This is a genomic window from uncultured Brevundimonas sp. (genome assembly GCF_963977465.1).
In the GTDB taxonomy this organism is placed as follows: Bacteria; Pseudomonadota; Alphaproteobacteria; order Caulobacterales; family Caulobacteraceae; genus Brevundimonas.
Genome location: NZ_CAXBOQ010000001.1, coordinates 1 through 223,362 on the forward strand (window position 1 = coordinate 1; position 223,362 = coordinate 223,362).

Genomic DNA, 223,362 nt, shown 5'->3' on the forward strand with positions numbered 1-223,362 from the left:
CCCGCCCCTCCGTCACGGCGCGAAGCCGCGCCGCGCCACCTCCCCATTCGCGTCGCGAACAGGGAGGAGACGTCAGGTTCCGATCAGGGCCAGCCACTCGTCCTCGGTCAGGACCGTCACGCCGTGCTTCACGGCGTCGGCCATCTTTGACCCTGCGCCCGGACCGGCGACCAGATAGTCGGTCTTCTTCGACACCGAGCCCGAGACCTTGGCACCGAGGGATTCGGCGCAGTCTTTCGCTTCCGTTCGGGTGAACTGCTCAAGCTGGCCCGTGAAGACGATATTCTTCCCGGTGAGGGAGCAGCTACGGAACGGCGTCGCGATGGGTCTAGCGACGGCTCCCGATTGAGGACGCGTCATCTTCCTACGATAAGGGGCGGCACTCGAGCACGGACTGTAATCTCCATGCCGCAGTTGTCCCATTGAAATGCCGGTCGCGGCCGCCATGCTTGGAAAACAGGTGGCATTGACGATCTGAGCTGCGGAAATCGCGACGGATGCGCAGGCGCGCGCATCTTCGGCGGCATCATGGTGGCGGAACTCGATACCAAGGTGGTGACAAACGTCGTTGAGCTTGGCGGTAGGAAGATCCGGCCATACGGCACGAGCAACATTCACGGTGCAGAGATAATCGAACGCCGGATACGAGAGACCATAGTGGTCGCAGGTGTTGCGAACGACGCTCACGTCGAACGATGCGTTGTGAGCAAGCACCACTCGCCCTGCTAGTCGAGGTGCTAGCAGGGCCAGAACGTCGGGGAACTCGTCAGCGTTTCGCACTTGATCCGGCCCAATGCCGTGAAAGGCTACGTTGAAGCTGGAGAACCTCATACCAGGTGGCCGAATATAGTGGTGCTCGACCGCCTCGATGATCCCGTTGTTGATCCAAGCGAGGCCGATCGAACAGGGGCTGGCTCGCTTTTCGTTCGCCGTTTCGAAGTCGATCGCCACCGCCTGCATCGCTTAACTCTCTATGGCTGCGCTATCAGGATTAACCACTCGTCTTCCGTCAAGACTTCAACGCCATTCTTGTGCGCGTCCGCGAGCTTCGACCCCGCTCCGGGACCTGCGACGAGATAATCCGTCTTTTTGGACACGGACCCAGACACCTTTGCTCCCAAACTTTCTGCGCGAGCCTTGGCCTCGTCGCGGGTAAATCGTTCAAGGGAGCCCGTAAAGACGACGGTCTTTCCCGCGACCGCAGTGTCGGTTGGTGGACGTTCGACTTCGAGTATCTTTAGTTCGGAGGCTAGATCCTTCACGGTCGCGCGATTTTGGGGCTCGTGGAAGAAGTGCGCCAAGGCTTCGGCCGCGACTTCGCCCACACCAGTGATCGCTGCGAGTTCCAAGAATTTCTCGCTCGGGGCGCTACTAGCTGCTTCCTTGGCCGTCCCTACGAAAGCCTGCCAAGAGCCGTAGTGGTCGGAAAGAGCCGTCCTCACCTTGTTCGGAAGCTTGGGGATTGCATGTCCAATTTTCTCTGAGAGCCGAGCCTCGAGCCAAGGGTCTTTTTGTTGGTCGAGTCCACCAAACTCTACGATTAGGGACTGATTGACCGGTCCAACGCCGTCCAACTTCGCCAATGCGCTCCAACTTGATCCTGGCAGTCCTTTGGCTGCTGCGTCGACGGCCGCTTCCAAGGCGGGCCATGATCTATAGGCGCGCGTGAGAGCGATAGACGTCTGCTCGCCGATGTCGCGGATACCCAAACCAAACAAGAACCGATCAAGCGCGATTTCGCGCCGAGCCTCTATGCTCTCGAGGAGGCCATCGACCTCCTTGAATGTGCGCTTGTCGTCAGCAATCGACTTCAAGACCTTCTTGCCGGTCTGAATTTCTCGCTGTCGTGCCAGTTCCTTCCGCTGTTCCAGGAAGACCTCGCGCAGTCTTTGGTCATGATCACGCAAGCGGAAGATGTCGCCCGGTCGGACCACCAACCCACTGTCGATCAACATTTCGAGCAGGCGCTCCCCCAATCCTTCGATATCAAACGCGCGACGGGATACGAAATGTTTGAGCCGTTCGAGTCGCTGTGCCCCGCAGATTAGGCCGCCGGTGCAGCGGCGACGTACCTCATCGCCCTCGCGTACAGCTTCGGATCCACAGACGGGGCAATGAGTGGGAAAGACGTAAGGGGCTGCGTCCGCCGGGCGCTCCTCGGTAACCACGCCGACGATCTGGGGGATCACATCCCCGGCACGCTGAACGATCACGGTGTCGCCGATGCGCACGTCCTTTCGGGCGATCTCATCCTCGTTATGCAGGGTGGCGTTGCGCACCACTACGCCGCCGACGGTGACCCGATGTAATCGCGCGACCGGTGTCAGCGAGCCGGTGCGGCCGACCTGGATGTCGATGTCTTCCAGCACGGTGTTCGCCTGTTCGGCCGGAAACTTGTGGGCGATGGCCCAGCGCGGGCTGCGGGCGACGAAGCCGAGGCGATCTTGCCAGTCCAGCCGGTCGACCTTGTAGACGACGCCGTCGATATCATAGCCCAGCGCGGCGCGGTCGGTCTGAAGGGCGTCATAGAGGGTGATCAGGCCCTCGGCCTCCTCGACCCGTCGGGAGCGGTCGTTGACCCGGAAACCCCAGCCTTCCAGTGCCTTCAGCGCCTCGGCCTGGGTTTCGGCGAACGGGGCGGAGACCTCACCCCAGGCGTAGGCGAAAAACTGCAGCGGACGCCGCGCCGTGACCGTCGGGTCCTTCTGGCGCAGCGAGCCGGCGGAGAAATTGCGCGGATTGGCATAGGTGCGCCGACCCTCGGCCTCGGCGGCGGCGTTGAAGGCGTCGAAGGCGGCATTGGGGGCATAGACTTCGCCCCGCACCTCGATGACGTCGGGCCAGCCGGAGCCGGACAGGCGTTCGGGGATGTCGGCGAGTGTGCGCAGGTTGGCGGTGACGTCCTCGCCGGTACGGCCGTCGCCGCGGGTCGCGCCGCGGATCAGAACGCCCTTTTCATAGCGCAGGCTGGCGGACAGGCCGTCGATCTTGGGCTCGGCCACGAAGGCGACGGGCTCTTCGGCCGGCAGTTTCAGGAAGCGCCGGACCCGGGCCACGAAGTCGGCGACCTCGCCTGCGTCGAAGGCATTGTCCAGCGAAAGCATGGGCACGCCATGGCGCACCTCGGCGAACTGGGTCGAAACCGGGGCTCCGACGGTCTGTGACGGCGTGTCGGCACCACTCAGGCCCGGGAACCGGGTCTCGATTGCCAGAGCCCGGCGCTTCAGCGCGTCATAGTCGGCGTCGCTGATTTGCGGCGCATCCTCGGTGAAATACAGAGCGTTGTGGCCGGCGATTTCGCTCGCCAGCCGATTCAGCTCGGTGCGGGCCTGGTCTTCGCTCAACTGGTCGACGGTGGGCAGGGCCATGGGAATCGCGCAGGGTCCGGAAGGGTGTTCTTTCTAGCACCCTGAGGCTGTGGTGCGAGGCCGCGGATAGCGTATTGGCGGCGATTGTCGTCATGACAGGAAGTTAATCTGACGCGGAGCCCCGGGCTCGCTAGCGTGCCGGCCGATCTTCAGGAGCCATCATGCGTCTGTCCCGTCTTTCCCGCCCCCTGCTGCCGCTCGCTGCGGCTCTGATGCTGTCGGGCTGTTCGTTGTTGGGCGGGACCGGGGAAGTGGCGGGGCCCCCGGCTGCCGCACCGGAGGTTACCAATGCGCAGTTGCTGGCAGATGTCCGGATTCTTTCAGCCGATGACATGGAGGGACGCGACACCGGCGCACCGGGCGGCGAACGGGCCCGCAGCTATATCGTCGCCCGTCTTGAAGCCCTGGGCGTGGCCGCGCCGGGCATGGGGCGGCTGCAGACGTTCGAGGCCCGCGGCCGCACCCGCGAGGGGGTCAAGACCTTCAACGGCACCAATATCATCGGCGTGATCCCCGGTACGCGGGTCGGCGGCCGCTATATCGTGGTCACCGCCCACTACGACCACGTCGGGGTCAATGACGGTCAGGTCTTCAACGGGGCCGACGACAATGCCTCGGGCGTCGCCACCATGCTGGCCCTGGCGGCCGAGTTGAAGCGCACCCCCCCGGAGCACAGCGTTCTGTTCGTGGCCCTCGACGGCGAGGAACGCGGCCTGCTGGGGGCGACCCATTTCGTTGAGGCCCCACCGGTGCCGCTGGAGTCGATCAGTCTGAACCTGAATTTCGACATGACCGCTCGCGCCGAGACCGACGGCAAGCTGTGGGTTACCGGCACCTGGCAGAACCCGAACCTGCGACCGATACTGGAGCCCATACCGGCCGACGGCGCTGTGGCCCTAGCCTTCGGCAAGGACACGCCGCAGGACACCGGCGAGGACAACTGGGTCGAGGCCTCGGACCATGCGGCATTTTACCGCGCCGGGGTCCCGTTCCTGTATCTGGGGGTCAACTATCACGCCGACTATCACCGCCCCAGCGACGACTTTGAGCGCATCACACCCTCGGTCTTCATCAGTGCGACAGCCGTGTCGATCGCCGCCTTCCACGCCCTGGACCGCGCCCTGGATCGGTAACTGGCTGGTTGCGCCCGCGGCTGTTCCGGTTCATCCCGGGAACTGTGTTGCGGGGTGATTTGACGATGGCGACGAAGAGTCTGGACCTGCGCAAGGTCCAGTTGATCCGCAAGGCCGTACTTCTGGTCGGAATTATTGGCCTGCTGGCCCTGGCGGCCGTGACCGGCACAATCGGCGGGGAAACCCTGCTGCATGAGTGGCTGGAGTCCTTCGGCCTGCTGCTGATCGCCATCTGCATCGTCGGCCGGGCCTGGTGCTCTCTCTATATCGGCGGGCGCAAGAAGGCCGAGATCGTCGACCGTGGTCCCTATTCGATCAGCCGCAATCCCCTCTATGTGTTCAGCTTCATGGGAGCCTTCGGCATGGGGGCCCAGTCCGGCAGCGTCACCATCGCCATGCTGTTCCTGCTGGTCACCGTCGGGGTCTTCTATCTGACGGTGAAGCGGGAAGAGACCTGGCTGGCGGGCGAATTTGGTGAGGTTTACGAGGCCTACAGGCAGCGGACCCCACGCTTTTGGCCTAATTTCTCGCGCTGGAAGGACCAGGACACGCTGGAGGTTCGACCGACCTTTTTCCTGACCACCCTGCGCGACGGCATGGTCATGCTGCTGGCCGTGCCGCTGTTTGAATGGATCGAGACCAGTCAGCACGCCGGCTGGCTGGCGACCCTGATCCACCTACCCTGAGGACCGATATGCGTCTGGTCCGGTCCTTCACAGTCGTCGGGGTTCTGCTGCTGATGACCGTGGCCGGTTGCGATCAACCGGTCGAGCGGTCAGGCGAGCCGGCGGCCCGCTCTGCCTTCACCCACGACATCAGCGCTGACCAATCGGGCTACTACCGGCCCCTGACGCCGGTCCGCAGCGGCGACTGGACCCTGAGCCATCTGTTCATCGGACAGGCGGCCGAGTTCTCGGCGTGGGAGGCGGGTGAACGGATCGCGGGCCTGGCACCGGCCATGCTGGAATTCGAGGATGCGGCCAGAGTTCGGACCCGGGTTGTCCCGTCGCGCTATACGGTCACCGACACCACGATCCGCTTCACGGGCCGGTCGGCGGATCTGGGCGAGGTCACGTTCGACGGACGGCTTGACCCCGATGCCCTGGCCACGGCCCGGCGCAATCTGGGCGATGAGGGGGCGGTCGTGACCGGCACCCTGAAGGTCGGTGGCCGGACGATCAGCGGGGTTCAGCTCCGCTGGTGGGCGGGGGACTGAGCCCCCGCCGTCTTCAGATCAGCTGACCGTCGCCTTGACGATCTTGCCCGGCGCGCGGGGCGGCTCGCCCTTGGGCAGGGCATCGACGTGATCCATGCCTTCGGTGACTTCACCCCAGACGGTGTACTGACCGTCGAGGAAGGAAGCGTCGTCCAGGCAGATGAAGAACTGGCTGTTGGCGCTGTTGGGATCCGAGGTCCGGGCCATCGAACAGACGCCGCGGGCATGCTTCTCTTTCGAGAACTCGGCCTTCAGGTTCGGCTTGGTCGAACCCGAGGTCCCCGTGCCGGTCGGATCGCCGCCCTGCGCCATGAAGCCGGGGATCACGCGGTGAAAGACGACGCCGTCGTAAAAGCCGTCCGAGGCCAGCTCGGAAATGCGCGCGACATGGCCCGGGGCCAGGTCAGGGCGCAGCTTGATGACCACGTCGCCGGTGTCGAGAGTTAAGGTCAGGGTTTGATCGGCCATCGGCACGCTCCATTTGATTATGCGCGGGACATAGCCCGCAAAGGTCGTGGGGGCTATGTGGGAACGATGAGTGAAGACGAAAAGCCCGCTGACAAGCCGCCCGAACGCCGCCGTATGGTGAAATTGCCCACGGGCGGGACCGCTGCCGGTCGCAGCATGGGCGCAAAAATGAAGACGGCCGACGACAAATCGATGTCGAGCCAGCAATGGATCAAGCGTCAGCTGTCGGACAAATGGTCGGTTCGGGCCCGGGCTGAGGGCTATCGCAGTCGAGCGGCCTTCAAGCTGATCGGGATCGACGATCGCTTCCGCCTGATCCGCAAGGGCAGCCGGGTCATCGACCTGGGCGCGGCCCCCGGCGGCTGGGTCCAGGTGGCCCTTGCGCGCGGCGCGGCCAGTGTGGTCGGCGTCGACCTGCTGATGATCGAGCCGATCGCCGGTGCGATCCTGCTACAGGCCGATTTTACCCATCCGGGCGTCGATGAGGAGATGCTGGAGCTGCTGGGCGGGGCACCGGACCTGGTGTTGTCCGACATGGCCCACAACACCGTCGGCCACCGCCAGACCGATCACCTGAAGATCATCGCCCTGATCGAAATCGCCGCCGATTTCGCCATCCGCACCCTGAAGCCCGGCGGTCATTTCGTGACCAAGAATTTCCAGGGCGGCGACGGCGGCGGGGTTCTGGCCCGGCTGCGCGAGGAGTTCGAGACGGTCAAGTACGTCAAGCCCGAAGCCAGCCGCAAGGACAGCGCCGAGGTCTTCCTGGTGGCGATGAACAAACGCTAGGGTCCGTCCCGGCACCGTGCCGATTGCGCGACGGACCGTCTCGGGTAATGTCCGTTCGCCTCAGGATAAGGACCGTTCCCCAATGCGCCTTCGTTCCATCTCGCTCGCCGCCCTTCTGGCCGCGATCGCTCCCGCCGCGCCCGCACTGGCGCAGACCGCCGCCTCGCCCGGGGCCGCGACGTCGGCCCAGGCCCCTGAACTGCAAGCCGCGCCGGTCGCCGAGCTGGTGTCGGAAGTCGACATTCCCTGGAAGCGGTTCACGCTGGACAACGGCCTGACGGTGATCGTGCACGAAGACCGCAAGGCCCCGGTGGTGGCGGTTTCGGTCTGGTACAACGTCGGCTCCAAGGACGAGCCGGCCGGGTCGACCGGCTTCGCCCACCTCTTCGAGCACCTGATGTTCGGCGGATCCGAGAACGCAACGGGCAGCTATCTGGGCCGGATGCGGAATCTGGGGCCGAGCAACCTGAACGGTACGACCTGGTTCGACCGCACCAACTATTTCGAGACCGTCCCGACGCCGGCGCTGGAGCAGGCGTTGTTCCTGGAAAGCGATCGGATGGGCTATCTGCTCGGCGAGGTTGGTCAGGACGTGCTCGATCTGCAGCGCGGCGTGGTCCAGAACGAGAAGCGCCAGGGCGACAACCAGCCGTACGGTCTGTTCGAATACGCCCAGCTGGAAGCCCTGTTTCCTGAAGGTCATCCCTATCGCCACTCGACCATCGGCTCGATGGCCGATCTGGATGCCGCCAGTCTGGAGACGGTGCGCAACTGGTTCCGCGACAACTATGGCCCGAACAACGCCATCGTCGTGCTCTCGGGCGACATCGACGAGGCCACCGCCCGTCCGCTGATGGAGCGCTATTTCGGGGCCATCGCGCGTGGGCCGGTCAACACCCCCGCCGAGGCCGATGTCCCGACCCTGGCCGCGCCGGTCGTTGAGGTCATGCACGACCGTGTCGCCACCACCCGCCTGACCCGCAGCTGGGCCGTGCCCGGCCTTTTGAGCGACGACGCCGTGCCGCTGTCGGTCGCTGCCTCCGTGCTGGGCGGTCTTGCCTCGTCACGCCTCGACAACCAGCTGGTGCGCGGTGAACAGACGGCCGTTCAGGTGTCGTCGTACGTGTCGGACTTCCATCGCGTCGGCATCTTCGACATCTCGGTCAATGTGAAGCCCGGCCAGGATGCCGCCGAGGTGGGCGCTCGTCTGGACGCCATCGTCGCCGACTTCATCGCCCAAGGGCCGACCGAGGAAGAGGTCGCCCGCGTCGCCACCCAGTATGTTTCGCGCCGCATTCAGAGCCTGGAACAGGTCAACGGCAAGGCCAATGTCCTGGCCGAAGGCCAGCTGTATGCCGGCGATCCGGACCACTACAAGACGGAGCTGGCTCAATACGCTTCGGTCACCCCGGCCCAGGTCACCGCGGCCATGCAGCGCTGGCTTACCCGTCCGGTGTTCAACCTGACCATCGCCCCCGGCGACCGGGAAGCCTACGAAGAGGCCGCCCCTTCGGGTGCCGAGCCGGTGCCGGCCGCGGAAATCCAGCGTGTCGCCCGTGATCCCATGCCGCCGATCGGCGATGTTCAGGATTTGCAGTTCCCCGCCGTCGAACGCGCGAGCCTGTCGAACGGCATGCAGATCGTCTACGCCCATGTCGACACTGTGCCGGTGACCCGCGTGGCGGTTGAGTTCAACGCCGGCTATGCGGCCGACCGGGTTGACCGCATTGGCGCGCACAGCCTGATGCTGGATCTGCTGGACGAGGGGACCACTACCCGCGATGCCAACCAGCTGGCTGAGGAGCAGGAACGCCTCGGTGCCTCGCTCAACGTCGGGGCCTCGATGGACCGGAGCGCGGCCAATCTGTCGGTCGTGACCGCCAACCTGGCCCCGTCTCTGACCTTGATGGCGGACGTGCTGCGTCACCCGGCCTTCGCGCCGTCGGAGGTCGAGCGTCTGCGGGCCCAGCGGCTGGCCGCCCTGGCCAGCGAAGCGACCCAGCCGGGGGCCATGGCTGCCCGCGCCTTGCCGCCGCTTCTGTACGGTGCCGACAGCCCCTATGGCCGGTCCTTCACGGGTACGGGCGACGCGGCCACGGTCAACGCCCTGACCCGGGCTGATCTGGTTCAGGAGCATGACACCTGGGTGCGTCCGGACAATGCGACGATCTTCGTCGTGTCCAACCTGCCCCTGTCACAGGTTAAGGCTGAGCTGGAGGCCGCCTTCGGTGACTGGCGCACGCCCGCCGCGCCGAAGGGGACAAAAGCGTTCAGCGACGCCGTGCCGGCGCCCGCGAACCGGATCGTCCTGATCGATCGTCCGCAGTCACCGCAATCGCTGATCTATGGCGGGGCGGTGCTGCCGGTGTCGGGCACCGACGACCTGCTGACCCTGAACTCGGCCAATTCGATCCTCGGCTCGGACTTCCTGTCGCGAATCAACGCCGATCTTCGCGAAACCAAGGGCTGGTCCTACGGCGTGCGGGGCAATGTCACCGCGCTGGAGCACCGCGTCCCCTATATCGTCAACGCCCCGGTGCAGGCCGATCGTACGGGCGAATCGGTGGCGGCCCTGATCGCCCAGTACGACCGGTTCCTCGACGTCGACGGCGTCACGCCGCAGGAGCTGGAGCGGACCATCAACGGCAACACCCGCCAGCTGGCCGGTGGTTATGAAACCTCGGCGCAGATCCTGGGGGCGCTGCGGTCCAACGCCCTTTACGGTCGTCCGGACGACTATCAGACGACCATCGCAAGCCGCACCCGCGCACTGACGGCGGCCCAGATGGACGAAGCGGCCCGACAGGTCATCCATCCGGACCAGTTCGTCTGGATCGTGGTCGGCGATGCCGCGGTCGTTCGGCCGCAGCTGGAGGCCCTGGGTCTGCCGCTGGAGGTGCGTCCGGCGCAGTAGCGGGCGATCGGTGAAGGGGGGTCTGTTCAGCCCCCGCCATGGCCGGCCGGGGCGGAGGCCGGCGTGGTGTCCCCCTGCCAGGCCTTCCTCGCCTCGATCCGCGACCAGATCCGGTCGTGGGCGGTGAAGAACACCGTCTGCACCAGCGGCTCGATCGTGCCGATGGCCAGGGCAATGCGCCAGTCGCGGGTCAGGGCGAAGGCCACGCTGACGGCGACGACGAAATGCATCAGGCCGTAGGTGACGGACTTGACCGCGATCTGCCGGAACGAGCGGGGCAGGGTGTGGCTGTGGCCGCACTGGCCGTGCGATCGGCTCTGTTCCCCGGGGGCCATGATCTGCAGCCGGGCAGTGAAGGCCTCGGATGCCTCTTCCAGTCGTGACAGCATCCGACGCCGCTCGATCCGGTGCCAGATCCGGTCGTGGATCGAATAGGCGAGGGTCTGGAAGACCGGCTCGACCACCCCGACCGCCAGCGCCAGTCGCCAGTCGCGGGTGATGGCCAGGGACACCAGCACGGCGACCACCAGGTGCATCAGGCCATAGCTCGCGATCTTGAGCGCGAGGCGACGGGCCGTGGTGATAATTATGCGAACCATTCTTAACTGGATGTGGGGTCGCGGCCGCACAGCGCAAGCCTTTTGACCCTATCGTAAGGATAGATCGCGTGAGCCCTTGCGGTTCCGGGGGCATGACCGCTATACGCGGCCCGCAAAACGGAGACTCCTCATGGAGATACGCGAAGGGCTTACCTTCGACGATGTTTTGCTTGAACCCGGCCCGTCGGAGGTCATGCCTGCAGAGGCAGATGTCTCCACCCGCCTGACTCGCAACATCAGTCTGAACATCCCGCTGACCTCGTCGGCGATGGATACGGTGACCGAGAGCCGGCTGGCCATTGCCATGGCCCAGGCCGGAGGTCTGGGCGTGCTGCACCGGAACATGACGGTCGACGAACAGGCCGAGCAGGTTCGCGTGGTCAAACGCTACGAAAGCGGCATGGTCATCAACCCGGTGACCATCACGCCGCAGACGACGTTGGGCGAGGTCCGCGAGATCGTGGCCCGCAAAAAAATCTCGGGTTTCCCGGTGGTCGACCCCAAGACGGGCCGGCTGGTCGGCATCCTGACCAATCGCGACACGCGCTTCGACACCGATCCGAACCGCAAGGCCATCGAGATGATGACCACCGGCGATTTGATCACCGTGCGTGAAGGCGCAGGCCGTGAAGAGGCCCTGGCCCTGCTGCGCGATCGCAAGATCGAGCGGGTCATCGTCGTCGACGAGGACTATCGCGCCACCGGCCTGATCACGATGAAGGATATCGAGAAGTCGCAGGCCTTCCCCCACGCGGCCAAGGACGATCAGGGGCGGCTGCTGGTCGGGGCCGCCTCGACCGTCGGTGACGCCGGTTACGAGCGGGCCATGGCCCTGGCCGAGGCCGGGGTCGACGTGGTCGTCATCGATACCGCCCACGGCCATTCGATCCAGGTCTCGCGCGTGGTCGAGCGTATCAAGCGCGAATCCAACCGCATCCAGATCATCGCCGGCAATGTCGCCACCTATGACGCCGCCCGCGCCCTGATCGACGCCGGGGCCGACGCGGTGAAGGTCGGCATCGGTCCGGGCAGTATCTGCACCACCCGCATCGTCGCCGGTGTCGGCGTGCCGCAGCTGACCGCGATCATGGAGGCGGCCCGCGCGGCCCGGGACTCGGGCGCGCCGGTCATTGCCGATGGTGGCATCAAATATTCCGGCGACCTGGCCAAGGCCATCGCGGCGGGGGCCTCGTGCGCCATGATGGGTTCGATGTTCGCGGGCACGGACGAGAGCCCGGGCGAGACCTTCCTGTACCAGGGCCGGTCGTACAAATCGTACCGCGGCATGGGCTCGGTCGGGGCCATGGGCGCGGGTTCGGCGGACCGCTATTTCCAGAAGGAAGTCGAGGACAGCCAGAAGCTGGTGCCCGAGGGCATCGAGGGCCAGACCCCCTACAAGGGGCCGATCGGTCCGGTGCTGCACCAGATGGTCGGGGGGCTGCGTGCCGCCATGGGCTATGTCGGGGCGGCCACCATCGCCGACTTCCAGGCGCGGGCGAAATTCATCCGCATCACCGGAGCCGGCCTGCGCGAGAGCCATGTCCACGACGTGATGATCACCCGCGAAGCGCCGAACTACCGGCAGGGCTAGGAGCACGACCATGCAGCTGACGCCCGAATTCATGACCCTGGCCGGGGTGTTGATCCTGACGCTGGTGCAGATTCTGCTAGCCGCCACGGCCCGCACGGCCGAGCTGGGGCTGAAATGGAACGCCGGAGCCCGCGACGGCGATTGCGCCCCTCCCGGCAAGCTGGCCGGGCGCCTGCTGCGGGCCCAGGCCAATCTGTTCGAAACCCTGCCGATCTTCATCGCCGCCATCCTTATGGCGCAGATGACGGCCAGGGATGGAACCAGCCTGACCCTGATCGGCAGCCTCCTCTATCTGTTCGGCCGTCTGCTCTATCTGCCGCTCTATGCCTTCGGCGTCGCCTACATCCGCAGCCTGGCCTGGTTCGTTTCCCTGGTCGGTCTGGTGATGCTCATCGCCGCCCTTTTTGTTTGAAAGCCTGATTTGACCCCCGCCGCACGCCTCACCGCCGCCGCCTCCGTTCTCGACAGCATCGCCCAGGGCCGGTCTCCGGCCGAGGTCGTGCTCAAGGCCTGGGGACAGGCTAATCGCTATGCCGGGTCGGGTGACCGCCGGGCCGTGGCCGAGCGGGTCTATGACGTGCTGCGCAGCCGCGCGCGGATGGTCTGGACCATGGGTGGGCGCGAGGACGGGCGGGCGCTGGTGATCGGCTCCCTGTCGGTGCTGGACGGCCTGACGCTCGAGGAGATCGAGGCCCTGCACAGCGGCGACGGCTACGGCCCGCGTCCGCTGTCGAAACAGGAACGTGCCCGTCTGGCGGCCGTGCCCGGCGACATGCCTGAGGGCGTCGCCGCCGGTGTGCCGGAGTTCGTGGTCGAGGATTTCAAGACCACTTATGGCGACCGCTGGTTCGAGGAGGCCCACGCCCTGATGGACCGGGCCCCCGTCGATCTGCGGGTCAACGGGACCAGGACCACGGTCGAGGCGGTGATGACCGAGTTGCGCGAAGCCGGTCTGCAGCCGACCCGCACGCCGTGGTCGACCTGGGGCCTGCGTCTGTCGTCGGACCCGGCTCCCAATGTTCTGGCGCTGGATGCCTTTCAGTCGGGGCGGGTCGAGATTCAGGATGAGGGCAGCCAGCTGGTCTGCTGGCTGGCCGGGGCCGCGCCGGGCCTGACGGTGGTCGACTATTGCGCCGGTGGTGGTGGCAAGACCGTGGGTCTGGCCCAGACCATGGGCGGGCAGGGCAATCTGATCGGCTGTGACGTGGTGCAGAAGCGGCTGGACAATATCCGCCCGCGTCTGGCCCGCGCCGGGGTCGAGGCTGACCTGCGCCTGCTGGGCCAGAACGGCGGCGGGGTCGAGGACCTGAACGGCAAGGCCAATCTGGTCTTCGTCGACGCGCCCTGCAGCGGGACCGGGACCTGGCGTCGCCGCCCCGAGGACGCCTGGCGGATGAAGGTCGAGGAGGTCGAGCGCATGAATGCCCTGCAGACCCGTATCCTGGCCCAGGCCGTGCGGCTGGTGCGGCCCGGCGGTCGTCTGGCCTATGTCACCTGTTCGATGCTGCGTGGCGAGAACGAAGCCACAATGGACGGCTTCGAGGAGGACCACCCCGGATTCCGTCCGGTGCCGATCGCCCGTCTGCTGGATGGCCCGGGCCTGACCCCGGCGGCCCGCACCCGTCTGGCCGAGCTGGCCGACGGCGGCAACCGCCTGCGCATGTCGCCGGCCTCGACCGGGACCGACGGCTTCTTCTTCGCCCTGTTCGAGCGGCAGCGGTGAGCCGATCGATCCAGACCCACGCGCCTTTCCGGACGGAGCCCGCATGACCCCGCAAAACCACCAGAAGGTCCTGATCGTCGACTTCGGCAGCCAGGTGACCCAGCTGATCGCCCGCCGTCTGCGCGAGGCCAACGTCTATTGCGAGATCCATCCCTACGCCAAGGCGGAAGCGGCGCTGGCGGCCATGAATCCGGCGGCGATCATCCTGTCCGGCGGTCCCGAGAGCGTGCACGAGGCGGGCAGCCCGCGCGCGCCACAGGGGGTGTTTGAGGCCGGGGTCCCGGTGCTGGGCATCTGCTACGGCGAGATGACGATGTGCGAGCAGCTGGGTGGCAAGGTCGAGGGCGGCCATCATCGTGAATTCGGTCGGGCCGAGATCACGGTGCAGACCGAATCCCCTCTGCTGGCCGGCCTCGCCGCCGTCGGCGAGGATGAGACCGTCTGGATGAGCCACGGCGACAAGATCGTCGCCATCCCCGAGGGCTTCCATGCCGTCGCCACCTCGGCCGGCTCGCCCTATGCGGTGATCGCCGACGAGGCCCGCCGCTTCTACGGCGTTCAGTTCCACCCCGAGGTGATGCACACCCCGCGCGGCGCGACGATGCTGAAGAATTTCACCCATGGCATCGCCGGCCTGACCGGCGACTGGACCATGGCCGCCTATCGCGACGAGAAGATCGCCCAGATCCGCGAACAGGTCGGATCGGCCAGGGTCGTCTGCGGCCTGTCGGGCGGCGTCGACTCCTCCGTGGCCGCGGTGCTGATCCATGAGGCCATCGGCGATCAGCTGACCTGCGTCTTCGTCGACACCGGGCTCCTGCGGAAGGACGAGGCGACCCAGGTCACCACCCTGTTCCGCGAACACTACAACATCCCGCTGGTCCACGTTGATGCGTCGAAGGAATTCCTCGGCGAACTGGCCGGGGTTTCGGATCCCGAGACCAAGCGCAAGATCATCGGTCGGGTCTTCATCGAGATTTTTGACCGCGAGGCGGGCAAGATCGATGGAGCCGAATTCCTCGCCCAGGGCACCCTGTATCCGGATGTGATCGAGAGCGTGTCGTCGTCCAGCGGTAAGGCCCATGTCATCAAGAGCCACCACAATGTCGGCGGCCTGCCGGACTTCATGAAGCTGAAGCTGGTCGAGCCGCTGCGCGAACTGTTCAAGGACGAGGTCCGGGCCCTGGGCCGCGAACTGGGCCTGACGGATGCGTTCGTGGGCCGCCACCCCTTCCCGGGACCGGGTCTGGCCATCCGCATCCCCGGCGAGATCACGCCCGAGGCCGTGGCCACCCTGCAGCAGGCCGACGCCATCTATCTGGACGAAATCCGCAAGGCCGGCCTGTACGACAGCATCTGGCAGGCCTTCGCCGTGCTGCTGCCGGTCAAGACCGTCGGGGTGATGGGCGACGCCCGCACCTATGAAAAGGTGCTGGCCCTGCGCGCCGTCAGTTCGACCGACGGCATGACCGCCGACTTTTACGAATTTCCCTGGGCTGTGCTGGGCAAATGCGCGACGCGGATCGTCAATGAGGTGAGGGGCGTCAACCGCGTCGTCTATGACGTGACCAGCAAGCCGCCCGGCACCATCGAGTGGGAATAGTCCCGACCCTTCGGTAGCATTCGGTATCGCTTCCGAAGCCGCCTCTAAAGGGCTGACAACATTGTGAATTCTGTCGAGACCCTTCGGAGCCATTCGGAGGGTCTTTTTTCGTTTTGTCGGACTGCCCGACGGTACGCCGCTGCATTGATCTGGCGGACTCGGGCTCATACCGTCCTGACATCGGGCCAAGCCCTGACGGTATTCATTTCCAGCAAGTCTCTGAAATGGATGAGAAAAAGCTGTCTTGGCGCGCCCGAATTCGAGGACCGACAGCCAGAGGCGATTATACCGTGCTAACCGACACCGCACTGAAGAATTTGCGTCCGAAAGCAAGGGCTTACAAGAGTACCGACAGGGACGGTATGTACGTCTATGTCTCGACGGGCGGCGCGATCTCATTCCGCTACGACTATCGGTTCAACGGCCGTCGAGAGACCATGACGCTCGGGCGTTACGGTCGGGCCGGGCTGACGCTGGCCCAAGCCCGCGAGCGGCTGATCGAGGTGAAGAAGGCGATCGCAGACGGGGTATCGCCCGCCGTTGAAAAGCAGCGCGCCAAACGTCGCTTGAAGGAAGCTCACGATTTCGCACAGGTCGCCCAGGGCTGGATGGACCGCGCGCCGATGGCGGACAGCACCCGCGACATGCGCCGGGCGATCTTCAATCGGGACATCCTGCCGAAGTGGAAGAACCGTCTGCTAAGCGAGATTACACCTGACGACCTGCGGGCCCACTGCAAGGCGATTGTAGATCGCGGCGCGCCCGCCACGGCGATCCATGTCCGGGATATCGTCAAACAGATCTACGGCTGGGCCATCCTCCACGGCGAGAAGATCGACAACCCTGCGGATGACGTGGGTCCGGCTTCGATCGCCACGTTCCGACCGCGCGATCGGTCACTCACCCCAGCCGAAATCCGCATCATGCTGATGCTCCTCGGCGAGGTGGCGACTCTGCCGACTATCAGGCTCGGCCTGAAGTTCATCCTGCTCAGCATGGTTCGGAAGAGCGAACTTCAGGACGGGGTATGGACCGAGGTGGATTTCGACAATGCGGTCTGGTCGATCCCGGCGGCGCGCATGAAGCGCTCACGCCCTCACAACGTCTACCTCTCCACCCAGATGCTCGACATTCTAGTCGCCCTGAAGACCTGCGCCGGCAACTCGAAATATATCCTGCCGTCGCGCTACGACGCCGATGCGCCGATGTCGCGGGCGACCTTCAATCGCGTCACCAGTGCGATCGCTGAAAGGGCCGGAAAGGGTGACCTTCCGCTCGAGCCCTTCACCGTCCACGACTTGCGCCGGACGGCCTCGACCCTGCTACACGAGATGGGCTTCAACTCGGACTGGATCGAGAAAGGACTGGCTCACGAAGAACGATCTTCGCGAGGCGTCTACAACAAGGCGGAGTTCGAGGCCCAGCGCCGCCACATGGCGCAGGAATGGTCGAACGCCGTGGACGCCTGGGAAGCGGGCCGCGCCTACACGCCGGTTCTGGCCGTGTCAGAGGTCAGCGCACCGCGTTTCGATCCGAAGTTCTGAACGGCCACCTCACAGACCCGCACACAAAATCTGACCCCCGTGGACAAAGAAGACCAGGGGGTGGTTGTACTCCAATAGCGTCATGCGACACGGCGTCCTGAAACGCGCGGCGTGCTTATTCGGGGGACAGTGGCGACCGGGGCGGAGGGACGATGGCGTCCGGGGGTATGGGCGCCTATGTCCAGGGGAGAGGCGGGCCCAAACCATTCCGTTCAACGGTTTGAAGGTCCATTGTATCGGCTCAATCGATGAGATCAACCATGAGCGAAACCACCAACAAGGTCGTCCCCCTCCGTCCCCCCGCCACGCCTGAGACCTCGCGCAAGGTTCTGGAGAAGCGGTGGACCAAGGGCGTAATCGACCCAGGCTTCACCTTCGTCCCTTCGGTCCTGCTCCGAGCCCAGGCTCGCCTGCACATCAACGCCACCGAACTCGCGGTGCTGATGCACCTGATCGACCACTGGTGGGAGGACGAGGAGATGCCGTTCCCCTCGAAGCGCAGGCTGGCTGAACGCCTCAGCGTGTCGGACAAGACCGTCCAGCGCGCCATCAAACGCCTCGAAGACGAAGGTCTTGTCCGTCGGATCGTGCGTCGCCATTCCAGCGGAGGGCAGGCCAGCAACATCTATGACCTCAAGCCCCTGGTCGAGAAGCTTAAGCCGATCGCCAAGGACATGATCGACGCGCGCGACAAGGCCGCGGCCACCAAGCGCGCGGCCGTTCGGCCGGGACTGCGCAAGCGGTCGCCGGACCTGTCCGGACTATAGATCATGGCCGGGCCGTACTTTCCGCCGCTGGAGGTCGCGGGGCAGACGCTCGCGTTCGATCATCTCGAGCCCTTCGTGCTCGAGATGGCGACCCAGTCGCGTCCGAACGGCGTAAAGATCGATGTCCGGTTCAGCAACCACTGCTTCAGCGAAACCTTCGACGCCGCCCGGCACGACGACAACGCGGTGGCGGTCTGGGACGGCCCGAGGCGGCGCGTCTTCTGTCCGATCCGCTATGGGCTGTCGCAAGCGCTGCCGCATATCCTGAAAGGTCTGCCGACCGCGCATGTCTATCAGACCCCGGAGGCGAACTTCCTGCGGATCGGTGTGCGCAACGACGGCGGAGCAGGGGACTACAGGGTCTTCTTCAGGGTCAAGCGGGGCACCGGCGCCGGCGTCGATCTCAAGCTCTTCGTGGAAAGCGCCTACAGCCCTGAACCGGCGCAGGCGCTCGCCATCGCCCACATGAGCAAGGTTCGCTTCGCCGTGCTGATCGACAAGACGCTGAAGGGCGAGAAGCTGAAGTTTCACCGGAAAAGATAAGGGCGCCCGGAGGCGCCCTTATCAGAAGTCACTCGGTAGCCGCTTCCGGGACCGAAATCCCTATCTCGCTCACGCGTGGACCTCCGAAGAGGCGGGTGAGGCTGTTTCAACCGATCTGGCCTCGGGAGGACATATAAGTCCTGGGGGTGAAGAAATCAATCATCGCCCCTGGACGCCCCTGTCCCGGTCTCCGGGTCACTGCCGTCCCCTGATGAAGCATTCTATGACCAGCTCGCTGATTTCTGAAGCTGGAAGCGCTCAGAGGTGCGGCCGGCAGGCGCCCGGCGCGTCGTGGACGGGGCGTGATCGGCGTAGGCGCACATCCGGGGCCTTGGCTGGCGTTACGGGCGTGCGGCGACGTTTATCCAGCCAGGCCTGCACCTCCGACAGATCCCAGACCACGCATCGCGGAGTCAGTCGGAAGCGTTTGGGAAATTCCCCGCGCTGCTCCATCTCCCAGATCGTGCTGTCTGCGAGCGGCACCATCTGGCGCAGTTCCGGCTTCTTGATCGTTCGCGGCAGGGGCGAATGGGTCTGTCCCATGGAGGATCTCCTTGTTCCGGTCGATTCGAACCGAAAGATGCTGGAGGGTGAACACGCAGGCCTGCGGTGGCAGGCTTACGTGTCCTCAGCGCCGGTTTCGCAGACGTTGCCCGACGGAGCTCGCTCGCTTGAAGGCCTGGACGTAGACCTTGGCCATGCCCTTGAGAGGGTCGGCTCCCAGCGCCGCGCGGCCCGCGAGGTGACGCAGGACGAACATATTGGCTTGCTTCTCGACCGCGGTCATCTGCGAGTCCCCCGCGGTCTCCGGCAGGATGTGATCCTCATGCAGATGACGGTCCAGGTCGGCTTTGAGAGGCTGAAGTTCGGCAGGCGGGTTGCGGCCATAGAGCTGCGCGGCGAGGCCGGCGATCAGGTCGGCGATTTGAAGCGTCGGATTGTCATCCGACTGGCCGAACCGGATCGGCCCCGCGAGATTTAGCCTGGCGCTGACCACGCGGTTGCCGCCATGCAGAGGGAATTCCTCATCGCGACCGATGAAGCCGTCGAAGGTCGAGGCGATGCCCTGCAGCGGCTTGGAGTCGTCGCAAAGCACCTCGAGCTGCTGATGCTTGGGGCCGAAACCGTTGACAAGGAGCGACATCAGCGCGGTCGAAGTCAGGTCCAGCACCCATTTGGCGTACTCGGCGTCGTCCTTCAGGTGCTCGGTCCGCGCCTTGATCCGCTCGGAATAGCCCCGGGCGAACCGCAACACCTCGCCCAGGACCCGCGCATCCGCCGGCGCCTCTCCGGTCGCGGCAAAGACCACGGGGGCGTCTGCGGGATCGAAACTCCGCATGAACGTCTCGAGCTGCAGGGCGAGGTCCTCGGCCGGTCCACCGGCGGTCGCGATGCTTCGATAGACGGCTCCCGCGACCAGCCGATGAAGCCCGTGACGGTAAAAGAGGAGGCTGTTGTCCTCGAGCACAGGCTCCATGAGGTACTCGAAGACCTTGCCCGCGAACGCCAGCCGCTTGTCCGCGACGAGAAAGCTGTAACGGCCCTCCATCCGGGAAAGCACAAGGCCCGCGATCTCGGGCCAGTCCCCCCGCTTCTTGAGTCCGGACGCCTTCAGTTCGGCCGCCTGGATGACCGGCTTGCGACCGCCGCGGATCTCCGCGATCAGCTGATTGGCGTCCTCGATGGACAGTTCGACCGCCGCATAGGCGAAGACCGGCTGGTCGTCCCGGAGCAGATTGGGGCCGGTGAAGCCGGACTCATCGAAGGATATCAGGGTGGGGGATGACAGGGTGTGGTCCTCGAAGTTCGCGCCGCCGCTTTCCGCCCTCGGGCGGAGGCGAGAGCCTCAATATCGGAGTGAAGCTCTGCTTTGGTCGGAAGTCGAGAGCGTGTCATGCCTTCGGAGCCATCGGGCCGTCGATGGCGAGAGGACGAGACATGACGATCACCTTCGACGCCGATGATGTCGCCTATTTCGATGAGGTCCACGGGCGCCGCTCCGAAGCGCTTTGCCCGAAACCACTTCAGGTCGTGTTTCGCGATGATGATGCGGCGCGCCCCAACGACTGTCATGCCAACGCTGTGCGCTGGGCGGCGCAGACGCCGGACGCGATCCCGGTCCACGGCTGGTTGATCGAGGCGCAGGATGCGTTCCAGCTCCACATCGTCGCCCATTCCGTCGTTGCAGACGAGCATGGACGACTGATCGACGTGACGCCGATGCCGATCGCTTCGCCGCGGTTCATTCCTCACCGCGGGACAGGTGACGCCTTCTTCAGGCTCCTTCCTCGCTGCAACAGGGTGTCGTGGCCAGTGATCGACACGCTCACGTTCATGACGATCGACCTTGACGACGGAACGCACGGTCCCGCGGGCGTCCAGAGCTAAGGGCTCCGCCCTCGCGCGGGCCAGGGTGAAGCGGCTCCGCCGCCGGACCGCCCGGTCTCCCCCACCTTCCGCGCCGGCGACAGGCGGCATGATGATCATCAGGGTCAGGCTTGTGCAGGTCGGGCGATCCCCCTCCGGCCGGTCCGCCCTGGCCCTTGCTACCCCGGTCTCGCCGACGGGCAGGGTTTCAGGCGCGCAGTTCGCGTGCCTGCAACCCATGCCCAAAGGAGGCAGACATGACTGCTCAATCCATCGAAACCGTCGCGACCGAGGCGACCACCCCCGCGCATGGCGCGGAGATCACCGTGCCGCTGAACCGGCTCAGGGCCTCGCCGAAGAACGCGAGGAAGACGCCGCACAGTCCAGCGACCATCGAGGCCTTCGCGGCCTCCATCAAGGTCAAGGGGGTGTTGCAGCCGCCTGTGGTCGAGGTCGAGCGGGACGGAGAGGGCGTTCCGACTGGGAACTACCTTGTCACCATCGGCGAGGGGCGCCGTCAGGGGCTTCGGCTGCTGGCCAAGCGCAAGGCGATCGAACGCACCCATCCGGTGCGCGTCATCGTGGACGCCGAGAACGACGCCCACGAGATCAGCCTCGACGAGAACATGACGCGCGAGGCCATGCACCCCGCCGACCAGTTCGAGGCCTTCCAGCGGCTGACCGTCGAGAAGGGCTACGGCCCCGAAGAGATCGGCGCCCGGTTTGGGGTGTCGGCCCATGTCGTGCGTCAGCGCCTTCGGCTTGGGTCAGCGGCCCCGGAGTTGATGGCGGCCTATCGGGCCGGGACGCTGGCTCTGGATCAGCTGACCGCCTTCTGCGTCAGTGACGATCAGGACCGGCAGCGGCAGGTGCTGGAGCAGGTCGGTCCCCATACCCCGGCCTACGCCATCCGGCGCGCCATGGCCGAGGCCGAGGTGAGCGTCGGCGACCGGCGCGTCCGCTTCGTCGGCGTCGAGGCCTATGAGGCCGAAGGTGGCGGAATCCTCCGGGATTTGTTCACCGAGGACGGCGGCGGCTGGCTGGAGGACGTGGTCCTGCTGGATCGGCTGGTCGGTGAAAAGCTGGCCGGGCTGGCCGACGAGGCGCGCGAGCGGGAGGGCTGGAAGTGGGCTGAGTCGGCCCTGGACTATCCGGACGTCTCGGTCTTCGGACGGGTCTATCCGGTGGCCGTCGAACGGTCGGAGGCGGACGCCGCCGAGATCACGGCCCTGTCGGAAGAATATGACCGGATCGTCTCCGAGGCGGGCGGGGAGGGGCTGTCGCCCGAAGCGGATGCACGGCTGGAGGAGATCGACAAGGCCTTGCAGGCCTTCGGCCCTGACTTCGACTATACCGCCGACACCAAGGCGCGGGCTGGCGTCATGGTGATGCTCGGCCATGACGGACTGGCGCGTTTCGAGCGCGGACTGGTCCGCGCCGAGGACGCCGTGGCGCCGCCGCCGGAGGAGAAGACCGAAGACGACGGTGGCGACGTAGACGCCGGGAGAGGCGGGGGCGCGCCGGAGCCGGAAGAAGTCGGGAGCGCCCTGTCGGACCGGCTGGTCATCGACCTGACGGCCCACAAGACCATGGGTCTGCGCGACGCCGTGCAGGCCGATGTGGGCGCGGCGCTGGCGACGGTGGTTCACGCCTTGGCGCTGCAGGTCTTCTACCCGGGCTATGGCCTCTGGACGCCTCTGCAGCTTCGCCTGACGGCGACCGGGCTGGAGCGGCTGGCGCCCGGCGTGGAGGACGGGCCTGCCGGTCGCCGGGTTCGGGACCGATGCGAGGCTTGGGGCGCGCGACTGCCCGAGCGCGCCGAGGACCTGTGGGGCGTGGTGTTCGGGTTGGCTCCATCGGACCAGTTGGACCTGATGGCCTGCTGCGCCGGGGTCGGCCTCTACGCCGTACGTGACCCGCACGACCGGCGACCCGGCGCCTTGGCGCAGGCCGAGACGCTGGTGACGACGGTCGGCCTCGACATGACCGCGACGTGGTCGGCGACGGCGGCCAGCTACTTCATGCGGGTGCCGAAGACGCGCGTGCTGGAGGCGGTGACGGAGGCCGTCAACGCGGAGGAGGCGGGCCGGATCGCCGGGTTCAAGAAAAGCGACATGGCCGAGGCGGCGGAGCGGCTGGTGGAGGGCAAGGGGTGGCTGCCCCCGGTCCTTCGGACGGTATCCGATGCGGCGGAGCCGGAGCGGCAGGACGCAGGCGAACCGCGCGATGACGACGCCTATTCGTTTGCGGCGGAATAATCGTCCCTGAGACAAGGAAAACTCGCCGCGCGCCCTCTGGGGGCGCGCGGCTTTTCTATGGGCGTCGCCGTGCGGCGGCGAAGACCATCGTACGCATTGGAGGAAGCTCGCTCGACGAGGTCGACGGTGGAAGGAGGCGTATTCAGCCTTGCCGTGTGCAGCCGTATCGCGGAGACTCTAGCCATGAAGAAAAGCCTCGATCATCTGCCGCTGCGCAAACAGGCCGAACTCCGTCAGGTGGTCGAGACCGTGCGCGCGGCGTTCGAGGAGGCGATCTCGACCCGCCGCGCCGCGCGGTTGAAGGACGGCAAGATTCTCAAGGTCATCCTCTACGGAAGCTATGCGCGCGGCGACTGGGTGCATGACCCCGTCGGGCGCTATTTCTCGGATTTCGACCTGCTGATCGTGGTCGATCATGAAGACCTGACCGACGGCGAGTTCTGGCACGAGGCTGAAAACCGCACCATGCCGATCGGGCCCGATATCCGCACCCCCGTTAGCCTCATCGTCCATTCGCTCGACGACGTGAACGAGCAACTGGATCGCGGGCGCTACTTCTTCGCCGACATCGTGCGCGAGGGCGTGCTGCTCCATGACACGCCGGGCGCCAAGCTGCACAAGCCGGCGGACCTCAAGGCGCGCGTGGCGCTGGAGGAGGCCGAGCGGCACTATGCGAAGTGGATGGCGACGGCGGTCGGGGCGCAGTCGGGGGCTAAATTTTACATCGAAGCCGGCAACCAAAACTGGGCCGCGTTTCTACTGCATCAAGGTGCAGAGCACCTGTACCACTGCATCTTGCTGGTCATGACGCTCTACAGCGGCAAGGCCCACAACCTCGCATTCCTGCGCAAGAAGGCCGAAGCCATCGATCCGCGACTTGCCGAGGCCTGGCCTCGCGAGACCAAGTTCGAACGCCGCTGTTTCGAACTGCTGCGCGAGGCCTATGTGAAGGCGCGATATTCCGAGCATTACAAGATCAGCGGCGAGGAACTGGCTTGGCTGACCGAACGGGTTGAGGTGCTGCGCGGTCTGACTGTAACTGTCTGTCAGGAACGCCTTGCCCAGCTGCGCGACGAGACTGACGGCGCCGATTGATCGGCAGCAAGAAAGGCGTTTGCTGTCCCGCGAACGGCTTTCCAGGTGGCGGGTATGATCAAGGATGTCGCCTGGGCCATTCTGACCACGGAGCAGGGTATCGCCTCCTGCCCCGACCACCCGATCTTTGCCTTTGCGGCCCGAGGAGGGTGCAGCCTGACTCGATCTTCAGCGCCCCGAGTCCGATGCAGGGCCAGCTCTGCTCAGGGGCGCCTCAACGTCGAGACGGTCTTCCCGATCACGGCCTGAGCCTGAACGACCGAGGGGGGGGCTGAGCGACCGGTCGCGTGTCGCCAGCGGTGTCGGAGGTAAGGCGGCGGCCATCGTCTCGCATCCTTTTCGCGCCAGCCGGCGCGGCCTCTCGATGAGGCGGATCTGACCGAAGCCCGGTCGGCTGGCGCAACCGCTTTCGCGACTTTCGTCCCCGGCCTTACGGCCTTCCTCGCGAACAAGAAAGTCTCTCATCGCGGTCCTCCGCTTCGCTGCGGGGGCTCGCTTCGCTCTCCCTGCGCGCCGCCCGAACTTCGGTCTGCCGATCGCCATCGAGGCCGCGGCAGGCGTGGCCCGAAGCAAAGGAGAGACTGACATGGCCACCATCGGCACCTTCACCGCTCAAGGCGACGGCTACACCGGTTCGATCAAGACCCTCACCCTCAACGTCAAGGCGGCGGTTCTTCGGCCCAACGAGAAGAGCGACGACAAGGCCCCCGACTTCCGGATCTTCGCGGGCCAGACCGAGTTCGGCGCCGCTTGGAAGAAGACGAGCCAGCAGAACCGCGACTACCTCTCGGTCAAGCTCGACGATCCCAGCTTCCCGGCGCCGATCTACGCCTCCCTGGTGGAGGTTGAGGGCGGACACAGCCTGATCTGGTCCCGCTGACCCAAGAGCCGCGGCGGCGCGGAGATCGCGCCGCCGCTCCTTCTTCCCACAATCCATTTCAAGGAGGCGGCCATGACGCGCCCCGCCGACCCCGCACGCCCGGACATCCACACCCGTATCACCCAACAGATCGTCAGTCAGCTTGAAGCCGGGGTTCGGCCCTGGACCCAACCCTGGAACCATTCAGCCTCCGTCAGCCGCCCGCTGCGCCATGACGGCACGCCCTACAATGGCATCAATGTCGTCCTGCTCTGGGGCGAGGCCGCCGACCGCGGATACACACGGTCCACCTGGATGACCTTCCGCCAGGCGTTGGCCCTCGGCGCCCACGTCCGCAAGGGTGAGCGCGGGGCAACGGTCGTCTACGCCAATCAGATCGTCCGCGACGATACCGACGACACTGGCGCGGATGTCCAGCAGCGCATCCCCTTCCTGAAGGCCTATACGGTCTTCAACGTCGACCAGATCGAAGGCCTGCCCGATCACTACGACGCGCCCGAGACGGTCGAGATCAATCCGGATGAGCGTATCGCCCGCATCGACGCCTTCTTCGAGCACTGCGGCGCCGAGGTTCGCCACGGCGGAGGCAGCGCCTACTACGCGCCGGGTGCGGACCATGTGCAGATGCCGCCGTTCGAATGCTTCGAGACGGCGGACGCCTACTACAGCACCCTCGGTCACGAGATGACCCACTGGACGCGGCATCCCACCCGTCTCGACCGGGACTTCGGCCGCCAACGCTTCGGTGACGCTGGCTATGCGCGCGAGGAACTCGTCGCCGAACTGGGCGCGGCCTTCCTTTGCGCGGATCTCGGCTTGGCGCTCGAACCTCGCGAGGACCACGCCGCCTATATCGCCAGTTGGCTGCAGGTGTTGAAGGACGACGTGCGGTTCGTGGTCTCGGCCGCCTCGCATGCGCAGAAGGCAGTCGATCACCTCAAGGCGCTGCAGCCCTCGCCCTGAACTCGGCCGCTAAGCATTCGCCGGTCGCGCGGCATCCCCGGCGACCGGCCCAACGCCCACGATGCGTCGGATGAGGGCGCGCATCAGATCGGCGAGCGCGATGAGGGTCTCATCATCTTCCTGGCTCGAATACGGAGACACGAGGTTTCCGTGCATGACCGCATGGCGGACTTTCTGCCAAGCCTTGACCTGATCTCGTGTGATCGCGGCGTCGGCGACGAGTGCGCGCATGGCGACGGCCGTCGTGATCTCGGCCGTTCTCTGCACGGCGCGGATGGCCGCCTCCTTCTTGGCGTGGTCGCCGGACCAGGCGCGGATGTGGCAAATCAGATCGGTGTTGGCCTCAAGATCGGCGTCCTCCCGCCGGGTTCCGCGGGGATACAGCATCAAGACCAGGCCCTCGATGCTGCTGGCTAGGGTCATCGCCCAGACCCAGCGTGATCCGCGTGTCGCCTGGATCACCTCCTCATGGAAGCGGGTGACCGGGTTTGCCTCGAAATTTGGTCCATGCTCCGTCCGCGCCGTGGCGATGTGCGTAAGAAGCGCGGCGTAAAGGGTCCAGAACCCGGCCTTGTCCCAGCCCGCGTTCTCGTCGACCCACAGGGCCGTCCAGTCGGAGTCCCGTGTCCAGGGAGGGGAGGGCCTTGCAGCGAGCATCGCGTGGCCGTCCGATTGAACGCGGGCGACCATGCGTGGAAACACCAACTGGCCGAACAGGATACGCAGAGGTTCGCCCAGCCAGTTCTCCGTGTAGGTCAGCGGGAGCGACTCCGAGGCTGGCGTTGAAATCGTCAGCATGGACATGGCGCGATCAAACCTGAAGGTGAGGGTCTGGCCCAACGCCTTGAGGTCGAATCTCGGTTCTGGCGGCATGCGGTCGCGAGCGGTCGTGACGAAGTGCGCCAGCAGCTGCGCGGCGTGATGCCTTGTCGGGATGAGGAAGCGAACTTCTGTCGATCCTGTCGGCGTCGGTTCAGAGCGACCGCCCCCCATGAAGGACTCGGTTTCACCCTCGAAGGTCCAGGCGCCGTCGCCGGTGCGGATACTTGGGACGGTCCATCCGCCCGCGTACTCGGTTCCATCGTCGTCCTCGAGCACCAATCGGAACCGCGATAGGCCGTCATAGCGGTCAGCCTTCTGTCGCCGCATCTGTTCAAACACATAGGCGGGGTTCCCGGGCTCGCCGATCAGGGCGAACTCGAAGAGGTTGGTGGAGACGACCCGAAGCTCGCCCGAACCGGCGACCAGATCCGGCTCATGGTCCCGCGCCATCAACCGCATCTTCGGAAAGACGTGGGCGCTTGAGATCGCGGAAAACCGGGAGAAGTCGTCGAGAAGCGACACGGGTGCGGTGATCCTGAGACAGGTTCGAGGGAGTGATGGAGGTGGCGGTGGAATGCGCGGTTGTCCAGCACCCGCCCGGCTGGGGCGCCCCTCAGGGCGGCGGGCGAGCGGCCGGCTCCGGACGCCGAGGGGAGGGCGGACAGCACCGGAGGCCTACGGGGCGAGGATGGTGACGGTCTAGGGCAGGATAGGCTTTGCGCCGGCATTGTCAGACACATCACCTCGCCCATGGACCGCCTCACCGTACGCCTACCAACTGATCTGATCCGACGGTTCGACGCCGCGGCGGCCGGGCGGGGCGGTCGGTCGCGTCTCCTGCGCCGTCTCATCGAGGCCGCTGCACAGGCCGCCCTTCCAGAGCTCGCCGCACCGTCCGTGGGTCGGCTCGACACCAAACTGTCTCTCCGTCTGACCTCTGACGACATGGCGCTGCTGGAGCTCGAGGCGGCTCGCACGGGCCTGTCCCGCACCCAATGGACGGTCGCCTTAATCAGGCGGCGCCTCCATGAGCGGCCTCAGCTTTCGCGGTCCGAAGCCATCGCCTTCATAGGTATCCAGCGGGAGCTGCGGCGCATCGGCGTCAACGTGAACCAGATCGCCAGGGCGATGAACACCGCCGTCCTCGAGGGCAAGGTGCTCGATCTGGAGGTCGCTCAACTCGCCGATTTCGCCGTCGAGATCCGCGCTCATCTCGGCGGGGTCCACGACGCCTTCAAGGGCAACCTCCACTATTGGTCGGACCGCTGATGGCGGACTTCGTCCAGGTTCGTGGGTTCGAGGAAACGGTGCGCCCACCGGTCCGGCAAAAGCGCGCGCGCCTGACCGATCCGACAGGGCAGATCGCACGATCCCGCCCCGACATGACCCCCCGCGTGCGGCTCGATCGGATCGCCCGACGCGTGCCGGAGGTGATGGTCAAGATCACGGGGCGGACCCGCGACGGCGGTCACCTACAAAACCATCTCGCCTACATCGGGCGGAACGGAAAACTTCCGCTTGAGGGGCCGGACGGCGAGCGGCTCCAGTCCCGGGCCGAGGTCGGGAGGCTCGTCGGAGATTGGATGGCGGAAGTCGAGGCGGATCCACGTCGTCGCAAGGACAGCGCGGTCAGCCTTTCCATTGTGCTCAGCATGCCGCCCGGCACGGACCCGTTCCGCATGCACGATGCGTCGCGGGCCTTCGCCGGCCAGATGTTCGGCGACAGCCATCCCTATGTCTTCGCCTTCCACACCGATGAGCGGCATCCCCATGTCCATCTGACGGTTCGGACCCTTGGCCACGACGGACGCAAGCTCAACCCGCGCAAGGCGGATCTCGAGCAGTGGCGGCAGGCCTTTGCGGCCGCTCTGCGGGATCGCGGGGTTGAGGCTGAGGCGACCCCGAGGCGCACGCGAGGCGTCGTGCGCAAGGCGGAGCAGGGGGTTCTCCGAAGAATTCGTTCTCGCTTCAGCCAGGGCCAGTGCAAACCACCCAATATCGACGTGGCGGCCGTGCGGGAGGCGCTCGACAAAACGAGAAAGACGCCGTGGGTCGAGGCGGGTCGCGCGCGACAGGCGGACGTCCGCCGCTATTTTACGGCCCAAGCTCTTGCGTTGTCTCGTTCAGATCGGGAGGAGGATCGTGAATTGGGCGCGGCGCTCGCGGCGTTCGTGAAAGACATGCCGTCGGTTCGGACTCGCGGTGAGGAGCTTTCGGCGAGGATCGACCGTAGTCGGTGGCTTGGGGAGGACGGCAAGCGGCTCGGTGAACGATCGAGGCAGCGCTGAAGTACGGTCCCCGGCGTTTCGGGCCATCAACACAACACGGATCTCGGCGGCATCTCGTCTCAACGAAGGAGCATCCACATCGCTTGATACCTCCTGCGGCTCAAGACGAGCGTCTGCCCGTTCCGGAACCTGCTATCGTCATTGTCAGAGCGATCGAAGTGAATTGAATTTCTCGGCTGAGGCTCGAACGAGGCGTCTAGACGCAACCCTCTCGGTTGCGTGCCTGGACCCTAGAGCGAATTGACTGTAGTCGCGCTGGCTTACTAAGCTCCACCGCAAGCTGTGTTGGCGCGAGGCGCAAACGCGACGATTTACATGCGCTGATCGGAGAGAGCCTTGTCGTTAGACCCGGGGGATACCCTCGACACAAAGGATCCCGGTGACGACACTCAGCGTCGCTTCCGGTATCAGCACGCATACGCGGCCATCCAATGCGCCAAACTGCTGCATCCTGACTGCAAGCACGACACCGTCTATTGCGAGAACTTTGAGGATATCCTTCTGAGGAAGAAGACGGGCGCCTTCGAAGGCGTTCAGGTCAAGACGCGCCAGTTCAAGGGCGAGCCGTTCAAATCAAGTGACGCCGCACTCAAAAAATCCATCGCGCGGTTTGCCGAGTTGGAGAAGAAGTTTCCGGGCAAGTTCGAGGCGTATCATTTCGTCACCAACCACGGATTCTGGGACGAGAAACAGGACAAGAACTGCATCGCATTCTTGATCACCTCGATCAAAAATCGAGGTGGCGTCAAAGGGCTGCCGGCGAAACATGACCTGCGCGCCTACATCGCCACCATCTGCAAGGATTACGATTGTGCAGAAGGCGATGTCGCTTCGGCCATGCTAAAGATGGCGATCGTGGGCTATGAGAGCGATCTGGAAAAATCGCCCAATGATCTTCGCGAAGTTGTTGCGGGATTGACAGACGTTGAGGGCTGCAGCGCCCTTGTCGCTCGCCGGGTGGCGGACAACCTGATGTACCTCACCTATTCCGCCTCTTCGATGACACTCGGCGGCGGTGTCACCTCTCTGTATGAACTTGTCTCCGATTTCGCTGCCCATCGCGACGCTTTGATCCTGCTCGGCAAGACGATCTGCGTCGATAAGGTGACGGAAGTTGTCACGAGTTCCGTCGCAAGCGATGCCGACAACCTTTTGGTGTCCGCCCACCTCGTTGAGGCCGATGGCGTGCCCCCAGGCATGGACGTTCTCACCGAGAAACTGGAGTGGGGTGGGCTTCAAGCCGAGCGCATTCACAAGGTTAAGGATTTCAAGGCCTCGATGGAGAAGCTCTATCTCGGGGTGGCGCTACAAACAGGACGTCGCGACCGCCAACGCGCGGCTGAACCACCTGAAGTCGCTCGTTGAGGACGACTGCATCGAGGCCAAGATCGAAGCGTCAGAGGTGACGCCCGCTGAGTATGCTCCAGCAATGTACAAGGGGTTGCGCGAACGACTTTCTGAACGGGTCACGTCGCAATCTCAGCCTCTATTCGGCGCGACCGAAGAGCATCTGGTTGGCGCCGCCGGAATTCTCACTGAGGAATGCTCCGTGTGGTGGAGCAACAAGTTCGAGCTCAAGTCGAGAACCAAGACGTGAGTTCTCTGGCAGACATCGTCACTAGTCTGGACCAGGACGAGCAGATCCATCTCGGCCGGCTGATCCTGCTGCTCGCCGCGTTCGACCGGGGCGATGAAGAACGTCCCGCAATCGAAGGCATCACCAAGCTCGCAAAGCTCGATTTCCTTTTACGCTATCCAACGTATTTCGAAAAAGCGATGCGGGCTCGGAAGGTCAGCGAAAAGAAGATTTCAATCGAACCTTACGAACGTAAGACTGTGGAAGCGGAGATGGTCCGCTACCGCTACGGCCCTTGGGATCACCGGTACCGCCGCTTTCTGAACTTACTGGCCGCTAAGGGGCTTGTGTCGATCCAGACGACTGGTCGAACAATCAATCTGGCCTTGACCGACCGTGGCCGCCAGCAGGCTGCGCGTATCGTTGGTAACGAGGCGTTCGCCCCGCTCGCACAGCGAGCGAAAGTATTGCGGGAAAGCATAGACATCGGCGCAACCGACATCATGAAGTTTATCTATCACACGTTCCCGGAGATCGGTACGCTGTCATTCGATCAGGCGATAGTTCCATGAAGATGAAGCTCCAATTTCTCAAGCTCATCAACCGCCAGAGCGTCGAAGAAGTTCTCCTTGCCGAACGGGTGTCGTTTTTCCACGGTGAAATGGGCGCTGGGAAATCGTCCATCCCCGCGTTGATCGACTACTGCCTTGGCGGCGGGCTGACCCGCACGCCCGCGTTACGATCAGAGCTGGTCTCGGTCCAACTTAGCCTGACCTTGGGCGTCAACGAGGTCCTGATCGAACGCACTCCTTCCGACAAAAGCTACGCCTCCGTGTCTTGGGAAACCCCGGACGGCGAACGTTTCCAGTGCGCAACGCCCATGACGGCGCAGGAGTCCCCGGTCTTGGGCGATTCCATCTACAACTTCAGCGATCTGATGCTGCACCTCCTCGGTATCGGCGTCATCAAAGTCAGGAAAAGATCGTTCGACCCGGAGTCGAGCATGATTAGATTGAGTTTCCGCGACATACTGAAGTTCGTATATCTCGATCAGGATCACCTAGATTCCGACTTCTTCCTGCTTGACGTGCCTATCCGGAAAGAAAAAAGCCAAGACGCAATACGTTATTTCGTCGGCTACATGAGCGAGAGGCTCAGCGAACTCGAGAACCAGCTGCAGGAGCTACGCCAAGAACAACGCGGAAAGCGCGAGGCCGTGGCGCAGATCCAGCAGTTCTTGCAGCGCTTCGAGTTCGGCTCGGAAGACAAGATCACGCACGAACTGACGAGCCTTAACGACGAAGCGCTCGTCATAACAGCAGAGCTGGCGCGGCTCGAGCAGGGCTTCCGCCCAGAGACATTCATCGCAGATGAAGACAGGGCGCGCCTAGAGAGACTGACTCGGACGATCGGAGAAACCAAGGAGGCGCTCGACGACCTTGGCTTCCGGATTCGTGAACAGGAGGGGCTCGAATCCGAGCTCATCTCACTGAAGTTCAGAGCGGCGCGCACGTCCGTGGCTCATGCGGTATTGGATGATGTATCGTTCGACGCCTGTCCGGCATGCGGCACTGACGTCAAAACTACGTCGAAGCTCGCGGTCGGCTGCTGTTATCTATGCAAGACGCCCGATGCCCTCCAGCGGTCGGTGGAAGCGACAAGCGTCGATGTGATCCGCCAAGACCTCGACGCGAGGATTGCGGACCTCAAGCAGTCGACCACGCGGCACCGTCGCGCCGTAAAGCCGCTCGTCGGGAAGCTTGAAGTTCAGGTCGCAGAACGACGCGATCTAGACGAGCGTCTGAGTAGCGAAGCCCGTCGGTTCGAGTCGGAATATCTGGCCCGGACGCGGCAGCATGAGAAGCGTTTGGCCGCCATTCAAGAACGTTCCGTGCTGCTGGAGAAAATCCGGAAGATGCCGGCGGAGGTCGATCGGGTTCATGCAGCCGCGGATGCGCTCGCTACCCCGATGGAGGTGCTGCGCCGACAGATTTTGGAAGAACAGGCGACCCTCCTCACGGCGGAGGAGAATTACAAAGCGATCGAGAGAAACTACAAGGAAGTCCTGCTGGCGATCCACTTCCCAGCCTTCACTGCAAAGGAAGAGGTGGTCATCAATCGCCGCACGCTTATTCCGGAAGTCCTTCAAGGCAATGACCCTGGGCGAAGCTGGACGTTCTTCGATGCCGGCAGCGGAGGCAAAAAGACGCTTCTGAAGATCTGTTATGCTCTGGCCTTGCACAAGACTGCCGCAGAGAACGGCCTGCCCCTGCCGCACCTGCTGATCATTGACTCGCCGATGAAGAACATCACGCCGGATGTGAACAGAGAGGTTTTCGAGAATTTCTACGACGAGCTCTACCATCTGCTAGGCGAGGCGCTGCGGGATTGGCAGCTCATTATAGTCGATCAAACCTACTACCCGCCGCCAGCCAACGTAGGACCGTCGGAGCAGCGCCTCATGCTCCGTGACAGTGTCGAGAACCCGCCGTTGATCAGCTACTACCGCGACGCTTAGCCAGCACTAGAGGAGCTAATGGCCAACGATCACCGGATGCATCTGTATGTCAGGGTCGAGGGGAAAGAGGATTTTTAACGCGATCTGCTCGGCTCTCAGGGGGCTGTTTCATGGGAACGGGCAGAGCAATGGCCAAGCCGTGAAGAACCCCAAGTTCCTGACCGGGGTAGTCATCGAATTCGGCGGCGCTCCATCGCTCGAAACGTTCCTAGATAGCGTCAAGAAAGTTCTGCGTCGCAGGGTGCGGGACCGCATCTACTTCGAGCGTCGCTAGACTCGGATCACGCAACCTCAAGGCGGCGCTTCATTAGCGATCGGCCTACCCTCCAAATAGCTGCCGCTATCGGCTTCGCAGACTTGACCTGATCGACGCCAAACCTCTTCGTCGTACTGCGGCTGAGCCGGCGGCTCCGCGCCCGCGCATAACCTCCCGTTCGTGAGCGCCGCAAATCGATGAACGCTAATCCGTAGGTCGATCAGAAATCGGGATAGTGGGCTGGCACTCGCCCCAGGAGGGGAAACGTCGTAGCGTGGCGAGTAGGGGAGCTAACGATATGTCTGACGTAATCCTGCCGCTGCCCGAGCTTCGTCACAGCTTCACGGGCCGGGTCAGAAATTTCAATCTCCCCCCGACCGCGTCGAACTGCATGATGCCGGTCTATGAGGCCGTGACCAACGCCCTTTACGCAATTCAGGAACGATTTCCAGAGACCTGGGCCGACGACGGCAAGATCACCATCGAAGTTCTCCGTGCAGAATCCTCGGCCATTGGAGCGCATGCTTCGGTGACCGGGTTCGTCGTCACCGACAATGGAATCGGCCTTGGTGACGCGCTGTTCGGGCATTTTCGCGAGTTGGACACCGAATACCGCGCCGACAAGAAGGGCCGCGGGATCGGGCGCCTCTCTTGGATCAAGGTGTTCAACACAGCCGAAATCTCATCGGTGTTTGACCGAGACGGCGAGAAGGTCGCTCGCTCATTCACCTTCCGGCTCTCCAACGACCGGCCGTTCGACTCGTATCTTGAGAATGGCCGCGAGGCCGCTGCAGCCACTGGCACCCAGGTCAAACTGGACAGCTTCCGAGAGACCTACAGTGCCAAGGCTTATGTTGATCCGGCAGATATCCGAAATAGTCTGCTGGCTCATTTCATTGCGCTGTTCGCCCAGCCAAAACGCCTAAAAATCGACCTGTTCGATGAGGGACGGTCGACCAACCTCTCCAACCTTTTCTTCGACTCCATCGTTGGTTCAAAGGAGCCGGTGGAGGTCGTGATCGACGAGCAGCACGCAGCCTCGATGCTGCACGTGCTTCTCCCAAAGAAGCTGGCGCCGATCGGCAATTCCTTGATCTATTGTGCAGCGGATCGTTCGGTCATCACGAAACCTATTTCGGAGATGATCGGGCTCAAGGCGCTGCCGAACGACACGCTTGGTCCGCTCATCTACATCGGCCTCGTGTCAGGGCCGTTGTTCGACGACGCGTTGAACCACGAGCGTACCGGCTTTGACTTCGGAGACATCGACTTCGAGGTAGTCAACAAGGTCTTAGTCGACACCGCTAAGAGCTTCCTCGACCCTTACTTAGCCGAGCCGCGCCGCCGAAATCGGGAGATGCTCGACAAGCTATTGGAGACCAATCCGCTCTATGCGTCAGCAATCGACGACATCGAAAGCTACGCTGCCGGCATGCCGCTCAATTGGGATGAGACGCGCCTAGTTCAGGACGTGGCTCTGAAGCGACACCGATCGACCAAGGCGCTCTTCAAGCAGATCGAGAAGCTGGAAGCTAACACCGCCAGCATGTCCGACGAGACCTTCGCGGCACACGTATCCAAGCTCACGGCGCAGCTGGGCGATGCTGAGAAAAGCGCCTTGGCGCAATATGTCGTCGAGCGCCGATGGGTGATTGAGCTTCTCAAGGAACGTCGGAAGATTGATCTATCGACCTCTCGGCACGAGCCGGAGAATATCGTTCACGAGGTCTTCTGCCCCCTAGGCGTCACCAGCGACACTATGGACTATGACGACCACAATCTGTGGCTCATCGACGATCGCTTGGCCTACTACAGCTACATCACGTCCGATCGCCCAATTAGGTCGTTCGCCGCCGACACAACGATGCCGGAATCGGAAACAGTCGAGCGTCGGTCTGACCTGACAGCGATCGGGGCATTCGGCGAAGCTGGCGAACCCGATTTGGCGATCTTCAAGCGGCCGATGCTATTCCGTCGCGCCAACACCATGGACCCCGCGGTCATCGTCGAATTCAAGGCCCCCAGCAAGACGGCCTATTCGGGCGCGCCGGGCGATAATCCAATCATCCAAATCCGAAAGTACATCGAATCACTGCTTGAGAAGACCTGTTACTCCTACGATGGTGAACGCATCACCGACATCAACAGCGGCACGCCGTTCCTGTGCTTCTTAATCGCCGAACCTTCGCAGCAGCTATATGAGTTGCTGCGTCAGCATCAGATCCATAAGCCGACACCAGATGGAGACGGACGTTTCGCTTACCTTGAGGATTTGAACGCATATTTTGAGTTCATTCCTTATGACCAGGTTCTGAAGAATGCGGCGCTGCGCAATGAGGCCTTCTTCCGAAAGTTGAAGATAGAGCGCCTGCCAGCCACGGCGCCCATAGAGGTGCCAGCAACGTAGCGCTGCCAAAAGTCGGCGAGATCCCTATCCGCCGTAGACGCTCTAGGTTCCCATGGACTCACTCCTCTCCAACGCCATTCAGTCCATCGAGATCGGCGTCGAGGATTTCCGATCGACTGATCAGCGGAGGCTCGTCTCCGCCGTTAGGAACGTGCACGCCGGCATGCTCCTTATGTGCAAAGAGAAGCTGCGCCTTCTATCGCCTCCAGGGACCGACGAGGTCCTGATCAAAACGCGGATCGCGCCAGGCTTGGATCCGGCGGGGCAGCTTGTATTCAGAGGACAAGGCGAAAAGACCGTCGACGAACAACAGATCGTCGAGCGCTTCGGTCAGCTCGGGATTCATCTCGACTGGTCGCCACTACGCAAGCTTACCAGTCATCGGAACGTGCTCGAGCACTACCGATACTTGGGAGGCCGCGGGGAGCTCCGTGAGGTGGTGGCGCAATCGGCCACCATGATCCGCAGACTGTTCGATGTCTTGGGCTTAGACCCCGTTGACGCGCTTGAGGCCGACTGCTGGGAATTCCTACTCGAGAACGAAGCGGTCTTTCAGGCTGAGCTTGCGCGCAGCCGTGCGTCAATCCAAACGATGCGCTGGCGGTCTCCCACGATGGCGCGCGCCGCGAGGGCAAATCTGTCGTGCATCAATTGCCGCTCGGGGTTGCTCGAGCTCGTAAATCCCTACGACGTCGACCAGGAGACGGCTAAGCTCAAGTGCCGGGCCTGTGGGTCGAACTTCCCCGCAAAAGATCGCGTCTGGCCAACTCTGGTCCAGTATTTCGGCCAGGATTTATATGAGGCCGCCACCCAAGGAGGCCTGCCGCCGGTTTTTAGATGCGAGGGCTGCGGTGAAGTTGCAGTGGTGACTGACGAGGGCGACTGCGCCTGTTGCGGGAAAGGCGGGTACGACCTCCGATGCGAGGTCTGCAATGAAATCCTGGCCGACGAGGACCGGGAGCAAGGAGATGCCAGATGCCTTCAGCACCTCGATTCTGAGTACGCGTTTTTCTCAAACGACCGCAGTTCCGTGCCAGACTAGCGGCCGATTTCCGGCACGGGAGTGCTCAGTTCCGTCGCGTTTGAGACTGCTACGCGCTCCCCCCTCTGGCATTTCCGAGCGGCTTCCGCCCACCGTACCGAGCATCAATTAGGGCGCGGAAGCCCACAAGCGCCCGCGAGCGAACGTCCGGTTCCTGGCACCAAACCAAGTTCCGGTTATAGCGGATTTGAGACTGCGGTGGGCTGCACACCGCGACGAAATGGACGTGAGGCGATCTGAGCGGGGCGTCTTCAGGTACGTCGGTCGCGTGAGCCATCGCGATCTCGCATGCGCGCGGGGTCATGCTGGTTGTGCAGACGCTGGACAGCGCGCTCAATCAGCCGCGTCCGGGCCGCCGGATCCTCGATCAGCCGTTTGACTACGACCGAGGCGGCGCGAAGTCGGTCCTCCACGGCTCGCTCGTCGAGGTACCGGCTTGACGGAGATTGGGCGGGGGACGGCTCGCCGGCCGCCTGACGATCCCGATCGCGCGGCCGGTAACCCTTGACTTCAACCCCAAGAGACCGCGCCTGGATCCAGGCCTCGCGACGAAACCCTTCGTCGCCGGACACCCGCACTTCGGTCCAGCCCCGGTGCTGCGCGATCTTCAGCATGTCGGCGACGGCGTCAGGATAGGACTGCGTCGTCGTCAGTTTTCGGCCCTCGTCCCGAAACATCGGTTCCGCGGCGCGGTGATCCCGGTAGAAGCGCGCCGGGCGACCCTGTCGGTCGCGTTCGATCAGATAGCGATCCAGGATGGCCTGAGGTGCGTCGCCTCGGGTACGTGATTGGGAGCCGCTCCCCTTGGCGGGTGTCGGCGCCACCATGTTATCGGCCGACTGTTCTGGCGCTTTGGCAGGGCGTGCGCTCATCGGTCGTCGTCCCGATCAGGGGCGGGCACGATGGTGTCGATGATCTGGTCCAGCCAGTCGGCGACTTCGGTCTCGGTCGCGCCGATCTCGGGCGGCGGGCAGCCTTGCTCGGTGAAGGCCTGAACCACGGACTCGTAGCTCATATCAGTATCCTCTAGCGCAGGGGGCGGTGGGACGGGGGTGGCGGAGGCGAGCTCGGCCGCCACGGGCCGCCTCGGCGGGATCGGCGCCAGCCGTTGCCGGCGAGTGAAGACCTGCTCGCGGAAGAACCGGATCTTCTCCCCGCGCGCCGGCGGCATCCCGGCCTTGAGCACGATCAGGCTTCGATCAGGGAGTTGCATCAGCTCCTGTGGCATCATCAGCGCCCGGCGTTGATCGGATGTCGTCGTGCTGCGCCGGCCGGACCCGAGGCCCATGGGACGGCTGCGACTGCGGGCCTGATAGGTGTAGTAGCCGAGCCGTTCGCTCAGCTCCTGGGCCACCTTCAGCTCCTTCGGCGCGAAGACGACCTCGATCCCGCAGTTGGTCAGGATGTCCTCGGTCACATCGGGTCCGTACAGGGCCCGGAGCTGCGACGGGCTCTGGATCACCGGCAGCAGACGAAAGCCGTAGCCGGCGAGGTAGGAGAAGGCGGCGGCGAGAACTGGCGCGCGGCCGAGCCGGGCGAACTCGTCCAGCAGGACCAGCACGGGGCGATCGTTAGGGCCAGGCAGCCGGCGGCTGTTCAGATCGACCAGTTGCTGGAACAGCAGGCTGTAGAGCGGCGCAACGCGCAGCATGTTGTCGGGAGAGGCGCCGAGATAGAGTGACAGGCCGCCCTGTCGCAAGTCGCGCAGGTCAAAGTCGCTCCCGGCCGTTGCGGCATCGACGGCGGGGTTGAGCCACAAGCCCATTCGACTGGTGATCGTCTGGCGAATGGACGCGAAGGTGTTCTCGCTGGAACTGCAGAAGTCCGACAGGGCCGAGGCGCATCCGGTGGACAGCGGCGCTCCTGCCAGCGCCCGCGCCTTGATCAGGCCGGGGAACCGTTCCCTCGCATCGCCCTGGGTGAGTTGCCGGAAGATCTCGCCGAGTGAGAACGGGAGATCAGGCGTTTCCGCAACATAGGCCCCGACCCCGATAAAGCCAGTCCGGGCGGCTTCCGACCAAAAGGGGTCGGTATGATCGTGGCCAGGGAAGAGCATGACCGCCATGCGCTGGAGCTCGTCCAGGACGGCGGAGGCCGACGATCGCGTGATGTGAGCCAGCGGGTTGAAGCGCGCGGTTCGGTCGTCCGGGGCGAGGGGATCGAACAGCAGCACCGTCTGCCCGGCGGCGGCTCGAAAACCCGCCGTCGCTTCGTAGTTCTCGCGCTTGATGTCGAGGACCACGACAGAGCCGGGCCAGGTCAGGAGGTTGGGTATGACGATCCCGACGCCCTTGCCGGTGCGTGTCGGGGCGTAGAGCATCACATGCTCCGAGCCGCCGGCGATCAGCCATGAGCGACCGCGCCGACCGAGCAGGATGCCTTCGCGCGCCGCCAACCCGGCCGCCTTGAGATCGCGCGTAGCGGCCCAGTGCGCCGCGCCATGAAGCGGACGGCGAATGCCCAGCGCAACCGCCGCGACGATGACGACGGCGAGGAGAATGTTGATCAGACCGCCGATCCGAAGCCAGCGCTGAAGGTCGGGGTCGGCGCGGTAATGCCATAGCCAGGCTGGGACCCGGGCGGGATCGATGTCCGGCGACAGGCGCCCGACGCCGGCCAGGGCGATCATCGCGGTCGAGGTTCCGGCCAGAACCAGCAGGACCAGGAGACCGACAACGACAAGTGTCGCACTAGCGGCCGGGTTGGCGTTTTCGAAGCGGGTCATGCCAGACCTCCGTCACCCGGAACCGGCCATCGGTCTTGCGCATCTGGACCACGATATCGACGAGCAGGTGCAGCAGGGCCCGAATGTCTTCCCGCGGCAGATCGCGCCCCCCGTCGGACTCGCGGACCAGCAGCGTCAGTTGCTCGAAGGCCAGAGAGGCGCTGTCGGCGTGGACAGTGGTGATGGAGCCCGGATGGCCGGAGTTGACGTTGCGAAGATAGAAGAAGGCCGTGCCGTCGCGCAGTTCCTGCAGCAGGATCCGGTCGGGCCGCATCCTGAGGGCGCTTTCGAGCAGGGATTTGGCGGTGACCTGCGCGAGGCCCTGGCCTTCCTTGGAATAGGTCAGGTGGACGACGTTGCGGTGAGGCACGACGAGTTCGCGCGTGTCTTCGATCGTCAGCAGGCGCTCATGGTCGGGGATAGCCTCCACCAGACCCTTGGCGAAGGTGGTCTTGCCCGAGCCGGTGGCGCCGGAGACGAGGATGTTGCGCCGTGAGACCACGGCCAGTTTGAAGAAGGCCGGCCAGTCTCCCGATCTTTTCAGGGCGAGGAGTTCGGCGTCGACCGGATCGGCGGACGCGTCATCCGCCGCGACGACCGCATCGAACAATCCCCCGGTCGCAAAGGCGTCGAGGCCGAACTGCCGGCGCGAGGGCTTGCGGATCGTGAGGGACACCGTGCCGGCCGGGGCCGCAGGCGGAAGAACGATCTGGCATCGTTCGTCGCCGGGCAGGGTCGTCGAGCAGATCGGCCGGGCGTCACTGACATCCTGTTTGGTGAAGGCGGCGGCGGCGACGGCAAGCGTCCTGAGCCAGGTCTCGGTGAGCAGCGGCTCTTCATGCCAGCACCAGCCGCCGCCCTGTTCGATCCCGACCTCGCCGGGGCGATTGATCACCAGTTCGGTCACGTCGTCTGGCGCGAGCAGGGGTCGCAGCGGCGCGAGGTAGTGTTCCAGGACGGCGGTGTCGTCCATCATCTTGCGCTCAGCCGATAGACGCCGGCGAAATTCATGTCCTGGGCGACGAAAATGGAGACCTCGGCGCCCTGGGGTTTGCGCAGGGTCGCGGGGATGTCGACCGAGTTCTGCAACGCGACGCCGGCCGCGTCCGAAGGCACCCGCGCGGTCTGGCGCACCGCGTCGTCACGTCCGACGGCGGCGTAGAGACCGTCGTCCACCAGCGACAGCAGGAGGGCGCCGCCGAACCGGTCCCAGAAATGGGTGTCCACGCGGCCGTCGAAGCCTGCGCGCCCGAGGGCGTCGGCGGCCGGAGACGCCAGGCCCACAGTGACGCCCGCAGGCGTGACGGCGCGGGTCCACAGGACGAAGAGCCGGTTGCGGCCCTGCTGCAGACCGCCCTGGTATTCGCCGAGCACCCGGGTGCCGCGCTCCATCAGCACCACGGTTCCGCTCTCCGAGTAGACGTGTCGCGGGAGGATGCAGCTGACGAATCCCGGGGTCGCGCTGTCCATCGCCGTCTGGAGGATGCAGGGGATGGAGGCTCCCGCCGTCAGCAAGAGGTTGCGATCCCCCAGCTGGCCGGCGCGCGCCTCACTGATCGGCGAGGTCTGGCGCAAGCCGTCGAGCGGCGTGACGCGGGCCTGGATCGGCGCAGGGGGCTCGGGCGCGAGGGCCACAGCGGTCAGGCTGCCGGTCGGAGCGCCGCCGGAGCCTTGGCGGCTGTAGGCGAGGACCGGGGACCGCCTCGCCTCGTCGATCAGGGTCTGGCGCCGTTCGGCTGCCGAGGGGCGGTTCGATGAAGGGGAGGGCGATGTCTCGAGCGCCGGCACCTGTTCGCTCGACGACGTTAGGACCGGCGCCTCGGGATCGAGAGACTGATCCGTCAGCAGGGGCGGCTCGGCGTCACGGCGTGCCGGTTCAAACGGAACGACCTGCCGGGCCGGTTCGTCCGCCGCCGCCTTCTGGTCATCTCCCTCGCCACGATCCCATGTGGCGAAGAGGAAGACCGCGCAGCCGAGGCCCAGGGCGGCCAAGGTGACCACCTTGGACCCGCGGCCGCCGAAACGGCCCCCGATGGGCGATATGCCCCTGTCGGTCGTCGGCGGCAGACCCTGTCCTTCAAAACGGGTTTCCGCCGCGGCGTCGTCTGTCGGTTCGGGCGAGGCGGTCATGGTCGGGCTCCTTGCGTCACGCTCCGATCCACGATCGGCGAGGCCGTGCCGGTCCCGGTGGCGACACCGCGCGGGTCGTAGGCTTCGTTGAAGATGCACAGCACCGAAGCGCCGCGGCGCAGCCGCAGGCCCGGGACGACCGCGTGGATGACCACGAACTCGCCGCGCACATCGAAGGGGACCAGGCTTTCCTCGCCGTCGGCGGAGACCGCGAAGATCGAGGGGATGAACTGGTTCGCCGGGAACCGCAGCACGGTGAAGCGGCGGTTGTCAGTGACCTCGCTGGGCTGCAAGTCCGACGCGCCCTGGACGCTGTAGGCGAGGTTGCGGGGGCCGGACAGGGCCGCCTGGTCGAGCGTCAGATCGATCACGCGCTCTTCGATCGCCTCGGCGGCGGCGTCGAGGGACGCGACGGTCGCGGCCTGGAGGTCGGCCGGGTAGCGGAACCGGATCTGGTAGGCGATGGAGGATCGATCGCGGGCGTCTCGCGCCGCCAGTTCGAACGCATAGTGGCGCGTCGCGCCTCCACGTTCGGTAACGACAAGCAGATTGGTCGCCTGCAGGCGTTCGCGGGGTTTGAGGAAGAGGACGGAACCCTCGGCCGCGACCTCCCAGCTGACGCTGTCGCCGATCGCGACATGGCGGATGGCTTCGTCCGGACCAAATACGATCTGGGTGGCGGTACGGAAGGCCCCGGCGATGCGGTAGACGGCGCCTGGCGCGTAGTCGACCTCGACCATCCGGGCGTCTCGGTCTTCGGCCCAGGCCGGCCCCGACGTCATCAGCGCAAGGCCGGCGGCCAAGGCGATCAACAGGGTTCTCATCGGACCACCTCCGGATCGGCGCGGTACGAGGTCACCTGAAATCCGAGCGGATTGCGCAGGCGATCCGGCTCCGACATCGGCGCGCGCGTATAGGTGAAGGCGATGGTGGCGATCCAATCGCTCTCCACGATCTGCTGGGCCTGACGCACCGTGCGGTGGAAGCGCACATTGGCGACGCCTTCATTGATGAAGCCAATGGCGCGGATGGCGATCACGGCCTCGGCCTCAGGTCCGTAGAGATTCTGCGGACTGGCGGGGTTGGAGCCGCGATAGAGGTCGGCCCAGCGACGTTGCTCCGTTGCGCCCGACAGAATCGAGACCAGGGCGAAGCTTTCCTCGGCGGCGGGGTCGAGATAGCCCTCCCGGGCGCGGACGTACTGGCCGAGGAAATATTTGCTGACGGCCTCGTCATAGGTGGCCGGGCCTTCGGCCGAGGACAGACCCCGCACGACATCGACCGCTCCGGTGGTCTGGTCGACCCGCACGACGAAGGGTTCGGTGGTCTTGAGCGGGGTCAGCACCGCCACCGCCGCGACGGCGACGACGGTCAGGCCGGCGGCCACGGCCGCCACGGTCCAGGCCAGCCGGCGCGATCGTATGGCGGCGCTGAGCCGGTCCTGATCCCATCGCCGCGCTTCGGCGAAATAGGCTTTCAGATCGGGGGAGGGGACGCCGGTCATGTGCAGCCTCCCGCGCCAGGATCGATGGACGAAGCCGCGTCGGCTGCGGGCGCGGGCGTGTGCGGCGCCGCCGGCGAGAGGATCGAACCGTAGGGATTGGCGGGTCGACGATGGCGGCCGTCGCAGACCGGCGGATCGGCGGTCCGGAAGGTGGCGCAGGCGGACACGGCCTGGACCGCCAGGGTGATCGATACGACGCGGGACAATGTTCGAAGAAAGGGCATCAGCGGGCTCCTGTGGGACGGATGGATCCGCCGCCGCGCGGCGGTTGACGGCTGGCCTCGAGAGGGCCCCGCGCGACGGCGCTGGGGCTGGATCCCAGGGAGGCGGCGTTGGCGAAGTCGGCGAGCCCGGCGCTGGCGCCGCCGGCGATGCCGGCCGCGATCGCGGGTGTCTGCAGGAAGAAGATCGCGCCGAGCAGGCAGAGGGCGATGAAGATCAGGCCGCCGACCATCGGGTCGCCGCCCTCGATCGCGCCCCACTGATCCCGGACCAGCGACAGGACGAGCTGGAAGATGGTGATGATCAGGGCGAACAGGACCAGGTAGTTCACTGCCTGGGACAGCCAGCCGAAGAAGAAGCGCCGCGTCGCGTCGAACAGGGCGCAGGCGATGAATATGGGGCCCAGCGTGACCAGAAGGGCCAGCGCCAGTTTGGCGACAAGAACAACGCCGAAACCGAGCGCGCAGGCCAGGGCGCCGACGATGAAGACGACCGCGGCGACGATCCAGGGCGACGGGTCGAAGGCCGATCCTTCGCTGCCGATCTTCTCTCCGAGATAGCCGGCGTAGGCGAGGAACTGGTCGAAGGCCGCGCCGACGTTCGGCGTCTCCGCACCGCTGATGGCCCGCGTCAGAAGGTTCGGCAGGTCGCGGAACAGCGGCTCGGTGACGAAGTCCGAATAGGCCGGGGTGGTGGCCAGCACATAGATGAACAGCAGTTTGATCGCGCGGATCGCGAAATCCATGACCGGTTCGCTGATGGCGCCCCGGAAGATCGCGAAGCCATAGAGGACGATGTAGAGGACCAGGGCGATGCGCAGCGGGCCTTCGACCTCGGCGATCACCGCGCCCAGCCGGTCCCCGAGGAAGGCGCTCAGACGTTCGTCGAGGAAGACATAGGCCGACTCGAAGACCCGAAACGACATGGCGACCTCCTAGAAACCCTGCCGGTAGGCGGCCATGCGGTCGGCACGCCGGACCTCGGCGAGACGCGCCTGGGCGGCGTCACAGCCGTGCCGGCGGGCGCCGCGTTCGCAGTCCACGACGGCCGCCTCGAGCGCGGCGCGATCCAGGCGCGGCTCACCCCTGGGCGCTTCCGGCTCGCCGCAACCCGCCAGCAGGCCGAGCAAGACCAGGGCGGCTTTCACTGAAAAGCCTGACGGTAGGCGTCCATGCGGGCCGACCGGTCCGCGGCTATCCGCTCCCGCGCCCGCTGGTCTTCGAGGCGGGCTTCGGCGGCCTGGGTCAGGGCCAGGCCCTGCAGCCGGACCTGTTCGTTCTGGATCAGGGCCTGTTCCGCCGCGAGCCGGGCGTTCAGGTCCATCACGGCCCGCGCGTTCGGCGCGGTGTCGAGGGCGCGACGCAGCGTCTCCAGGCCTTCGAGACGATCGGTCGCCGACCGGTCGACGGCCTCGCCGATCGCCAGATCACGGGCGGTCCGCGCGCCTGACCGCTCCAGGGCGTCGGCGGCGGCGGACGGCGCAGCCGGCGTATAGACGCGGGTCTCGCGGCGGATCGTGTCGGCCCGCTCGGCCAGTTCGCCGAGCGCAGACAGGTCCCCGTCGGCGGCCGACCGCAGGGTAGCCATGTCGGGCAGGGGATTGCGGATCTCGGGGAGGCCCAGCCGTTCAGCGATCGCATTGACGTTGGACAGGTCGTTGAGGCTGGCGAACAACTCCTGGCCCTGCTGGACCTGGGCTTTCAGGCTGTCGAGCTGTTCGATGGCAGTGCGCGCATCCTTGACCATCTGGGCGAAGGACGTCGGGTCGTAAACAACCTGCTGGGCGCGGGCCGGAACGGCCGTCATCGCGGCCAGGGCGACGGCGATCGAAAGAATGGAGCGTCTCATGTTAGTCTCCTCTGGGAATGGAAGGGGCCCCGCCAGTCGGCGTAGTCGTCCCCGGTCTCGGCTCTCAGCCGGTCGAGAAGGGCGACGGTTTCCGATCGTCCGGACAGGACGGCCAGCGCGTCATCCAGCCCCTCGAGGTCAAGCTCCACGACCACGCTGTCGTGACCCTGTTTGACCAGGAAGCGATGAGACTCCGGCGTCAGCTCGTCCCGGATCAGTCGGAACTCCTCCTCGCTCAGGCCGAAGCCTTCGACATAGTCGCGGGCCTGGCCGTGGGCGTTCGGCAGGAAGATCTTGGTCGCGCACTGTTCGAGGATGGTGTGGGCGATCGGTGAGCGCAGCGCGTCGGCCGGGGACTGGGTGCCGAACACCATCAGGGCGTTCTGCTTGCGCCAGGTCTTCAGGCCGTCCTGGGCCAGGTCGGTGAAGGCGGCGTCGCCCAAGACCTTCCAGAACTCGTCGATGTCGAGGACGAGCCGGCGCCCATCCACCCGCTGGGCGATCCGGTGAAAGAGGTAGAGCATCATCGGCGTGCGGACCTCGGGGTGGTCCAGCACATCGGTCATGTCGAAACCCGCGAAGCGGGCGTCGAGCGACAGGGCGTCGTCGTCGCCGTCCAGAGCCCAGCCGAGCGGCCCGCCCCGGACCCAGCGTTCCAGCCGCGCCCCCACGCCGCCCACGTCCGATTGACCGAGCAGGCTGCGCAGGGCCGAAAGCGAGCGTCGCTCGCGCGGGAGGGCCTCAAGCGCAGCGACGGCTTCGTCGATGACGCGTGCTTCCGGTACCGACAGGGTCTCGTTCGGTCGGGCGACCAGGGTCCGCACCAGTCGGCTGAGGAAGGCGCGATTGGCGGGTGACGGCTCCAATGCCTTGAAGGGCGCGAACCCCGTGGGCACGCCGTTGCGCAGGGCCAGATAGGTCCCGCCGCAGGCCCGAACGAAGATCTCGGCGCCCCGGTCCTTGTCGATGAACAGCTGCTGGGCGTCGAACCGCTCCAGCTGCGCCAGCATGAAGTTCTGGACGACCGTCTTGCCCGACCCGGAGGGGCCGCAGATGAAGGTGTGGCCGAGATCGCCGACGTGGAAGTTGAAGTAGAAAGGGGATCCGGCTGTGGTGCGCAGCGTCGCCACAGCCGGTCCCCAGTGATTGCCGTGGGGCTTTCCGACGGGATAGGCGTGGAAAGGCGCGAGGGCGGCGAAGTTGCGTGAAGTGATCGCGGCCGGACGCGTGCGCCGCGCGAAGCCGCCGGGGAACTGGGACCAGAAGGCGGCCTCGAGGCCGAGGTCCTCGCGGGCGACGACCAGGCCGGAGTCGGCCAGATGCGCCCGCGCCTTCGAAAGGTGGTCGGCCAGGGCGGCGGGCGTGTCGCCGTAGACCAGGACGGACGCCTGGTGTTCGCCGAGCACGAACCGGTTGCTGACCAGATCGTCCAGCGCGTCCGAAAGGCCGTCGATCTGCGAAGCGGCGCGGTCACGCGCGGAGACCATCTGGTTCTGCTTGCGCTCCATCACCGATCGCCCGGCCGCCTTGGACAGGAAGGCGAAGGACTGGGTCATGACGAACCCGAAAGGCGCGCTCAGCAGCGCGTTCCACAGTCCGGGCCGGGTCGAGGCCGGATATTCCTTGATGGCGAGGACGCCCGCGTAACGGCCTGCGTCGACGTCCCGAAGCTCCAGGCTTTCGCGTCCGAAGATGACCCGCACCGTATGAACCGCGGATCCGAGATGGCCGTAGACGATGGGGACGCGTCCCGGCCGGCCGGTGAGGACGAGCCGAACCAGCTCCATCGGTTCGGAGCACCAGATGTCTCCGTGTTGGTACAGGCCAAGGCGGCGCGGCGCATAGCGGCCGAGATACTGCTCAAGATCGCGCGCGGCGTCCTCGAGCCGCTTGATCTGTTCCGGGGCGACCTCCGTGTCCTGACGGCGGGCTGTCTGCAGGCGACGCATGAGCGCCGCCGCGCGATCACCGGGATCACGGCCGGGATGGAGCACCAGGGTGACAAAGAGTTCGTTGACGAACAGCCGCCGGCCTCCGAGCCGCGCCTCGTAGGCTTGGCTCAGATCGCGTGCGAAGTCGGAGCGGAACCCGCCCATGACCTCGGGCAGGACCTCGCGTCGGACGATGTGGTGCCAGATCGCCAACCGGTCGTCGGCCAGGTTGCGCCAGGTCTGGTTGAGCTTGACGTGCCAGTCGTTCAGATCGCGCGGGTCGGCGGTCTCGAACGCCGCGCCCTGCAGCTGGAAGGCGATCATCAGCGCCCCGCTATCGAGCGTGACGATGTGGTCCGAGGCGTGGCGCGCATAGGGCAGGCCGGCCAGGGCGTCGCCCTCCCTGCGCAGGCGCGACGGCGAGAGACGGAGCTCACCCACGGACCAACTCCCTTGCGCTGTAGCGCCGGACAAGGGGGAGGGGTGTCGCCGAGCTGCCGCCCCACAGGGCGCCGTTGCGGGACCGGCCCTTGGTGTCGACGAAGACCAGCAGAAGCCGGAAGGCGTTGTGGTCCACCTTGCAGATCGCGCGAAAGACCAGATGCAGGGCCGGCGCGATCAGCAGATAGAGCAGGCTGCCGCCGACGAGAAAGGCCAGGCCGGAGATCATGACGTTGACGCCCATGGCCTCCATGGGCACGCCCAGGATTATCGCCGGCCGGGTGCAGGCCAGGAAGAGGGGCTCTTCGATCAGTCGTTCCTCAGCCATGGTCCGCCCCGCTCAGGACCAGGGCGGCTTTCGCCACGGCGAGACCGACCAGACCGCCGCCCAGAGCCTGGGCGAAGCGTGCCGGCGAGATCAGCCGGACCCCGAGCATCAGCGTCAGCGCCAGCCCGCCGGCGATCCCCGCGACGATCAGACAGGCGTCGGCCCGGGCCATCAGGCGCCGCCCGTGATCAGGCCGACGATCTCGGCGGCGCCGAAGACCACGACGATGCCGAGAATGACGATGGCGGCGCGCCGCAGATCGAACAGACCGAACATCCACAGGATGCCGACGATGACGACCGCCAGGATGGCCAACAGCCTGGCGGTGTTGCCGGTCAGCATGTCGACGACATTCTGCAGCAGGCCCTCGACATTGGCCGAGGCGAAGGCGGGCTGCACCGACATCAGGGTTGTCGCCAGGGCGATCGCTCCGACCGCGCATTGGCGGCGTCGAATGGGGGACAGGGTCACGGGTTGACGCTCCAGGTTTGGGTCTGTGAGGCGGGGGCGAAGAGGACGATCGCGCTGGCGGTGGCGCGCGCGAACACGTCCCAGGCGGCGGGTGGCGCGACGGGGTCTGGCGCCACCTGATCGGGCAGTGACCCTGATGCGGCTTCGGATAGCGGCGGCGCGGAGACGGCCAGGCCCAGGCGCGCCGCGGACGCTTCCACGCGCGCGACATAGCCGTTGCGAAAGCCGCGATCGGGATGGCCGGTGTTGTATCGGGACAGGGCCACGCGCAGGGCCTGTTGGCGGTCAAAGGCCGTCGATGCGGGATCGAAGCCGGCGCGCAGCACGGTCCCTGCCGCGGTCAGGTTGCGGCAGGGGTCGAAGGCGTCCTCTACCGTCAGACGCAGCCATCCGAGATTGCTCGAGTTGATTTGCGCGAGACCGAGATCGATGTTGGCGCCCGAGACGATCAGGCGGCGCGCGACCCGTGCCGCTTCCTCGCGAGTCCTGGGCTGACGCACGGCGACGCCGCGATTGACGCCGATCGCCAGGGGATTGAAGCGGCTCTCCGTATGGGCGATCGCGGCCAGGGTCTGCGGCGAGACGCCGGGCGCGCACTGGGCGGAAAGGGCGAGGACGAGTGCGAGATCGAGCAAGGCAGGGCTCCATTACGAGCCGTCAGCAGACCCCATCGGCAGCGCCCAATCGATCCGTCAGGGCGCCACCGCAGACCTACGGGGCGAAGGTGCGCGGCTCGCTTTCGCGGCGGTCGTCCCCGACAAGCCGGGCTACGGCCTGGACGCGGGTTCTGACACCCAGCGTCCTGCAGGCGAGCAGGATATGATCGTCGACCGTGCGGGAGGAGAGGCTGAGGCGACGTCCGATCTCGCGGGACGGTAGGCCTTGGGCGGCGAGGCGCAGGCAGTCCGACTGCCGTTCAGACAGGCGGGCTGCGAGCGCGAGACGACCTCCACCGGACGATCTGGAAAGCGACTGGGTCATGGGACTCAAGCCAGACCCGGTTTCGAACTTGCGGCAATACCGCAAGGTTCACGCAGCGAACTTACGGTGTGAGACGAACCCCGGTCACTCGTCCTCTTCCTTCGAGGGCGTGACCAGCCGTCCGATCCGATCATCGAGCCAGGCCTTGGCCGCGTCATCACGTCTCACGGCCTGCATTCCAAGGTCCTTCAGGGTGCGCGTGAAGGCGTTGATGATGGAGCGCGTGTCGAGTTCCATGATCGCATCGCCCACGTCCTCGTCGAACTCCTGGGTGACGACCCGCAGCGCGAGCATCGCCTTGTTGTCCGCGCAGCGAACGGCGAACTCGGGGGAGCCGAGCGCCATACAGTCGATAATGGCGTAGGGATCACTGTCCGTGGCCTCGGCGAACCGGTGGATCCGCTCGAGATTGATCTTTCCCTTCCCGGCCTCGAAGTGTTCGTACGACCGCTTGGCCATGCCCATGGCGTCGGCCACTTCGGCGGGCTTCATCCGTCGATGCAGACGGATCAACCGCAGGGCCGCAGCCAGGATTTCGTTCTGAGAGCGGGGACGATCGCTTTCCATCAGCTCGGCTGCCTCGGGTTGTGGAGGGCAACGCGATTCTCGACGCCGTACTCCCGGTGGTTGAAAAATGCGTCAGTTGAGCATCAAATGGAAGACGGGAAGCTCACGGTGTCCCGAGTCTTGCGGAAAGTGCGCAAAGAACATGCAGTTCTCGAATGGAAACTAAAAAACGCATTGCCGCTACTGGTCAGTTCGCGGCTTTCCGCGCTTCGTACGGTCGCTCCGGAAGCGCGGCTTCGCGCGGGGCGCCGGGAACCGTATCCTGATGCGCGAACGCGATCAGTTCGCGGTCGCCCACAGCGCCCTTGCTGGTTATGCCGCAGCGGGTCGGTTCGGTTGGGGGCGTCCTCTGGTCGCAACCAGTCTTGCGAACGAACTCGGTCTCAGTCCAACGCCTGTACGCGAGGCGCTGGCCCACCTCGCTGGCGAGGGCATTATCGAGCATCGGCCAGGACGAGGCTACTTCGCCCCGAGCCTCACCGCCTCTGATATCATTGGCCTTTACGATCTTCATCACCAGTTCCTGCGGTGGGGCTCCGAAGAGGGCTTTGCGCCCCAAGCGCCGACGGCGGACCCGCCGACGGATCCGGTCCTGCGGGTCGAGCTCGTGTTCGATCAACTCGCGCAGCATGGGGGGAACAGCGCCGTCTTCGAAGCCTATCGGCGGGTCTCTGCGCAGCTCAGACCGATCCGCAGGGTTGAAGCGGTCCTGCACAATACTGGATTGGACATTGCGCTCGAAATTGAACGCCTCCGGTCAGAGGGCGGGAGCGGGGAGTTGGCGGCTGCGCTCTACGAGTATCATGCGGGTCGATTCGCCCTTTCTTCGGCCTTGGAGAAGGTGATGCGTCAGTCTGTGTGAAGTATATTCCAAATATAGTTTGAAAATACGACAGCGTACGCGCCTCCTGACGGCGTCGGGCAATCCCGCCCGGCATAGGAGGCAATCACCATGCTGAAGAACCTGACGCGTCTGATCTCCCTGGGGTCGGCCGCCCATCACACCCGCGCCGAAGTCGGCGTCGAGAAGCCCGAACTGAATCCGATCCAGTATTACGACGAGGCCGGATCGGGCCTGCTCCGGCTCGGCTCCGCCGCGGACCAGACTCGGGCGGACTCGCCGGACGGCGAGTTCGAGCTGATCCCGGTCCAGCGTTGGACCATGACCGGCGTGCGTTTCCACTGAACGAAGGGACGTCGGCCCGTCAGGGGCCGGCGTCCTCATCAGGGCGATCTCTCATGATGTTTCTGAAGACCGGCGTGCATGCGGCCGTGATCGACACGGCGCTCGTGATCCTGGATCTCGAGGCCGACAACTATTTCTGTCTGCCAAGCGGCGGCGAGACCGTCGTGCGCCGATCTGACGGCGGAGCTGAAGTCCTGGGCGGTTCGACGCGAGACACCCTCCAGGAGGCGGGACTGCTTCAAGCCCAAGCGCCACCGTTGGTGCGAGCGCTGCCGGCGAAACCCGCGCGGACCGTTATCCACGACCCCGCCGCCGTATCATGGCGCGATATCTACGCGGGTCTCGCCGCCGCGCTCGCGGTGCGGAAGATCCCGGCCGGGTCCGGGATCACCGCCTATTTCTCTGAACCCCCGCTACGACCTGCGGCCGAGCCGGAGGTGCAGCGCGCTGCGACGGCTTTCTGGCGACTGCAGCCCTGGCTCCCGATCGAGGGTGAATGCCTCGTTCGGTCGGCTTTGCTCGTTCATGCCCTGCATCGGCAGGGTCTCCGGGCCGACTGGGTGTTCGGGGTGAGGCTCTTTCCATTCATGGCGCATTGTTGGGTTCAGGTGGGTGACACCTGCCTGAATGATGATGTCGAACGCCTGTCTGCCTACCAGCCCCTGCTGTGCCGATGACGCCCGCTGTCGATGCGCGGGCTTACCTTCTGATCGACAGCAGCCACGCGACGCCAGCCGATCGGGATCGCCTCGATCAAGTCCGCCGGGACCTTCTGGCAGCGGGTTGGCGATCGGCTCTTGTTGTTGACCACATCGAAGTCTTCCTGGGACCCAACGCGATCGTGGCCGTGCGGCAGGTCCATCGCCGCCACATCCAGATCGGAACGTGGCGACCGAGCGACCGATCCTTGTCCTCGATTATTGGCACGAGCCGAACAGCAGGGAGCCTGGGATCGGAGGTCGTTCGATCCGGTTGGGGACGCTATATTCTGGCTTGGCGCGACGACGAAAGCCGTCTCGTTCTTATTCGAGACCCAAGCGGCGCCATCGATTGCGTGTGGTGGCGCAGCGGGGGGCTGAAACTGGCGTCGGATCAGCCTCCAGAGGTTGCGGATGCTCTCCTGCCACCGGAGATCGCGATCGATTGGGAGGTATTGGCGACGCTGTCGAACGATCCCGGACTGCTCAGCGACCGACCTCCGCTCCGAGGCCTGAACGTCGTCACGCCCGGAGATATGGTTCTTCTCGGCGACACCATGGAGCGCCATGCCCTCTGGCGTCCGTCTCGCTTTGTCGGGACCGCGTTTGACGACAGCCCTGACGCACTTCGCACCCTCGTGGATCAGGCGGTGGCCGTCTCTCTCGCACCCCATGAGCGCATCCAGGGAGAGATTTCCGGCGGGCTCGATTCCGCCATCGTTTCGGGAAGCGTCGCGGCCGCGGGGCTGGGCGCGCGCGCGCGCTTCGTCAACTATTTCGCTGATTGGAACGAGGGTGATGAACGAGCTTACGCACTGGCGGCGGCCGAGAAATCAGGACTGCGCCTCGAGGCGGCCAGAAAGCCCGTTGCAGCCATCACCGAAGCGCTTCTGCGCCCGCTGGGTGAAGGCATTCGCCCCGCACTGCATGGCGTCGACGTGGCCTATGATCGCGACGTCGCCCGACGCCTCCGCAAGGGGCGCGCCACCGCCCTCGTGACGGGGCAGGGCGGGGACGCAGTCTTCTATCAGGCGCCAGAGCCCCGCATCGTGGTGGACCGCCGGCGCCGCGAAGGGCTGGCCGGGTTCCGCCCGCGCTACTGGGGCGATATGGCCAGGTGGACCCGCCATTCCGCCTGGACGCTTGCGCGTCTGGCCCTTTGGCCTCCGCCCCGAAAGCCTTCGGCCGCGCCGCTCCATCCCTGGCTGGGAGATGCCGCAGATCTTCCGCCGGGGAAGTATGGACAGGTGCACCGTCTCGCCAACTGCCAGCTTTTCTGGAGCGATTGTTTGCGCGCGAGAGCCGCCGACCTGATCCATCCCCTGCTCAGTCAGCCCGTGATGGAGCATTGCCTCGCGATCCCCGCCGATCGCCTGACGTTGGGTCCGAGAGACCGCGGCCTTGCGCGCAAAGCCTTCGCGGGCCGTTTACCGCCGTCCATCGCCCAGCGTCGTGACAAGGGTGATCTGGGCCGGTTCTACGGACACGTCGTCCAGCGCAGCCTTCCGGACCTGCGTCCCCTCCTGATGGACGGGCTTATGGTCGAGCATCGGTTGTTCGATCGGGTGGAGCTCGGTCGGGATCTGGAGCCGGAACGTCTCTTATGGAGTCCCGGCGCCAACCGGCCCTTGCTGCTCGGGGTGCTCGAGGTCTGGGCGCGGCGCTGGACGCAGCGGCTCGAGGCGCGCTGGCGGACCGAGATATCGAGCCAGCCAATCCAGGATGCGCGCGTGTAGGTCCCTGACATTGCCGGGGCTCTCATAGACATGACCCTCGCCATAGTAGGTCACCAAGGCCGCTTCGCGGTTCAGTCGATAGAGTGCGCTGAACAGCGCGCCCATGCGGGCGTTCTCCTGATCGCCCTCAGCGAGAAGCGTGGGGCTTCTCAGACGTTCGACGCTGAAGAGAGGGCTCTGGGCGACGTAGTTCTCCGGGGAGGTCGAGAAGGCGCCGAACCGCCCTTGGCCCGTCTCGCCCCATCCGGCCATCTGTCCGACCGGAACGCCCTCGTCCGGGGACACGCGGAAGAAGGGCGGCAGTTCCATCGAGCGCGTCAGCTCCGGATAGCCGCTGGTGGCGATCACTGCCTTGAAGCGGTCCGACTGAGTCGCAGCGCGCAGGCTCGAATAGGCGCCGTAACTGTGGCCTGTCACGGCGACCCGGTCCGGATCGATCAGTCCCCGACGGCCGGCCTCGTCAACGATGGCGAAGATGCGGTCAGCGAGATCGTCCATTCGAGGTCCGGACGCTGGGTGGGGCAGATTGGCGATGAGAACGGCATAGCCTGCCCCGGCGATCACCGATGGATTGTTTTGCGGATTCCTGGACCCGGGCAGGATCGTCGCCGGCGGCGCCGACAGAGCTCTGCCGGGATAGATCTGGACCACGACAGGCGGGCGCTCGCCAACCGGCATGTTTGGAGGAAGCAGGAGCCAGCTCGTCAGGGCCTGACCCTCCGGTCCCAAGTGAGCGACGGGCTCGACGCGACCCCAGTCGATGTCACGCCACGCGGCGTTGACGGTCGTCAGCGTCTGGACCTCACCCAACGTATGAAGGCGTACGGTGGTGACGCCGCGTTCGTCCAGGCCGGTCGTCACGATCCCGGCCGGGAGCACCGCCAGAGGACGCTCACCCTCTGGAATGGGAGAAACACAGACCGGAGGCGACGGCGCCGCGGTGTGGATACAGGCCCCGTCAATAACCTTTCCCTGCCCAAGAAGAACGGGATCGGGGTTCCATTGCGCGGGATTGGCGCCGTCGGACATCTGCCCCAGGTCCACCAGCCGGCCCGAAACAGCCTTGGCCCCGTTGAGGGCGTAGAGCCCGTCGCGGCGCTGAATTACGGTCTGGCCCTCGAAGCGAGCGATCCGTTCACCGGACTCCTTGACCGGGAAGCGGGCCCCGTCATCCCGTCGCCAATGGCGGTTCTGATCGGTTTCGCCGACCTGCATCAGGGGCCGCGCACCGTCCCAGCTTCCCAGAGGGATGGCGACGCCGTCCCAGGTCCTCTGCAGCCAAGGACGGTCCGTGCCCGTGTCGAGCCTTGTGGCCCGTCCGTCGCGACCGATGAGCCAGTAGCGACCGCCCTCATCAAAGTCCGCCGATGCGGATGGGCGGCCGTAGGCGAGCAGGCGCGAGGAATCCGGGGCCCAGGACATCAGATACATGGCGAGGTCCTCGTCCGGCAGCGGATCGGCCACAGCGCCGCTGTCGAGATCAATCACCGCGAGACGCCGACGACGAATGGGATCCCCGACCAAGAGGGGTCGATCCGGGGTGGGCTGGATGTCCTCGGCGTTGCGAAGGGCGGCGAGACGGCGTCCATCCGGCGACAGCGCCAGATCGAACCATTCGCCCTGCGCCAGAACGCGCTGGCTGCCGGTCTGGGCGTTGACGAGGATAAGGCTGGAGGGCAGGGCTTGAGCGCGAGCATCGCGCGTCGCGCCACTGGGGATGTAAACGCCGCTCGAGGCATGACCGGAGGCCGCGTTCCGCCAAAGGCTTTCAATCCTGTCCTGGGTCTGGAACCCGACCCGCATCTGGATCGGGAAATCGTCAAGCGGCCGAGCAATGACGGCGACTTCGGTCTCTGATCTCCAGGCGATGGAGCGCCCGAACTGGCTCTGTTCCGGCGTGATCGAGAGCCACTGAACGGCGCCGCTCGCCAAGGTGAGGATACCCAGTCGGTAGGTGGCCTCGGTGACCTTGACCACCACCATCCGCGCGCCGCTCGGCGAGAAGGGGCCCGCGAGATAACCGACGTCGTGACCCGCCGCTGCAAACCGCCGCGGCGGCGACGTTCTGTCCGCCGCGTGGATCTCCAGTTCGGTCAACAGCGCGTAGGTCATGGTCTGGAAGCGATAGGTCGCAGCCTGGTCGTGGGCGGCCTGTCGCTCCACGACCACCCAGCGGCCATCGGGGCTGGCCCGGACCTGACCGACACCCTCCCGTTTAATCAGATCCTCCACTCCGAACCGATGGGTCTGAGCGGACGCCGGACAGACTCCGGCCAGGCTCGCCGCGAGGGCAAGCATCAACGGAAGCTGTCGCATCACCAGGCCTTGGTCAGCTGCAGCGAGATGAACCGGCCGAGCACGTTCGCGTTGGCCGCGTCGTAGGCGATCCCCTCCGGGGCGTCGTAGAACGGCGGATCGCGGTCAAAGAGATTCTGGACGGTCAGCGACACGGCGGTTCCGTCGAGCAAACCCCCGGCCGGTGCGAAGCGCACCAACACGTCGCCTGTGGACCAGGAGCCGATACGGCGACCGGTGAGGTCCGCATAATCCCCCACGTGGTTGAGCGAGGGCGACACCGTCCAGGGGCCGCGGGACCAGCTCGCTGACGCTCGTCCCCGCAGGCCGACCGGGAAGTTGGGGCGATCAAGCTGGGACACCGTCGGTGAGGTTGGTGTTGGCTGGGCGTCGAAACGCTCCAGCCAGGTCAGGTTAACGTCGAGATCGAAGGCGTTGTCCGCGAGATTGAAGCCGTAGCCGGCTGAGAGATCGAGGCCCTCCACCTGAACTTTGGCGGTGTTCACATAGCGGGCGTCCACGATCGCCCCATAGGAGGTCGCGGGGAACAGGTCGCGCAGGTTTGTGGTCGGCAGATCGAGAATGGCTTGGACGGCTGCGCGATCGGCGGCGTTGTTCACCGGATCAAGGGTGCGAACAAACGGGGCCAGCGAAGGATCTGAAAGGGCGGTGAGAATACTTTCGAGCGCGGGCTGACCGATGCGGTTGTCAAAGTCGGTCCGGAAGACGTTTGCGCCCAGTCTCAAACCAGGCAACCCAGTGGGCTTGATCTCAAAGCCCGCGGTCCATGTGTCCGCTTCCTCGGGCTCGAGGTTGGGATTGCCGCCGTAGAGGATCATCGACAGAATCTGCAGCGATCCACGCGGTAGAATGGATGGACTGGCGCTCGCCGCGTCGTTCAGTTCGCGCAGGGCAGGGGCCCGGAAGGAGCGACCGTAGTTTGCCCGGAGAAGGAGGCCTTCGGTCGGCTCCCACAGGACGCCGGCTTTCGGGCTCGTCGTCTGACCGATGTCACCATAATCTTCGAAGCGCGCTGCCAACGACAGATCCAGCCGGTGAAGGCCGGGAAGGGCGTTGGTCTCGCCGAACAAGGGGACACGCAACTCCGCAAAGGCAGCGCTGACATCGCGTTCGGTTTTCGTGCGAGCCCCGACGGTCGGAGCGGCGCCCGAGGAAAAGTTGGTGACCTGACGTTCGAAGGTTTCTCTTCGGAAGTTCAGCCCGGCTGCGAGCCGAAGCGGCCCTCCGGGCAGCGTCATGACTGTGCCGCCGATCTGCAGATTGGCAGAGAGATTTCCGGTCTGGCTTTGGTTTCGGGTGTAGCCGGCGCTGATGAAGTCCAGGATGGTCGCGCTGTTGGACGCGCCGCTTCCGAAGGGGTTGAAAAAGCCGTCGCGCGCCGTGCTGAAGGAGGTGGCGGGGCTGTCCGCAACCGCGCCGAGGGCTTCACGCAGATTGGTCGACTGCAAGGCGCCGTCGGAACCGGTATGGGCCTCTTCGCTGCTGTACGAGACGTAGGACTCCAGCCGCCAGTCGCCAAAAAGGTCAGCCGTCCCGCCCAGACTCGCGCCAAGGGATTCGACTTCGCCGAAGACTTTGGGAGGCGCGATCTCGCCCTGGAAGGAATAGGCGATCGTGTGCGAGCTGGCTCCGGTCGGTGACGCAAAATACGGGTTGGCTCGGGTGACTGTCAGCAGGGTGCTGATCGCCGTCGAGACCGTTTCATACTCGCGCATACCCCACCGAGCATCGCCACTGATCTCGAAGCGATCGCCGAAAGACTGGCGGGCGGCGGCATAGGCGCTTTGGCGGGTCTGGCGGGGCAGGATGTTGCTCGTCGCCCTGAAGTTCTCGAGATTGGTCTGCCCGACGCGGAAGTCGGCCGGGAGCAGGCCCACCCCATTCTGGCCATCGGGGATGCTGTACCGGGGAATGTAGCTGCCGGTCGCGGGGTCAAGAACGACGATGTTGCCGGGATTGCTGTAGAAGGAGCGTCGGTCGCTTCCGCCGAGCCAGCGGTGGTCCGCATCGCCGGCTCGCCGACGCTCGGATCCGGCCAGGGCCTCACGGTCATAGTATTCGTAGGTCAGCATCGCCGAGCCGCTCGACCATTGCCGTCCCAGAACCTGAGCGACCTGATATTCGCCGCTCGCGCCGTCGGAGGTGTTTCCGACCCTCACCCGGGTCTCGGCGCCATCATAGTCGTCTCTGAGGATGATATTCACGACGCCGCCGACAGCGTCGGCGCCGTAAAGGGCGGAGGCTCCGTCCAACAGGATATCGACGCGCTCGACTGCGGCGGTGGGGATTGTCGAGACATCGACGAAGTCGCCTTTGGCCCCCGTACCCGCGAGCCTGCGTCCATTGATGAGGACGAGCGTGGCGTCACTGCCCAGACCGCGTAGATTCACGCCATTGGCGTATGTCGAGTTCGTGCCGGAGCGATCGCCGCCGTTTCCCAGTGCGCCTTCGTTCGCCGTGCCGCCGAAATTCTGCGGCAAGCTCGCGAGCAGTTGGGCCACGGTTGCGCGGCCATTCCGATCCATCTCGTCCCGGGTCACCGTAACGACTGGCGAGGGGCCGTCGGCGACCCCCCGGATGAGGCTTCCCGTAACGACTACGTCCTCAATCTCGACAGCGTCGTCTGTCGCGTCCGCCCTTGCGTCCGGATCGTAGACAACCAGGGTATTGGGGCTCGTGCGCCGCGCGCGCAGGCCCGTGCCCTGCAGTAGCGCGGTCAGCGCCTGATCGGTCCGCAGAGCACCGCTGACGCCCGGAGACTGACGGCCGGCTACGAGGTCTGTGGAATAGAGGATTTGCTCGCCGCTCTGCGTGGCGAACAGCGGAAGAGCGGTTTGTAACGGGCCTGCCGGGACCCGGAACTGGACGGCAGGGGATTGCGCTTGGGCGACGACAGGCATTGCCGCCGCGACAGCGAGTGCTCCGAATGCAGACGAACAAAGACCGATACGCATAATAATCCCCCGAAATGGATATCCGCACAGACGCGGTTCGGGGAAGAGACGAAGGGGCGTGGCAAAACCCCTCAGCGCGCGCCCGCATTTTTTGCGGGGGCGTCACGAATGACGATCTGACCGGAAGCCGTGCGGTCGGCGACGACCGGATAGAGCTCGGTCAGCGCGGACACGAAGCCCTCCACATCGCCTGTGTTGAAGGCGCCGCTGACAGCGATATCGGCGATGGCGGGCGCATCCAGGACGACCTTGGACGCGGTGTACCGATTGACCTCGGCCACAGCGGCTTCGACGGTGTCGCCGGCGAAGATGAGGCGGCCGGATGTCCAGCTGGTCTCCGACGCCGCATCCACCGACCGGACGGCTGGACGCGGCGAAGCGGTGACAATCTGCTGGCCCGGGGCCAGGGACCACCGCGGCGTGGCTTGCCCCCGGTCTACGACATCGACCTTGCCTTCGACGAGCGTCACCTGCGCGCCGCCGCCCGCGCGGCGGACGTCAAACCGGGTTCCCACGGCGGTGACGTCGGTCGCGCCGGCGCGAACAACGAAGGGGCGGGCAGGATCGCCCTCCACATCGAAGAAGGCCTGGCCGCTCGCCAGCTCTACAGCACGGCGACGGCCGGTGAGCCTGACGGTGATGCGAGACTCGGTGTCCAGGGTAACCTTTGACCCATCGGCCAGGACGACGATCCGCCGTTCGCCCAGCCCGGTTTCATAGGACAGAGGACGGGCAGACCACATTGTCACGCCGACAACCACGGCGGCGACGGCCGCCACGGCGCCGATCGGTAAAAGGCCTTTGGCGAGGCGGCCCTGCAGTTTGCGCGAGGCGTCGGCGCGTGCGCGGGCCCCTGCAGTCAAGGCGGCGATATCGGCGTCGCCCTTGAGGCTCCCGGCCGCCTCCCACATCGTTTCTATCCGGGCATAGGCTTCAGCGTTCGCAGGAGTGCGGCGCCATTGACTGAAAGCAGTGATGTCCGAAGCCGCCACCCGCTTCTGGTTGAGGGTGGCGAACCACGACGCGGCCTCGCGTCGTCTTACGTCCAGGTCATTATCGGCAGTCATCGTTCGTGCCTTAGACGTCCAGTTGGGCCATGCAGTGCTCAACAGCCTTGGCCATCCGCCGTTCAACCGTAGCCAGGCTGATCCCGTGGGCCAGAGCAATCTCCGGATATGTCATACCGTCAAACCGGCTCAAGACGAAGACGTCCCGATACAGCGGCGGCATGGTCAGGAGAACCTGCTTGAGGTGAAGCCGGTCGACAGGCGCGTCGGCCGCTGTGACCCACATAGGAATCGCCCCCTGCATCGCCCGGTCCCGCAGCGCCATCCGGCGTCGCTCGTCGCGAACCAGGTTTAGCGCGACGCGAAGAAGCAGAGCCTTGGGGTGGCGGATATCTTCGAGGAGATAGGGAGCCAGGCGAAGATAGGTTTCCTGCACCACATCGGCGGCTTCATCGGCGCCCACACGTCCGCGCAGCCGTCTTCCCAACCACCCCGAATAGCGTCGGTAGAGCCCATTCAGGCTCGCCGCAGCGCCCGGATCCATCTCCTTCACATCGCTCAAGGCGACCTCCCGCCGGTTTTCAGGAGGCAGGAATCCGAGAGCGCGCCCGCCTCGACCGGGCGCACACAGGGGTGCGCCGCGGTCACCAGCGGACGGACGCCGCGCGTCGAGGCGCGGTCGTAAAGATTGAGCTTCGCACAGGGGATTCCCGGCCCCTGTCGACGCAAGCGCCGACGGCCGACAATGAATCAAAGCGAGTCCCGGTGCAAGGCGGAGGGGTCGGGCGAGGAATCCTCTGCGAAGAGGCCCGCTACTTCAGGGTGAAACGCCGCCTCCGCCGCTGACGGACCCCGGCTCAAGTTGCGCCCGTATCTGACGGCGCCCGACGCCGGACTGTGTAAGCGGTCGCCAAAGCAGGGGCAATCAGTCTCTGGCGCTGGCTTCGATCCTGAGGGGCGGCGGGTCCGACGTCGATTCTCCGCAACTTTCTTGCGGAGAATGCGCAACTCCCCTGTGTTGCTCGTGGCCGCTGGTCCGTTCAGCCTTCACCGGTCAATCGCGAGTGAAATCATGGCTCCGAACCTCCAACCGAATGTCGGCTCTCGAGTATTCGCCTTGAGCCCGCGAGAGCTGGAGTGCCTGTTGTGGGTCAGTCGCGGCAAGAGTTCGGGAGATATCGGCGCCATACTCGGATTGTCGCCGCGCACGGTCGACAGCTACCTTGAGAAGGTGTGCTCGAAGCTGCGCGTGCGCACCCGGATAGAGGCCGTCGCGGTCGGGGTGGGGGCTGGGGTTATCGAACCGGAGTGACATCGTTGGTCACACGCGATACGCGAGTTTTCCGATGAGAATCGGAGCATGATTGCGCGCCTGAACGGTGATCAGGTCGCTTATGCCCGGAGACGTCGTCCAAGCTTTCGCCGGGGAGATCGCATCACGCGATGTGCGTCGCCTCGAATCCTATCTGTCGGAGCAGGTCGCGGCCCAGTTCGACATCGCGGGCGAACTCGTCGGACGTACAGCGCTTCTCGGCTTCTGGCGTCGGCTTTTCCAAAGCTATTCTCTGTTCGAACTTCACATCCTCAAGTCCGTCACCCAGGGCGAGTTGGTCATCGCCGAAAGCCTCTATCTGCTGGCCGCGAACCGTGGCCTCGTCATGAACGTCCGCGTCATCAACGTTTTCGAGGTTGAGAAGGGCGTGATCACTCGGTGGCGCGATCACGCCGATCTGGCCGAGGTGCCTCTGGCGGAGAAGGATCGTTGGCGTCGCCTCAGCGCCGCCCGTTGGTGAGGAGGGGAGGGGGCGGGCCGGGAACTTCTGTGTGAAGCTCGACGTCTTCACCCGTGATCGCCGCCGACGCAGAACGTCCCCTGGCTCAAGATCAAAGGCTATCCGGTCGAGGCCCGCCGGGGACCATCTTAGCCGGAGTAGGAACCAAGCCAAACCCTTGAGTGCGGTGCGCGCGCCAGAGCTTGCGGGCGTGCGCCGACGCCGCTCGAACGCCGCCAGTGATCGGTCCACCCTCTGACCCGCGGAACGCAGGACGAGGCTTGACAGGCCGGGGCGTTCGCGCCCGTTAGGGGGGGGGGCAGTGCGAAGTCAGGATCCGGGATGAACACGTCTGAACTTCGCGACGGCCTCGAAGCCCGACAGGTCTGGATCTATTTCGCCGCCGTGATCGTCGCGACGGCCATTGGGTTCGTGATCCCGGGCACGGCGGTGCTGGAATCGGCGATCAATCCGGCGCTGGCCCTGATGCTGTTCGTCACCTTCCTGCAGGTGCCCGTCGCCGCCCTCGGCCGGGCGCTTCAGGAATTGCGGTTCATGGGCGCCTTGCTGGCCGTGAACTTCATCGCCGTGCCTCTGCTTGTCCTGGGCCTGGTGCAGTTCCTGCCGGCCGATCCCCTGATCCGTCTCGGCGTGCTGATGGTGCTGCTCTGTCCCTGCATCGACTATGTCGTGACCTTCGCTCATCTGGGTCGAGCGGATGCCCGGTTGCTCCTGGCCTCGACACCGGTGCTGCTGATTGCCCAGATGGCGCTCTTGCCCATCTATCTGCGTCTGTTCCTCGGCGCCGAGGCGGCGGCCTATGTGCAGCCAGGTCCGTTCATCCACGCCTTCGTCTGGCTGATCGCCATCCCGTTCGTTCTGGCGGCGCTGGTCCAGACCTGGGCGGCCCGCAGCAAAACGGGCGAGCGAGTCTCGTCTGGTCTCGGCCTGGCGCCGGTGCCGGCCACGGCCTTGGTGCTCTTCATCGTCGTCGCCGCGGTCATGCCGCAACTCGGACAGACCCTCGACCGGACCCTGAGTGTCGTGCCGGTCTATGTCGCCTTCTCCGTGCTGGCGCCGCTCATCGGATGGGCCGTCTCGCGGCTCGCAGGGCTGACGCCGGAAGCCGGCCGCGCCGTCGCCTTCAGCGCCGGGACCCGCAACTCGCTCGTGGTCCTGCCGCTGGCCCTGGTCGTGCCCGGCGCCATCCCCCTGGTCCCGGCCATCATCGTCACCCAGACTCTGATCGAGCTCCTGGCGGAGTTGGTCTACATCCGCGGCATCCCCGGGCTGGGACGTCGGTCAGCCTGATCAGGGGAACGCTAAAGCTTGATTGTTTCCATAGTTCGACTAATTCAGAACTATGGAAACGGAAGCCTCGATTCTCGCTCTCGCCGCCTTGGCGCAGTCCACGCGGCTGGAGGCGTTTCGTCTCCTCGTGCGCCACGAACCCGGCGGTTTGCCGGCCGGTGAGATCTCGAACCATCTGGCCATCCCGGCCAATACACTGTCGTCCCATCTCGGCGTTCTGACCCGCGCGGGGCTGATCAGGTCGGAGCGGCGCAGCCGCTCGATCATTTACCGGGCCGACCTGGACCGGTTCCGCGAGCTGGTCCTGTTCCTGCTTAAGGACTGCTGCGAGGGGAGGGCGGACCTGTGTCAGCCCTTGCTGGCCGAATTCGCACCCTGCCGCCCCTGAGGATCCCATGGACGTCGTCATCTATCACAACCCCGCCTGCGGGACGTCGCGCAACGCGCTTGAGCTGATCTGCCATGTCGGCATGGAGCCGCACGTCGTCGAGTATCTGAAGACCCCGCCGTCGCGGGCCATGATCGCCTGGCTGGCCGAACGCACCAGCGCGCCGCTGCGCGACCTGTTACGCGAAAAGGGCACGCCCTTCGCCGAACTGGGCCTCGGTGATCCAGGCCTCAGGGACGATCAACTGCTCGACGCGATCGAGGCCCATCCGATACTTCTCAACCGCCCGATCGTCGTCAGTCCCCTGGGCGTTCGACTCTGCCGGCCATCGGAGGCCGTGCTCGATCTTTTGCCCGACGACGATCTCAAACCCTTTACCAAGGAGGACGGCGAGGTCGTCATCGACGCCGCCGGCCAGCGGGTGAAGCGATGATCGACACCCCCGTGACGACTACGTCGCCGCGTCGCCTGTCCTTCCTCGACCGCTGGCTGACGCTGTGGATCTTCGTGGCCATGGGTCTCGGCGTGGCTCTGGGGACGCTGGCGCCGGGTCTGCCCGCCTGGATCAATAGCCTCTCGATCGGCACGACCAACATCCCAATCGCCGTCGGTCTCATCCTGATGATGTACCCGCCGCTGGCCAGGGTCCGGTACGAGGCGCTGCCGCGTGTCTTCGCCGACAAGCGGGTGCTGGCCCTGTCGCTGTTCCAGAATTGGGTGCTGGGCCCGGTGCTGATGTTCGCGCTGGCGGTGATCTTTCTGCGCGATCAGCCGGAATACATGACCGGCGTCATCCTGATCGGACTGGCGCGCTGCATCGCCATGGTGCTGGTGTGGAACCAGCTGGCGCGGGGCGATAACCAGTATGACGCCGGTCTCGTCGCCTTCAACTCGATCTTCCAGATCCTGTTCTTCAGCCTCTACGCCTGGATCTTCCTCACCGTCCTGCCGCCCCTGTTCGGCCTGCAGGGCAGTGTGGTGGACGTCAGCGTCTGGACCATCGCCGGGGCGGTCCTGGTCTACCTCGGTCTTCCCTTCCTGGCCGGCTTCCTGACCCGTCGCAGCCTGATCGCCCGCCGGGGCGCCGATTGGTACGAGCGGCGCTTTCTGCCGCGCATCGGACCGATCACCCTGATCGCCCTGCTGTTCACCATCGTGGTCATGTTCAGCCTCAAGGGCGGGGAGGTGGTGGCCCTGCCGCTGGACGCCCTGCGCATCGCCATTCCGCTGACGATCTACTTCCTTGTGATGTTCGTGGTCAGCTTCCTCATGGGCAAGCTGATCGAGACCGACTATCCGCGCACCACCGCCCTGGCCTTCACCGCGGCCTCGAACAATTTCGAACTGGCCATTGCCGTCGCCATCGCGGCCTTCGGCCTGACCTCGCCGGTCGCCTTTGCGGCCGTCATCGGTCCCTTGGTCGAGGTGCCGGTGCTGATCCTGCTGGTGTCGGTCGCGCTGTGGATGGGACGCCGCTGGTTCCCGGATACGGCTCCGCCGGCGGACGCGGCCTGATGGTCGTCCTGCATCTCCTGGACGCGGATGACGTCGGCCTGATCGCGGCCCTGCGCGGCGCGGGTCTGCCCGAGCCTGGCGCTGGTCGATACTTCGCCGCCCACGAACACGGCGGCATCGCCGGCTATGTCGGCCTGGAAGGGGAGGGGCAGGATCTCCTGCTGCGCTCCCTGGTCGTGCTCGCCGACCTGAAGGCCCAAGGGATCGGGAGCCGCATACTGACCGCCGTCGAGGCCATGGCGAGCGATCTGGGTAGCGAACGGCTTCACCTGCTCACCACGACGGCCGAGCTATTCTTCGCCCGGCGTGCTTTCGTCTCCGCCGAACGGGCGTCCGCGCCCCTTGCGATCCGGCAAACCCGCGAGTTCGCGGACGTCTGCCCGGCGTCAGCGGCCTATCTCATCAAGGACCTCTGATGACTTTCGCCCGCCTGCGGCCGCTGCCGGATCCGGATCACCTGCCGGCTCTGGATGCAGCCTATCTGTCCGCCGACCCCGCCCGGGGGCTAGGTCCGACCGATCCCGCGCCGCGGATCCTTCTCTTGTATGGATCGCTGCGCGAGCGGTCGTATTCGCGGCTCTGTGTCGAGGAGGCGGCCCGTCTGCTGCAGCGAATGGGATGCGAGACCCGCATCTTCGACCCCTCCGACCTGCCCCTGCCGGGCGCGCCCGGCGACGACGACCACCCGGCGGTGCGCGAGCTGCGCGAGCACGCTTTCTGGTCGGAGGGCATGGTCTGGTGCAGTCCGGAACGGCATGGCCAGGTCTCCGGCCTGATGAAGCTGCAGATCGACCATCTGCCGCTCAGCCTGGGCGGCCTGCGCCCGACCCAGGGCCGCACCCTGGCGGTGATGCAGGTGTCGGGCGGGTCGCAGAGCTTCAACGCCGTCAACACCCTGCGCCTGCTGGGCCGCTGGATGCGGATGATCACCATCCCCAACCAGTCCAGCGTGGCCAAGGCCTTCCAGGAGTTCGACGAGGCCGGCCGGATGAAGCCCTCGGCCTACTATGAGCGGATCGTCGATGTGATGGAGGAATTGGTGCGCTTCACCATCCTCACCCGGCCGCACGCGGCCCAGCTGGTGGACCGCTATTCCGAGCGCAAGGCGGCCGGGATTCCCCTCGACGCCGCCTCCGATCTGTCGGGGATCGTCATCGCGCGCCAGGCGTGACCTCCCCTCGACCACGCGAACACGCCTCGCATTCCTCCCGCCTTAATACGGACCTTGACGCCATGGCCGCGGCGGCCGCCGAGCATCGCGATGGCCGTAACTCGCCAGAAGTGGCGAAAGGCTATTCTCCGGGTGACGTTCTCATCCTGACGAACCTCCAGGCCCTTGCCGCGCTTAGCAAGGGGGACCAGGCGCGGGCCGTCCGGCCGAGAACAGTAATGCCCGAAGCGGAATAGGAGCAGGACGTGCCTCGCAACGCAGCCGATTTCCTGTCGATTTACCAGCAAGGCTTCGTGAGGGTCGCTGCGTGCCGTCCCGTTTGCAGGATCGCGGATCCGGCGTTCAATCTGGAGCAGACCCTGAGGCTCGCCCGTGAGGGGAACGAGGCCGGGACCGCGTTGATGGTTTTCCCGGAGCTCGGCCTGTCGGGCTATTCCATCGACGACCTGTTTCTGCAGCGGGCGTTGCTGGACGAGGTCGAGCGGCAACTCGTGAACCTCGTGGCCGAAAGCCGCGATCTCCACCCGGTCATACTGGTCGGCGCGCCCCTCCGTCGTGAGGGACGGCTGTACAATTGTGCGGTGGCTATCCACCGGGGGCGGATCCTTGGCGTGGTGCCAAAGGGCCATCTGCCCAACTACCGCGAGTTCTATGAAAAGCGATGGTTCGCCTCCGGGCGGGATGTGGAAGGCGAGATTACGATCGGGGGCGAGACCGTTCCATTCGGAATGGATCTGCTGTTCCAGGCCGACGACGTCGATGGCCTGATCTTTCATGTCGAAATTTGCGAGGATGTGTGGGCGCCCGCGCCGCCCAGCGACTTCGCCGCGCTCGCCGGCGCGCTGATTCTGACGAACCTGTCCGCAAGCAACATCGTGGTGGGAAAGGCGGACACGCGGCGAAGACTTTGCGAGCTGCAGTCCGGCCGCTGTTGGGCGGCCTACATCTACTCCGCGGCCGGGTATGGAGAATCGACGACCGACCTGGCCTGGGACGGACAGGCCTGTATCTACGAGCTGGGGGCGCAGCTCGCGGAGACCGAGCGCTTCAGCCTGGGGTCCCAGATGGCCGTCGCGGACATAGACGTGGAACGGCTGCAGCTGGAACGTATGCGTACCGGCACCTTTAACGAGGCCGCGATCGCCAACGGGATGCCCGACCGGCGCTTTCGCCGGGTGACCTTCCATCTTGATCCGCCAGTTCACAACCTCGGCCTGCGACGACGCATCGACCGTTTTCCCTTTGTGCCCAACGATCCCTCCCGCCTCGACCAGGACTGCTACGAGGCGTTCAACATACAGTTGAGCGGGCTGGCCAAGAGGCTTGAGGCGACCGGAACAGCCAAGATCTGCATCGGCGTGTCCGGAGGGCTGGATTCCGCGCACGCCTTGATCGTCGCGGCCAAGGTCTTCGATCTGCTTGGACGTCCGCGCACGGACATTCTCGGGATCACAATGCCCGGCTTCGGCACGAGCGCGAGGACCAAGTCTAACGCCTACGCCTTGATGAACGGGCTCGGCGTGACCGTCGAGGAAATCGACATCAAGCCGCTCGCCCAGCAGATGCTGCAGGACCTGCGCCATCCGTTCGCGAGGGGCGAACCTGTGTACGACACGACGTTCGAGAATGTGCAGGCCGGGCTCCGGACAGATCTCCTGTTCAGGGCCGCCAATCAGCGAAACGGCATGGTGCTCGGCACCGGCAACATGTCCGAGCTTGCGCTTGGCTGGTGCACATACGGCGTTGGCGACCAGATGAGCCACTACAACGTCAACGGCTCGCTCCCGAAAACCCTCATTCAACACCTCGTCCGTTGGACAGCGGCGAACCGCCTGTTCGACCCCGCGGTGTCCGACGTCCTGCTCGACATCCTGGCGACAACGATTTCACCGGAGCTCATCCCGCAGACGGCCGAGGGCGAGTCGCAGAGCACCGAAGGCAAGATCGGCCCCTACGAGCTCCACGACTTCTGGATCTACTATCTCACCCGGTTCGGGCTGCGGCCCTCCAAGATCGCCTTCCTGGCCTTGCACGCCTGGCAGGACGCCGCCGCCGGGAATTGGCCGCCGGGCTTTCCGGACGAGCAAAAGCGGGCCTACCCCATCGGGTCTATTCGCAGCTGGCTGGAGGTGTTCCTGCAGCGCTTTTTCGCCAATCAGTTCAAGCGCTCGGCCCTGCCGAACGGACCCAAGGTCACGACAGGCGGTTCTCTGTCGCCGCGGGGCGACTGGCGCATGCCCTCGGACGCTCATGGCCAGGTCTGGATCGACGAGCTGCATCGCAACGTGCCGGAGGTTCTTGATCCCGCAAGCGACGACATTCCAACGAAAGAGCCCGATGTGCTGCCCGCCGGAGGCAAACCCATCGTCCGATAAGGCCGTCGCCCGGCTGCGAACTCCGGGGTCGGAGGGGCGGTTCAGGAACCGGAAGCCGGCGCCTGCCCATCCGGCGCCCGGCGGGGCGGAAGATTAGGTGAAGGGCTGGCGACCCTAGCCGATGTCCGCCGGCCGCGCGCCCTTCGGCGCCGCATGCCGGGAGAAGCCGACCACGAGGATGGCGATCGTCAGCAGCTGAACGGCGACGCCTTCGACCGTCGGGTAGAGGCCGAGGATTTCGATCCGGGGGATCCAGGCCAGCGGGTGGACATCGAGCCAGCCTGCCTCCTGCAACGCCGCCACCCCCTTCCCGACGAGGACGACCGACAGGATGGCCATGAGGATCGAGCTCAGGGAGAAGAACCGGCCGATCGGCAGGCGCTTGCTGTAGGCCAGCAGGGCCCAGGCCACTATGGCCAGGATGACCACCGCCGTCAGGGCGCCGGCCAGCATGCCGAGGTGGCCGCCTTGGCTCCAGATCGCCGCATAGAAGAGGATGGTCTCGAACACCTCCCGGTAGACCACGACGAAAGACAGCAGGAACAGGAACCAGGCCGACCGTTTCGACAGCGCGTGGGAGAGCTTGTCGCGGATATAGGTCTGCCAGGCGTCGGCGTGCGACTTGCCGTGCATCCAGATGCCCACCGAGACGAGCACGACGGCGGCCAGAAGCGAACCGAACCCTTCGGTCAGTTCCCGGCTGGCACCGCTGATGGAGATGAAGAAGGTCGCGGCCGCCCAGGTGGCCCCGCCGGCGACCAGCGCGGCGACCCAGCCGCCGTGGACGTAGCGCAGCACCTCGGGCCGTTCGGCCTTCCTGAGGAAGGCGATCATCGCCACCACGATGAGAAGGGCCTCTAGGCCTTCGCGCAGGAGGATGGTGAAGGCGCCGAGGAAGCTGGCGACATTGTCCGCCTCCTGGGGCGCGAGGGCCCGCTCGGCCGTGTCCAGCAGGGCGTTCGCACGCGCGACCCGACCGGCGACCTCCTCGGCGGGCGCACCCCGGCTGATCGAGACGCGCAGCTCGGTCATGGCGGTCTCGACCCGGCGCAGCAGGGCGCCGTCCCGGGCGCCGAGGGCCGGCTCGATCGGCTCGACGCCGTCGAGGTAGGCGGACAGCGCCGCGTCGGTGGCGGCCTTGCGATCGCCCCGTCGATAGGCGGCCTCGCTCTCCGCCAGGCGCGTCCGCGCCAGGGTCAGCGTCGATCCGGCCGGGCGCGCCGCCGCCTCGGGATGACGTCGCAGATAGGCGGTCAGGGCTCGCGCCCGGGGTTCGCCGAGGCGGGTGGCCAGCTCGGCCGGCGTGGTCTGGGTGAGGGCGGCCAGGTCGGGGAAGGCCGCGCGGACCGCCGGATCGCCGTCCCACAGGCGCTTGCCCTCGGCGGCTTCGGCGTCGGTGAAGGCGAAGCGGCCGACATAGAAGGCCAGCGCCCAGCGGTCCTCGGCCGGCAGGTGCGAGAAGCTGGCCATCGCCGTGCCCTCCAGCCCCTGGTCGATCACCTGGTAGAGCCCGAAGACGCTGCGCTGGCGCGCGCGCTCCACGTCGGCGAAGGCGATCGCCGGCGGATCGAGCCCTTCGGCGCCGGGGCCGTCGGCGCGCCCGGTCACGCCGTGGCAGACCGCGCACTGCTCGGCGTAGAGGGCGGCGCCGCGGGCCAGGTCGGGCGGGAACGAAGGCGCAAGCGGGCTCGGATAGGCCGCCAGCACCGCGCCGGCCAGGGCCTTGGCCCGGGCGCCGACGACGGCCGGATCCGCCTTGTCCCGGATGGCCGCCTGCAGGCCCTCGGCGTCGCGCATCAGGGCGGCCTTGGCCGGGTTGGCCGGCAGGGCGTCCAGACGCGTCCGGATCTGGGTGCTGAACTCGATCATCTCGCCGTATTCGGCCGGGTTGACGACCTCGCCGTCGGCCACTGCGCCGGCGTAGTCGACCGCCACATAATCCAGCAGCCGCCAGGCGACCTGGGCCTCCGAGGCGGACGGCGCCTGGGCGAGGGCCGGGGCGGCCAGCCCTAGGGCGAACAGCAGGGTGAGCAGACGGAGCAGAGGACGCATGGGAGACCTAGTTGTGAGCGGCTCGCAATAGCATTCAAGCGACGCCGCTGTCGCGTCTAAACCGCGGACGCGCCCGGGCCCGCAGAGGCGGCCGCGATCGCGGCTTCCGGCGGGTCAGACCTCGTAACGCGCGGCCGTCAGAGGTGGATCGTGCGCTCGGCTACCGCCAGGCAGGCTTCGCGCAGGGCTTCCGGCAGGGTCGGATGGGCGTGGCTTGTCCGCGCCAGATCCTCGGCTGCCGCGCCGAACTGCATGGCGGCGACCGCTTCATGGATCAACCCGCCGGCTTCGGGGCCCAGGATGTGCACGCCGAGGATCTTGTCCGTCGCGGCGTCGGCCAGAACCTTGACCAGACCGTTCTTCTCCAGACGCGCCTTGGCCATGGCGTTGGCGGAGAAGGGGAAGCGCCCCACACGGTAGGCCACGCCGGCCGCCTTGAGGTCGTCCTCCGTGCGGCCGACCGAAGCCAGTTCCGGCCAGGTATAGACGACCGCCGGAATCGTTCCGTAGTCCACATGGCCCGCGCCCCCCGCCAGGCGTTCGGCCAGGGCGATCCCTTCCTCCTCCGCCTTGTGGGCCAGCATGGCGCCGCCGATGACGTCGCCGATGGCGTAGACCCCGTCGGCGCTGGTCCGGAACCCTTCGTCCACCGGAATAAAGCCCCTGCGGTCGGGCGCAATGCCGACCGTTTCCAGATCGAGCCCGGCGGTGGCGGGCCGTCGGCCGATGGAGACCAGCACGACATCGGCCTTGATGGTTCCTCGCGCGCCATCGCCCATGGGCTCGACGTCGAGGACGACGTCGTCGCCCTCCATCCGCGATCCGACCACCTTGTGCCCAAGGCAGAACTGGAAGCCCTGGGCCTCGAGCACCTTGTGCAGCGTCGCCGACATCTCCGAGTCGACGCCGGAGGCGATCCGGTCGAGCACTTCGATGACCGTGACCTCGCTGCCGAGCCGACGCCAGACCGACCCCAGCTCCAGTCCGACGTAGCCGCCGCCGATCACCGCTAGATGGCGCGGCGCCGCCGTCAGGCTCAGGGCGCCGGCGGAGGTGACGATCCGCCGCTCGTCGATGGGCAGGTCGGGCAAGGTCGCCGCTTCCGATCCGCTGGCGATGACCACCGCCTTGCGGGCCTGCACCTCGAAAGCGCCGTCCGCGGCGCGCACCTCCACCCGGTCGCGCGCCAGCAGCCGGCCGCGGCCCTGGAAGCGGGCGACCTTGTGCTTGCGCAGGAGGTAGGCGACCCCTTCGCCAAGCTCGGTCACCACCTTGCCCTTGTGCCGCATGACACCGTCAAGATCGGCCCGCACATTGTCGACCATGACGCCGAACGCTTCGAGATTGCGCGCCATCTCCAGCCGCTCGGTGGCCTGGAGCAGCGCCTTGGACGGAATGCAGCCGATGTTCAGGCAGGTCCCCCCGAGCAGTTCGCGGTCGTCGATGACCGCCACCGACAGGCCGAGTTGGCTCGCCCGGATAGCACACGGGTATCCGCCCGGCCCGCCGCCGATGATCACCAGGTCGTAGGAGGTCGTCGAACGGCTCATGGCGTCAGCCTTTGCTGCGAGTGGATGGGAGAGAAGGGCCCCGGCCAGCCCGAGGAACCGGCATCAGGCGCCCCCCTCATTGAGGGCCGCGTCGCGCGTCTCCATTCGGAACCCGCTTCCGGGGAGGGCCGGCAGGCGGCGGAAGTCGATCTCCAGATCCTGATCCGGCAGCCGGTAGTTCAGGTCGGCGAGCAGGCCGACGGCGCGCTCCATCAGCTCCAGGACGATCCCTTCGCCAGGGCAACGGTGACCGGTCGCCGCATCCCCACCGCCCTGGGGGATGAGACCGAACGGATCTCCGGAGCCGTCGCTGAACCGCTCCGGCCGGAACGCCTCGGGATCAGTCCAGTGTGCGGGATCGTGATTGGAGCCATAGAGGTCGAGGACCACCTGACGGCCCTCCGGGAAGACCAGGTCGCGCCAGCGAAACGGCGCGCGCACACGCCCGATCACTGCCGGGAAGAACGGATAGAAGCGTCGGACTTCCTGGACGAAGGCGCGGCGACGTCCGGGGTCGGCGACGGCCAGACGGGCCGCATCCGGGTGAGCCTGCATCGCGTGCGCCACAAACACGATGTAGACCGAGGTCGCGACAGTCGGCCGCAATACATTGGCCAGTTCGACCGCCGCCGTGTGGATCGGCAACGGTTCGCCGTCCTCGGCGCGGGTCCAGGCCCAGGCGTGGGCGGCCGTGTCCGGATCCGGCGACAGACGGCCGGCGCGAATGTCTTCAATGATCGAGCCCAGCCAGGCGTCGACGCGGCGACGCGCGTGCCTCGACCACAGATGCCGGGGGCCCCGCGATCCCGCCGCGTCGAACAGCGCCCTCAGGTGACGGACCCGCTTCGCTTCGTCGTGCGGCTCAAGCGGCACGCCGGCCCAGCCGCAGACGGCCCGCGTCAGCACCGGCTGCAGGGCGTCATAGAGCACGATGTCCTCCTCGCCGGCCCATTCGACGGTCGCGCGCCGCCATTCCGCTTCGAACAGTTCGCCCAGCCGCGCGACACGGGCTGGCGACATCAGGGACATGAACACGCCCTTGCGAGCGCGGTGGGCCTCGCCGTCCAGCCCCTGGACGCCGCCCTCGCCGAGCAGCGTGCGGCGGACCGGCGCCGGCATGGCGCCCGCCCGCACGATGCGGGTCTCGTCATAGAAGATCCGCGCCGCCTCGCGGCCTCTCAGACAGGTCGTCTCCTTCAGCGCCAGGCGGGTCTCGACGACGTCGGCGCCGGCCTGCTCGAACAGGTGGGAAAGGCGCCGATAAGGGTCTGTCAGCAGGGCCAGGGTCTGGTCGCCGTGTCGCGAGGTCGGCCGATGCGTCATCGAAATCCTCCACAAGGACGGGCGGTCCGCGACGGGAGCCGCCAATCGCCTCCAAACGTCGCGGTGGGCTAATGGCTCCGGGGTCTTTGCGCCTTCCGGATCTTCCACAGGGTCAAAGTGGCGCGGATGGATCGTGCAACGCCTCGATCACCTTGCAGGCGGAGACCCGGCCCCCGGCGCATTCCGTCGTCATCCGCGACAGTTCGCGCTGGAGGGCGCGGAGCCGGGCGATCTTCTGTTTCACATCGGCGAGATGACGTTCGGCCAGGGTGCTGGCCTCGGCGCAGGGCCGATCGGGGTGATCCGACAGATCAAGCAAGGAGCGGATCGAATCCAGATCGAAGCCCAGCTGGCGGGCATGCCGGATGAATGACAGGCGGCGCTCAGCCGCGTCGTCATACATGCGCCGGTCGCTGGCGGTGCGCGGCGGCGGCGGAAGCAAGCCGATTTCTTCATAGAAGCGGATGGTCGGAACCTTGACGCCCGTGGCGGCGGCCAGTTTGCCGATGGGGCGCAACCCGGACGAGGCGGGAGAGGGGAGGGGCATCGCGTCAGCTCGTAACGGCGGGTGAAAGGCATCTGGGGCGGGGAGGGATCATCGGCCCAGCCCCATCAGGACGACGGCGATGCCGAAGGCGGCGATCGTGGAGGCGCCGGTGAGCGCCATGCCGAAGGCCGGGACCGCCGCGCCCTGCGCGTAACCCAGGGCGAAGAAACCCCGACCGACCAGATAAGGAGGGACCAACACCGGCAGCAGGATCATCTCCTCGCCGCGCAGCACGGTGGCGAGCACCAGGTGGGCGCTCACCGCCAGAACGGTCTGTTCAAGCGAGTTCTGTAGCACGGCGGCGGGTACGGCGAGCCTGGCGCCGGGCGCCGCATCGGCGGACCCGGCCGGTCGGCGTCGGACCGGAAACGGATGCTGGCCACCACCCTCAAACACCCCGCGAGCCACAGGAAGACCGGGAGATTCGCCTGCAGGGCATAGGCCAGCCTATCGGCCGTCGCCATGTCGCGCGCCGCGCCGAGAAGGGGCGGGGAAAGCCGCAGCCAGGCGGAGGCCGCCGCTGAGGCGGTGATGAGAATCGCCGGCGCCGAGCGGACGGCGATCGCCCTCTGTTCGGCGGGAAGCCTCATCGCGCCGCCCGTCCCAGGGTCGAGGACGCCGCGCGGCTGTCCGAGCCCCGGACGGTGAGGAGGAGCAGCGCGACGCCGCAGACAATGGCCGCATCGGCGAGGTTGAAGGTCGGCCAGTGCGCCGCCCCCCAATGAAGATCGATAAAATCGGTGACCGCGCCAAAGCGTAGCCGGTCGACGAGGTTCCCGATCGCTCCACCGGCGATGAGGCCTGCGGCGGCCGCCGTCACGGCGCTGCGCGTGCGCCAGATCCACGCCAGCAGGGCGCCGATGATCAGGAAGGCCACGGCGCTCAGCGCCCAGCGGCCGACGGCGCCTGAGCCGGCGAACAGGCCGAAGGTGACGCCGGGGTTGAACCCGAGACGCAGCGAGAGAAACGGCGTGAGGTCGATCGGAGCGTCCAGCTGAGCGCGCGCCGCGGCCTTGGCGGCCTGATCCACGACGGCGATCAGCGCCGCGAGCGTGAAGGCGATCGTCTGCAGGCGGCCGGGAACGCGTCGCGTCGGGTGCATGGTGATCATGAAGCCTCCAATGGATTTCAACTGATTTTGGGCCCTCTAGTTACTAGAGGATCAAGCGGGTTTTATCTGACGGGCGTTTCTTTCATGGAAGCCATGCATTCTCGGCATGATCGTCTAGCCAATGGGAGATGCATGCTTCTCGCGAAAGGGTAATCCGATGACTGAACCCCCTCTCGTCCTGTGCACTTCCTCGCCCGGCTGCAGTTGCGGCGTGGCCTCCAGGTTCGACGGCGCCACCCCGCCTACCGGCGCATCCTGATGGCGGTGATCGCCGTCAACGGCGCCGCCTTTATGGCCATAGCCAGCGGCGCCTCCCTGCAAGGCTCGGCGCCCCCTGGGCGCCAATGTGCTCGACTTCCTGGCCGACGCGCCACCTACGGCATCAGCCTGGCCGTGATCGGACGTTCGGTCGCCGTGCAGTCCGGGGCGGCCAATGGCCAAGGCGCCAGCCTCGTTGCGTTGGTGCTGTTATTCCTCAGCTACGCGATCTCGCGAGCCACCTCCGGGGCGCCGTCCTGTGGCATCACGGGACTGGGCGCTCTGGGCTTCTTCGCCAACGCCCTGGCCGGCTTACTGCTGGTCCGCCACTGCGCAGGCGACTCCAACGTCCGCTCGCTCTGGCTATGCGCGCGCAACGACTTTATCCAGAGCCTGGCGTCGCGGCGACCGGCGGAGCGGTCTGGCTGACCGGTTCACGATGGCCCGACCTGATAGCGGCAGCGCTACTCAGGTGAAGATTGCGCATTCTGCAATCTCGATCCACCTGCAGACGCAGCGAAAGAATCGGACGCGATCAGCGTGCGCTCGCTTAAAGATCGCTCGACGTTGCTGAATAGGTCGAGATGGCCGACGATGCGCCACTCTCGGCCTTGCATGTCGACTTTCCCTCTCCCTCACCGCGGATTGGTGGTCACTCGAAACAGTCGCAGCCCCCGAACACTGTAACAGATTGCTTGATCGCCCGAATGAAAGTATCCACCACGCGATGGCGTGGCCAATTGCGACATGGGCAAGACTGATACTGGCGGTGACCCTGGTCTCCGCCGTGTTTTTCGTCGCCCCGATCGCTGACGCCGCGACCTGCGTCCCGGAGACGGCATCGGCTCACGCCATGGTCGTTGAAGATGCGGGCGATGGCGACCAGGTCGACCTTGGCGCTGGGCACGGAGTCTGCACCCACGGCCACTGCCACCACAACGGAACTGCCCGTGCGGATGTCGCCGACCACATCGCGATGCAGATCCACGCGCGGCCTGTTCACGCCTTCCCCTCGAGTGATTTTCCGTCGTCGATCTCTCCCGACGGCCTGAAGCGCCCTCCCAGAGTCTGACCGGACGTCTGCGCCGCCGTGCGCGCGAACTCGTGTCAAATTTCTGGAAGATGAATCATGCCTCCCTCATATCGCAGGCCGCCGCGTTTCGCGGTCGGCTGCGCGTTGGCCGCATTCGCGGCCGTGCTGGCCAGTCCCGCTTGGGCTGACCCCGCGCCGTCCTTCGCCGAGCTGCTCGCCCAGCTGGGTCAAACCCCGGCCACCCTTGAAGCCGGCGCCCTGTCGGACGCCGCCGAAGCACGTGTCCGCCAGGCCCGTGCGAGGCCTAATCCGACGATCGCTCTCGACGCCGAGAACGCTTTCGGCACGGGGCCCTTCTCGGGCTACGCCAATGCCGAAACCACCTTGTCGATCAGCCAGGACCTCGAGCTCTGGGGACGCCGGACCGCTCGGGTCAATGTCGCCCGCGCGGAGGCTGGGACAGCGGCTCTGCAGCGCGATCTCGCCGTCATCGACGCTGCTGGAAGACTCGCGCAGGTCTATGCCGATGCGGAAGCCGCCCAAAGGCGGGCCGTCCTCGCTGAAGAAAGCCTGACCCTGACCATCGCCGATGCAAGGGCCGCCCTTGTTCTCGTCGAGGAAGGGCGCGAGCCCCTGCTACGCGGCATTCAGGGTGAAAGCGAAGCAGCTGCAGCGCGCGCCACGCGGGATGAGGCCATCGCCGAACGCGACGCGGCGTTCGCCAGGCTGACCGCTGTCGCCATGCTGGCGGCGCCAGTAACAACGATCGACACCAGCCTGCTCGACCTGCCGCCTGCCCCCGCCTTTGTGGCGCCAGCGGATGCACCGACCGTTCGTGTCGCGGAAGCGCAACGGGCCGCCGCCGAACGCCGGATCGACGTCGAGCGGATACGCTCTCGTCCGGACATCAACGCCAGCGTCGGTGTCCGTCGCTACGAGATGGAAGACGCAACGGCTCTGACGTTCGGCGTCAGCATGCCGCTGCCATTGTTCGACCGGAACCGCGGAAACATCGCTGCGGCGCAGGCGGACTTCCGTGCCGCGGATGCGCGGCTCCTTGGCGCCCGTCAGGAAGCCCAGGCCGATCGCGCCGCGGCGCGGGCGCGGCTCGCCGCATCCGTCAGCCGGGTTTCCGCCGCCGATGCGGGAGTGGCGTCTGCGGAGGAAGCCTATCGCCTGTCGCGAATCGGAACCGAAGCGGGGCGCATTTCCCAGCTTGAACTGCGGGTCACCCGCACAGCCCTGATTTCTGCCCGGACGTCTGCCGTCGATGCGCGCCTCGCGCGCGTCCAGGCCGAGATCGAACTTGCGCGCCAGGACGGCCGCGCCCCCTTCCAAGGAGCCCAGTGATGCGCAAGCGCACATCCAACAAGACGTTGCTCATCGGCGGAGCCGCCGCCATCGTCCTTCTCGGTGGAGGCGGGCTCTTCCTGCTCACACGCGGACCGGATGCCGCTCCAGCGGCCGCACCGGCCGCTGCCGAAGGTGAGGCGGGTCACGCGGAGGAAGGCGCCCATGCCGAAGGCGAGGCCGAAGCGCCAGAAGGCTTCGTCGCACTGAGCGCGGCCCAGGCCCAGGCCGCGAGCCTGATTGTGGTCGGCGTCGGTCGGGGAGGGGGGGCGGAAACCCGTCTCTCCGGGCGGGTCGAGCCAATGATCGACGCGCGCGCCGCTGTCGCGGCGTCCGTCGGCGGGCGCGTTGAGCGGGTTCTCGTGGCGCCGGGTCAGACGGTCCGGATCGGCCAGCCTCTGGCGAGCGTCGTGAGCGGCGAAGCCGCAACCTTCCGGGCGGATGCGGACGCTGCGGCCGCTGAGACCGAGGCGGCGCGCCAGGCCTATCAACGCAACCGCAATTTGGCGGATCAGGGCGTCGTCGCCCGACAGGAAGTCGAGGCGTCCCGCGCGCAACTGCTCAGCGCCGAAGCCGGCGCACGGGCGGCTCGCGCGCGGTCCAGCGCGGCGGGCTCGCCCAACGCGTCGGGCCGCCTCAGCGTCACCAGCCCCATCGCCGGGGTCGTGACCAGCGTTCAGGTCGGGCCGGGCGGTTTCGTCGCCCAGGGTGGCGTTGTCGCCGAAGTCACGAACCCGGCCAGGGTTGAGCTCGTCTTCAACGCGCCGCCTGCGTTGGCCGCCAATGTACGAGCCGGGGCTCCTCTGCGGGTCAGCAGCCCGAGCGGCGATTTTGACGCCGTCGTCACCGGCGTCGCCGCGGGCGCGGGCGGCGAGAGCGGCGCCACGGTCATCCGGGCCCGACCGACGGGCTCCGTCCTCCCACCGGCCGGCTCCGCCGTTACCGGTGCGATCGTGACGGGCGAAACCACGGGCGGTCTCACCGTTCCGACCGAGTCCGTCCAGACCGTCGACGGGAACACCGTCGTCTTCGTTCAAGTCCCGAACGGCTTCCAGGCCCGTCCGGTGCTCGCCGGTCGTCAGGCCGGGGGGCGGACTGAAATCCTGCGCGGCCTCACCGGGGCTGAACGGGTCGCTGGCACAAACGCCTTCCTCCTCAAAGCCGAGCTCGCCAAGGGCGAGGCCGAGCACGGTCACTAGGGGCGCACCGCATGTTCAAATTCATCATCGAACTCTCGGTTAAATTCCGATGGTTCGTGGTCCTCGCCACGGCGCTTGTCGCGGCCTACGGACTGCTCGAACTGACACGGCTTCCCATCGACGCCGTGCCGGACATCACCAATCGCCAGGTCCAGGTGACCACGGTCGCTCCGGCGCTTGCGCCCGAACAGATCGAACGGCAGGTCACCTATCCCATTGAAACCGCCATGGCCGGCATTCCCGGCCTGACGACGACCCGATCCCTGAGCCGAAACGGCTTCAGCCAGGTCACCGTTATCTTCACTGACCAGACGGACATCTACTTTGCCCGTCAGCAGGTCGCTGAACGCCTTGCCGGCGCGCGGGAGGCCATGCCCGAAGGGGTAGAGCCGACCATGGCCCCGATCACGACGGGCCTCGGTGAAGTGCTGATGTGGACGATCGACTACAAGCCGTTCAGCAGTCAGAACCTCGCCAAGCCTGGTGAGACGGGCTGGCAGGCGGGCGGAGCCTATCTGACGCCCGAAGGCGATCTGCTTTCGACCCCGCAGCAGCGCGCCACCTATCTTCGCACCGTGCAGGACTGGATCGTCGCGCCGCAAATGCGGACCGCCCCCGGTCTCGCCGGCGTCGACACCGTCGGCGGCTATGTGAAGGAGTACGCGGTCCGTCCCGACGTCGCGCGTCTCTCCGCCTACGGCCTGGGAATGGGTGACCTGATCCAGGCTCTCGACCGCGCCAACACCCAGGCTGGCGCGGGCTACATCCAGCGCGCCGGCGAAGCTTTGACGGTTCGCACAGACGCCCTGGCCTCCACCGTGGAGGACTTGGCTCAGGCGCCGGTCGTCAACCGGAATGGCCTGATCGTGCGGGTCGCCGATGTCGCCACTGTCGAGATCGGCCAGGCTCCGCGCCTGGGCGGCGCCAGCCGTGACGGCCACGAGGCCGTGCTCGGAACGGCGCTGATGATCGCTGGCGGCAACAGCCGCACGGTGGCCCAGGCGGCCGGGGAGCGCCTTGAGGAAGTTCGCAAGACCCTGCCCGCAGGCATCGAGGCGGTGACTGTTCTGGACCGTAGCGCCCTGGTCAACTCGACCATCTCGACCGTGGCGCGTAACCTCACCGAGGGTGCCCTGCTAGTCATCGTCGTGCTGTTCCTGCTGCTCGGCAACATTCGTGCGGCCAGCATCACAGCGCTGATGATCCCCATCAGCTTCCTCTTCGCCGTCATTGGCATGAACCGGTTCGGCATCAGTGGAAACCTGATGAGCCTGGGCGCTCTGGACTTCGGCCTTCTGGTCGACGGGGCCGTCATCGTTGTTGAAAGCACCTTGTTGATGCTGTCGCAGCGGCGGATCGATCTGGGACGGGCTCTGACCCGTCGGGAACGCCTTGATGTCGCGGTTGCCGCAGCCCGCAAGATGGTCAAACCGGCCGCCTTCGGTCAGCTGATTATCCTCCTCGTCTTCACCCCCTTGCTGATGCTCGAGGGCGTCGAGGGCAAGACGTTCGTCCCCATGGGCGCGACGGTCATGTTGGCGCTCGTCGGCGCCTTCATTTTCTCCTTCACCTTCGTTCCGGCCATGACGGCCCTGCTGGTGCGGGAACCCAAGAAGGTCGAGACCGACGAACACGGCCACGCCCACGAACATGAGACCTTCCTGCTCCGCCACGCGCGGCGTTGGATCCAGCCGGCCATCCGCGCCGCCGTCGATCGTCCTAAGATCGTCCTGATCTCGGCGCTCGGCGCGGTCGTTGTCGGTGGTCTGGCCTTCTCGTCCCTGGGACGGGAGTTCATCCCCACTCTGGACGAGGGCGACATCGCCATGCAGGCGTTGCGTGTTCCCTCGGCGTCGCTGGAACAGTCCCTCGCCATGCAGATGGCGTTGGAACGGGTCATCACCGCCCAGCCGGAAGTCGAGACCATGTTCTCCAGGACCGGCACCGCCGAGGCGGCCGTCGATCCGATGCCGCCCAACATTTCGGACAGCGTCATCGTTCTGAAAGACCGTAAGGACTGGCCTGATTCCGGTCTCAAGAAGGAAGCCCTGCTCGAGCGGTTCGAAGAGCTTGCCAATCAGCAGATCGGCAATAATTTCGAGTTCAGCCAGCCCATCGAACTCCGCTTCAACGAGCTCATCTCCGGGGTTCGGACCGACCTCGCGGTGATGGTCTACGGCGATGATTTCGACACCATGCAGCGGGTCGCCGATGAGGTGGCCGGCGCGCTGCGGCAAACCACTGGCTCCGCTGACGTGCGCGTCGAACAGGCGTCGGGCCTGCCGACTCTGACGGTCAGCGTCGATCGGTTCGCGGCGGCCAGCTACGGCCTGTCGGCAGCCGACGTCTCCGAAGCGGTCTCGGCCGCAATCGGTGGCGCGGAGGCAGGCCGGATTTTCGAGGGCGATCGCCGCTTCGACGTGGTTGTTCGTCTTCCGGACGGTGCACGGAACGATCCGGCGGCGCTCGCGGCCCTGCCCATCGTCTCCTCGACGGGCGTGACCGTGCCTCTGTCCTCTGTGGCGCGCATCCAGAGCGCCGAGGGGCCGAACCAGATCAGCCGCAACGACGGTAGTCGCAGGATGGTGGTTCAGGCCAATGTCCGCGGCCGTGATCTGGGCGGCTTCGTCACTGACGCTCAAGCGAAGGTCGACCAGATCCAGCTCCCGCCGGGCGTCCGCCTGACCTGGGGCGGTCAGTTCGAGAACCTCAAGCGGGCCGAACAGCGGCTGGGCCTCGTCATTCCGATCGTCTTCGTCCTGATCGGGGTGTTGCTGTTCATGGCCCTGGGGTCGTTTGCGGAGGCCGGACTTGTCTTCGCCTGCGTACCCCTTGCCCTAATCGGCGGCGCCCTGGCGCTGCTCTTGCGGGGGATGCCGTTCTCGGTGTCTGCGGCCGTCGGGTTCATTGCCGTCTCGGGCGTGGCGACCCTGAACGGGCTTGTCCTGATGCAGGCCATACGCGAGCGGTTGCAGGCTGGTCTCGCGCCTCGGGATGCGGCGATCGAAGGCGCATCCAGCCGGCTGCGGGCGGTGTTGACGACGGCCTTCGTCGCCATCGTCGGCTTCATCCCGATGGCGATCGCCCATGGGGCGGGAGCCGAGGTTCAAAAGCCTCTGGCGACCGTCGTCATCGGCGGCCTTCTTACTGCGACTGCCTTGACCCTGCTGGTTCTGCCGACCTTCGCGGCCAAGGCGGTGCGTCACCGCAAGGACGAGGGGGTCGAGGATTGATTGCTCGCAATCAGGACGACCGTCAGCAGGGGCGCACCCTGCTGACGGTTCTCGCGCTCAACGCGGGCCTGGCGGTCGCGCTCGGAGTCGGCGGATGGTCTGCCGACTCCAGCGCCCTGCTGGCCAACGCCGTCGACAACGCCTCGGACGCCGCCGTCTATCTGATCAGCTTCCTCGCGATTGGCCGGGCCGGCTCGTGGAAGCGGGGCGCAGCGCGCTTCTCGGGCGTCATGCTCCTCATCTTCGGCGCCGGCGTCCTTCTGGACGCCGGCCGCCGATTCCTCGTCGGAACAGAACCGATCGGGCCGACCATGATGGGGCTCGCGATCGTCGCGGCGATCATCAACCTCATCTGCCTGCAGTTGATCCGCCGCCAGCATAGCGGCGACGTCAACATGAAGGCCGCCGAGACTTTCAGCTTCAACGATTTCGCCTCCAACGGGGGCATCCTTATCGCAGGAGGACTGGTGCTTTGGCTCGGCCAGGCGTGGCCGGATCTCGTAGTCGGGGTGCTCGTAGCCGCTATCGCACTCAAGGGTGGCATCGACATTCTGCGCGACGCGGCGCGTGATGGTCCGGGTGAGGAGAAGGCGCAATGATGCGGCGTCGTTCCTCCGATGATCTCTCCGGCGTCTCGAAAGCCGTCAACACCGATCAGTCCGGCCCGCCGTCCCTTGAAGCCACCGGCGGATCATCGATCGACATTCAATCCGTCCAACGGTGGCGCAAGGCGGGCATTGTCGTCGGCGGGCTGGTTCTCGTTGTCTGCGCGGCGCTCTTCACATCCTGGCCCGTGCTCGAGCATCCGGTCGAGCATCTGGGTCTGATCGCCATCATGGTCTGCATCATCGGCCGGGCTTGGTGTTCCCTCTACATAGGCGGTCGGAAGAAGCAGGAAATCGTCTCCGCAGGACCATATTCAGTCAGCCGCAATCCGCTCTACGTTTTCAGCTTCATCGGCGCGTTTGGCATCGGCGCCCAATCCGGCAGCCTCAGCGTCGGCCTGATTTTCGCTCTTGCCTGTTGGGCGGTGTTCCGGATCGTGGTCGGTCGCGAGGAACGCTACCTCTCCGACACGTTCGGAAACGACTACCAAGCTTACCGCGAGCGCACCCCCCGGTTCCTGCCCAAGCCCTCCCTCTGGCGGGACGAGGCGGAAGTCCTGATCCGGCCTGTCTTCTTCGTCCGTACGGTGCGCGACGGCTTCGTCTTCCTCCTCGCGCTTCCGCTTTTCGAGGCGCTCGAACAACTTCAGCGGCTCAGCGGCTTCAACGCCGTCTTGCCCCTGCCTTGAGGTTGGGAGGAGCGGGATGACGACCTGCAAGCGGACGACGCCAGAGCCAAGCAGCAGTATGCGCCGCCGCCACCCAGGTCGTGATCCCGCCCTCTCGATCGCGTCGGTCGCCGAGAGCGGCCGCCATAGCCGACCCGCAAGGGCCGCCCCCCAGCCGGAACTATGTTCATGACCACCAGCACAACACGACCGGACCATGCCGAAAGCGAGTCCGACGACCACCGTCACGGCGGCCTTCTCGGTTCCAATACCGAGCTGATTTTCGCCCTCGCCAGCGGCCTCGCCCTGGGCTTTGGATTCGCCCTGGAAAAGCTTGCGACAGGCCTTCCGGGCTGGATCCCCATCGCCCTCTTCGTCGTCGCCTACATCTTCGGGGGCTTCTTCACGGTGCGAGAAGCGTTCGAGAACCTCCGCCAGAAGCGCTTCGAGATCGACACCCTGATGCTCGTTGCTGCCGCAGGCGCGGCGGCGCTCGGGGCCTGGGCCGAAGGCGCCCTCCTGCTGTTCCTGTTCAGCATTGGCCATGCGCTCGAACATTACGCCATGGGCCGCGCCAAGCGCGCGATCGAGGCCCTCGCCGAGTTGGCTCCCCGGACCGCCCATGTGCGACGCGACGGACAGGTGGTCGAACTGCCTGTCGAAGATCTGGTCGTCGGCGATACCGTAGTGGTGCGTCCAAACGAACGACTGCCCGCTGATGGCTTTGTCGTGGTCGGGGCCACAAGTATCAACCAGGCCCCCGTCACTGGCGAAAGCATGCCGGTCGACAAGCAGCCGGTCCCGGACGCCGCCGCGGCGCGCGAGCGGCCGGCCCAGGTCGGATCGGCGTCCCTCGTCTTCGCGGGCACGATCAATGGCTCAGGCGCCATCGAGATTGAGACGACCCGCACATCGAGCGACACCACCCTGGCCAAGGTGGTTCGGATGGTGAGTGAGGCCGAGACGCAGAAGTCGCCGACCCAGCGCTTCACGGACAGGTTCGAGCGCATCTTCGTGCCCGCTGTTCTGGCGCTGGCCTTCGTCCTGCTGTTCGCCTGGGTCGTCGTCGAGGAACCCTTCCGCGACAGTTTCTACCGGGCGATGGCGGTTCTCGTCGCCGCCAGCCCTTGCGCGCTCGCGATCGCCACGCCGAGCGCTGTCCTGTCCGGGGTCGCTCGAGCAGCGCGTGCAGGCGTCCTGATCAAGGGGGGCGCACCCCTTGAAAACCTCGGCTCGCTCAACGCCATCGCCTTCGACAAGACCGGCACCCTGACCGAGGGACGGCCGCGGATCACCGACGTCATGACGGTGCGCGGGACGAAGGAGGGCGATCTTCTGGCGGTCGCTGTGGCGGTCGAACGGCTCAGCGACCACCCGTTGGCGGAGGCCATCGCGCGCGACGGTGGCGCACGCTTGCGCGATACGATCATCCCGGCCGCGATCGACCTCAAGAGCCTGACGGGCAAGGGCGTGACCGCCCAGCTGCACGGCGAGACGATCTGGATAGGGAAGCCGGAGATGTTCGGCGTCGACGGCGTAGCGCCGCTCGGCGACGAAACAACCTCTGTCGTCGCTCAGTTGCGACTGCAGGGGCGAACCCTGATGGTGGTGCGACGCGGCACGCGCGATCTCGGTGTCATTGGGCTTCTTGATACGCCTCGCCCAGCAGCGCGGCCGACGCTGACCGCTCTTCGCGCCCTCGGCATCGGGCGAATGATCATGATCTCGGGCGATCACCAGAAGGCCGCACAGGCGATCGCCGGACAGGTCGGCCTGACAGAGGCTTGGGGCGACCTCATGCCCGAGGACAAGGTCGACGCCATCAAACGCCTTCGCGCTGACGGCAAGATTGCCATGGTCGGCGACGGGGTGAACGACGCCCCGGCCATGGCCACGGCGACCGTCGGTATCGCGATGGGCGCGGCTGGCTCCGATGTTGCGCTTGAGACCGCCGACGTCGCCTTGATGTCCGACGACCTGTCGCAGCTGCCCTTCACCGTCGGTCTCAGCCGACAGACGCGGCGCATCATTCTCCAGAATCTCTACGTCAGTCTCGGAATCGTCGCCTTCCTTGTGCCGGCGACGATCCTCGGCCTTGGCATCGGCCCTGCCGTGGCGCTCCACGAGGGGTCGACCCTGCTGGTGGTGTTCAACGCTCTGCGCCTGCTCGGCTACCGCGACCGAACGGCGCCCATCCTTCCCAGTGCAATCCCGGCCGCCCCCGTGGCCCCGCCGGCTCTCTCGAGGACATCGTCATGAAGCGTTTCGGATGGATTTCCGTCATCGCCGTCTTTCTCGCCCTGTCGGCCTTCGCCTTCGGGATGATCTCGCGGCAAACCCGCGAGGTCCCTGCGGCGCCGTCGGCGGCTGACTCTCGCCCGAGCGACACCGAGGCAAGCCACGCTGGCGAGACCACGGACAGCCCATCGACTCGCGCCTATCGCGAGGCCAGCGCGAAGATGCACCAGGCCATGAGCATCAACTACACGGGCGACGCCGACATCGACTTCCTGCGCGGAATGATCGCCCACCACGAGGGTGCGCTCGCAATGGCCAAGGTCGCCGTCGAGCATGGCGAAGCCCGCGACGTGCGTAATCTGGCCGATGAGATCATTGCGGCCCAGGAATCCGAAATTGTCCGGATGAGAATCCTTCTTGCGCGCCATGAGGACACGCCCGCGCCCAACGCAAGGCCCTGACGCATGGCCGGCAAACGCTTCACCGTGCGCGGCCGGAGCATTCGTTGGCGGGAAGGCCGCTATCGCCAACGAGGTAGGCGGCGGCTCCAGGCGCGCCCGCTGAAGCCACGGCCCGTGCTCGATACGCTCGTCGCCATCGGGGTCAGCCTGTTCGCAGGAGGCCTGGTCTTCTGCATGGCCCTTCTGCTGCTGGGCGCACACAAGGTGCCGCTGCATTTTGGTTACGGGGCCATTCTGGGCGGCGTGATCGGCTGCTCGTTTGTGTTTGGACCCCGCGATAGGCCCGGACTGATGGTCGTCGGAGGCTTGGTCGTCGTTTGGGTTTTGGGAACGGCCGTCCTCTACGCTTCGCGAGACCAGATCGTCCTGCGTCCACATGAGCACCGCAGCGCCGCCGCCAAGTCTGCGCCACGGAAGGCTGACTGAATGCCCGAAGCCGCGCTGACCGAGCCATCGCCTCGCCCCGTCCGGATCGCGCGCGGCGGCTGGCTGGACGCGCTGCGTTTTATCGTAGGGGCGCTGATCATCCTCTACCATTTCCGCGAGGCCGCGCCTGTGCCTCTCGGACAACTGCATCCAGTCTTCGAGCGCGGCTATCTGCTCACCGACTTCTTCATCATCGACTCCGGCTATATCCTGGCCCGCATCTACGGTGATCGCCTCGCGTCCGGACAGGCCTCGCTGCGCGCCTATGCGCGCCAGCGCCTGCTGCGGGTCATTCCGGCCCACCTGGCGGTCAGCCTCGTCCTGGTGCTGCTCGTCGGCGGCGCCGCCCTGGCCGGGATCGCGCCCAGCAATCCGCGCTGGTTCGACTGGTCGCAACTGCCCGCGCAGGTGCTACTGGTCCAGGCCTATGGCGTGCCGGGCGGGCAGGGGTGGAACGCCCCGACCTGGACCCTCTCGGCCCTGATCGGCTGCTATCTCCTGCTGCCCTGGATCTGCCGCGCCCTGTGGCGCTGGCCGCCGGTCGCACCTCGTGGGCGACGCAGTGGTGATCGGCGCGACGCTCCTCGTCGTCGCCGCCGATATCGCCGCCTCGCTGTGGCTCGGCGATCCGATCTACCGCCTGCCGATGCGCTACGGCATCCTGCGCGCCCTGCCGCTCTTCCTGCTCGGAGTCGCGGCGGCCTTCTACGGTTCGCGGGTCTGTGTCGCGCCGCACCGGGCCAGGGCGATCGGCCTCGCCGCCGCCTTCGCGCTCGTGGGGCTGCAGGCCTTCGGCGCCTTCAGCCTGGTGTCGCTCGGCCTGATGACCGTGATCATCTGGGCCGCCGGCGCCGTGCCGGTGCGCAGTCCTTCACGGCTGATCGAGCATCTGGCCCTAATGTCGTTCTCGATGTTCCTCACGAATGAGGTGAGCCGCATCGTCTGGTTCGGCCTGCTCGACGCCCTTGGACAGGAGGCGTGGTCGTCCGGCGTTCGCTGGGTCCTGTGGGCGATCGGCTTGGTCGGGGCGTTCGTGGCCGCCGCCGTGTTTCGCTACGGCTTCGACCGACCGGTCCAGACCTGGCTTAGTCCGTCCCGACGGGGGGGGCGACCCGAATGTCGGCCGCCGCCACCAAACAGGCCATGGAATGGGCCGCGGGCCCCGGCGTCGCCGCGGCCGGGCGCCCGGGCCAGGCCGCCATCGACCCGCCCCGGGCTTGATCAGGGGCGCGGCTCAGTGCTGTGGGCCCGGACCCCCGCGGCCGCCCCCGGCTCTGTCTGGGGGGCCGGATCCCGGGCCGCGCCGGGGCGCTGCGGGCGGCAGGCCGGACACAGACCCTGGCCTTCGAGCGTGATCCGTTCGATCTCGTAGCCCGCCGCTGTCGCGGCCGCGCCCAGCGACGCCATGCCGGACGAAGGAATCTGGCGACAGAAGCCGCAACAGTCGCACAGAAGAAAAACCGCAGGCGAACCGAGGCGTTCGGGATCGCAGGCCACATAGGCCTTAAGGCTGGAAAGACGATGAACCAGACCGCGGGTCTCGAGGAACTGCAGCGCCCGATAGACGGTCGCCGGCGTCGCGACGCGGGCCTCCCGGTGATACGTCGCCACGAGATCATAGGCCTTGGCCGGAGCGCCCGCGACGAGCAGGAGCTCCAGCACCCTGCGCCGGGGGCGCGTCAGCTTGTCCCCGGCGGCGGCGACGCTGGCGGCGGCTGCGTCCAGGGCGCGTTCCACCTGTGCGGCCGTCGGCGGCGCGGTCTCCCGGTCATGCGGACAAGGCGAGGTCATCAAGGGGCTGGGCTCGCCTCCGGGGTTCGTCGGACGGCGCCCTCCACTCCAACCGAACGGCGCGCTCATTTTTTAGCTTCCATCTACAGTCGCTGGAGGAGGTAGCCTTGCCCTATAGAGATCACAAGGAACAGACATGACGGCGCAAACTCTCGAAAGCCGATACCGGGTCACCGGGATGGATTGCGCCAGCTGCGGCCGCAAGATCGACACGGCGATCCGCAGGCTGCCGGGCGTCGAGGACGTCTCGGTGGCGGTGCAGACCGGCGTGCTCAAGATCCGGCATGGCGGAGACCTCGCCGACGAGGCGGTCCTGCAGCAACTGCGCAACCTCGGCTACAGCGGAGAAGCGGCCGCGCCGACGTCCGGAGCCGTCGCTGCGGCGGCGGGCCCACCTCCGGCGGCCGCCCGGGCCGGGGGCGCCCCGTGGTGGTGGACCGGCAAGGCCCGCCTCACCGCGCTCTGCGGCCTGGCGCTGTTGTCCGCCTATGGACTGGGCACGCTGTTCCCCTCCCTGGAACGATACGCCTTCCTCGCCGCCCTGGCCGTGGGGCTCATTCCGATCGCGTCGCGCGCTTTTTCGGCGGCGCGCCACGGCACGCCCTTCTCCATCGAAATGCTGATGACCATCGCCGCCGTCGGCGCCGTCTTCATCGGGGCCGCGGAAGAGGCCGCCGCCGTCGTTTTGCTGTTCCTCGTCGGCGAGATGCTCGAAGGGGTGGCGGCTGGTCGCGCGCGCAAGAGCATCCAGGGGCTCGCCGCCCTCGTGCCCAAGACCGCCTTCGTCGAGGTGGACGGCGTGACCACGGAGGTCGCCGCCGAGACCGTGGCGGTGGGCGCGATCATCCTCGTCCGGCCCGGAGACCGCGTTCCGGCGGACGGCGAGATCATCGAGGGCGCGGGAGACCTCGACGAGGCCCCGGTGACGGGCGAGAGCGTGCCCAAGCGCAAGGTCGAGGGCGATCCTGTGTTCGCCGGCACGATCAACGGCGGCAGCGTCCTGCGAGTGCGCGTGACGGCCTCAGCCTCGGACAACACCATCGCCCGGGTGGTGCGTCTCGTCGAGGAGGCGCAGGAATCGAAATCGCCGACCGAACGGTTCATCGACCGCTTCTCGAAAATCTACACGCCGGGCGTGCTCGTGTTCGCCGCCCTCGTCGCGGTCACGCCGCCGCTGCTGTTCGGCGGGACGTGGAGCGAATGGGTCTACAAGGGCCTCGCCGTGCTGCTGATCGGCTGCCCCTGCGCCCTCGTCATCTCCACGCCGGCCGCCATCGCCGCCGGCCTGTCGGCGGGGGCCCGGCGCGGCCTGCTCATGAAGGGCGGGGCCGTGCTGGAGACGCTGGGCAAGATCACGGCGATCGCCTTCGACAAGACGGGGACCCTGACCGCCGGCAAGCCCGTCGTCACCGACGTCGTCGCCGGAACGCGGGATGCCTCCGCCCTGCTGACCCTAGCGGCCGCGCTGGAAACGGGATCGAGCCATCCGCTCGCCCTCGCCATCCTCGCCCGAGCTGAGGCGGACAAGATCACGGCGCCGCCGGCCTCGGCCACCCAGGCCATTCCGGGGGAGGGCGTGGAAGGCGAGGTCGGCGGCGAACGCATATTCCTCGGCTCGCCGCAGGCCGCGGCCCGACGCGCCCCGATCACGCCGGCCCAGGACGCGGCCATCGCCGCCCTGAACGCCGAGGGTAAGACGGTTTCCGTCCTTGTCGTCGGGGATGGCGTCGCCGGGTTCCTCGCCATGCGCGACGAGGCGCGGCCCGACGCAGTCCAGGGTCTGGCCGACCTGAAGGCGCGGGGCATCCGGACCATCATGCTGACGGGCGACAACCGCCGCACGGCGGAGGCGGTCGCCGCCGGCCTGGGCATCGAGCCCCGGGCCGAACTGCTGCCGCAGGACAAGCTAGTCATCGTCAAGGCGCTGCAGGCCGAGGGGCTGGTGGTCGCCAAGGTCGGGGACGGCATCAACGACGCCCCGGCCCTGGCCCAGGCGGATGTCGGCATCGCCATGGGCGGCGGCACCGACGTGGCCCTGGAGACGGCGGACGCCGCCGTCCTGCACGGCCGGGTCAGGGACATTCCCGACATGATCGCCTTGTCCCGCGGAGTGATGGGCAATATCGGGGAAAACATCACCATCGCCTTGGGCTTGAAGGCGGTGTTCCTGGTCACCACCGTGATCGGGGTGACGGGCCTGTGGCCCGCCATCCTCGCTGACACCGGAGCCACGGTCCTGGTCACCGCCAATGCCATGCGCCTGCTGCGCTGGACGCCGCGTCGTCAACCGTCGTGACTGCCGGCGGTGCGCCTTCTCAGGCCCCGTTGTGGCGACCGAACACGCGGGTCGAACCGTCGTTGAGGATCAGGACGGTCGCATAGGGTTCGCGCCCGGCGGCCTCCATGCCCGGCGAGCCCGCCGGCATGCCGGGCGCGCTTAGTGCGCGGGCGGCGGGGCGTTCGCCGAGCAGCCGCTCGACATCGCTCGACGGAACATGGCCCTCGATGGCGTAGGCGCCGACCACCGCTGTGTGGCACGAGGCGAGGCGGTCCGGAATGCCATGCCGGGCCCGGATCGGGGCGAGATCCTCGCGCTCGACGACCTCGACGATCCAGCCCGCCTGGCGCATGTGGGCGATCCAGCCGCCGCAGCAGCCGCACCATGGCGTCTTGTAGGCGATCATCCGTTTCGGGGGCGCGGCGAGGGCCGGGCCGGGCACGGCGACCAGGGGCAGGCCGAACACGAGGGTCCGGCGGGACAAGCGCGGGCGAGTTTGAACCAAAGTGAGCGCTCCTTGGGAGTCCAAATCCCACCATGGCGGGCGCGGGCCGGTTTGGCGACGGGCGTAGTTGTCGCGCCCTGACCTGACGTCGCCCAGGCGTGGAGCGCCGGCTAAGCCCGCCCATATCGCAGCGGAACCTCTGGTAGAAGGCCCGCACCCGCCCGGGCAGGACACAGCCCCCTGCTCGGCCGGCGCGGCCAAGCGAATCCGTTCGCCTGAGGCGCCCGGGGTCTCGCAACCATGCCTTCGCTGACGTATCGCGACCGTACGAGGCCGGTCACGCAAGCGCTGATCCCCGCGGAATGGTCATGGGCGACGGGATTGAGGAGCCGGCGGAAGCCGGAGGCGAAGCGTCCGCTGCGGCTAACGTGGCGTCGAGAGCTAGCCCGCAGACGCTTGCGGGGCCCCGAAGGCGCCAAAAACTGCATGTGAGCGGCAACGGCCTCCGCCCGGCCGTATAAGGCGCAACACGGCGCGCGCGACCAACAGGCTGACTTTTCGCGCGGGCCCGCTCGCGAAGACGAGCCTTCGGCCCTCGAGGGCAGCGAGGACGAGGCCGGCCCGGCGCGCCCGGGCCGACGCATTACGTCCCTGGCTCAAGACCAGCGCCTCTCTGTTCCGGAGCCCGCCGACCCCACAATCTCGGTTGCGCCGCCGATTGTAGATGAACTCTCGCGGGCAAGTGCGGAGATCCAAATCGCAAGCGGTTCAGTGATCCGTGGTCGAATGCATGTGAGCTTGAGGTCGCCGGCCGGCCCCTGATGTCTGGTCCACCGCATTTCCACATGATCTCGGCTCGGCGAAGTACGGGTTTGACGAGGTCGGGAGGCGTCGCCGTTCGGAACATCTTCCCGGCGCCGGGGTTGGATCCAGATCACCCGAGGGAGCCTCCGATGCAAATCCAACCAATGATCAGCACCCACCCCGACGTACGCGGCAGCGTGAACGACAGCCTCATTCGCGCGATCGAAGCGGGCTACGGCTGCGCCGCCGTATGCCGCATCTGCGCTGACGCCTGCCTGGCCGAGGAGATGGTCAGGGACCTGACCCAGTGCATCCGGCTCGATCTCGACTGCGCCGATGTCTGTCTGGCTACGGCCGGGCTCGCCGTGCGGCGCGCCGGCAGCAACGAGGCCTTGATAAAGCGCATGCTCGAGACCTGCGCCGAGGCTTGCGCCGACTGCGCCATCGAGTGCGAGAAGCACGCCGAGATGCACGAGCATTGCCGTATCTGCGCCGAAGAATGCCGGCGTTGCGAAGATGCTTGCCGCGAGGCGGCCGCGTCGATCAGGCCTTCACGGCACTGAGGCTGACCGCTGTCATCGGCACAGGGTCGTAGCTTCGACGCTAGCTCGAGCCCAGCTCATCAATCACCGGGCACCTAACCCGCCCGCCTTCACTGCAGTCGGCCACAGCCTGCCTCAGCACTTTCCGTAGCCTCTGCAGATCCTCGATCTTGGCGTCCACGCTGGCGATGTGGTCTTGGGCCATGTCGCGGACTTCGCAGCACGCCTGAACGCCCGGCTCGCTCAGCGCGATCAGGCGCCGAATGGCGTCGATGCCGAAGCCCAGTTCGCGCGACCGGCGGATGAAGCGCAGGCGCTGGGCGTGTTCCGGCTCGTAGCTGCGGTGGCCGCCCTCGGTCCGGGCCGGCGCGGGCATCAACCCGATACGTTCGTAGTAGCGCACCGTTTCCAGGTTCACCCCGGCGCTGTCAGCGAGGCGCCCGATCGTCAAACTTCGTGCGGACATGGCTCTTGATCCTGTAGCGGCTACGGGTTGTAGCCTGTAGCAGAAATCGAACGGGAGGTCCCATGGCCATCGATTACGACCGGCCCCGCATGCCCGAGGTCGCCGTCAGCGCCTCGGCCGCCCTCGGCGGTGTCGCCTCGGTGTTCGCCTGGGCCGCGTGCTGTGTGTTGCCTCTGGCTCTGTCCGTGGCGGGCGTATCCTTCGCCGGCGCCGCGGTCATCGCGGGTGCGCGGAACTGGCTGACGCTTCTGGCCGCCGTCATCCTGGCCGCGGGCTGGCTGCTGCATTGGCGTCGCCTGCGGATGTGTCGGAAAGACGGGGCCTGCCGCCACCCTTCGCGGCTCGCCTTCTGGCTGCTGGTGATCGCCAGTCTGCTGATCGTCCTTTCCATGGCCTGGCAGCCGTACATCGAGCCGTGGGTCATGCCGCGACTGGCGGCCATGCGATGACCCCGGCCATCGTTCTGGATTCGACGCTGACCTGCCCGGATTGCGGTCATGTTGCGACGGAGACCATGCCCACCGACGCCTGCATCTGGTTTTACGATTGTCTCGGCTGCGGCATGAAGCTGAAGCCCCTACCCGGCGACTGCTGCGTGTTCTGCTCCTATGCCGACGTGCCGTGTCCGCCGATCCAGGTAGATGGCAAGGGGTGTTGCGGCTAGGCTACGGCGGCATTGCTGCATTCCCGGAGTTCGCCGTGACCGACCACGCCACGCCCAACCTACCGTCGCGGGATTTCGAAGTTACGTCCCAGTTCTACACTCGACTGGGCTTCGACCAGGACTGGCGCGACAAAGGCTGGATGATCCTGAAAAGAGGCGGTTTGACGCTGGAGTTCTTCCCGCATCCGGACGTGGATCCGCTGACCAGCAACTTCGGCTGCTGCCTGCGGCTGGACGACCTGGACGGGTTTTACGCAGGGTGCGTCGTTTCAGGATTGCCGGAAACCTGCTGGGGCCACCCCCGCCTGCACGCGCCGAAGCTTGAGGAGTCGGGACTGCGGATCGGCGCGCTCATCGACCCGGACGGAAACTTGATCCGCCTGATTCAGAACTGAGGCGTCCGGCGGCTCCCCCACGGGAAACCGCCGGAAACCATCGATGCGACGATCAGTTGTGGTCGGCGTGGCCCTGAGGCGCGGGCGCATCCGACGGCACCGGGGCGGGCGGCGCCGGTTCGGCCGGGGCGGGCTCGGTCTTCATCTCGTCGCAGCACGTCATCGCGGCGTCCGCGGCCATGTCCTTGCAGCACTCGCAGCCCTCGGCGGCGAGGGCCGCGCCGGCGCTCAGGGTCACGATCGCGCCGGCGGCGGCCAGCAGGGTGGAAACCTTCATCGTCGTTCTCCTAGTGAATCATGAAGCTGACGGAGCCGGACATCTTGTGGCCGTCCGGGCCCTCGGCGGTCCAGGCGGCAGTGTAGGTTCCCGGAGCGAGGCGCGGAAGAGCAACCCCGACGGTCGCGGCGGCGGGCGCGGCGGGAACGGACACCTCGACCGGGGCCTGGCCTTCGGCGGTGAGCGTGACCGTCTTGAGGATCATCGCATTCGGAAAGGTGACGCTGAAGCGCTCGGGCGAGCCCTGGGTCATCGCGCCATTCGCGGGAACCGTCGTGATGCCCGACTGGGGCGCGGCGGCCTGCGCAGGCATGGTGTGGCCGGCGTGCGGATCCTGAGCGGAGGCGGCGCCGGCGAAAGCCAGGGCCGCCGTGAGGGTGAGAATGCGGATCATGGGGTGGTCTCCTTCGGTTAGAACCAGGCCTTGAGGCCGACGATGAACCGGGTGTCCTCGGCCTCGCCGCCGCGGGCCTCGATGTAGTCGGCGGTGTCTCCAAGCGCGCGTCTCGACTCGACGCCGACGTAGGGAGCGAACTCCTTGCGGAATTCGTAGCGCAGTCGCAAGCCGGCCTCGACCGAGGACAGGCCCGAGCTGATCTCCAGTTTTGGAATGTCGCTGGCCGAAGCGTCGATTTCGAGGCGCGGCTGGAGGATCAGGCGCTGGGTGATGCGCTGGTCGTATTCGGCCTCGACGCGGGCGGTCAGGTCGCCCTCGGTCGACAGGAAGGCGGCGGCGTCGATCTCCCACCAGTAGGGCGCCAGTCCCTGCAGGCCGAGAACCAGATAGGTCGTGTCCTCGCCCTCAGGACGGAAGTCCTGCCGCACGCCAGCCTGCACGTCCCAGAACGGGGAGACGGCGCGGCTGTAGAGGGCCTGAACCTCGGCTTCCTCCAGGTTGCCGCCGAAATCGCCTTCGCCCTCAGACTTCCACCAGAACCGGTAGATGTCGCCCCCGCTCCAGCCCTGGACGTCCCAGAGCCAGGACTCCTCATCATCGCCAAGGCCAACCTCGAGACGGTCGATGATGACCGCCGTGGTGCGAACGTCGCCGTTCTCGCGGACCAGGGTCTGGCGCGCGGCGGCCATCGCGTCGGCGCCAAAGACGAGATCGGCGGCGTGGGACGGAGCGCCCAGGGCGGCGGCCGGCAGCGGGTCTTCCGGAGGACGGCCGGGATTGTCTGCGCTGGTCGGCGTATCGGGCGGTCTTATGCTCATCGTCGACATGTCATGTGCGGCGTGGGCATCGGCCGGGGCAGAGGGCATGGCGGACAAGTCATGGCCCGCATGCGGATCGGGCTGGGCGGGCGCCGGGGCCGTCATATCGTGGCCCGTATGGGGATCGGGGGCGGCGGGCGGAGCCGGCATCTGGTGGCCCGCGTGGGGATCGGCCGCGGGCGCCGTCTGCGCTGGCGGCATGACGTGACCGGCGTGCGGATCCTGCTCGGCGGGCCGTGCGGGCGTCTGAGGCGCGGCTGCTGGAGCCGGGGCGGGGCGCGACGGCGCCGGGGGCGCCGGCATCGTATGGCCCGCGTGGGGATCCTGGGCCTGGGCGCTGAGCGCGCCGGCGGCGAGGATCAGGGGCGCGAGGGCGATGGCGAGGCGGTTCATCGGGCGGCTCCGTCCATGGGCCGCACCGTCACAACGTTGAACATCCCCGCGTGCATATGCATCAGCAGATGGCAATGGAAGGCCCAGTCCCCGGGCGCGTCTGCGGTCAGGTCGAAGGTCACCTTGCCGCCCGGCGCGACGTTGACCGTGTGCTTCAGCGGCTGATGCCCGGCGGGGCCGCCGGTCACCAGTTCGAAGAAATGGCCGTGCAGGTGGATGGGGTGCGCCATCATGGTGTCGTTGACCAGGGTCACGCGCACCCGCTCGTTACGCTCGAACCGGATCGGCTCGACCAACTCCGAGAACTTGCGCCCGTCGAAGCCCCACATGAACCGCTCCATATTGCCGGTCAGGTGGATTTCCATCGTTCGCGACGGCGGGCGTTGGTCCTTGTTGGGGGCCAGCGACACCAGGTCGGTGTAGACGAGGACGCGGTGGTCGACGTTTGTGAGCCCGATCGGACGCTCGCCGAGCCGGTTGGCGGGGTCCATGGCGATCGCGTCTACGCCCACGCCGACCGCCATGTCCGGCGGAGCGTTCTCAGGATCGCGCATGTTCATGCCGGCCATGGGCATGCCGGCCAGGTCGTCGGCCGGAGCCGCGGCCTGGGCGGACGCTCCGTGGTCCATCCCGGCCATGGCGCCGTGATCCATGCCGTCCATGCCCATGTCGCGCATGGTGAGGTTCGGAACCTCGCGCAGCGGCGGAACCTCCGCCGTCATCCCGAGACGCGGGGCCAAGGTCGCCCGCCCCATGCCCGAGCGGTCGATCGCCTCCGACACGATAGTGTAGGCGCGGTCCTCGGTCGGCGTGACGATCACGTCATAGGTCTCGGCGACCGAGATCTGGAACTCATCGGTCTCGACCGGGCGCACGTTCTCGCCGTCGGCCTGGACCACCGTCATGGGCAGGCCGGGGATGCGGATGTTGAAGATCGACATGGCGGAGGCGTTGATGATCCGAAGGCGCACCCGCTCGCCGGGCCGGAACAGGCCGGTCCAGTTCTCCTGCGGTCCGTGGCCATTGATCAGATAGGTGTAGGTCGAACCGTTGACGTCGAGGATGTCGCGCGGGTCCATCCGCATCTGGCCCCACATGCGCCGCTCCTCCAGGCTCATGCGGTCGCTGCCGTCCATGAGGCCCGCGAGGGTGGTGCGTTGCTGGTTGAAGTAGCCGGGGCTCTTCTTCAGCTTGGCCAGAATTTCGTGCGGATGCATGAAGCTCCAGTCCGAAAGGACCAGCACATGCTCGCGGTCGTAGGCGACCGGATCGGCGCCCGCGGGATCGATGACAATCGGGCCGTAGTGCCCCATCGCCTCCTGCAGGTTGGAGTGGCTGTGATACCAGAAGGTGCCCGACTGCCTGATCGGGAACTCATAGACGAAGGTCTCGCGCGCCTTGATGCCGGGGAAGCTGATGCCCGGCACGCCATCCATCTGGAACGGGACCAGCAGGCCATGCCAGTGGATCGAGGTGTCCTCGTCCAGAGTATTGGCGACCGAAAGTCGGACGTTCTGGCCTTCGCGCAGGCGCAGCAACGGCGCTGGCAGAACGCCGTTGATCGTCACGGCGTGGCCCGTGCGCCCCCCGACCGTGAAGGGCGAGTGACCCACCGTCAGATCGATATTCGGGCCCGTTAGCGTCGGCAGGTCGGCCCGCAGACCCTGCGACCCCGTCTGCGCCCAGGCGGGGAGCAGGCCTTGCAGCCCCAGCAAGCCGCCGCCGACGGCGCCGCCACGGAGAAGCGTTCGGCGATCGAGGCGGGGCGTGGACATCAGCGAGAAGTTCCCTGGCGGGTATTGAGCCGCTATTCAGATACGCACTCCCGACAGTGCCCCGTTGCTTCAGGGCGCCGCTCGGTCGGGATCGCGGCCTTCTGCGCCTTCCCATCATGGAAAGGTCAAGAGCCAATCGTCCGCTTTGAGGGAGACCCCTACATGAACATCGGCAAAGCATCACGGGCGACCGGAGTCTCGACCAAGATGATCCGCTATTACGAGTCCGTCGGCCTGATCCGGCCGGCGGACCAGACGGACAGCAACTATCGCGACTTCAGCGACCGCGACATCAACGAGCTGCGGTTCATTCGCCGGGCCCGCGATCTGGGGTTCTCCGTCGGCGAGATCGGTCAGTTGCTTGCGCTTTGGAGAGACCGTGGACGGCCAAGCCGGGAGGTGAAGGCAGTGGCCGAAAAGCACATTGCGGATCTCGACGCCAAGATCGCGGCGATGAAGTCAATGGCCAACACGCTTCGTGATCTCGCCCACTGTTGCGCCGGGGACGAGCGACCCGGCTGTCCGATCCTCTCGGACCTTTCGGGCGCGGGGATCTCGGGCCGCGATGGCGAAGACATGAAAACTCGTCCAAAAACACCTGCCGCAACTAACCGGTGAGGTGTTGCCGAAGCGGCCGTGCTCCGACCGCCGTCAAAACATGCGTGGACAGCCGATGTCGGAGAGTAGGGCGTGAGGTCAATGGCGTATGCCTATGGTACCGGATACGCCGGAGTTAGATGCTTTCACGAAAAGACGTTAAAAACGCAAGTGAGTCAAAGTTTCTCACGGGCGCATCGATTATCAATATCAGGTGTCTAAATAGGTAGAAAAAGATACCGACATCACGGAAAATTTATACTGTCAAAAAATTGTTTGTTTTCAAGACGCTTAGTTTTTTGAGGTTTTTTGGTCGGCATTGGTGTAGTCTTTGCGATGAAAAGCTTAAATGCATCAGATGGTTACGAAACAACAAGATAATCGAGTGGGAGTGAGGGGCAGTCATAAGGCGGCCCCTGACGAGATGATTGCGGAGTAGTGAGCGGAGCATAGCTGCTTGGTTCACATGCTGCGCCCCGTAACCTCACGGTAGTGACGAAGCTACGGGATAGGGAGGCGTCTGTGGGCCGGGCGAAAGGGGATCACGACGTCATCCGCCGGCCCAGCCAGCGGCGCACCCGGCCGACGTACACGGACCACGCCGCGCCGAAGAGGGCCTCCAGGTGTCGTTCCTCGCGCCGGATGGCGAGACGGTCGGTGGCGAAGGCGGCGACGGGGGCGGCCACGAAGAACCAGGCGTTGTCGAACAGGCCCCCGAGGCCGAGCAGAAGCAGCCCGTTAGCGAGATAGATCGGGTTGCGGCTCCAGGCGAACGGACCGGTCGTGACCAGAGCGGTCGCCGCCCGGTGCGGCAGGATGTTGGCGCGCCGCCGCCGCATCTCCACCATGGCCCACAGGTCCAGACCAAGGGCGAGCCCGACCAAGAGGCCGCCGGCGGCGAAGGCGCCGGGGAAGAGGGCGGGCGGGCCCCATAGACGCGCCATGAGGAGCGCGACAAGGACAGCGCCGCCCGTGATGAGCGGCGGCCAGGGCCAGCGGTTCGGTGCCTGCGGCCTCACCCGCCGGCCAGCTTGAGAACGCCGCGCAGCAGATAGGCGACGACGCCCAGGACGCCCACGCCCAGCACCCAGAGGGCGACGAACCAAAGGCCCTGCCGGAGTCCGTTTGTGGAGCTGCGACGCATCAGTGGTAACCGTCGTCGCCGACCTTGCCGCGGAACACCCAGTAGGCATAGGCGGTGTAGGCCAGGATGATCGGGATCAGGATCAGGGCGCCCACCAGCATGAACAGCTGGCTGGAGGCCGGCGCGGCGGCCTGCCAAAGGGTGATCTCGTCGGGCACGGCGTAGGGGAAGACGCTGACGCCCAGCCCCGCGAAGGTGACGGCGAACAGGCCCAGCGACAGCAGGAAGGGCCAGACCTCGCGCTTGCGGCGCATGGTCCAGAAGAAGGCGGCCGCGACGATCAGAACGAGCAACGGCACCTGCGCCGTCAGAAGCACGCCGGGCCAGTCGAACCAGCGCCGGGCGTATTCGCCGTCGAGGAAGGGCGTGGCCAGGCTGACGGCGCCGATCATCAGCAGGGTCGCCGGACCGAGTTTCCAGGCCTGGGCGCGGGCGTGGTCCTGGAGCGCGCCCTCCGTTTTCATGTTCAGCCAGGTGGCCCCCAGAAGGGCGTAGCCGACGACGACGGCGGCGCCGGTTAGCAGGCTGAAGGGGCTGAGCCAGTCCCACCAGCCGCCGCCATAGGCGCGGCCCGACACCTCGACCCCCTGCAGGATGGCCCCCAGGGTCACGCCCTGGGAAAAGGCGGCCAGCAGCGAGCCGCCGAAGAAGGCGACGTCCCAGACGGGCTTGGCCCGCACCGTTCGCCAGCGATATTCGAAGGCGACGCCGCGGAAGACCAGGCCCAGCAGCATGGCGATGATCGGCGTATAGACCGCCGGCATCAACACGGCGTAGGCGAGGGGAAAGGCGGCGAACAGGCCGCCGCCGCCCAGGATCAGCCAGGTCTCGTTGCCGTCCCACACCGGGGCGATCGAGTTCATCGCCTTGTCGCGCTGATCGCCGGCCTTCAGCGTCGGGAACAGGATGCCGACGCCCAGGTCGAACCCGTCCATGACGATATAGGCGAAGACGGCGAAGGCCAGCAGCCCGGCCCAGACCAGGGTCAGATCAATGTTCATCATCGGTCTCCTCGCCGGTCGGGATGGGGCGGTCGGGGTCGATGGCGGGGGCGGGGGTGATGCCCGCCGTGCGGATCGGGGTTTCCGCCACGCCCGGCTCGTCGCGGTGGGGCGCATGGCTCATCAGACGCAGGATGTAGAAGACCCCGGCGCCGAAGACGGTGAAATAGACCACAGCGAAGGCGGCCAAGGAGGTTGCGACGGCAGGCGCGGCCAAGGGCGCGGCGCTGTCGGCGGTGCGCAACAGGCCGTAGACGGTCCAGGGCTGACGGCCGACCTCGGTGGTGATCCAGCCGGCCAGCACGGCGACGAAGCCCATCGGCCCCATGACCAGGGCGAAGCGGTGCAGCCAGGGCGCATCGTAGAGGCGTTTGCGCAGGCGAGCATATAGCCCCCAGAGCCCCAGAAGCAGCATGGCCATGCCCAGCCCGACCATGACGCGGAAGGACCAGAAGACGATCTCCACCGGCGGCCAGTCGGCGCGGGCGATGGTGTCGAGACCGGCCAGGGGCGCGTTCGGATCGTGCTTCAGGATCAGCGACGACAGCTTGGGGATCTCGACCGCACCGTGGACGGTGGCGGCCTCGCGGTCGGGCAGGCCGAACAGGATCAGCGGCGCGCCGTCCGGGTGGCTTTCGAAATGGCCTTCCATCGCCATGACCTTGGCGGGCTGATGCTCCAGGGTGTTCAGCCCGTGCATGTCGCCGATGAAAATCTGGACCGGGGCGGCGACCAGGATCATGCCCATGGCCATGGCGAACATCTTGCGCGCGCCCTTGTTGGTCCGCTCCTTCATCAGGTGCCAGGCCCCGACTGCGCCGACCACGAGGCCGGTGGTCAGATAGGCCGCCAGCAGCATGTGGGCGAGGCGATAGGGGAAGGAGGGATTGAAGACGATCTTGAACCAGTCGGCCGGTACGAACTGGCCGACCTCGTTGATGGCGTAGCCTTGCGGCGTCTGCATCCAGCTGTTCACCGACAGGATCCAGAAGGCCGAGGCGAAGGTGCCGATCGCGACCATCAGGGTGGCCACGAAGTGCAGCTTCTTGCCGACGCGGTTCAGGCCGAACAGCATGACGCCCAGGAAACCCGCCTCCAGGAAGAAGGCGCTGAGCACCTCATAGGCCATCAAGGGGCCGATGACCGGTCCGGCCTTGTCGGAGAAGACCGACCAGTTGGTGCCGAACTGGTAGGACATGACCAGACCTGAGACGACGCCCATGCCGAAGGCCACGGCGAAGATCTTCAGCCAGTATTTGAACAGGTTCAGATAGAGGTCTCGCCCCGTCTTCAGCCACATGGCCTCCAGCACGGCCAGATAGCTAGCCAGGCCGATGGAGAAGGCCGGAAAGACGATGTGGAAGGCGACGGTGAAGGCGAACTGCATCCGCGCCAGGATCAGGGCGTCAAGTTCCATGGTGTGGTCTCACCCGATCAGGCCGAGCGCGCCGGCGCTGCGATAAAGCATATAGAAGGCGACGACGAAGATCAGCCCGGCGAACACTGTGTTCAATAGGCCTTTTTGTCCCGACAGGGCTTTCGCGAGCCGTGCGCCGACCAGACCGCCCAACACCCCGCCGCCGATGAAGACGGCCGCCAGGGGCCAGTCAACCCAGCCGTCCAGGGCGTAGTTGAACGCGGTGGTGAGGCCGAAGGCGGTGACGCCGACCAACGACGAGCCGACCGCATAGTAGATGGGCATGCGGGTCGAGACCATCAGGCCAGGGACGATCAGGAAGCCGCCGCCGATGCCGAAGAAGCCGGACATGATCCCTGTCAGGGCGCCGGCTCCGACGAGCTTGGGTGCATTGCGGCGATCAAGCTGGACGTTCGGGTCGCCGCCGGCGGAACGGCCCCGCAACATCAGTACGCCCACGATCAGCATCAGGACGGCGAACAGGGCCAGCAGCTTCTGACCGTCCACGGCCTTGCCCAGGCTCGAACCCAGAAAGGCTCCGAGCACCCCGGCGACCGCGAACAGACTGGCGATTTTCCATTTCACCGTGCCGTGGCGGGCATGATTGATCACATTGGCGAAGGCGTTGGCGGCCACGGCGAAGGCGCTGGTGCCGATCGCCAGATGCGGCTCCTTGACCCCGACCAGATAGACGATCAGCGGCACGGCCAGGATGGACCCGCCGCCGCCGACCAGGCCCAGGGTGAAGCCGACGAGCGAGCCGGCGCCGGCGCCGAGGCCGTACTGCAGCGGAGACAGGTCCATGATCAGGCTCAGGCGACAGCAGGGCGAAGCTGGGGGGCGGGTTCGATGTGGTGGGGGCCGGCCAGCCATTCGCGACCGCGCAACATCCCAAGCCAGTAGATTTCGGGCAGGGCCTGGGCCTTCAGATGCCAGGCCAGACGGGTCGGCTTCGTCCCGTCGAGCATCCATTTCGGGAAGCTGGGCAGGAGCTTGCCGCCATAGCCGAACTCGGCCAGCACGATCTTGCCGCGCTCGACCGTGAGCGGACATGAGCCATAGCCGTCATAGATCGCCCGAATCGGCTGGCCGTCCAGCAGCGACAGGATGTTCTCGGCCACCACGGGCGCCTGTTTGCGGGCGGCCGCAGCGGTCTTGGCGTTGGGCGCCGAGCAGGCGTCGCCCAGACCGAAGACGTTTTCGAACCGCTTGTGACGCAAGGTGGCGTCATCCACCTCGATCCAGCCGCTTTCGGCGGCCAGCGGACTTTCGCGAATGAAGTCCGGCGCGGTCTGCGGCGGGCAGACGTGCAGGAAGTCGAACTCGCGTCGAACCTGACTGACCTCGCCGTCCGCGTTCGTCACGGCGAAGGTCGCCGTCCTGGCAGGACCATCTACCGCGACCAGTTTCGATCCGAAGTTCAGGTCGATGCGGTATTTGCGGACATATTCCATCAGGGCCGGGACGTAGTCCTTGACCCCGAAGAGCACGGGCCCGGCGTTGTGGAATTCGATCTCGATGTCGTTTCGGCCGTGGTCGCGCCAGTGATCGGCCGACAGATACATGGCCTTCTGCGGGGCGCCGGCGCATTTGATCGGCATGGGCGGCTGGGTGAAGATCGCCCGGCCGCTCTGCATCGCCTGCACCAGCTTCCAGGTGTAGGGCGCGGTCTCATAGCCGTAGTTGGAGGTGACGTTGTTGCGCCCGAGCGTTTCCGCCAGGCCCGGAATGGCGCCCCAGTCCAGCTTCAGTCCCGGCGCCGCGACCAGCATGCGATAGCCGATCCAGCGGCCGTCGGTCAGTTCGACGCGATCGTGGATGGGGTCGAAAGCCGCGACCGAACCCCGCACCCACTGGGCGCCTTGGGGGATCAGATCCTCGGTGCGGCGCCGGGTCCGCTCGGGCGTGAAGACGCCGGCGCCCACCATGGTCCAGCCGGGCTGATAATAGTGATGTTCGGACGGCTCGATGATGCGGACGTCGAGGCCCGTGCGGCGGCGCAGGAGGCTGGCGGCCGTGGCGATGCCGGCGGATCCGCCGCCGACGATCAGGACATCGCAGGACTCCAGGGGCGCGTATTGGGCGCTCATGACGCGGCTCCTTCAAGACGGGGACGCAGGGCGCCGAGGTCGTAGCCTGCGGTCTTGGCGCGGGCGATCAGATGATCTGGGCTCTCCGAGGCGGCGTTCGTGAGCGCCCACAGGATGGTCGTGCGCGTGCCGGTGCGGCAGAAACCGAACACGGGCTGGGGCAGGTCAGCCAGAGCCTCGCGGAAATCCGCCACGTCCTGGTCGGAGATGGCGCCGCCGACCACGGGAACGTGGGCGAAGGCGAGGCCGGCGGCCTCGGCGGCCTGGCGCAGAGCCTCGGCGGTGGGCTGGCCGGGCTCCTCGCCGTCGGGTCGGTTGGAGATCACCGACCGGAAACCCTGGGCCGCGATGGCGGGCAGGTCTTCCGGGGCGATCTGGGGCGAGGCGGATAGGGCCTCGTCCAGGGGGCGGATATCCATGGCATTGTCTCCCTAGGGTCTTTTCTGGTTCAGGCGTTTCGGTCGAGCGTCAGGCGGAACAGCGCCATGCCGGCCACGAGGGCGCCGACGAAGACGAAGGCCTGCCAGGCGCCGGTCGTCAGGGCCGCCAGCGCCGGGCCGGGGCACAGGCCGACCAGCCCCCAGCCCAGGCCGAACAGGACGGCCCCGCCGACCAGGGGGGTGTCGATGGTCCGGCTCTCGGGGACGTGAAAGGTCTCGGCCGCGACCGGAGCATCCATGCGCCGGCGGATCAGATAGGCGATGGCGGAGGGGATCAGCGCTCCGCCCATGACGAAGGCCAGCGAGGGGTCCCAGGCGCCCGTTACATCCAGGAAGGCCAGGACGCGGGCCGGGTTGATCATGTCGGACACCACCATGCCGGCGCCGAACAGCAGGCCGCACAGGACGGCGACGATCAGCCGGTTCATGCCAGGCCTCCCAACAGGTGGCGGGTGACGAAGACGGTCAGGGCCGCAACCGCCATGAAGACGCCGGTGGCGACGATGGAGCGGGGCGACAGGCGGGCCAGGCCGCAGACGCCGTGGCCGCTGGTGCAGCCCGAGCCCCAGCGGGTGCCGAAGCCGACGATCAGGCCGCCGAGCACCAGCAGCCAGATGTCCGAGGTGATCTGCACCTCGGGCCTGCGGATCAGCGCCGAGGCCAAGGCCGCGCCGCCCAGCAGGCCGGCGATGAAAAGCAGGGCCAGGGTACGCGGCGCGCCTTTCGACAGGCCGGTCGCCGCAGCGGTCAGGCCGGAGATTCCGGCCACGCGCCCGTTCAGCAACAGGTAGAGACCGGCGGACAGGCCGACCAGCAGGCCGCCGGCCAGGGGCCAGACGAAGGGGAGGGGCTCAAGCATTAGGGTCTCGCCTCACAGCGCGTTCAGCGGGACCTTGAGGTAGCGCACCCCGTTGTCCTCGGGCTCGGGCGGGCGGCCGCCGTTCATGTTCACCTGGACCGACGGCAGGATCAGCTTGGGCATCGGCAGGGTCGCGTCGCGCTGGGTGCGCATGGCGACGAACTCGTCCTCGCTGACGCCGTCGCGAATATGGATGTTGCCAGTGCGCTGGGCGCCGATGGTGGTCTCCCAGGCGAACTCGGTCCGGCCCGGCGGCGCCTTGTAGTCGTGGCACAGGAAGACCCGCGCCTCGTCCGGCAGGGAGGTCAGGCGATGGATCGAGCGGTACAGGGTCCCGGCGTCGCCGCCGGGGAAGTCGCAGCGCGCCGTGCCGTAGTCGGGCATGAACATGGTGTCGCCGGGAAAGACAGCGTCGCCGATGACATAGGCCAGACAGGCAGGGGTATGGCCGGGCACATGCAGCACCGTGGCCTTCAGCCCGCCGATCTCGAACCCGTCGCCGTCGTTGAACAGATGGTCGAACTGGCTGCCGTCGCGGCGGAAGTCGGTCCCTTCGTTGAAGATCTTGCCGAACACCGCCTGGACGGTGAGGATCTCATGGCCGATGGCTAGCTGCCCTCCGAGCTTTTCCTGGAGATAGGGGGCCGCCGACAGGTGATCGGCGTGGGCGTGGGTCTCCAACAGCCACTGGACCGTGAGACCTTCGGATTTCACGTAATCAATGAGGGCGTCGGCCGAGTCGTGCGCGGTGCGGCCGGACGCTGGATCGTAGTCCAGCACACTGTCGATGATGGCGCAGACGTCGGAGCCGGGATCGCGCACGACATGGCTGACGGTGAAGGTGGCCTCGTCGAAGAATGACCTGACGACAGGGCGTTGGCGAGGATTGCCCAGCGCGGCGCGCACGATGTCGGCGGCGTGGTCGCGGGCGGGATCGGGGATGGGCGAGGACATGGCGTGTCTCCGTTTCGGTGACTCAACACATATACCCATTCATGGTTCGTGCAAGTATGTATTTTAATGTAGCGGAAACGGTGGGAAGCGCTTAGCTTGCGGCTATGGAAACGATCGACACCGGGCCAGCCGCCTATCCCCCCGCAATGCGCGCCCTGCGCATCAACGACACGGCGCCGGACTTCAGCGCGCGCACGACGCAGGGCGAAAAGCGCCTGAGCGACTATCGCGGCCGCTGGCTGGTGCTGTTCTCGCATCCGGCGGACTTCACGCCGGTCTGCACCAGCGAGTTCGTGGCCCTGGCCCGGCAGTCGGACGCCTTCGCGGCGATCGATTGCGATTTGATGGCCCTGTCGGTCGACAGTCTGTATTCGCACCTGGCCTGGCTGAAGGACATTTATCGCCGCTTCGGCGTGAAGGTGCCGTTCCCGATCATCGAGGATCCCTCCATGGCCATCGGCCACGCCTTCGGCATGGTGGACGCCGGCTCGAGCGACAGCGCGACGGTGCGCGCCACCTTCGTGATCGATCCCGAAGGCGTGGTGCGCGCCATCAGCTGGTACCCGATGAACATCGGCCGCTCGGTTGATGAACTGCTACGTCTCGTCACCGCCCTGCAGACCTCGGACCGCGAGGCGGCCTCCACGCCGGCGGGCTGGATGCCCGGCGACGCTCTGCTGGAGCCGGCCGCCACCACCCTGGACGCCGCCATCGCCGACGGTGAAGGCGATGCGCCCTGGTACTATCGCGAGCGCCGCGCATGACCGACGATCAAGCGGCCGCCATGGAGCGGTTGAAGGAAAAGGCGCCGGAGGCCGCAGAGCTGTTGCGCCAGCTGGCCAACGCCAACCGGCTGCTGATCCTGTGCCATATCGCCGAGGAGGAACGTTCGGTGGGGCAGCTCGAGGCGGACCTGGGCATCAAACAGCCGGCTCTGTCCCAGCAGCTGGCTGAGCTGCGCCAGTACGGTCTGGTCAAGACGCGTCGTCAGTCGCGCTCGATCTTCTATTCGATCGCCGACGAGCGGGCCCAGGCGGTGATGGGCATGCTGTACGAAATCTTCTGCGGCGATGCGAAGGCGGTCGGCGCCCGCGTCGCCGCCCCGGCGCCCCGCCCATCGACGCCGGCGCGCGGCGACACGGCTCAGTTCGCGCGCATCACCGCCGTCGCACGTCGCTGACGGCCAACCCGCACAGGAGACTCTCGTGAAGGGCTTCATCGACAATATCGAACGTCTGACGGAAGAGAACACAGACTTTCGCCGTGTTCTCTACACCGGCCACAATCTGCAGCTCGTCCTCATGGCCATTCCGGCCGGTCAGGAGATCGGCGAAGAGGTCCACGACGACCGCGACCAGTTCTTCCGCATCGAGGCGGGCGAGGGCGAAATCTGGATCGATGGCGTTCGTCACGCCGTGAAGGCGGACGACGGGGTCATCGTCCCTCAGGGCGCCCGGCACAATGTGGTCAGCACGGGGTCCGAGCCGCTTCGGCTCTACACCCTCTATGGCCCGCCGGAGCATCTCGACGGGACGGTTCACGCGACGGTGGAAGAGGCCTCCGCCGACCACGAGCACTTCGACGGCCGCACGACCGAATAGCCGTCAGGGGCCGACGTCGTCCGCATCGGCGCGCCGGTCGTCGGGCCGCGGCAGGTGCAGGGCGATGCCCAACGCCTCCGCCAGACGGGTGTCGCGACGATAGATGTCATCGCGAAAGGCGACGCGGCCCTGGCCGTCCAGGAACGCGGTCCAGTACAGTAGGCGCACGTCGATCGGCCGACCGGTCGCCACACGGACGGTCTGGCCGCTGTCCAGCGCGGCGTCGAAGCGGGCGAGCCTCTCGGGGTCGGGCGCCAGGAGAAGGCGGGCGAAGCCGACGGCGTCCTGCACCCGCACGCAGCCGTGACTGAGATGGCGGAAGCTCTGGTCGAACGCGCCCCGAGACGGGGTGTCGTGCAGGAAGATGGCGTAGCTGTCCTGAAGCTCGAACTTGACCTGGCCCAGGGCGGCATTCGGACCCGCGCGCTGAACCACCATGCCGTTCTGGATCGTCATGTTGTTCGCCCGCATATAGCCGGCGCCACGCGGCAGGATCTCGCGCTGGGCGATGGAGGTCGGCACCGTCCAGGGCGGATTAGCGACGACCGAGGCGAAGGGCCGTTCGAGGCTGGGCGTCGCATTGTCGGCGTCACCCGTCACGACCCGCATCGAATGCACGGGCCGACCGTCCTTCCAGTAGACCATGATGGAGGCGGCGGTGTTCACCTCGATCCGTTCCGGGGCCACGTCCCGCTTCAGCCAACGGCGGCGTTCCAGATTGAGCGCGATCTGGCGGGCACGGGCCTCGGCCGAAATCGACAGCGCCCGCTGGGTCGCCGGGCCGATGCGGGCGTCTGCCTCCAGACCGTGGCGCACCTGAAACGCCCGAACGGCTTCTTGCAGCACCGACCCGTAGTCACCGCCAGACGGGCCGATCATCGCGGCGGCGGCGTCGCTCAGATCGCCTTCCACCCGAAGGCGCGGCAGGAGGGCGGGAAGACGGGGGTCGGACGCAAACGGTTCGATCGTCGCGCCCAGGGCGAAGGGCGGCCAGCCGCCGCGGTCGGCGATGGCGCGATAGCGGAGGAAGCCGTCGCACAAGCCCTGATAGCCGCGGTCCTGGGGCGCGAGGCCCGCCATCGTCTCGGCCAACGTTCCGTCGTCGACCGCCGTCGCCAGCAGCGGCGGCGTATCGACCTGGTTGCGACCCATCTCCCAAAGCGTCTCCACCGATGCCGGGTCGACCCGGCCATGGGCGAGCGCCTCGGCCAGGGTCAGGACGGCCTGGGTCAGTTCGGCTTCACTTAGGGCCAGACCGTCGGGCGCGGATAGACCGTGGCGGTCCGCCAGGGCCAAGGCGTCCATGGCTTGCCGGCGCGCTGGCCCCGCCCAGGCAGGGCGTCCGCCGCGGGCGGCGTAGAAGGCTGCGGTCAGGGCGGTGATGTTCAACGCGGCGGGCGCCGATACGGCTCGCGCGGTCGTCGAGAGCCAGAGCGGCGCTGCGGCCGCCGCGAGCAGGTGTCGGCGGTTCAAGGTAAAGGAGCGACGGTTGGCCATGCCGCCGACACCGCGGGGTTCACCTTAAGGCAGGCTTAAGGTTGGCCGGTCCGCCAGCCCCAACGCGCGAAGATGGCGGCCCCCTCGTCGGACTTCAAAAATTCGAGGAACGGCTGGGCGTCGGCGTCCTGGCGGCCGGTCTCGGTCACAACGGCGCCGGCGTCGCGGTAGATGCGATAGGGCTCTTCGACCTCGACCACATCAGCGAGGTCCGGATTGGCGACCTGCCAGATGCCCCAGATGATCCAGGCGTCCAGCGTCGGGTCGTCGATCCAGGCTTGTCGGGCCTCGGCGCTGTTGCGGGCGTAGACGACGATGTTGCGACGCAGCGCGCGCACCTTGGCGATGTCGCCGGTGCGACCGGCCATGTCCTCCCACAGGCCGTTCTGGCCCGCGCCGTTGACGACCAGGACTCGGCGACCCGGCTGGAAGAGATCTTCCAGGCCGCCGACGCCGTTCGGATTTCCCGGGCGAACGAGAATGGAGGCGGTGCGCAGATAGAGCGGCTCGACCGCCTCGGCGCGGATGCGGCCCTCCAGAGCGCTGACGAAGTCGGTCATCATCGTCTCGGAGCCGGAGAAGATCAGGTCGCCGTCCGCCTTGGCCTGGTCCAGCCATTGGGGCGTGGGTCCGGCGACCACGGCCACGGCGCGACCGGTGCGCGCCTCATAGGCCTTCGCCGCTTCGCGCATGGCGGGGGCGGGGCCGCCCGGGCCGTAGACATGAAGAGGATCGGCGGGCGTCTGGGCGTGGGCGGCCAGGGCCGTTGCGCTCAATAGGGCGGCCAACGCCAGTGTGGACAGACGCATCAAGAGTTCTCCTGGGGCGGGGCGAAGTGATTGGCGGGGATCTTGAAATAGATGCGGCCGTCCTCGGCGGGTGGCGGCAGCACTCCGCCGCGGATGTTCACCTGAAGCGCGTAGAGCATCAGGTTCGGCAGGGGAAGGGTGGCATCCCGGCCGTCGCGAAGCCGCACGAAATCCGCCTCTCCGCGTCCGCCGCCGACATGGATGTTGTCCGCCTTCTGCTCTCTCACGGTGCTGAAGCAGGCGGGCTCGCGGCCATCGGGACCGTAGTCGTGGCCGACGAAGACGCCGGTCTCCTCGGGCAGGGCCAGGATGTCCTGGATGCTTCGGTAGAGGGCCTTGGAGTCGCCGCCCGGAAAGTCGGCGCGCGAGGTGCCGGCATAGGGCATCATCAGGGTGTCGTGGACGAAGGCGTTGCCGCCGATCACATAGGTAATGGACGCCAGGGTGTGGCCTGGGGAGAAGATGACCCGCCCCGTCAGGTCGCCGACAGCAAACGTATCACCGGCCTGGAAGAGACGGTCCCACTGGCGACCGTCGGTCGGGAATTCGTCGTCCAGGCCGTAAATGTCCTTCCACAACCTCTGGACGCCGATGACCTTCTCGCCGATGGCGGTTGGAGCCTCCAGCTTCTCGTTGAGATAGGGCGCGGCCGAAAAGTGATCGGCGTGTGGATGGGTGTCCAGCAGCCATTCGACCGTCAGGCCTTCCGCCTTGACGTAGTCCAGGATGGCGTCGGCGTTGCGGGTCGAGGTCGCCGCCGCCTTCTCGTCGAAATCCCAGACCGGATCGATGATCGCGCATTTGCGGCTGACCGGGTCGGAGACGACATATTGCCAACTGCCGGTCTTCTTGTCGTGGAGCGCCGCGATGCGCGCTCCGCCGTGGTCGATGATCTGCATGATGGCTCCGTTTGGTTTGCGAAGAAAAGGGCCGGACCGCTTGCGCGGTCCGGCCAGCGTCCGATCAGGCGGCTTTCGGGGCGTCGGGGAGGTCGCGCGTCGAGAAATACCAGTCGGTGTAGACGTAACCCTCGGAAGCGCGAGCCTCGGCCGCCTCGGCGGTCTTGGGCGGAGGGACGATAGCCGGTTGGCCAGGGCGCCAGTTCTCAGGCGTCGCGACCCCGTTGGCGTCGGACGCCTGGAGCGCGGTGAGCAGCCGAACGAACTCTTCGATGCTGCGGCCATTGCTCATGGGATAGTAGACCATGGCGCGCAGCTTGCCTTCCGGATCGATCAGGAAGGTGGCGCGAACAGCCGAGGTGTCGGCCGCCCCGGGGTGGATCATCCCGTAGGCCTGGGCCACCTCCATCTTCAGATCCTCGATGATGGGGAAAGGGATTTGGACGCCGAACTTCTCCTTGATGTTCCGGGTCCAGGCCAGGTGCGAGAAGATGCTGTCGATGGAGAGCCCCAGGAGCTCGCAGTTCATGGCGGCGAACTCATCCGCGTGCTTGGCGAAGCCGATGAACTCGGTCGTGCAGACCGGGGTGAAGTCCGACGGATGGGAGAAGAGGATCAGCCATCTGCCGCGGTAATCGGCCAGGCTGCGATCCCCGTGCGTGGTGCGGGCGTGAAAGTCGGGGGCGGGTTCGTTGAGGCGGGGCAGTCCGGTCATGTCGATGTCTCCTTCAGACGCCCCATTGAACACTTACATACACACTTACACAAAATAATAGTTCTTATGGCCAGGGAAGGTTCCGTCTATGCCGAGCCGTCAGTTCACAACCAGGGCATATCCAGCCTGCTGGTGGTGGATGACCGTCATCAGGGCGGCGAGATCGACGCTCACGCCCGGTTCGAGGTCGGCTTGCGCGATGCCGTTCCCCGCCATGGCCTGGCCGCACAGCCGAACCTGGACGCCGGCGGCGATGAGGCTGCGGATCAGGGCGCTGTTGGGATTGGCGTCGCCCTTGCCTCGCGCGGCCCAGGCGGCGTCTGACAGGACCGCAGGGGTGGCTGCGCCGTGTAACACGACGACGATCTGACGCTGGTCGGCGTCCACGCCGCCCGCCGCCAGCATATTCGCCAGCCGCGCAACGCGATCCAGCCCCTTCAGCGGCCTGTCGTCCGGACCGCCCTGGGAGACGTCGAAGATGACCCGATAGACGCGCGACGGATCCGCCTGTTCGCCGGCCTCGGGCAGGGGCTTGAAGCCGCCGAAGCCAGAGACAGCCTGGGCGAAGCTTGGGGAGGCCGCCAGGGAGGCGGCCAGGGACAGGGCGAGGAGGAGGGTTTTCATGGCGGGTTCCGGTGTGCGGGCGCTGGGGGTCAGGGACGGCGGGCGACGAGATCGATCAGGGCGGACCGGCCGCTATGGCCGGCGCCTTCGGAGACGTCGCTGTCGTGGCTATTCAGATGCAGGATGTCGAAGTCGGCGAAGGCGTCGCGGAGCAGCGCCTCGGTGTAGAGGTTCTCGACCTGCCCCGGGCCGCCCGTTCCATAGGCGATCTGTTCCGGCCGATAGCCCTGCAGCAGGATCAGGCCGCCAGGCTTCACGGCCGCCTTCATACGCTCGAAAATTCGGTCGCGCAGGGGAGGCGGGGCGAACTGAATGAAGACGGCGACCACGACGTCGAAGGCGTCCTGCGGCCAGGCCCAGGTCTCGAGGTCCGCCACCTGAGCGTCCAGTGTGACCCCGCGTCGCTCGGCCAGGGCGAGGGCCTTCTCGATCGCGCGTGGGGCGATATCCGTGGTGGTGACGGCCAGACCCTGTTCGGCGAGCCACACGCCGTTTCGCCCCTCGCCATCGGCGACCGCCAGAGCGGTCATGCCGGGCTGGAGCCGCGCGATCTGAGCGGCCAGAAAGGCGTTGGGCGTCTCGCCGAACAGATAGTCCTGGCGGTCATAGCGGCTGTTCCAGAAGTCGCGGGCGGCGACGGAGTCCATAAGGTGTTCCTTCATATGATGAGGACGCTCGCAGGCAGATCGGTCTCGCCGGGCGTATGGTCGGCGAACCAGGATTCAAGCGCGCCCACAGTGTCGATGTCGAGCGTCCGGCGGTCTCGCCCGTAACGTTCGGGCACCCCCTGGGCGGTGACGAAGGCCACCGGATAGTCCGCCTCCGGCTCGACAGGGCGGTCCCCGACCAGCAGGCGATCAAGGCGCTGCCCCTTGGGATTCTCCAGCTTCACAAAGGCCGTGAGGCCCCGGCAGCGTTTGATGTAGCCGCCCATCTGCGCGTAGGGGTCGGCGGCGAAGGTGCGCTCAAGATTCTCTTCCAGCATCGCCTTCAACTCGGCTCCGGTCAGCGTCGTGCGCGAGATGGGCGGGTTCATCGGCGCCATATTGTAGAGGTCGCCCAGAGTGACCGGGCCCGGTGCGACGGGCGCGCCGTATCGCCAGCCGTTCGAGAAGGCGATGTCCACGCCCGCCGCCTGCGCCGCAGCCGCCAGCAGGACGTCGTCCATCGGCGCGCTGGCCATGGCGTAGCGGTGAAGGGGGATGGCCGTGCGGGCGATGACGCGCGCCAGACGTTCCCGCTCGGGAGCCAGGGCCGTCTCCACCAAGCCGGCGACTTGATCGTCTTGGGGGCCAGCGTCCACGGCTATGAGCCGATGGCGGCGCAGGGACACGCGGCCGTCTGCGATCTCCAGGTCCAGCCGGCCGATATAGGCGCCGTGGCAGCCGGACTGAATGATCAGGGTGTCGCCGACGCGGGCCGGCTCGTGCAGGCGGTTATGGGTGTGGCCGCTCAGGATCACGTCGACGCCCGGCGTCTCGGCGGCCAGCTTGAGATCCTGCGGAAAGCCCAGGTGGGACAGCAGGACGACCAGATCGACCTTCTCCTCGCGGAGCTGGTGCAGTTGCTCCCGGGCTTCGGCCACACCCATTTCAAACCGCACGCCTTCAGAGAAGGCGGGGGGCATGGTTTTGTCGACGATAGGGCAGGCCAGGCCGATCACGCCGATCCTCAGACCGCCGCGCTCGAACACCCATCGCCCGTCGAACACCGGCGCGCCGTCATCTTTGCGAAAGACATTGGCGGCCAGGACGGGATACTCCAGTCGCGCCGCCAAAGCCTTGAACCCCGCCGGGCCATAGGCGAACTCCCAGTGCGCCGTCATGGCGTCGATCTTCAGGGCGTTCATGATCGGAACCAGCGCCTCGCCCCGGCTCGCGACGGCGACCCGCGTGCCATGGAAGGTGTCGCCGTTATCCAGGGTCAGGCACGGACCTTCGGCGCGCGCCTCTTCGAAGAGACGGGCGATGCGGGCGACCCCGCCCAGCCGTTCGACCCGCCAGCCGCCTTCGGTGCGCACCAGTTCGGGATGCGGCTCGAGATAGCCGTGCAGGTCGTTCAGCTGGAGCAGGGTCAGGGTGGTCATGGTCAGTCTCAGCGCAGCGGTTGTCCGGAGCGGATACGACCGATCACGGCTTCGAGTTGCGCCTGGGGCATGCCGCCGGGGATCAGATTGCCGTTGATGATAAAGGCGGGCGTGCCCTGCAGGGCCAGGGCCGCCGCTTCTCGGCCGTTTCGGTCGAGCACCGCGTCGATGTCTGCGCGGTGATCGGCCAGGTCCTGATTCAGGCGCGCCATGTCCACGCCGGCCGACTGGACCAGACGCGTGATGTCCGCCTGGTCGCCGATGCGCCACGGCGACAGCATGAAGGCGTTATGGACGGCCTCGTATTTGCCCTGATAACCGGCGGCGAGGGCGGTCCGGGCGGCGGTCTCCGAGACGTCGCCGAAGATCGGCCAGTCCTTGTACAGGACGCGCACCTTGGGGTCCGCCTTCAGCAGGCCGTCGATCTCCGGCTGCATCTTCTTGCAGTAGGGGCAGTTGTAATCGACGAAGCCGATGATGGTTACATCGGCGTTTTCGGCGCCGATGAAGGGCGCTGCTGGGTCGCGCAGCAGATCGTTGAATCCGACCTGAGCGATGGCCGGCATGTCCTGTCCAGAGGCTGCGGAAGGATTGGCGGGCGCCCCGCCGTTGTCGGCGTCGGCGGGGCCGCAGGCGGCGAGCGCCAGAACGGCGGCGAGGGCAGGGGCGAAGGTGCGGTTCATGGAAGCTCCGTGAGGCGAAGGGTCAGTGCAGACGCGCGATTTCGGTCGCGATCTGTTCGGGGGCGATTTCCCCCATGTGGGCCTTGGCCAGACGGCCGTCGGCGTGGAGGAACAGGGTCACCGGAATGCCGGCCGTGCCGTAGTGGCGCGGCACCGCCATGGCCTCGTCGAACAGCACATGGTCGAGGGCCAGCCCCTGGCTCTGAAGAAAGGCCCGAACGCCGGCTTCGCCCTCGCCCTGGTTGACGAAGAGGAAGCGCACATTCGGATGGGCTTTCTCGGCCTGGGCCAAAGCCGGCATCTCTCGTCGGCACGGCGGGCACCATGTGGCCCAGAGATTGATCACCGTGGGCCGGTCGCCCGGAGCGGAGAGGTCAATTGGCGGGGCGTCCATCGCGGCCAGGGTCAGGGCGGGCGGCGCCATGGGCTGCGTCGCCGAGGCCAACTGATGGGCGGTGGTCCAAACCAGGGCGCTGGCCAGCACAGGCGCAATGGCCCAGGCACGTTCGCGCGTCGTGCGCAGCAGCAGGATCGTGGCCAGGATCACGACCGGCGCGATCCAGATCCAGCTGAACCCGCCCTGCCAGATCGCGAGCGCTCGCCACGGGTCGGCCCCGAAATACTCCCAGTGCGTCGCCACGTGACCGAGGCGGGCGGCGGCCAGACCGCCGAAGACCAGAACCGTGCTCCACAGATTGAAGCGCGGGCTGACCCGGCTGGCCAGCAGTCCGGCGCCGATCATGAAGACGAACACGCCCGCGATGATGGCGAACCGCTCGCCGGACAGTACGACCGGGCCCAGGGTGATGGCGTTCATGCGGCGGCTCCGGCGCTCTGCAAGGCGGATGCGACATCTTGGGCCGACATCTCTCCGATCAGTCGGCTGCCCGGCGCTTCGGTCGCCGAGGGCGAAAGGAAGATCATAGTCGGCGGCCCGACCGCCCCGTGCCGCTCAAGAAGCGCGCGCGCCTCGGGCGTGCTGCGCGTGACGTCGACCTTGATGAGGTCGGTGTTCGAAAGGCCGGCGATGACGGCGGGGTCCTCGAACACCGTCCGCTCGATCACCTTGCAGCTGACGCACCAGTCAGCGGTGAAATAGACCAGGGCGGGACGTTCGCGCGCGCCGGCATCGGCGACGGCGCGGTCCAGCGCCGTCTGATCCAGCACGACCGCTGCGGTTTCGACCGGCGCGGCGGCTGCTAGTCCAGCGGGACGCGCCAGGGGCTCAAGCGGACGCCAAGGGTCGTCCGCCCCGAGGCTGAGGCCGACCAGCAGCAACAGGCCCCAGGTCGCGGCCGCCAGGCCGGCGACACGGGCGACGCCGTTTCTCAGGTTCGGGCTGAGCGGCTGGAACAGGCCGAGAGCCGCCGCCAGACCGAGCGCCAGCGCCGCGCCGAGAGCGAGCGTCGCCGTCGGCGGCAGGATGCGGCTGGCCAGCCACCAGGCCATGCCCAGGAAGATGAAGCCGAACAGCATCTTCACCCGGTCCATCCACGGCCCGGCCTTGGGCAGGAAGCGCGCGCCGACCGTGCCGAACACGATCAAGGGCGCCCCCTTGCCCAGGCCCAGGAAGAACAGGGCCGCCGCGCCCAGCCCAACGTCGCCGGTCTGGGCGATGTAGAGCAGGGCGCCCGCCAGGGGCGCGGTGACGCACGGGCCCACGATAAGGGCGGAGACGAAGCCCAGACCTGCGGCTGAGGGCAGGGACCGCCGGCCGTCGCCGCCGTCGCGGGACAGGCGGCTGGTCCAGGCCGAGGGCAGTTGCAACTCGAAGCCGCCGAACATGGAGGCGGCGAGAACGACGAAGACGACAGCCAGAGCGCCGACGGCCCAAACCGACTGGAGCGCCATCTGCAGGTTCTGTCCGGACCAGGCGGCCGCGACGCCCAGGAGGGCGAAGGCGATGGAAAGGCCCAGCACATAGGCGACCGAGAGCATCAGGCCTCGGCGCGTACCGCGCCCGTCCACGCCGCGTCCGATGACGCCGGCCAGGATCGGATACATGGGAAAGACGCAGGGCGTGAAGGCCAGCAGCACGCCGAAACCGAAGAAGGCGAGCAGGACCCAGGTCGCCCCGCCCTGCAGCGCCAGGCGATCGACGAAGCCCGGGTTGGCGTCCAGCGTGACCGCCGGCGATGACGCGACCGGCGAAGGCGCCGCCGCTCCCTCGTCGTTCTCGGGCGCGGGTGCAGCGCCCGGCGCCTGGATCGCCAGCATGGCCGCGGCCTGTGCGGTCTGCGCATCGGCCTCCCGCGCGGCCACGTCGGACTGCGGCCGGGTCGGCACGTCGATGGTGCGCGTCATCGGCGGGTAGCAGATCGAGTCTTCGAGGCAGCCCTGATAGGTGATGTTGACCGACGTCGGCTCGCCGGCCTGCGTCAACGTCTGCGCCGACAGGGTCGCGCGACCCGCGTCGTGCCAGACGTCGACGACGCCGAAGCCCGGGTCGTCCTTGGTTTCGCCGGCGGCCAGTTCCAGCGGCAGAGACTCCTTCCCGCCCGGCGTGCTGGCGACGGTGTGGTCACGATAGAGATAATGGCCAGGCGCAATGTCCCAGGCGAAGGCCAGATCGCCGTCAGCCTCACGCGTCACCGTCAGGGCGAAGGCCTTGTCAGGCGAAAGCGGAGCCTGACCCAAGGCCGAACCCGGCAGGGCGAAGGACAGGACGGCGAGAGCGGTGGGCAGTAGTCGGCGGAAAAACCTCATGGCCATCTCGTCGGCAAGCGAGCTTAAGTCAGGCTTAAGCCGGAGCTTGCACGTCACACCGCATGAGATTGCTCGCCATAGAAGACGATCCCGTTCTCGCTGACGGCCTCCAGGTCGGGCTCAGCGCCTGTGGCTGGACGGTCGAGGTCGTTGGGCGGGTCGAGGACGCCCTCGCGGCGCTGGAAAGCTCGGCGTTTGATGCGGTCGTGCTGGATCTGGGCCTGCCCGACGGCGACGGACTCTCGGTGCTGCGCTTCGTTCGCGAGCGCGACATGGATGTCGGCGTGGTGGTCTTGTCGGCGCGCGATGACAGTCGGGACCGCATAGTGGGTCTGGACGCCGGCGCGGACGATTATGTCGGCAAACCGTTCGATCTCGACGAGCTGGCCGCGCGATTGCGCGCGGTGCGGCGTCGCCTGCTCGGACGTTCGACCCCCGCCTTGCGCCACGGCGGGGTGACCATCGATCCCAAGTCGCGTCTGGCCTGGCGGGAAGAGGGCGACCTGCCCCTTTCGAGACGTGAGTTTGCTATCCTGGAGGCCCTGATGGAACGGCCCGCACAGGTCCTCTCGCGCAGTCAGTTGGAAGAACGCCTGTACGGCTGGCAGGAGGAGATCGGCTCCAACGCCGTGGAAGTGCACATCCACTATCTTCGGGCCAAGTTGGGCGCCGGCTTCATCCGCACCGTGCGCGGCGTGGGATACACCCTGCAATGAGCTCGATCCGCCTGCGTCTGTTCGTCACTCTCGCGCTCGTGACCGCCCTGGTCTGGGGCGGCGCGGTCGTCTGGGTCGAAATCCAGACCCGGGCCGAAGTGCAACGGGTGCTGGACCGGCGCCTGATGGAGTCGGCCCGCATGGTTTCGTCCTTGATGCAGGCCGGCAGCGTGCGCCCGGCGATCCAGGCTCCGGACACCGGGGCCGCCGATGTCTATGACCGTCAGCTCTCCTGCCAGATCTGGTCACTGGAAGGCGATCTGATTGGTCGGTCCCAAAGCGCGCCTGCGGAGCGATTGTCGGAAGGGGGCGACGGATTTTCTGAGCGCACGATCCGGGGCGAGCGCTGGCGCGTCTATACGGTGCATGATCGTGACGCCGGTTTTCGGGTGATGGTTGGGGACAATCTGGCCGTTCGCGAACACCTGGTCGGCAATGTCGTCACCGCCTTGATCGGTCCGGCGGTCCTCGGTCTGCTGGCGCTGGGCGTGCTGATCTGGTGGTCGGTTGGGCGGGGGCTGGCCCCTATTCGACAAATGACCCGCAGCCTTGCGGTACGGGATGCGGAAGACCTGACGGCGTTGGACGTATCGCCGGACGCCCGCGAACTCCGTCCCTTCGCCCTGGCGCTGAACGATCTGATGTCTCGCCTTGGCGCAGCGCGGCGTCGCGAGGCCGAGTTCACGGCCGCCGCCGCGCACGAGTTGCGTACCCCTCTGGCGGGCCTGCGTGTCCAGGCGCAGATTGCGGCGTCGTCTTCGGACCCTGCCGTTCGAAGCCGCGCGTTGGAGCAGATTCAGACCTCTGTCGATCGCACCGCCCGCCTCGTCACGGGGCTTCTCGCCCTGGCGCGCGAGGACGAGATGCCGGTTAGCGACGAAGATCGCCGCTGGGTGACGCTCCGATCGCTGTTTGCGGGAGCGGAAGGCGATTCCCGGGTGTCGATCGTCGAAGGTGACGCCCTGCTGAATGTGGATCCGGATCGCTTCGGGGCAGCGGCCGCCAATCTGCTCGCCAACGCACAGGCGCACGCAAAGTCTTCAATCCTGATCAGTTACGACCCGACTTCCGGCCACTTGATCGTCGAGGACGACGGAGCGGGCGTGGCCTTCTCGGATCTACATCGTTTGGGACGGCGTTTTTTCCGCGCGTCGAATGCCCCTTCCGGAGGGAGCGGTCTGGGCCTCTCTATCGTCCTCGCCACTGTGAAGGCCCATGGGGGACAGGTGCAGTTCTTGCGCTCACCAGGAGGCGGTCTTCGTGTTGAGGTGACAATTCCGGAGCAGGCGTCGGAGTCTTTGAACAACTCGACCAAGCGAGACTGACGGTATCAACCGGCTTCAGTGGCGTCTGTTGTCGGTTTGATGATACGGTATAGTCCAACTACCTATTCGCTTGTCATAGCGGTGCTGGTTGGTCTTGAAGCAGAGTTGCCTGCCGATAGATGGCGACATCACTAGAATTTTATTACGTCGAATTTCACCAATGAATTCAAAAGCGCTGTCCAAGTGACGGTAGCTCGCGCGGTATGGTGCGCGGATGAGAGAAAAGGCGCTGATAAATCAGCGCCTTCTGGTCTATTGAAGGATCGAGTGGGAGTAGGGCTTTCCCGGACCATCCGGGATCACGCCGGGACGGACTAGCCTCGCCGAGGTCCTGTCGCGGTAACGGTTGCCGGTCTTGTGGCGCTGCGCGGATCCGTGTTGGCCGTCGTTGCGAGCACGTCCCACGCGGCCATCGCGCCATCGACAGCAGATAACAAGGCTTCGCGGGATGCCCCGTCCCCGGCGCGAACGCCAAGCCCGTGAATGACGGTCGCGTAAAAGGCGGCGACGGCGGCCGTATCCAGCTCTGGCGGCAGGTCGCCTTCGGCAACAGCGCGCTTTAGCCGCTGCTCTATGACCTCGGGTGCTCGCTGGCGGATCGCGCGCAAATAGTCCTGGGGGCCCTTGTTCGAGGGCGCGCAATTCGTCGCCCCGAGCACGAGCAGGCAGCCATGAGGCTTGCCCGGGGCGGAAAAGGATTCCGCGGTCAGCCGGAGCATGGCTTCCACCGCCTCGCGCGCTGTCTTTCCTTCCTCGAGCGCCCGCAATGTCGGATCGCCAATCGTGGCGAGGTACAGGTCCGCGGCCTTCAGGAACAATCGCTCCTTTGATCCGAACGCGTGATAAAGGCTGGGTGGAGTGATGCCGCCCATGGCGACCTGCAAATCCTCCAGCGTCACCCCCTCATAACCACGCGCCCAGAACAGCTCCATCGCGCGCTGCAGGGCTTCCTCGCGATCGAAGGTGGAGGGGCGACCTCTCTTGGCCATCTGCGGTCCTTTATATAATTCGCACTATAGAACGCTTGACATGCGCCGGCAAGCGGCTCACCTATTCTATAGGCTAACATATACAATGCATCGAATTGGCGTTGGAAAAGGAGCATTCGAATGGCGACTCAACCGGCAAACGTCCTCGTAACCGGTCCTACCGGCAAAGTTGGGCGGCGTTTGATCCCGCTTCTCTGGCGCCGGGGCGTGGTCGTCCGTGCCGCCAGCCGGTCGCCGGTGACGGCGCGGGCGGGCGTCGAGCCGGTCCGCTTCGACTGGGCCGACGAGAGCACCTATGAGTCCGCTCGGACGGGCGTGGACGCGATGTACCTGGTCCCTGGCTCCAGCCCGGGACCGGAGCACGCTGGGCACATCCGTGCCCTGCTCGACGGCGCGGACAAAGCCGGAGTCAAACGGGTCGTGTTGCTGTCCGTGTACGGCGTCGACCAGGCACCGCCGGACAACCCGCTGCGCCGCATCGAACTCGCCGTCGAGTCGTCCGGCGTGCCGTACACCATCGTGCGGCCGGGCGCGTTCATGCAGAACTTCTCGGAGAAGCATTTCCTCCGCACCGTCGAGGGTATCCGCGAGCGTGATGAGATCGTGGGGCCCGGCGGTGACGGGGTCGTGAGCCATGTGTCGACCGAGGACATCGCCGCGGTCGCAGCCATCGCTCTGTCAGAGGGCGGGCACGAGGGCAAGGGCTACCCACTGCTGGGCCCGGAGCCTCTGACGATGACGCAGGTCGCCGAGCAGATCGCGTGGGTTGCTGGGCGTCCGATCAGATATGTCGAAACGGACCATACACCCATGCGCGACGCGCTTCTCGCTGCGGGCGAGCCACTTGAGACCGCCGAGCACAACAGCCGGCTCCACGCCTATGCGTTCAGCTCGGGTGCGTTCGGTGGGCTCAACGACGACATCCTTGAGGTGACCGGCCGCCCGCCGGTGAGCTTCGCCGAGTATGCCGCTGGCGCGGCGGCAGCGTGGCACCGATAGGCCCCCAACGCTGAGGCGCGCCACCTTCGATGTCGACGTTGGCCTGTCCGCGACATGACCTCCTGAGCGCATCTACCAAGTACAGCTTCCAAGAAGGATTAGACACAATGACTGCAACTCCCATCCTCGTGACCGGCGCGACCGGCACCATCGGCAGCGAGGTCGTTAAGCAACTCGTTGAAGGCGGGCATCGCGTTCGCGCCCTGGTCCGCGATCCGGTCAGGGCAGCAGGTCTCGGCGATGCGGTCGAAATCGTTGTCGCGGACCTGTCCAGGCCCGAGACCCTGCCGGCCGCATTTGCCGGCGTTGACAGCGTTTTCGTGGTCTCGAACGGCCTCGACATCGCCGCGCTTGAAGGGAACGCCTACGATGCTGCGCTTAAGGCCGGCGTGAAGCGGATCGTCAAACTTTCCGGCAGACATCTGGACGCGGATTTCATGCAGGGAACCCCGCTCGCCAGCAACCAGAATGCGAGCGAACAACGTCTGCGCCAGCTCGGCATCGCATGGACGATCATCAGGCCGGGCTTTTTCGCGTCGAACTTCCTGCTCTTCATGGATCGCAGGAATGGTGTCGTGGCGCTTCCGGTCGGCGACGGGAAGGACACGCCCACTGATCCACGCGACATCGCCGCCGTGGCGGTGCTGGCGCTCACCAGGCCCGGGCATGAGAACAAAATCTACGAGATCACCGGCCCCGACTTCGTCAGCTATGCGGACATGGTGGAGAAGATCGCCATGGCGACCGGTCTGCCGGTGAAACTCGTCGACATGCCGAGCGCGGTGGTGCGGGACGGCATGGTGGCTGCGGGCGTTCCCTTGACGCAAGCCTCTGGCCTCATGCGGTATTTCGAGGGCGTGAAGGGCGGCAGGGTCTATCCGCCAACCCAAACCATAGCGGAACTGCTGGGGCGGGCTCCGCGCAGTTTAGACGATTGGGTGCGCGACCATCTGAGCGCGCTCGCCGGATGAACAAAAGGGTCAAACACGTGCGCACCCGCTTAACCGACCCGGGCCGTGCGGCACCGTCGACGCTCAATGATCGCCGCCGCAAGCCGCGGCGCTGCTTCGGTCCAGGAGAAACAAATGGGAAATCCTCTCATCCTCGTTGTCGGCTCGACGGGCACGGTCGGCAGTGAACTCGTCAAACAGCTCATCGAGGCCGGACAAAATGTTCGGGCGCTGGCGCGTGACCCGGGCAAGGCGGTAAAAACCGCAGCCGGGACTGATGTCGCCATTGGCGATCTGTCCAGACCCGAGACATTGCGCGAGGCGTTTGTCGGGGTGGAGAAGGCGTTTGTCCTCGCGCCGCCGGTTCCCGACATGGAGCAGCTCGAAGCAAACGCCTTCGCCGCCGCCGAGCAGGCCGGAGTCAGGCACATCGTCTACCTTTCGAACTTCGGTGCCGGCCGCTTCGACGACGCGTTGTTCCGGGCGCATGGTGCCAATGAATGGCGGCTCCGCTCGCTCGGGATGGAATGGACGATCCTGCGTCCCACGCGATTCATGTCCAACACGCCCTTCGGCTGGGCATCGGTACGGGAAAACGGTCGCCTGGTCGAACCGCTCGGTGGCCGCAAGACGATCCTGATCGATCCGCGGGACATTGCCGCCGTGGCGGTGAAAGCGCTGACCGAGCCGGGACATGAGGGCAAGATCTACGAATTGACAGGAGAAGCCCTGAGCGGTGCGGAGATGGCGGAACGCCTGTCCGAAGCCCTCGCGAGGCCGATCGAGTTCGTCGATGCCAGTGAGGACGTCACGCGAAGCGACCTGTTACGCTCCGGTCTGCCGTCGATGATCGTCGACAAGGTCCTCTACTATTTCGAGACCCTCCGGGCTGACCGCTGGTACGAAACGCCGACAGTCCGCCAGTTGCTTGATCGCTCGCCGGGAACCTATGCGGAGTGGCTGAAGGAAAACACCGGATCGACAACGCGGTGAGCGTCGTCAACCGCATCGCCTCTCACGTGACCAGAAAGCCGCCGGGCAGGATGGAGCGGGAACGATGGCCGGTTCGCTTTCGGCACCGATTCCTCGGGGACGTGCTAGGGCAGGGCGATGACCGACCCGATCGATAATGACTCCCCACCCGTCACCGATCCCACAGACTCCGTCCCGGGTGAAACGCCGGTCCAGCGCGCCCTGCGGATGAAACAGGCGGTGATCGACGCCCGGCCCAAGGCCCCGCGCGGCGGCCGCTTCCAGCGCGAACAGTCGGCCAGCATCGCCTCCGGCAAGTCCAAGCCGTGGATGCAGCGGTAGGGGCAGCCCCTACATCCGGGTGGTCTGGTTCTGCATAATCCGATCCGCAGTCTGTAGCGCGGCAACGCGGATCTCACTGGCCAGACCGGAATCCGGCAAGGTCCTGGCCAGGATCATGCCGCCGACGCAAAGGGCGGCGAGTGACAGGGCGTCTTGCCGTGACCTGTGATCCGGCTCGTCCAGCCCGGTTCCAAACAGCCCGACCATGGCTTTGAGCAGGTCCTGATAGGACTCCTGAACGGCGGGGCTCGCCCGGGCGACATCGGACGGCAGGGCGATCATCGGGCACTGGCCGTCCAGATCACCAAGGTGTTCATTCGACAGATAGCTCTGGATCATCTGGCGCGTCATGTCGGGGTGAGGGCGGCTTGGGTCGACACCCGCATCGGCCCGCCATTCGGCGCCGCGCCCCATCAGGAAGCTCGACACCGCCTCGCTGTAGAGCGCGTCCTTGCTTTGGAAGTGGTTGTAGAACCCGCCGCGCGTCAGACCGGCCGCCTCCATCAGGGCATCGATCGTCACACCGTCAAAGCCGTGACGGTTGAACTGGATGCGTGCGGACTCCACGATCTTCGCGCGGGTCTGTCGCTTGTGGTCTTCACTGTACGGCACCGGCGTTCTCCTGCGGGTGGAGCCATAACGGAACGCAGAATATGTTCTTTATCATATGTTGCGGGGTGCAATAACGGTCACGCTTCAGGCTGAAAATCAGGAGTTGATCATGACCAAATTTGTATTCGCCTATCACGGCGGTCCGAAATCCATGACCCCGGAAGAGGGCAAGGCTCACATGGGAAAATGGATGGCCTGGATGGAGAGCCTCGGCGACGCCGTGGTCGATCGCGGCCTTCCGGTCGGAAAGTCAAAAACCGTCGGCCCGGGCGGCGTGACCGATGACGGCGGATCGAACCCGTTGTCCGGCTTCACCATCGTCCAGGCGGACAGCATCGATGCGGCCGTGGAAATGGCGAAGCAGTCGCCGCACGTCGACGCGGGCGGCACCATTGAGGTCGCGCCAGCGATGGACATGCCGATGTAGCGACCCCCGCGGCCTCGCTGCTTTGACAGCCGTTCCTCTGGCGGGATCATGGCGACGATCTGAATGCCACCCCCCGGGGTGTCGGAGAAGGCGTCACCCGCGGGTCGATCGACACCATGGATTGGCGTCAGGATATCCGGACGGCTGCCGGTGGGCGTGCCCGGTTGTTGACGAAGCGGGCCGGGCGTCTGCTATTAGGGCGGGTAATCAGTCGGGCAGGGTCGCGTGTAAATGACAGAGGATGCCCCCGGGGCGGCGGACGAGATTCTCGACACGCCCCACCTTGCCGACGCGCTGGAAAGCGACCGGTTCAAACAGTTTCTCGATCATATTCCAGTAGCGGTGGCGGTAGCGGAACTGCACCCTTCGGAATGCATCACCTATGCCAATCTGGAATTCGAGCGGCTGACCGGGCAGGCAGCGGTCGAGCTTCAGGGTCGGCCCTGGGGCACGTTGGCCGCCATCTCGGCCGCCGCCGGCGATGAGGGCCGGCTCAGCGAGGCGATCACGCAAAGTGATGAGTATATCGGGGCGTTCGAGGTCGTTCTCGACGGCGTGCCCGTCACGATAGACGCGTGGTCCAACGTGATTCACGACGATACGGGAGTTCCCGTGTTCCGACTGGTGGCGCTGGCCGCCAACGGGAATCGCGATCACGCCGAGGCTAGCGACCTGCACAGACGACTGCAGGAAAAGGACACCCTGCTGCTGGAGCTGCAGCACCGGGTGAAGAACAATCTGCAGATGGTCACGGCCCTGATCCGGCTGGAGGCGCGCAATATACCGGACGATGCCGCCGTCAAACGGTTCGACCGGCTGGCCGGACGGATCGAGGCGTTGTCGCTGCTGTATCGCTCCCTGTCTGAGGACGAACTCGGCGAGACGGTCGACCTGGGCACCTATCTCAGTCAGATCGCCTCGGCGGTGATGCAGGCCCATGCGGTTGAGGGTATTCATCTGGATTTGCAGGTCGACACCTGGCCGGTGTCGGTCAATGTCGCCATGCCCGCCGGTCTGGTGGTCAACGAATTGCTGACCAATGCGCTGAAACACGCCTTCACCGGTCGCGAGGGTGGGACCATCACCCTGCATAGTCTGGTCGATGACAGTGGTTGTCGGGTGATGATCTCGGACGATGGCGTCGGCCTGCCGGAAGGCACGGAATGGCCCAAGCGCGGCAAGCTGGGGGCCTTGATCGTTCAGTCGCTACGTCAGAACGCCAAGGCCCGCCTCGAGGTCGAGTCGACGCCGGGCCAGGGCATGAAGGTGGCGATCTTCTTCGCCCGCACCGACGCGGCCCCCGAGACCGCGACCTGAGAGCAACGACACGATCATGACCCCGGTCCTCTACGGCATCCCCAACTGCGACACGATGAAGAAGGCCCGCGTCTGGCTGGACCAGCACGGCGTCGCCTACAGCTTTCACGACTACAAGAAGGCCGGCATCGACCGGGCGTCGCTGGAACGCTGGGTGGCCGAGCACGACTGGCAGACGGTGCTGAACCGGGCCGGGACCACCTTCCGCAAGCTGCCGGAGGCGGATCGCGCCGATCTGGACGACGTCCGGGCCATCGCCCTGATGCTGGCCCAGCCGTCGATGATCAAACGGCCGGTGCTGGATCTCGGCGACCGGACTCTCGTGGGCTTCAAGCCGGAGCGGTACGAAGCCGTCTTCGCCTGAGCGTCAGTCGATCCGACGCAGCCAGGCGATCACCGCCGCCCGTTCGGCCGCGGTGCCGCCCTGATAGGGCATGGTCGTACCGGACATCGCGGCCTCGGGATCAGTGAGAAAACGATCCAGCGTCGCCGCATCCCAGACCATGCCCCTCCGACCCGCCGCGCGCATGGCGTCCGAATAGGCGAAGCCACCGACCGCCCCCGCGCGCCGTCCGAACACACCCCTCAGATTTGGCCCGGCGTCGTTGTTGGTGTTGGCCCCGACAGAATGGCAGGCCGCGCAGCGCTGGAAGGCGCGCGCCCCCGGGTCGTTTGCGGACGGGGTCGCCGGGGGCGGCGTCAACAACGCCAGCAGCAGCCAGAGGGTCGGCATGCCCTAGTCGCCGTGCCGGATGACCACCAGTCGGTCGGTGCCGGACTCAGCGCCCCAGACCTCTCCGGTCCGGCCCAGCATCTGGCGAACCTGGGCCCCGGCACGGTCACTGGGGAAGCTCTCGAAAGCCTCCGTCGCCGGATCGAAGCGGACACTGACGTTGCCGCTGTTCCATTCGCTGACCCAGATGCGGCCCTGACTGTCGGGCCAGACCCGACGCGCGCCCTGGTTCGGCGTCGGGGGCTCGACGATGGTGGCCTGTCCGGTGTCGAGGTCGACCTTCGCGATGTGGCTGCCGGCCAGGGAGGCGTACCAGACGTCACCCGACGGCGTCGTGGCAATGCCGTAGGGGCCCCGGCCGCGCGGCGCGGCCCAGACCTGCATGTCGTCTGTGGCGGGATCGAGTCGGCCATAGAAGCCGGTCTGGCCGGTGAACCAGATACGGCCGCGGTGGTCGAAGGTGGCGGTGTTCATATTGATCGGGCCGGTCTGTTCCGGCAGCGGCCAGACCTTGACCGCACGGGTCTGCCGGTCGACCCGGACGATGGCGTTCTGGCCACCGTCGGTGATCCAGGCATTGCCGTCGGGGCCGACGATGACGCCGTGTGGGGCCGAGCCCTCGCCCAACGGTACGATCGTCGTCTCGCCCGTGGCGGGGTTGAGAATGCCGTGGCCGCCGCCGCGCTGGACGGTCCACCAGACCTCCTGGCCATCGGCGGTGACGGCAACATCGTGCGCACGACCGCCCGGCGGCAGGTCATAATACTGCACCTGCTGGGCGCAGGCCGGGGCGGTGATCGCGACCATCGCGGTTGCGGACAGGGCCATCCAGAAGCGGTTCATGGCGAAATCCCTCCTTTGTCGAAGGGCACCACCATATCCGCCACCGCCGGGTCCGCAATGGCCAGGTCGGCCTTAGCCCTCGACGTCGACCCGTGGCCGGTCATGGCCGTCGGCGCGTTCGGTAACCCAGTCACCCGCTGCATCGGCATATTCGATCATCGCGGTCTGATCCGGCACCCGTTGTTCGCGGGCTACCGCCACAGCCGCGGCGCGGGCTTGATCGTGACTGGCGAAGGTCTCGGAGAAGCTGTCGCCCAGTTTGTAGGCCCAGCCGCCATTATGTTGAACGATACGATAGGTGACGTGGGACATGGGACGCTCCGGTTATAGTCAGGATTCAAGCGGTGACCGCTGTTTTTGTTCCGGGGGTGCATCCATGCGCATCATCGGCGGCGACTATCCTGTGAACGCACGGCGATCGCCGCCACGCGCATGGAGGAGATGACGATGGAAGACCTGTTCCGGTCCTACTGGTGGTTATTGTTCCCGCTGGCGTGGTTCGTCAGCAGTGGTTTTTCCAGCCTGCTGAACTACCGGCGGCACAAGAATGCGCTGAACCTGATCAAAGCCTACGTCGACAAGGGCCAGGAGCCGCCGGCGGCCTTGCTGAAACTGCTTGAGCGGAGCGGCCCGGGCGAGGACATCTTCGCCGACGGCGGCATGGCCCCAGCGGCCAAGGCCTACGGCGAACCGACCAACTACTGGTCGCTGTTCGGCCTGTTTACGATGCTGGCGGTCGGCTTCCTTGGGGCCGGCTATTATCTGAACCTGGACGGAGGTTCGGGGGCCTTCACCATCGTCGGCTTCACCATGGCGGCCGTGGCTTTCTGGGCCCTGATCAATGCCGTGTTCCGCAGCCGGAACCGGGATCGCTGACGGTCACGCTCGCGGTAGACGGAAACTCCGGCCTTGGCCCTGATCCTGACCGATGCCGAACTGGTGACCGCCGCGGTCTCCGGCTCGGATGCCGCTTATGGCCGGCTGGTCGACCGGCATCAGGCAGCGGTGCGCGGCTTTCTGCGGCGTATGCTGGGCGGGACCGGATCCGCCGCCGCGGCCGAGGCCGACGATCTGGCCCAGGAGACCTTTGTCACCGGCTGGCGCTCGTTGCGCGCATTGCGGGAACCAGCCGGAGTCCGAGCCTGGCTGTGCGGCATCGCCCTGCGCAAGGCGCGCGACCGGCAACGCAGCCTGCGGTGTGGCGCGGCGCGGGACGGGGCCTGGCTGGAGACGGTGTCGGTGCCGCCGGGCGTCCTGCCCGAGGACCGGCTGGCCCTGACGGCGGCAATGGCGGCGCTGCCGGAGGATGTGCGGGCCTGTGTGGCCCTGTGTCTGGCCGACGGCTGGTCGCACGGAGAGGCGGCGCTGGCGCTCGACTTGCCCCTGGGCACAGTCAAGTCGCATATTGCGCGGGGACGGGCCCGCTTGCTCGCCGCGCTCGGAGGATCGGATGACGCCTGAGCAGAAAATGAACGCCCTGTTTGCCGCCGAGGCGGCCCCGGCCCGGGACTATGGGTTCCAGGCCGAGGTGGTCGCCCGGATCGCGCGCCGCCGCGCCTGGGCGTCGATCCTGTCGCTGGTGCCGTGGCTGATCTCCGCGACGGTCGGTCTGTGGGGCCTGCAGACGGTGATCGGTACGGCGGCGGGCCAGCTGGGTCCGGTGCTTGTGCCGGTGGCCATGACCCTGACCCTGATCGGCGGGTCGCTGGTCGCGGCCCTGTGGCTTACCCGACGGCTCGGCCGGGCCTGACGGCGACCTTACGAAAGTTTCACCTCGCTGCCTGCATCCATACGACCCCGCCGGCGCCTCTTGTCAGCATAAGGCCGAAGCAACAGGCTCGGTCGAGAGATTTAGAGGGAAGATTACAATGTACGGACCTGAAGTTCTGGTTCCACTGGGCGTGTTTCTGATGGTCGCGGCGATCGTGATCGTTCCGCGGTGGTTTAGGTCGCGAGAGCGTCGGGAAATGCAGCAGACGCTGCGGACAGCCATCGACAAGGGCCAGTCCCTGCCACCCGAAATCATTGAGGCCATGGGGCAGGATGAGGTGCGCAAGGCACCCAGCGCCACCCGCGACCTGCGCAAAGGCGTCATCCTGCTGGCTGTCAGCGTCGGTATCGTCCTGTTCGGCTATGGTGTCAGCTTTGAGGAGATGGATGCCATCTATCCGATCAGCGGCATCGCCGCGATCCCGGCCATGATCGGTCTGGCCTTCATCATTCTGAGTTTCTTCAACAAGAACAAGGGCTGAACGCAGGCTGAGGGGGAAACGCATGGCCCAGGCCCTGATCGATAGGCACGATGTCGAGCTCGCCGCCCTGGCGGCGGCGGGCGGGCGGCGCGAGTTCGGTGAACTGGTGCGCCGCCACGGCTCGGCGGTCCGGGCCCTGCTGCTCCGGATGGGGGCCCAGCCGGCCCTCGCCGACGACATCGCCCAGGACGCCTTCATCCAGGCCTTCGAACGGTGTTCGGAGTTTCGGGGTGAGGGGACCTTTTCCGCCTGGGTCCGGCGCATCGCGGCCCGGCTCTATATCAAGCGCCGCGCCAAGGAGGCCCGCTATGTCGCCGAAGTCGAGATCGACGATGCCGCTCCGGCTACTGACCAGGCCGGACTGGTGGATCTCGATGAGGCCCTGAAGACGCTCAGCGAACCCGAGCGGTTGTGCGTCTCCCTTTGTCACGGTGCCGGGCTTTCGCACCCCGAGATCGCGACGGCCCTAAATCTGCCGCTTGGTACGGTGAAGTCTCATGTCAAACGTGGTCTGGATAAACTCCGCGCGCGGCTCCAGCCGCAGCCGGAAGCCTTGGGGAGATCGACACATGTCCGCTGACGAATTCGATCCTTTCGTCGAGCGCCTGTTCAACCAGGCTCCCGTCATGGCGGATGCCGCCTTGTTCGCCCAGCGGGTCGAGACGCGCCTGCAGAGCGGAACCCGGGTGCGGACCGTGGCCCTGTCGCTGGCTGGACTGGTCGGCGGGGTTGTGGCGGTGCGCGAGACCATGTCGGTCAATTTGAATCTGTCGGCGAACGAGGGGCCGGTGGCCAGTCGGGCGCTTGAGCAGGGCATGCAGTCGGCCAGCGGCGGCGTTCAGTCGCTGTTCCAGACAGGAATTGACCAGATGGGTCTGGGGAATTTCACCCTGGCCGGGATGGGCGGCATCGAGCTGTTCTGGCTGACGGCCGCCCTGCTGATCGCCGTGGCGGCCGCCGGCGTGATGAAACTGTCCGAGGAAATCTAGGCGGTTCCGGTCAATCCGGTTGTTGCGGGACCCGGTGGCGGCGGCGATCAGCGATGATCCCGCCGTTTTCCTGCCGAAGTCGGTCCCTACTCATCCAAAAAGCCCGTCTCGCCGCATCCGCTGCGTTGCGGGCGTCGAGCCGACCCTCTAGGGTCGCGAACGATTTGCGAATAGCGGTTTTGGGGCGACGTTTCAGTGGTTGATGTCTTCGAACAGGTCGAGGAGGAGCTTCGCTCCGATCGATACAAGCGGCTGGCCCGTACCTGGCTGCCCGTCGTTGGCGGGATTCTGGCGATCGCGCTCGTCGCGGCCCTGTCCTGGTGGGGCTGGCAGAGTTTCCAGACGGCCCAGGCCGACAAGGCTTCGGCGGCCTACGACCGCGGCATGGAAGCTCTCGAGGCTTCCAATCCGGTCGGCGCCGACGTCGCCTTCACTGAAGCTGCGGATGTCGGCACCCGTGCCTACAAGGCCCTGGCCCTGATGCAGCGTGCCGGCATTGCCGTCAGCGGCGGCAAGACGCCTGAGGCCATCGCCCTGTTTGATGAGGCCGCCAAGGTCGCCAATGACCCGATCATCGGCGACCCGGCTGCCCTCAAGGCGGCCTGGCTGGTCATGGACACCAACGCCACCCTCGCGGATATCGAAAAGCGTCTCGAACCCTTGACCGCCGAAGGCCGACCGTTGCGTCCGTTTGCCCAGGAGGCCCTTGGCCTTGCCCGGATGCAGCACGGCAAACTGCCCGAGGCGCGCGAGGTGTTCGTCCTGCTTCAACGTGGCCTCGATGTTCCGGACCCGATCAAGCAACGGGCCCAGATCGCCATTTCCGCCATTGATTCCGGCACCGCTGCCAACCTGGCCCCCATCGTCGCGGCCCAGGCGCTCATTCCGGCCGCGCCTGCCACCCCGGCAGGGGCGAACGCCGCGGCACCGACCCAGCCGTGATCCGGCCTTTCAGGAAGACGTCCATGAACAGAATGCTGAAAGTCGCCCTCCTGAGCGGACTGGCCGTCACCGTCGCCTCCTGCGCCAGTGTGCGTCAGGCGCTGCCGTTCGGCTTGGGCGGCAAGGAAGGTCCGCAGTCGACGGCTACCCAGGGCACACGCATCTCGGTGCTGGAGTTTGAACAACAGCTGACCCCGGCCGCCTCGCTGGCCGGTCGCGACTTCTTCCTGCCCGGTCCGCAGGCGGTCACCGCCTGGACCCAGCCGGGCGGCACGTCGGAAAACCTCGTCGAACACGCGATCGCAGGGGCAGACTTCACCGTCGCCTGGAAGCGCGATATCGGAGCCGGCTCGTCCAAGACCCGTGAAATCATGGCCCCGGCCGTGGCCGACAATAATCGCGTCTTCGTCCTGGACGGCGAATCGACCGTGACCGCCGTCGACTCCACGACGGGTGCGGTCGCCTGGCGCGTCAATGTCCATACAGCCGGGCGCGACCGTGATCGCGACGGCTTCGGCGGCGGCGTGGCCGTCGGCGGCGGCAAGGTGTTCGTGGCCTCGGGCTATCGCACCATGACTGCGCTGGATCAGGCCACCGGCGCGGTGATCTGGACGTCGCCGGTCGAGGTGCCGATTCACGGAGCGCCGACGGTGTCGGGCACCCGCGTCTATGTGGTCGACGTCGAAAACCAGCTCTATGCCTTCAACGTCGCGACCGGTCTGCAGGACTGGTCCTACCGCGGCATTCCGGAACCGGCCCGCACCATGCGCGCCGCCAGCCCGGCTGTGACCGGCGATACGGTGATCGCCCCCTTCTCCTCGGGCGAGGTCGTCGCCGTGCGCGCCTCCACCGGCCAGTCGGTGTGGCAGCAGGTTCTGTCGCGCACCAGCCGCACCAGCGCCCTGTCCGAAATCCGCGACATCGCGGCCCGTCCGGTGATCAGCCGCGGCATGGTCTATGCCATCAGCCATTCGGGTGTGCTGTCGGCGATGGACATCCGTTCGGGGGCGCCGAAATGGACCCTGCCGATCGGTGGCGTCGCCGCGCCCCTGCCGGTGGGCGAGGTGGTCTACGTTGTGTCCAAGGAAGGCGAACTGACCGTGGTCAATCGTGACTCCGGTCTGGTCTACTGGACCCGCAACCTCAATGAGGGCCGGGTACGTCAGGAAGGCGGCCTGTTCGGCTTCTTCGACCGTACGGTACGCCCCAGCTGGTCCGGTCCGATCCTGGCGTCCAACCGCCTGGTCCTGGCCAATTCCGATGGCGAGGTCGTGGCCCTCAACCCGAAGACCGGCGAGCAGCTGTCCAGCCTCAAGGTTGGTGCGCCCGTCTATGTCGCCCCGTCGGCCTACAACGGGGCCCTCTACATCCTCACCGAAGCCGGTCAACTCGTCAGCATTCGCTGACGTCTGCAGTCAATCTGGGTTAGAACGCCGACATGGCATTAAAAGTCGCCATTGTTGGCCGCCCCAATGTGGGCAAATCGACCCTGTTCAACAGACTGGTCGGCAAGCGCTTGGCGCTGGTCGACGATCGCCCCGGTGTGACCCGTGACCGCCGCTATGCGGACGGCAATATCGGCGATTTCGATCTGACCCTGATCGACACTGCCGGTTACGAGGACATCACCGACGACAGTCTGGAATCGCGCATGCGCGAACAGACCGAGGCGGCGCTGGAAGACGGCGACCTGATCCTGTTCATGATGGACGCCCGTGAGGGGGTGACCGCGCTGGACCGGATCTTCGCCGACCGTCTGCGCAAACAGCACAAGCCCGTCATCCTGCTGGCTAACAAGTCCGAGAGCCGCGAGAGCGGTGGTGGCATCGGTGAGGCCTATGGTCTCGGCTTCGGCGAACCCGTGCCGATCTCGGCCGAGCACGGCGAGGGCATGGCCGACCTCTATGCCGCCATCGTCGGGGCCAGCGCCGATATCTGGATCGAGGAAGTCGACGAGCCGGACAAGCCGATCCGCATCGCCATCATCGGCCGTCCCAACGCCGGCAAGTCGACCCTGGTCAACCGCCTGATCGGTGAGGACCGGCTGCTGACCGGCCCCGAGGCCGGCATCACCCGCGATTCCATCTCGGTCGACTGGCAGTACGAGGGCCAGAACATCCGCCTGGTCGACACCGCCGGCATGCGCCGCAAGGCCCGGGTCAACGAGAAGCTGGAGAAGCTTTCGGTCGCCGACACCATCCGCGCCATCACCTATGCCGAGGTCGTGGTTCTGGTCATGGACAAGGACGACGCGTTCGACACCCAGGACCTGCAGCTGGCCGATCTGGTCGAGCGCGAGGGCCGGGCCCTGGTCTATGTCGCCGCCAAATGGGACCTCGAGGATGAGCCCCAGGCGAAGCTCGCCAAGCTGAGCCAGATGGCCGAGGACAAGCTGCCGCAACTGCGCGGTTCGCCGTTCGTGGCCCTGTCGTCGCATTCGGGCCGCGGGGTCGAGCGACTGATGCCGGCGATCCTCAAGGCGCACGCGACCTGGTCGGTCAAGGTCAAGACCAAGGACCTCAACACCTGGCTGGCCCTGGCCACCCAGAGGCATCCGCCCCCCGCCGTCGACGGCAAGCGGATCAAGCCGAAATACATGGCCCAGATCAAGGCACGCCCGCCGACCTTCGTGCTGATGGCCAGCCGCGCCGCCTCGATGCCGGAACAGTACAAACGCTATCTGGTCAACAGTCTGCGCGAGAGCTTCGACCTGCCCGGCACCCCGATCCGCCTCAACGTCAAGGCGGGGTCCGAAAACCCCTATGGCGAGGGCGGCTCCAAGTCCGGACCGGAGCGCTTCACCGGCCCCGCCAAGACCGCGCCGCGTCGCATCAAGAAGTCCGAGGCTGCCGCTGACGCCCTGTCCAACCTGCCCGGCAAGGCGCTGGAGCAGAAGAAGACGCGTACGGCCAAGCCCCGCCCCCTGACCGGGCTGAAGTCCAGCTCGAACAAGAAGGCCGGCTCCAGCGTCGCCATCCAGAAGGGCGCCCGTGGCGGGGCCCGTCAGGTCTCGCGTTCCGGCCGTGTCCGCACCGGCCAGAAGCACGCGCCGAAGAAGTAGGGCGGCGCGCGGTCAGGCGTCTGGAGTCGGATTCCGGCTCGCTATGGCTTGAATTCGACTGCGCAGGATCCAGGCTCCGGCGAAGGCATAGACCATGAGTAAAAACACGCCGAACAGGCGTGGGTCGGACCAGTTCGGCTTCTTGCTCTCTGCTGTCAGCAACGCGGCCGCGGCAAGCCAGCACGAAGCGAAATAGGCAAGGGCGACCGGCGCGCCTAACATCTTGCCGACAGTGCGCCCGAGCTCTGATCCGGGCAGCACAATCCCGGGAAGCGTCAAAATCACCAGTCCGACCGCGGCAGTCAGGAAAACCCAGGTCTTTTCGCCCGAATTGGCCAGCTGATCTGCCGGCATGCGCTCGCGTGAAATCTGGTAAATTCCATGTAGCCACAACAGCGGAACGACAACCGAAAGGCTGGAGAGAAAGCGCCACGGGCCACCGGAGGTCTCCGTCAACACGGCCGCCGTCAATCCAACTAGCGTCGCGACCACGATCCACGCCGGATCGAGTAGCGCGAGCCGGACCGACCGACCCCTCACACCAGCGCCGCCACACCCGGCCCCGCCTTCCAGTCCTTGAACTTCACCTCCAGCGGCGGCTCCCGGTCGCCGCGGGCCAGCTCGACGATCAGCGGGCCGATCTCCGACGGATGCGGGACGTCCTCAGGGTCCTCGCCCGGATAGGCCTGGGCCCGGAGCTGGGTGCGCATCCGGCCCGGATCGACGACGGCGGCGCGGATCGGTGTCGATTCGATCTCGTCGGCCCAGCATTTGATCAGGGCTTCGGCCCCGGCCTTGGTCGCGGCATACATGCCCCAGAAGGCCCTGGGCGAGGCGGCGACACTGGTGGTCAGATAGACGGCGCGTCCGGCGTCCGAGACCCGCAGCAGCGGCTCCAGCGAGCGGATCAGCCGATAGATGGCGGTGAAATTGGTTTTCTCGACCTTGGCCCAGACGCGCGGATCGGCATGGCTGACCGGGGTCAGGCCCGAGGCCCCCATGGTCGCGGCCGCCTGGACCCAGATGTCCAGCTTGCCGAAGCGTTCGAAGATGGCCCCACCCAGCCGGTCGATGGCCCCGCCGTCGACCAGGTCGAACGGCACCAGGGTCGCGTGCTGGCCGGTGGCGGCATAGATGGCGTCGTCCAGCTCCTCCAGCCCGCCCTGGGTGCGGGCGGTGGCCACGACATGGGCCCCGGCCCTGGCCAGCGCCAGGGCGGCTTCATAGCCGATGCCGCGCGAGGCCCCGACGACGAGGGCGATACGGTCTTTCAGGGGGAGATCAGCAGACATGGGGCCTGATAGCGCGCGCCCGTGCCGGGGCAAAGACCCCGCTTCGATCTGACGCGAAGATCCGGGTCCGGACGCGCCGGCGCCCGGGTCGATTTCGCCCTATGCCGTGACCAGCAGGGACAGCTGGCGCTGGACGACGTCGCGCCCGCCCTGTTCGATCTCGCGATCCAGCAGCCGGGTCGGATAGTCGCCGGTGAAATAGTGGTCGGTGAACTGCGGATTGTCCTTGTCGCGCGGCCCGACCCCCATCGCATTGTACAGGCCGTCGACGGACAGGAAGCCCAAGGAGTCGACCTCGAGGTGGGCCCGCATCTCCTCCAGCGTCATGTTGGCGGCGATCAGCTGATCCCGCTCGGGCATGTCGATGCCATAGAAGTCCGGATACAGGATCGGCGGACTGGCCGAGCGCAGATGCACCTCGGTAGCGCCGGCGGCGCGCACGGCCCGCACCAGTTTGATCGAGGTGGTGCCGCGCACGATCGAATCGTCGATCAGCACGACCCGCTTGCCTTCCAGCACCGAACGGTTGGGGCTGTGCTTCATGCGCACGCCCTTCTGCCGGGCCCCCTGGTTGGGCTGGATGAAGGTCCGGCCCAGATAGTGGCTGCGGATGATGCCCATCTCATAGGGAATGCCGCTTTCGCGGGCATAGCCCAGTGCGGCCGGCACCCCGGAGTCCGGCACCGGCACCACGACGTCGGCGTCGACCGGGAACTCACGCGCCAGACCCTGGCCCATCCGCTTGCGCACGCCATAGACCGACCGACCGTTCACGACGCTGTCGGGTCGCGAGAAATAGACATATTCGAACAGGCAGGGCCGGGCGGCGCGGGTCGGAAAGGGCTTCAACGACCGCAGACCGTTCTCATCGATGACCACGACCTCGCCGTGCTCGACGTCGCGCACGAAGGTGGCCCCGATCGTGTCCAGCGCACAGGTCTCGGACGCCAGCACCCAGGCCTCGCCGATCTTGCCCAGCACAAGCGGACGGATTCCCAGGGCATCGCGGGCCCCGATCATCTTTTTGCTGGTCTGGGCCACCAGGGCATAGCCGCCCTCGATCCGGGCCAGGGCATCGATGAAGCGGTCGACGATCCGCGCCTTCCGGGAACGGGCGATCAGGTGCAGAATCACCTCGGAGTCCGAGGTCGACTGGAAGATCGACCCTTCCGAGACCAGCTGGTTCCGCAGGAACAGGAAATTGGTCAGATTGCCGTTGTGACCCAGGGCGATGCCGCCGGAATCCAGATCGGCGAACATCGGCTGGATATTGCGCAGGAACGATCCGCCCGCGGTCGAATAGCGGGTGTGGCCCACGGCGGCCTGTCCCGGCATTCGCTTCGACAGATCGGTGCCACCGAAGGCGTCGCCGACCAGGCCCTGATGGCGTTCGGTATGGAACCGCTCCTGATGGACGCTGGCGATGCCGCAGGCTTCCTGACCGCGATGCTGCAACGCGTGCAGGCCCAGGGCGACGATGGCGGCTGCCCCGTCGGGCTCGGCCCCCCAGACACCGCAGACACCGCATTCGAGACGCGGACGGTCATCGTCGGGATCGCGATGATGGTCACGATGGACGACGGGATCAGCAATCTGGTGGCGCATCGTGACTCCGATGGTCCGGGAAGCGACCGGAGCGAAATCGGTTGGGTTGGACATCGTCCAACCCGGCTCAGATTTCGCTCCAGCCTGATTCTGGACCATTTTTTGGATTCGGGTCGATTCGACCCAAAACAAAAATGGTCTAGGGTGTGGTGCGGCGCGGGGTATGCCCTGTTTGGGGCGGGGGCAAGGCTTGAGGGTCGGAAAATCCTTCCTGGACGGAGGAATTGATCACCGGGGTCAGGGCGTCGGCCCCCCGGCCGATGCCGGGCAGGACGATCTGGATGACGCGGGCGGCTCCGGCGCTGACCGGATACAGCATGGCCTGGGTCAGCCAGCGCGGCGTCGACTCGCCCGGCATGGCGGCGACGATAACCAGATGGATCGCGCCCAGCAGCACCAGCGAGCGGGCGGCACCGATGAAGACACCGAAGAAGCGATCGACCCCGCCCAGCTGCGGATGGGCCTGGGCCCGTTTCGACAGGGCCGAGCCGAAGATGCGGATGCCGAAATAGACCAGCAGGAAGGAGACGATGGCCGCGGCGATGGCCCCGGCCCAGTCGGGATCGATCAGCGACCGGCCGATCGGGGTGGTGAACGGCAGCGCCACCAGCGCCAGGAAGGCGGCCAGGACGAAGCTCAGCAGGGTGATGATTTCACGCGTGGCTCCGCGCACCCAGCCAGCCGCGGCCGAGGCAAGGATCACAATCAGGGCGAGGGCGTCAAAGCCGGTCACGCGGTCGGTCGATCCTCGGGTGGGGGTTACTGCACACCTTCATAGCGGCTTTGCGAGATTCGATCGACCGCTTCCGTCAATCGCGTCACCGAGGTGACCGCCACCCCGCCACCCTTGACCGTCAGGGGCGGGGTCAGGGCGTTGTCAAAGCCCAGTTTGCGCGCTTCGCGCAGCCGCGCCTCGGCCCGGCCGACGGCCCGCACCTCACCCGACAGGCTGATCTCGCCGAACACCACACAGCCTTGGGGCAGGGGCTTGTCCGTGGCTGACGAGATCAGGGCTGCAGCGGCCGCCAGATCGGCGGCGGGTTCGTTGATACGCAGGCCGCCGGCGACGTTCAGATAGATGTCCTGGTCGCCGAAGCCGAAGCCGCAACGCGCCTCCAGCACGGCCAGCACCATGGCCAGTCGTCCGGTATCCCAGCCGACGACCGCGCGGCGCGGCGTGCCATAGGCGGATTTCGACACCAGCGCCTGCATCTCGACCAGCACCGGGCGCGAGCCCTCGATGCCGGCGAAGACGGCCGCACCGGGGGCCCGGTCCTTGCCCTCGCCCAGGAACAGGGCCGACGGATTGCTGACCTCGCGCAGGCCGGTGTCGCCCATTTCGAACACCCCGATCTCGTCGGTGGCCCCGAACCGGTTCTTGCCGGCGCGCAGGATGCGGAACGGATAGCCGCGCTCGCCCTCGAAGCTCAGCACCGCGTCGACCATATGTTCGACCACGCGTGGCCCGGCGACCTGACCGTCCTTGGTCACATGGCCGACCAGAACCACAGCCACGCCGTGCGACTTGGCCAGCCGCACCATCTCGCCGGCGCAGGCGCGTACCTGGGTCACTGAACCCGGCCCGGCCTCATGGGCGTCGGACCACAGGGTCTGAATCGAATCGACGATGACGATGTCGAATTTCTCGCGCTTCAGCGTGCCGAGGATGTCGCGTAGCGCCGTGGCCGAGGCCAGCTCGACGGGGGCCTTGGACAGGCCCATCCGTTTGGCCCGGGCGCGGATCTGCTCGATCGCCTCCTCACCCGAAATATAGGCGACCCGTGCCCCCTTCAGGGCTGCCCGTCCGGCCACGTCCAGCAGAAGCGTCGACTTGCCGACGCCGGGATCACCACTCAGCAATATGGCCGAGCCGGGCACGACCCCGCCGCCGCATACCCGGTCGAACTCCTTGACCCCGGTGACGATGCGCGGCGGCTCCGGCGCGTCGGACTGCAGGGTTTCGAACTGCAGGCCACGGGTCCGGGCAGCACTGACCGGCTTCATCGCCCCCGGTGGTGCCGAGCGGCTCTCCTCGACGATACAGTTCCACTGGTTACAGGCCCCGCACTGGCCGGACCACTTGCCGTGGACCGCCCCGCAGGACTGACAAACATAGATCGCACCGTCTCTGGCCATGACCCTGACTTACAGGAGTCGCGAGCGGTGGGGCAGGGGGCGGATCCAGCCTGCGTCCGATTCTGACGCAACCTCTGTGCCGCTCAGCCGATATAGACCCGTGGCACCCGCGGCGTGACCGAGGTCAGCAGCTCATAGGCGATGGTCCCGGCCGCGGTCGCGGCCTCGTCCAGCATCCGGTGAGCCCCGAACAGCTCGGCCCGGTCGCCCACCGCGACGTCAGCGCCGGTCACGTCGACGGTGATCACGTCCATCGATACCCGGCCTACAATCGACCGAAGGGCACCGCCCAGCCATACGGCACCCCAGGGACTGGAGCTGCGCGGTATCCCGTCGGCATAGCCGGCGGCGCAGACGGCGATCCGGCGCGGCGTCTCGGCCCGGAAGCCCTGCGAATAGCCGACGCTCTCACCGACCGGCACCTCCCGCACCTGCAGCACCTCGGCGGTGAAGGTGGCGACGGGCTTCAGCCGGTCGTCGGGGCGGCCTTCGGGGCCGCTGCCGTACAGACTGATCCCTGTGCGCACGGCATCGAAGCCGAAGTCGGGGCCCAGAAAGGTGCCACCGGAATTGGCGAATGACCGGATCACGCCGGGATAACGCTGGACCGCAGCGGCATAGGCGTCGCGCTGCTGGCGGTTCATCGGCGAGGCCGGCTCGTCGGCGCAGGCCAGATGGCTGATGACCAGATCCAGACCCGTGAACGGCTCGGGCGCGTCCTCGGGGCGGAAACCCAGCCGGTTCATGCCGGTGTCGATCTGCAGGCCACAGGCACCACCACCCGCCGCCTGCCATTCGGCGATCTGGGCCGCGGTGTTCAGGACCGGCCGCAGGTCGCCCGCCCGTAGCCGGGCCGCGCGGCCCGTCAGACAACCGTCCAGCACATAGATGGTTGTTTCCGCGCCGACAGCAGTGCGCAGACGCTCGCCCTCGCTGGTCCGGGCTACGAACAGGGTGCGCGCGCCCTCGGCCATCAGCCGTCGGGTTACCGGCACGGCCCCCAGCCCATAGCCGTCAGCCTTGACCACCGGATGCACCGGCACGCCGCCGACCGCTTCCAGCGTATGGAAATTGTGGGCAAGCGCGTTCAGATCGACGGAAAGCGTGGCAGGGGCGGGCATGAGCCCCTTATGCCGCAACTGTTGTGCGGCGCACACCCGAAAAGGCCGGGTCTATTCAGGGATATCGCGGAAGTTCGAATAGCGGCCATCGTTGGCCAAATTGCCGAAGCGGGTGGTGTCGGCGTCAAAGCTCAGCTTGACGATGCCGATCGGGCCGTGGCGCTGCTTGCCGATGACGACCTCGGCCTGGTGCTGCAGGATGTCCATGTCCTCCTGCCATTTCAGATGCTCTTCGGTGCCCTCGCGCGGCTCGGTCCGGCCCAGATAATAGCTCTCGCGATAGACGAACATCACGCAGTCGGCGTCCTGCTCGATCGAACCGGATTCACGCAGGTCGGAAAGCTGCGGCCGCTTGTCCTCCCGGTTCTCGACCTGACGCGACAGCTGCGACAGGGCCAGGATCGGCACATTCAGCTCCTTGGCCAGGGCCTTCAGTCCGCCGGTGATCTCCGACACCTCCTGCACCCGGTTGCGCTGGTTGTTGCCGTCGCCGACGGTGATCAGCTGCAGGTAGTCGATAATGATCAGATCCAGACCCTGTTCGGCCCGCTTCAGCCGTCGCGCCCGCGCCGCCAGCTTGGAAATGGCCAGACCACCGGTGGCGTCGATGTACAGCGGGCTCTCGCCGATCTCGATCGCTGCGTCGCGCACCTTGCCGAAGTCCGAGGCGTCGATCTCGCCCTTTCTCAGCCGGTCCGACGACACGCCCGAGGCATCGGCGAGGATCCGCATGGCCAGCTGCTCGGCGCTCATCTCCAGCGAGAAGAAGGCCACGACCCCGCCATTGACCGTCTTGCGGCCCTCCGGCGTCGGCTCCCAGCGATAGTTACGGGCGATGTTGAAGGCGATGTTGGTCGCCAGCGCCGTCTTGCCCATCGACGGGCGGCCGGCGAGGATCAGCAGGTCGGACGGATAGAGGCCGCCCAGCTTCTGGTCGAGGTCGTGCAACTGGGTGGCCAGACCGGCCAGCTTGCCGTCACGCTGGTAGGCCTCACCCGCCATCTGAACCGCCCCGGCCAGGGCGGTGGAAAAGCTGACAAATCCGGTCGAAGGCTTGCCCGTCTCGGCGAGGGAGTAGAGCGACTGCTCGGCCTGCTCGATCTGGTCCATGGCCGCCCGCTCCGGATCGGGGGCCTCCTTCATGATATCGCCGCCGATACGGATCAGGTCGCGACGCAGGGCCAGGTCATAGACCACCCGCGCATAGTCGGCGGCATTGGCCGCGGGCGGGGCCCGGTCGACCAGATCAGCCAGATAGCGCAGGCCCCCGAATTCGGCGAAGGCCGGGTCCTGTTTGAACCGCTCCATCAAAATGGTCGGCTCGGCCAGCATGCCCTGGCGGATATGGTCCTCGATCGCATCGAACAGCCGGTTGTGGAACGGCTCGTAGAAATGCGACCCGCGCAGCCGGTCGGACAGTCGCTCGAACACCGCATTGTCGAACATCAGTGAGCCCAGCAGCGCCTGCTCGGCCTCGAGATTGTGCGGCAGCGACGGAATCGACGCGGAGTCGCTCGAGAAGGGGGAGAAGGCGTTCATCGGTTAACGCTTAGCCTTCCCCTGCGTCGGAAGCGGACGGAAATGTCGCTCCCGGTCCAGATGAACGGGGACACCTCTGTGGACGGTCCGGTGTGGCCGGTTCAGGCCGGGCAGGGATGCTCTTCGGCCATCCATTCGCGGATGGCCTGGGTCAGGCTGATGTTGCGTCGGGCGGCGGGGATAGCGTTGAGGCGGCCCAACAACTGGTCAGGGTTCACCGAGACCCGCTCGGGCATGCAGGTGGCCGGTCGGCGACCGGCCGTGCGGGCGGCGACCTCTTCCGAACGGACCGTCTGGAAGGCTCCCTTCATCTCGTTCATCAGCCGGCGGGTATCGGACCGCAGCAGCGCAGTGGGATTGCGCGGAATACCGTCGGCGGTGGTCAGGAACTGGCGCACCGTGATGTCACGGGCGACGGCCGTGCCGGCGATGAGGCTGGCCACGAGGACCACGGCCAGCGTTGTCTTGCGGATCATGGTGACGTCCTGCGGTTGAGGGTTTCAGTCTGGCAGTCGGATTATGGCCGGACAAGGGCGTCGACCAGGCTCACCGGACACGAAAAAGGGCGCACCCGCAAAGGTGCGCCCTCTTCGTCTTGAGGTCGCTGTCGGACCTAGGCTTCCGAGCCCAGGCCGTCCTGTTGACCGGCACCGCCAGCCACCATGTCGCGAGCCTGTTCGAGGGCCGCGGCGCGGTCCTCGTCATAGGCGGCCTTGATGACGTCTTCACCAGCGGCCTGACGCTCGGCTTCTTCGGCCGAACGCGCGATGTTGATCTTGACCTTGACCGAGACCTCGGGGTGGAGACGGATCGCCACCTCGTGCACGCCCAGATGCTTGATCGGGATGTTCAGCACGACCTGGCTGCGCTCGACCTTGCCGCCTTCGGCCGTAACGGCCTCAACGACGTCGCGACCGCCGACCGAGCCGTACAACTGGCCCGTCTCGCCGGCCTGACGGATCATGACATAGGTCTGACCGTCGATCTTGCTGCCGATCTTGCCGGCCTCTTCCTTGTTCTTCTCGTTGCGGGCCTCGATGGCGACGCGTTCGAGTTCGAAGGCTTTCAGGTTGTTGGACGTCGCACGACGCGCCTTGTCGCGCGGCAACAGGAAGTTACGAGCGAAGCCGTCCTTGACGGTCACGACATCGCCGATGGCGCCGAGGTTATCGACGCGCTCGAGGAGAACGACCTTCATTACTTCACCACATAGGGCAGGAGGGCCAGATAGCGGGCGCGCTTGATGGCCTTGGCCAGTTCACGCTGCTTGATCTGGGAAACAGCGGTGATGCGCGAGGGCACGATCTTGCCGCGTTCGGAGATGTAACGCTGCAGCAGCTTCACATCCTTGTAATCGATCTTCGGCGCGCCTTCGCCCGAGAACGGGCAGACCTTGCGGCGACGATGGAAGGGGCGACGGCCGGCAGCGCCGGAACCGGCAGGGGTGCCGGGGGTCACGGGGCCGCGGGCGGGAGCAGTCGTATCGGTCATGCTGCGCTTTCCTTATTCGGCTTCAGCGACGGCGGCCGCAGGGGCCTCGTCGGTGCGCGGGGTGCGTTCGCGCTCGCGTTCACGCTCGCGTTCACGGCGGGCCAGCAGCGGCGACAGCTCGAGATCGAGCTCCTCGACGCGGACGGTCAGCCAGCGCAGCACGTCTTCATTGATCGACAGCTGACGCTCGACCTCGGCCATGGCGGCGGGCGGGCAGTCGACGGCGAGCAGCGAATAGTGCGCCTTGCGGTTCTTTTTGACCCGATAGGTCAGGTTGCGCAGACCCCAGTACTCGATCTTGGCGACGGAACCGCCGCCTTGTTCGATCAAGCCCTTGATGGTGTCGTTCAGCGCTTCGGCCTGTTGCGCGCTGATATCCTGGCGCGACATGACCGTGTGCTCGTAAAGAGCCATGCGGTAGTCTCCCTTGTGGGCGTCGGCGTGGAACAGACCGGGTTAAAGTCCGATCCCACGATGGCTCCTGCAGCGGCGGCCGGAATGACTTCCCGAACCCTTTGATGTTCCGCGACAGGACCGAAGCCCTGGAAAGCGGGCGCATATAGGGGAAATAGCGGGGCAGGGCAAGGCGTTCGCGACTTGCCGCCTTCCGGGGTTTGTCCTACCGCTGCCCCCTGATTCAACAGTTTCCGGACCGCCCATGACCCTCGCTCTCCTGTTTCCCGGACAAGGCAGCCAGTCGGTCGGCATGGGCGTGGCCCTGGCTGACGCCTTCGCTGCCGCTCGCGAGGTCTATGCCGAGATCGACGACGCTCTGGGCCAGAAGCTTTCGCTCCTGATGCGCGAGGGCCCCGAGGACCAGCTGACCCTGACCGAGAACGCCCAGCCGGCCCTGATGGCGGTGTCGCTGGCGGCTGTGCGGGTGCTGAAGGTCGAGTTTGATATCGATGTGGCGCGTGCTGCCCTGGTCGCCGGGCATTCGCTGGGTGAATATTCGGCCCTGTGTGCCGCCGGGGCCCTGTCGCTGGCCGACACCGCCCGGTTGCTGAAGCTGCGCGGTCAGGCCATGCAGCGCGCCGTGCCGGTGGGGCAGGGGGCCATGGCCTCGCTGATCGGCCCGAAGACCGACCTCGCCCTGGCCGAGGCGGCCGCGAAAGCCGGCTCCGAGGTCGGCGTCTGCGTCGTCGCCAATGACAACAACGCCGGCAATATCGTCATCTCGGGTGACAAGGCCGCCGTCGACCGGGCCATCGAAAAGGCCAAGGAACTGGGCGCGCGCGCCATTCCGCTGAATGTCTCGGCTCCGTTCCACTGTCCGCTGATGCAGCGTGCCGCTGACGAAATGGCCGAGGCCCTGTCCGGGGCCACCCTGCTGGGCGCGCGCGTGCCCGTGGTCGCCAATGTCACCGCCCGTCCGGAGACCGACCCCGAGACCATCCGCCGCCTGCTGGTCGAACAGGTCACTGGTCGGGTGCGCTGGCGCGAGAGCATGGAGTGGATGGCCGGGGAGGGCGGGGTGACCCGCTTCGCCGAGATCGGCTCGGGCAAGGTCCTGACCGGCATGGCCAAACGCATCGCGCCGGATGCCGAGAGTGTGGCGCTGAACACGCCGGAAGATCTGGAAGCGTTCGCGAAGAGCTTTTGACGTCCCTTCTCCCCTTGCGGGAGAAGGTGTCAGCCCCGGGCTTGATCCGGGGATGACGGATGAGGGGTCACACCGGCCGCACCGGATCGACCCCTCGAACATCAACCGCAGGGGTTCGTGAAACCCCTCATCCGGCCCTTCGGGCCACCTTCTCCCGCAAGGGGAGAAGGAAGGGAGCACTCAATGTTCGATCTCAACGGAAAAACCGCCCTCGTCACCGGGGCCACCGGCGGTATCGGCGGGGCCATCGCCCGGGCCCTGCATGCCCGGGGCGCGACCGTGGTCCTGTCGGGCACCCGTGAGGCGGTGCTGCAGGATCTGGCGAAGGAGCTGGGTGAGCGCGCCTTTGCCGCCGCCGCCAACCTGTCGGACCCCGACTCGGTCGACGGCCTGATCGCCCGCGCCGAGGAGGCCGCCGGGGCCCCGCTCGACATCCTCGTCGCCAATGCCGGGATTACGAAGGACGGCCTACTGATGCGGATGAAGGACGAGGATTTCCAGTCGGTCATCACCGTCAATCTGGAATCCTATTTCCGTCTGTCTCGGGCGGCGATGAAGGGGATGATGAAGCGCCGCTCGGGCCGGATCATCGGTATCACCTCGGTGGTCGGCGTCACCGGCAACCCGGGCCAGACCAACTATGCCGCCTCCAAGGCCGGCATGATCGGCTTCTCCAAATCCCTCGCCCAGGAAGTCGGCAGCCGCGGCATCACGGTGAATTGTATCGCGCCCGGCTTCATCGCCTCGCCGATGACCGATGTGCTGAACGATGCCCAGCGCGAGACCATCCTCAAGAACATCCCGATCGGTCGCCTCGGCACCGGCGACGAGATCGCCGCCGCCGCTGTCTATCTGGCCTCGGACGAGGCCGCTTACGTCACCGGCCAGACCCTGCACGTGAACGGCGGCATGGCAATGATCTGACCGTCCGGACACGGACAACGCATGCGATCAAACCTTGCAACGACTCTTCCCCACGGGGACGGCTGTGCTAAAGGGCGGAGACGCAACCGGCTGCGCAGCCTCTTTGGGCTTGCGCGACTGGCGCTGTCGTGGGACGGCAATCGCGAAGACAAACGCTGGTGCTGCGGCACCATAATGAAGGCAGAGACCCCATGTCCGATACCCTGGAACGCGTTCGCAAGATCGTCATCGACCATCTGGACGCCGATCCCGAAAAAGTGGTCGAGAAGGCCAGCTTCATCGACGATCTGGGCGCTGACTCGCTCGACAACGTCGAACTGGTCATGGCTTTCGAAGAAGAATTCGACATCGAGATTCCGGATGATGCCGCCGAGCACATCCAGACCGTCGGCGACGCCGTCAAATTCATCGATGGCAAACTGGCCGGCTGACCTTCGGTCAACTGACGGTTTCAGTGGCCGCCGTGGTGCGCCCCTAGCGGGGCCGCCCGGCGGCCATTACTGTTTCTGGGCACGGATTCTGTTGAAGGAGCGCCCATGCGCCGCGTTGTAGTCACCGGTCTCGGCCTTCTCACCCCCCTCGGTGCGGGTGTTGAGCATAATTGGCAGGGAATCCGGGACGGTCGCTCGGGTATCGGACCCATCACCAATTTCGATGTTGAGGGCTGGGGCTGCACCATCGCCGGCGAGATTCCGTCGGTCGACGGACGTGGTGGCGGTGCACCCGGGCAGCCGGGTGTGTTCGATCACGAACAGATTATGTCGCCCAAGGACCGCAAGCGGGTCGACGATTTCATCGTCTATGCCATTGCCGCGGCCGACGAGGCCCTGGCGGATGCTAACTGGAAGCCCGAGAGTGACGAAGACCAGGAACGCACTGGCGTCATGGTCGGCTCGGGCATCGGAGGGCTCGGCCCCATCGCCGACACCGCCATCATCCTCAAGGAACAGGGGCCGCGTCGGGTCAGCCCCTTCTTCATTCCCTCGGCTCTGATCAACCTGACCTCGGGCCAGATTTCGATTCGGCACGGGCTCAAGGGCCCGAACCATTCGGTCGTCACCGCCTGCGCCACCGGGGCCCACGCCATCGGCGACGCGGCCCGGATGATCGCCATGGACGACGCCGATGTGATGGTCGCGGGTGGGGCCGAAAGCTCGATCGTGCCGATCGGCATCGCCGGCTTCCTGGCCTGCAAGGCGCTGTGCACCGCCTTTAACGACACGCCGGAGAAGGCCAGCCGGCCCTATGACAAGGACCACGCCGGTTTCGTGATGGGCGAGGGGGCCGGGATCATGGTCCTCGAGGAATACGAGCACGCGAAAGCGCGTGGCGCGAAGATCTATGCCGAGGTCGTCGGTTACGGCATGAGCGGCGATGCCTACCACATCACCGCCCCGTCCGAGGACGGTGAGGGCGGCCTGCGGGCGATGAAGGCGGCGCTGAAGCGCGCGGACATGCAGCCGTCCGACCTCGACTACGTCAATGCGCACGGCACCTCGACCATGGCTGACTGGATCGAACTGCGGGCGATCGAACGGCTGGTCGGCGATCATGCGAAGAACCTTGCAGTCTCCTCGACCAAGTCGATGACCGGTCACCTGCTGGGGGCCGCCGGGGCCATCGAATCGATCTTCTGCGTTCTGGCCATCCGCGACCAGGTCGCGCCGCCGACCATCAATCTCGACAATCCAGAGCACGAGACCGCCATCGATCTGGTCCCGCACAAGGGCAAGGCCCGCAAGATCGATGTCGCCATGTCCAACAGCTTCGGCTTCGGCGGCACCAATGCCTCGGTCATTTTCAAGAAGGTCGACTAGATGGCGGGCGGCACCAAGCCGGCCCCGCCTGCGGGCGGCCGCTCCGGCCTGATGGTCGGGCTGCTGGCTGCCTCGGCCACCTTCAGCCTGTTCCTGATCGCCGGTCTGTTCTGGGGCTGGAGCGTCTTTTATGCCCCGGGTCCGGCGGCGGCGCAGGGCGACACCACCGTCGTCACCCTGCCCAGGGGGTCGAGCGTTCCGGCGATCGCCGCGACGTTGAAACAGGCGGGGGTGATCCGCTCGCCTGACATGTTCAAGGCGGCCGTCAGCCTGACCGGGGCCGACCGCAAGCTGCGGGCCGGTGAGTATGAGGTCCCGGCACGGGCCTCGTTGCGCTCGGTCATCATCCTTTTGGTTGAGGGCCGGGTGGTGCGCCACTATCTGACCCTGCCCGAGGGCTGGTCTTCGGCCCAGGCCGTCGACATCCTGATGCGCCAGCCGATCCTGACCGGTGAGGTTGAGGTTCCGGCCGAGGGCAGTCTGTGGCCGGACACCTATGAGATCAGCCGTGGCGAAGCCCGTTCGGCCGTCGTCGCCCGGATGCAGCGGGCCCGCGACAGCAATCTGGCCCGGCTGTGGGAACTGCGCAGTCCCAATTCGGTGGTCACCTCGCCCGAGGAGGCGATGGTCCTCGCCTCGATCGTCGAGAAGGAAACCGGAATCGCCTCGGAGCGTCCGCGCGTCGCAGCCGCCTTCTCCAACCGGCTGCGCATCGGTATGCGGCTGGAGAGCGACCCGACCATCGTCTACGGCATCACCAAGGGGCGGCCGCTGGGGCGCGGCATCCGCCGCTCCGAGCTGGATCGCCAGACGCCGTGGAACACCTATCAGATCGCCGGCCTGCCGCCGACGCCGATCGCCAATCCGGGCGAGGAAGCCCTGGCCGCCGTGCTCAACCCGCCGCGCAGTGACGAGCTGTTTTTCGTCGCCGACGGCACCGGCGGCCACGTCTTTGCCCGTACCTATGCCGAACATCTGGCCAATGTCGCTCGCTGGCGCGCGATTGAACGCGAACAGGCCGGTCTGCCCCCGGCGGTGGTGGTGCCCGAGGTCGCGTCCGAGGCGGTGACCGAGCCAGCACCCGAGACTGCGGCCGGGAGCGCCCCCGGGTCCGGCGTCGCCGTCATCACGGTCCGCCCGCAGGCTCCGGCCCGTCCGGCCCTGACCCGGCCATGAGCCAGATCTCGGGCATGACCGGCTTCGGTCGGGCCGACGGGGCACAGGACGGCTGGACATGGTCGGTCGAGGCCCGGTCGGTCAATGGCCGCACCCTCGATGTGCGCTTTCGCGGCCCGCCCGGCTTCGACAGTCTGGAGCGACTGGCCCGTGCCGCTGCTCAGGCCCGTCTCGGCCGGGGTCAGGTCACCGTCGGTCTGCAGGCCCGGCGGGTCGAGACGGGCACCCCGACCGTGCGGGTCAACCAGCCGGTGCTCGACCACTATCTGGCCCTCGCCAACACCCTGACCGCACAAGGGGCCACGCCCCCCACCGCCGACGGCCTGCTGGCCCTGCGCGGGGTGCTGGAGATCCCCGAGGAAGTCGAGGACCCCGACGCCCGCGCCGCCGTCGAAGCCGCCATGGCCCTGACTGTCGACGCCGCCCTCGACGCGCTGAAGACCTCGCGTGAGCGGGAAGGGGCCCAGCTGATGCCGGTGCTGACCGGCTTTGTCGACCGCATCGCCGCCCTCGTCGCCGAGGCCACCACCGGGGCGGACGATCAGACCACCGCCGTGCGCGAGCGCTTCGCCCGGCGCATGACGGATATGGCACCCGACGCCCCCGGCCTGGCCGACCGCATCGTGCTGGAAGCCGCCGCCCTGGCGACCCGGGCTGACGTCCGCGAGGAGCTGGACCGGCTGACCGCCCACGTCGCCTCGGCCCGCACCCTGTTGCACCAACCCCCCGCCGGGCGGAAACTCGACTTCCTGACCCAGGAATTCATGCGCGAGGCCAACACACTGTGCGCCAAATCGGCTACCACCGCGCTCACCGCCACCGGACTCGAACTGAAGGCGGTGATCGAACAGCTGCGTGAACAGGTCCAGAATGTCGAATGAACGCACGCCCCGCCGGGGTGTCCTCCTGATCGTCGCCAGTCCGTCGGGTGCCGGCAAGACCAGCCTGTGCCGCCGGCTGATGGCCGATCACGGCGGGCTGGAGCTGTCGGTGTCGATGACCACGCGCGGCATCCGCCCCGGCGAGGTCGCCGACCGTGACTATCATTTCGTCGACGATGAGGAGTTCCAGCGGCTGATCGACCAGGACGCCTTCCTCGAATGGGCCGATGTGCACGGGGCCCGCTACGGCAGCCCGCGCGCCCCGATCGACCGGGCCCTGTCCGAGGGACGTGACGTGCTGTTCGACATCGACTGGCAGGGGGCCCGCGACATCGCCGAAAAATGCCCGCACGACGCCGTGCGCGTGTTCATCTTGCCGCCCAGCCTCGAGGAACTGCGCCGCCGCCTGGTGACCCGCTCGCAGGACGCCGAGTCGGTCATCGAACAGCGGATCCAGAACGCCAAGGGCGAGATCGAGCATTGCGAGGAATTCGACTACGTCTTCGTCAACGATGATTTCGACCGTTCCTACGCCGAGCTGGCCCACATCTACCATGCCGAACGCTCGAAACAGTCGCGCAACATCTGGCTCAAGGGCTACCGCCGGGCCCTGCTGAACGAAGCGGTCTAGACCCCGGCAGCAGGACGGCGGTCGCGACCAGGGCCGCCAGGGCGAAGATTCCGCCGGCGACGAAGGTGGCGGCCGGACTCCACATCGACCACAGGGCTCCGGCCAGGACGCTGGCGATCAGCAGGGTCAGGCCGGTCGCCAGGTTGAACAGGCCGAAGGCCGTGCCCCTGAGCCGCGCCGGAGCCCGGTCGGCGACCAGGCTGGCCAGCACGCCCTGGGTCAGTCCCATATGCAGGCCCCACAGGCCGACCCCGATCAGCACCCCGGTCACCCCGGGGGCCAGGGCCAGCACGGCATCGGCGACGATCAGGGTGACCAGACCCACCACCAGCAGCCCCTTGCGGCCGATCCGGTCGGACAGGATGCCGGCCGGGGTCGAGACCACGGCATAGACGACGTTCATCACCACCAGCACCAGCGGCACCAGCATCACGGCCAGGCCCATGTCCTGGGCCCGCAGCACCAGAAAGGCCTCGCTGAACCGGGCCAGGGTGAAGATCGCGCCGATGGTCACGACGATCCAGAAGGCGGTGCCCATGGCGCGCACCTCGCTCCAGCGGATCGGCACCCTGGCGGCCCCGGTCGGGTCGGCCCGTTCCGGCTCGCGCACGGCGAAGACCAACACCAGCACGGCGAGGGTGGCCGGGACGATGGCCCAGGCGAAGACGGCGCGGATGTCATTGGCCAGCACCAACATCAGCAGGATGGCGATCAGCGGCCCGGCGAAGGCCCCGACCGTGTCCAGCGACTGGCGCAGGCCAAAGGCCGCCCCACGCGCCTCGGGCGCGGTGATGTCGGCGACAAGGGCATCGCGCGGCGCGCCGCGGATGCCCTTGCCGATCCGGTCGACGAACCGGGCCCCGAACACCTCGAACGGGGTCACGGCCAGCGGAAAGACCGGCTTGGTCAGGGCCCCCAACCCATAGCCGACCACGGCCAGGATCTTGCGCCGGCCCAGCCGGTCGCTGAGCCAGCCGGAAAATACCTTGGTGATCGAGGCCGTCGCCTCGGCCACCCCCTCGATCAGCCCGACCAGCAGGGCGCTGGCCCCCAGGGTCCCGACCAGAAACACCGGCAGCAGGGCGTGGATCATCTCGGACGAGATATCCATGAACATCGACACGAACCCCAGGGCCCAGACCCCGCGCGGCACCGCCTTCAGACCCTTGAACACCGTCGTCGATCTCCGCCTGTGTGTCGCATCTCTAGCAGCCGGGTCCGGGTCTGTCCGCCGGGTCCCGACCTGCGCCGGGATGACGACAATCCCGGGGGAGCACTGACCCGGGGATGGAGATCGGGTGGGGTTTGCCCCGGGCCGGGGTTCCGAATTCGGGGTGCCAACCGTGCCACCCTGCCAAAATGGAAAACACTTTTGAAACCGTCATCTAACAGCCAAACCGGCGGTCGGGGCCGTGGTAACCGTGCCAGATTATCGGAAATTTGCTCATCGTAATGCCGCCGAGGGCGTCCCGTCTGTCATTCGATTTCCCAGGACCACGGCGAGGCCGGTTGATCCCGGCCGCCGGTGTCCGCGACAGGATCGTGCTGACGCACGCCGAAGGATGACGACCGTCGGGGACGTTCACCGTCTCCTCTCCATGCTGATGCGGAGGCGGACCGCGCAGCGGTGGCGGGGCACTGGCCGGACAGCGAGACGGAGCGGGAAGGGCAATGGTCATGCCCCCAGTATCGCCCAGACCCGGACCGGGGCGGGAAATTTGGCGGGCTGGCGGAGAAAGGCGCGTTGGATCAGTGGTCTGTAGCGTAGAGAAGCGCGGATTCTGGCCGGGGAGGTCGCATTTGTGGATGAGGTAGCGGGTGTGGCCGGGGCGGTGCGTCGGGTGTGTCGTCGATGGGGTGGTCGGTACGCGGAACTGCCGTGCGCACAAATGTGCGCCTACAGTTATGGACTTTTCAGGTTTTCAGGCGCATTATCCTACGCATGGAGGGGCGATCTTCGCGATGCTGGAAGTCAACCGCGCCAGGATCGTTCGGCGTCTCGCGAAAGAGGGATGGACGAACGAAGGCGGCAAGAAGCACGACGCCTACACCCACCCGGACTTCGACTATCCGGCGATCGTACCCCGGCACAAGGACCTGTCACCGGGTGTCGCCCGGGCCATTGCGCGGGTCGCGGGCTGGTCGTCCGTCGCCCGTTAGTCATCCCAGGGGAAGCCCCGATCTTCCCGTCAGCCAGAGTCGCCGTCATGAGCCGATATACAGTTTTGATCGATGGAACGGCCGGGGCCTATGGCGTCATCTTTCCCGATCTGCCCGGTTGCACCGCCATGGGTGAAACGATCGATGAAGCACTCACCAACGCCGTCGAATCCCTGCGTCAGTGGGTCGAAATCGCCAACGCCCGGGGCCGGGCCATTCCCGAGCCTCGCTCACCCGACGCGATCCGGGCTGATGTGCGGTTCGCCGAGGATTTTGCCGCCGGCGCGACGCTTGGCAGCGTGACCCTGGTGCGCAAGCTGGGACGGTCAGTGAAGGCCAATCTGTCGCTCGACTCCGGCATTCTCGCGGCGATCGACGCCACGGCCAGCCGACTGGGTATTTCCCGCTCCGCCCTGGTCGAGAAACTGGCCGAGGACAGGCTGGCGGAACTGGCCTGACGGGTGAGGGGGCGGGGGCCCGACCTGGTCTCCGCTAATTCTTGCCGTCAGCGTGGGGCTTTTCGGTGCGCTTTTCTATCGCAGAAACCAGCAGGAACAGCGCAATGGCTTCGACAACCATGATTGGAACAAGCAGGGCGGCTCCCTGAATATGACTGGGAACATCAAAGAGCATGATTGCCGAAACATGCGATATCCAGACGCTCGCCATCAAAATGATAAACCAGGGTCGTGATGCAAGGTGCCACTTTTCCGTGGTGACTATGAAAACAACGCCCGTTGCCGTCGTTAGAAGCAGCGCACGCGAAAGACCGAAAAACATCGCGCAAACGACAAACACTGCAGCAGCGACTGCGAACTCGACAGTCTTCGAGTAATTTCCGGAATTCTCGCCATCAGATTCTGCCGTCATGCAGTCGGTAGCTCCTGCGGGCGAAGAAAAGCCGATTGATTTTTCCGTGCCGGACAGAAAACGGGTCGGTTTCATCTATGGGCGATCTACGGTCCGTTGCACAGTCGCCCACCCGATTTTCAGGATGGGATTGCCATCAATATGGAGCCAGCGGGCCCTGTCGACGAACGTTCGCTCTGCCCACCGTCACTCCACCTTCCGCGCCCCAAACCACACCACCATCCGCTTCAACGCCTCTTCCACCTCCGCCGTGGACACGGCGAAGCTGATGCGGATGAAATGGCCGCCGTCGACCGGGTCGAAATCGACGCCGGGGGCCGTGGCCACGCCGGTGTCGCGCAGCAGGACTTCGCAGAAGGCCAGGCTGTCGTGGCTGAGGTGGCCGATGTCGGCCCAGATGTAGAAGGCCCCGTCGGGCGGGGCGATGGTCTTCAGCCCCAGGGCGGGCAGGGCGGCCAGCATCAGCTCGCGGTTGCGGCGATAGACGGCGACATGACCCTCCAGCTCTTCGGTCTGGTCCATGGCCACCAGACCGGCGTGCTGGCTCAGTGACGGCGGGGTCAGGAACAGGTTGCCGATATAGGCCTTGGCCGTGTCGACATGGTCGGTGGGCACCAGCAGCCAGCCCAGCCGCCAGCCGGTCATGCTCCAGTATTTCGAGAAGCTGTTGATCACCAGGGCGTCGGGCGTGAACTCCAGCATCGACGGCGTCGGCGCGCCGAAGCTGAGCCCGTGATAGATTTCGTCCGAAATGATGGTGATACCGCGCTCGGCACAGACGGCGGCGATGGCCGCCAGTTCCGCCGCCGGGATGATCGATCCGGTCGGATTGGCCGGGCTGGCGATGATCACCCCCGCCGGGGCCGGTTCCAGCGCCGCCAGGGCTCGCGCCGTCAGCTGATAGTGTTCCTCGGGGCCGCAGCCGATCTCGACCGGCGTCATGCGCAGGCCGCGCACCGCGTTGCGATAGGCGACATAGCCGGGCCGGGCCATGGCGATCCGGTCACCGGGCGCGAAACGCGAGGTCAGGGCCAGCACCAGGGCCGGTGACGCGCCGCAGGTCAGCAGCAGCCGCTCGGGCGCGACCGTGACGCCATAGCGGTCCTGATAGTGCTGCGCGATCCGCACCTTCAGCAGCGGGCTTTCCCAATAGCCCATGCCGTCGCTGTCCAGCACGTCGTGGGCGCGGGCGATGGCGGCGGCCGGGGCCCCGGTCGAGGGCTGGCCGAACTCCATATGGATGATGCCGCGCCCCTCGGCCTTCAGCGCATGGGCCAGCCGGCTGATGGCGATGGCGCGAAACGGTTCGATTCCGGTGGACATGGAGCGGGTATCCCACAGGACCCGGGGGGCACCAAGATGAGCGCGGCCTAGGACGGTTCGCAGGTCATCCCGTTGCGTTTGGCGTTGTCGATGCAGTCCTGCAGGTTGGCATAGCCCTGGGTCGCGGCACCGACGATCCGTCCGTTCGCGGCGGTCCGCCGCCATCGGTGACCGTCCGCCCCCATATAGATTTCCCAGGTGTCGCCGGTGGTATCCTTGCAGGTCGACATGACTTTCCCTTTCGTCTGTGGCCGCGCTGAACCTGCGGCCCTGCCCGAATCGTACCGGCGAGTCGGGCGGTGAAGAAAACGAGGGCCCGGTGCCCGCTCGGCCGGTCAGGCCGGGGCCGACTCCATCGTCCGGGTCTGTCCGGTCCAGTCGCTGTCGGTCACGGCCTGGGCGAGAACCGTTGCGACATCGCCCCGGGCGGCCTTGCCGCGCACGTCGACCGCGTCGCCGAAGCGGACGTCGCCCCCGCCGTCGTCGTCGGTCAGGGCCACCGGACGGACGATGGCATAGCTCAAGCCCGACGCCTTCAGATGTTCATCCGCCGCGTGTTTGGCCTGCAGATAGTGGGCCAGGTCGCTGTCCGGGTCGGGATCGTCGGCCCCGACCGAACTCAGCATGACAAAGCGGTCGACCCCGGCGTCGCTGGCCAGATCAATCAGGCGGATGGCCCCGTCGCGATCGACCTTATCGGTCATGGCGTCATCGGTGGACCCGCCGGACCCGGCCGCGAACACCACCGCGTCGCAGCCGTCGCAGACGTCGGTATCGAGATTGGTCAGATCGCCGCGACGCAGCGTGGCACCTTCGGGCAGGGCGGCGGTGTCCGACCCCTCCCGCACCAGGGCGACGGGCTGGTGACCGCGCGTCTGAAGTTCACGGACCAGACGAAGGCCGGTCTTGCCGGTCGCACCGGCGACGAGGACGTGCATGGAGCATCTCACGAATTCAGTCCGGACCGGGGTGGTCCAGCCTTCCTTCAACGTTACTCAGAGCCGGTTCGTTGCCCCTTGTCGCGCCTTGTAAGCCCGAACTATCCGCGCCGACCCGCCCCCTCCACCGCTTCGCGGTCCCCCTCCCCCTGCGGGGGAGGATCTCCCGGCCCATTCCTCCCCCAACGGGGGAGGGGGACCATCCGAAGGATGGTGGAGGGGGTCTTCAGCCACACGATCAATCCGCCTCTGGCAAAGCGTGGCCCGCCTCAACCCTTGCCTTCAGCCCCTCCAGCACCCCGTCCAGATTCCCCAGCACCTCGGACGCCGCGATCCGGAGCGTCTGTATCCCCCGCTTCTGCAGCCAGACAGTCCGGCGATGGTCCAACGCGACCCGGTCCGGATGATCATGGGTTGTGCCGTCGATCTCGACGGCCAGCCGCCTCGCATGGCAGTAGAAGTCGAGAATCCATGGACCGACCGGGTGCTGACGACGAAAGCGCACACCGAGTTTCCCGCCCCGGATCGCCTGCCACACCAGAACCTCCGGCAGGCTCATCCTGCGGCGCAATTCCCGCGCGCGCCGGACGGTGAGTTCGGGCGCTTCCATGTGTGCAATCTATCCGGGAATGACGCAGCTGTCATTCCCCCTCCACCGCTCCGCGGTCCCCCTCCCCCTGCGGGGGAGGATCGGGAGGACTCGCCTTTAAGTCGGTAAGGACACATAGTGGACATACCGCTGATTGTTGGATCAGGTGTCAGCGGCTGGGAGACGTCGCTCGTCTGCTCTCGCCTGAACGGTCGTGGGGGTCGTGCTGTGGAATACGTCTGCTACATCGAACTCGGGAACTCGACGGTCCCGCTCATGGACATCGTCGAGGCGGGCGGGATCGACGCCGCCTGTGAACACGCCCGCTGGATGATGGGCGAACACCCCTCCAGCACCATGGCGACCATCTATCTCGGCGACGCCATGGTCGGCAGTCTTCGGAAGGACCCGACGTCGTCCGTTATCCGCCGCGCCGGGCGGGGGCCTAACGCAACGCTCCGGCCAGCCGCAAAAATCCCGCACCGTCGATGACCTCGGCCCGGGCGTCGGGATTGACCCCGGCCGCCTCGCACAGGGCCGCCCCGCCCAGCTGTTTCAGGCTCGATCGCAGCATCTTGCGCCGCTGACCGAAGGCCGCCGCCGTCACCGTCTCCAGCCGTTTCAGCGTCGTCCGGTCGGGCCGGTCGGGACGGGGGATCAGATGCACCACAGCGCTGGCCACCTTGGGCGGCGGGGTAAAGGCCGCAGCCGGCAGATGCATGACGATATGCGCCTCGCACACCGCCTGGGCGATCACCGCCAGCCGGCCATAGGCATCCTCGCCCGGGGCGGCGACGATACGCTCGGCCACCTCCTTCTGGAACATCAGGGTCAGCGCGTGCGGCAGCCACGGCCCGGTGATCCATTTGATCAGCAGCGGCGTGCCGACATTGTAGGGCAGGTTCGACACCACATGGGCCGGGCCCGCGACCAGCGTCGCCTCATCCACCTTCAACGCATCGGCCTCGACGGTGACCAGCCGCCCGGGGCCCCCGAATTCGGGCCTGTCCAGCTCGGCCAGCAGCGGCAGGAAGCGCGGATCCTTCTCGATCAGCACCACCTTGCCCGCATCACTCTCGATCAACGCCCGCGTCAGTCCGCCCGGTCCCGGCCCGACCTCGATCACCGCCCGTCCCTCGAATGGTCCGGCCAGCCGCACGATCTTGCGGGTAACGTTCAGGTCCAGCAGGAAATGCTGGCCGAAGCTCTTCTTCGCCAGCAGCCCGTGGGCATCGAGGCTTTCACGCAGGGAGGGGAGGTTGGTCATTGGGGGGACTTAGCGCACCGCCCGCCGCCCGTCTCCTCCCCATGAAATGGGGAGGGGGACCGCGAAGCGGTGGAGGGGAACAGGCCGCGCGAACTACCTACCCCTCCGTCTCGCCGGCTTCGCCGTCGATCCACCTCCCCATTGCTGCGCAACAGGGAGGAGACGATCAACCCGCCTGCGCGGGGATGAGCGGTTTTATAGGGCCCTTGCCGCCGCCATCACCCCGGCCAGCCGGATCGCCGCTATCAGGCTGTCGGCCCGGGCCACCCCCTGTCCGGCGATGTCGAAGCCGGTCCCGTGGTCGGGCGAGGTGCGGACGATGGGCAGGCCCAGGGTGGCGTTGACGCCGCCCCAGAAGTCCAGCGTCTTGACCGGAATCAGGGCCTGGTCGTGATACAGGCAGATGACCGCGTCATAGCGGGCCCGGGCCTCGTCGTGGAACAGGGTGTCGGCGGGCGTCGGGTCGCTGATGGTGATGCCTTCGGTGCGCAGGGTCTTCACCGCCGGGGCCAGCACCTCGATCTCCTCCAGGCCGATGGATCCGCTTTCACCGGCGTGCGGGTTCAGCGCCGCCAGCGCCAGCCGGGGGCGAGCGATGCCGAAGTCGCGCTGCATCGATTCGTGCACGACCCGGGCGGTGCGGCACACCCGTTCGATGGTGACCAGTTGCGGCACCTCCGACAGCGGCGCGTGGATGGTCACCAGACAGGCGCGCAGGTCGCGTGCGGTCAGCATCATCACCGGGCCGCGCGTGCCGCGGAACGGCAGGTCGGCGGTCAGTTCGGCGATGAATTCGGTATGGCCGGGAAAGCGGAAGCCGGCGGCGTACAGGGGGGCCTTGGCGATCGGGGCGGTGACCACGCCCGAGGCCTCACCGGACATGGCCAGGTTGACCGCCAGCTCGATCCCGTCGGCCACGGCCCCGGCATTGGCCGGCTCGGGCCGGCCCGGACGCACCGGGGCGGGCAGGGGATGGTGCAGTACCGGTACGGCGCGGGCGAACACGCCGGGCGCGTCGGACAGGGCGGTGATCTCGACCACCGGCACCTCGCGGGCGCGCAGCAGGCCTGCGTCACCGATCACGGCGAAGACCGGCCCTTCGGCCTTCAAGGCGGTCCAGGCGGCGGCGACGATTTCGGGCCCCACACCCGCCGGCTCGCCCAGCGACAGGGCCAGCGGCGGCAGGGGCCCGGCCACTATTTCATCTCGATCAGGGCGTCGGCGCGCAGGTCACGGATGTAGCGACGGCCCAGCATGGCCAGGTTCTGGCCGCGCAGGCGGTTCTCGACGTCACGATAGGACTGGGCCTCGACCCCGCCGGCGCGACGGCCGCAAACGGCCACCAGATGCACACCCAGCGGCGTGCGCAGCGGCGTGCTTATCGAACCGATGGCCCCCGAGCGCGCGACCTGCTGGAACTGCGGGGCCAGGCTGGGCACCTCGGCCTCGCCCAGGTCCGCGCCGAGCAGGCCCTCTTCCGAGGTGGCCCGCGCCAGCATGTTGTCGCATGTCAGCTGCGGCTGCAGCGCCGTCAGCCGCGCCGTTGCCGCCATCACCTCGGCCTCGCTCGCCGTCTCCGGCAACCGCACCATCACCTGCTTCAGCTGCACCAGGCTGCTGGCCGAATTGTCCCGCTTGTCGCGCATGTAGACGATGTAGACCCCGCCCTCGACCGGAATCGGCCGCGACAGTTGTCCGACGTCGAGCTGGTCCAGCGCCGTCTGCAGCGCCGGCTGGACCGTCCCCTGCACCACCCAGCCCGCGTCACCGCCGCGCACAGCCGAAGGTGCAGCCGAGAACTGCTGAGCGACGGCCTGGAACGGGGCTCCCTGGACCATTTGCTGGACCAACTGGGCCGCGCCATCCAGCGCCTGCTGCTGGCCGCCGACGCGGGCGGCTTCGATATAGATTTCGCCGATCAGATACTGGGGCTTGGAGGCGGACTCGGCCAACTGGCGCATGACCTGATCGACCTGACCCCGACTGACCCGGGCCCGGGTGCCGAAGCGTCCGCCGACCAGAGCGCGCCAGCCGATCGAGACACGCATTTGTTCCCGCAAGGTCTGGGGGCGAATGCCGCCCTCGGCCAGGAAGCTCAGATAGGTCTCGGCATTGGTGCCGACTTCCTGGGCCATGGCCGCGATCTCGGCGTCCACTTCCGCGTCCGAGACGATGAGATCCTTGTAGGTCGCGATTTCCTGGGCCTGCAGACGCTCGTCGATGAGGACGTTCAGCGCTTCCTGTTGGATTGACTGAATGTTTTCATCCGTCGGCTGGACCTGGGTCATGGCGATGACCAGCAACATGCGCTGGCGCAGGTCGAAACCGGTGATGATGCTGTCGTTGACGGTGGCGACGATACCGTCCGCCATCCGGAATTCCGGTGCCGCGACCGGACGAACCGGTGCTTCTTCCGAGGCCGGGTTCAGGGTTCCCGCGGCGATCGGGGCTTGTCCCGGAGTCTGGGCATAGGCCGAGCCGGCCAGGAGCGCGGCGATGGCGACGCCCGTCGTGTAACGCTTAAAACGCATCGTCAGTCCTGATTCCTTAAGGCGGCAACGCATCGATCCGAAGGGATCGTCAACGGCCTGCGCACCTTATCGGCGTCGCTACCAACGCCTGTCGCTTTGTCCATAACCTGAACCGCCGAAAGTGGCGAGGTTTAGGCGTACATAGACACCTTCCGACGGACCACTGGGCCGAACGCGGGTGTTGTCCCGGCGAAAGCCCAGCTCAAAACGGAAGCAATCGTCGTCGAAAAGCAGGCCCACTTCGGAACGGGTGATCAGATTTCGCTCCAGATCGACGATGCCGGTCGCGGTCACGCCCCAGTTGCCACGGACGAACTGCTGGACCGCCAGCTGGACGAACTCGTAGTTGCGATTCAGCGACTGCTGGATCGGCGGTCCGGCCGGATCGAACGGATTCGGATAGGGGTTCAGCCGCCGCAGTGGGTCGGAACGGTCGACGATATAGGTCAGGCTGCCCTGGTTGCGCCGTCCCCAGCGCCCGTCGACGGTCAGTTCGGCGCGCCGGATACTGCCACTGCTGTCGACCGTCGCATGACCCCAGCCGCGTACCCGGTCCGAGGGGGTGAAACTGCCCTGGACCACCCAGTCCGATGATTTTTCGGCCAGACCGGTCGGATCATAAAGTTGCGTGGGCGCGTCGGGCACGGGGACAAGAAAGGCCGGTTCCTCGTCCAATCGCAGGCTGCGGCCGACGAACAGGCTGGCCTGTCGTCCGCCGGCCCAGTTCAGCGTGGCGCGGGTGCCGGCGGTGAGGCGCAGACCCCCTTCGTAGAGGTCCTGACCCGGAAAGCGGTCGACGCGGAACAGCGAACTCTCGTCCAGTTCCAGGGTCTGGCTGTCTTCGTTCGGAATGCGCGGGTCGAGATCGGCGTCGGTGGACAGCGACAGTTGGCCGACCGGCTCCAGAACCAGATCAGCGCCGCCGGCGAAGCGACGGACAAGCGGATAGCTGACATCAAGCCCGGCGGTGGCGCGACCGCGCGTGATCGTCGCGCTGTCGACGCCAAGCATCGGCGGCAGGTCGGCGACCGAATAGATGTCGGTACGCAGGTCGACGAACGGTTCCCACCGCACCCCGGCCGTCGAGATCAGCGTCCGTCGCCATTCCGCCTGTCCGCTGATTCGACGGCTGTCGACGCCGGGCAAACCGAAGGTGGAGCCTGTCGGGATCTGCTCGGGTCGCAGGACGGGGCCGCCGACATAGGCGTCGCGGAACAGCGCCACCGACGAACCACGCAGCCGCAATCGACCGCCGAACAGGGGACCGGACGGCTCCCAGCGGGCATCGATCAACGGGGCGACAATCGGCAGGCTGTTGTCGTTCTCGAAGATGTTCAGGCCCGGGGCGTCCTCGTTGGCCGCGGCGACCCGCAGACTCTGGAGCGAGAAGGCTGCAACGGACAGATAGGAATTCTGTGTCTGGCGCTCGGCGTACAGCTGGCTGATCAGACGACGCTGATCGCCGTAGTAGAGCCCGTTGTCCTGATAGGGGGAGATTATGTCGTAGCGGTCGAACAGTGTCTTGTCGGACGTCCGTTCGGCTGTGAAGCCCCAGCGCCACGGACCATCCAGATCGAACCGCCCGTGGGCCAACAGATAGCTGCGGTGTTCTTCGGCCAGCGGGACAAGCGTATCGTCGATGCCGTCGCCGTCGATATCGAAGTCACCGAAATTCTGGGCGTAGGTATAGCCACCCCGGGCGACGACAGTGCCGTTGGCAAAACGCCGGCGCCATTGGGCGTTCAGCAGAGGCGCGACCCGGGAATTGATCTGGGGGCTGATCAACCAGTCCTCGGACGGCGAGACCACGATCAGATAGGGTTGCTCGTAGCTGAGGCCGCGACCTTGGTCATAATTGATCAGCGGCACCAGGAAGCCTGAGGCGCGCTCGACGGTGGGATCGGGGTGGGCGAAGACCGGAAGATAGAAGACCGGTACGCCCCCGACCTTGAAGACCGCGTTGCGATACAGGATGGCCCGCAAGGCCTCGTCCTGGACCACCTTCTCAGCCTGGATCGAGATGGTGGGGGTCCGGGTACTGCCGTCGGCGTTGCAGACCGGGCAGGGCGTGAAGATCGCATAGTTGAGTTCGTTCACGGTGCTGCTGCGCCGAACGGCGGTGGCGGCCATCAGACTGGCCCCGTTGGTCATTCGGGTGGCGAAGTCGACCGCGACCCCGGTCTGGAGGTCGGAATTGAGTTCCAGCAGACTGGCGAAGACGATGTTGCCATCGGGGTCCACCAGCTGCGCATTACCCGAGGCGGAAGCCAGTCCCTGGGCGAGGTCATAGGTGACCTTGCCCGCGCGCAGGGTGTGTTGCTGAAACCGCGCCAGAACCCGGTTGCCCGGATAGCTGTCGGCGGTGACGACGTCGCCTTCCCGGCTCAGGATGTCAGCGTCGAAATAGGCCGCCTGGGGCGTCAGGCCGTCGGGACCGGCCTCGGCGGCGGATTCCGGAGCGGGGGTCGGAGTCTGGGCCTGGGCTGCTGCGGCGGGAATCCAGGGGCCAAGCAGTATCGCCGCCGTGCCGGCCAGAAGCCGGAGGCGCAGGGCTCTCCTGTTCAGGACGCTGCGGTCACGCTGCATTCGACATTCACTCTGGGGCGGAAGAGCGTCCGCTTAGCCGTCTTCGGTATAGAACAGCAAGGTCAGGGCGGCGAGAGCCGTCAGGATCGGGGGCAGCCACGCTGCGACAAAGGGCGGGATCACCTCGGCCGAACCGAAGGCCGCCGCGGACTGGTTGAGGAAGAAGAAGCCGAAGCCCAGAACGACCGCGGCGGCACTCATCCGGGCCAGATCGCCCAGCCGCATCAGCCGCAGTGAAAAGGCGGCGGCCAGGATCGACATGGCGGCGAACATCAGCGGGGTCGCCAGCAGTTGCTGGAGCCGCAGCCGGTAGGCCGTGGACGAGAAGCCGGCGTCTTCGACACGCTTGATCTGGGCGGGCAGGGACCAGAACGGGGTCGACTGCGGACGCGCGAACCGTTCGAACGCCTCTTCGTCGGCGAGGCTGGAGGGCAGGTCGAGTGTCGCATAGGACACGGCGCGCTGCCCGGTCTGGGCCCCGATCGCATCGACCAACCGCCAGCGCCCGGCGCTGAGACTGGCCGAGGCCGCGTCGAGGCGCTCGGTGAACACCCGGCGACCCTCGGGGTCGGTCGAATAGATGAAGAAGGTCACGCCCAGCAGGCGGGCGTTGGCGCGGTCCTGACGCTCGGCCCGGATCACGACCTGGCGCGGTCCGTCCCCCTCGCGCAACCAGACCACGCCGGAGGTGTCCGCCCCCGCCGCGCCACCGCTCAGGCGGCCACGCTCACGCTGGAAGAGGCCGTCGGCCGAGGCCGCCGCCGGGCCGAGTGCCGCCACGGTCACGATCCCCAGCATGAAGGCCGCACCGGCGGCCGGAAGCACAAATCGCCAGGCCGAGACGCCTGCAGCCCGCATGGCAATGAGTTCGCTGCGTCGGTTCAGCCCGATATAGGCGGCGAGGGTGCCGAACAGGAACACGAAGGGCAGCAACTGAACGATGACGGCCGGGGACTTCAGCACCATCAGTCCGAGTATTCGCAGGGCCGACAGGTCGACGTCGGACCCTACGCCGCGAGAGATTTCGACAAAGTCGATCAGCATGACCAGGGCGGCGATCACCGCCAGGGCCATGCCGAGGGCGCGGATCTGCTGGACCAGCACATAGCGTTCGATACTGCCGAGGCGCACGCGACTGACCGGCACGGCCACGATCCGGGATACGGCGGGAGCGATCATGCGAAACGGGCTTTCAACCGACGCCAGGCCGGCCAGGTCCGACGGCGGTGCGGCTTCAATGCCATGAACACCAGCCGGAGCGCGACGGCCGTGGCGGCTATCGGCAGCAGGTACTGCAACAGGTTCAGCCAGCCGTTCCAGGCGCTGGCGGCCACGACGACATAGCCGAGGACGCGCACGACGAGAAAGACGGCGGCGGCCTTACCGATCCGGGCACCGTAGCCGGTGCGGCTGAAGGCTCCACCCATGATCGCCGCAAGGGCCATGGCCATGGCCGTCAAGGCGTAGAGGGGTGAGGACAGGCGCGAATGGGCCTCGGCCAGCAATTCCCCGTGCGTGCCGACCCGGGCCAGCACGGCCGGGGACGGATTGAACAGCTGGCCGATCCACAGGTCGGAGGGTTTGTAGCGAACCTTTTCGTCGGTGCTGGTGAACGGTGACAGGTCGAAAGGCAGGCTGTCGAACGAGAGCTGGTTCAGAACCCCCTTGGACGAATATTCCTGCATCGTTCCGTACTTCAGCAGCAAGGTCGGTGCGCCGTCAGCACTGCGGCCAAAGCGGGCCTCGTTCGCGTCCCAGGTTCGCACTGCCTTGCCGTTATCGAGATAGACGAACAGGTTTTTCATCAAGCCGTTCTGCTCGACCTGCTGAACATAGACCGTCAGGCCGCCGGGGCCCTGGACGAACCGGCCTTCCTCAACCAGCAGGGCGGCAAGGTCGGTACGGATAGCGAAGGCCTCGGCCCGCGCCTGACGCTGGGCAGCAGGCTGCAGGACCAGGGTGGTCGCCAGGGTCATCAGGACCACGATAGCCGCCAGCAGAATGGCCGGCTGGATCACCGCCCATCGGGTCACGCCACTGGCGAAAGCCGCGGTGAGTTCCTGCTCGCGCTGCAGACGGGTCAGGGAGATGAGTGCCCCGACGAACAGACCGATCGGCAGGATCACCGCCAGCAGCTGCGGCACCGCCAGCAGGGTCAGCTTGACCATGACCCAGACGCTCTGGCCGCGCTCGACGATGATCTCAAGCTGGTCGAGGCTTTGGCTCAGAATGCCGATTCCGACCAGCGCGGCGCACGCGGCCGCGACGGGCAGGGCTATCTGGCGAAAGAAATAGCGTTGAATGAGGGTCATGACTGAAAAAAATCGCCCGGTTGCAGGCGAGCCAAAGAGGGACTCTAATACACACCGTCACGTGCCCGGGACAACCGGTCACGATTGCCCAGTTGCCTGTAATCAAGACCGGGGCAAACCGCTCCGGCTGGAGTAAATCAATGAAGGTCGAGTTTGTCTCGGCGGCCGGTGCCGCGGAAATTCTGGTGTTCCTCGTTCATGAGGGCCGCGCCCTGATCGGTGCGGGTGCCGATCATGACAAGGCCTCCGGCGGTGCCCTGTCCCGCGCGATGACCGCCAGCCGCTTCACCGGCAAGAGCGACAGCACCCTGCTGGTCGCTGCGCCGACCGGGATCGACGCGGGCACGGTTCTGCTGAGTGGCCTGGGAGCCGCGGCCAAACTCAACGACGGCGCGATCGAATCCGCCGCCGGCTCCGCCTATCATGCGGCGAAATTGTCCGGTTCGACGGTGCTGACGGTCGATGCGACCGCCCTGTCGCCCGAACAGGCAGCCCGCATCGGCTTCGCCACGCGTCTGGCCGCCTATCGTTTCGACAAATATCTGACCAAGCAGAAACCCGAGAAGATCCCGTCGATCACCACGGTCCGGATCGTCAGCGGCGATGTGAAGGCCGCCGAGGCCGCCTTCGTCTCGATGTCGGCGGTGGCTGATGGCGTCATCTTCGCCCGTGATCTGGTCGCCGAGCCGGCCAATGTCCTCTATCCGGTCGAGTTCGCTCGCCGGGTCAAGGCGCTGGAATCGCTGGGCCTCGAGGTCGAGGTGCTGGGCGAGGCCGAGCTGGAGAAACTGGGCATGCGCACCCTGCTGGGCGTCGGCCAGGGCAGCCGTCGCGACAGCCAGGTGGCGATCATGAAGTGGAATGGCGGCAAGAAGGGCGACCAGCCGATCGCCTTCGTCGGCAAGGGTGTGACCTTCGACACCGGCGGCATCTCGATCAAGCCGGCTGACGGCATGGAAGACATGAAGTGGGACATGGGCGGCGCGGCCGCCGTGTCCGGCCTGATGCATGCGCTGGCGGGCCGCAAGGCCAAGGTCAACGCCGTCGGCGTCATCGGCCTGGTCGAAAACATGCCCGACGGCGACGCCCAGCGTCCCGGTGACGTGGTCATCTCCCTCTCGGGTCAGTCGGTCGAGGTCATCAACACCGACGCCGAGGGCCGACTCGTTCTGGCCGACTGCCTCTGGTACACCCAGGAGCGGTTCAAGCCGAAATTCATGATCGATCTGGCGACCCTGACCGGGGCGATCATCGTCTCTCTCGGCAAGGACTACGCCGGTGTGTTCTCGAACTCAGACGCGGTCGCCAACCCGATCATCGCTGCCGGCAACAAGGTCGACGAGAATTTCTGGCGTCTGCCGCTGCCGGCGCAGTACGAAAAGCATATCGACAGCCCGATCGCCGATGTGAAGAACACGGGCAACGGTCGCGCAGGGGGTTCGATCACGGCCGCCCTGTTCCTGCAGCGCTTCGTCAAGGACACGCCGTGGGCGCACCTCGACATCGCGGCCGTGGCCTGGGCCGACAAGTCGACGCGCGCCATCGTGCCGGACGGTGCCGTGGGCTTTGGCGTGCGGACGCTCGACCGGATGGTCGCCGATACCTACGAGAGCTGAAGCCCGGACAGCGGTGATGTGTGAGTTCTGGTTTTATCATCTCGAGCGGTCGACGCTTGAGCAGGTCTTGCCGGGGTTGCTGGAAAAGACGCGTGAACGGGGCTGGAAAGCCCTGATTCACGTGTCCGACCCGGCCCAACTGGATGCGCTGGACGAACATCTGTGGACGTGGCGGGACGACAGTTTTCTGGCTCACGGCCGGGCTTCAGAGCCGAATGCCGACCGTCAGCCGATCCTGCTGAGCGAATCGGGCGAGAACCTGAACGCTGCTCAGGCGCTATTCATGATCGATGGCGCTGAAATCGGTGTCACGGATGGATTGGAACGATGCTTCATCATCTTCGACGGACGCAACGATCAGGCCCTGACCGGGTCACGCGAGCGCTGGAAGGCGTTGAAGGCGCAGGGCGCGACCCTCGCCTACTGGAAACAGTCTCCCGAGGGGCGCTGGGAAAAGGCGGGCTGATCGTGCTGCTGGCCCTGGCCGGCTGTTCGTCGACACCCGTTTCAAACCAGTCGGGTCCCCGCGCGGTGGAGGAAGCCCAGCGCAGCCAGCCTGTGGGATCGCGGATGCCGGACGATTCGACGCGCGACCTGTGCCGAGCCGGCGAGTTGCAGTGGCTGGTCGGCCGGTCGCGGAACGACATCCCCGTTCCGGTCGATGTGATCAACCGGCGGGTCGTCTGCACGACCTGCCCGGTGACCATGGATTATTCGCCGTACCGGTTGAACATCTTCTTCAACGCGCAAACCAATCTGGTCGAACAGGTGCGCTGTGGTTAGAGGTAAGCTCCCCATGTCCAAGCTTTACCTTACCGTGATCCTGAGCGGTGTCGTCGTCCTGGCGGCGGGTTGTGCCCCGGTTCCGGTCACAGAGGCTCCGGCCCCTGCGCGCTGCGACGCCGCAGCTTCACGATCGCTGATCGGCAGCCATATCGGGGCGGTGACCTTTCCGCGTGGTGCCAATGTTCGACTGGTCTGCACCACATGCGCCGCCACGTTGGATCACGACCCCGATCGACTGAACATTCGCTTCGACGAGGCGACGGGCATCATCAAGTCGGTCGACTGCGGCTGATTGCCAGTCGGGGTCCCGGCCCCTGTTGCCTCAGGAGACCTCGGCCAGGGCTTCCTCGGCAGAGACCCAGGCCTGTTCTGCCGTGTCGAGATCCATCTGGGTCTTGGCGCGTGCGCGGGTCAGGCCTTCCAGCGCCCTGGGGTTGCTGATCGCCGCATTGGCCAGGTCGTCGTCGATGCGGGCGATCTCGGCCGTCAGCTGGGTCATCCGTTCCTCGGCCTTCTTGACCCCGTGGCGCAGGGTCGAGGGCGAGGGGCCGGATTTCTTGTTGTTTTTCTTGTTCTTGTTGCCGCCACCACCGCCGGTCGCGGCCGCTGTCTCGTCCTTGACCTGGGTCGGGCGGACCGAGGCCTGTTTGGCCCGGTCGAGGACGAATTTGGCATAGTCGTCCATATCGCCGTCATACGGTTTGACGGTCCCGTCCGCCGCCAGCCACAGCCGGTCGGCGACCAGCTCCATCAGTGAGCGGTCGTGGGTGATCAGGATCACCGCGCCGTTGTAGCGGTTGAGCGCGTCCAGCAGGGCGCGGCGACTGTCGATGTCGAGGTGGTTGGTCGGCTCATCGAGGATCAGGACGTGGGGCGCGTCCATGGCCACCATGTTCAGTAGCAGGCGCGCGCGCTCGCCGCCGGACAGGCTCTCGACCGTGGTTTCCTGTTTCTCATAGCCAAGTCCGAACTGGGCCAATTTCGATCGGCGGCTGCTTTCGGTCGAATCCGGCATGGCGCGGCGGATGATCTCCAGCGGCGTATCGGTCGGGTCCATGGCCTCGATCTGATGCTGGTGGAACCAGCCCACCCGCATCTTGCGGTCGCGGTGCAGTTCGCCCTCGGACACCTTCAGGGCCCCGGCGATCATCTTGGCGAAGGTCGACTTGCCGGCGCCGTTGACGCCCAGCAGGCCGATGCGGTCGTCGAGGTCCATGCGCAGGTTCAGATTGCGCAGGATGGGCTTGCCGGTCTCATAGCCGACATTGGCGCGCTCGAGCCGGATCAGCGGCGGGGCCAGCGGCCGCGGCGGCGACGGCAGGGTGAAGGGGGCGACGCGTTCCTCGATCGTGGTGGCCACCGGCTCCATCTTGGCCAGTCGCTTCATGCGCGACTGGGCCTGGGCCGCCTTGGAGGCCTTGGCCTTGAAGCGGTCGACGAAGGCCTGCAGGTGGGCGCGTTCGGTGTCCTGCTTGGCCTTGGCCGACAGCTGCAGTCGGGCCTTCTCACCGCGGGTCTTTTCGAAGGTGTCGTAGTTGCCGGTGTAGAGTTCCATCGTCTTGTTCGCGAGATGGAGGATATGGGTGCAGCAATTGTTCAGCAGTTCACGGTCGTGGCTGATGATCAGGGCGGTGTGCGGATATTTGACCAGCCGGGATTCCAGCCAAAGAGCACCTTCCAGATCGAGATAGTTGGTCGGTTCGTCGAGCAGCAGCATGTCCGGCTCGGCGAACAGGGCCGCGGCCAGGGCGACGCGCATGCGCCAGCCGCCAGAGAATTCAGACATCGGCCGTTGCTGGTCATCCTGATTGAAGCCCAGACCGGCCAGAATTTCGGAAGCCCGCGACGGGGCCGAGTCGGCGTCGATGTCGATCAGCCGGGCCCAGATCTCGCCCAGCTCCTCCGGTGGGGCGGTCTCCAGCCGTCCCATCAGCGTATGGCGTTCGACGTCGGCTTCAAGAATCGTGTCGAGCACGCTGAACGGCGTGGCCGGGTGTTCCTGATCAACCGAGCCGATACGGGCGGTCTTGGGCAGGCTGATCTCGTCGCCACCGGCAGCCAGTTCGCCCAGGATCAGTTTGAACAGGGTGGTCTTGCCGACGCCGTTGCGGCCCACCAGGCCGACCTTGGCCCCCGGGGGCAGGCTCACGGAGGCGTTTTCCAGGAACTTGCGTCCCCAGGCATTGAAGGTCAGGTCGGTGATCTGGAGCATGGCAGGAAAGACGTTTCGGACAGCAGTTGGAAACCGGGGAGGGCGCCGCTATAAGCCCGCCACCTTCAAACTCCCACAGAAGAAGTCCTTTTCCATGACCGAACGCACCTTCTCCATTATCAAGCCCGACGCCACGCGCCGCAACCTGACCGGCGCGATCAACGCTGTCATCGAAGGTGCCGGCCTGCGGATCGTGGCCCAACGCCGCATCAAGCTGACCGAGGCCCAGGCCAAGAAATTCTACGAAGTCCACGCCGAGCGTCCGTTCTACGGCGAGCTGGTCGGCCAGATGATCGCCGAGCCGGTCGTCGTCCAGGTGCTGGAAGGCCCCAACGCCGTTGCCGCCTATCGCGATGTCATGGGCGCGACCAACCCCAAGGACGCTGCTGACGGCACTATCCGCAAGCTGTTCGCCCTGTCGATCGGCGAGAACTCGGTCCACGGTTCGGACTCGCTCGAGAACGCCGGCATCGAAATCGCCCAGTTCTTCACGGCCGATCAGATCGTCGGCTAGGCGATCGTCACCAGATCGAACGACAGGCGGCCGGATCGGTAACGATCCGGCCGTTTTCGTGTCAGGCTGCACCCGTGCAGGGGATATCGACGTGAAAGACTATGGCCATAGCGGTGTCCTACTGGCCGCCAGCCTGTCGGCGCTCGCCGGTTATGTCGACGCGGTAGGGTTCCTGACGCTGGGCGGGTTCTTCGTTTCCTTCATGAGCGGCAATTCGACCCGGTTCGGCGTTGGACTGGCGACCGGTGAATGGACCCAGGCTCTGATCGCGATCGGCCTGATCGGCCTGTTCGTGTGCGGGGTGGTTCTGGGGGCGAGTTGCGCCCGGCGGTTCGGGGAGGGACGGCGGGCGATGATACTCGGTCTCGAGGCCGGACTTCTTCTGATCGGGGCGGGGCTCTGCACCGTCGGACTGTACGGGCCGGGCATGGTCGCCGTCGTTCTGGCCATGGGCGTCGAGAATACCGTGTTCCAGAAGAATGGGGAGGTCGGCGTCGGCCTGACCTATATGACCGGCACCCTGGTCAGGATCGGCCAGAGGATCGCGACCGCCCTGCACGGCGGTCCACGCTGGGACTGGGTCCCGTTCCTGCTGTTGTGGGGCGGTCTGGCCTGTGGTGGCGCGCTGGGTGCGGTGGTGTTCCTGCGGTATGGCGTTCTCGCGCTGTGGGTCGCCGCGGCAGCCGTGGTCCTGCTGACGGTCCTGGTCGGACGGGCCGAGGCCCGCACTGCTCGAACTGACTGATTGTCCCACCCGACGGGATCCCGGAATTGAAGACGGCCCCGGCGAGGTTCCGGGGCCGTCCTCGTTTCAGATCAGGCAGAATTTACCAGATGCGGGCGCGGGCCTCGGGGGCGAGGTATTGTTCGTCGCCGGGACTGACTCCGAACGCCGCGTACCAGGCGTCGATGTTGCGTACCGGAACCGAGGCCCGCACGGCAGCGGGGGAATGCGGATCGGTCGCCAGCTGCTGCTGCAGGGCGGCGTCCCGCTGTTTGGCGCGCCAGACCTGGGCCCAGCCGAGGAAGAGCCGTTGGTCGCCGGTGAAGCCGTCGATGACCGGGGCCGGCTGACCGTTCAGCGACAGATGATAGGCGTCCAGCGCCAACAGCAAGCCGCCCAGATCGGCGATGTTTTCGCCCATGGTCAGGTCGCCGTTCACGAACATGCCCGGCAGGGGCTCGGTCGCGTCGTACTGGGCCCCGAAGACCGCGGCGCGGGCCTCGAACTTGGCCGCGTCCTCGGCCGTCCACCAGTCACGCAGCACGCCGTCGCCGTCGACCTTGCGGCCCTGATCGTCGAAGCCGTGGGTGATCTCGTGGCCGATGACGGCACCGATGCCGCCGTAGTTGACGGCGGGGTCGGCCGCCGGGTCGAAGAAGGGAGCCTGCAGGATGGCCGCCGGGAAGACGATCTCATTGCGTGGCGGATTGTAGTAGGCGTTGATGGTCTGGGGCGTCATGCCCCACTCGAGCGGATCGACAGCGCGGGTCAGCTTGCCCATCTGCCACGCCCATTCGAAGGCTCCGGCCCGCTCGACATTGCCGTACAGGTCGTCGGCCTGGATCTCGAGGCCGTCATAGCTGCGCCACTGGTCGGGATAGCCGACCTTGACGCCGAAATTGCCGATCTTGTAGAGCGCCTGTTCCTTGGTTGCGGGGCCCATCCAGTCGAGGTGCTGCAGACGGTTGGTCATGGCGATCCGCAGATTGCCGACCAAAGCCTCCATCTCGGTCTTGGACGAGGCCGGGAAATGCAGGCGGACATATTCCTTGCCCAGGGCTTCACCCATCGAGCCGTCGACGGCGCGAACGGCCCGGTTCCAGCGCGGCCGGTTCTCGGTGATGCCGTTCAGAACGGTGCTGCGGAAGGTGAAGCGGGCATCGACGAAGGGTTGCGACAGGAGGGCCGCGGACTGGTCGACGTAGTGGAAAGCCTCATAGGCCTGCAGGGTCGCCAGGTCGGTCTCGCCGAAAATGCGGGCCAGCTCGGGAATGGCGGTCTTTTCGCCGACGACCGTGTGGGCGGCGGTCGGCAGGCCGGCACCGTTCGTCCAGGCGGCCCAGTCGAAGCCGGGCGCATAGGTCGCGACCTCGGCCATCGTCATCGGATTGTAGATCATGTCGATTTCGCGCGACTGGGCGCGGGTCCAGTGTTTTTCGGCCAGTCGGGTTTCGAAGGCGACGATGGCGGCGGCGGCCTTGTCTGGATCAGCCCAGCCGATCATCGTCAGCATCTGGGCGACATAGGCCTGATACGCGGTCTTCTTCTCGGCGAAGGCGGCTTCCAGATAGTAGTCGCGATCGGGCAGGCCCAGCCCGCCCTGACCGATATAGGCGCTGTTGGTGTCGGGATCTTTCAGGTCCTCGAATACATCGAGGGCGAACAGGCTGGAGCCCGCCTTGCCGAAGCTTTCGCCCATCAGTCGGGCGATGGCGGCGTGGCTGTCAGCGGCACGGATGGCGGCCAGTCCCGGCTGCATCGGTGCGGCACCGAGGGCGTTGACGCGGGCCTCGTCCATGTAACTGGCGTAGAAATTGCCGATGCGCTGGGCCTCGGGCGAGGAGTCGGGGTTGGCGGCGCTGTTCTCGATGATCGCCTTCAGCTGCTCCTGGGCTTCGTCATACAGGACGTTCCAGACGCTCCATGAGGCCCGATCGGCCGGAATGGTTGTCTCATCCTTCCAGGTGCCTGAGGCATAGCGGTCGAAATCATTGCCGGGCCGGGTGGTCGTATCCATCGACGCCGGGTCGAAGCCCCAGGTCCCGATCACGGCATGGACAGGTGCCCGGGCATGCGCCGCGTGGGCGGACGGCTGCGCCATCGCCGGGGTGCACAGGATCAGGCCGAGCGCGGCACTGGCGAGAAGGATGGAATGTCGGGTCATGGTCAGCCTGTCGTTGCGTTCAATGATGAGGTTGTCGCGAACAGAATAGGGGCGGCCGGGATCACCAAACATTACAAATCGCTAATGCAGGGTCCGGCAGTAGGTACTCAGGACGTGAGGGTAGAGTTGGTGTTCCGCCACCTTGACCCGCTCGGCCAGGGTCGCCGGGGTGTCGTCGTCGCGTACCGGTACGCGGGCCTGCCCGAGGGCAGGGCCCTCATCGACCCCCTCGGTGACGATATGGACCGTGCAGCCGGCTTCGGAATCCCCGGCGGCAATGGCCCGCGCATGGGTGTCCAGTCCCGGATAGAGGGGCAGCAGGCTGGGATGGATGTTCAGCATTCGCCCGGCCCACCGACCCACCAGCCAGGGAGTCAGCAGCCGCATGTATCCGGCCAGGGCGACCACCTCGACGCCGTGTTCGTCCAGCATGGCGTTGATCGCCTGTTCATGGGCCGCGCGGTCCTTGCCGTACGGTCGGTGGTCGATGGTCAGGGCCGGGACGCCCGCGGCCCCGGCGATCGCCAGACCCCCGGCCTCAGGGGTGTTGGCAATCACCAGCACGACCTCGAACGGGGCGTCTGGGGCCTGACCGGCGGCGATCAGGGCCGCCATGTTCGAACCGGCCCCGGAGATCAGCACGGCCACGCGGCGGCGACCCGGAATGCGGATCGGCATCAGTTCCCCGGCCGTGGTGCAGGGTCACCGACCGAGACGAAGGCCCCCGGCGGCCCCGGGAAGACGACCGGGCTTTCGAACCCGTCCGCCGAGACGGCCGAGACCCCGAAGAACCAGTCGTCGATCACCACGCCCGGCAGGACCAGTTCGGTCGCGGACCCGGCCCAGCGGCTCCAGGTCCATTGCGGGGCCGTGGTCGCGCGCCACCACACCCGGTAGCCGGCCGCACCGGGGACTGCCGTCCAGCTCAGGGTAGTGTCGGGCTTCACCGCACCGGCGATGGTCACGCCGGTCGGGACGGACGGTGCCGAGGCAAGGGCCCCCATGGAGACGATGTCCAGCCGGGCCACCTGACCCAGATAGTCGAAGTCGACGCCCTCAATAGTGTCGCCATAGACGACCCCGTCCTCAGTGCGCAGGTCCTGATGCTGGCGGTCGTAGTTTTCGGCCCCTTCGGATACGCGCACGGCCGGGAAGCCGGCCCGCAGCATCTCGACCTGGTCGCCGCCGCGGCCGTAGCGATCGGTGCGGTAGATCAGCTCGACGTCGAAATTGGTCAGATAGCGATCGGCGATGCCATCGATGAACCGGGCCAGGTTGCGCGACGAGGAGTCGACTTCGCCCCCGTTGTAGCGCCGGCGCTCGGCCTGGGCGGCGGTCTCGACCGTCTTGGTGCCTTCCGAGAAAACCCGGACCCGCGTCGTATCGCGCACGCCACTCTGACCTTCGGAATTGCCGACGATGTCGTTGTTCAGATTGGCCTCGACCTGCCAGCCCTGGGCGGTCGCATAGTCCGCCAGGATCTTGCCGCCCAGCAGGCCCTGTTCTTCACCCGACAGGACGGCGAACACCAGGGTGGCGTCGAACCGGTGTTTCGACAGCACCCGCGCTGCCTCCAGCACCGTCGCCACGCCCGAGGCATCGTCATTGGCTCCCGGCGCGTCGGAAGTGGCGTTCATCACATCGGTGACCCGGGAGTCGATATGGCCGGAGATGATGATGACCCGGTTGGGATCGCCGGTGCCGCGCTGAATGGCGAGCACGTCCACCACCTCGGTCGGCACAGGCACGCGTGGCCCGGTCACCGTGTCGGACGGGGTGGCGATGGTCAGGCAGCCGCCGCAGTCACGGCTCATTGCCTCAAACTGGCGCTGGGTCCAGCGCCGGGCGGCCCCGATACCCCGAGTGTCGGAACGGGTTTCGGACAGGGTGTGACGGGTGCCGAAGCCCACCAGGGCCTCGATGTCGGCGCGCATCCGCTCCGGCTGAACCTCGGCGGCCAGGGTGTGGAGCAGCGGCTGTTCGACCGCTGCCGGGGTCTGGGCCAGGGCAGGGGAGGCGGCGACGAGGCAGGCTCCGAAGAGGGCGATGGAAACGACGCGCATAATCGGGCCTCACTGAATACCGGGGCGCGGACCTTGCCGGGACGGAACGGGACGGTCAATGCGCCCCGCCGCTGTCAGCCGGCGGTCAGCTGTCCGCAGACGAACGCCGTCTCACCGGCGTTGAGCAGGCCAGCCAGCACCGGTTCGGCATTCTCGGGGGCGACGATCAGGATGAAGCCGACCCCGCAGTTGAAGGTGCGACGAAGCTCGTGATCGCTGATGCCGCCAACCTCGCCCAGCCATTGGAACACGTGCGGCAGGGGCCAGGCGTTCCAGTCGAACTCGGCCTGCAGGCCCTCGGCGATGCAGCGCGGCGGATTCTCGATCAGACCACCGCCGGTGATGTGGGCCGCGCCCTTGATCAGGCCGGCCTTCATCAGCGGCAGAACCGGTTTTACATAGATGCGGGTCGGCTCCATCAGGGCCTGGGCCAGGGTGCGGTCCTTGGCGAAGGGCGCATCATCACCCCAGGCCAGGCCCGAGGCCTCGACCACCTTGCGGATCAGCGAATAGCCGTTCGAATGCGGGCCGGATGAGGCGAGACCGATGATGACGTCGCCGGACGCCTGACGGTCCAGATACGGCAGGGCATGGCCGCGCTCGACGGCGCCCAGCGAGAAGCCGGCCAGATCATAGTCGCCGCCCGAATACATGCCGGGCATTTCCGCCGTCTCGCCACCGACCAACGCACAGCCAGCCTGACGGCAGCCCTCGGCGATCCCGGACACCACCCGACGGGCCGCGTCGATCTCAAGCCTGCCGGTGGCGTAATAGTCGAGAAACAGCAGGGGCTCAGCGCCCTGGGCCAGCAGGTCGTTGACGCACATGGCCACCAGGTCGATTCCGACCTCGTCGTGACGCCCGGTCTCGATGGCGATCTTCAGCTTGGTGCCGACGCCGTCCGTGGTGGCGACGATCAGCGGATCGACGAATCCGGCCGCTTTCAGGTCAAACAGGGCACCGAATCCCCCCAGCGATGCCTCGGCTCCGGGGCGGCGAGTCGATTTGGCCAGCGGCTTGATGGCATCGACGAGCATTTCGCCGGCATCGATATCCACACCGGCATCGGCGTAGGTGAGGCCGCCACGCGGGGTTTCGGAAGTGTCACTCATCGGTCACGGCCTGAATCAGGGGGCGGAATTCTGTCGCAGCTCTTGCCACAACCGGCTCGCGCGGGGCTATAGCATCCCAATGACGCCAATCACCACCAATGACGCACTCGTTGAATTCTGTGCGCGCCTGGCCAAGGCCCCGTTCATCGCCGTCGACACCGAGTTCATGCGGGAGACGACCTACTGGCCCAAGCTGTGCCTGATCCAGGCGGCCTCGGCCACCGACGAGGCCAATATCGATCCGCTGGCCGAGGGGCTGGATCTGGAGCCGTTCCTCGATCTGCTGCGTAATCCGGATATCATCAAGGTGTTCCATGCCGCGCGCCAGGACACCGAAATCTTCGTCAAACTGGGGGCCATGCCCGCCCCGATGTTCGACACCCAGGTCGCCGCCATGGCCGCCGGGTTCGGCGATCAGGTCAGCTATGAGGCTCTGGTCCGCCAGATGCTGAAGCAGGAGATCGACAAGGGCAGCCGGTTCACCGACTGGTCGCGCCGCCCGCTCAGCGATGCCCAGCTGGTTTACGCTATCGGCGACGTCACCCATCTGGCCACCCTCTATCCCAAGCTACGCGACCGGCTCGAAAAGGCCGGACGGCTGGGCTGGGTCACCTCGGAGATGGCCGGGCTGATCGATCCGGACCTCTACGACACCACGCCGGACAAGGCGTGGAAACGGCTGAAGCCCAAGAAATATTCGGCCAAATACCTCGCGGCGTTCAAGGCCACGGCCGTGTGGCGCGAACAGGCGGCCCAGGAGCGTGACCAGCCGCGCGGGCGCATTCTCAAAGATGACGCCATCGACGAGATCGCCGCCCAGGGCCCGACCGACGCCGAGGCCTTCAACCGGCTGCGCTCGGTGCCGAAGGGGTTTGGTGGCTCGCGTCTGGGCGCGGAGCTGATCGTCGAACTGAAACGGGTGCTGGCCGATCCCGAGGCTCACGCGCCCAAGCTTGACCGGCCGTCCCACAATCAACCGGCCCCGCCGTCGGTGGTTGAACTGCTGAAGGTGCTGCTCAAGGCCAAGTCGGACAACGCCGGTGTGGCGACCAAGCTGATCGGCAATGTCGCCGACCTTGAGAAGATCGCCCTGGACGACAATGCCCCGGTCGACGCGCTCAAGGGCTGGCGACGGGAACTGTTCGGCGAGGACGCGCTCAAGCTCAAGCGCGGCGAGATCGCCCTGGTCCTGAACGGTGCGCGGGTCGAGGTCGTCGAGATCGAAGCCGAAGGCTAGAGCGAAATCGGTTGGGTTGGACGCTGTCCAACCCGCCTCAGATTTCGCTCCTGCATGATGCTGGACCATTTTTTGGGTTCGGGTCGATTCGACCCGAAACAAAAATGGTCTAGGCGGCCGTTGCAGGTTCCCACAGCTCGATGGCGTTGCCCTCGGGATCGTGGATGCGGGCGAAGCGGCCGACCTCGGGCATGGCATCCCATTCGGGTTTGGTGATCACCTCGATGCCGGCGACCTTCAAACTGGCCATCAGGCCGTCCAGGTCATCGACCCGCAGGTTCAGCATGTAAGCCCTGTCGGCCGGGAAGTAGTCACTGTCGGCCTTGAACGGCTGGAACACGGTCGGCCCCGCCTGCTGGTTCCAGATCCAGACGCCCTCGGGGGCCCCGACACCGAGGTGGGTCAGGTACCATTCCGCCTGGGCCTTCGGGTCCGTGCAGCGGAAGAAGAGTCCGCCGATTCCGGTCACTGCCATGTCACTGCCTCCCTGTGTGGAGTCAGCTTGCCCCGGCACCGCGACCGATGTCGAGCTTCAGCCCCATGGCGTCGGCCAGGGCGCGGGCACGTCGCCGGGTCTGTTCGCCCAGCAGCACGTCGGCATAGCCGTCCAGAGCGGTCAGCTTCAGCACGCCTTTGTCGACGGCGGCACCGGCATTGGCCAGCAGCTGCGGCGAGCGTCCGGACAGGTCGCAGGCCAGACGAATGGCCAGACCCAGGGTCCGGGCCCGGAGCCGCTGTTCATCAGTCAGCAGGCGCGCCACGGTCGCGGGTTGGGGCGTGGTTGCAGACCCGCCGTAGCGGGCGTTCAGGGCGCAGGCGAGAAAGGCCCGCTCGGCATGGGTCTGGCCGGGGATCGGGGCCCGCAGGATCTGATCGAACACCAGTTCCGTCCGGTGGTCGGGGTGCAGACGCGCGCCGAGGTCGGCTAGATTGCAGGCGGCGGCTGTCAGGACGGCGTCGCGTGTGGGGTCGCCGCTGCCCGGCGCGGCATCCAGCAAGCGACCGATCCAGGCATTGAGCGCGCCGGGCAGGGTGGGAGAGATGCCCTGACGCGCCCCCAGGGCCAGGCAGCCGGCCAGCAGCGGGTCAGTTGCCAGACTTTCATCGTCCAGCGCCTCGAACAGCAGGCCCTCGCGCACGCCCCATGCTGACATCGTGATGCGTTTCAGCTCCAGCCGGTCGATCAGCCCCTCCAGCACCAGGGCGGCATAGGGCAGGGTCTCGGCCCGCTTCTTGGAAACGCCGGGCATCTTGTCCAACGATGAGCGGGACTGGCGGGCGATCAGCCGGACCGTGTCACGGATCGCCGGCGCGCTGATCTCATACTGGTGAACGATGTGCAGCGGGTAATCGATCAGGGCCATGTGCACCTGGGCGATGCTACGCCAGGCTCCGCCGACGGCGAGCAGGTGGTCGCTGCGATAGTCACCGGCGGCCTTCAACCGGCGGCCGATGGTGTCGCGCAGCCGACCGGCGTCGAACCCCTTGGGGTCGATCAGGGAGAACGGGCCCAGCGGCAGGGTGATTCCGGGCGAGACCTCGCCGTTGGCGATCCGCGCGAGTTCAAGACTGGCCCCGCCCATGTCGGCGGTGACCCCTTCGGCGTCCGGAATACCGGCCAGAACGCCGAGGGCGGAGAAATGCGCCTCCTCGGCCCCGGTCAGGACCCGTACGTTCAGTCCGGTCTCGGCGGCGATCCGACCGCAGAAGTCAGGCCCGTCTTCGGCGTCACGCACCGCAGCCGTGGCGGCGATAAAGGTGTGAGCGGGACGAACCCCCTCAATGACCGCGGCGAAGCGCTTCAGTGCGGCCAGCGCGGACGTTACGCCGTCCTCGGACAGACGGCCGGTTGTCGCCAGGTCGCGGCCCAGTCCAGCCAGCACCTTTTCGTTGAAAACGGTCCAGATGGCCCGGCCTTCCAGCCGGTACAGGACCAGGCGTACCGAGTTGGATCCGATGTCGATGACGGCGATATCGCGGGGTGCGGTGGTTGAGTCCTCGAGACCGGTCATTTGCGGCGATCATCGAAATACAGCTCGCGCGGCCGGTTCTTCACCTTGCGACCGCGGCCGGACAGGCTGGGATTGGTCATGAAGTATTTGTGGGCCGAGAACGGACGCTCGGGATCGACCGGCTTGACCCGGTGGTAGTCGCCACCGGAGTCGAGAACCCAGCTCTGGGTGTCATCCTTCAGGTTGGCGACCATGATCTGGTCCAGCACCTGATCGTGGACAGTGGCGTTGCGCACCGGGGTCATCAGCTCCACGCGCCGGTCAAGGTTGCGGTTCATCCAGTCAGCCGAGGAAATATAGACCCGGGCCTTGTCGTGCGGCAGCTCGTGGCCGTTGGCGAAGGCGACGATGCGGCTGTGCTCGAGGAAACGGCCGACGATCGACTTGACCCGGATGTTCTCGGACAGGCCGACCACGCCCGGTCTCAGGCAGCAGATGCCACGGATCACCAGCTCGATGCGCACGCCGGCCTGGCTGGCGCGGTACAGGGCATCGATGATCTCGGGATCGACGAGGGAGTTCATCTTGGCCCAGATGGCCGCTGGCTTGCCCTTGGCCGCCGCCGACATCTCCTTGCCGATCATCTCGACCAGCTTGGCCTTCATGTTCAGTGGCGAGACGATCAGGGCTTCCAGTTCGTCGGGCTGGGCATAGCCGGTGATGTAGTTGAACACCCGGGTGGCGTCGCGGCCCAGCACCGGATCACAGGAGAACAGGCTCAGGTCGGTGTAAATTCGGGCCGTGACCGGATGGTAGTTGCCTGTGCCGAAATGGCAGTAGGTCTTCAGACCGTCGCCCTCGCGGCGCACGACGATGCTGAGCTTGGCGTGGGTCTTGTATTCGACGAAGCCGAAGACGACGTGGACGCCCGCCCGCTCCATCGCCCGGGCCCAGCGCAGATTGGCCTCCTCGTCGAAGCGGGCCTTGATCTCGACCAGGGCGGTGACGTTCTTGCCGTTCTCGGCCGCTTCGATCAGCGCGGCGACGATCGGGCTGTCCTTGGAGGTGCGGTACAGGGTCTGCTTGATGGCGATGACATTGGGATCGCGCGCCGCCTGACGCAGGAATTGCACCACGACGTCGAAACTCTCGAACGGGTGGTGGATCAGCATGTCTTTTTCGCGCACGGCCGCGAAGATGTCGCCGCCGTTGTCGCGAACCCGCTCGGGATAGCGGGGTTCGTAGCCCGGAAATTTCAGGTCCGGGTGGCCGGCCGGGATCAGGTCCGAAACCTGTGACAGGCCCAGCATGCCGGCGACCAGCACGATGTCGCGCGGGGCGGCGTTGAGCTCGTCGGTGATGAAAGTACGGAGGTCGGCGGGCATGCCGGCTTCGATCTTGATACGCACCACCGAACCCAGGCGGCGCTGTTTCAACGCCTCCTCGAATTCCATGACCAGGTCTTCGGCCTCTTCCTCGATCTCAATGTCCGAATCGCGGATCAGGCGGAACACGCCGCGTTCGAGGATTTCGCAGCCGGGGAAGAGATGATCGATGAAGATCATCAGCAGGCTTTCCAGCGTCACGAAGCGGCGCTTGCCCGGCTTGGAGCGACCATCGGTGGCCAGGGGCCAGAACCGCTTCACCTGGGTCGGCACCGGGACCAGGGCATAGAGGGTGCGATTGTCCCGCCGCCGGCGCAACTTCAGCGCCAGCGAAAAGCCCAGATTGGGCAGGAAGGGGAAGGGATGCGCCGGATCGATGGCCATCGGCGTCAGCACGGCGAACAGGCGGTTGAGGAATTCCGGCTCCAGCCGTTCCCGCTCGGTCTTGGTGATGCGGTCGGCGTCGACGACCTCGATGCCCGCGACGGTCAGTTCCTTGCGCAGCTTGCGCCAGCGCCGCTGCTGCTCGTCCATCAGGGTTCCGGCGTCGACATTGACCTTTTCCAGCGTCTCGGCGGGGGTCAGGCCGTCAGCCGACACGACCCGGACCCGCTCACGCACCTGCCCCTTCAGCCCGGCCACCCGGGTCATGAAGAACTCGTCGAGGTTATTGGCCGAGATCGACAGGAAGCGCAGTCGCTCCAGCAGCGGATGGGCGGGATTGGCGGCTTCTTCCAGCACCCGGGCGTTGAAATTCAGCCAGGAAATCTCGCGGTTGAAGAACCGCTCCTGCGAGGCCATCAGGGTTTCGGACAGGTCCATCTGCGGGGCGCGCGATGATGGGACTACCTCGCCGCTGGTCGTATCCGTGATGGCCGCGATGTCAGTCATGGTCCGGTTCTGACGCGGGGGTGCGGCGGCTGCAAGCGTTCAGCGCCCCATGGCCGCCGGGCAAGGTGGAAATTTCGATGGCCCGCCGCGCCCGGGCTTCCGGGATTCAGTCGAACAGTTCGCCGGTCGCGTCGTCCGACTCCAGTACCTGACGGGCCAGGGCGCGGGTCACAGGGCGGTGTTCGGCGTCCAGCCGGTCGACCACCGACTCCACGGCCGCCGCCGAGCGGTCGATACGTCGCACCAGATAATCGATCAATTCGTCGCCCGGCGTGATGCTGCGGGCGGCGAAACGGGCCCGGAGGATGGCGGCCAGCACGGTGTCGTCCGGTTCCTGCAGGCCGATGACCCGGACCACGTCCAGCCGCGAACGCAGGTCAGGCAGGGCGGTGACCCAGTCGCGGGGAGACGGACGCGAGGCCAGCAGCAGGGCTCCGCCGCCGGACTGGGCCAGGTTGATCAGGTGGAACAGGGTCTCGTCATCGGCGTCCTGGGCCCGGTCCAGCAGGACAGGACGGCCTTCCAGTTCCAGCGGGTCGGCCAGACCGGCCTCGGCTCCGTGCAGGGCGATGGCCCCGACCCGTTCGGCCCAGATCGCGGCGAGATGGCTCTTGCCGGATCCGGCCGGGCCTTGCAGGGCCAGCACCTGTTCCCCGCCATCCGGCCAGCGCTCCAGCACGTCCATGGCTTCGGCATTGCTGGGCGAGCGCACAAATTCAGCCGCCCCGGCCGGGACGTCCCGTTCGAGGGGCAGTTTTAACTGATCGCGGCGAGCCGGGACATGCATCGTCTTCCCATAGCAGATCGGTTTGCGGGGGCGTATGCGTTCGACGCCCCCGCCGTGGACAATGCACGCTGGCTGTGGATGGCGGATAAGCGGGTCTCCGCCTTGACTTTAGGGGGCGATAATGCGCCCTTCCGGCCCTCTAAATTTTCGCTGTTTCACAGCCGTTTTCCAAGACGAATGCCCTCCATGCACGCCTATCGTTCACACACCTGCGGCGCTCTGCGCGCTTCCGATGCCGGCTCGACCGTCCGCCTGTCAGGCTGGATCCATCGCAAGCGCGACCACGGCGGTCTGCTGTTCATCGACCTGCGCGACCACTACGGCCTGACCCAGCTGGTGCTGCATCCGGAAACGCCGGGCTTCGCGGCTGTTGAGCGGCTGCGCGCCGAGAGCGTGATCAAGATCGACGGCGAGGTCGTTGCCCGTTCCGCCGAGACGAAGAACGCCAACCTGCCGACCGGCGAGATCGAGATCCAGGTCAAGGCCGTTGAGGTGCTGTCCGAAGCCGCCGAACTGCCGTTGCCGGTGTTCGGCGAGCCGGAATACCCCGAGGACATCCGCCTCAAGCACCGCTACCTCGATCTGCGCCGCGAGACCCTGCACAAGAACATCGTCCTGCGCTCGCGGGTGATCTCCTCGATCCGCCAGCGTATGGTCGGTCAGGGGTTCCTTGAATACCAGACGCCGATCCTGACCGCCTCGAGTCCCGAAGGCGCGCGCGACTTCCTGGTGCCGTCGCGCCTGCACCCGGGCAAATTCTACGCCCTGCCGCAGGCCCCGCAACAGTTCAAACAGCTGCTGATGGTCTCGGGTTTCGACCGCTATTTCCAGATCGCGCCCTGTTTCCGCGACGAGGACCTGCGCGCCGACCGTTCGCTGGAATTCTACCAGCTCGACGTCGAGATGAGCTTCGTCACGCAAGAGGATGTTTTTGCGGCGATTGAACCCGTCATGCACGGTGTGTTCGAGGAGTTCGCCGACGGCAAGACGGTCGACGCCTATCCCTTCGTCCGCATCCCCTACCGTGAGAGCATCGCCAAATACGGCACCGACAAGCCGGACCTGCGCAACCCGATCGAGATGCAGGACGTGTCCGAGCATTTCCGCGGCGGCGGCTTTGGCCTGTTCAACAAGATCCTTGCCGCCGATGCCAAGAACGCCATCTGGGCCATTCCGGCCCCGACCGGTGGCAGCCGCGCCTTCTGCGACCGGATTAACTCCTGGGCCCAGGGCGAGGGGCAGCCCGGCCTCGGCTACGTCTTCTGGCGCGCGGCCGATGACCAGAACCCCGAAGGCCCCGGTGGCCCGATCGCCAAGAACCTCGGAGATGAGAAGACCGCCGCCATCGCCGCCCAGCTGGGCCTGAAGACCGGCGACGCCGCCTTCTTCGTCGCCGGCGACCCGGCCGTGTTCCACAAATTCGCCGGATCGGCCCGCACCAAGCTGGGCCAGGACCTGAACCTGATCCCGGAGGACGCGTTCAAATTCTGCTGGATCGTCGACTTCCCGATGTTCGAATGGTCCGAGGAAGAGAAGAAGGTCGACTTTTCGCACAACCCCTTCTCCATGCCGCAGGGTGAGATGGAGGCGCTGGAGAGCAAGGACCCGCTCGATATCCTCGCCTACCAGTACGACATCGTCTGCAACGGCTATGAGCTGTGCTCGGGCGCGATCCGGAACCACAAGGCCGAGATCATGCTCAAGGCCTTCGAGATCGCCGGCTATGACGCCTCGGTGGTCGAGGAGCAGTTCGGCGGCATGTTGAACGCCTTCCGCTACGGCGCACCGCCGCACGGCGGTCTGGCCCCCGGCATCGATCGCATCGTCATGCTGCTGGCCAACCAGACGGCGATCCGCGAGGTCATCGCCTTCCCGCTGAACCAGCAGGGTCAGGATTTGCTGATGAATGCGCCGGCCGCGGCCGATGAAAAGCAGCTGAAAGAATTGCACATCCGCTCAGCGCCGCCGCTGAAGGCCTGAGCGGCCGGTCAGTCGCCGGTGGCCATCGCGAAATTGCGCCGCGGTGGCACGGGCGGCGAAGGCGGAGCGGGTGGCGAAGGGCGTCGCATGATCGAAACCCCGCGACAGATTCTCACCGACAAACCCGCGGGAAGACGCGTCTCGGAATCGCCGCAGGCGCGATTGATCTGACTCTGGGTCAGGCCGCGGACGTCGGACAGATCGGTACTCCGGATATCCGTCCGGTTCAGCGATGCATTGGAAAAGTCGGCGTTGGCGAACCGGCCGTCCAGCAGTCGGGCTCCATCCAGCGATGCGTTCCGGAACGAGGCCGAGCGGAAGTCGCCCCGGGACAGGTTCGAGGCATCGATCTCGGCATTGTCGAAATTCGCGGACCGCGCGTCGACATTGGCCAGGGTTGCGCCTCTCACTTCGGCTCCGCTGAAATTGGCGCGGACCAGGACGGCCCCGTTCATGTTGGCGCCGGACATTTCTGAACCCGACAGATTGGCCCCGCTCAGACGGGTTCGCACCAGGGTGGCACCCGTGGCCTCGATCCCCATCAGGCTGGCATCGGTGAAATTGGCCCCGGTGAAATTCGCGCCCAGGATCCCCGCACCGATGAGATCGGCCCGGCTGAAGTCGCTGCCGCTGAAATTGGAGCCGACCATCTCGGCCCCGCGCAGATTGGTTCCGACCAGGGTGGCGTTGATGAAGGAGGCCCCGGTGAAGGTCGCGCCCGACAGATTCCGTCCGGACAGTTCGCAGCCGTTGCAGGATCCGCCCAGCGAAACCATCCGGGCGATATCCCGGTCCTGGAACGAAAACTGGACTTCAGCGGCGGCGGGCGTGATCAGCGTCATCACGCCGATCGCCGCACCAGCGATGAGGCTGGCGGTCGAAAGGCGACAGATACGGGACAGACTGAACTGGAACACCCTGTCTCAATGACCCCAAAGCTGTGATGTCCCTACTTAAATCGCCGTAAGGAAGGGGGCCCTCAGCAGGCGGGAATGCGAAGACCAGAGGGCAGGACGGTGGCGGAATCGCCGCAGGCCCGGTTCAGCTGGCTCTGCGTCAGACCGGTCGCGCGTGTCAGTTGCGCCCCCGAGAAATTGGTGCCGGTCAGGGTTGCGCGCGAAAAGTTGGACCCCTGCAGATAGGCCCCGACAAAGCTCGCATTGGTCAGGTTGGCACCGGCAAAATTGCTGCTTGAGAACACCGCGCCGTAGGCATCAACGTCGCGCATGTCAGTGTTGCTGAACCGGGTCCGGTTCATCACCGCCAGACTCAGATCCGCCTGACGCAGCCGGGCACCGGTCAGATTGAGTCCTCGCGCCTCCAGACCGCCGAAACTGCCCTGGAACAGATTACACCCCGGGCAGCTGGCTCCGCCGCGAACGCGCGCGATCTGGCCGGCGTTCTGGGCAAGGGCAGGCGCTGCGGTAGACACGAGGACCAGGGCGGCGAATGCAGTCAGAATCGGTTTCATGGCGGGAGGCTCTCCGGTCGTTGACGTCAGCCTATGCAAGACGCGGACCAATATAGCGCTGAGACCCTTACCTATCCCTGCATGGACGGAGCCACACCGCAGGTGTCGCAGATCCAGGCTCCGCCGCGCTGTTGCAGCGTGAAATCGCCGCAGGCCGGGCAGGTGGCGGCTTCAGTCGGCACGCTGGTCGATGCAGGCGCTGTGTCGCGCTTTTGTCCGAACGGCAGAACGACCAGATTGTCGGGCGTGGATCCGCGGGCGAAGCCCTTGGAAATGAAGCGGGCGGCAGGCACGGCCTCAATGTCGTGGCTTTTGCCCGAGCCCAGGCCGTCGGCGTTCAGCTGATCCGCCCCGGCATTGGCCAGTTCGTGCCGGTCTAGATAGGACACACCCAGTTCCCGGAAGATGTAGTCGAGAATTGAGGTCGCGGACTGGATCGAGTCATTGCCGGTGACCCGTCCCGCCGGCTCGAACCGGGTGAAGACGAAGGCGTCGACGAATTCGTCCAGCGGCACGCCGTATTGCAGCCCGATCGAGATGGCGATGGCGAAATTGTTCATCACACTGCGGAAGGCGGCCCCTTCCTTGTGCATGTCGATGAAGATCTCACCCAGCTCGCCGTCGTCGTATTCGCCAGTGTGGATATAGACCTTGTGACCGCCCACGGCGGCCTTCTGGATATAGCCCTTGCGACGGTCCGGCAGTTTGCGTCGGGTCCGGTCGCGCTCGACGACCTTCTCGACCACCCGCTCCACGGCCCGGGCTTCGGGCTCGGTGCGACGGGCGGCGGGTTCACTTTCGGTCAGCGTCAGCAACGGACCGGCGGGAGGCGTGGCCCGGCGCAGGCGAACCGCACGTCGGCCAGACTCTGCGGCCTCTCCCAGCAAGACCAGGGCCTCGGCTGGAGTCGCGCGCCAGTCGATGGTCACGGGGGCGACGTCGGGGGCCTCGCTGTAAGGCTCCAGCGCGGCCCGCAGTTCGGCCTCAAAGGCTTGGGGATCGTTCAGCACTGTCCGCAGGGTCTCAGGGGCCTCGGGCCAGGCCTTCAGCGTCCCGTGACCGAACACCCAGGCGCGGGCTTCACGCACACTGTCGGTGGTCAGACCGAGATGGTTCAGCAGGTCGGGGGGCGTGGTTTCGCTTACGCCCAGCACATCGCACAGGAAGCCGGGGTCCAGCACCGGGGCACAGAAGACCTCCTGGAAGCCGCTAGCATCGACCAGGGCACCCTCCAGCGCCTCCAGTTCGACGTCGGTGAAGCCCAGGCCGCGCAGGGTCGCGTGGTCGAAACCGGGCGCTCCGGCCAGTGTGCGGTGTCCGAACAGGTAACGCTCGGCGGCCTCGACGTCGCCACCGGCATTGGTGATGGCCGTTGCGAGGGAAGGGCGCAGGCGAGGAACGACCTCGCCGTCGCCGGTCTGGTAGTGATCAACCGGCGAAAAGGGGGTCGCGCCCAGGCGCAGGGCGGCCTCGGCATCATCGACGTACAAGGACAGGGCGGTGTGCCGCCGCAACGCGCTGTCGCGGTCCTTGTCGCCGCCGGCTCCCTTGAGGTTGCGGGACCGGGCCAGGTCGATCGAGGCCGTGGTCATGGCCCGGGCGATCCGCTCGCCGATTCGACCGGCCTCGGCGTCGATCGGCTGGTCACTCACGGGCTCTACCACCACCAGATCCGCCAGACCCGAGAGACCCAGGGCGATGGCCGTTCCGGCCCCGGCCAGGTCCAGGGCCACGGTCCAGAGCTGGGCGAGAGCGCTCAGGTTTTCGTCGCTGCAGCCGCCGGGCAGGGCGGCAATCGCCGGCAGGTACAGCAGGGCTCCGCCGGCCCGAGCGGTCTGGCTCAAGCGGGCCGCATCGGTGCTCGCGAAGGTCAGGATCAGGTCGCCGTCCAGGGAGGCATCAGCGGCGATCCCGGCTTCGGTCCCGCCGGCAATGATCCGGTCGCGCGCGGCGCAGGCCACCAGTGGTGACCGCACGGGCGCGGGACGGGTGCGGACGTCGAACCGTTCGCCGGCGATGGCGCGCAGGATATCGGCGTCGGCCGCACCGGCTCGGCGCGCGGCCAGGGCGACGCGGGCCAGCGCCGGGTTGCGGGCTGGATCGGCACAGTCCTCGCGGGGACCTTCGCACCGGAGGACGGCGTCGGCGACGGCGTTGAGTGCAATGGAGGCGGTCTCGACGGCCGCCGGGGCCAGCCGGTCACAGCGGCGGGCGGCCACAGCGTCCGACAGATACCGACGGGCATCAGGATCGGACAGGTCCAGCGGCTCGACCGGCGCGCTTCGGTCCGGAAGGGTCGGGGCCACGAGCCCCAGGCGGATGGTGGCGCACAATTCCCCGGCGAAGGCCTCGGCCATGGCGCGGGTGAACAGGCCCAGCTTCAGGCCGCGTGCGGCGATCCGGGCGGCCCAGGCGTCGACAGCGCCGTCCAGCCAGTCATCCGGGCTGTAGGGCACCTCGGGCTGGGCGTCGGCCCAGTCCAGCCAGGCCTCAACGCGCACATCCGTCCAGTCCGTCGGCGCGAGGACCGAATCGATCCGGTTCGCGCGCTCGATCTCGCGGGTGGTGACAGTGGCGGTCGTCGCCAGGGCGGCGAAGCGGGCCATGAAGCGCATGCGGCGATCCTGGGTGGCGTAACCTTGATCCTAGAAGATGTTCCGGTCCTCCCGCAATAAATCTAGCGTGGGCTGCCTGTGTTACCCCCAACATATTGATCTGAAGTGATCGCGGCTTGTGCTGGACGGACGGGCCGCCGGTTTCTATGATCGCGTCAGCGTCGCCGGACCTCCCCGCGCGTCGAAAGATACGGGTGCGTGGACGTGCTGAGCAGGATTTTCGGTTGGTGGAACGGGGCGACGATCGGGACCCTGTTTACCGTGGCCAAGCGCGGCGCGCTGGTCGGAACTGACGAACACGGCAACCGCTATTACCAGTCGCGTGACAACGTCAGCTATGACGGGCGCAAGCGTCGCTGGGTCATCTATGACGGCTATGCCGAGGCCACCAAGGTCTCGCCCGACTGGCACGGCTGGCTGCACTACACCTTTGAGGAGCCGCCGACCGTCGAGCCGCTGCCGCGTCGCTCGTGGGAGCGGGACCACATCCCCAACCTGACAGGCACGCCGATGGCCTGGCTGCCGCAGGGGTCGATGGCCGCGGAAGGCCAGCGTCCCGCGGCGACCGGCGACTATGAGTCGTGGAAGCCGGAATGACCCATCGTGGGGTGATCCTGGCGAGCGTGGCGGTCGTGGCCCTGATGGGGTCCGGTACCGTCGACGCAGGCGCACGGCTGGACGTGCCGCAGGATGCCACGCCGGCTCCGGCGACCGTCGCTGACCTGTTGCGCCAGACGCCGGCGCGACCGGCGGATACTGCGCCTGTAGAATCTGCCCCTGCCGGCACCCCGGCCCCGGCTGCGCCGGTCGCGGTCACGCCGCCGCCTGTGGCCGTCGTGACCCGGGTTGAAGAGAAGGCCGCGCCCCTGGTCGAGCCCGAGCCCGAGCCGGTGGTGGTTTCAGAAGCAACGCCAAAGGACGATGAGCCGCTGGTGCCTGCCCGCCGTCAGCGTCGCCCGGTCGCGGTGATACAGGCCATCGACAAGGTGACTGCCGAGACCATGCGTTTCGAGGTCGAGGTCGGTGGTCAGCCGGTTCGCTTCAACAACACCCTGATCTTTAAGGTCCGCGCCTGCGAAATGTCGGCTCCGGACGAAGTGACCGACGACGCCATCGCCTATGTCGAAGTCAGCCTGCAGCCGCGCGGGGCCTTGCCGGGCACCGATCCACGCCAGATATTCCGGGGCTGGATGTTTGCCTCGTCACCCGCCGTCAACGGCCTTCAGCACCCGGTGTTCGACGCCTGGGTCGTGGCCTGCAAGGCATAGGTCACCGCAACGGCCCCTCCCAGCGGGCGGGCCAGGGCGGTCTTGTCCGGCACCATCTTCAGGGCGGGTTTCAGCATCCTCAGATAGGTGGCCTGGGGCGTTTCCACTGCGCCGAACTGGGCCAGGTGCCCGGTCAGGAACTGGGTATCCAGCAGCGTCCAGCCGCCCAGTTTCAAACGTGCCACCAAATGCACCAGCGCCACCTTTGAAGCGTCGCGCTCACGGCTGAACATACTCTCGCCGAAGAAGGCCCCGCCCAGGGTCACCCCGTACAGGCCGCCGACCAGGTGCTCGTCGCGCCAGCATTCGATGCTGTGGGCATGGCCGCCAGCGAACAGTTCCAGATAGAGCCGCCGGATCGGCCCGTTGATCCAGGTGTCCTCGCGCCCGCTTCCGGTTACGGCACAGGCGTCCAGCACGTCGGCGAAGGCGGTATCGACCCGCAGCTCGAAGGGCTCGCTGCGCACGGTGCGGCGCAGGCGCGTCGGAATGTGGAAGCGGTCCAGCAGGATGACCCCGCGCTGATCCGGCTCGACGAGGAAGATACGGGGATCGTCGCGCGTCTCGCCCATCGGGAAGACGCCATCGGCATAGCAGCGCAACAGTTGTTGCGGCCCGAAGCCGCCGAACGGATCGGAGACACTGAAATCAGGTTCGGTCATCCGATCCTCCCGCACCGAGGGTTCGTCCGATGCCGTCAGCCTTGTCCGGCCTGGCGCTTGGCCCAGTTTTCCAGCCAGTGAATGTCATAGTCGCCCGACAGGATGTCCGGCTCCTGCAGCAGTTTCTGGAACAGGGGGATGGTGGTGTCGATGCCACCGATGACCATCTCGCCCAGGCTGCGCTTCAGGCGGGCGACGCATTCTGCCCGGTCGCGACCATGCACGATCAGCTTGCCGATCAGGCTGTCGTAATAGGGGGGGATCGAATAGCCGTTGTAGATGGCGCTATCCAGCCGCACGCCCAGCCCACCGGGGGCGTGGAAGTCGGTGATGGTGCCCGGCGACGGGGTGAACGTTTCCGCGTTCTCGGCATTGATCCGGCATTCGATGGCGTGGCCGTGGAAGCTGACCTGGTCCTGGGTGAAGGACAGGGGCTCGCCGGCGGCGATGCGGATCTGTTCACGGACCAGGTCGACGCCGGTGATCATCTCCGTGACCGGATGCTCGACCTGCAGGCGGGTGTTCATCTCGATGAAGAAGAACTCGCCGTCCTCCCACAGGAATTCGATAGTGCCGACGCCCAGATAGCCGATGGACGCGATCGCCTTGTTGACGGTCTCGCCGATTGCGGCCCGCTCTTTGGCCGACAGGGCGGGCGAGGGGGCCTCTTCCATCATTTTCTGGTGGCGGCGTTGCAGGGAACAGTCGCGCTCGCCCAGATGGACGACATTGCCGTGGGCGTCAGCGACAACCTGGATCTCGATATGGCGCGGCTTCTGCAGATAGCGTTCGAGATAGACGGTGCCGTCGCCGAAGGCCGCGGCGGCCTCGGACTGGGCGGTCTGCACGGCTTCGGCCAGGTCATCAGGCGTCAGGGCGACCTTCATGCCGCGCCCGCCGCCGCCCGAGGCTGCCTTGACGATCAGCGGGAAGCCGATGGATTTCGAGGCCTTGATCGCGTCCTGGACCGTGGCCACGCCGCCGTCTGAGCCTGGCACACAGGGAATGCCCGCCGCCTTGACCGTCTGTTTGGCGGTGATCTTGTCACCCATGACCCGGATATGTTCGGGCTTGGGGCCGATGAAGGTCATGCCGTGGGCCTCGACGATCTCGGCGAAACGGGCGTTCTCGCTCAGGAAGCCGTAGCCGGGGTGGATGGCCTGGGCCCCGGTGATCTCCGCCGCGGCGATGATCGAGGGGATGTTCAGATAGGATTTGGCCGCCGGAGCCGGACCGATGCAGACGCTCTCGTCGGCCAGCCGGACCCACATGGCCCCGCGGTCGGCTTCCGAGTGCACGGCGACGGTGGAAATCCCCATCTCCTTGCAGGCGCGGTGAATCCGTAGCGCGATCTCGCCGCGATTGGCGATCAGGACCTTGGTAAACATGGTCAGCCCTGGGCCTCGAGCACGACGAGCGGCTCGCCGAACTCCACCGGCTGGGCGTCGCCGACCAGGATTTCCTTGACCACACCATCACGCGGCGCCTGGATCGGGTTCATCGTCTTCATCGCCTCGACGATCAGCAGGGTCTGGCCCTTGCGGACCTTGTCGCCGGGGGACACGAAGGCATCGGCTTCCGGGGCCGGACGCAGATAGGCGGTGCCGACCATCGGCGACTTCACGTCCTCGCCCGAGCGGGCCACGATGGTCGCCGGGTCCGACGGCATTGAGGCCGGTGCGGCGGCCTGTGCCATCTGAACGGGCGCAGCGGCATACTGGACCGGCGCGGACATGGTCAGCTCACGGGCGACGCGGATGCGCAGTTCGCCACGCTCGACCTCGATCTCGGTCAGGCTGGTGTCGTTCAGGATGTCGGCCAGCTGACGAACCAGGCTGGTGTCGATCTCACCGGCCGGATCATTGTCCAGCTTGGGCGGGGTCTTTTTGGGGGTGTCGGCCATACGAGTGTGCCTCTTCTTCTTATGCGTTGTGCGAACGGCCCGGAGCTGACGCCTTGTCGTGCACCAGGTTCAGGGCGGCCTTCACGGCCAGTTCGTAGCTGAAAGGGCCGAAGCCCGAAACCACACCGGTCGCGACCGGCGAAACGAAGGATCGATGCCGGAACGGCTCGCGCGCCGCCGGGTTCGACAAATGACATTCGACGACCGGGATCGTCAGGGTCTTCAGGGCATCCAGCAGGGCCACCGAGGTGTGGCTGTAGCCGGCCGGGTTGATGACCAGGGCCGAGGCCTGTTCCCGGGCCTCCTGGACCCAGTCGATCAACTCGCCCTCGTGGTTGGTTTGGCGGAACACGACACGGGCGTCCCCGGCGGCCGACTCGCAGCGTGCCTGGACATCGGCCAGGGTCTCGCGACCATAGACCTCAGGCTCCCGAACCCCCAGCAGGTTGAGATTGGGACCGTTCAGGACGTAGAGGGTGAGTGTTCCGGGCATTCGCTCTGACAAACAGGGACCGACCGCCTCCGGCCGGGGCGGTCTTTTAGCTGACGGACGGCGCGGGTCAAACCGCGCCGGAGATAAGGTTGACCTAACGACATGCACATTCAAGTCAACGGCGATATCCGGACCGTGACCGCGCGCACCGTGCTGGACCTGGTCACCGAACTGGGCCTCAACCCGCGCAAGGTGGCTGTTGAGCGTAACCTGGCCATCGTGCCGCGGTCGTTGCATGGCGAGACCGTGCTGACCGAGGGGGACCGCATCGAGCTGGTGCAATTCGTGGGCGGTGGGTGATCTGCGCCAATCAGTCGCTTCCCCGCAGCGTCCCTGAGGCTTAGGGGAATAGCCATGACCACACCCGAAGATACTTGGACCGTCGCCGGCCGCACCTTCACCTCCCGTTTGATCGTCGGAACCGGCAAATATGCCGACTATGCCCAGAACGCCGCCGCGGCCGAGGCGGCAGGCGCTGAGATCGTCACCGTGGCCTTGCGTCGGGTGAACCTGTCGGATCCGTCGCAGCCGATGCTGGTTGACCATGTGAAGCCGGACCGGTTCACCTATCTGCCTAATACCGCCGGCTGTTTTACCGGCGAGGATGCGGTCCGCACCCTGCGGCTGGCACGCGAGGCCGGGGGTTGGGATCTGGTCAAGCTGGAGGTGCTGTCCGATACGCCGCACCTGTATCCCGACATGGTGGAGACGCTGCGGGCGCTGGACATGCTGGTCAAGGACGGCTTCGACGTCATGGTCTACTGCACCGACGACGTGGTCATGGCCAGGCGGCTGGAGGAGGCGGGGGCCGCCGCCATCATGCCCGCCGCCGCGCCGATCGGCTCGGGTCTGGGTATCCAGAACCGGGTCAATGTCCGGCTGATCGTCGAACAGGCGACCGTGCCGGTTCTGGTCGATGCCGGGGTCGGCACCGCATCGGACGCGACCATCGCCATGGAACTGGGTTGCGACGCCGTGTTGATGAACACGGCCATCGCCGGTGCGCGTGACCCGATCGGCATGGCCCGGGCCATGAAGCACGCGGTCATCGCCGGACGCGAGGCCTATCTGGCCGGTCGAATGGCCAAACGCCTTTACGCCGACCCGTCCTCACCCCTCGCCGGCCTGATCTAGCGACGCTTTCGGCTGGACGGGGCTTGGCGTAACCGCGGTCGCAGTCCATGCTCGGCTGAACGGGGGAGACGATCCATGCGACCGATGCTTATGGCGGGGGTGGCCCTGGCCGCTATTGTGGTCGGGCCCGCGGCCGTAGCCGATGCGACGGCTGATCGGGCGATCCGCGACCTGATCGAGAACCCCTCAATCTGCGGCGCGGCCAATCGTCCGGAGGATGTTCTGGCCGGCGCCCCGATCCCCGACATGGTCATGGTCCCCGGGATCGGGTCCAGTCAGATGGCAGTGGACGCCAGCCCGGAGGCCCAGGTCTGGTTCAATTACGGGATCCAGCTCCGCTGGGCCTTCCAGCATACGGAATCGGTGCGGGCCTTCCAGAAGGCGCGCCTGCTCGATCCAACCTGCGGCATGTGTGCCTGGGGTGAGGCCTGGGCGATGGGCCCCAATCTCAACGGCGGCGGCCGGGCGGATTCGGTTGATCCCGCCGCCCTGAAGATCGCGCGCGACGCCCGTCGACTGGCCCGTGATGCCTCCGTTCAGCAGCGACGGATGATCGATGGCCTGATCCAGCGCTATTCCGGCCGCAAGAGCAGCCGAAGCGACCGTTTCGCGCGGGTGATGGACAGGCAGGCCCGGGACAATCCCGACGACATCAATCTGGCCGCCATCGCCGCCGACGCCTGGATGATCAATGCCGAAGACTGGTGGAACAAGGACGGCACGCCCAAGGACCCGGGCATCGCCCGCGCCATGACCATTCTGGAAGCGGCGCTGGCCAAGGCCCCGGACGATCCCGGGACCATCCATCTGTACATCCACCTGACTGAATGGTCGGCCGATCCGCACAAGGCCATTCCCTATGGCGAACGGCTGGCCGAACTGGCACCGGGGGCCAGCCATCTGGTGCATATGCCGTCCCACACCTTCTTCCGCGTCGGGCGTTATCGCGACGCCATGATGTCCAACGTCGCCGCAGTGGCGCTGGACCGCCAGTATGACGGTCTGGCCCGTCCGCCCGGCGGCCTGTCCGGCATGCCGCTGCATGGCCACAACATCCATTTCGGCATGGGCGGTGCCCTGATGGCCGGCGGGTCGGAGGAGGGGCTGAAGCTGGCGGACTGGTTCCTGAATGTCTTCGACGACATCCCGGCCGACAGTCTGTGGCGTCAGATCACCGCCAATGACGCCTATGCCCTGTACGGCCGCTTCGGGTCGCAGGCCCAGGTCGAGGCGCTGAAGGAGCCGTCGGCGGCCAATCCGCTGCAGCGGGTCAGCTGGCGCTACGGCCGCGGTGAAGCCGCCAGCCGGCGGGGCGACGCGGCCGCCGTTCGCGCCGAGGTCGCCGCCATCAAGGCGATTCGTGAGGCACCGGCCTTTGCCACCGGTCCCATGGCCGAGGCGCGGGTCAGCTTCACCGAACTGTTCCAGCGCGTGCTCGAGGGACGCGCTGCGATGATCGAAGGCAATACCGACGCCGCGATCGCCGCCTTCACCCGGGCCGCAGAACTGCAGGCCGAAGACGGGGATGAGGGCGGGGATCCGCCGGCCATCTGGTATCCGACGCGTCGCAGCCTGGCCGCCGCCATGCTGGCCAGCGGTGACGCGGCTGGAGCCAAGGCCAAGGTCGAGGAGCTGCTGAAGGACTGGCCCAACGATCCCTATAGCTATTTCGTGCTGTCGCGGGCCGAGGCGGCGCTGGGCCATGACGCGGCGGCGGCGGCGGCCCTGAGTCGCGCCGGTGCGGAATGGCTGGGTGGCGAAATGAGCCTAGCGGAAGCCTGATCGCACCGGTTGGTCGACTCGGGCCCTTCCTGTATCCGGAGGGAATGCTTCAGACCGCACCTGTGACCGGGTTGGAACCGATCGACTCGGCCGCACCGGGCTTCTTCTCGGACCTGTTCGATCGTCTGTTTCCGATTATCCGCAGCATCACCGGTCCGGGGCTACGCGAAAGCCTCGACATCTTCGGCGAGTACATGCCGTTGCACCGGGATCAGGTGGCCAGCGGTGAGGCGGTGTTCGACTGGATCGTCCCGCTGGAATGGGCTCTGACACGCGCTGTCCTGACCGGGCCGGACGGTGAGGTCATCGCCGACAGCGACCGCTCCAACCTGCAGGTGGTCAACTATTCGACGCCGGTCGATGTCGAGCTGGACCTGGACGATTTGCAGGCTCACCTGCACTCGATTCCGGACCAACCGGATCTGATTCCGTACGTCACATCCTACTACCGTGAGGCCTGGGGTTTCTGCCTGACACATAGGGCGCGGCAGGCTCTGAAGCCGGGACGCTACCGCGCAGTGATCCAGAGTCGGACATACGCGGGCGGGGTCGATTTCGCCGACTGCATGCTGCCCGGCGAGACGGAGCGGGAGGTCATGCTCAGCTCGTATCTGTGCCACCCCAGCCTGGCTAACAACGAGCTGTCCGGGCCGCTGGTGCTGCTGGGTCTGTACGACCGGATTTCGCGCTGGAAGCGGCGGCGTTTCAGCTATCGCTTTGTCCTCGCCCCCGAGACCATCGGCAGTCTCTGCTATCTGTCCCGGCATGGGCCCCAGCTGAAGGAAAGTCTCGCCGGGGGGCTGGTTCTGACCTGTCTGGGTGGCCCGGCCGAGGCCCTGAGTTACAAGTCCAGCCGCCGCGGGACCTCGACCCTGGACGCGCTGGTGGCCCGGCTCGGCGCGGACGAGGGCTTTTCCGTGCGTCCGTTCACCCCGACCAGCGGCTCGGATGAGCGTCAGTATTGCTCGCCGGGTTTTAACCTGCCGATGGGGCAGATGGGGCGGACCCTCTATGGGGACTATGCGGGCTATCACACCTCGGGGGATGATAAGGCGTTCATGGGTATCGCGCCGCTGGTCGATGCGATCGACCGGATCGAGGCCCTGCTGCGCCGACACGAATATGCGGGCGTCTTCATCAACCAGGCGCCGTATGGCGAGGCCCAGCTCGGGCGACGCGGTCTCTATCCGTCGGTGAACAGCCCCACCACCTGGGGTGCCTCATCTGACCGGGTCGTCGACGATCGCACCCTGTTGAATCGGATCCTGACCGTTCTCAGCGACGGTGACGGCGAGCACCGGATGATCGACATTGCCGCCCGACTTGACTGTAGCCTTGACGATCTGATGCCGGTGGTTGACCGGCTGGAGGCCGAGGGCCTGCTGAAGGCAGCGGGGCGATGAGCGTCGTCGCCGTCACCGGCGATCACCCGCGTCACGTCTATGTGGTGCAGCAACTGGCCCGGGCCGGCCTGCTTTCCGGCTGGGTCGTCGAGCGCCGCGAACCCCATGTGCCCGTGCCCGGCGATGATGTTCCCGTCGCCCTGCACGATTTGTTCAACCGGCATTTTCAGCGCCGCGAGGCGGCGGAGCACAAGGCCTTCGGTGTGCTGTCACCGGACGGGGTGGCGGTGGACCGGCTGACCGTCAACCTCGCCGATCTGAACGGTGACCGGGTGCGGGCCTTTCTGATCGACAAGGCCCCGTCCCATGTCCTGTCGTATGGTTGCCACAAGCTGGACGAGACGATCTTGCGCAGTGTTTCGGCCCGGTTCTGGAACACCCATGGCGGCCTGTCGCCCTGGTATCGCGGGGTCCACACCCATTTCTGGCCATCCTACATGCTGGAACCACAGATGACCGGCATGACCCTGCACGAGACCACGGCGGCCATCGATGGCGGAGCCATCATCCATCAGAGCGGCGTGACGCTGACCCGGGGCGACGGCCTCCATGACCTGGCTTGCCGCGCGGTTGGTACCTATGCGCGGGAGCTGCCCGCCGTCATGGCCCGGGCGCTGGAAAGCGATGTCGTCAGGGTGACCCAGAAGACGACGGGGCGCATCTGGATCGCGGCGATGTGGCGAGCCGAGCATCTGGTGCCGATCTACCGCCACTATGAAGACCGGATCGTTGACCTCTGCCTCGACGGTGAGATCAGAGGCCGTGTCCCGAACCTGATCCGGCCTCTGATCGAATCCGGGCCGGAACAAGGGACGCGACCGGCGACCTAGCCGCCCTTGGCCTCGGTGATCAACCGGGACAGGTCGGCGGGATTGTTGGTGGCGGTCACCTTGCCGTTGATGAAGAAGGTCGGCGTGCCCTCCAGTCCCAGGCTGGCGGCCCCGGTATGGACATCGGCCAGTATCCGCGAGGTGTCGGCCGTGGCCATCGCCGCGCGGGCCTTCGGCAGGTCGACGCCATTGGCCTCGAGGATACGATCAATCCCGTCGATGGACAGGGCTGACTGGGCCATCAGGGCCTTGTGGACCGCCAGATATTTGCCCTGGGCATGGGCTGCCAGCGCAGCGCGCGCGGCGTACTGGGAGGTGACGTCCTCGCCCTGATCCAGCACCGGCCATTCACGGAAGACAAAGCGGACGTCCGGATTGGCCTGCATGATCGCCAGATACTGCGGCGCGGCCATCTTGCAGTAGGGGCAGCGGTAGTCGAAGAACTCGGTGACCGTGACCCGGGCGTCGACCGGGCCGAAGGTCGGTTCCCCGGCGGCCGGGGCCAGCGCTGCAGGGTTGCGGGCGACAACGGCATTGATCCCGGACGTCCGGTCGGCGCGGGCGGCAATGTCGCGGGCCTGAACCACCTCATCCAAAACCTGCGGGTTGGCCACAAGATAGGCTCGCACCCGGCCACCGAAATCCCCACCGCTCAGATAGGGTGCTCCGGCCAGACCCAACGCCAACACTGATATGGCTAGGGCAACCACGCCGATCCGGTGGCCACCGAACCAGTCGCGGAGGGTCGAGGGCGGGGACTGGGGGGCGGGCGCGGGGGAGTCGTCGGTCATGCGGAGTCCTGGGTCGAAGAAAAGATCAGCCGGCGTCGGCGGGAATGACGCGGACGGGTTGGTCACGACGATAACGTTCGTCGGCGGCGTCGACGTCTTCCTGCGTCGCGCCCGAAGCGAAGACGATGTCCATAGCCCGAATCCACTCGTTCGAGCCACGCGGCAGCATGTCCCGGGCGCGCAGGGCGAACTGGGTCGCCTGGTCCTGCCGGCCCTGGGCGAAATAGAATTCTGCCGAGGCCAGCCGGGCCTCACCCTCCTTGCCCTGGCTGGAATAGGCCTGGGACAGCAGACGCCAGGCGAGAGTGTTGTCCTTCTCGAGGGCGGTGGCGCGTTTCAGCTCGTTGACCGCCTGGTCCAGCCGCGTTGGATCATTGGTCTCGATCAAGGCGTGGGCCAGGTTGATGCGCAGCAGGGGTGCATCCGGCATCAGCTCCACCGAACGCTGGTGGGCCTCGATGGCCTCGGCTGGCCGGGACTCCTCAAACAGGATTTGACCCTTCAGCTCCCAGAGGTACGGGTTATCCGGCTGCTCGACGAGAAAGGCATCGACAGCGGTCAGGGCACGGTTGGTCTGGCCGTCGCGATACCAGGCGATGGCCCGGGCATATCGGCCCGGTATCGAGGTGTCCGTCGAGGGATAGGTCCGCAGTGTCTGGTTGGGCGGGTCCATGAAGGCGCGGATCTTGGCCTGGATCAGGGCGTGCTGGCCGATGCGTTCCGGACTTTCGGCATGGCCGTAGTGCGGGGCTTCGCTGACCAGCCGACGCAGGTTTTCGATCCGGGCCGAAGACAGGGGGTGGCTGCGGAAGAACGGATAGCGCCGGGCGTCCGAAAAGACTTCCTGCGAGCGAAAATTCTCGAAGAACTCGACCAGTCCGCGTCCGGATTCGCCGGCGGCTTCCAGCGCATGCGCGGCGGAATTGTCGGCCTCGCCCTCCTGCTGGGAAATGTATCGCAGACTGCCCAACGCGCCGAAATAGGTGCTCGAGCCGAGCAGGGCAGCGCCGGCCGTCGGCGAGCCTGCGGCGATGGCCAGGGCCCCCAGCGCCATACTCATGATCATCGGCTGCATGCCCGCGTCGCGGGCCCCGTCTCTCAGGGTGTGACGGTTCTTGATGTGACCTGCCTCGTGGGCGATCACACCCAACAACTCATTGGCGTTGCGGGTCCTGAGGATCAGGCCGGTATTGACACCCAGCACCCGGCCCGGCGTGGCGAAGGCGTTCAGATCATTGTCGCCGACCAGCAGGATCTCGACCTCGGACGGTTCAAGACCGATGGCCGTGAACACCGGATCGGACCATTCGCGGATGATGCCTTCGATCTCGGTGTCGCGGATGGCGCTCTGGGCCGCGGCCGGTCCGGCCGCCGCGACCGTCAGGGTGACGGCGGTCGCGGCGGCCAGAAACCGGGAAACAACTCGGGGAAGCCAGGTCAAGGGTTACTCCTAACGAATGACGCCCCCGTCTTCGTCCGCCTCAATCTAGCGCCGTCCGGTCAGCGACGCCACCACCCGCGCTTGGCCTTGGCCGGCGGGGCGACGATCTGGTTCGGATCGTCCTCAATGATCGCGGCGATATCGACCGGTTCCGGTGCGGCTTCCGGCTTGCCTTTGGGCTTGGTCAGCGGGGCCTCGACCGGCGAGACGTCCCGCTGCACCGGGTCCCCAGTCGGCTCGGCCTCGTTCGGCTCGATCGGTGCCGGGTCGAGGTCGGACGCGGGCGTGGCCGAAGCCGCTGTCTTACGCCGGACCCGACGCCGCTTGGGTTCGGGGGCCAGGGCGGGCGGGGCATCATCCGCGACGACGGTGGCCATCGGCGTGTCGGGCGACCCTTCCGGCGGCATGCCCTCATTGGTGGCCCGGGCTTCGACCTTGACGACAGGCTTCTGGTCGTTGTCCCCGGAGGACTCCCGGTCGCGGCCGCGACCGCGACCACGACGCCGACGCGACCGTCCGCCCTCGTGCTCCCCGTTGGACCCGGCTTCGGGACGCTCGTCAGCCGACGTCGATCCGTTTCCGGCCGTTTCGTCCGCTGCGGCCGCACCGGAATCCCTGTCGTTTCCGCGTCCGGGGTTGATTGGGTCGAACCAGACATAGGGGTCTTCCAGAGACGGCGTGCGCCCGCGAACCCAAGTGAAGCCGTCGCGATCGCCTTCCTCGCGGACACGGCGTCCGCCACGACGGCCGCGACGACGGCGACGTGCACCTTCACTGTCGTCGTCCTCGGCACCGGCGGCGGACGGCGCGTCAGCCTCGACGCCCTCGGCCGGAGCGGATTCCTCGTCCCGACGACCGCCGCGGCGGCGGCGGCGGCCGCGACCGCGTCCGGAGTCGCCATCTCCACGCGCGGTATCGGCATCGTGGCGTTCGGCCCGGGCGCGCGGGGCGTCATCATCGGTATCTTCGGCGGCGAGGGCGTCGTCCTCGAAGATCTCGTCCTCGTCTTCCTCGTCGTCATAGGCGTCGTCGTCGAAGTCGTCGGTCAGGTCGGGCAGGGCGACAGCCCCGTCCTCGGGCACGAAGTCCTCGTTGGTCTCGGTGCGCTCGACGGCATGCTCGCCCTGGGCGAGGCTGTCGTCGATCAGCACGACGACGTTCAGGCCGCGCTGTTGCGCCAGGCGCTGCAGGTAGTCGCGTTTGTGGTTGAGGATATACAGGGCGACCGCAGTGCAGACGCGCAGGTTGATCGACCCCGCGCCGCCCTTGCCGGCCTCGATGTCGACGGCGCGCAGGATCATCAGCGCGGCCGATTCGGCCGAGCGGATGCGGCCCGAGCCCTGGCAGTGGGTGCAGACCTCTGTGGCCCCCTCGATCACGCCGAGGCGACGGCGCTGGCGGCTGATCTCCATCAGACCAAAGCCGGAGATGCGGCCCATCTGGATGCGGGCCCGGTCGTGCGACAGGGCGTCCTTGAGGATCTTCTCGACGGTGCGGTTGTTCTTCGACTCATCCATGTCGATGAAGTCGATGACCACGAGGCCGGCGAGGTCGCGCAGGCGCAGCTGGCGGGCGGCCTCGACGGCGGCCTCGGAGTTGGTCTTGAAGGCGGTCGCCTCGACGTTGCGTTCCTTGGTCGACTTGCCCGAGTTGACGTCGATGGCCACCAGGGCCTCGGTCTGGTTGATGACCAGATAGCCGCCGGACTTCAGCGGCACGACCGGCTGGTGGATCTGCGTCAGCAGTTCCTCGATGCCGTTGGCGGCGAACAGCGGCTTGGAGCCCTGGTACAGGTGCACCTTTTTGGCCTGGGAGGGCATCAGCACGCGCATGAAGTCGCGCGCCTCCTTCCAGCCTTCGACGCCCTCGACCTGGATGCCGTCGAAATCCTTGTCGAACATGTCGCGTACGGCGCGGCGGACGAGGTTTTCTTCCTCATAGATGATCGACGGGGCGTTCGAGCCGAGGGTGGTCTCGCGGATCGTCTCCCACAGACGCAACAGATATTCGTAGTCGCGCTTGATCTCGGCCTTGGTGCGCTTGGCCCCGGCGGTCCGGATGATAAGGCCCATGCCCTTGGGCACCTCCAGCGCCTGGGCCGCGGCCTTCAGGCGCTTGCGGTCGGTGGCCTGGGTGATCTTGCGCGAGATGCCGCCGCCCTTGCCGGTGTTGGGCATCAGCACGCAGTAGCGGCCGGCCAGCGACAGCCAGGTGGTCAGGGCCGCGCCCTTGCCGCCGCGCTCGTCCTTGACGACCTGGACCAGCAGGATCTGGCGGCGCTTGATCACGTCCTGGATCTTGTAGCGACGCATCAGGCGACGCTTCAGCCGCTCCTCGTCGGCCATGCCGCCTTCGTGCTCACCGTCGTCGCTTTCGCGGCCGAGATCGTCGTGATCGTCGTCGTCTGTGGCCGCTTCGGCCATGATGGCTTCGCGGTCGGCGACCGGGATTTGATAATAGTCCGGGTGGATCTCGTTGAAGGCGAGGAAGCCGTGGCGGTTGCCGCCGTACTCGATAAAGGCGGCCTGCAGGCTGGGCTCTACGCGGGTGACCTTGGCGAGGTAGATGTTGCCGCGAAGCTGGCGGCGGGCCTTCGACTCAAAGTCGAATTCCTCAATCTGGCGTCCGTCGACGATCGCAACGCGGGTTTCTTCCGCGTGTGCCGCATCGATAAGCATGGTCTTTGACATGGAAATTCTCTCTTGGGCGCGCTCGGCCGGACCGCGGGACGGACGTCCCGACGGGCAAGGCGGCTCGCCGAATGGAAATGAAGGCGCACGCAGGCGTCATCCCGTCGCCGCGGCCCGAACCAATGTCGGAGCCGGAGGCGAGGCCTGTGAAATCAGACCGGGTGGGGGCGCAGGCGGAAAAGCCCATGGGGTTCGTCAGGGTCCTGGAACCGGACGCGCCGGTTACGGCGGCGTCCCGGGTCCGGTCGTCAAATCGCCAGGCCAGGCCCGATCGATCTTCGGATAGGTGAAAGTCAGCGCCGCGAGGAGGGCGCGTCCGGACCTGGAGTCCAGGGGACGCGATCATTCGCATGCGCGGCGGACCATACGCACGCCCGAGCCGAATGAAAAGCACGAAGGCTTTAACGGAATCCAAGGGACCCCGGGGGCAGGGTGGTCTCAACCAATAAGGTGGGTAGCCGTCAGAATGTACGGAATGTTGCGATTCGACCTGTCCCGGTGGGGCGTGCGTGAGTGGACGATGACGGCCCTGGCCCTCGTCGTGTTCTGCTTTGGCGCGCTGGCGGCCGGGCGCGGTCTGGCCGCCGGGAGCGCCGGAGAGGTGCTGCGGCTGCGCTTCGGCGGCGACGCCGAACGCACCCGCGTGGTCGTCGATCTGGACAGCAATACCCGCGGCGCCGTGGTGTCCGGCGGGGCCGACGGACGCGTGGTCGTGGCCCTGACCGGGGTCGCGCCGAGCGGCCAGATGGGCGGGGCCGGCACCGGACTGGTGCGCGATTATCGCGTCGTCGCCGGGGGCGGGGCCTCGCGCATCGAGCTGACCCTGGCGACCGGAGCCGAGATCGAGCGCCGCTTCCTGCTGCCGCCCGGCGACGGCGTGAGCCACTATCGCTATGTCATCGACCTGAAGACCACCGGCCGCGCCGCCACCGCCGTGCGCCGCGCCGCGCCGCCGCCGTCATCGCGCAACACCGCCCCGGCCGAGCGGCCGCTGATCGTGATCGACGCCGGTCACGGCGGCCGCGATCCCGGGGCCCGGGGCAGTCAGTCCAGCGAGAGCGCGATCACCCTGGCCGCCGCCCATGCGCTGAAGGCCGAGCTGGAACGGACCGGCCGCTATCGGGTGCGGCTGACCCGCGACAACGACTCCTATGTCGGCCTGTACCGCCGGGTCGAGATCGCCCGCTCGGCCGACGCCGACCTGTTCATCAGCCTGCACGCCGACGCCGGGTCCGACCCGGCCACGCGCGGGGCCAGTGTCTACACCCTGTCCGAACAGGGGGCCGGCCGCGCCGTGCGCGAGTTCACGCGCGGCGACAACTGGCACCGCGAGCTGCGCCTGCCGGGCCGCGACCCCTCGGTCGACCGCATCCTGCTGGACATGACCCAGCGCACCACCCAGAACCGCTCGGCCCAGCTGGCCCGGACCCTGCTGGGTGGGCTGGAAGAGGCCGACCATCCGATGCTGCGCCGCAGCCACCGTGACGCCGGCCTGGCCGTGCTGCTGGCCCCCGATGTGCCGGCCGTGCTGCTGGAGATGGGCTTCATCACCAATCCCGAGGACGAGCGGACCCTGAACGACGACCGCGGCCGCCGCCACCTGATGCGGGCCGTGGTCAACGGCATCGACCGCTATTTCCGCGACCCGACCGGCAATATGCTGATGGCCTCGAACGGGGCGGTGGGACAGCCCTAGGGTCCGATACCCCGCTCATCCCCGCGAAGGCGGGGACCCAGGGGTTTGGACGATCCGGCGAGTTCGCGCGCGCCGCCGCTTATCCAACGCGCCCCGCCTAACAACAGGACTGGGTCCCCGCCTGCGCGGGGATGAGCGGAAATTGACATGCCTTGAGTGCGCGCATTCAACAGCGCATTCAGCCCTTCTCCCCATTCCATTCGCTGCTCCACGGCAGCCCGTTGCCGCGGGCGCACAGCCGGCGGACGGCGCGCGTGTCATAGTCCTCATCGGGATGCTCCCGACCGTCGAGCCGGGCCAGCCAGCGCGCCTCGCGGTCGATGTCGGCCAGCCACCGGTACGTGTCGCGGCGGCCCCGCCGCATGGAACCGGGGCGCGTACCGATGGCTTAGACAGGCACCACCGACGGCGCAGCCCCCCTCCGGCGACCCGGCCGGGCCGTCAGCACATGAACAGGAGATTTGCATGTCGGACTCCCCGACCGTCTATCTGAACCTCGCCTCCGCCGCCGATCTCGCCTCCGTGGAGCCGATCGGCGACCGGGCCGAGACCGTGATCGAGAATCGGCCGTACCACGACTGGTCCGACCTGCGCCGGGCGGGCCTGGAGTCCGATGCGATCAATGCGATCAAGAGCGCCGGTGTCGAACTGGGCGCGCCGGGCGAGGGCCCGATCGGCGAACCCGGCAGTGGCGGCAGTGGCGGCAGCCCCGGCGGCAACCTCGGCCGGGCCTGATCGTCGCGGTCAGTATGCGAACGCCCCGAGCCCCCATGCACAGCGGCTGCCGCCACGCCGGTTGGCCGCGGCGACCACAACCGTCCGCAGTCCGGTCCCGGACCCGCGGACGCCAGAACAGGATACAGCCATGACTCAACTGCGTTTCCCGGAAGGAACCTTCGTCGTCGTTGCCAGCGGGGAGGTGGCCAAGACCTTCCGTGTGAAGGGCGGTGCCCTGCAACACGCCGGCGACTGGAACCCAACCGACCTCGCCGACGACGGGCCCTCGGGCAAGACGCCGCCGGACCAGTCGGACCGGGACCTCAACGAGGCGACCTTCTCCAAGCAGATCGCGGAACGGCTGTACAAGTCGGCCCACGCCGGGGCGTTCGACCGCCTGATCCTGATCGCCGACCCTGTCACACTGGGTGAAATCCGGCCGCTGCTGCACAGTACAGTGACCGACAAGCTTGTCCTCCAGCAGGCCAAGACCCTGATCAATTCGCCGGTCGAGGACATCGAACGGGCGTTGGGAGAATAGCCACCTTGGGCGGCAGGGCGGACGTGACGCGTCTGGCCCTGTCGCACTGCGGCGGGGACGGTCCTCCCACACGGGTCGAGTACCGGGTCTTGGCTGAATGCGCCCCGGAATGGCGCGATCAATACTGACATTGTCCTGGGCTGCGCCCCGGGCGGTCGCGGGGCCCCGCAGGGTAGCGATGCTGTGCGGGTACGCCGGACAGCCCCCGCCCGAACCTCTTGACCCGCCCAGCTATTCAGCCTATTGCACAATCAATTGCACAACTGATTGTGTAAATGGAGGCGCGGCCGGTCATGACCTATCTCGATGCCCATCCCCTGCGGGCGGCCTTTGCCGCCAACACCCTGGTCCAGCTGGCCGACCTGATCTCGGCCCAGGGCGAGGCCATGCTGCGCGAGGCGGGGCTGGATGTGCCGGCGCGGGCGGTGTCCATCCTGCTGATGATCGGCGAGCGCGGCGAGATGTCGGCGGCCGACATCGCCGGCCAGTTGCAGCAGCCGCATCAGCTGGTCACGCAACGGGCCGATCTGCTGGTCGATCTGGGGCTGATCGCGAGGCGTAGTGATCCCGGGGACGGGCGGCGCAAAATTCTGGTGCTGACGGACAGGGGCGCGGACCAGTTTGAGCGGCTGACGGCGCGTCTGGCCCGGGTGGCGGATGTGTTCGCGGCCCTGTTCGTGGAGATTGACTGCGACCTGGCGGCCATGGCGCGGCGGGCCATCGCCGCCCTGGACCGGTCACCCATTCTCGAGCGGCTCAACGCCGGCCAGCCCGCCGCGACGGCGGCTCCCCGCCCTGTTTCTGAAGGACAATGACCATGGACGCTGCACAGACAGTCGCGCCGAAAAGCCACGTCGCCCCGGGCAGGAAGGGCGCGAAGGGCAGGGTGGCGATCGATATCAGCCTCGTGCTGGGGACATTGCTGATCGTCAAATACGGCCTGCTGGGCGTCGAGGCGATGTGGACCTATGCGGGGCCCATATCCCTGTTGTCAGCCCTGGCCGTGGCGACCTGGCGACTGCGCGGTGCGGGTGAGACCTGGGCTGAGCTCGGTCTGGGACGGCCCGACTCCTGGGGCAGGACGGCGCTGTGGACCCTGCTGGCGCTGGGGTTGACCACGGTTGCCGGCATCGTTCTGGAAGGGGTGGTCAGCTCGGTGCTGGAGGCCTCGGCGAACCAGCCGGTCAGGAGCAATTCCGGTCGATTCGCTAACGTGCCCGGCAACACGCTCGTCTTCGTCTACTGGCTGGCGGTAGCCTGGATCGTCGGGGCCATGGCGGAGGAGATGTTGTTCCGGGCCTTTCTGATCACCCGGCTGGAACGGCTGTTGTCGCGCATTCCGTTCGGGCTGATGTTCGCGGTCGTTCTGCCGGCGATCCTCTTCGGGCAGCAGCATTTCTATTATCAGGGCATCGGCGGGGCCGTCGCGACCGGGGGTGCGGCGCTGGTGTCCGGGGTTCTGTATCTGCTGTGCAAACGCAATCTGTGGCCGCTGAGCCTGTCGCATGGTCTGGTCAACAGCATCGGCCTGACCCTGATCTACACCGGCCTGCAGGCACCGGGGTGATCTCTCCTACTCGCCCTCGCCCGCCAAACCCCCTATCTCCGGTCCATGCGTTTACGGGTCGTCGATCTTGAAACCTCCGGCGGGGACCGGACCTCGGAGATTCTCGAGGTCGGGATCGTCGATGTGGTGGCTGAGGGGGCGGGGTGGAAAGCCCTGCCGCCGGTGACCAAGCTGTTCCGGCCGCGCGGCGAGATCTCGTTTCATTCGATGGCGGTGCATCATCTGACGCCGGCGCATTTCTGTGACGATGATCCGCACTGCGATGAGTATGCGCTGCGAGAGATGTTCCTGACGCAGCCGGCCGATGTGATGGTGGCCCATTCGGCCAAGTTTGAACGCGGCTTTATCGCCGATACGGCGCATGGCGGCCTGCCGTGGATCTGTACGGTGCGGGCGTCGAAGAATGCGTGGCCCGAGGCCCCGGGACATTCGAACCAGGTGCTGAGGTACTGGCGGGCGCTGGACCTCGATCCGGCGCTGGCCAATCCGGCGCACCGGGCGGGGCCGGACGCCTGGGTGACGGCGCATCTGCTGATCGATCTGCTGCAGACGGCGACGGTGGACCAGATGATCGCCTGGACCAATGAACCGCGTAAACTGGACCGGATTCCGTTCGGCAAACATCGCGGCAAACCGTGGGCCGAGCCGCCCGAGGACTATCTGCGCTGGATGGCGGGGCAGGGCGATATGGACGCCGATGTCGTGGCCGCAGCGCGACAGGAGCTGGACCGTCGCGCCGGGGCGTCACTGGCACCCTAGCGGAGGGGGGCGACGCGGGCTAAACCCTCTCTCGAGTGGGTTTTTCGGAGTTTGCGGTGAAGGTTGCCGAACGCTGGTTCGTGATGGCGGGCATTGGCCTGCTGGGCGCGATTGCGCTGGTCGGGCTGGTGGTGGCCGTCTATGCGGCGTGGCTGTTCCACGACCTGCCGGACGCCTCTGACCTGGCCGACTATCGGCCGCCGACGGCGACCCGGGTCTATGCCGGGGACGGCACCCTGATCGGGGAATTCTCGGACGAGCGCCGCATCTATGTGTCGTTCGACCAGATCCCGACGCCCGTGGTCCAGGCCTTCCTCGCGGCCGAGGATCGCAACTTCTTCCAGCACGGCGGCATCGACGTGGGCGGCATCGGCCGGGCCGTGTTCAAGAACCTGTTCAATGTGGTGGCGGGGCGACGGCTGGAGGGCGGCTCGACCATCACCCAGCAGGTAGCCAAGAATGTGCTGCTGACCAATGAGACCAGCCTGAACCGCAAGCTGAAGGAGGCGATCCTCTCCAGCCGGCTGGAAGCGACCCTGACCAAGCAGCAGATCCTCGAACTGTATCTGAACGAGATCTTCCTGGGGTACCGGTCGTACGGCGTGGCCTCGGCCGCCTACAACTATTTCGGCAAGTCGCTGAGCCAGCTGACGCCGGACGAGGCGGCGTTTCTGGCGGCCCTGCCCAAGGGGCCCAACAACTATCATCCGAAACGCTATCCGGCCGCGGCCAAGGGGCGGCGTGACTGGGTGCTGGGCGAGATGGCCCAGAGCGGCTGGCTGACGCCGGCGCAACTGACCACCGCCCGGGCCCGCCCGCTGGTGACCCAGGACGCGCCGCGTCGCGCCCAGTATGCTGACGCCGACTTCTTCGTCGAGGAGGCCCGTCGTCAGGCCACCGCCCGGTTCGGGCGCGAGACCGTCAACGGGGCCGGCTACTATATCCGCACCACGCTGGACCCCGGCCTGCAGTCGGCGGCGCGCGACGCCCTGATGCGCGGGTTGGAGAACTATGACCGTCGCCACGGCTGGCGCGGAGCCTGGGGCACCACCGACTTCGCCGACGGCTGGCAGAAGGAGGCGCTGAAACAAACCAAGCCGCCCGAACGGCGCGCCTGGCAGGCGGCGGCGGTCGAGAGCGTGTCCGGCAATACCGTGCAGATCCGCACCGCCCGCGACGACCGAAGCGGCACCCTGCTGACCGCTGACGCGGCCTGGGCCAATGCCAATCGCCAGCTGAAGCGCGGCGATCTGATCTTCGTCGAGCCGACCAATGGCCAGTTCGCGCTGAAACAGGTGCCGGCGGTCAACGGGGCGCTGGTGGTGATCGAGCCGCAGTCCGGCCGGGTGCTGGCCATGGTCGGCGGCTATTCCTACGTGCTGTCCAGCTTCAACCGGGTCACCCAGGCCAATCGCCAGCCGGGTTCGGCCTACAAGCCGTTCGTCTATGCGGCGGCACTGGAAGGGGATTTCACCCCGGCCTCGATCGTGCTGGACGCGCCGATCAGCTTTGCCGGCGGCCGCAACGGCGAACGCTGGACGCCCGAGAACTACAGCCGCCAGTATTACGGGCCGCAGTCGCTGCGGCGCGGGCTGGAGCTGTCGCGCAACGTGATGACAGTGCGGCTGGCCGAACAGGTCGGCATGCGCAACATCGTCGACCTGTCGAAGAAGATGGGCGTCGCCGACAATCTGCAGCCCAACCTGTCGGTGTCGCTGGGGGCGGGGGAGACCACGCCCTATCACCTGACCGCCGCCTATTCGGCCTTCGTCAACGGCGGCCGCCGGGTCGATCCCTATCTGATCGAACTGGTCCAGGACCGGAACGGCGAGGTCCAGTTCAAGGCTGACCAGCGCACCTGCCGCGAGTGCGACCGGGGCTTTAGTGGCCAGGAGTCGCCGCGGCTGCAGCTGCGCGGCACCCAGGTGATCGATCCGATCACCGCCTATCAGATCAGCTCGATGCTCGAGGGCGTGGTCCAGCGCGGCACCGGTGCCAGCGCCCGTGGCCTGGGACGCTGGATCGGTGGCAAGACCGGCACCACCAACGAATACCGCTCGGCCTGGTTCGTCGGCTTCACCACCGACATGGTGGTCGGGGTGTTCGTCGGCTTCGATGACAACCGTTCGCTGGGTTATGGCGAGGCGGGGGCGCAGGCGGCCCTGCCGGTATTCACCGACTTCATGCAGACGGCGCTGCGCACGCGACCGGCGCGGCCGTTCGTGCGCCCGGCCAATGCCGTGTTCCGCACCGTCAACGGCATTGAGGAAGCCTTCCGGCCCGGCACCGAGCGGCGCCGCCAGGACGCGTTCGTGCCGGAAGTCCTGACGCCGGTGGGCCCGCAGAACTATTCCGACGTGATCCGGCGCGAGCAGGAGACTGTGCGTCTGGCCAACCCGAACACGCCGCCGCCAGCCGCTACGCCGACGCCGCCGCCGAAGAAGGAACCGGCCGAGGACTTGAGCGGACTCTACTAAGGCTCTAGGTAGGCCTCCCTGCGGCGCGCCCCGAAAGCGGCGCGCCGCTTTTCTTTTCTGTCGCGTGGAGATTGCGATGAGACCGGATGTCGAGGCCATGAAGGCCGACATCGAGCAGAGCCTCGCTCTGCTCAGGAGGCGTCTTTGACTGGGACCCTGCACTCCGCAAGCTCGATGAGCTGAACGCGCGGGTCGAGGACCCGACCCTGTGGGACGATGCCGAGGCCGCCCAGGCTCTGATGCGCGACCGCACCCGGCTGCAAGGCCAGATCGACACCGTGCTGCAGATGGAGTCCGGTCTGGAGGACGGCGTCATGCTGGCCGACATGGCCGACGAGGAGGGCGACGAGGCTGCCCTGGCGGATGCCCGTGCCTCGCTGAAAGCCATCAAGGACCGCGCAGCTCGGGCCGAACTGGAAGCCCTGCTGTCCGGCGAGGCCGACGGCAACGACGCCTATCTGGAAGTGAACGCCGGGGCCGGCGGCACCGAGTCGTGCGACTGGGCCGGGATGCTGCTGCGGATGTATTCGCGCTGGGCCAGGGCCCATGGCTATGAGGTCCAGCTGGAGGCCGAGGAAGACGGCGACCAGGCCGGGATCAAGTCCGCGACCATCCTGATCACCGGACCCAATGCCTATGGCTGGCTCAAGTCGGAATCCGGCGTGCACCGGCTGGTGCGGATCAGCCCCTATGACGCCGCCGCCAAACGCCATACCTCGTTCGCCTCGATCGGGGTTTCGCCCGTGGTCGACGACACCATCGAGATCGAGATCAATCCGTCCGATGTGCGTACCGACACCTACCGGGCCTCGGGTTCGGGCGGTCAGCACATCAACAAGACCGACTCGGCCATCCGCCTGACCCACGTGCCGACCAACACCGTGGTCGCCTGCCAGGCCGGTCGCTCGCAGCACCAGAACCGCGAACAGGCGTGGAAGATGCTGCGGGCGCGTCTGTACGAGCTGGAACTGCAGCGGCGCGAGGCGGCGGCCCAGGCCGTGGCCGACGCCAAGACCGACATCGGCTGGGGTCACCAGATCCGCAGCTACGTCCTGCAGCCCTACCAGATGGTCAAGGACCTGCGCACCAATGTGGAGACGTCCGATACCCAGGGGGTGTTGGACGGGGACCTCGACGCCTTCATGGGCGCGGCCCTGGCCGCCCGGGTCGGCGAAACCCGCGACGCCACGAGCGAATAGAAAAGGGCCCCGGATCGCTCCGGGGCCCCTTTTCTGTGACGTCGACCTCTGCCTAGTGCGGCTTCATGTCGATGACCTGACCCGCAGGCTGCTGCGGGATCGGGGCCAGGTCCGACGCCGGCGCGGCGACGGGCTTGGGTGCGGTCGCCGCCGGGGCATCGCGACGGCCCTGGACGCAGCGACCCTGGAAATAGGCACCGATGTCGATCGACAGCTGTTCGGCCGTGATGTCACCGTCGACATAGGCGGTCGAGACCAGTTTGACCTGCTTGCCCGAGGTCGCGCCGACAATGCGGCCACGGACCTCGATATAGTCTGCCGAGACATTGCCTTCGACGGCACCGGTTTCGCCGACGATCAGACGGCCGACACGGAGGTCGCCCTTGATCTGGCCATCGACCTGCAGGTCGCCGGCACCGCTGATGGTGCCTTCGAATTTGAGATCCGACGACAGGGTCGACAGGCCGCGGCTCGAGGTGCCTGCGGGGGCGGCGCTCGCGGCGGTTGCCGGTTTGGCGGCACCGGCCGACGGCATGTCCGGCAGGGGCGGGATGGCCGCAGGGGTCGAGGGACGGGGCTGCGGCGATGGGGCGGGGGATTTATTCTTGTTGAACAAGTTGGTCTCCGGCTTTCATAAAGCGTGCTGGGTTCTGTGGGCGACCGTTCATCCACACTTCGTAGTGCAGGTGAACGCCCGTGGAGCGCCCAGTCGTCCCCATGGCACCGATGCGCTGGCCAAGCGCGATCTGCTGGCCGGATGTGACGGCCATGGAGTTGAGATGGGCGAAGCGCGTCTTGAAACCGCGACCATGGTCTATCTCAACGGTGTTGCCATACCCTGAACGGACACCAACAAAAGAAACGACGCCCGGGGCCGTGGCGTAGATAGGCGTGTTCAACGGGGCCGCGAAGTCCTGTCCCTGGTGCAGGGCCGGACGGCGATTGAACGGATCGAAGCGCACGCCGAAGCTCGATGTGGTGCGCGCCTGGGTCGGGCGCCGGAACGGCAGGCCCTCGGCCGCGTCGGCGAGACGGCGCATGTCGTTCAGATTGTCGGCGGCGTGGCGGATGCGGACGGCGAAGGCCTCATCGACGTCCAGCACGGCCGCCAAAGCGCGGGGATCCTTGGCCTCGACCAGCGGCCCGCCGAGGCCGGGACCGGTCGCGGCATAGGCCGACGGGTTGAGGCCGGCGAGCCGGAAGGCCAGGCGAAGGCGCTCGGCCCGGGTTTGCGACACTTCCTCAGCGCGGGCGATCAGCCGCTCCTGGTCCAGGCGGACGGCGAGAATGCGCTGGACCGGGCTGCGACTGTTTGTGGTTGGGGGCAGGGCGGGGCGCAGCGCCAGTTCAGCCCCGTCGACCCCGTGGAACATGCCCATGACGTTGGTCAGGGCGGCGTGGCGACGTTCGACCATGGTGGCCATGTCGTCGATCGAGCCGGTCGTCGTGGTCATGCGAATGACGGCGCTGTCCAGTCTGGCCTGCAGGTCGGCATTGACCCGTTCCGAGGCGGCGCGGGCACGGATCACCGCGCGGTCAGCCTGGTTGTTGGCTATCATGTCGAAGATCAGGCCGCCCGAGGCGACCAGGGTCCAGACCGAGAACATCACCGCGGCGACGGCGATCAGACACTGGCGACCGGACGACAGGGCGCAGGCACGGACGTCGTCCCCGTCCCGGAGATACAGATACCGGACCGGAAACCAACGCTCGATCAAAGAGCGCTTTGCAGCGATCTCTTCGTCGTTCATATGCGATGCCCCCAAAACATGAGGCAAATATGCGGCAACCGGGACCAGCCATCAAGACGATTCACCCGCGGTTAACCAACTTGGCCAGGATTCAGGCGAATAATGACCTGAGAACGAGCATAATTCGCGTGTCAGGGGAAAAATCGAATCTATCGTGATCTTGTCGAAGCTTGCGAGCGAACCGCGTTACAAACCCCTGAGTGTGCGCGTGACTTCAAGTACTTCTTTTGCGTGTGATTTTACCTTCACCTTGCGCCAGATGTGGCGGATCTTGCCCTCGGCATCGATCAGAAAGGTGGCGCGTTCGACGCCCATATATTCCCGGCCATAGAGCTTCTTCTGCACCCAGGTGCCGAACGCTTCGCATACGGTGCCGTCCTCGTCGGAACCGAGGATGACCGTCAGGTCGTATTTGGCCTTGAACAGGTCCAGCTTCTTCACCGGATCGCGGGACACGCCGATGATCACGGCATCCGCAGCCGCGAATTCAGCCGACAGGGCCGAGAAGTCCTGACCTTCCGTGGTGCAGCCGGGCGTGTCGGCCTTGGGATAGAAATACAGGACAACGGTCTGGCCCTTCAGGCCATCCAGCGAGACTCTGCCGCCGCCGTCTGTGGCCATGTCGAAGGCGGAGGCCTTCGAGCCTTCGGTGATTTCCGGCATTCCAACTCTCCGCTCATCCCCGCGAAGGCGGGGACCCAGTTCTTTCGTGTCGCTGTCTGGACCGACAGCCTTGTGTCCACCCCGCACGGATCGCCCAAAACACTGGGTCCCCGCCTTCGCGGGGATGAGCGGAAGAACTAGATCGGGCGAACCAGAACGATCTTCTTCTTGCCGGCGGCCAGTTTGAACACGCCGTCGGCGTTGACATCGGCCTCGGTGACCAACTGGGCCCCGTCAGCGATCACGGCGTCGTTCAGGCGCAGGCCGCCACCCTGGGCCAGACGTCGGGCCTCGCCGTTGGACGTGGTCAGTCCTGCCTTGGTGGTGACGGCGGCGATCATGGCCCCGATCACCTCGTTGCGCGGCAGGTCCACGGTCGGCAGGTCGATAGACAGTTTGCCCTGTTCAAAGGCGGCCTCGGCGGCCCCGCGCGCATGGGCTGCGGCGTCCGCTCCGTGCAGCATGGTGGTGGTCGCGTCGGCCAGGGCCTTCTTGGCGTCGTTGATGGCGGCCCCTTCCAGGGCTTCGTACCGGGCGACATCCTCGAGCGGCAGCTCGGTGAACAGGCGCATGAACCGGCCGACATCGCTGTCTTCCGTGTTCCGCCAGTACTGCCAGTAGTCAAAGGGACTGAGGGCGTCGGCGTTCAGCCAGACGGCACCGCCGACAGTCTTGCCCATCTTGGCCCCCGAGGCCGTGGTTAGCAGCGGTGTGGTCAGGCCGAATGCGGCCTTGTGGTCGACGCGGCGCACGAGATCGACGCCCGAGACGATATTGCCCCACTGGTCCGACCCGCCCATCTGCAGGGTGCAGCCATAGCGGCGGTTCAGCTCGAGGAAGTCGACCGACTGCATCAGCATGTAGTTGAACTCGAGGAAGGTCATCGGCTGCTCGCGCTCGAGCCGCAGTTTCACCGAGTCAAAGGCCAGCATGCGGTTGACGGTGAAATGGGTGCCGTAGTCGCGCAGGAACTGGATGTAGCCGTAGCTCGACAGCCACGCGTCGTTGTCGACCATGATGGCGTCGGTCGGGCCGTCGCCGAAGGTCAGGAATTTCTCGAACGTGCCCTTGATCGACGCCATGTTGGCCGCGATCGTCTCGTCGGTCAGGTGTGGCCTCGAGGCGTCCTTGCCGGTCGGGTCGCCGACCTTGGTGGTGCCGCCGCCCATGATGACGATCGGCTTGTGCCCGGCCTGCTGCAGACGGCGCAGCAGCATGATCTGGATCAGGTGGCCGACGTGCAGGCTGGGGGCGGTGACATCGAAGCCGATATAGCCGGTGACCACGCCTGTCGTGGCCGCCGCATCCAGCTCCACCGGGTGGGTGATCTGATGGATATAGCCACGCGCCTGCATGGTCTTGAGGAAGTCGGACTTGAACACGGGATCGGTCATCGGGATGGGCTTTGCCTGGAGAGAGGAGGGCGTGTAGCACGAGCCTATGCAAGCGCGAACCACCGGTGCGCCGGGGCCCCTTCACGACCTGATTGCCCACCCCGCCGGGACCGCGGGGCCGGTGGCGGGCCTGTCGGTCAGCGCCTTCCGGCCGGAGCCGTCAGTGCTGGCGCTGGACTATGTGCTGAGCGGTGACCTGTTCCAGGTGCTGGTGCCGACCTGGACGGGGCGCATGCGGGCCGACGACCTGTGGCGACACACCTGTTTCGAGGCCTTTGTCCGCGCCGGTTCCGGCCCCGGCTATCACGAGGTCAACCTGTCGCCGTCGGGCGAATGGGCGGTCTATGGCTTCGAGGCCTACCGCGAGGGCCGGACGTCACCGGACGGTGTGGAAAGCCAGACTCTGGTCCGCGCGTCGGATGACGATCAGTTCGCCATGACGGCTATAGTTCGTCTGGACGGGCTCGATCCCGCTGTACCCTGGTCAATCGGCCTGTCGGCGGTTGTTGAGGTCGTTGAAGGCGGTACATCCTACTGGGCGCTAACCCATCCGTCGGCCAGCCCGGATTTCCACCATCCCGACTCCTTCACCCTGACCCTACCGCCCCCGGAGCCCGCATGAAATTCGGCCTCGACCGCCTGTTGTCCGACCCCGAACTGCGCGCCCCCCTGAAGGGGAAGCGAGTGGCCCTGCTGGCGCATCCGGCCTCGGTGACGGCCGATCTGACCCATGCGATCGACGCCCTGACGGCCTGTCCGGACCTGACGATCAGCGCCGCCTTCGGGCCACAGCACGGCATGCGCGGTGATCTGCAGGACAATATGATGGAGTCGCCGGACTTCACCGATCCGGTGCACGGCTTTCCGGTGTTCAGCCTGTATGGCGAGGTGCGGCGACCGACTGATGCGTCCATGCAGACCTTTGACGTCATCCTGGTCGACCTGCAGGACCTCGGCTGCCGCATCTACACCTATGTCACGACCCTGCTCTATGTGCTGGAGGCGGCGGCCAAGCACGGCAAGGAAGTGTGGGTGCTGGACCGGCCCAATCCGGCCGGGCGTCCGGTCGAGGGCCTGACCCTGTTGCCGGGCTGGGAGAGTTTCGTCGGGGCCGGGCCGATACCGATGCGTCACGGCGTGACCCTGGGTGAGCTGGGTCACTGGTTCATCGACCACTTCAAACTGGACGTCGCCTATCGCGTCATCGCCATGGAGGGCTGGCAGCCGGAACAGGGGCCCGGTTTCGGCTGGCCGCTGGGTGAGCGCAGCTGGATCAACCCCAGCCCTAACGCGCCGAACCTGTCGATGGCGCGGGCCTATGCCGGGACGGTGATGCTGGAGGGCACGACCCTGTCCGAGGGGCGCGGCACGACCCGGCCGCTGGAACTGTTCGGGGCCCCCGATATCGATGCCCGCGCCGTGATCGCCGAAATGCTGGCCTTTGCGCCGCAGTGGCTGAAGGGCTGCCGGCTGCGCGACTGCTGGTTCGAGCCGACCTTCCACAAACACGTCGGCCAGCTGTGCAGCGGGGTGCAGATCCACATCGACGACCCGGCCTATGACCATGCAACCTTCCAACCGTGGCGGGTCCAGGCGCTGGGCTTCAAGGCGATCCGGCGGCTATATCCCGACTACGACCTGTGGCGCGACTTCCCGTATGAATACGCGTTCGGCAAGCTGGCCATCGACGTGATCAACGGCGGGCCGGCGCTGCGCGAGTGGGTCGACCGGGCCGATTCCACGCCGGAGGAACTGGATGCCATGACGGTGCCGGATGAGCGGGCGTGGGTGGCCGAGCGGAAGCCGTTCCTGCTGTATTGATCGCCACAGGGTTGCCTTGATCGGCTGTCGTTCTACCGGTGATGGTTCGAAGCCAACCGGGAGCTGGTGCGATGAAACTGCTGCTGCTGATCGCCGCCCTGATGGGCGGTTGCGCTGGGGAAGCGCCCCAACAGGAACCAGTCGCCGTCGAGGCACCTGCGCTGTCAGCAGAGGCCCGGGCGCTGATTGCTCCGGTCGCCGCCGCCATCGCCACGGAAGAAGCTCGGCAGGCGGCCTTGCCCCCTCCGGCAGACGTGCGGGAGCGGCTCGAGCGGATGGGGCGGCTGGATCAGGCTGGTCGCATGGCCGGCATCGCGGTCGATCTGAGTGCGCTGCCTGAGGGCGAGCGGCAGGTTGCGATGGCCGCGCTGTGGGCCCCTGTCACGGCGCTGGACGGGCGTCTGACTGGCGAGCTTTTGCCGCTGGTGCCCGAGGAGGGCTGGTTCCTGCCGAGTGTTTATGGAGAGCAGGCTTCCAGTGCAGCCTTCCTGATCATCCAGCATTCGACTATCGAGCAGTGGCGTCGGTTCGTGCCGGTCCTCGAACCGCTGGCGCTCGCCGGCGAGATCGACGGGCAGGACTTTGGGCTGATGTACGATCGACTGGCCATCAATGAGGGGCGGCCGCAGCGCTACGGCACCCAGATGACCTGCAAGGCCGGCAAATGGGTGATCGACTACGCCAATCTTGAAGACCCGGAGCATGCCGACGAACGCCGCGCGGACATGGGTTTCCATTGGACCCTCGCCGAGTACGAGGACTTGTTCGCCCACTACCCGCCCTGCACCGAGGACTGATCAGGCCGGACGCTCTTCCTACCTTGGGTGGAGGCGCGGAGGCCGATCCTGCTCTACTCATTGCCACAAGGGCGACAAGGCCGTTGGAATAACGCAGAGTTACGATTTCCGGGGGGAAGTATGAAAACCAGGCGTCCACTTCTAGTGATGGCAGCCATCTGTGTTGGTCTCGCATCCTGCCAACCGAGTCCGGACGGGCTTTCGGACGCGGACGTGAGCGCGATACGCGCTTCATCGGCCGAATGGGTGGCGACCTATAACAAGAACGACTGGACGGCATTGGCCGAACTGTTTGCGCCGGACGCGTCCATGATGCCGCCCAACAGCCCCGAAGCCGTCGGTCGCGACGCGATCGCCGCCTGGGAAGCCGCGTCCGAGGAGGGTTTCCGGATTGCGCTGGATGTCCAACAGATCGATGGGCGCGGCGACATGGCCGTCGTGAGGGGCCGATCCTGCGTCTTTATCCCGAAAGAGTCGGGCGGTTACGGCGTGGACGTCGGAAAATTCCTCGAGGTCCGCAGGAAGCAGGCGGCCGGAAATTGGCTGATTGTTTCGGACATTTTCAATTCGGACCTCGCGCTGGGCTCCGAACTCCAGGACGCGTGCCCTTTCGCTGAGCTTGGCTGATACCCGGCAGGGTTCCTCTGGCTCATCCCCGCCTGAGCGGGGATGAGCCAGAGGGAAGTCTGGCTTACGCCGGGCGTTCTTCCAGCCGCTTGTCGAGATAGGCCCCGACGCGGCGGTCGACGGCGGGGATATGGTCCTGCCAGAAATGGCTCGCGCCCTCTTCCAGCTCATAGTCGATGACGATGCCCTTCTGGGTGCGCAGCTTGTTGACCACACGCTCGACCTCGACCGGGGGCACCACGGTGTCGGCGGTGCCGTGCAGGAACAGGCCCGAGGCCGGGCAGGGGGCCAGGAAGCTGAAGTCGTACATGTTCGAGGGCGGCGACACCGAGATGAAGCCGTCCGTCTCGGGCCGGCGCATCAGCAGCTGCATGCCGATATAGGCCCCGAACTGATAGCCGGCGACCCAGGTCTGGGTCGCGGCCGGGTTGTTCGACTGCAGCCAGTCCAGCGCGGTGGCGGCGTCGGCCAGCTCGCCGATGCCGGAATCGAACTCGCCCTGCGACTTGCCCACGCCGCGGCTGTTGTAGCGCAGCGTCGCGAAGCCGCGCTTCTGGAACAGCTGGTACAGGGTGACTGTCACCGGGTTGTTCATATGCCCGCCCGCCTTGGGGTGGGGGTGCAGGATCAGGGCGATGGGCGCGTTGGGGCGCTTGCCGGGGGAATAGCGGCCTTCGATACGGCCGGAGGCGCCGGGCAGGATGACTTCAGGCATGGGGGCTCGAAAAATCCGTTCAACAATCATTTCGCAGCTGCGTAATACTTGACCGCGCTAGTAGGACTTTCTATGTCCAGCAGGCGCGCTGCAGCCTTCGTGAAGGCGCGGGTTCTAACACAACAGCCCCGAAATGCGCGCGATTTTTGAAGGTGGACCATGCGTCTGTCGACCAAGGGACGATATGCGGTGATGGCGATGGCCGATCTGGCCCGGAACGGGACCGATCGCGCGGTGTCGTTGTCGGAGATCGCCACGCGTCAGGAGATCTCGCTCAGCTACCTCGAGCAGCTGTTCGCACGGCTGCGCAAAAGCGGGCTGGTCAACAGCGTGCGCGGTCCCGGCGGCGGCTATCGCCTGGCCAAGGGCGCGCATGAGACCGTGGTGGCCGAGATCGTCTTTGCCGTCGACGAACCGATCCGGGCGACCCGCTGTACCGGCAATACCGCGCCGCGCGGCTGCATGCTGGCCGGAGAACGCTGCATCACCCACAATCTGTGGGCCGATCTGGGCGACGAAATTCACCGCTTTTTGGCGCAGGTGTCGCTGGAAGATGTGGTGCTGAACAGAACGGGCGCGCGACGGCGTGCGGCCGATGACGACAATATTGGAGCGGCGGCGTGAGCGCGATCTATCTTGACTACAACGCGTCCGGCCTCGTCCGCCCCGAGGTCCAGGCCATCATGGCCGCGGCGCTGGCCGACAACGGCAATCCCAATGCGGTCCACGCCGCCGGGCGCCGTGCCCGGGCGCGGATCGAGACGGCCCGGGCCCATGTGGCCGCGCTGGTCGGCGTCGATCCGACGGCCGTGGTGTTTTCCTCGGGCGGGACCGAGTCCAATGGTCAGGCCCTGGTCAGCGCCCTGGCCGCCGGTTGCGAGCGGCTGATCGTCAGCGCCACCGAACATCCGTGCGTGTCCGAGACGGCCCTGACCTTCGGTCATCCGGTCGAATGCCTGCCGGTCGACGACCAGGGGGTGATCGATCTGGTCTGGCTGGCCGAGGCCCTGCAGCGGCCCGGCCGCGCCGTGGTCGCCGTCCACCACGCCAATAACGAGACCGGGGTGGTCCAGCCGGTCGCCGAGGCCGCGCGTCTGGTCCATGCGGCCGGGGGCTGGATGCATGTCGACGCCATCCAGTCGGCGGGCAAGATCCCGGTCGACATGGCAGCGCTGGAGGCTGACACCCTGACCCTGTCCGGCCACAAGCTGGGCGGACCGCAGGGCGTCGGGGCCTTGATCTCACGCGAGGGGCTGCCGGTCGTGCGGATGGTGCACGGCTCCAGCCAGGAACGCGGTCTGCGCGCCGGCACCGAGAATACCCCGGGCATCGCCGGCTTCGGCGAATCGGCGGTCTGCGCCCTGCGCGACCTGCCGGAATGCCTGAGCCACGCCGTCTGGCGCGATGACGCCGCCGCCGCCGTCACCGCCGCCGGGGCTACGGTGTTGGGCGAGAAGGCCGAGCGCCTGCCCAACACATTGTTCATGGCCGTGCCCGACTGGGACAGCCCGCAGCAGCTGATCACCCTCGACCTGCAGGGGGTGATGGTCTCGGCCGGATCGGCCTGTTCGTCGGGCAAGACCAAGCCGTCCAAGGCCGTCTCGGCCATGGGCCTGCATCATCTGGAAACCGGCGGCGTGCGCGTCTCCGGCGGCTGGGGCACGACCCGGGCCGACTGGATCCGTTTCGCCGACCTGTGGGTCTCCGCCTATGCCCGGCACTGCGCCCGGGCGACCGAACGTGCGAAGGAAACCGCCTGAGTCATGGCCGCTGTTCAGAAAACCATCGACGCTGTCGCCGCGCTGGAGAAGTACGAGCACGGCTTTACCTCGGACATCGAGACGGAATACGCGCCGCGTGGGCTGAGCGCCGACATCGTCCGCTTCATCTCCGAGAAGAAGGGCGAGCCGGAATGGATGCTGGAATGGCGTCTGGCCGCCTATGAGCGCTGGCTGGCGATGGATGAGCCGACCTGGTCGTCGGTGAAATACACGCCGGTCGATTATCAGAGCCTGTTCTTCTACGCGGCGCCCAAGGAGAAGCCGACGCTGAAGTCGCTGGACGAGGTCGATCCGGAAATCCTGGCCGTCTACGCCAAGCTGGGCATCCCGCTGAAGGAGCAGGAGGTTCTGGCCGGGGTCGAGGGCGCGCCGCGCTATGCCGTCGACGCGGTGTTCGACAGCGTCAGCGTGGTCACCACCTTCAAGGCCGAGCTGGCCAAGGTCGGCATCATCTTCATGCCGATCAGCGAGGCGCTGCGCGAATACCCCGATCTGGTGCGCCAGTATCTGGGCTCGGTCGTGCCGGTGTCGGACAACTATTTCGCGGCGCTGAACAGTGCGGTGTTTTCGGACGGGTCGTTCGTCTACATCCCGCCGGGCGTGCGCTGCCCGATGGAGCTGTCGACCTATTTCCGCATCAATGCGTCACAGACCGGCCAGTTCGAACGCACCCTGATCATCGCCGACAAGGGCAGTTATTGTTCGTATCTGGAGGGCTGCACCGCCCCGATGCGCGACGAGAACCAGCTGCATGCGGCGGTGGTCGAACTGGTGGCGCTGGACGACGCCGAGATCAAATATTCGACGGTGCAGAACTGGTATCCCGGCGATGCCGAGGGCAAGGGCGGCATCTATAATTTCGTCACCAAGCGGGCCGACTGCCGCGGTGACCGCTCGAAGGTCAGCTGGACCCAGGTCGAGACCGGTTCGGCGGTGACGTGGAAGTATCCGTCCTGCATCCTCAAGGGCGAGGAGAGCTCGGGTGAGTTCTATTCGATCGCCATCACCAACGGACATCAGCAGGCCGACACCGGCACCAAGATGATCCATCTGGGCAAGAATTCGAAGAGCCGGATCATCGCCAAGGCGGTCTCGGCGGGTCAATCGGATTCGACCTATCGGGGGCTGGTCTCGGTGCATCCGAAGGCGACCGGGGTGCGCA

General features: G+C 66.5%; 227 protein-coding genes and 3 pseudogenes (1 of these 230 only partly in view). 115 read left to right on the plus strand and 115 right to left on the minus strand.

The genetic code is table 11. From position 1 onward, the window contains the following. Window positions 1-72: 72 nt before the first annotated feature. The 3 genes and pseudogenes from AAC067_RS00005 to ligA all read right to left on the minus strand — a co-directional run. Window positions 73-330, minus strand: a pseudogene (locus tag AAC067_RS00005) (BRCT domain-containing protein); the annotation flags it as partial. Between the two features lie 174 nt (window positions 331-504). Beyond that, window positions 505-960 (minus strand): annotated as a pseudogene (locus tag AAC067_RS00010) (3'-5' exonuclease); the annotation flags it as partial. 11 nt (window positions 961-971) lie between these two features. Then, window positions 972-3,368, minus strand: a complete 2,397-nt coding sequence (gene ligA / locus AAC067_RS00015) for an NAD-dependent DNA ligase LigA (protein ID WP_339928275.1) — start codon at window positions 3,366-3,368, stop codon at window positions 972-974. Between the two features lie 161 nt (window positions 3,369-3,529). On the opposite strand from ligA, the gene AAC067_RS00020 reads away from it, so the two are divergent. The 3 genes from AAC067_RS00020 (at window position 3,530) to AAC067_RS00030 (ending at window position 5,717) form a co-directional block, all read left to right on the plus strand. Next, complete coding sequence (locus AAC067_RS00020; protein ID WP_339928277.1) at window positions 3,530-4,501, plus strand: M28 family peptidase; 972 nt, start codon at window positions 3,530-3,532, stop codon at window positions 4,499-4,501. A 65-nt stretch (window positions 4,502-4,566) separates the two neighbouring features. Continuing rightward, window positions 4,567-5,187, plus strand: a complete 621-nt coding sequence (locus AAC067_RS00025; protein ID WP_339928279.1) for an isoprenylcysteine carboxylmethyltransferase family protein — start codon at window positions 4,567-4,569, stop codon at window positions 5,185-5,187. Window positions 5,188-5,195: 8 nt separating this feature from the next. Next, window positions 5,196-5,717, plus strand: coding sequence for a hypothetical protein (locus tag AAC067_RS00030; RefSeq protein WP_339928281.1), 522 nt, complete (start codon window positions 5,196-5,198; stop codon window positions 5,715-5,717). Between the two features lie 18 nt (window positions 5,718-5,735). Here AAC067_RS00030 and AAC067_RS00035 read toward each other — a convergent pair whose 3' ends face one another. Further along, the gene (locus AAC067_RS00035) at window positions 5,736-6,185 is read right to left on the minus strand and encodes a peptidylprolyl isomerase (protein ID WP_339928283.1); all 450 of its coding nucleotides are present in this window, start codon (window positions 6,183-6,185) and stop codon (window positions 5,736-5,738) included. Window positions 6,186-6,251: 66 nt separating this feature from the next. On the opposite strand from AAC067_RS00035, the gene AAC067_RS00040 reads away from it, so the two are divergent. Next, window positions 6,252-6,974, plus strand: coding sequence for an RlmE family RNA methyltransferase (locus AAC067_RS00040; protein ID WP_339928285.1), 723 nt, complete (start codon window positions 6,252-6,254; stop codon window positions 6,972-6,974). Window positions 6,975-7,056: 82 nt separating this feature from the next. Continuing rightward, the gene (locus AAC067_RS00045; protein ID WP_339928286.1) at window positions 7,057-9,888 is read left to right on the plus strand and encodes a pitrilysin family protein; all 2,832 of its coding nucleotides are present in this window, start codon (window positions 7,057-7,059) and stop codon (window positions 9,886-9,888) included. Between the two features lie 26 nt (window positions 9,889-9,914). Here AAC067_RS00045 and AAC067_RS00050 read toward each other — a convergent pair whose 3' ends face one another. Continuing rightward, window positions 9,915-10,487, minus strand: a complete 573-nt coding sequence (locus AAC067_RS00050) for a DUF2061 domain-containing protein (protein WP_339928288.1) — start codon at window positions 10,485-10,487, stop codon at window positions 9,915-9,917. Window positions 10,488-10,617: 130 nt separating this feature from the next. On the opposite strand from AAC067_RS00050, the gene guaB reads away from it, so the two are divergent. The 7 genes from guaB to AAC067_RS00085 all read left to right on the plus strand — a co-directional run bounded on the left by guaB (window position 10,618) and on the right by AAC067_RS00085 (window position 18,258). Beyond that, a complete protein-coding gene (guaB, locus tag AAC067_RS00055; protein ID WP_339928290.1) occupies window positions 10,618-12,078 on the plus strand; it encodes an IMP dehydrogenase in 1,461 nt (486 codons plus the stop codon). 10 nt (window positions 12,079-12,088) lie between these two features. Further along, window positions 12,089-12,490: an MAPEG family protein gene (locus AAC067_RS00060; RefSeq protein WP_339928292.1), complete on the plus strand. Its 402-nt coding sequence runs from the start codon at window positions 12,089-12,091 to the stop codon at window positions 12,488-12,490. Window positions 12,491-12,499: 9 nt separating this feature from the next. After that, entirely contained in the window at window positions 12,500-13,801 is a 1,302-nt protein-coding gene (locus AAC067_RS00065; protein WP_339928294.1) for an RsmB/NOP family class I SAM-dependent RNA methyltransferase, read from the plus strand. A gap of 43 nt (window positions 13,802-13,844) precedes the next feature. Continuing rightward, on the plus strand, window positions 13,845-15,404 hold the full coding sequence (guaA, locus tag AAC067_RS00070; protein ID WP_339928296.1) for a glutamine-hydrolyzing GMP synthase: 1,560 nt from the start codon (window positions 13,845-13,847) through the stop codon (window positions 15,402-15,404). 290 nt (window positions 15,405-15,694) lie between these two features. Further along, on the plus strand, window positions 15,695-16,948 hold the full coding sequence (locus tag AAC067_RS00075; protein ID WP_134582490.1) for a tyrosine-type recombinase/integrase: 1,254 nt from the start codon (window positions 15,695-15,697) through the stop codon (window positions 16,946-16,948). 260 nt (window positions 16,949-17,208) lie between these two features. After that, window positions 17,209-17,715, plus strand: a complete 507-nt coding sequence (locus AAC067_RS00080; RefSeq protein ID WP_134581303.1) for a helix-turn-helix domain-containing protein — start codon at window positions 17,209-17,211, stop codon at window positions 17,713-17,715. A 3-nt stretch (window positions 17,716-17,718) separates the two neighbouring features. Then, window positions 17,719-18,258 (plus strand): hypothetical protein, encoded by a 540-nt coding sequence (locus tag AAC067_RS00085; protein WP_287011597.1) that lies wholly within the window; start codon window positions 17,719-17,721, stop codon window positions 18,256-18,258. A gap of 258 nt (window positions 18,259-18,516) precedes the next feature. Here AAC067_RS00085 and AAC067_RS00090 read toward each other — a convergent pair whose 3' ends face one another. Continuing rightward, window positions 18,517-18,801 carry an AlpA family phage regulatory protein gene (locus tag AAC067_RS00090; RefSeq protein WP_134581301.1) on the minus strand — a complete coding sequence of 95 codons (285 nt, stop codon included), beginning with the start codon at window positions 18,799-18,801 and terminating at the stop codon, window positions 18,517-18,519. Between the two features lie 85 nt (window positions 18,802-18,886). Then, window positions 18,887-20,047 (minus strand): DUF3800 domain-containing protein, encoded by a 1,161-nt coding sequence (locus tag AAC067_RS00095; RefSeq protein WP_134581300.1) that lies wholly within the window; start codon window positions 20,045-20,047, stop codon window positions 18,887-18,889. 149 nt (window positions 20,048-20,196) lie between these two features. Here AAC067_RS00095 and AAC067_RS00100 point away from each other — a divergent pair, with 149 nt between their 5' ends. The 5 genes from AAC067_RS00100 to AAC067_RS00120 all read left to right on the plus strand — a co-directional run bounded on the left by AAC067_RS00100 (window position 20,197) and on the right by AAC067_RS00120 (window position 25,821). Next, entirely contained in the window at window positions 20,197-20,646 is a 450-nt protein-coding gene (locus tag AAC067_RS00100; RefSeq protein ID WP_134581299.1) for a hypothetical protein, read from the plus strand. Between the two features lie 236 nt (window positions 20,647-20,882). Further along, window positions 20,883-22,883 carry a ParB/RepB/Spo0J family partition protein gene (locus AAC067_RS00105; RefSeq protein WP_339928307.1) on the plus strand — a complete coding sequence of 667 codons (2,001 nt, stop codon included), beginning with the start codon at window positions 20,883-20,885 and terminating at the stop codon, window positions 22,881-22,883. 57 nt (window positions 22,884-22,940) lie between these two features. Further along, window positions 22,941-23,978 carry a HEPN domain-containing protein gene (locus AAC067_RS00110; protein ID WP_339928309.1) on the plus strand — a complete coding sequence of 346 codons (1,038 nt, stop codon included), beginning with the start codon at window positions 22,941-22,943 and terminating at the stop codon, window positions 23,976-23,978. Between the two features lie 586 nt (window positions 23,979-24,564). Next, a complete protein-coding gene (locus tag AAC067_RS00115) occupies window positions 24,565-24,858 on the plus strand; it encodes a DUF736 domain-containing protein (protein WP_114816389.1) in 294 nt (97 codons plus the stop codon). A 72-nt stretch (window positions 24,859-24,930) separates the two neighbouring features. Beyond that, entirely contained in the window at window positions 24,931-25,821 is an 891-nt protein-coding gene (locus tag AAC067_RS00120; RefSeq protein WP_339928313.1) for a zincin-like metallopeptidase domain-containing protein, read from the plus strand. A 9-nt stretch (window positions 25,822-25,830) separates the two neighbouring features. Here AAC067_RS00120 and AAC067_RS00125 read toward each other — a convergent pair whose 3' ends face one another. After that, on the minus strand, window positions 25,831-27,165 hold the full coding sequence (locus tag AAC067_RS00125; protein ID WP_339928315.1) for a hypothetical protein: 1,335 nt from the start codon (window positions 27,163-27,165) through the stop codon (window positions 25,831-25,833). Window positions 27,166-27,393: 228 nt separating this feature from the next. On the opposite strand from AAC067_RS00125, the gene mobC reads away from it, so the two are divergent. The 7 genes from mobC (at window position 27,394) to AAC067_RS00160 (ending at window position 36,730) form a co-directional block, all read left to right on the plus strand. Next, the gene (gene mobC / locus AAC067_RS00130) at window positions 27,394-27,912 is read left to right on the plus strand and encodes a plasmid mobilization relaxosome protein MobC (protein WP_339928317.1); all 519 of its coding nucleotides are present in this window, start codon (window positions 27,394-27,396) and stop codon (window positions 27,910-27,912) included. Continuing rightward, a complete protein-coding gene (locus AAC067_RS00135) occupies window positions 27,912-28,931 on the plus strand; it encodes a relaxase/mobilization nuclease domain-containing protein (protein WP_339928319.1) in 1,020 nt (339 codons plus the stop codon). Before mobC ends, AAC067_RS00135 begins: the two co-directional genes overlap by 1 nt. A 336-nt stretch (window positions 28,932-29,267) precedes the next feature. Beyond that, a complete protein-coding gene (locus AAC067_RS00140; protein WP_339928321.1) occupies window positions 29,268-30,296 on the plus strand; it encodes a dsDNA nuclease domain-containing protein in 1,029 nt (342 codons plus the stop codon). Between the two features lie 228 nt (window positions 30,297-30,524). Beyond that, complete coding sequence (locus tag AAC067_RS00145; protein ID WP_339928323.1) at window positions 30,525-31,079, plus strand: hypothetical protein; 555 nt, start codon at window positions 30,525-30,527, stop codon at window positions 31,077-31,079. Then, complete coding sequence (locus AAC067_RS00150; RefSeq protein ID WP_339928325.1) at window positions 31,076-33,025, plus strand: AAA family ATPase; 1,950 nt, start codon at window positions 31,076-31,078, stop codon at window positions 33,023-33,025. The genes AAC067_RS00145 and AAC067_RS00150 overlap by 4 nt, the downstream gene beginning before the upstream one ends. Before the next feature lie 554 nt (window positions 33,026-33,579). Beyond that, the gene (locus AAC067_RS00155) at window positions 33,580-35,688 is read left to right on the plus strand and encodes an ATP-binding protein (RefSeq protein ID WP_339928327.1); all 2,109 of its coding nucleotides are present in this window, start codon (window positions 33,580-33,582) and stop codon (window positions 35,686-35,688) included. A 52-nt stretch (window positions 35,689-35,740) separates the two neighbouring features. Beyond that, window positions 35,741-36,730, plus strand: a complete 990-nt coding sequence (locus tag AAC067_RS00160; RefSeq protein ID WP_339928329.1) for a hypothetical protein — start codon at window positions 35,741-35,743, stop codon at window positions 36,728-36,730. Window positions 36,731-36,981: 251 nt separating this feature from the next. Here the strand turns inward: AAC067_RS00160 and AAC067_RS00165 are convergent, their stop codons facing one another. The 17 genes from AAC067_RS00165 to AAC067_RS00245 all read right to left on the minus strand — a co-directional run bounded on the left by AAC067_RS00165 (window position 36,982) and on the right by AAC067_RS00245 (window position 49,878). After that, complete coding sequence (locus AAC067_RS00165) at window positions 36,982-37,602, minus strand: LPD7 domain-containing protein (RefSeq protein WP_339928331.1); 621 nt, start codon at window positions 37,600-37,602, stop codon at window positions 36,982-36,984. After that, window positions 37,599-39,359 (minus strand): type IV secretory system conjugative DNA transfer family protein, encoded by a 1,761-nt coding sequence (locus tag AAC067_RS00170; protein ID WP_339928333.1) that lies wholly within the window; start codon window positions 39,357-39,359, stop codon window positions 37,599-37,601. The genes AAC067_RS00165 and AAC067_RS00170 overlap by 4 nt, the downstream gene beginning before the upstream one ends. 61 nt (window positions 39,360-39,420) lie before the next feature. Next, window positions 39,421-40,431 carry a P-type DNA transfer ATPase VirB11 gene (virB11, locus tag AAC067_RS00175; protein WP_339928335.1) on the minus strand — a complete coding sequence of 337 codons (1,011 nt, stop codon included), beginning with the start codon at window positions 40,429-40,431 and terminating at the stop codon, window positions 39,421-39,423. Then, window positions 40,428-41,585 (minus strand): type IV secretion system protein VirB10, encoded by a 1,158-nt coding sequence (gene virB10 / locus AAC067_RS00180; RefSeq protein WP_339928337.1) that lies wholly within the window; start codon window positions 41,583-41,585, stop codon window positions 40,428-40,430. The genes virB11 and virB10 overlap by 4 nt, the downstream gene beginning before the upstream one ends. Continuing rightward, entirely contained in the window at window positions 41,582-42,409 is an 828-nt protein-coding gene (locus tag AAC067_RS00185; RefSeq protein WP_339928339.1) for a TrbG/VirB9 family P-type conjugative transfer protein, read from the minus strand. The genes virB10 and AAC067_RS00185 overlap by 4 nt, the downstream gene beginning before the upstream one ends. Next, window positions 42,406-43,089: a VirB8/TrbF family protein gene (locus AAC067_RS00190; protein ID WP_339928341.1), complete on the minus strand. Its 684-nt coding sequence runs from the start codon at window positions 43,087-43,089 to the stop codon at window positions 42,406-42,408. Before AAC067_RS00190 ends, AAC067_RS00185 begins: the two co-directional genes overlap by 4 nt. After that, entirely contained in the window at window positions 43,086-43,313 is a 228-nt protein-coding gene (locus tag AAC067_RS00195) for a hypothetical protein (RefSeq protein ID WP_339928343.1), read from the minus strand. The genes AAC067_RS00190 and AAC067_RS00195 overlap by 4 nt, the downstream gene beginning before the upstream one ends. Further along, window positions 43,313-44,236, minus strand: coding sequence for a type IV secretion system protein (locus tag AAC067_RS00200; RefSeq protein ID WP_339928345.1), 924 nt, complete (start codon window positions 44,234-44,236; stop codon window positions 43,313-43,315). Before AAC067_RS00200 ends, AAC067_RS00195 begins: the two co-directional genes overlap by 1 nt. A gap of 9 nt (window positions 44,237-44,245) precedes the next feature. After that, complete coding sequence (locus tag AAC067_RS00205) at window positions 44,246-44,458, minus strand: hypothetical protein (RefSeq protein ID WP_339928347.1); 213 nt, start codon at window positions 44,456-44,458, stop codon at window positions 44,246-44,248. After that, window positions 44,455-45,159, minus strand: a complete 705-nt coding sequence (locus AAC067_RS00210) for a type IV secretion system protein (RefSeq protein WP_339928349.1) — start codon at window positions 45,157-45,159, stop codon at window positions 44,455-44,457. The genes AAC067_RS00205 and AAC067_RS00210 overlap by 4 nt, the downstream gene beginning before the upstream one ends. Continuing rightward, entirely contained in the window at window positions 45,156-47,531 is a 2,376-nt protein-coding gene (locus AAC067_RS00215; RefSeq protein WP_339928351.1) for a VirB4 family type IV secretion/conjugal transfer ATPase, read from the minus strand. The genes AAC067_RS00210 and AAC067_RS00215 overlap by 4 nt, the downstream gene beginning before the upstream one ends. After that, window positions 47,524-47,859: a type IV secretion system protein VirB3 gene (locus AAC067_RS00220; protein ID WP_339928353.1), complete on the minus strand. Its 336-nt coding sequence runs from the start codon at window positions 47,857-47,859 to the stop codon at window positions 47,524-47,526. The genes AAC067_RS00215 and AAC067_RS00220 overlap by 8 nt, the downstream gene beginning before the upstream one ends. Continuing rightward, window positions 47,852-48,031, minus strand: coding sequence for a hypothetical protein (locus AAC067_RS00225; RefSeq protein ID WP_134581276.1), 180 nt, complete (start codon window positions 48,029-48,031; stop codon window positions 47,852-47,854). Before AAC067_RS00225 ends, AAC067_RS00220 begins: the two co-directional genes overlap by 8 nt. Next, on the minus strand, window positions 48,031-48,330 hold the full coding sequence (locus AAC067_RS00230; RefSeq protein WP_244093369.1) for a TrbC/VirB2 family protein: 300 nt from the start codon (window positions 48,328-48,330) through the stop codon (window positions 48,031-48,033). Before AAC067_RS00230 ends, AAC067_RS00225 begins: the two co-directional genes overlap by 1 nt. Continuing rightward, window positions 48,327-48,965 (minus strand): lytic transglycosylase domain-containing protein, encoded by a 639-nt coding sequence (locus AAC067_RS00235; RefSeq protein ID WP_339928361.1) that lies wholly within the window; start codon window positions 48,963-48,965, stop codon window positions 48,327-48,329. The genes AAC067_RS00230 and AAC067_RS00235 overlap by 4 nt, the downstream gene beginning before the upstream one ends. A gap of 76 nt (window positions 48,966-49,041) precedes the next feature. Continuing rightward, the gene (locus AAC067_RS00240) at window positions 49,042-49,311 is read right to left on the minus strand and encodes a helix-turn-helix transcriptional regulator (protein ID WP_219354447.1); all 270 of its coding nucleotides are present in this window, start codon (window positions 49,309-49,311) and stop codon (window positions 49,042-49,044) included. A gap of 84 nt (window positions 49,312-49,395) precedes the next feature. After that, window positions 49,396-49,878, minus strand: a complete 483-nt coding sequence (locus AAC067_RS00245; RefSeq protein WP_339928370.1) for a helix-turn-helix transcriptional regulator — start codon at window positions 49,876-49,878, stop codon at window positions 49,396-49,398. Between the two features lie 265 nt (window positions 49,879-50,143). Between AAC067_RS00245 and AAC067_RS00250 the strand changes: the two genes are divergently transcribed. The 4 genes from AAC067_RS00250 (at window position 50,144) to AAC067_RS00265 (ending at window position 53,498) form a co-directional block, all read left to right on the plus strand. Further along, entirely contained in the window at window positions 50,144-50,740 is a 597-nt protein-coding gene (locus tag AAC067_RS00250) for a GntR family transcriptional regulator (protein ID WP_339928372.1), read from the plus strand. Window positions 50,741-50,830: 90 nt separating this feature from the next. Beyond that, window positions 50,831-51,064, plus strand: coding sequence for a hypothetical protein (locus AAC067_RS00255; protein WP_114816364.1), 234 nt, complete (start codon window positions 50,831-50,833; stop codon window positions 51,062-51,064). Window positions 51,065-51,117: 53 nt separating this feature from the next. Beyond that, entirely contained in the window at window positions 51,118-51,741 is a 624-nt protein-coding gene (locus AAC067_RS00260; RefSeq protein WP_339928375.1) for a lasso peptide biosynthesis B2 protein, read from the plus strand. Next, window positions 51,738-53,498, plus strand: coding sequence for an asparagine synthase C-terminal domain-containing protein (locus tag AAC067_RS00265; RefSeq protein WP_339928377.1), 1,761 nt, complete (start codon window positions 51,738-51,740; stop codon window positions 53,496-53,498). The genes AAC067_RS00260 and AAC067_RS00265 overlap by 4 nt, the downstream gene beginning before the upstream one ends. A gap of 18 nt (window positions 53,499-53,516) precedes the next feature. Here AAC067_RS00265 and AAC067_RS00270 read toward each other — a convergent pair. The 4 genes and pseudogenes from AAC067_RS00270 to AAC067_RS00285 all read right to left on the minus strand — a co-directional run. Then, a pseudogene (locus AAC067_RS00270) lies at window positions 53,517-55,814 on the minus strand (prolyl oligopeptidase family serine peptidase); the annotation flags it as partial. Beyond that, window positions 55,814-58,768, minus strand: coding sequence for a TonB-dependent receptor (locus AAC067_RS00275; RefSeq protein ID WP_339928379.1), 2,955 nt, complete (start codon window positions 58,766-58,768; stop codon window positions 55,814-55,816). The pseudogene AAC067_RS00270 and the gene AAC067_RS00275, both read right to left, overlap by 1 nt. A gap of 71 nt (window positions 58,769-58,839) precedes the next feature. Next, window positions 58,840-59,835, minus strand: a complete 996-nt coding sequence (locus AAC067_RS00280) for a FecR domain-containing protein (protein WP_339928381.1) — start codon at window positions 59,833-59,835, stop codon at window positions 58,840-58,842. Between the two features lie 10 nt (window positions 59,836-59,845). Beyond that, window positions 59,846-60,328, minus strand: a complete 483-nt coding sequence (locus AAC067_RS00285; protein WP_244093384.1) for an RNA polymerase sigma factor — start codon at window positions 60,326-60,328, stop codon at window positions 59,846-59,848. A 447-nt stretch (window positions 60,329-60,775) separates the two neighbouring features. Between AAC067_RS00285 and AAC067_RS00290 the strand changes: the two genes are divergently transcribed. The 9 genes from AAC067_RS00290 (at window position 60,776) to AAC067_RS00330 (ending at window position 68,307) form a co-directional block, all read left to right on the plus strand. Then, window positions 60,776-61,087, plus strand: coding sequence for a helix-turn-helix transcriptional regulator (locus AAC067_RS00290; RefSeq protein WP_292036969.1), 312 nt, complete (start codon window positions 60,776-60,778; stop codon window positions 61,085-61,087). A gap of 82 nt (window positions 61,088-61,169) precedes the next feature. Beyond that, window positions 61,170-61,568, plus strand: a complete 399-nt coding sequence (locus AAC067_RS00295) for a limonene-1,2-epoxide hydrolase family protein (RefSeq protein ID WP_292036970.1) — start codon at window positions 61,170-61,172, stop codon at window positions 61,566-61,568. A gap of 321 nt (window positions 61,569-61,889) precedes the next feature. Then, window positions 61,890-62,858, plus strand: coding sequence for an arsenic resistance protein (locus AAC067_RS00300; RefSeq protein WP_292036971.1), 969 nt, complete (start codon window positions 61,890-61,892; stop codon window positions 62,856-62,858). A gap of 52 nt (window positions 62,859-62,910) precedes the next feature. Further along, window positions 62,911-63,246, plus strand: coding sequence for a metalloregulator ArsR/SmtB family transcription factor (locus AAC067_RS00305; protein WP_339928387.1), 336 nt, complete (start codon window positions 62,911-62,913; stop codon window positions 63,244-63,246). Between the two features lie 7 nt (window positions 63,247-63,253). Next, window positions 63,254-63,679: an arsenate reductase (glutaredoxin) gene (gene arsC, locus AAC067_RS00310; RefSeq protein ID WP_313633055.1), complete on the plus strand. Its 426-nt coding sequence runs from the start codon at window positions 63,254-63,256 to the stop codon at window positions 63,677-63,679. Further along, window positions 63,676-64,761, plus strand: a complete 1,086-nt coding sequence (arsB, locus tag AAC067_RS00315; RefSeq protein ID WP_339928394.1) for an ACR3 family arsenite efflux transporter — start codon at window positions 63,676-63,678, stop codon at window positions 64,759-64,761. Before arsC ends, arsB begins: the two co-directional genes overlap by 4 nt. Next, on the plus strand, window positions 64,761-65,177 hold the full coding sequence (locus AAC067_RS00320; RefSeq protein WP_134581262.1) for a GNAT family N-acetyltransferase: 417 nt from the start codon (window positions 64,761-64,763) through the stop codon (window positions 65,175-65,177). Before arsB ends, AAC067_RS00320 begins: the two co-directional genes overlap by 1 nt. Further along, window positions 65,177-65,932, plus strand: a complete 756-nt coding sequence (gene arsH / locus AAC067_RS00325) for an arsenical resistance protein ArsH (protein WP_134581261.1) — start codon at window positions 65,177-65,179, stop codon at window positions 65,930-65,932. Before AAC067_RS00320 ends, arsH begins: the two co-directional genes overlap by 1 nt. 245 nt (window positions 65,933-66,177) lie before the next feature. Continuing rightward, window positions 66,178-68,307 carry an NAD(+) synthase gene (locus tag AAC067_RS00330; protein WP_339928398.1) on the plus strand — a complete coding sequence of 710 codons (2,130 nt, stop codon included), beginning with the start codon at window positions 66,178-66,180 and terminating at the stop codon, window positions 68,305-68,307. A gap of 114 nt (window positions 68,308-68,421) precedes the next feature. Here the strand turns inward: AAC067_RS00330 and AAC067_RS00335 are convergent, their stop codons facing one another. The 6 genes from AAC067_RS00335 to lspA form a co-directional block, all read right to left on the minus strand. Beyond that, the gene (locus AAC067_RS00335) at window positions 68,422-70,359 is read right to left on the minus strand and encodes a cytochrome c/FTR1 family iron permease (RefSeq protein WP_339928400.1); all 1,938 of its coding nucleotides are present in this window, start codon (window positions 70,357-70,359) and stop codon (window positions 68,422-68,424) included. A gap of 137 nt (window positions 70,360-70,496) precedes the next feature. Further along, window positions 70,497-71,909: a dihydrolipoyl dehydrogenase gene (gene lpdA, locus AAC067_RS00340; RefSeq protein WP_165117322.1), complete on the minus strand. Its 1,413-nt coding sequence runs from the start codon at window positions 71,907-71,909 to the stop codon at window positions 70,497-70,499. Between the two features lie 63 nt (window positions 71,910-71,972). After that, window positions 71,973-73,232, minus strand: coding sequence for a cytochrome P450 (locus AAC067_RS00345; RefSeq protein WP_165117320.1), 1,260 nt, complete (start codon window positions 73,230-73,232; stop codon window positions 71,973-71,975). A 112-nt stretch (window positions 73,233-73,344) separates the two neighbouring features. Then, window positions 73,345-73,779, minus strand: coding sequence for a helix-turn-helix domain-containing protein (locus AAC067_RS00350; protein WP_040349346.1), 435 nt, complete (start codon window positions 73,777-73,779; stop codon window positions 73,345-73,347). 48 nt (window positions 73,780-73,827) lie between these two features. After that, entirely contained in the window at window positions 73,828-74,175 is a 348-nt protein-coding gene (locus AAC067_RS00355; protein ID WP_339928417.1) for an MAPEG family protein, read from the minus strand. Window positions 74,176-74,365: 190 nt separating this feature from the next. Then, complete coding sequence (gene lspA, locus AAC067_RS00360) at window positions 74,366-74,890, minus strand: signal peptidase II (protein WP_134581258.1); 525 nt, start codon at window positions 74,888-74,890, stop codon at window positions 74,366-74,368. 258 nt (window positions 74,891-75,148) lie between these two features. Here lspA and AAC067_RS00365 point away from each other — a divergent pair, with 258 nt between their 5' ends. The 11 genes from AAC067_RS00365 to AAC067_RS00415 all read left to right on the plus strand — a co-directional run bounded on the left by AAC067_RS00365 (window position 75,149) and on the right by AAC067_RS00415 (window position 87,288). After that, complete coding sequence (locus tag AAC067_RS00365) at window positions 75,149-75,577, plus strand: hypothetical protein (RefSeq protein ID WP_165117316.1); 429 nt, start codon at window positions 75,149-75,151, stop codon at window positions 75,575-75,577. Between the two features lie 340 nt (window positions 75,578-75,917). Next, window positions 75,918-76,220: a hypothetical protein gene (locus AAC067_RS00370; protein WP_244999706.1), complete on the plus strand. Its 303-nt coding sequence runs from the start codon at window positions 75,918-75,920 to the stop codon at window positions 76,218-76,220. A gap of 57 nt (window positions 76,221-76,277) precedes the next feature. After that, window positions 76,278-77,531, plus strand: coding sequence for a TolC family protein (locus tag AAC067_RS00375; protein WP_339928422.1), 1,254 nt, complete (start codon window positions 76,278-76,280; stop codon window positions 77,529-77,531). Next, the gene (locus tag AAC067_RS00380) at window positions 77,531-78,730 is read left to right on the plus strand and encodes an efflux RND transporter periplasmic adaptor subunit (protein WP_339928424.1); all 1,200 of its coding nucleotides are present in this window, start codon (window positions 77,531-77,533) and stop codon (window positions 78,728-78,730) included. The genes AAC067_RS00375 and AAC067_RS00380 overlap by 1 nt, the downstream gene beginning before the upstream one ends. Before the next feature lie 11 nt (window positions 78,731-78,741). Then, a complete protein-coding gene (locus AAC067_RS00385; protein ID WP_134581253.1) occupies window positions 78,742-81,963 on the plus strand; it encodes a CusA/CzcA family heavy metal efflux RND transporter in 3,222 nt (1,073 codons plus the stop codon). Further along, window positions 81,960-82,562 carry a cation transporter gene (locus tag AAC067_RS00390; protein ID WP_134581252.1) on the plus strand — a complete coding sequence of 201 codons (603 nt, stop codon included), beginning with the start codon at window positions 81,960-81,962 and terminating at the stop codon, window positions 82,560-82,562. The genes AAC067_RS00385 and AAC067_RS00390 overlap by 4 nt, the downstream gene beginning before the upstream one ends. Beyond that, the gene (locus AAC067_RS00395; RefSeq protein WP_244093366.1) at window positions 82,559-83,257 is read left to right on the plus strand and encodes an isoprenylcysteine carboxylmethyltransferase family protein; all 699 of its coding nucleotides are present in this window, start codon (window positions 82,559-82,561) and stop codon (window positions 83,255-83,257) included. Before AAC067_RS00390 ends, AAC067_RS00395 begins: the two co-directional genes overlap by 4 nt. Window positions 83,258-83,425: 168 nt before the next feature. Further along, on the plus strand, window positions 83,426-85,495 hold the full coding sequence (locus tag AAC067_RS00400) for a heavy metal translocating P-type ATPase (protein WP_339928427.1): 2,070 nt from the start codon (window positions 83,426-83,428) through the stop codon (window positions 85,493-85,495). Next, the gene (locus AAC067_RS00405; RefSeq protein ID WP_114818249.1) at window positions 85,492-85,935 is read left to right on the plus strand and encodes a DUF305 domain-containing protein; all 444 of its coding nucleotides are present in this window, start codon (window positions 85,492-85,494) and stop codon (window positions 85,933-85,935) included. The genes AAC067_RS00400 and AAC067_RS00405 overlap by 4 nt, the downstream gene beginning before the upstream one ends. A 3-nt stretch (window positions 85,936-85,938) precedes the next feature. Further along, the gene (locus tag AAC067_RS00410; protein WP_112863181.1) at window positions 85,939-86,361 is read left to right on the plus strand and encodes a hypothetical protein; all 423 of its coding nucleotides are present in this window, start codon (window positions 85,939-85,941) and stop codon (window positions 86,359-86,361) included. Then, complete coding sequence (locus AAC067_RS00415; RefSeq protein WP_339928437.1) at window positions 86,362-87,288, plus strand: acyltransferase; 927 nt, start codon at window positions 86,362-86,364, stop codon at window positions 87,286-87,288. A gap of 294 nt (window positions 87,289-87,582) precedes the next feature. Here AAC067_RS00415 and AAC067_RS00420 read toward each other — a convergent pair whose 3' ends face one another. Further along, window positions 87,583-88,152 carry a Fur family transcriptional regulator gene (locus AAC067_RS00420; protein WP_339928439.1) on the minus strand — a complete coding sequence of 190 codons (570 nt, stop codon included), beginning with the start codon at window positions 88,150-88,152 and terminating at the stop codon, window positions 87,583-87,585. Between the two features lie 136 nt (window positions 88,153-88,288). Here AAC067_RS00420 and AAC067_RS00425 point away from each other — a divergent pair, with 136 nt between their 5' ends. Further along, window positions 88,289-90,448: a heavy metal translocating P-type ATPase gene (locus tag AAC067_RS00425; protein ID WP_114818250.1), complete on the plus strand. Its 2,160-nt coding sequence runs from the start codon at window positions 88,289-88,291 to the stop codon at window positions 90,446-90,448. Window positions 90,449-90,467: 19 nt separating this feature from the next. On the opposite strand, the gene AAC067_RS00430 is transcribed toward AAC067_RS00425, so the two are convergent. Beyond that, entirely contained in the window at window positions 90,468-90,914 is a 447-nt protein-coding gene (locus AAC067_RS00430; protein WP_040349353.1) for a DUF411 domain-containing protein, read from the minus strand. A 929-nt stretch (window positions 90,915-91,843) separates the two neighbouring features. Here AAC067_RS00430 and AAC067_RS00435 point away from each other — a divergent pair. Continuing rightward, complete coding sequence (locus AAC067_RS00435; protein WP_008261099.1) at window positions 91,844-92,242, plus strand: four-helix bundle copper-binding protein; 399 nt, start codon at window positions 91,844-91,846, stop codon at window positions 92,240-92,242. Between the two features lie 40 nt (window positions 92,243-92,282). On the opposite strand, the gene AAC067_RS00440 is transcribed toward AAC067_RS00435, so the two are convergent. After that, entirely contained in the window at window positions 92,283-92,687 is a 405-nt protein-coding gene (locus tag AAC067_RS00440) for a helix-turn-helix domain-containing protein (RefSeq protein WP_040349355.1), read from the minus strand. Between the two features lie 62 nt (window positions 92,688-92,749). On the opposite strand from AAC067_RS00440, the gene AAC067_RS00445 reads away from it, so the two are divergent. The 3 genes from AAC067_RS00445 to AAC067_RS00455 are packed head-to-tail and all read left to right on the plus strand — an operon-like array spanning window position 92,750 to window position 93,746. Then, on the plus strand, window positions 92,750-93,136 hold the full coding sequence (locus AAC067_RS00445; RefSeq protein ID WP_114818252.1) for an MFS transporter permease: 387 nt from the start codon (window positions 92,750-92,752) through the stop codon (window positions 93,134-93,136). Further along, on the plus strand, window positions 93,133-93,351 hold the full coding sequence (locus AAC067_RS00450) for a GDCCVxC domain-containing (seleno)protein (RefSeq protein ID WP_114818253.1): 219 nt from the start codon (window positions 93,133-93,135) through the stop codon (window positions 93,349-93,351). Before AAC067_RS00445 ends, AAC067_RS00450 begins: the two co-directional genes overlap by 4 nt. 35 nt (window positions 93,352-93,386) lie before the next feature. After that, entirely contained in the window at window positions 93,387-93,746 is a 360-nt protein-coding gene (locus AAC067_RS00455) for a bleomycin resistance protein (RefSeq protein WP_339928447.1), read from the plus strand. Window positions 93,747-93,798: 52 nt separating this feature from the next. Here AAC067_RS00455 and AAC067_RS00460 read toward each other — a convergent pair whose 3' ends face one another. Genes AAC067_RS00460 through AAC067_RS00475 form a run of 4 tightly spaced genes read right to left on the minus strand, consistent with a single transcriptional unit; the run spans window position 93,799 to window position 97,406 of the window. Continuing rightward, window positions 93,799-94,023: an ammonium transporter family protein gene (locus AAC067_RS00460; RefSeq protein WP_278069301.1), complete on the minus strand. Its 225-nt coding sequence runs from the start codon at window positions 94,021-94,023 to the stop codon at window positions 93,799-93,801. Window positions 94,024-94,033: 10 nt separating this feature from the next. Next, window positions 94,034-94,417 (minus strand): copper resistance CopC family protein, encoded by a 384-nt coding sequence (locus AAC067_RS00465; RefSeq protein ID WP_339928452.1) that lies wholly within the window; start codon window positions 94,415-94,417, stop codon window positions 94,034-94,036. A gap of 17 nt (window positions 94,418-94,434) precedes the next feature. After that, on the minus strand, window positions 94,435-95,631 hold the full coding sequence (locus tag AAC067_RS00470) for a copper resistance protein B (RefSeq protein WP_339928453.1): 1,197 nt from the start codon (window positions 95,629-95,631) through the stop codon (window positions 94,435-94,437). Next, a complete protein-coding gene (locus AAC067_RS00475) occupies window positions 95,628-97,406 on the minus strand; it encodes a copper resistance system multicopper oxidase (protein ID WP_312596195.1) in 1,779 nt (592 codons plus the stop codon). The genes AAC067_RS00470 and AAC067_RS00475 overlap by 4 nt, the downstream gene beginning before the upstream one ends. A gap of 162 nt (window positions 97,407-97,568) precedes the next feature. Here AAC067_RS00475 and cueR point away from each other — a divergent pair, with 162 nt between their 5' ends. Then, window positions 97,569-98,024, plus strand: coding sequence for a Cu(I)-responsive transcriptional regulator (cueR, locus tag AAC067_RS00480; protein ID WP_312596193.1), 456 nt, complete (start codon window positions 97,569-97,571; stop codon window positions 98,022-98,024). Between the two features lie 521 nt (window positions 98,025-98,545). Here the strand turns inward: cueR and AAC067_RS00485 are convergent. The 10 genes from AAC067_RS00485 to AAC067_RS00530 form a co-directional block, all read right to left on the minus strand. After that, window positions 98,546-98,947 (minus strand): isoprenylcysteine carboxylmethyltransferase family protein, encoded by a 402-nt coding sequence (locus AAC067_RS00485; protein WP_269220989.1) that lies wholly within the window; start codon window positions 98,945-98,947, stop codon window positions 98,546-98,548. 71 nt (window positions 98,948-99,018) lie between these two features. Next, on the minus strand, window positions 99,019-99,147 hold the full coding sequence (locus AAC067_RS00490) for a hypothetical protein (protein ID WP_266100426.1): 129 nt from the start codon (window positions 99,145-99,147) through the stop codon (window positions 99,019-99,021). Continuing rightward, complete coding sequence (gene cydB, locus AAC067_RS00495; RefSeq protein ID WP_228184652.1) at window positions 99,147-100,148, minus strand: cytochrome d ubiquinol oxidase subunit II; 1,002 nt, start codon at window positions 100,146-100,148, stop codon at window positions 99,147-99,149. The genes AAC067_RS00490 and cydB overlap by 1 nt, the downstream gene beginning before the upstream one ends. Continuing rightward, entirely contained in the window at window positions 100,138-101,565 is a 1,428-nt protein-coding gene (locus AAC067_RS00500; protein ID WP_339928466.1) for a cytochrome ubiquinol oxidase subunit I, read from the minus strand. The genes cydB and AAC067_RS00500 overlap by 11 nt, the downstream gene beginning before the upstream one ends. A gap of 9 nt (window positions 101,566-101,574) precedes the next feature. Next, window positions 101,575-102,369, minus strand: a complete 795-nt coding sequence (locus tag AAC067_RS00505) for a sulfite exporter TauE/SafE family protein (RefSeq protein WP_313040944.1) — start codon at window positions 102,367-102,369, stop codon at window positions 101,575-101,577. Between the two features lie 8 nt (window positions 102,370-102,377). Next, window positions 102,378-103,655 carry an FAD/NAD(P)-binding oxidoreductase gene (locus tag AAC067_RS00510; RefSeq protein WP_228184655.1) on the minus strand — a complete coding sequence of 426 codons (1,278 nt, stop codon included), beginning with the start codon at window positions 103,653-103,655 and terminating at the stop codon, window positions 102,378-102,380. Next, window positions 103,652-104,074 (minus strand): TIGR01244 family sulfur transferase, encoded by a 423-nt coding sequence (locus AAC067_RS00515; RefSeq protein WP_228184656.1) that lies wholly within the window; start codon window positions 104,072-104,074, stop codon window positions 103,652-103,654. Before AAC067_RS00515 ends, AAC067_RS00510 begins: the two co-directional genes overlap by 4 nt. 29 nt (window positions 104,075-104,103) lie before the next feature. Beyond that, window positions 104,104-104,523 carry a DUF6691 family protein gene (locus AAC067_RS00520; RefSeq protein WP_228184657.1) on the minus strand — a complete coding sequence of 140 codons (420 nt, stop codon included), beginning with the start codon at window positions 104,521-104,523 and terminating at the stop codon, window positions 104,104-104,106. Further along, window positions 104,520-104,954 (minus strand): YeeE/YedE thiosulfate transporter family protein, encoded by a 435-nt coding sequence (locus AAC067_RS00525; protein WP_228184658.1) that lies wholly within the window; start codon window positions 104,952-104,954, stop codon window positions 104,520-104,522. Before AAC067_RS00525 ends, AAC067_RS00520 begins: the two co-directional genes overlap by 4 nt. A 12-nt stretch (window positions 104,955-104,966) precedes the next feature. Further along, on the minus strand, window positions 104,967-105,908 hold the full coding sequence (locus AAC067_RS00530) for an MBL fold metallo-hydrolase (RefSeq protein ID WP_228184659.1): 942 nt from the start codon (window positions 105,906-105,908) through the stop codon (window positions 104,967-104,969). Between the two features lie 104 nt (window positions 105,909-106,012). Here AAC067_RS00530 and AAC067_RS00535 point away from each other — a divergent pair, with 104 nt between their 5' ends. Genes AAC067_RS00535 through AAC067_RS00545 form a run of 3 tightly spaced genes read left to right on the plus strand, consistent with a single transcriptional unit; the run spans window position 106,013 to window position 107,509 of the window. Further along, a complete protein-coding gene (locus AAC067_RS00535; RefSeq protein ID WP_292036998.1) occupies window positions 106,013-106,672 on the plus strand; it encodes a peroxiredoxin in 660 nt (219 codons plus the stop codon). Next, window positions 106,669-107,088 carry a metalloregulator ArsR/SmtB family transcription factor gene (locus AAC067_RS00540; protein ID WP_008259045.1) on the plus strand — a complete coding sequence of 140 codons (420 nt, stop codon included), beginning with the start codon at window positions 106,669-106,671 and terminating at the stop codon, window positions 107,086-107,088. The genes AAC067_RS00535 and AAC067_RS00540 overlap by 4 nt, the downstream gene beginning before the upstream one ends. A 25-nt stretch (window positions 107,089-107,113) precedes the next feature. Next, window positions 107,114-107,509, plus strand: a complete 396-nt coding sequence (locus tag AAC067_RS00545) for a cupin domain-containing protein (protein ID WP_008263599.1) — start codon at window positions 107,114-107,116, stop codon at window positions 107,507-107,509. Between the two features lie 3 nt (window positions 107,510-107,512). Here the strand turns inward: AAC067_RS00545 and AAC067_RS00550 are convergent, their stop codons facing one another. The 10 genes from AAC067_RS00550 to dsbD form a co-directional block, all read right to left on the minus strand. Further along, window positions 107,513-109,006, minus strand: a complete 1,494-nt coding sequence (locus AAC067_RS00550; protein ID WP_339928487.1) for a L,D-transpeptidase family protein — start codon at window positions 109,004-109,006, stop codon at window positions 107,513-107,515. Between the two features lie 35 nt (window positions 109,007-109,041). Further along, a complete protein-coding gene (locus AAC067_RS00555; RefSeq protein ID WP_314187973.1) occupies window positions 109,042-109,815 on the minus strand; it encodes a substrate-binding domain-containing protein in 774 nt (257 codons plus the stop codon). Further along, window positions 109,815-110,714, minus strand: coding sequence for an MBL fold metallo-hydrolase (locus AAC067_RS00560; protein WP_008261237.1), 900 nt, complete (start codon window positions 110,712-110,714; stop codon window positions 109,815-109,817). Before AAC067_RS00560 ends, AAC067_RS00555 begins: the two co-directional genes overlap by 1 nt. Before the next feature lie 64 nt (window positions 110,715-110,778). Continuing rightward, entirely contained in the window at window positions 110,779-111,429 is a 651-nt protein-coding gene (locus AAC067_RS00565; protein ID WP_040349365.1) for a peroxiredoxin, read from the minus strand. A 99-nt stretch (window positions 111,430-111,528) separates the two neighbouring features. Beyond that, window positions 111,529-112,053, minus strand: coding sequence for a DsrE family protein (locus AAC067_RS00570; protein ID WP_008262231.1), 525 nt, complete (start codon window positions 112,051-112,053; stop codon window positions 111,529-111,531). A 29-nt stretch (window positions 112,054-112,082) separates the two neighbouring features. Next, window positions 112,083-112,700: a class I SAM-dependent methyltransferase gene (locus AAC067_RS00575; RefSeq protein ID WP_040349367.1), complete on the minus strand. Its 618-nt coding sequence runs from the start codon at window positions 112,698-112,700 to the stop codon at window positions 112,083-112,085. Window positions 112,701-112,711: 11 nt separating this feature from the next. After that, window positions 112,712-114,139, minus strand: a complete 1,428-nt coding sequence (locus AAC067_RS00580; RefSeq protein ID WP_228184663.1) for a bifunctional metallophosphatase/5'-nucleotidase — start codon at window positions 114,137-114,139, stop codon at window positions 112,712-112,714. Window positions 114,140-114,147: 8 nt separating this feature from the next. Next, window positions 114,148-114,822: a DsbA family protein gene (locus AAC067_RS00585; RefSeq protein ID WP_339928504.1), complete on the minus strand. Its 675-nt coding sequence runs from the start codon at window positions 114,820-114,822 to the stop codon at window positions 114,148-114,150. A gap of 22 nt (window positions 114,823-114,844) precedes the next feature. Next, window positions 114,845-115,639, minus strand: coding sequence for a TlpA disulfide reductase family protein (locus tag AAC067_RS00590; protein ID WP_228184665.1), 795 nt, complete (start codon window positions 115,637-115,639; stop codon window positions 114,845-114,847). Next, entirely contained in the window at window positions 115,636-117,528 is a 1,893-nt protein-coding gene (gene dsbD / locus AAC067_RS00595) for a protein-disulfide reductase DsbD (protein ID WP_339928506.1), read from the minus strand. Before dsbD ends, AAC067_RS00590 begins: the two co-directional genes overlap by 4 nt. Window positions 117,529-117,590: 62 nt before the next feature. Between dsbD and AAC067_RS00600 the strand changes: the two genes are divergently transcribed. After that, window positions 117,591-118,244 (plus strand): response regulator transcription factor, encoded by a 654-nt coding sequence (locus AAC067_RS00600; RefSeq protein ID WP_008264155.1) that lies wholly within the window; start codon window positions 117,591-117,593, stop codon window positions 118,242-118,244. Further along, the gene (locus AAC067_RS00605; protein WP_008261954.1) at window positions 118,241-119,569 is read left to right on the plus strand and encodes an ATP-binding protein; all 1,329 of its coding nucleotides are present in this window, start codon (window positions 118,241-118,243) and stop codon (window positions 119,567-119,569) included. Before AAC067_RS00600 ends, AAC067_RS00605 begins: the two co-directional genes overlap by 4 nt. Window positions 119,570-119,883: 314 nt before the next feature. Here AAC067_RS00605 and AAC067_RS00610 read toward each other — a convergent pair whose 3' ends face one another. Further along, window positions 119,884-120,558 carry a TetR/AcrR family transcriptional regulator gene (locus tag AAC067_RS00610; protein ID WP_339928513.1) on the minus strand — a complete coding sequence of 225 codons (675 nt, stop codon included), beginning with the start codon at window positions 120,556-120,558 and terminating at the stop codon, window positions 119,884-119,886. A gap of 120 nt (window positions 120,559-120,678) precedes the next feature. On the opposite strand from AAC067_RS00610, the gene AAC067_RS00615 reads away from it, so the two are divergent. From AAC067_RS00615 to AAC067_RS00630, 4 genes are all read left to right on the plus strand, one after another. Then, complete coding sequence (locus tag AAC067_RS00615; RefSeq protein WP_339928515.1) at window positions 120,679-121,557, plus strand: NAD(P)H-binding protein; 879 nt, start codon at window positions 120,679-120,681, stop codon at window positions 121,555-121,557. A 107-nt stretch (window positions 121,558-121,664) separates the two neighbouring features. Next, a complete protein-coding gene (locus AAC067_RS00620) occupies window positions 121,665-122,528 on the plus strand; it encodes an SDR family oxidoreductase (protein ID WP_339928517.1) in 864 nt (287 codons plus the stop codon). 66 nt (window positions 122,529-122,594) lie between these two features. Next, window positions 122,595-123,500: an NAD(P)H-binding protein gene (locus AAC067_RS00625; RefSeq protein ID WP_339928519.1), complete on the plus strand. Its 906-nt coding sequence runs from the start codon at window positions 122,595-122,597 to the stop codon at window positions 123,498-123,500. 117 nt (window positions 123,501-123,617) lie between these two features. Beyond that, window positions 123,618-123,821 carry a hypothetical protein gene (locus AAC067_RS00630; protein ID WP_339928521.1) on the plus strand — a complete coding sequence of 68 codons (204 nt, stop codon included), beginning with the start codon at window positions 123,618-123,620 and terminating at the stop codon, window positions 123,819-123,821. 9 nt (window positions 123,822-123,830) lie between these two features. Here AAC067_RS00630 and AAC067_RS00635 read toward each other — a convergent pair whose 3' ends face one another. Then, on the minus strand, window positions 123,831-124,433 hold the full coding sequence (locus AAC067_RS00635) for a TetR/AcrR family transcriptional regulator (protein WP_339928523.1): 603 nt from the start codon (window positions 124,431-124,433) through the stop codon (window positions 123,831-123,833). Window positions 124,434-124,542: 109 nt separating this feature from the next. Between AAC067_RS00635 and AAC067_RS00640 the strand changes: the two genes are divergently transcribed. The 3 genes from AAC067_RS00640 (at window position 124,543) to AAC067_RS00650 (ending at window position 126,541) form a co-directional block, all read left to right on the plus strand. Continuing rightward, window positions 124,543-124,860, plus strand: a complete 318-nt coding sequence (locus AAC067_RS00640; protein WP_339928525.1) for a YciI family protein — start codon at window positions 124,543-124,545, stop codon at window positions 124,858-124,860. Window positions 124,861-125,091: 231 nt separating this feature from the next. After that, the gene (locus tag AAC067_RS00645; RefSeq protein ID WP_339928527.1) at window positions 125,092-126,177 is read left to right on the plus strand and encodes a histidine kinase dimerization/phosphoacceptor domain -containing protein; all 1,086 of its coding nucleotides are present in this window, start codon (window positions 125,092-125,094) and stop codon (window positions 126,175-126,177) included. Window positions 126,178-126,193: 16 nt separating this feature from the next. Continuing rightward, window positions 126,194-126,541, plus strand: a complete 348-nt coding sequence (locus AAC067_RS00650) for an ArsC family reductase (protein ID WP_339928529.1) — start codon at window positions 126,194-126,196, stop codon at window positions 126,539-126,541. A 3-nt stretch (window positions 126,542-126,544) separates the two neighbouring features. Here AAC067_RS00650 and AAC067_RS00655 read toward each other — a convergent pair whose 3' ends face one another. From AAC067_RS00655 to AAC067_RS00665, 3 genes are all read right to left on the minus strand, one after another. Continuing rightward, on the minus strand, window positions 126,545-126,910 hold the full coding sequence (locus tag AAC067_RS00655; RefSeq protein WP_339928531.1) for a c-type cytochrome: 366 nt from the start codon (window positions 126,908-126,910) through the stop codon (window positions 126,545-126,547). 3 nt (window positions 126,911-126,913) lie between these two features. After that, window positions 126,914-127,753 carry a lyase gene (locus AAC067_RS00660; RefSeq protein ID WP_339928533.1) on the minus strand — a complete coding sequence of 280 codons (840 nt, stop codon included), beginning with the start codon at window positions 127,751-127,753 and terminating at the stop codon, window positions 126,914-126,916. Between the two features lie 72 nt (window positions 127,754-127,825). Continuing rightward, window positions 127,826-128,065 carry a DUF2188 domain-containing protein gene (locus AAC067_RS00665; protein ID WP_339928535.1) on the minus strand — a complete coding sequence of 80 codons (240 nt, stop codon included), beginning with the start codon at window positions 128,063-128,065 and terminating at the stop codon, window positions 127,826-127,828. 135 nt (window positions 128,066-128,200) lie between these two features. On the opposite strand from AAC067_RS00665, the gene AAC067_RS00670 reads away from it, so the two are divergent. From AAC067_RS00670 to der, 9 genes are all read left to right on the plus strand, one after another. Continuing rightward, a complete protein-coding gene (locus AAC067_RS00670) occupies window positions 128,201-128,629 on the plus strand; it encodes a hypothetical protein (protein WP_339928537.1) in 429 nt (142 codons plus the stop codon). A gap of 33 nt (window positions 128,630-128,662) precedes the next feature. Then, the gene (locus AAC067_RS00675; protein WP_339928539.1) at window positions 128,663-129,214 is read left to right on the plus strand and encodes an RNA polymerase sigma factor; all 552 of its coding nucleotides are present in this window, start codon (window positions 128,663-128,665) and stop codon (window positions 129,212-129,214) included. Between the two features lie 7 nt (window positions 129,215-129,221). Continuing rightward, window positions 129,222-129,503: a hypothetical protein gene (locus tag AAC067_RS00680; RefSeq protein ID WP_339928541.1), complete on the plus strand. Its 282-nt coding sequence runs from the start codon at window positions 129,222-129,224 to the stop codon at window positions 129,501-129,503. A 118-nt stretch (window positions 129,504-129,621) separates the two neighbouring features. After that, entirely contained in the window at window positions 129,622-130,005 is a 384-nt protein-coding gene (locus tag AAC067_RS00685) for a DUF6249 domain-containing protein (RefSeq protein ID WP_339928543.1), read from the plus strand. 22 nt (window positions 130,006-130,027) lie between these two features. Then, on the plus strand, window positions 130,028-130,585 hold the full coding sequence (locus tag AAC067_RS00690) for a sigma-70 family RNA polymerase sigma factor (RefSeq protein ID WP_339928545.1): 558 nt from the start codon (window positions 130,028-130,030) through the stop codon (window positions 130,583-130,585). Then, window positions 130,575-130,994, plus strand: a complete 420-nt coding sequence (locus tag AAC067_RS00695) for a hypothetical protein (protein ID WP_339928546.1) — start codon at window positions 130,575-130,577, stop codon at window positions 130,992-130,994. The genes AAC067_RS00690 and AAC067_RS00695 overlap by 11 nt, the downstream gene beginning before the upstream one ends. A 195-nt stretch (window positions 130,995-131,189) precedes the next feature. Next, entirely contained in the window at window positions 131,190-131,936 is a 747-nt protein-coding gene (locus AAC067_RS00700; RefSeq protein WP_339928548.1) for a tetratricopeptide repeat protein, read from the plus strand. 23 nt (window positions 131,937-131,959) lie between these two features. Beyond that, window positions 131,960-133,342: a PQQ-binding-like beta-propeller repeat protein gene (locus AAC067_RS00705; RefSeq protein WP_339928550.1), complete on the plus strand. Its 1,383-nt coding sequence runs from the start codon at window positions 131,960-131,962 to the stop codon at window positions 133,340-133,342. A gap of 32 nt (window positions 133,343-133,374) precedes the next feature. Further along, on the plus strand, window positions 133,375-134,997 hold the full coding sequence (gene der / locus AAC067_RS00710) for a ribosome biogenesis GTPase Der (RefSeq protein ID WP_339928552.1): 1,623 nt from the start codon (window positions 133,375-133,377) through the stop codon (window positions 134,995-134,997). A gap of 12 nt (window positions 134,998-135,009) precedes the next feature. Here der and AAC067_RS00715 read toward each other — a convergent pair whose 3' ends face one another. From AAC067_RS00715 to rpsF, 11 genes are all read right to left on the minus strand, one after another. Beyond that, the gene (locus AAC067_RS00715; RefSeq protein WP_339928554.1) at window positions 135,010-135,453 is read right to left on the minus strand and encodes a hypothetical protein; all 444 of its coding nucleotides are present in this window, start codon (window positions 135,451-135,453) and stop codon (window positions 135,010-135,012) included. Window positions 135,454-135,533: 80 nt separating this feature from the next. Beyond that, entirely contained in the window at window positions 135,534-136,289 is a 756-nt protein-coding gene (locus AAC067_RS00720) for an SDR family NAD(P)-dependent oxidoreductase (RefSeq protein ID WP_339928556.1), read from the minus strand. A gap of 99 nt (window positions 136,290-136,388) precedes the next feature. Next, a complete protein-coding gene (gene purF / locus AAC067_RS00725) occupies window positions 136,389-137,894 on the minus strand; it encodes an amidophosphoribosyltransferase (protein WP_339928558.1) in 1,506 nt (501 codons plus the stop codon). A 139-nt stretch (window positions 137,895-138,033) separates the two neighbouring features. Next, a complete protein-coding gene (locus AAC067_RS00730) occupies window positions 138,034-138,627 on the minus strand; it encodes a CvpA family protein (RefSeq protein ID WP_339928560.1) in 594 nt (197 codons plus the stop codon). 26 nt (window positions 138,628-138,653) lie between these two features. Then, window positions 138,654-140,030, minus strand: a complete 1,377-nt coding sequence (gene radA / locus AAC067_RS00735) for a DNA repair protein RadA (protein WP_339928562.1) — start codon at window positions 140,028-140,030, stop codon at window positions 138,654-138,656. Window positions 140,031-140,113: 83 nt separating this feature from the next. Further along, on the minus strand, window positions 140,114-141,151 hold the full coding sequence (gene alr, locus AAC067_RS00740; protein WP_339928564.1) for an alanine racemase: 1,038 nt from the start codon (window positions 141,149-141,151) through the stop codon (window positions 140,114-140,116). Between the two features lie 51 nt (window positions 141,152-141,202). Further along, the gene (locus tag AAC067_RS00745; RefSeq protein WP_339928566.1) at window positions 141,203-142,690 is read right to left on the minus strand and encodes a replicative DNA helicase; all 1,488 of its coding nucleotides are present in this window, start codon (window positions 142,688-142,690) and stop codon (window positions 141,203-141,205) included. Window positions 142,691-142,791: 101 nt separating this feature from the next. Then, complete coding sequence (locus AAC067_RS00750; protein ID WP_339928568.1) at window positions 142,792-143,166, minus strand: hypothetical protein; 375 nt, start codon at window positions 143,164-143,166, stop codon at window positions 142,792-142,794. 137 nt (window positions 143,167-143,303) lie between these two features. After that, window positions 143,304-143,888, minus strand: coding sequence for a 50S ribosomal protein L9 (rplI, locus tag AAC067_RS00755; protein WP_339928570.1), 585 nt, complete (start codon window positions 143,886-143,888; stop codon window positions 143,304-143,306). Next, window positions 143,888-144,181, minus strand: coding sequence for a 30S ribosomal protein S18 (gene rpsR, locus AAC067_RS00760; RefSeq protein WP_339871926.1), 294 nt, complete (start codon window positions 144,179-144,181; stop codon window positions 143,888-143,890). Before rpsR ends, rplI begins: the two co-directional genes overlap by 1 nt. 12 nt (window positions 144,182-144,193) lie before the next feature. Continuing rightward, window positions 144,194-144,595 (minus strand): 30S ribosomal protein S6, encoded by a 402-nt coding sequence (rpsF, locus tag AAC067_RS00765; protein ID WP_339871927.1) that lies wholly within the window; start codon window positions 144,593-144,595, stop codon window positions 144,194-144,196. A gap of 244 nt (window positions 144,596-144,839) precedes the next feature. On the opposite strand from rpsF, the gene fabD reads away from it, so the two are divergent. From fabD to gmk, 7 genes are all read left to right on the plus strand, one after another. Next, window positions 144,840-145,784, plus strand: coding sequence for an ACP S-malonyltransferase (gene fabD / locus AAC067_RS00770; protein WP_339928572.1), 945 nt, complete (start codon window positions 144,840-144,842; stop codon window positions 145,782-145,784). Window positions 145,785-145,967: 183 nt separating this feature from the next. Continuing rightward, complete coding sequence (fabG, locus tag AAC067_RS00775) at window positions 145,968-146,708, plus strand: 3-oxoacyl-[acyl-carrier-protein] reductase (RefSeq protein ID WP_339928574.1); 741 nt, start codon at window positions 145,968-145,970, stop codon at window positions 146,706-146,708. Between the two features lie 191 nt (window positions 146,709-146,899). Then, window positions 146,900-147,139, plus strand: a complete 240-nt coding sequence (locus tag AAC067_RS00780) for an acyl carrier protein (RefSeq protein ID WP_300444219.1) — start codon at window positions 146,900-146,902, stop codon at window positions 147,137-147,139. A gap of 105 nt (window positions 147,140-147,244) precedes the next feature. Further along, the gene (fabF, locus tag AAC067_RS00785) at window positions 147,245-148,525 is read left to right on the plus strand and encodes a beta-ketoacyl-ACP synthase II (RefSeq protein ID WP_339928576.1); all 1,281 of its coding nucleotides are present in this window, start codon (window positions 147,245-147,247) and stop codon (window positions 148,523-148,525) included. Next, window positions 148,526-149,701: an endolytic transglycosylase MltG gene (gene mltG, locus AAC067_RS00790; protein WP_339928578.1), complete on the plus strand. Its 1,176-nt coding sequence runs from the start codon at window positions 148,526-148,528 to the stop codon at window positions 149,699-149,701. Further along, the gene (locus AAC067_RS00795; protein WP_339928580.1) at window positions 149,698-150,582 is read left to right on the plus strand and encodes a YicC/YloC family endoribonuclease; all 885 of its coding nucleotides are present in this window, start codon (window positions 149,698-149,700) and stop codon (window positions 150,580-150,582) included. The genes mltG and AAC067_RS00795 overlap by 4 nt, the downstream gene beginning before the upstream one ends. Beyond that, window positions 150,572-151,213, plus strand: coding sequence for a guanylate kinase (gene gmk, locus AAC067_RS00800; protein ID WP_339928582.1), 642 nt, complete (start codon window positions 150,572-150,574; stop codon window positions 151,211-151,213). Before AAC067_RS00795 ends, gmk begins: the two co-directional genes overlap by 11 nt. Here the strand turns inward: gmk and AAC067_RS00805 are convergent. Beyond that, on the minus strand, window positions 151,173-152,387 hold the full coding sequence (locus tag AAC067_RS00805; RefSeq protein ID WP_339928584.1) for an MFS transporter: 1,215 nt from the start codon (window positions 152,385-152,387) through the stop codon (window positions 151,173-151,175). The genes gmk and AAC067_RS00805 overlap by 41 nt on opposite strands. A gap of 788 nt (window positions 152,388-153,175) precedes the next feature. Here AAC067_RS00805 and AAC067_RS00810 point away from each other — a divergent pair. Both AAC067_RS00810 and AAC067_RS00815 read left to right on the plus strand, forming a co-directional pair. Then, entirely contained in the window at window positions 153,176-153,373 is a 198-nt protein-coding gene (locus AAC067_RS00810; RefSeq protein ID WP_339928586.1) for a type II toxin-antitoxin system HicA family toxin, read from the plus strand. A 47-nt stretch (window positions 153,374-153,420) separates the two neighbouring features. Continuing rightward, complete coding sequence (locus AAC067_RS00815; protein ID WP_339928588.1) at window positions 153,421-153,831, plus strand: type II toxin-antitoxin system HicB family antitoxin; 411 nt, start codon at window positions 153,421-153,423, stop codon at window positions 153,829-153,831. A 34-nt stretch (window positions 153,832-153,865) separates the two neighbouring features. Here AAC067_RS00815 and AAC067_RS00820 read toward each other — a convergent pair whose 3' ends face one another. The 5 genes from AAC067_RS00820 to AAC067_RS00840 form a co-directional block, all read right to left on the minus strand. Further along, window positions 153,866-154,318 carry a hypothetical protein gene (locus AAC067_RS00820; RefSeq protein ID WP_339928590.1) on the minus strand — a complete coding sequence of 151 codons (453 nt, stop codon included), beginning with the start codon at window positions 154,316-154,318 and terminating at the stop codon, window positions 153,866-153,868. Between the two features lie 111 nt (window positions 154,319-154,429). Further along, the gene (locus AAC067_RS00825; protein ID WP_339928592.1) at window positions 154,430-155,566 is read right to left on the minus strand and encodes an aminotransferase class I/II-fold pyridoxal phosphate-dependent enzyme; all 1,137 of its coding nucleotides are present in this window, start codon (window positions 155,564-155,566) and stop codon (window positions 154,430-154,432) included. Window positions 155,567-155,613: 47 nt separating this feature from the next. Then, window positions 155,614-155,796 (minus strand): hypothetical protein, encoded by a 183-nt coding sequence (locus tag AAC067_RS00830; RefSeq protein ID WP_339928594.1) that lies wholly within the window; start codon window positions 155,794-155,796, stop codon window positions 155,614-155,616. Between the two features lie 105 nt (window positions 155,797-155,901). Beyond that, the gene (locus AAC067_RS00835) at window positions 155,902-156,504 is read right to left on the minus strand and encodes an SDR family oxidoreductase (protein WP_339928596.1); all 603 of its coding nucleotides are present in this window, start codon (window positions 156,502-156,504) and stop codon (window positions 155,902-155,904) included. A 238-nt stretch (window positions 156,505-156,742) separates the two neighbouring features. Beyond that, window positions 156,743-157,114: an endonuclease domain-containing protein gene (locus AAC067_RS00840; protein WP_339928598.1), complete on the minus strand. Its 372-nt coding sequence runs from the start codon at window positions 157,112-157,114 to the stop codon at window positions 156,743-156,745. A gap of 117 nt (window positions 157,115-157,231) precedes the next feature. On the opposite strand from AAC067_RS00840, the gene AAC067_RS00845 reads away from it, so the two are divergent. Next, the gene (locus AAC067_RS00845; protein ID WP_339928600.1) at window positions 157,232-157,585 is read left to right on the plus strand and encodes a hypothetical protein; all 354 of its coding nucleotides are present in this window, start codon (window positions 157,232-157,234) and stop codon (window positions 157,583-157,585) included. Here AAC067_RS00845 and rsmA read toward each other — a convergent pair. The 6 genes from rsmA to AAC067_RS00875 all read right to left on the minus strand — a co-directional run bounded on the left by rsmA (window position 157,539) and on the right by AAC067_RS00875 (window position 165,789). Continuing rightward, on the minus strand, window positions 157,539-158,360 hold the full coding sequence (rsmA, locus tag AAC067_RS00850; RefSeq protein ID WP_339928602.1) for a 16S rRNA (adenine(1518)-N(6)/adenine(1519)-N(6))-dimethyltransferase RsmA: 822 nt from the start codon (window positions 158,358-158,360) through the stop codon (window positions 157,539-157,541). The genes AAC067_RS00845 and rsmA overlap by 47 nt on opposite strands. Before the next feature lie 195 nt (window positions 158,361-158,555). Beyond that, complete coding sequence (gene pdxA / locus AAC067_RS00855) at window positions 158,556-159,557, minus strand: 4-hydroxythreonine-4-phosphate dehydrogenase PdxA (protein WP_339928604.1); 1,002 nt, start codon at window positions 159,555-159,557, stop codon at window positions 158,556-158,558. Further along, window positions 159,557-160,891, minus strand: a complete 1,335-nt coding sequence (locus tag AAC067_RS00860) for a peptidylprolyl isomerase (RefSeq protein WP_339928606.1) — start codon at window positions 160,889-160,891, stop codon at window positions 159,557-159,559. The genes pdxA and AAC067_RS00860 overlap by 1 nt, the downstream gene beginning before the upstream one ends. A 78-nt stretch (window positions 160,892-160,969) precedes the next feature. Then, on the minus strand, window positions 160,970-163,477 hold the full coding sequence (gene lptD / locus AAC067_RS00865; protein ID WP_339928608.1) for an LPS assembly protein LptD: 2,508 nt from the start codon (window positions 163,475-163,477) through the stop codon (window positions 160,970-160,972). Between the two features lie 33 nt (window positions 163,478-163,510). Next, window positions 163,511-164,656 carry an LPS export ABC transporter permease LptG gene (gene lptG / locus AAC067_RS00870; protein WP_339928610.1) on the minus strand — a complete coding sequence of 382 codons (1,146 nt, stop codon included), beginning with the start codon at window positions 164,654-164,656 and terminating at the stop codon, window positions 163,511-163,513. Beyond that, a complete protein-coding gene (locus AAC067_RS00875; protein WP_339928612.1) occupies window positions 164,653-165,789 on the minus strand; it encodes an LptF/LptG family permease in 1,137 nt (378 codons plus the stop codon). The genes lptG and AAC067_RS00875 overlap by 4 nt, the downstream gene beginning before the upstream one ends. A gap of 140 nt (window positions 165,790-165,929) precedes the next feature. Between AAC067_RS00875 and AAC067_RS00880 the strand changes: the two genes are divergently transcribed. The 4 genes from AAC067_RS00880 to AAC067_RS00895 are packed head-to-tail and all read left to right on the plus strand — an operon-like array spanning window position 165,930 to window position 168,483. Further along, window positions 165,930-167,405, plus strand: coding sequence for a leucyl aminopeptidase (locus AAC067_RS00880; protein WP_339928614.1), 1,476 nt, complete (start codon window positions 165,930-165,932; stop codon window positions 167,403-167,405). A gap of 16 nt (window positions 167,406-167,421) precedes the next feature. Further along, window positions 167,422-167,871: a DNA polymerase III subunit chi gene (locus AAC067_RS00885; RefSeq protein ID WP_339928616.1), complete on the plus strand. Its 450-nt coding sequence runs from the start codon at window positions 167,422-167,424 to the stop codon at window positions 167,869-167,871. A gap of 2 nt (window positions 167,872-167,873) precedes the next feature. Further along, a complete protein-coding gene (locus tag AAC067_RS00890) occupies window positions 167,874-168,188 on the plus strand; it encodes a hypothetical protein (RefSeq protein WP_339928618.1) in 315 nt (104 codons plus the stop codon). A 13-nt stretch (window positions 168,189-168,201) separates the two neighbouring features. After that, the gene (locus AAC067_RS00895; RefSeq protein ID WP_339928620.1) at window positions 168,202-168,483 is read left to right on the plus strand and encodes a hypothetical protein; all 282 of its coding nucleotides are present in this window, start codon (window positions 168,202-168,204) and stop codon (window positions 168,481-168,483) included. 30 nt (window positions 168,484-168,513) lie between these two features. Here the strand turns inward: AAC067_RS00895 and AAC067_RS00900 are convergent, their stop codons facing one another. After that, on the minus strand, window positions 168,514-170,403 hold the full coding sequence (locus AAC067_RS00900; protein WP_339928622.1) for an ABC-F family ATP-binding cassette domain-containing protein: 1,890 nt from the start codon (window positions 170,401-170,403) through the stop codon (window positions 168,514-168,516). Between the two features lie 94 nt (window positions 170,404-170,497). On the opposite strand from AAC067_RS00900, the gene ndk reads away from it, so the two are divergent. Both ndk and AAC067_RS00910 read left to right on the plus strand, forming a co-directional pair. Continuing rightward, window positions 170,498-170,917: a nucleoside-diphosphate kinase gene (gene ndk / locus AAC067_RS00905; protein ID WP_300445610.1), complete on the plus strand. Its 420-nt coding sequence runs from the start codon at window positions 170,498-170,500 to the stop codon at window positions 170,915-170,917. Between the two features lie 91 nt (window positions 170,918-171,008). Beyond that, window positions 171,009-171,662: a YoaK family protein gene (locus tag AAC067_RS00910; protein WP_339928624.1), complete on the plus strand. Its 654-nt coding sequence runs from the start codon at window positions 171,009-171,011 to the stop codon at window positions 171,660-171,662. Window positions 171,663-171,744: 82 nt separating this feature from the next. Here the strand turns inward: AAC067_RS00910 and AAC067_RS00915 are convergent, their stop codons facing one another. The 4 genes from AAC067_RS00915 to purM form a co-directional block, all read right to left on the minus strand. Beyond that, window positions 171,745-173,877, minus strand: coding sequence for a M13-type metalloendopeptidase (locus AAC067_RS00915; protein ID WP_339928626.1), 2,133 nt, complete (start codon window positions 173,875-173,877; stop codon window positions 171,745-171,747). Window positions 173,878-173,886: 9 nt separating this feature from the next. Beyond that, a complete protein-coding gene (gene purN / locus AAC067_RS00920) occupies window positions 173,887-174,483 on the minus strand; it encodes a phosphoribosylglycinamide formyltransferase (protein WP_339928628.1) in 597 nt (198 codons plus the stop codon). After that, window positions 174,483-175,868 carry a M28 family metallopeptidase gene (locus tag AAC067_RS00925; protein ID WP_339928630.1) on the minus strand — a complete coding sequence of 462 codons (1,386 nt, stop codon included), beginning with the start codon at window positions 175,866-175,868 and terminating at the stop codon, window positions 174,483-174,485. Before AAC067_RS00925 ends, purN begins: the two co-directional genes overlap by 1 nt. A gap of 74 nt (window positions 175,869-175,942) precedes the next feature. Continuing rightward, window positions 175,943-176,980, minus strand: coding sequence for a phosphoribosylformylglycinamidine cyclo-ligase (gene purM / locus AAC067_RS00930; RefSeq protein ID WP_339928632.1), 1,038 nt, complete (start codon window positions 176,978-176,980; stop codon window positions 175,943-175,945). A 79-nt stretch (window positions 176,981-177,059) separates the two neighbouring features. Here purM and rnd point away from each other — a divergent pair, with 79 nt between their 5' ends. Next, entirely contained in the window at window positions 177,060-178,217 is a 1,158-nt protein-coding gene (gene rnd, locus AAC067_RS00935) for a ribonuclease D (RefSeq protein WP_339928634.1), read from the plus strand. 109 nt (window positions 178,218-178,326) lie between these two features. On the opposite strand, the gene AAC067_RS00940 is transcribed toward rnd, so the two are convergent. The 4 genes from AAC067_RS00940 to AAC067_RS00955 all read right to left on the minus strand — a co-directional run bounded on the left by AAC067_RS00940 (window position 178,327) and on the right by AAC067_RS00955 (window position 183,232). Beyond that, window positions 178,327-178,692: a VOC family protein gene (locus AAC067_RS00940; protein WP_339928636.1), complete on the minus strand. Its 366-nt coding sequence runs from the start codon at window positions 178,690-178,692 to the stop codon at window positions 178,327-178,329. Window positions 178,693-178,714: 22 nt separating this feature from the next. Further along, on the minus strand, window positions 178,715-180,229 hold the full coding sequence (locus AAC067_RS00945) for a Ppx/GppA phosphatase family protein (RefSeq protein WP_339928638.1): 1,515 nt from the start codon (window positions 180,227-180,229) through the stop codon (window positions 178,715-178,717). Further along, complete coding sequence (locus AAC067_RS00950) at window positions 180,226-182,445, minus strand: RNA degradosome polyphosphate kinase (RefSeq protein ID WP_339928640.1); 2,220 nt, start codon at window positions 182,443-182,445, stop codon at window positions 180,226-180,228. The genes AAC067_RS00945 and AAC067_RS00950 overlap by 4 nt, the downstream gene beginning before the upstream one ends. A 106-nt stretch (window positions 182,446-182,551) precedes the next feature. After that, entirely contained in the window at window positions 182,552-183,232 is a 681-nt protein-coding gene (locus AAC067_RS00955) for a DnaA/Hda family protein (RefSeq protein WP_339928642.1), read from the minus strand. A 177-nt stretch (window positions 183,233-183,409) separates the two neighbouring features. Between AAC067_RS00955 and aspS the strand changes: the two genes are divergently transcribed. Further along, window positions 183,410-185,212 carry an aspartate--tRNA ligase gene (gene aspS / locus AAC067_RS00960; protein WP_339928644.1) on the plus strand — a complete coding sequence of 601 codons (1,803 nt, stop codon included), beginning with the start codon at window positions 183,410-183,412 and terminating at the stop codon, window positions 185,210-185,212. 8 nt (window positions 185,213-185,220) lie between these two features. Here aspS and AAC067_RS00965 read toward each other — a convergent pair whose 3' ends face one another. The 3 genes from AAC067_RS00965 to AAC067_RS00975 all read right to left on the minus strand — a co-directional run bounded on the left by AAC067_RS00965 (window position 185,221) and on the right by AAC067_RS00975 (window position 189,298). Beyond that, on the minus strand, window positions 185,221-186,129 hold the full coding sequence (locus AAC067_RS00965) for a pentapeptide repeat-containing protein (protein ID WP_339928646.1): 909 nt from the start codon (window positions 186,127-186,129) through the stop codon (window positions 185,221-185,223). Between the two features lie 62 nt (window positions 186,130-186,191). Then, window positions 186,192-186,683 (minus strand): pentapeptide repeat-containing protein, encoded by a 492-nt coding sequence (locus tag AAC067_RS00970; RefSeq protein WP_339928648.1) that lies wholly within the window; start codon window positions 186,681-186,683, stop codon window positions 186,192-186,194. A 71-nt stretch (window positions 186,684-186,754) separates the two neighbouring features. Beyond that, window positions 186,755-189,298, minus strand: a complete 2,544-nt coding sequence (locus AAC067_RS00975; RefSeq protein ID WP_339928650.1) for a TSCPD domain-containing protein — start codon at window positions 189,296-189,298, stop codon at window positions 186,755-186,757. 204 nt (window positions 189,299-189,502) lie between these two features. Between AAC067_RS00975 and AAC067_RS00980 the strand changes: the two genes are divergently transcribed. Both AAC067_RS00980 and AAC067_RS00985 read left to right on the plus strand, forming a co-directional pair. After that, a complete protein-coding gene (locus AAC067_RS00980) occupies window positions 189,503-189,895 on the plus strand; it encodes an NADH:ubiquinone oxidoreductase subunit NDUFA12 (RefSeq protein ID WP_339929744.1) in 393 nt (130 codons plus the stop codon). Further along, window positions 189,892-190,566, plus strand: coding sequence for a DUF2155 domain-containing protein (locus AAC067_RS00985; RefSeq protein WP_339928652.1), 675 nt, complete (start codon window positions 189,892-189,894; stop codon window positions 190,564-190,566). The genes AAC067_RS00980 and AAC067_RS00985 overlap by 4 nt, the downstream gene beginning before the upstream one ends. On the opposite strand, the gene aat is transcribed toward AAC067_RS00985, so the two are convergent. Genes aat through aroQ form a run of 4 tightly spaced genes read right to left on the minus strand, consistent with a single transcriptional unit; the run spans window position 190,521 to window position 193,624 of the window. Continuing rightward, window positions 190,521-191,228 (minus strand): leucyl/phenylalanyl-tRNA--protein transferase, encoded by a 708-nt coding sequence (aat, locus tag AAC067_RS00990; protein WP_339928654.1) that lies wholly within the window; start codon window positions 191,226-191,228, stop codon window positions 190,521-190,523. The two genes, AAC067_RS00985 and aat, sit on opposite strands and share 46 nt — an antisense overlap. 35 nt (window positions 191,229-191,263) lie before the next feature. Next, window positions 191,264-192,616, minus strand: coding sequence for an acetyl-CoA carboxylase biotin carboxylase subunit (accC, locus tag AAC067_RS00995; protein WP_339928656.1), 1,353 nt, complete (start codon window positions 192,614-192,616; stop codon window positions 191,264-191,266). Window positions 192,617-192,618: 2 nt separating this feature from the next. Beyond that, entirely contained in the window at window positions 192,619-193,131 is a 513-nt protein-coding gene (gene accB, locus AAC067_RS01000; RefSeq protein WP_339928658.1) for an acetyl-CoA carboxylase biotin carboxyl carrier protein, read from the minus strand. A gap of 19 nt (window positions 193,132-193,150) precedes the next feature. Further along, window positions 193,151-193,624, minus strand: a complete 474-nt coding sequence (aroQ, locus tag AAC067_RS01005) for a type II 3-dehydroquinate dehydratase (protein WP_339928660.1) — start codon at window positions 193,622-193,624, stop codon at window positions 193,151-193,153. Between the two features lie 102 nt (window positions 193,625-193,726). Between aroQ and thiS the strand changes: the two genes are divergently transcribed. The 5 genes from thiS to AAC067_RS01030 all read left to right on the plus strand — a co-directional run bounded on the left by thiS (window position 193,727) and on the right by AAC067_RS01030 (window position 198,773). Further along, window positions 193,727-193,924, plus strand: coding sequence for a sulfur carrier protein ThiS (gene thiS, locus AAC067_RS01010; RefSeq protein WP_339928662.1), 198 nt, complete (start codon window positions 193,727-193,729; stop codon window positions 193,922-193,924). Between the two features lie 54 nt (window positions 193,925-193,978). Beyond that, window positions 193,979-194,758: a thiazole synthase gene (locus AAC067_RS01015; protein ID WP_339928664.1), complete on the plus strand. Its 780-nt coding sequence runs from the start codon at window positions 193,979-193,981 to the stop codon at window positions 194,756-194,758. A gap of 75 nt (window positions 194,759-194,833) precedes the next feature. Continuing rightward, window positions 194,834-196,540, plus strand: a complete 1,707-nt coding sequence (locus AAC067_RS01020; protein WP_339928666.1) for a hypothetical protein — start codon at window positions 194,834-194,836, stop codon at window positions 196,538-196,540. A gap of 44 nt (window positions 196,541-196,584) precedes the next feature. Continuing rightward, a complete protein-coding gene (locus AAC067_RS01025; RefSeq protein WP_339928668.1) occupies window positions 196,585-197,943 on the plus strand; it encodes a DUF4910 domain-containing protein in 1,359 nt (452 codons plus the stop codon). Then, window positions 197,940-198,773, plus strand: a complete 834-nt coding sequence (locus tag AAC067_RS01030) for a formyltransferase family protein (protein WP_339928670.1) — start codon at window positions 197,940-197,942, stop codon at window positions 198,771-198,773. Before AAC067_RS01025 ends, AAC067_RS01030 begins: the two co-directional genes overlap by 4 nt. Here AAC067_RS01030 and AAC067_RS01035 read toward each other — a convergent pair. Genes AAC067_RS01035 through AAC067_RS01045 form a run of 3 tightly spaced genes read right to left on the minus strand, consistent with a single transcriptional unit; the run spans window position 198,770 to window position 203,695 of the window. Next, window positions 198,770-199,564: a DsbA family protein gene (locus AAC067_RS01035; protein WP_339928672.1), complete on the minus strand. Its 795-nt coding sequence runs from the start codon at window positions 199,562-199,564 to the stop codon at window positions 198,770-198,772. The two genes, AAC067_RS01030 and AAC067_RS01035, sit on opposite strands and share 4 nt — an antisense overlap. Before the next feature lie 25 nt (window positions 199,565-199,589). Further along, entirely contained in the window at window positions 199,590-201,005 is a 1,416-nt protein-coding gene (locus AAC067_RS01040; RefSeq protein ID WP_339928674.1) for a M48 family metalloprotease, read from the minus strand. A gap of 59 nt (window positions 201,006-201,064) precedes the next feature. Continuing rightward, window positions 201,065-203,695: an Rne/Rng family ribonuclease gene (locus AAC067_RS01045; protein ID WP_339928676.1), complete on the minus strand. Its 2,631-nt coding sequence runs from the start codon at window positions 203,693-203,695 to the stop codon at window positions 201,065-201,067. Window positions 203,696-204,170: 475 nt separating this feature from the next. Here AAC067_RS01045 and AAC067_RS01050 point away from each other — a divergent pair, with 475 nt between their 5' ends. After that, window positions 204,171-205,391 (plus strand): N-acetylmuramoyl-L-alanine amidase, encoded by a 1,221-nt coding sequence (locus AAC067_RS01050; protein WP_339928678.1) that lies wholly within the window; start codon window positions 204,171-204,173, stop codon window positions 205,389-205,391. A gap of 178 nt (window positions 205,392-205,569) precedes the next feature. Here the strand turns inward: AAC067_RS01050 and AAC067_RS01055 are convergent, their stop codons facing one another. Then, complete coding sequence (locus AAC067_RS01055) at window positions 205,570-205,755, minus strand: hypothetical protein (protein ID WP_339928680.1); 186 nt, start codon at window positions 205,753-205,755, stop codon at window positions 205,570-205,572. 101 nt (window positions 205,756-205,856) lie between these two features. Here AAC067_RS01055 and AAC067_RS01060 point away from each other — a divergent pair, with 101 nt between their 5' ends. The 7 genes from AAC067_RS01060 to prfB all read left to right on the plus strand — a co-directional run bounded on the left by AAC067_RS01060 (window position 205,857) and on the right by prfB (window position 212,651). Then, the gene (locus tag AAC067_RS01060) at window positions 205,857-206,126 is read left to right on the plus strand and encodes a hypothetical protein (protein WP_339928682.1); all 270 of its coding nucleotides are present in this window, start codon (window positions 205,857-205,859) and stop codon (window positions 206,124-206,126) included. A gap of 130 nt (window positions 206,127-206,256) precedes the next feature. Continuing rightward, window positions 206,257-206,649 carry a host attachment family protein gene (locus tag AAC067_RS01065; RefSeq protein ID WP_339928684.1) on the plus strand — a complete coding sequence of 131 codons (393 nt, stop codon included), beginning with the start codon at window positions 206,257-206,259 and terminating at the stop codon, window positions 206,647-206,649. A 293-nt stretch (window positions 206,650-206,942) separates the two neighbouring features. Continuing rightward, the gene (locus tag AAC067_RS01070) at window positions 206,943-207,464 is read left to right on the plus strand and encodes a MarR family transcriptional regulator (protein WP_339928686.1); all 522 of its coding nucleotides are present in this window, start codon (window positions 206,943-206,945) and stop codon (window positions 207,462-207,464) included. Between the two features lie 2 nt (window positions 207,465-207,466). Further along, window positions 207,467-208,216: a type II CAAX endopeptidase family protein gene (locus AAC067_RS01075; protein WP_339928688.1), complete on the plus strand. Its 750-nt coding sequence runs from the start codon at window positions 207,467-207,469 to the stop codon at window positions 208,214-208,216. Between the two features lie 45 nt (window positions 208,217-208,261). Beyond that, a complete protein-coding gene (locus AAC067_RS01080; protein ID WP_339928690.1) occupies window positions 208,262-208,975 on the plus strand; it encodes an exonuclease domain-containing protein in 714 nt (237 codons plus the stop codon). Window positions 208,976-209,058: 83 nt separating this feature from the next. After that, window positions 209,059-211,452, plus strand: a complete 2,394-nt coding sequence (locus tag AAC067_RS01085; RefSeq protein ID WP_339929746.1) for a penicillin-binding protein 1A — start codon at window positions 209,059-209,061, stop codon at window positions 211,450-211,452. A 76-nt stretch (window positions 211,453-211,528) separates the two neighbouring features. Continuing rightward, window positions 211,529-212,651, plus strand: a protein-coding gene (gene prfB / locus AAC067_RS01090; protein WP_339928692.1) for a peptide chain release factor 2 whose coding sequence is annotated in 2 segments (ribosomal slippage) — window positions 211,529-211,597 and window positions 211,599-212,651 — 1,122 coding nt in all. Because the reading frame shifts where the segments join, the coding sequence is not laid out codon by codon here. A gap of 52 nt (window positions 212,652-212,703) precedes the next feature. On the opposite strand, the gene AAC067_RS01095 is transcribed toward prfB, so the two are convergent. The 4 genes from AAC067_RS01095 to tyrS form a co-directional block, all read right to left on the minus strand. Beyond that, on the minus strand, window positions 212,704-213,267 hold the full coding sequence (locus AAC067_RS01095) for a polymer-forming cytoskeletal protein (protein WP_339928694.1): 564 nt from the start codon (window positions 213,265-213,267) through the stop codon (window positions 212,704-212,706). Further along, complete coding sequence (locus tag AAC067_RS01100; protein WP_339928696.1) at window positions 213,251-214,402, minus strand: peptidoglycan DD-metalloendopeptidase family protein; 1,152 nt, start codon at window positions 214,400-214,402, stop codon at window positions 213,251-213,253. Before AAC067_RS01100 ends, AAC067_RS01095 begins: the two co-directional genes overlap by 17 nt. A 186-nt stretch (window positions 214,403-214,588) precedes the next feature. Then, on the minus strand, window positions 214,589-215,065 hold the full coding sequence (locus AAC067_RS01105) for a peroxiredoxin (protein WP_339928698.1): 477 nt from the start codon (window positions 215,063-215,065) through the stop codon (window positions 214,589-214,591). Between the two features lie 137 nt (window positions 215,066-215,202). After that, window positions 215,203-216,459: a tyrosine--tRNA ligase gene (tyrS, locus tag AAC067_RS01110; RefSeq protein WP_339928700.1), complete on the minus strand. Its 1,257-nt coding sequence runs from the start codon at window positions 216,457-216,459 to the stop codon at window positions 215,203-215,205. A 46-nt stretch (window positions 216,460-216,505) separates the two neighbouring features. Here tyrS and AAC067_RS01115 point away from each other — a divergent pair, with 46 nt between their 5' ends. The 4 genes from AAC067_RS01115 to AAC067_RS01130 all read left to right on the plus strand — a co-directional run bounded on the left by AAC067_RS01115 (window position 216,506) and on the right by AAC067_RS01130 (window position 219,704). Then, on the plus strand, window positions 216,506-217,081 hold the full coding sequence (locus AAC067_RS01115) for a DOMON-like domain-containing protein (protein ID WP_339928702.1): 576 nt from the start codon (window positions 216,506-216,508) through the stop codon (window positions 217,079-217,081). Continuing rightward, on the plus strand, window positions 217,078-218,280 hold the full coding sequence (locus tag AAC067_RS01120; RefSeq protein ID WP_339928704.1) for a DUF1343 domain-containing protein: 1,203 nt from the start codon (window positions 217,078-217,080) through the stop codon (window positions 218,278-218,280). Before AAC067_RS01115 ends, AAC067_RS01120 begins: the two co-directional genes overlap by 4 nt. A 71-nt stretch (window positions 218,281-218,351) precedes the next feature. After that, a complete protein-coding gene (locus tag AAC067_RS01125) occupies window positions 218,352-219,077 on the plus strand; it encodes a DUF6624 domain-containing protein (RefSeq protein WP_339928706.1) in 726 nt (241 codons plus the stop codon). A 213-nt stretch (window positions 219,078-219,290) separates the two neighbouring features. Then, window positions 219,291-219,704 carry an SgcJ/EcaC family oxidoreductase gene (locus tag AAC067_RS01130; protein WP_339928708.1) on the plus strand — a complete coding sequence of 138 codons (414 nt, stop codon included), beginning with the start codon at window positions 219,291-219,293 and terminating at the stop codon, window positions 219,702-219,704. Window positions 219,705-219,768: 64 nt separating this feature from the next. Here the strand turns inward: AAC067_RS01130 and AAC067_RS01135 are convergent, their stop codons facing one another. After that, window positions 219,769-220,419 (minus strand): alpha/beta hydrolase, encoded by a 651-nt coding sequence (locus tag AAC067_RS01135; protein ID WP_339928710.1) that lies wholly within the window; start codon window positions 220,417-220,419, stop codon window positions 219,769-219,771. 159 nt (window positions 220,420-220,578) lie between these two features. On the opposite strand from AAC067_RS01135, the gene AAC067_RS01140 reads away from it, so the two are divergent. The 3 genes in view from AAC067_RS01140 to sufB are tightly spaced (at most 3 nt apart) and all read left to right on the plus strand, a layout consistent with a single transcriptional unit that may run on beyond the window. Then, window positions 220,579-221,043 carry an Rrf2 family transcriptional regulator gene (locus AAC067_RS01140; protein WP_339928712.1) on the plus strand — a complete coding sequence of 155 codons (465 nt, stop codon included), beginning with the start codon at window positions 220,579-220,581 and terminating at the stop codon, window positions 221,041-221,043. Then, window positions 221,040-222,179 carry a cysteine desulfurase family protein gene (locus AAC067_RS01145; protein ID WP_339928714.1) on the plus strand — a complete coding sequence of 380 codons (1,140 nt, stop codon included), beginning with the start codon at window positions 221,040-221,042 and terminating at the stop codon, window positions 222,177-222,179. The genes AAC067_RS01140 and AAC067_RS01145 overlap by 4 nt, the downstream gene beginning before the upstream one ends. Before the next feature lie 3 nt (window positions 222,180-222,182). Next, window positions 222,183-223,362 carry the 5' portion of a Fe-S cluster assembly protein SufB gene (gene sufB, locus AAC067_RS01150; RefSeq protein ID WP_339928716.1) on the plus strand. 287 nt of this gene lie beyond the right edge of the window, so the window shows 1,180 of its 1,467 coding nt (coding positions 1-1,180); its start codon is at window positions 222,183-222,185; its stop codon lies off the right edge, out of view.

Bases quoted from the DNA above. Each gene is read 5' to 3' on its own strand.
- AAC067_RS00655 (WP_339928531.1), bottom strand. From the start codon at position 126,910: ATGCCGACCCTCTGGCTGCTGCTGGCGTTGTTGACGCCGCCCCCGGCG.
- cydB (WP_228184652.1), bottom strand. From the start codon at position 100,148: ATGAACATTGATCTGACCCTGGTCTGGGCCGGGCTGCTGGCCTTCGCC.
- AAC067_RS00275 (WP_339928379.1), bottom strand. From the start codon at position 58,768: ATGCGTATCGGTCTTTGTTCGTCTGCATTCGGAGCACTCGCTGTCGCG.
- AAC067_RS01045 (WP_339928676.1), bottom strand. From the start codon at position 203,695: ATGTCAAAGACCATGCTTATCGATGCGGCACACGCGGAAGAAACCCGC.
- AAC067_RS00210 (WP_339928349.1), bottom strand. From the start codon at position 45,159: ATGAGACGCTCCATTCTTTCGATCGCCGTCGCCCTGGCCGCGATGACG.
- cueR (WP_312596193.1), top strand. From the start codon at position 97,569: ATGAACATCGGCAAAGCATCACGGGCGACCGGAGTCTCGACCAAGATG.
- AAC067_RS01115 (WP_339928702.1), top strand. From the start codon at position 216,506: ATGCAAGCGCGAACCACCGGTGCGCCGGGGCCCCTTCACGACCTGATT.
- AAC067_RS01060 (WP_339928682.1), top strand. From the start codon at position 205,857: ATGTCGGACTCCCCGACCGTCTATCTGAACCTCGCCTCCGCCGCCGAT.
- AAC067_RS00475 (WP_312596195.1), bottom strand. From the start codon at position 97,406: ATGTCCACGCCCCGCCTCGATCGCCGAACGCTTCTCCGTGGCGGCGCC.
- AAC067_RS00220 (WP_339928353.1), bottom strand. From the start codon at position 47,859: ATGGCTGAGGAACGACTGATCGAAGAGCCCCTCTTCCTGGCCTGCACC.
- fabG (WP_339928574.1), top strand. From the start codon at position 145,968: ATGTTCGATCTCAACGGAAAAACCGCCCTCGTCACCGGGGCCACCGGC.
- AAC067_RS00105 (WP_339928307.1), top strand. From the start codon at position 20,883: ATGACTGCTCAATCCATCGAAACCGTCGCGACCGAGGCGACCACCCCC.
- AAC067_RS00585 (WP_339928504.1), bottom strand. From the start codon at position 114,822: ATGAACCGCACCTTCGCCCCTGCCCTCGCCGCCGTTCTGGCGCTCGCC.
- AAC067_RS00565 (WP_040349365.1), bottom strand. From the start codon at position 111,429: ATGACCGGACTGCCCCGCCTCAACGAACCCGCCCCCGACTTTCACGCC.
- accC (WP_339928656.1), bottom strand. From the start codon at position 192,616: ATGTTTACCAAGGTCCTGATCGCCAATCGCGGCGAGATCGCGCTACGG.
- AAC067_RS00225 (WP_134581276.1), bottom strand. From the start codon at position 48,031: ATGGCCCGGGCCGACGCCTGTCTGATCGTCGCGGGGATCGCCGGCGGG.
- AAC067_RS00750 (WP_339928568.1), bottom strand. From the start codon at position 143,166: ATGATCCGCAAGACAACGCTGGCCGTGGTCCTCGTGGCCAGCCTCATC.
- lptG (WP_339928610.1), bottom strand. From the start codon at position 164,656: ATGATCGCTCCCGCCGTATCCCGGATCGTGGCCGTGCCGGTCAGTCGC.
- AAC067_RS00685 (WP_339928543.1), top strand. From the start codon at position 129,622: ATGTACGGACCTGAAGTTCTGGTTCCACTGGGCGTGTTTCTGATGGTC.
- AAC067_RS00600 (WP_008264155.1), top strand. From the start codon at position 117,591: ATGAGATTGCTCGCCATAGAAGACGATCCCGTTCTCGCTGACGGCCTC.
- AAC067_RS00150 (WP_339928325.1), top strand. From the start codon at position 31,076: ATGAAGATGAAGCTCCAATTTCTCAAGCTCATCAACCGCCAGAGCGTC.
- AAC067_RS00415 (WP_339928437.1), top strand. From the start codon at position 86,362: ATGCCCGAAGCCGCGCTGACCGAGCCATCGCCTCGCCCCGTCCGGATC.
- AAC067_RS00745 (WP_339928566.1), bottom strand. From the start codon at position 142,690: ATGAACGCCTTCTCCCCCTTCTCGAGCGACTCCGCGTCGATTCCGTCG.
- AAC067_RS00550 (WP_339928487.1), bottom strand. From the start codon at position 109,006: ATGGCCAACCGTCGCTCCTTTACCTTGAACCGCCGACACCTGCTCGCG.
- AAC067_RS00445 (WP_114818252.1), top strand. From the start codon at position 92,750: ATGGCCATCGATTACGACCGGCCCCGCATGCCCGAGGTCGCCGTCAGC.
- AAC067_RS00515 (WP_228184656.1), bottom strand. From the start codon at position 104,074: ATGGATATCCGCCCCCTGGACGAGGCCCTATCCGCCTCGCCCCAGATC.
- AAC067_RS00970 (WP_339928648.1), bottom strand. From the start codon at position 186,683: ATGAAACCGATTCTGACTGCATTCGCCGCCCTGGTCCTCGTGTCTACC.
- AAC067_RS00860 (WP_339928606.1), bottom strand. From the start codon at position 160,891: ATGCGTTTTAAGCGTTACACGACGGGCGTCGCCATCGCCGCGCTCCTG.
- AAC067_RS00605 (WP_008261954.1), top strand. From the start codon at position 118,241: ATGAGCTCGATCCGCCTGCGTCTGTTCGTCACTCTCGCGCTCGTGACC.
- AAC067_RS01140 (WP_339928712.1), top strand. From the start codon at position 220,579: ATGCGTCTGTCGACCAAGGGACGATATGCGGTGATGGCGATGGCCGAT.
- AAC067_RS01015 (WP_339928664.1), top strand. From the start codon at position 193,979: ATGACCACACCCGAAGATACTTGGACCGTCGCCGGCCGCACCTTCACC.
- AAC067_RS00035 (WP_339928283.1), bottom strand. From the start codon at position 6,185: ATGGCCGATCAAACCCTGACCTTAACTCTCGACACCGGCGACGTGGTC.
- AAC067_RS00830 (WP_339928594.1), bottom strand. From the start codon at position 155,796: ATGTCGACCTGCAAGGATACCACCGGCGACACCTGGGAAATCTATATG.
- aat (WP_339928654.1), bottom strand. From the start codon at position 191,228: ATGACCGAACCTGATTTCAGTGTCTCCGATCCGTTCGGCGGCTTCGGG.
- AAC067_RS00160 (WP_339928329.1), top strand. From the start codon at position 35,741: ATGGACTCACTCCTCTCCAACGCCATTCAGTCCATCGAGATCGGCGTC.
- mobC (WP_339928317.1), top strand. From the start codon at position 27,394: ATGGACCGCCTCACCGTACGCCTACCAACTGATCTGATCCGACGGTTC.
- AAC067_RS00280 (WP_339928381.1), bottom strand. From the start codon at position 59,835: ATGACTGCCGATAATGACCTGGACGTAAGACGACGCGAGGCCGCGTCG.
- AAC067_RS00040 (WP_339928285.1), top strand. From the start codon at position 6,252: ATGAGTGAAGACGAAAAGCCCGCTGACAAGCCGCCCGAACGCCGCCGT.
- AAC067_RS00265 (WP_339928377.1), top strand. From the start codon at position 51,738: ATGACGCCCGCTGTCGATGCGCGGGCTTACCTTCTGATCGACAGCAGC.
- accB (WP_339928658.1), bottom strand. From the start codon at position 193,131: ATGGCCGACACCCCCAAAAAGACCCCGCCCAAGCTGGACAATGATCCG.
- guaA (WP_339928296.1), top strand. From the start codon at position 13,845: ATGACCCCGCAAAACCACCAGAAGGTCCTGATCGTCGACTTCGGCAGC.
- AAC067_RS00835 (WP_339928596.1), bottom strand. From the start codon at position 156,504: ATGCACGTCCTCGTCGCCGGTGCGACCGGCAAGACCGGCCTTCGTCTG.
- lpdA (WP_165117322.1), bottom strand. From the start codon at position 71,909: ATGAGCCGTTCGACGACCTCCTACGACCTGGTGATCATCGGCGGCGGG.
- AAC067_RS01055 (WP_339928680.1), bottom strand. From the start codon at position 205,755: ATGCGGCGGGGCCGCCGCGACACGTACCGGTGGCTGGCCGACATCGAC.
- AAC067_RS00155 (WP_339928327.1), top strand. From the start codon at position 33,580: ATGTCTGACGTAATCCTGCCGCTGCCCGAGCTTCGTCACAGCTTCACG.
- dsbD (WP_339928506.1), bottom strand. From the start codon at position 117,528: ATGAGGTTTTTCCGCCGACTACTGCCCACCGCTCTCGCCGTCCTGTCC.
- AAC067_RS00200 (WP_339928345.1), bottom strand. From the start codon at position 44,236: ATGTCGTTTCGGGTCTTCGAGTCGGCCTATGTCTTCCTCGACGAACGT.
- AAC067_RS00060 (WP_339928292.1), top strand. From the start codon at position 12,089: ATGCAGCTGACGCCCGAATTCATGACCCTGGCCGGGGTGTTGATCCTG.
- AAC067_RS00320 (WP_134581262.1), top strand. From the start codon at position 64,761: ATGGTCGTCCTGCATCTCCTGGACGCGGATGACGTCGGCCTGATCGCG.
- AAC067_RS00590 (WP_228184665.1), bottom strand. From the start codon at position 115,639: ATGAACGCCATCACCCTGGGCCCGGTCGTACTGTCCGGCGAGCGGTTC.
- AAC067_RS01020 (WP_339928666.1), top strand. From the start codon at position 194,834: ATGCGACCGATGCTTATGGCGGGGGTGGCCCTGGCCGCTATTGTGGTC.
- AAC067_RS00045 (WP_339928286.1), top strand. From the start codon at position 7,057: ATGCGCCTTCGTTCCATCTCGCTCGCCGCCCTTCTGGCCGCGATCGCT.
- AAC067_RS00025 (WP_339928279.1), top strand. From the start codon at position 4,567: ATGGCGACGAAGAGTCTGGACCTGCGCAAGGTCCAGTTGATCCGCAAG.
- AAC067_RS00440 (WP_040349355.1), bottom strand. From the start codon at position 92,687: ATGTCCGCACGAAGTTTGACGATCGGGCGCCTCGCTGACAGCGCCGGG.
- tyrS (WP_339928700.1), bottom strand. From the start codon at position 216,459: ATGACCGATCCCGTGTTCAAGTCCGACTTCCTCAAGACCATGCAGGCG.
- AAC067_RS00625 (WP_339928519.1), top strand. From the start codon at position 122,595: ATGATCGCCGCCGCAAGCCGCGGCGCTGCTTCGGTCCAGGAGAAACAA.
- AAC067_RS01085 (WP_339929746.1), top strand. From the start codon at position 209,059: ATGGCGGGCATTGGCCTGCTGGGCGCGATTGCGCTGGTCGGGCTGGTG.
- AAC067_RS00975 (WP_339928650.1), bottom strand. From the start codon at position 189,298: ATGCGCTTCATGGCCCGCTTCGCCGCCCTGGCGACGACCGCCACTGTC.
- AAC067_RS00100 (WP_134581299.1), top strand. From the start codon at position 20,197: ATGACGATCACCTTCGACGCCGATGATGTCGCCTATTTCGATGAGGTC.
- AAC067_RS01105 (WP_339928698.1), bottom strand. From the start codon at position 215,065: ATGCCGGAAATCACCGAAGGCTCGAAGGCCTCCGCCTTCGACATGGCC.
- AAC067_RS01030 (WP_339928670.1), top strand. From the start codon at position 197,940: ATGAGCGTCGTCGCCGTCACCGGCGATCACCCGCGTCACGTCTATGTG.
- AAC067_RS00575 (WP_040349367.1), bottom strand. From the start codon at position 112,700: ATGGACTCCGTCGCCGCCCGCGACTTCTGGAACAGCCGCTATGACCGC.
- AAC067_RS00875 (WP_339928612.1), bottom strand. From the start codon at position 165,789: ATGACCCTCATTCAACGCTATTTCTTTCGCCAGATAGCCCTGCCCGTC.
- AAC067_RS00610 (WP_339928513.1), bottom strand. From the start codon at position 120,558: ATGGCCAAGAGAGGTCGCCCCTCCACCTTCGATCGCGAGGAAGCCCTG.
- rpsF (WP_339871927.1), bottom strand. From the start codon at position 144,595: ATGGCTCTTTACGAGCACACGGTCATGTCGCGCCAGGATATCAGCGCG.
- AAC067_RS01080 (WP_339928690.1), top strand. From the start codon at position 208,262: ATGCGTTTACGGGTCGTCGATCTTGAAACCTCCGGCGGGGACCGGACC.
- arsB (WP_339928394.1), top strand. From the start codon at position 63,676: ATGATCGACACCCCCGTGACGACTACGTCGCCGCGTCGCCTGTCCTTC.
- AAC067_RS00295 (WP_292036970.1), top strand. From the start codon at position 61,170: ATGCCCGGAGACGTCGTCCAAGCTTTCGCCGGGGAGATCGCATCACGC.
- fabF (WP_339928576.1), top strand. From the start codon at position 147,245: ATGCGCCGCGTTGTAGTCACCGGTCTCGGCCTTCTCACCCCCCTCGGT.
- AAC067_RS00640 (WP_339928525.1), top strand. From the start codon at position 124,543: ATGACCAAATTTGTATTCGCCTATCACGGCGGTCCGAAATCCATGACC.
- AAC067_RS00375 (WP_339928422.1), top strand. From the start codon at position 76,278: ATGCCTCCCTCATATCGCAGGCCGCCGCGTTTCGCGGTCGGCTGCGCG.
- AAC067_RS00380 (WP_339928424.1), top strand. From the start codon at position 77,531: ATGCGCAAGCGCACATCCAACAAGACGTTGCTCATCGGCGGAGCCGCC.
- AAC067_RS01025 (WP_339928668.1), top strand. From the start codon at position 196,585: ATGCTTCAGACCGCACCTGTGACCGGGTTGGAACCGATCGACTCGGCC.
- AAC067_RS00335 (WP_339928400.1), bottom strand. From the start codon at position 70,359: ATGCGTCCTCTGCTCCGTCTGCTCACCCTGCTGTTCGCCCTAGGGCTG.
- aspS (WP_339928644.1), top strand. From the start codon at position 183,410: ATGCCCTCCATGCACGCCTATCGTTCACACACCTGCGGCGCTCTGCGC.
- AAC067_RS00500 (WP_339928466.1), bottom strand. From the start codon at position 101,565: ATGGAACTTGACGCCCTGATCCTGGCGCGGATGCAGTTCGCCTTCACC.
- AAC067_RS00395 (WP_244093366.1), top strand. From the start codon at position 82,559: ATGATGCGGCGTCGTTCCTCCGATGATCTCTCCGGCGTCTCGAAAGCC.
- AAC067_RS00945 (WP_339928638.1), bottom strand. From the start codon at position 180,229: ATGACCGGTCTCGAGGACTCAACCACCGCACCCCGCGATATCGCCGTC.
- AAC067_RS00795 (WP_339928580.1), top strand. From the start codon at position 149,698: ATGAGCCAGATCTCGGGCATGACCGGCTTCGGTCGGGCCGACGGGGCA.
- AAC067_RS00535 (WP_292036998.1), top strand. From the start codon at position 106,013: ATGGAAACGATCGACACCGGGCCAGCCGCCTATCCCCCCGCAATGCGC.
- rplI (WP_339928570.1), bottom strand. From the start codon at position 143,888: ATGAAGGTCGTTCTCCTCGAGCGCGTCGATAACCTCGGCGCCATCGGC.
- AAC067_RS00305 (WP_339928387.1), top strand. From the start codon at position 62,911: ATGGAAACGGAAGCCTCGATTCTCGCTCTCGCCGCCTTGGCGCAGTCC.
- AAC067_RS00170 (WP_339928333.1), bottom strand. From the start codon at position 39,359: ATGATCGCCCTGGCCGGCGTCGGGCGCCTGTCGCCGGACATCGATCCC.
- AAC067_RS00525 (WP_228184658.1), bottom strand. From the start codon at position 104,954: ATGCTTGAGCCCCTCCCCTTCGTCTGGCCCCTGGCCGGCGGCCTGCTG.
- AAC067_RS00020 (WP_339928277.1), top strand. From the start codon at position 3,530: ATGCGTCTGTCCCGTCTTTCCCGCCCCCTGCTGCCGCTCGCTGCGGCT.
- AAC067_RS00255 (WP_114816364.1), top strand. From the start codon at position 50,831: ATGCTGAAGAACCTGACGCGTCTGATCTCCCTGGGGTCGGCCGCCCAT.
- AAC067_RS00420 (WP_339928439.1), bottom strand. From the start codon at position 88,152: ATGACCTCGCCTTGTCCGCATGACCGGGAGACCGCGCCGCCGACGGCC.
- AAC067_RS00510 (WP_228184655.1), bottom strand. From the start codon at position 103,655: ATGAGCGCCCAATACGCGCCCCTGGAGTCCTGCGATGTCCTGATCGTC.
- AAC067_RS00670 (WP_339928537.1), top strand. From the start codon at position 128,201: ATGGAAGACCTGTTCCGGTCCTACTGGTGGTTATTGTTCCCGCTGGCG.
- AAC067_RS00135 (WP_339928319.1), top strand. From the start codon at position 27,912: ATGGCGGACTTCGTCCAGGTTCGTGGGTTCGAGGAAACGGTGCGCCCA.
- AAC067_RS00490 (WP_266100426.1), bottom strand. From the start codon at position 99,147: ATGCGTCGCAGCTCCACAAACGGACTCCGGCAGGGCCTTTGGTTCGTC.
- AAC067_RS00290 (WP_292036969.1), top strand. From the start codon at position 60,776: ATGCGCAACTCCCCTGTGTTGCTCGTGGCCGCTGGTCCGTTCAGCCTT.
- AAC067_RS00615 (WP_339928515.1), top strand. From the start codon at position 120,679: ATGGCGACTCAACCGGCAAACGTCCTCGTAACCGGTCCTACCGGCAAA.
- AAC067_RS00650 (WP_339928529.1), top strand. From the start codon at position 126,194: ATGACCCCGGTCCTCTACGGCATCCCCAACTGCGACACGATGAAGAAG.
- virB11 (WP_339928335.1), bottom strand. From the start codon at position 40,431: ATGATGGACGACACCGCCGTCCTGGAACACTACCTCGCGCCGCTGCGA.
- alr (WP_339928564.1), bottom strand. From the start codon at position 141,151: ATGCCCGCCCCTGCCACGCTTTCCGTCGATCTGAACGCGCTTGCCCAC.
- AAC067_RS00030 (WP_339928281.1), top strand. From the start codon at position 5,196: ATGCGTCTGGTCCGGTCCTTCACAGTCGTCGGGGTTCTGCTGCTGATG.
- AAC067_RS00260 (WP_339928375.1), top strand. From the start codon at position 51,118: ATGATGTTTCTGAAGACCGGCGTGCATGCGGCCGTGATCGACACGGCG.
- radA (WP_339928562.1), bottom strand. From the start codon at position 140,030: ATGGCCAGAGACGGTGCGATCTATGTTTGTCAGTCCTGCGGGGCGGTC.
- AAC067_RS00385 (WP_134581253.1), top strand. From the start codon at position 78,742: ATGTTCAAATTCATCATCGAACTCTCGGTTAAATTCCGATGGTTCGTG.
- AAC067_RS01075 (WP_339928688.1), top strand. From the start codon at position 207,467: ATGGACGCTGCACAGACAGTCGCGCCGAAAAGCCACGTCGCCCCGGGC.
- AAC067_RS00950 (WP_339928640.1), bottom strand. From the start codon at position 182,445: ATGACTGACATCGCGGCCATCACGGATACGACCAGCGGCGAGGTAGTC.
- purF (WP_339928558.1), bottom strand. From the start codon at position 137,894: ATGCGCCACCAGATTGCTGATCCCGTCGTCCATCGTGACCATCATCGC.
- AAC067_RS00050 (WP_339928288.1), bottom strand. From the start codon at position 10,487: ATGGTTCGCATAATTATCACCACGGCCCGTCGCCTCGCGCTCAAGATC.
- AAC067_RS00400 (WP_339928427.1), top strand. From the start codon at position 83,426: ATGACCACCAGCACAACACGACCGGACCATGCCGAAAGCGAGTCCGAC.
- AAC067_RS00505 (WP_313040944.1), bottom strand. From the start codon at position 102,369: ATGGACCTGTCTCCGCTGCAGTACGGCCTCGGCGCCGGCGCCGGCTCG.
- AAC067_RS00815 (WP_339928588.1), top strand. From the start codon at position 153,421: ATGAGCCGATATACAGTTTTGATCGATGGAACGGCCGGGGCCTATGGC.
- AAC067_RS00925 (WP_339928630.1), bottom strand. From the start codon at position 175,868: ATGCGCGTCGTTTCCATCGCCCTCTTCGGAGCCTGCCTCGTCGCCGCC.
- mltG (WP_339928578.1), top strand. From the start codon at position 148,526: ATGGCGGGCGGCACCAAGCCGGCCCCGCCTGCGGGCGGCCGCTCCGGC.
- AAC067_RS00460 (WP_278069301.1), bottom strand. From the start codon at position 94,023: ATGAAGGTTTCCACCCTGCTGGCCGCCGCCGGCGCGATCGTGACCCTG.
- AAC067_RS01065 (WP_339928684.1), top strand. From the start codon at position 206,257: ATGACTCAACTGCGTTTCCCGGAAGGAACCTTCGTCGTCGTTGCCAGC.
- AAC067_RS00690 (WP_339928545.1), top strand. From the start codon at position 130,028: ATGGCCCAGGCCCTGATCGATAGGCACGATGTCGAGCTCGCCGCCCTG.
- AAC067_RS00080 (WP_134581303.1), top strand. From the start codon at position 17,209: ATGAGCGAAACCACCAACAAGGTCGTCCCCCTCCGTCCCCCCGCCACG.
- AAC067_RS00825 (WP_339928592.1), bottom strand. From the start codon at position 155,566: ATGTCCACCGGAATCGAACCGTTTCGCGCCATCGCCATCAGCCGGCTG.
- AAC067_RS00405 (WP_114818249.1), top strand. From the start codon at position 85,492: ATGAAGCGTTTCGGATGGATTTCCGTCATCGCCGTCTTTCTCGCCCTG.
- der (WP_339928552.1), top strand. From the start codon at position 133,375: ATGGCATTAAAAGTCGCCATTGTTGGCCGCCCCAATGTGGGCAAATCG.
- lspA (WP_134581258.1), bottom strand. From the start codon at position 74,890: ATGATCACCATGCACCCGACGCGACGCGTTCCCGGCCGCCTGCAGACG.
- rpsR (WP_339871926.1), bottom strand. From the start codon at position 144,181: ATGACCGATACGACTGCTCCCGCCCGCGGCCCCGTGACCCCCGGCACC.
- AAC067_RS00895 (WP_339928620.1), top strand. From the start codon at position 168,202: ATGTCCAAGCTTTACCTTACCGTGATCCTGAGCGGTGTCGTCGTCCTG.
- gmk (WP_339928582.1), top strand. From the start codon at position 150,572: ATGTCGAATGAACGCACGCCCCGCCGGGGTGTCCTCCTGATCGTCGCC.
- AAC067_RS00645 (WP_339928527.1), top strand. From the start codon at position 125,092: ATGACAGAGGATGCCCCCGGGGCGGCGGACGAGATTCTCGACACGCCC.
- AAC067_RS00880 (WP_339928614.1), top strand. From the start codon at position 165,930: ATGAAGGTCGAGTTTGTCTCGGCGGCCGGTGCCGCGGAAATTCTGGTG.
- AAC067_RS00165 (WP_339928331.1), bottom strand. From the start codon at position 37,602: ATGAGCGCACGCCCTGCCAAAGCGCCAGAACAGTCGGCCGATAACATG.
- AAC067_RS00410 (WP_112863181.1), top strand. From the start codon at position 85,939: ATGGCCGGCAAACGCTTCACCGTGCGCGGCCGGAGCATTCGTTGGCGG.
- AAC067_RS00885 (WP_339928616.1), top strand. From the start codon at position 167,422: ATGTGTGAGTTCTGGTTTTATCATCTCGAGCGGTCGACGCTTGAGCAG.
- ligA (WP_339928275.1), bottom strand. From the start codon at position 3,368: ATGGCCCTGCCCACCGTCGACCAGTTGAGCGAAGACCAGGCCCGCACC.
- virB10 (WP_339928337.1), bottom strand. From the start codon at position 41,585: ATGACCGCCTCGCCCGAACCGACAGACGACGCCGCGGCGGAAACCCGT.
- AAC067_RS01100 (WP_339928696.1), bottom strand. From the start codon at position 214,402: ATGAACGACGAAGAGATCGCTGCAAAGCGCTCTTTGATCGAGCGTTGG.
- AAC067_RS00520 (WP_228184657.1), bottom strand. From the start codon at position 104,523: ATGAACCGGCTGATCGTCGCCGTCCTGTGCGGCCTGCTGTTCGGCGCC.
- AAC067_RS01125 (WP_339928706.1), top strand. From the start codon at position 218,352: ATGAAACTGCTGCTGCTGATCGCCGCCCTGATGGGCGGTTGCGCTGGG.
- AAC067_RS00695 (WP_339928546.1), top strand. From the start codon at position 130,575: ATGTCCGCTGACGAATTCGATCCTTTCGTCGAGCGCCTGTTCAACCAG.
- AAC067_RS00195 (WP_339928343.1), bottom strand. From the start codon at position 43,313: ATGCCCTTTCTTCGAACATTGTCCCGCGTCGTATCGATCACCCTGGCG.
- AAC067_RS00115 (WP_114816389.1), top strand. From the start codon at position 24,565: ATGGCCACCATCGGCACCTTCACCGCTCAAGGCGACGGCTACACCGGT.
- AAC067_RS00820 (WP_339928590.1), bottom strand. From the start codon at position 154,318: ATGAAACCGACCCGTTTTCTGTCCGGCACGGAAAAATCAATCGGCTTT.
- AAC067_RS00680 (WP_339928541.1), top strand. From the start codon at position 129,222: ATGAACGCCCTGTTTGCCGCCGAGGCGGCCCCGGCCCGGGACTATGGG.
- AAC067_RS00705 (WP_339928550.1), top strand. From the start codon at position 131,960: ATGAACAGAATGCTGAAAGTCGCCCTCCTGAGCGGACTGGCCGTCACC.
- AAC067_RS00300 (WP_292036971.1), top strand. From the start codon at position 61,890: ATGAACACGTCTGAACTTCGCGACGGCCTCGAAGCCCGACAGGTCTGG.
- AAC067_RS00120 (WP_339928313.1), top strand. From the start codon at position 24,931: ATGACGCGCCCCGCCGACCCCGCACGCCCGGACATCCACACCCGTATC.
- AAC067_RS00365 (WP_165117316.1), top strand. From the start codon at position 75,149: ATGGCGGTGATCGCCGTCAACGGCGCCGCCTTTATGGCCATAGCCAGC.
- AAC067_RS01120 (WP_339928704.1), top strand. From the start codon at position 217,078: ATGAAATTCGGCCTCGACCGCCTGTTGTCCGACCCCGAACTGCGCGCC.
- AAC067_RS00090 (WP_134581301.1), bottom strand. From the start codon at position 18,801: ATGGGACAGACCCATTCGCCCCTGCCGCGAACGATCAAGAAGCCGGAA.
- AAC067_RS00530 (WP_228184659.1), bottom strand. From the start codon at position 105,908: ATGTCCTCGCCCATCCCCGATCCCGCCCGCGACCACGCCGCCGACATC.
- AAC067_RS00900 (WP_339928622.1), bottom strand. From the start codon at position 170,403: ATGCTCCAGATCACCGACCTGACCTTCAATGCCTGGGGACGCAAGTTC.
- rsmA (WP_339928602.1), bottom strand. From the start codon at position 158,360: ATGACCAACCTCCCCTCCCTGCGTGAAAGCCTCGATGCCCACGGGCTG.
- AAC067_RS01135 (WP_339928710.1), bottom strand. From the start codon at position 220,419: ATGCCTGAAGTCATCCTGCCCGGCGCCTCCGGCCGTATCGAAGGCCGC.
- AAC067_RS00955 (WP_339928642.1), bottom strand. From the start codon at position 183,232: ATGCATGTCCCGGCTCGCCGCGATCAGTTAAAACTGCCCCTCGAACGG.
- lptD (WP_339928608.1), bottom strand. From the start codon at position 163,477: ATGCAGCGTGACCGCAGCGTCCTGAACAGGAGAGCCCTGCGCCTCCGG.
- AAC067_RS00345 (WP_165117320.1), bottom strand. From the start codon at position 73,232: ATGACGCATCGGCCGACCTCGCGACACGGCGACCAGACCCTGGCCCTG.
- AAC067_RS00190 (WP_339928341.1), bottom strand. From the start codon at position 43,089: ATGACCGGCGTCCCCTCCCCCGATCTGAAAGCCTATTTCGCCGAAGCG.
- AAC067_RS00630 (WP_339928521.1), top strand. From the start codon at position 123,618: ATGACCGACCCGATCGATAATGACTCCCCACCCGTCACCGATCCCACA.
- fabD (WP_339928572.1), top strand. From the start codon at position 144,840: ATGACCCTCGCTCTCCTGTTTCCCGGACAAGGCAGCCAGTCGGTCGGC.
- AAC067_RS00485 (WP_269220989.1), bottom strand. From the start codon at position 98,947: ATGGCGCGTCTATGGGGCCCGCCCGCCCTCTTCCCCGGCGCCTTCGCC.
- AAC067_RS00720 (WP_339928556.1), bottom strand. From the start codon at position 136,289: ATGTCTGCTGATCTCCCCCTGAAAGACCGTATCGCCCTCGTCGTCGGG.
- AAC067_RS00940 (WP_339928636.1), bottom strand. From the start codon at position 178,692: ATGGCAGTGACCGGAATCGGCGGACTCTTCTTCCGCTGCACGGACCCG.
- AAC067_RS00110 (WP_339928309.1), top strand. From the start codon at position 22,941: ATGGGCGTCGCCGTGCGGCGGCGAAGACCATCGTACGCATTGGAGGAA.
- AAC067_RS00240 (WP_219354447.1), bottom strand. From the start codon at position 49,311: ATGACCCAGTCGCTTTCCAGATCGTCCGGTGGAGGTCGTCTCGCGCTC.
- purN (WP_339928628.1), bottom strand. From the start codon at position 174,483: ATGCCGATCCGCATTCCGGGTCGCCGCCGCGTGGCCGTGCTGATCTCC.
- thiS (WP_339928662.1), top strand. From the start codon at position 193,727: ATGCACATTCAAGTCAACGGCGATATCCGGACCGTGACCGCGCGCACC.
- AAC067_RS00660 (WP_339928533.1), bottom strand. From the start codon at position 127,753: ATGAACCGCTTCTGGATGGCCCTGTCCGCAACCGCGATGGTCGCGATC.
- arsC (WP_313633055.1), top strand. From the start codon at position 63,254: ATGGACGTCGTCATCTATCACAACCCCGCCTGCGGGACGTCGCGCAAC.
- AAC067_RS01050 (WP_339928678.1), top strand. From the start codon at position 204,171: ATGTTGCGATTCGACCTGTCCCGGTGGGGCGTGCGTGAGTGGACGATG.
- AAC067_RS00570 (WP_008262231.1), bottom strand. From the start codon at position 112,053: ATGAAAACCCTCCTCCTCGCCCTGTCCCTGGCCGCCTCCCTGGCGGCC.
- ndk (WP_300445610.1), top strand. From the start codon at position 170,498: ATGACCGAACGCACCTTCTCCATTATCAAGCCCGACGCCACGCGCCGC.
- AAC067_RS00250 (WP_339928372.1), top strand. From the start codon at position 50,144: ATGCGCGAACGCGATCAGTTCGCGGTCGCCCACAGCGCCCTTGCTGGT.
- AAC067_RS00780 (WP_300444219.1), top strand. From the start codon at position 146,900: ATGTCCGATACCCTGGAACGCGTTCGCAAGATCGTCATCGACCATCTG.
- AAC067_RS00665 (WP_339928535.1), bottom strand. From the start codon at position 128,065: ATGTCCCACGTCACCTATCGTATCGTTCAACATAATGGCGGCTGGGCC.
- aroQ (WP_339928660.1), bottom strand. From the start codon at position 193,624: ATGCCCGGAACACTCACCCTCTACGTCCTGAACGGTCCCAATCTCAAC.
- AAC067_RS00915 (WP_339928626.1), bottom strand. From the start codon at position 173,877: ATGTTTGGTGATCCCGGCCGCCCCTATTCTGTTCGCGACAACCTCATC.
- purM (WP_339928632.1), bottom strand. From the start codon at position 176,980: ATGAGTGACACTTCCGAAACCCCGCGTGGCGGCCTCACCTACGCCGAT.
- AAC067_RS00185 (WP_339928339.1), bottom strand. From the start codon at position 42,409: ATGAGAACCCTGTTGATCGCCTTGGCCGCCGGCCTTGCGCTGATGACG.
- AAC067_RS00470 (WP_339928453.1), bottom strand. From the start codon at position 95,631: ATGAACCGCCTCGCCATCGCCCTCGCGCCCCTGATCCTCGCCGCCGGC.
- AAC067_RS00540 (WP_008259045.1), top strand. From the start codon at position 106,669: ATGACCGACGATCAAGCGGCCGCCATGGAGCGGTTGAAGGAAAAGGCG.
- AAC067_RS00350 (WP_040349346.1), bottom strand. From the start codon at position 73,779: ATGCCCCTCCCCTCTCCCGCCTCGTCCGGGTTGCGCCCCATCGGCAAA.
- AAC067_RS00435 (WP_008261099.1), top strand. From the start codon at position 91,844: ATGATCAGCACCCACCCCGACGTACGCGGCAGCGTGAACGACAGCCTC.
- guaB (WP_339928290.1), top strand. From the start codon at position 10,618: ATGGAGATACGCGAAGGGCTTACCTTCGACGATGTTTTGCTTGAACCC.
- arsH (WP_134581261.1), top strand. From the start codon at position 65,177: ATGACTTTCGCCCGCCTGCGGCCGCTGCCGGATCCGGATCACCTGCCG.
- rnd (WP_339928634.1), top strand. From the start codon at position 177,060: ATGACGCCAATCACCACCAATGACGCACTCGTTGAATTCTGTGCGCGC.
- AAC067_RS01035 (WP_339928672.1), bottom strand. From the start codon at position 199,564: ATGACCGACGACTCCCCCGCGCCCGCCCCCCAGTCCCCGCCCTCGACC.
- AAC067_RS00580 (WP_228184663.1), bottom strand. From the start codon at position 114,139: ATGACCACCCTGACCCTGCTCCAGCTGAACGACCTGCACGGCTATCTC.
- AAC067_RS00840 (WP_339928598.1), bottom strand. From the start codon at position 157,114: ATGGAAGCGCCCGAACTCACCGTCCGGCGCGCGCGGGAATTGCGCCGC.
- AAC067_RS00450 (WP_114818253.1), top strand. From the start codon at position 93,133: ATGACCCCGGCCATCGTTCTGGATTCGACGCTGACCTGCCCGGATTGC.
- AAC067_RS00555 (WP_314187973.1), bottom strand. From the start codon at position 109,815: ATGCGTCTGTCCACACTGGCGTTGGCCGCCCTATTGAGCGCAACGGCC.
- AAC067_RS00810 (WP_339928586.1), top strand. From the start codon at position 153,176: ATGCTGGAAGTCAACCGCGCCAGGATCGTTCGGCGTCTCGCGAAAGAG.
- AAC067_RS00245 (WP_339928370.1), bottom strand. From the start codon at position 49,878: ATGGAAAGCGATCGTCCCCGCTCTCAGAACGAAATCCTGGCTGCGGCC.
- AAC067_RS00465 (WP_339928452.1), bottom strand. From the start codon at position 94,417: ATGATCCGCATTCTCACCCTCACGGCGGCCCTGGCTTTCGCCGGCGCC.
- AAC067_RS00085 (WP_287011597.1), top strand. From the start codon at position 17,719: ATGGCCGGGCCGTACTTTCCGCCGCTGGAGGTCGCGGGGCAGACGCTC.
- AAC067_RS00985 (WP_339928652.1), top strand. From the start codon at position 189,892: ATGACCCATCGTGGGGTGATCCTGGCGAGCGTGGCGGTCGTGGCCCTG.
- AAC067_RS00620 (WP_339928517.1), top strand. From the start codon at position 121,665: ATGACTGCAACTCCCATCCTCGTGACCGGCGCGACCGGCACCATCGGC.
- AAC067_RS00425 (WP_114818250.1), top strand. From the start codon at position 88,289: ATGACGGCGCAAACTCTCGAAAGCCGATACCGGGTCACCGGGATGGAT.
- AAC067_RS00560 (WP_008261237.1), bottom strand. From the start codon at position 110,714: ATGCAGATCATCGACCACGGCGGAGCGCGCATCGCGGCGCTCCACGAC.
- AAC067_RS01070 (WP_339928686.1), top strand. From the start codon at position 206,943: ATGACCTATCTCGATGCCCATCCCCTGCGGGCGGCCTTTGCCGCCAAC.